This is a genomic window from Leptolyngbya sp. Cla-17 (genome assembly GCF_016807185.1).
Classification (GTDB): Bacteria; Cyanobacteriota; Cyanobacteriia; order Leptolyngbyales; family Leptolyngbyaceae; genus ULC077BIN1.
This window is the reverse complement of the sequence record NZ_JAEVYN010000001.1, coordinates 1,948,161-2,178,846: the sequence shown is the minus strand read 5'-3', so window position 1 is coordinate 2,178,846 and position 230,686 is coordinate 1,948,161. Positions and strand designations below refer to the sequence as shown.

Genomic DNA, 230,686 nt, shown 5'->3' with positions numbered 1-230,686 from the left:
AGCAGGTAACCGACCTGAAGCCATTGGGCAAGCGCAAGCATCCGTTAGCCAATCTCAAGCAGAAATTGCCGCTGCCCAAACCCGTCTCGATCTGGCAAGTGCGCGAGTAGGGCGAAATCAATCTCTAGCAAATGAGGGTGCCATTAGCCGCGATCGCCTGGATGAAGTCCTCAATGAAGAACGCAGCGCTAGAGCGAACCTAGAACAGGTAAAAGCTCGTTACACCAGTTCACAACAGCAGCTTACCCAGCAGAAAAACGGCTTTCGCATTCAAGAAATTGAGCAAGCTGCTGCCCAAGTCGCCTCTGCCCAAGCTAGCCTCCGACAAATCAACACTCAGATAGAAGACGCTGTGATTCAGGCACCTTTTTCTGGTGTAATTACTCAGAAAAATGCGACTGAGGGCGATTTTGTCACCCCGACCAGCTTCGCTTCAAGCACCTCTTCGGCAACTTCCATCGTTACTTTGGCAAACGATTTAGAAATTCTTGCCAAAGTACCTGAAGTCGATATTGGGCAAATTAAGCAGGGACAAGCAGTGGAACTACGAGCAGACGCATTTCCTAGCCAAACCTTTAAAGGGGTTGTGCGGCTAGTGTCTCCTGAAGCCAAAGAAGACGCAACCCAACGAGGTGTAATTACTTTTGAGGTGCGGGTAAAACTGCTGACCGGGAAGGACCAATTGCGCTCTGGGATGACGACTGATTTGGCTTTCTTAGGCAAACGGATGAATAACTCGTTGATGGTGCCGACTGTGGCGATCGTCACCGTGAAGGGACAAACGGGCGTGCTACTGCCCGATAGCAGCAATAAGCCAAAATTTCAGCCCGTCACTATTGGTCCAAACATTGGCAACGAGACTGAAATTATTGATGGCATCAAATCCGGCGACCCTGTATTTGTGCAATTGCCTGAAGGACAGAAGCTTGCAGACATTGTGAAAGGATTGGAGAAGAAATAAAAGTCATGGATCTTTTAGAAAGCACCAAGATGGCGGTAAAAACGTTAACCGCCAACAAGCTTCGCAGTACCTTAACCATGCTGGGCATCATCATTGGCAACGCCTCGGTGATTGCGGTGATTGGCATTGGTCAAGGCGCTCAAAAGCTAGCTTCAGAGCAATTTGAGTCTTTGGGACCCAATGTCTTGTTTGTCGCTCCAGGCAGCAGTCAAGCTCGTAACGGTCCTCGTGGTGATTTACCTAAAACGCTGGTATTGGAAGATGCTAAGGCGATCGCCTCCCAAGTGCCCTCTGTTCAAGGGGTTGTGGCTCAGCGACAAAGCCTGTTTCCGATTGTTTACCGCAACCTCAACACGAGTTCCTTAGTTGTGGGAACTACCCCCGAATTTCTCTCTGTCCGCAGCTTTGACATAGCGAAAGGGCGGTTCATCACTGAGCAAGATGTGGAACGCAATACCCAAGTGGTTGCCCTTGGTTCAGAGGTGGCGACTCGCTTCTTCGGCAATCAGGATGCTATTGGGCAAGAAATTCGGATTAAGGGCATTACCTTTCGCGTGATTGGAGTGATGCAGTCGAAGGGGGCTTTTTTGGGCAGCAACCAAGATGACTCAGTGTATGTGCCAATTACCACTCAGGCAAATCGTTTAGCAGGGCGCACTTCCCCCTACGGTTTAGATGTCAATATCATCTCGATCGCAGCGAAAAACGAAGCCAGCATCCCTGCCGCCGAGTTCCAAGTCACCAATTTGCTGCGCCTCCGCCACAAAATTACGGTCGATGATGATTTTACCGTTCAAACTCAAAAGGATGTGCTGGCGATTGTGGGCACGATTACGGGGGGGCTGACTGTGATGCTGGCTGCGATCGCGGCAATTTCGCTGATCGTGGGCGGCATTGGCATCATGAATATCATGCTCGTTTCTGTTACCGAGCGGACTCAAGAGATTGGCTTACGGAAAGCGATCGGAGCCTCCCAGCAAAACATTCTAATTCAGTTCATGATTGAAGCAGTCATCTTATCTGCCGCCGGTGGAGTGCTAGGCACAGTCGTTGGTATTGGTGCGGTGACACTGGTTGCCGCCATCTCCCCCCTGCAAGCCACTGTTTCACCCGTTGCGATCGCAGTTGCAGTTGGTGTTTCCGGCGGCATCGGTTTATTTTTCGGCATAGTGCCTGCTCAGCAAGCAGCCAAGCTTGACCCAATTGTTGCTCTTAGAAGCGCTTAGAAAATGAGTTCGGAGTTTGGGGTTCTGAGTACGAAGGTCAGAGTGGGATCTTCAAATACTCCGCACCTCGTACTCCGCACCTCGTACTCCGCACCTCGTACTCCGCACCTCGTACTCCGCACCTCGTACTCCGCACCTCGTACTTTACTCTCCTTCTCCCATGCCCAACTCCGTCATTATTCGGCTTGAAGACATTTATAAGATTTACGGCTCAGGCGAAACGGAGGTCCGTGCATTAGCTGGAGTCGATCTGATCGTAGAACAAGGAGAATTTTGCTCCATCATGGGGGCCTCTGGATCAGGCAAATCTACAATGATGAACGTGATTGGCTGTCTTGATAAGCCGTCATCAGGTCGATACTATCTGGATAATGTAGATGTGTCTCAGTTGGATGACGCTGCCCTTGCCCATGTCCGAAACCGTAAACTAGGGTTTGTTTTTCAACAGTTTCATCTGTTGCCCCAACTGAGCGCTCTAGAAAATGTCATGCTGCCTTTGGTTTATGCCAGTGTCCCTGATCGCGATCGCCGCGATCGCTCTGTTGCAGCTCTCACAAAAGTTGGCTTGGCACATCGGCTAAACAATCGTCCAAATCAGCTATCTGGTGGACAGCAACAACGGGTTGCCATTGCCAGAGCGATCGTTGGACAACCCGTTGTGCTACTGGCAGATGAACCCACAGGAGCGCTCGATTCGCACACGACTGAGGAAATTTTGCAAATCTTTTCAGACCTCAATGCCAGCGGCATGACCGTTGTCATGGTCACCCACGAACCAGATGTTGCTCGTCGTACTCGTCGCATTATTTGGTTTAAAGATGGCACCATATTAAATCCGTTCTTAGCCCCAACCGAACTCAATCAACTAATGACAGCAGCATGACCAAGAGAATATCATTGGCGATGTTCCTTAAGCCGTCACTTTCTATGAACAAGCATTTGGCTTGAAGCCGCGGTTTATTGATGAAAGTAGGCAGGATACAGAGATGGAAACCGACACAACGACTCTTGCTTTTTAAGAGCAAGAAAAAATCGTAACTTTTGCATGCTCAAACATATTTTGGTTAAGTTACCTTACAAGCAATGATATTAGATTCTTATTTTCAAGAGCTATACGAAGCTTTACCCTTAGCAAACAGTTAGTGCTTTCTTTAAAGGAGTAGCCCGCTCGGTTGTTGCACAATAAATCTTTACCAAAAACCATCAATAAAGTTGTCTTTTACCACTGTGCTATGATTTCCTAATAGGTAATTAACTTCGGTTGTTCAAAGCGCTTCTAATAACAAGTGTTTCCCCGGATTTAATTCTCTGCCCCTCCTCTATGTTTCGGAGACGTTCTCTATGTCGATTTATGTTGGTAATCTGTCCTACCAGGTTGCGGAAGATGACTTAAAACAAGCTTTTGGTGAGTATGGAACTGTAAAACGTATTCAGCTACCCACAGATCGCGAAACAGGTCGTGTTCGTGGTTTTGCATTTGTGGAAATGGGAACAGAAGCCGAAGAAGCAACTGCAATTGAAGCACTAGATGGTGCTGAGTGGATGGGGCGGGATTTGAAAGTCAATAAAGCAAAGCCCAGAGAAGAACGAGGTTCTTCTGGTGGTGGCGGTGGTGGATGGGGCGGCGGCGACAACAGAAGCCGCGATCGCCGCTTCTAAGATTCGTTTCGCAAACAAAATTTTAGAGTTCCAGCAGAGCCAGTTAACTGCATAACTCTGCTGGAAAATTTTTATGTTTTAGTTCACAGTCATATGAGGGATATCTAGAATGGCTCAAGTAGTTCTAGGGGAAAATGAAGGAATTGAATCTGCTCTGCGCCGATTCAAGAGACAGGTTTCAAAAGCAGGAATTTTTCAAGATATGCGGAAGAATCGGCACTTTGAGACGCCCTTAGAGAAAGAAAAGCGTAAGGCTGTTGCTAAGCACAAGCAGCGCAAACGGAACTCTTTGTTTCGCTACAAATAAATGCCGTATTGGTTTTACTACATATTGCCTCAATTTATACATAGCATCATTCATACCGCAGCCAAAAAAGACTCAACGGGCAATCAGTCTGGGTGGTAATAATCGAGCTCATCCAAGCTTTCACGATATGACTCCAGAATCCATCCGTGTTCTCTCCAGCCTCAGAAGTGAGTTTTACACTCAGTTTGCGTCTGCAATGCAAGTGCCTGTCAAAATTAGTGGCAGTTCTTATAACAGCATCTCTTTTGTTGCATCTTGGTTAAATGACCGAGAGCAGCTTAACTATCTCAACATTTATGCTTATACGGCTCCTGATGAGTTGGCAGTCAAAAGACCCTTTATTCTGCGGGTTGCAATCAATAAAGGTGCTGGCAACATGGGTTTCGCTAAACAAGCACAGGCTTTTCGAGGTGTGAATCAGAAATGGCAATTGGAGCTAACCGTTTTGCCTGATCAACTCCTAGATTTTTTGCCTTGGATTGTTAATTTAGTGCAAGCTCATGCAAAAGGAGAGGCATCGTTTATGCAAGAACCTCCTCATCCCGTAACGCTTGAACTTTCTAACTGGCTGCAGACTGACATGATTTGGAGTACGCAGGCTGAACAGAAGCTGGAATTGCAAACCTTAGAAGATCTTGCCGAGCCTCCTATCACTAGCTTTAACGAACAAAAAAGTCCGCCTGTGAAGGCTGCTTTTTGGTTGAGTTAAAGAATTTTGCAAAGTCTAACTTGTAGAGCATCAAGTATCATAGGCTTTAAAATTTACGTAATTTCCAGAGGAGCGTTATTTCTGATGCTTCTATAGTTTTTAAAGAGCTACAAAAACGCCCTTCAACAGCATACTGACTTTGAATGCAACTCTGTAACCTCCGTCGAGGTAGGGTTGCTTCGTCGTGAGCACTTAAGCCAAAGGCGCTTGGCTGTCCAAGGGAGTGACTTCATTTAAGCGAGAAAGGCTACAAGGCTAAGATTCCGTTTGGCTATGAAACTACTAGAAAACAGCTTAGCCCTCGTTACTTATTCCCTTACAGAGGGTTCTTCAATACCATATTCTTTGAATGGTGTTTTTCCAAAATACCTTTATGAAGAACGAAAATGTAGTAACTATATTCTGAGGGTGGGTCGAATCAGGTTTGAAGTGCAATAGATTGAGAGAAAATTAGAAGTCAACTGAAATCCTTGTGGATCTGAACAATGATTGTTTTGGAAATGATGTTTGGAGTATTGATTATTGGAGGAATCGCATTTTATTTAGGATGTGCCTTTTTTACCAGTCGGTTCTTTTACTCTAATGCTGCTCTAAATCAAGCAATGACTACTAGCCACAGCGCAGAGAACTCTTCTTTTCTTAATCCTGCCACCGCATTATCTTTTTCTCCGGTTTCTATTTTAGTTCCGGTGTGCGGGTTAGATGCAGGAGCCTGGGAAAATTGGTCATCTCTTTGTAATCAGAGCTATACAAACTATGAGGTCTTGTTTGGGGTCGTTGATCCACAAGATCCAGCGATTCCAATACTCAAAGAGCTAGCGAATAAATTTCCGGACAAAGTAAGAGTTTTTACCGGACTGCAACCGCGTGGAATTAACTATAAGGACAGCAGCCTTAGTTATTTGTTGGAAGAAGCTCGATATGACTGGATTATTTTTGTTGATAGTGATATTCGCGTTCCGCTTAATTACATTGAAATAGTCACTACTCCACTTTTGGATGTCAAAGTTGGCATAGTGACTTGTGCATTCATTGGTCATACTCCTCAATCCTTGGGTGCAGCGATCGCGTCTTTTGGGCGCTGTTTTGATTTTATTCCTAGTTTATTGATTGCACGGGCGATCGATGGAGGTCTGAAGTGCGCGATAGGAACCACGATCGCCACTCGTCGTGATGCGCTAATTAACTATGGTGGCTTGCATTTGAACCGGATTGGCTCTGATTACAATATTGGCAAACGGGCATCAGCAGCAGGCTATGTTGTGGAGCTATCTCGCTATGTGCTGGAGTCAGACACAGGCACAGAAGGCATTGGCGATGTTTATCAACGGGAACTACGCTGGGCACGAACGATTCGCTTTAATCGGGGTGCACAGTATTATTCAATGATTTTTTGCCACGCCACCGTATTGTGTTTGCCGCTATTGCTGATATCTCACTTTGCGAGTTGGGCGATCGCCCTCACCCTAGTTTGCTTTCTGGTTCGCTACATCCAAATATTGATCTCTATCCGTAGCATGGCTGCCCCCAACCTGATTCGCTGGCTTTGGGCAGTGCCGCTCCGCGATCTGCTGAGCTTCGTAGTTTGGGTGATGGGTTCCTATGGACAAAATGTTTATTGGCGTGGACGGCGACTTCGGGTTCACAGCGACGGGCTGATCACCCAATCGGAATCTTAGAATAGGAGTGGATTAAAACATCAAGTGATTGGTAGTCAGTCGAAACGTAGGCTTTATGGCTCACTGTAACCACCGTCGTTCTGAAAATATTGATGGCGATTTTTACGTAGACTCTACTTGTATTAATTGTGATACGTGCCGCTGGATGGCTCCAGAAGTATTTTATGAGATAGGAAGTCAATCTGCGGTGCAGCATCAGCCTGCTAACGAGAGCGATCGCTTACGAGCAATGCAGGCGTTGCTTGCTTGCCCCACTGCCTCTATTGGCACGATCAAAAAGCCTGAGGATATCAAAGATGTTCATCAAAGCTTTCCAATTCTTGTGGCAGAAAACGTTTACCACTGCGGCTATCATGCAGAAGATTCTTTTGGGGCTGCCAGTTATTTCATTCAGCGTTCCGAAGGAAATGTGCTGGTAGATTCGCCTCGTTTCGCGCCACCTTTAGTTAAGCGGTTAGAAGAAATGGGCGGAGTTCGTTACTTATATTTGACTCATCGCGATGATGTAGCTGATCACCAAAAATTCCGCGAGCATTTCAATTGTGAGCGAATTTTGCACGAAGATGAGATTACTCAGGATACTCGCAGTGTGGAAGTGCAGCTTTCTGGAGCTGACCCTGTTCAGTTCACCCCTGATTTACTGATTATCTCAGTACCGGGTCATACCAAAGGGCATACTGTTTTGCTTTACAACAAGACATTCTTATTTTCGGGAGATCATCTTGCCTGGTCTAGCGATCTCGACCAGTTGATTGCCTTCCGCTCAGCCTGTTGGTATTCTTGGGCAGAATTAACGCGCTCAATGCAAAAACTCGCCGGGTATTCATTTGAATGGGTTTTGCCAGGGCACGGTCGCCGCTACTATGCCGACCCAGAAACGATGCAACAGCAAATGCAACATTGTTTAAATTGGATGACGCAGATGTAGCAAGGGTCAGATGCTATATCTATCAGGGCGATTTATCCCCTTGTGATCCCTCTAAGCAGAGAGACAAAGCAGATTTTTTGGGTAACAATGGGGCGATCGCCGTAGGCTCGAACAAGATTGCTATGCCTTAGCTTATGGCATTGGGATTTTTTCTCTTAAAAAAAGGGGAGCTGTAAATCAGCTCCCCTTTTTTATGGATTATTCAGAAAAACTGAAAAATCAGAATTCCATTTCAGCCTCTTGCACTCGCTCGACTTGTTTTTTCTTCAAGACCAGCATGATCTGAGCGAGAGTCACGATCGCAAAGAATGCCAGCAATCCAATAATCCGATTTGGATCTTGCAGAACAATCTCAGTATCCACTTGACCAAAGCCGCCGACGTTGGGGTTATTCGTCAACACATCGCCAGCTGCAACCTCTTGCCCTTCAGCAACCAGCAATTCAGGACCAGCAGGAATGGTATCTACAGCCGATTTACCATCGTTTGCCTGAATGGTTACGGCATAGCCGCCATCCTCAGCTTTTGCAACTTGAGTTATTTTGCCAGCCAAGGAGGCATTGTAAACTGCGTTGTTGCTTTTATCACCGGTGGGGTAAATCTGCCCACGACCGCGATTGCCACCCACATGAACAGAATACTTGCCAAAGTGAATTGATTTATCTTGGTTCGGATTGGGTGACAGGATAGGAAACACAATTTCCTGGTACTGTTCGCCGGGTAAAGGACCCACCACGATGATATTTTGCTTGGTATCACTGTAAGGCTGGAAGTAAACGTCCTGCACCTCTTCCTTAAGATCTTCAGGAATACGATCTTCCGGTGCCAGGGTAAAGCCTTCGGGCAACATTAACACTGCACCCACGTTGAGAGGACCTTTTTCTCCACCTGCAACGACCTGCTGAACGTTAGTATCGTAAGGAATTTTGACGATCGCCTTAAACACCGTGTCAGGCTTAACAGATTGAGGCACCTCGACCTCAGTTGGCTTTTGGGCTAAATGACAGTTTGCACAGACAATGCGTCCTGTCGCTTCGCGTGGGTTTTCGTAAGCTTGTTGAGCAAAAACTGGATAGGCATAAGCTGTTTGAGGAAGAGCCAAACTGCCTGTCAAGAGAATAGTGATGGCAGCGATCGCCATGAGGAAAGATTTTCTTAGCAGATTATCTCCGAGCAGGCATGTGTTAGTTAAAAAACGAGTTCTCATATTTATCAGCGTTAACAGAGGAATCGGCAGAGTGGCAGCTTCACCAAAAGGTTTAGCAGAGTTGTAGTAAAAAGCAATGGTAACGGCTCGAAATTGTGGCTTAGACTGTCTAGCCCACCAACAGTTCTACGCCCACCAAGGATCTTCGTTCGTCCGAAAATCGGTTTCAGTCCATGGAGTGAACGCAATCTTATCCTCTTCAACAGCAGCGTGAACTAATGGCAAAGAGAGCGGTGCAGGACCACGGACTACTTTACCTTCGCTGTTGTATTGAGACCCATGGCAAGGGCACATGAATTTATTCTCATTTGGGTTCCAAGGAACGACACAACCCAAATGAGTGCAAATGGCATTCAAACCAAAGCTCGCGATCGATTTGTCTTCTTGGACGATCACATAGGTTGGGTCACCCTTTAGCCCTTGAGCCAACACATGATCACCAGGATTGTGGCTAGCGAGAAAATCGGTTACCACCACTTCATTTCCTAGGGCATCTTTGGCTGTAACACCGCCGCTGCCGCTGCCACTGGAAGGAGGAATGAAATAATTGATCACGGGGTAGAGCATTCCTGCTACAGCCCCACCACCTGCGCTTACTAGCAGCAGATTCATAAACTGACGACGACCCAAATCGGGCACGTCTGAAGATCCAGATAGTTGAGTCATGAGGAATGCTAAGCGATATTTAAGATCGGTCTGTTAAGGAATTCACAGAGGTTCTACGGTAATTATTACATTCTGTCAGCATCCTGAAAAACTGAGAAGCTGATTCAAAATGATACGAAATGTTAAGCCAAGTTGTTTTTGCAGGAGTCAGCGTTGGCGCAACCTCTTTCAAGAAGAATCGCTTTTGGGTTAATTGAGTCTTTGCGGATGGCAAAATAATCAGTGATAACTGCTTTAAAAATTACTTTCTCTCACTTGATTTCGTGCCTCTGTCCTAGCTGTGAGATACTAAAGTCCTTATGACTGGACAGGATCTTCATCAACTTTTACTCGGCAAGTGGGGGCGGTCGTATGACATCCAACTACGACGTACCCAGGGGAAAATTTTCGTTTTAGTTATGTGGAAGTATTTGGAGCAGGCTTCCTTTCCCATGACAGAAGCGGAGTACTTTGAGCATCTGAATGCAGTTGCTAGCTATATTCAGGCATGGGATGGATGGACGCAGGTTCAGACGTTTATTTTGCAGACTCGCGAACGTCCACGGCAGGGAAAGGCAGTCAGCATTCCCCTAGAATTGGGAGAGCGAGCGTCGGAGTGGATTTTGGATGAATAGAGCATTTGATCGATGAATACCAATCCTACCCAGAACGACGCTGCTGCGATTCAGGCGATCGCACAGGAATTGGAGCAGATTACTGGAGCAGAACATCTGCAGGTATGGGACAAGATCGAGTCACTCTGCCAAGCTCGAATTGCTCAAGCCGCCCCTAGTTGCAAAATTGCCTGCCTTCTATTTCCCCAAACCGCTGCTGAACTCGCTGATATTGTTACCTGTGCCCACCAAAACCAGTGGGGCATGATTCTCGCTGGTTCCGGCAGTAAACTCCACTGGGGCGGCTTAATTCAGTCCTCACCGCTCACCGCTCACCGCTCACCGCTCATAGCGATCAGCACTCAACGCCTCAATCAACTGATTGACCACGCTGCCGGAGATTTAACAGTAACCGTGGAAGCTGGGATGCGCTTTGCAGAGTTGCAGGCACTTTTGGCAAAAGCAAATCAGTTTTTGGCGATCGACCCGAGTTATCCCCAACAGGCAACCATTGGCGGCATTGTGGCAACCGCAGATACGGGGTCCTTTCGGCAGCGTTATCAAGGCGTGCGCGATATGCTGCTGGGTATTTCTTTTGTCCGGGCAGATGGAAACATGGCAAAAGCGGGCGGACGGGTGGTGAAAAATGTGGCTGGCTACGACTTAATGAAGCTGTTCACAGGTTCCTATGGCACGTTGGGAATGATTACTCAGGTAACTTTACGGGTCTATCCGCTGCCAGAAGTTTCTCAAACTGTGATTCTTAGCGGCGATAGTGACGCGATCGCCGAAGCCACAAGAGTGTTGCTCAGTTCTGCTCTGACTCCCGCCCATGCCGATGTCATTTCAGGCTCCGTGATGGAAACGTTAGGATTGTCGTTGGGTATGGGTTTAGTAGTGCGTTTTCAAAGCATTTTGCCCAGTGTGCAAGAGCAAATGAGCCGCTTTGCTGAAGTGGGGCGATCGCTCAAGTTAGCGAGTGCCTCTTACACAGATGGTGAAGATACCCAGCTGTGGGAACAATTGCAAAAACACATGACCGCTTCGCCCCAATCGGAGCAAATTATCTGCAAAATAGGAATACAGCCCTCCAGCGCGATCTCTCTTTTACATGAGCTTCATCAGCTTTCGTTATCATCCTGGTCTGCCCAAATTCATAGCGCTAGTGGCTTAGGACGGTTTATCTGCCCTAGCGATGTCTCGCTCAGTCATCTGCTCAAAATTCGTGAAATTTGCCAAACAAATGGCGGCTTCTTATCGATCTTGCAAGCCCCTACAGTTCTCAAACAGCAGATCGAGGTGTGGGGCTATGCCGGAAATGCCTTGAGCGTCATGCGATCGCTCAAGCAACAGTTTGATCCACACAATTTGCTGAATCCCGGTCGGTTTGTAGGCGGAATTTAGCAAGAAGTCAGGTATCAGAATTATTCCGTCAAAACTCAAAACATTTCCTACGGAAGCGCGGCGCGTTGGCAAAGCCAGTCCGAAGACGTACAAACCTCAAAATTGGGCTTCCCAAACTCAAACTTTCTCAAAAAAGAGCATTATGACCACTGATTCCCCATCCACCACCACCCTTCTTACTCCTAACTCCTCACACTCTTTCGATTTCCGCAATCCCCCCGACCCCAAACTGATTGATAGCTGCGTTCACTGTGGATTTTGTTTATCCACTTGCCCCAGCTATCGAGTGATTGGCAAGGAAACCGATTCACCGCGCGGACGCATCTATTTGATGGATGGAGTGAATGAAGGCAAAATTCCGCTATCGTCTGCTACAGTGGAACATTTTGATTCCTGTTTGGGCTGTCTTGCCTGCGTCACCATCTGTCCATCAGGAGTACAGTACGACAAGTTAATTGAAGCAACTCGGATGCAGGTCGAACGAAACCATTCGCGATCGCTGCCAGAAAAACTGCTGCGCCAACTGATCTTCTCGGTGTTTCCCTACCCCAATCGACTGCGGCTGTTACTGCGACCGTTGGGACTTTATCAAAAGACGGGCTTGCAAAAACTGGTGCGATCTCTGGGCATAATCCAACAACTTTCGCCCCAACTAGCAGCAATGGAAGCGATGTTGCCCCCCATTTCCGCCAGCGCCTTTCAAGATGCCATTCCCACTATCATTCCGGCTCAAGGCAAGCAGCGTTACCGAGTGGGGATGCTGTTGGGCTGTGTGCAGCGACTCTTCAACCCGGATGTTAACACCGCCACCGTGCGAGTCTTAACTGCCAACGGCTGCGAAGTTGTTGTCCCCAGCCTTCAAGGCTGTTGTGGTGCCTTAACTCACCATCAGGGACAGGAAGAGCAAACTAAAACCTTGGCGCGTCAGTTGATTGATAGCTTTGCCGATGCCAATGTTGAGTTTATCTTGATCAATGCTTCTGGCTGCGGACACACGCTTAAGGAATATGGACATATCCTGGCAGATGATCCTGCATACGCCAACAGAGCCGAAGAGTTCGCTGGCAAAGTGCGCGACGTGCAGGAATTTTTGGCAGAAGTAGGGCTAACTGCCACACTTTCTCCTCTCCAAGACCAACCGCTAACAATGGTCTATCAAGACGCGTGTCATATGCTGCATGGGCAAAAGATCAGCGTCCAGCCTCGTACCTTGCTAAAGCAGATTCCCGGTGTGCAACTGCGCGAACCCGTAGATGCAGCTTTATGTTGCGGCAGCGCTGGAGTTTACAACATTTTGCAGCCAGAAGCAGCAGCAGAACTGGGACGGCAAAAAGTGCAAAATTTGACGAATACAGGTGCAGCCATGATTGCGTCAGCCAACATTGGCTGCTTTATGCAAATTAGTAAGCATCTGGAACTGCAAGGTAAAACGGTGCCTGTGCTTCACCCGATGCAGCTACTCGACTACTCCATTCGCGGCATCAGACTAAGCGATTAAAGGGGCAATTCCGATCTGTGTACTTAAACCTCACTTTTATACCGTCTTATGTACGCGCCAACCACAGTCTGACTGTTTGTGATGATTGATGCCCCGGCTGCTTGAGCAGATGATGACTAGCCACCTTTTTTGATGCGATCGATTTCTTGCTGAAGTTGGTCGATTTCTTGGCGCAAAACATCAACTTCTGTCTGCTTTGTCTGAGAAGGCGCATTGGGCGGCTCAACGGAAACATTGACTGAACCTTCTGCACCTGCACGGGTATAGTTGCCCTGGCGAATTTGGCGATAGTCATTGGAAACTGACCATTCCCGCAGAAAGTGAACTCGCTCAACAGTGAACGGATGGCTAAGAAAAACACCCGCAGACAGGTTGTTGTAGAGAAAAAACTTGTAGATTTGGTTGAGTCCATCGGCATCTAGGTTCTGATAGCGCTCTGATTGCTGGATGAACTCGTCTACGCTGAGTTCATGAGCATACTTGGCGCTGCCACCTGATATCCGCATCATGTTTGTCAAAATGGGTTGCAGATCATCGGTGACTAATAGCGCAGCGCGATCGGCAGAGAGTTCTGCTTTTCTCAACCATTCAAAAAATGCCGCGACCAACCCGGTACTCACTAAGGTGCTCAGCCCGAAGGTTCGTTCGGCTAGTCCCGAAACAACCTGAGTGGTCCAGATTGCCATTTGGATTAGAATCGTGTGTTCACATTTGAGATGACCCAGTTCATGGGCAATAACAGTTCGCAGTTCTGCTTCGCTCACCAAATCAAGTAAGCCAGAGTTAAGCACAATAAAAGGAAAGTCTCGACCCAATGCAAAGGCATTCACAGTAGGGCTTTGGGAAACAAACAGGTTTGGCTCTGGATAAATGTCTAAATCACGCAGGCACTCTCGAAAAATTTGGTGAATTGAAGCATACTGGCGTGGACCGACCTGAATGCTATTGCCCAGTTGATAAACATACTGAGGACGCTCAGTTAAATATTCAACAAACTTGCTGGCGACTAAATCGAAGCCTGGAACGCTGCGGAGAGTTTGTTCTGCTTGGCGATCGAGGGGGTGTCTAAAGGCTTCACTTGAAATTCCGGGATAAGTAGGCATAAAGAGAAAAGCTAAGGATTTTGGGATAATTACTCAGTCGTTAATGCCAGTTTATATAGTCAATCTTGTTCTTTTGTAGCGTATGCACCGGATTATTGACGGCAGCTAGATAATAATTTGCAACAACGCAGAATTTCTGGAGCATTCTTGATTTCTGTCATGTAAGTTTCCCTTGGTTGTGTGCGGAACAAACCCTTTGGCGTAAAGCTAGAGGGTTTTTTATGGGAAAAATCAGAGCAGAAGAGCATCATCCTATTGCTCAGCAGCTATCAACAGGCGACTCAACACCTGCTGCAATGTTTTGATTTCCTCCTCATTTTGCAAATGACATGCAAAATAGTCGGCGATCGCTTCCGCATAAACTAACCAAATTTTTTGCTGCATTACCAATCCGGCATCGGTTAACACCGCAAAAGTACCCCGGCGATCGCTGGGGCAAGCATCCCGGCGCAATAAACCAGCCTTCTCCAGGCGATCGACTAATCGAGTCAAATTACTACGGCTCAACAACACTTTGTCTGCCAACTCACTGAGCCGCAGACGATGATCGGGAGCCTCTTTCAGAGTGAACAACACGTCATACCAGTCCAAGGATGGCAAATCTGATTGCGTGAGCCTCAACTCAATTCGCTCCAACAATCGCGCATGAGCTGTTAAAAACAGCCGCCACACAGAACTTTGCAAATCGTTTAACTGCACTTTCGCTTTCATAGATCCAATTTCTCAAGAAGTGGTTGCAATTTCAACTAAATAGGTTAAGCTGATTTTAGTTGCAAATGAAATTATTTTACCTGCAACCATACTAAAGGCAGGCTCAGAATTCTGCTTCTACTTTGGCTGAGCTCACTCTAAAACTGCGCAATGACCTAAATCTTGGAGAAGTTCAATCATGAGTACAAACCTAAAGACGACAACTGACACGGTTTTATTACGGAGCGTAAACAATGTCTATTGAGATTCCAACCCTGAAGTTGATTAGTCATACTCTTTGTCCTTACGTGCAGCGTTCAATTATCACGTTGCTTGAAAAACAAATTTCTCATGAGCGCCAATACATTGATCTTGCTAACAAACCGGCTTGGTTTTTGCAGCGATCGCCCTTGGGCAAAGTACCCATTCTGTTAGTTGATGAAGCAGTCCTGTTTGAGTCGGCTGTCATTTGCGAATATTTGGATGAAATCACCCCTAGTGCTTTGCACCCAGCAGATGCGTTAACAAAAGCGGTGCATCGCTCCTGGATCGAATTTGGGTCTACTATTTTGACCAAAATTGCCGCATTTTATAGCGCGATTGACGAAGAAGTATTTGAGACGAAACGTCTAAATCTGATCAACAGTTTTCAAATTCTCGAAGAGCAACTCCACGCATCGCCTTACTTTGCAGGAGACTCTTTTTCACTGATTGATGCAGTCTATGCGCCGATCTTTCGCTACTTTGTAGTGTTTGAGCGCTATCATCTTAAGTTTTTTGACCAAACTCCAAAGGTCAAGGCTTGGGGTGAGGCGCTGCTGCAACGACCTTCAGTGCAGGCGGCAGTAACAGACGATTATTTTGAGCTATTGCATGAGTTTTTGCAGCGTAAAAATAGTGTTTTGTCTAAATTGTCTAATATTGGATTAACAAATTCAGGTTCTTAACCTACGAAAAAAGGAGCCATGCAAACTGTTTATCGCTTGAACGGTATGAACTCGACAAAAAGTTTTTAGCAGGGTTGAAGGCAAATTTAAGGAGCAGGAGATCGAGATCGTCGTGTACGGTAGTGAAGCGTAAAACAATCCCTACAATGATCGCCGTCTCTTGCCAATTTTGCCTTAACTTCTAATAGCCTGGAACCACAACCGATCCTTCCGGCACAACGGGAAGCGGGCTAACAGGCTGCTCGATCACCATAGGTAAGGGTGCTTCAACCATCGGTGGAGCAGCGGTTTCTACAGGATGAGGCTGCTCCATAACGGGTGGAGCGCTTGGGGCAGAGGGCGCTTCATCACTTGAGTCGCTATAGGAAGGAGCAGAGTAGGACGGGGTACGACGACGGTAGGAATTGCTGGCATAGGGCGATCGCCCACGGCGACGGTAAGTATAGCGCTCATCGGAAAAGTTGGGTGAAGCTCGGCGGCGCACATGTCGGCTGTAAGCCGGGGAATCGTATGTCTCCGCATCGTTGGAGTCATCTGTGGAATAGTCAGAACCTCTTGCAGATGCGGGTGCAATTTGGGAGTAGTCTGGGGCTGTTGGTGCCGGGGGCGGTTGTGGTGTCACCGGTGCTGGAGGTGGCTTAACCGAAGTTGTTGGCTTAGGAGGAGCGGGCGGAACCGTTTCACGAGTTGCTACAGGTCGTTGTAGGGCAGCAACCTTGTTTTGGTTTGGCAACGCCACCTGAAACCCTTGAAATAGTTCACCATTTGCGATCGCAGTTACTTCTTGCGGCAACATCAGACGAACCGGACCGATTTCGTCTCCAGTCCAGTTCACCGTCACCTTTTGATTGGGCTGAAGCGAAACCGCATTAATCGCAGGATTGCTGGGAATAGACAGATCGACTTGACCAGCCAACACCTTTACTTCTGCTAGATAGCCCAAGCGTTCTACGGTATAAATGCCGTTGGCAGTAGAAACTACGATCGCCCCAATACATCCCTGAGCATTAGCAATCACGGCTTTCCCGCCGCCCAATTGGAAACAATCATTGCGGACAATTAAAGACGAATTGGCTCCCAGTCGAGCTGCACCACTCGCTTCTTGGATGCCAACACGAGTAAACTGTGGCGTAATTAACTGCTGACCTGAACGGATGGAGTTGCCTTTTTCAGCTTTTTGAGCCTCTACTTGCGCCCCTGACCCATTGGGTAGGTTTATGACTTCAGAAATTTTGACCTGACGTAGGGGCGGCGATGCATAAGATAAGTACATAAATGCGATCGCCAACCCCAGCCCACCGCCCATTAAACTTAGGCGAAAGATCCACTTTGTCGATCTAGATAGCCATAAACGCTGACCGGTATACATATGAACTGTTTAATGTAGATAGATTTAATCAATTTTTCGTGAGGCTACAGGCTTTCTCCGGATAAATACGACGTAAAAGCGTTGTATTGGTTTCAAGACTTTATAAAACGTCTAACTAAAATGTTTAGCTCCATTGTTTCGGCAGACTGGTTACACGATCACCTCAATGACCCACAGGTCGCGATCGCCGATTGTCGCTTTGACCTGATGCATCCCCAGCTAGGCGCACAGCAATATCAGGAAAGTCACATTCCGGGTGCTCATTATCTTGATTTAAACCAAGATTTATCCAGCCCCGTTGACATTCATGGAGGACGACATCCCTTACCCAATCCCGATGTGTTAGCCAACAAGCTTGAAACCATGGGAATTTATTCTGAGCCGCCAGCGGGTCCCACTTTAGTTGTGGCTTATGATGATTCACGCTTGGCGTTTGCTGCGCGTTTATGGTGGTTGTTGCGATATTTAGGACACGATCGCGTTGCCGTGTTGGATGGCGGTTTGTCCGGTTGGAAAGCGTCTGGCTACCCAGTGTCTAGCGATCTTCCACTGATTAAGACAGGTAATTTCATCCCAGCTATTCAGTCCAATTTGGTGCTGACATTAGACCAGGTAAACGCTCGCAAAAATTTGCCAGCCGTAACATTAGTTGATTCTCGTGAAGGCGATCGCTATCGGGGAGAACGAGAACCGACCGATCCAATAGCTGGACACATTCCAGGAGCAGTCAACTATCCCTGGCAAGAGATAACGGATGCTGAAGGATATCTGCGATCGCCCAGTGAGCAGCGTCAACACTGGAAAAGTTTATCAAATTCAGACGAAATCATTGTGTATTGTGGCTCTGGCGTAACGGCATGTGTTAATTTGCTGTCGCTAAACATAGCCAATATTCACGGAAAGCTATATGCCGGCAGTTGGAGTGATTGGTGTTCTCATCAAACCGATCTGTCCACTCCGTCATCAAACTAATAGGTCAACTTAGAAAATAACTAAGTTTAAACTGAAGCTGAGTCCCAGTAAAAAACTGTTGAAATTAATTGCGGATTCTGATGAAGTGCCTGTACTTACCCCACCATATAGACTAATTTGGGCGGTTTGGAAGGCGCTGTAGCTAATTCTGCCCAACACTTGATGATATAAATCGGTTCGGGGCTGCACCGTAAAATTGGCGGATGCAAATTGATAATCTAACCCAAGCTGAACGCGGGGAGTCAGACTGTAGTTCAGAGAAAGGAACAATACATTGATAATCCGAGAGCGATCTCTGGGTTCGGTAAAACTGACACGAAATTGATAAAACGAACTGAGAGTTAGGTTTTTGGCAAGTTGATCTTGACGACTTAACTCAAGTCGAATGGAGTGATCGTTCAAAAAACGAGTTCCTGCTGACAACCCAAAAATCTGACTGTTCGAAATAAAAAATTGTTGGTTTGTCCAGCCAATTTCGGCTGACATGGAGGGCGATAAGCGCTGGAAAATGCCAGCTTTGAACTTTAATTCACTGTAATCAAACTGCGTCAGGCTGAAATACTGATTGAGCGCCCCTTCTGCTGAAGCATTCAGATAAGTGCTAGATCCTAAGGCCGGCAAAACCAGTAAAGAGATGGCAGGTCTAATGAGTCCATCTTGAACGGGGTTTAATCCAGACAAAATGTTGTTGCTTCTAAAAATATCTAACCGCGGCAGCAAATACATTACAGGTGCCGATGTAGTCGTTACCACGGGACTTTCTAACCGCAAACAGCCTAACTCTGGATCGCACCCAGAAGGCACAGGCGGCGCAAATGGACTATTAGGATCGGATGGATTGCCAGGAAAAACTGGACGATCTGATGATTCTTGCAGTCGCAGATTCCCCAGCTCGGGATCGGCAGCCAAAAGCGGCTGTACTGATGTTGGTTCTTGCAATCTGAGAGAGCGATCGCTCTCCGCTTCAAGCGGGGGCGGCGCAAAATCATCAGGCTCCAAAGCTTTGAGCTTACTTGCAGCGACACCTGGAAAAGATTTGGGAGAAAGCCTTAAAGTGTCTGCCTTGCGAGAGGGATAAGCCAAACTAAAGGCAGCTTTTGTTGTAGGTTGCGAAATTGAAGGAACTGTTTCCTTAAGGTCCTTTTGCACCTGCTCCAGTTCTGCAAAGAATTTAGAGGAACTTGTAGATGTAGATGACTCTGAATAGGGCAGGACTGACTGTATGGGATTCAGAAAATCTAACTGTTGAACATCAGGACTACTTGAGAGGGCATCCATGGCTGGTGCACTCCAGGCGGGATAAACCGCGAACAGACTAATAAACCATGGCAAAACTTTCAACCACAGTAAACCTCCCTGTCCTTGCTGAAAGCGCAACAAGAGTATCTTTGAGGTATTCGGTTGCGCACTATGACGAAATGACAATTCAGGAACCGTGAAACTACTGAGGATCACACTAAATAGTTATCTATCTGGAGAAGGAACTGCTGTTAGTACAATTAGTCTGGGAACCATTTTTAAAAGCATATTGTCATTAGTTCAAAAAACGCTGTGCGATCGCATCACTCAAAAGTAGTATTCATCAGCATTTAATCAACTTTTACAGATTTTTGTGGAGGAGCCTCACTTCATTAATATAAAGATTTCATCAAGCTGCCCTTTAGCCTAGGCGTAAGAGAATTTACGTAGCTATGATAAAAGCTATAAGAAGGTATGTCTTGTAAGTGCCTGATCTCAAGTTAAATTAAAGTCTTTATCGAGTAGCCCTAAGCTCTGGAGTCTTATGCATAAGCAATTTCTCACCACTTTTGCAGTAGCTCTTTGCAGTTCTGGTATCACTTCACTACCTCTAACAGCAAATGCTCAGACTCTCCTAACTCGTGCTACGGTTCGAGACTTGCGTAACCAGGTTGAGCTTTTTTTGAAAGAGCAGCCGAAGTCCCGTCCTGCCAAAAAAACAGACAATATGACTCCAGGCGATTCGCTACAGACCTATCGCAAAGCGATGGCAGAGCTTCGCTTTAACGATAATTCTCTTGCCCGAATTGGGGAGCAAGCTATCTTTCGCTTTATTCCAAATACCCGCAACCTAAGTTTGCAAAAGGGAACTGTGTTGCTTTTGATTCCACCGGGTCAAGGACGAACTCAGGTGAAGACCCCAAATGCAGTCGCTGGAATCCGTGGCTCTGCCTTATTTGTTCGCTACATCGAAGATACCGGAGTCACTATCGTTGGGGCTTTAACTGATAGTGCGATCGAAATTTCCAATGCTGATGGCTCTCAAACCTATGTTTTGAAGGCTGGACAGTTAGGGACGGTACATAAAAATCAGATTGGTGTTTACAATTTCGATTTGAAGGCTTTTTACAGAACCAGTCCCTTGGTGAAAGATATTGACATGCAGGGATTAGAGGCTGTTGGTCAAGAGATGGCAGGGCCTCAAAAAGCTCAAATATTTGCAAATAGTAAACCAGCTAGCTTGTCGGAAAACCCAGCTTGGGCGCTGGCGGCTGAAAATCGCCCTGGAAGTCTAGCGCCAATCGCATCTAGCAACCCCAAAACTTCCTCTTTCCCAAGCTATGACATAAGTAAAAATACTTACGAGTGGTCTGCTGTAATGGCAACCTTAAAACGGTATAGTGACCCAGCTCAGCCATTCCAATTGCCCACCGCCGTTGCACCGCCACCGCTATCGGCAACAATTTCTGCTCCTGTGCAGCCAGTAATTTCAAATCCTACGCCAACTCAGGTTGCTGTACCTACAATTCCGCCACCTGAGATCGTGCTTCCTGTGATTGCGCCACCTCGCCCCATCCCTGAGACTGCAACTCCCCCAGTAGTAGGAGCACCACCTACGCCACCAACATTATCACCCGCTCCGCCAGTACCTAGTGCAACTCAGCCTATAACGCCCCCACCCCCCGTAATTGCTCCCCCAGTAGTAGGAGCACCACCTACGCCACCAACATTATCACCCGCTCCACCAGTACCCAGTGCAATTCAGCCTATAACGCCCCCACCCCCCGTAATTGCTCCCCCAGTAGTAGTACCTCCTCAAACCGCAGTTATTAGTACTCCTCCGGTTTCAGTTCCAGCTGGACCTCCTGCTACGCCTGCTACGCCTGCTACGCCTGCTACGCCTGCTACGCCTGCTACGCCTGCTACGCCTGCTACGCCTGCTACGCCTGCTACGCCTGCTACGCCTGCTAGGCCTGTACCACAGGTGACTCCTAATTTAGATCTGCCATCAGTGCAGCCTGGCACTCCGTAGTCTGCAATTACACCCATTAAGTATCCAAAAAGGGAGGGGCAGTTGCCCCTCCCTTTTTGACTTAGTTTTTACTTTTTATCCCATACCGTTTTTCACCTTAGGCAGCATTGTCTAATTCGGCTGTTTTCACAGATAGCTGTTTGCTAAGGTTGCCGCGCTGCACCTGTAGTTTAAGAGTTTGACCAATTTGGCTGCTTTCTACCAGTTGCTGTAGTTGTTCAGCAGTAGCGATCGCTTGTTCATTAATACCAGTTACCACATCGCCTCGACGTAATCCAGCTTTTTCGGCTGGAGTATTTGGTAACACCCGCACTACAACTACACCATTCACTTCAGGCACTAAAAAAGCTGAGTTTGGATCAGTATTATTCTGCTTGGCGAGTTCTGGCGTGAGGGTCGTCATTTGCACACCTAAGTAAGGATGAGTGATCCGCTCTCCCTTTGCCAAACGGGTTTCAATTTCCTTCGCTTTGTTAATTGGAATTGCAAAGCCAATACCCATAGCATCTGCTCGAATTGCTGTATTAATCCCAATCACCTCGCCTTGCTCATTCAGCAAGGGACCGCCTGAGTTTCCTGGATTAATGGCGGCATCCGTTTGAATAAAATCCAGTCGTTTGTTGGGAATGCCCACTTGGGCGCTAGAGCGCTTTAAAGTGCTCACAATTCCTAAAGTAACCGTATTATCTAACCCTAAAGGATTGCCAACTGCGATTGCCCAGTCTCCTACCTGGATACTATCTGAATTGCCTAACGGAGCAATCGGCAAAGCCTTACCGTCAATTTTGACGACAGCTAAATCAGTCACCTCATCCACTCCCTTCACAGTGCCATCAAAAACGCGCCCATCCTTTAGGGTAACTGTCACGCGATCGGCTTTATCCACTACATGCGCATTGGTCAAAATCACTCCAGTCTGATCCACAATAAAACCCGATCCCTGACCTCTCATTCGCTCTTCGCGAGGGATTTGTGAATAGTAGTCACCCCCAAAAAATTGGCGGAACAGGGGATCGTCCATCATTGGATCAGTAGAGCGTTGCCGAGTTACTGTTCTTTCCGTATCAATTCGCACCACCGATGCACCAACCGCTTTTACAGCTGCTGCCACAAAGCTTCCGCCCTTACTCAATTCCACTTTGGGTAATACCGCTGTATCTACCGCTTTGAGGGGTGTAGGTTCCAGAGTCGCCGCAGAAGCACTCGGCAAAGTTTGAAAGGCTAGAAGAACCGATATTCCAAAGGCGATCGCTGGATAAGCAAAACGGCGCAGGAACTCAAAAAGGTTGACTACATGCATATCACATACCTTCGACATTGCTCAAACTAGAATTGGCAGCACACTATTCAGTGGAAGTAAATGCTGCCAAACCTTTTCACCATTTTGACAGTCTTAGAATGGTTCGATCCATCTAGAGGAGATACGGCTGAGTAGGGGTTACCGACCTTTAGTAGAGGGTTTCTACGCGACTTCCACTAACACCTAGGCTAGAATCTATTGAGAACTTTCATATTTGCAATCTAGATGACCGCTTCTGAGCTTCCCCACAAGCATGACGTAGAAATTGAAGATGGTTATCATTCCCATGAAAATTCATCCAAAAGTCATCCTCACGTCCATACCGAAGAGTCGCTACGGAAAGTTGTAAATCGGCTGTCTCGGATTGAGGGACATATCCGCGGCGTTAAAGCAATGGTTCAAGAAAATCGACCCTGCCCTGATGTATTAGTACAAGTGGCAGCAGTTCGCGGAGCTTTGGACCGAGTAGCACGGATTATTTTGGATGATCATCTAACTGAATGTATTGCCCGCGCTGCCCGCGAAGGCAGTATTGAAACAGAAATTCAGGAATTGAAGTCAGCCCTCGATCGCTTCCTGCTGTAACAAAAACACTATTGCTGCACACTAAAAATTGCTCAGTGAACGTTGGCAAATAGCTGCTCATAGGATTGAGCTAAAACTTCAGGTTTTGCAACGATTTCAACAATTTTATTGCGAGACGCAGACGAAAATAGCGCTTCTACACAGGTCTGAGCCACTTTAGTTCGAGGAATACTGCCTTCAGATAGGGTGTCTGCTCCAGACATGACTACACCATCCGCGTTATCGTCATTTTTTAGACCACCAGGTCGCACAATGGTATAAGGAACCCCGCTAGCTTGCAGATACTCTTCTGCCTGTTTTTTCCAAACCAAAATTAGAAAGAATAAGTTTAGGGGATGAAAAAACTGAGAAGTACAAAGAGAAGACACCATAACGAATTGCTCGATTCCCTTTACCCTCGCCGCATTGACCAAGTTTTTGGTGCCTTCAAAATCGACGCGGTAAGGAGCGGTAGGATCGAAACCAGGACGAGCACCCGTTGCGGATAGTAGAACTGTACAGTCAGCGATCGCGGCGCTGAGGCTTTCAGGCTTCAGTACATCTCCCATCACCAGCTCTACTTCCGCTGGCAAAATTGAGCGGGCAGATTCTACATTGCGAACCAATGCTCGTACTGGAATCTGTCGTTGAACAAGCTCTAACACGATTCTCCGCCCGGTTTCACCTGTCGCTCCAGCAACAAACGCTTTCATAAATAAACCCTCAAATTGGATGATATGTTACTGGATTATTACAAGGAATGACTAGCACTACTTTTTAGGAATTGATGCAGTTTGCGATCAGACTCATAATGGACGGATCTAAAAATGAGTAGATTGAAACAATAAAAATGCTTTGATCGTTTGCTTGACCAATTTTTTCCAGCTTACATCTAAGATAGGATTTCATTGATTCGATAAGAATCCCGCTTACGAGGGAACTCTAAAAAAGTTATTACTCATTATTCTGGGAATACGAAGCGAATGCAGTCATATCGTTCTACCGAACAACCTGCTGAAGTGCCCAACGGTGTGATACACACTGCGTCAGTCCTATCAAATGCTGGCTATTCAGTTTCAGTTACAGAGGATACTGCTCAGCCTGTGAATGAGCCAATGCGTTTTTACAGTCAATTTGAAGACCATATGGAAATGTGTGCCGATGCGCACACAGTTGCTCAATACTTGGATCACCATCATGAGTGGTTTCATCGATGTGCCCACCCCATGAAAGTTGAGCCAATTGGCACTAATAGCTATGCTCTGTTGATTGGTCGCTTTGGCTCATTCGGCTACGAGGTGGAGCCAAAGATTGGGTTAGATCTGCTGCCTCAGCAAGAAGGTATTTACCGGATTGAAACAGTGCCTGTGCCAGGGTACAGTGCGGTAGGCTACGACGTGGATTTTCGAGCAGCGATGGAACTTGTAGAAGGGTTGCCAGAGTGTAATCATGAGGCTCAAAGCGATCGCGCAGTCTTACCTGTCACCACCTGTGTGCAATGGCAGCTAGATTTGACGGTGATGATTCAGTTTCCCCGGTTTATTCACGCGTTGCCAAAGGCGTTAGTTCAGAGCACAGGCGATCGCCTATTGCGTCAAATTATCCGTCAGGTTTCCACACGGCTGACGCACAAGGTTTTGGAAGATTTTCACCAAACCCACGGACTTACCATTCCAAAGCGTTCCAATCGCTGGTTTTTCCGCAAATCTGAGACGGATTTAGACAGCTAATCTGTAGGAGAGTAGCGCCTCTTAGCGTGAGTAGAAAACTGTTAGAGTAAAACCTGCTGTTTTAATACAATGGCGTTGTTCTCTGCTGGCTGGGGCTAAATGGGGTTTAAAGGCTTACTGTTGGCGGCTGCTTTTATTTCGGCAGCACGCGTTCTCACATTCTTTTTGCCCACTCAAGGCGCATCTGATCTGGGCGAAATGCCGCATATTGAATCTGAGTCAGGTCAGCCCTATAGTTCTTTGCCATCCGCCGTTTTTCCATTTTCACCGGATGCAGAGGTTCACAATCCAGTTCAAGCGGAACCCAATATTTCACAAGCGCCATCTTTTACAGCCGGGTGCCAATCCGCGGGTTCGGCTGTGGTAACCGTTTATGCGGGGCGAGAGATTGGCTCTGGTAGTATCGTTAGTCCTGATGGGTTAGTGTTGACCAATAATCATGTAGTGAACCGCTTACGACGGCGATCGCTTTACGTCGAAACCTTAGAGGGTAACCGCTACAACGGGCAGGTGATTGCAACCGATCGCCGCAATGATTTGGCGTTACTTCAGATTGAAACTCAGGCGATGTTACCCATTGTGCAGCTAGCCTCTAATCAGATTGTCGAAGTGGGTCAATCCGTTTGCGCGATCGGTAGCCCGTTGGGTGAGGCAGGAGTAGTAACCGAAGGGCGCTTGCTCAAAATCCGCTCGAACGGAGATTTAGAATCAGATGTTTTGTTGAAGCCGGGGAGTTCTGGCGGACCGCTGTTAAACGCTCAGGGAGAAATGATTGGCGTGAATAAAGGAGTTGCCAAGCGATCTAAAACGGGCAAGAGCGATCGCAACAGTTTCGCCACCAGCATCGACGCAGTTAAAGAATTCATGCAGCAAAATCGCTTAGGCAGCCCATGAGTTGAGTCAAAAAATTAAGGGATACAGAATAATCTCTGCATCCCCCAAATTAATTCAGCAATAACTAAGACGGATTTTGGAACTATTCCAAATAATTCGAAGCAACCCAGTTACCGTCGGGAAGTTCTTCCCAGTCATAGCCATCTTGGTAAACAGTGCCATTGACTGTGGGTAGGTAGGTACCATCGGAAACGGCACCTTCAACACCATAGCCCAGCCCTGGACCAGAGCGGATATTTAAGCCGATGCCGGTATTGGTTCCGACATAGCCACCGCCGTGGGTGTAAGAAACAGGGCTGTAGTAGCCATCGTCATAGTATTCGTCAGAGTGGTGATGATCATGGTAATGATCATGGTGATAACTTACTTCTTCGTAGCTGGTGGGTTCGTAATAGTCGCTCACATAGTCTGTAGCAACCCATCCGCCGCCAGCCTCACGCTGCCAACTGTACCCATAATGATCATAGGAAACGACTTGGCCGTAGGTATCTACGACAGTGCCATCCGCTAAACCACCAATGCGGCGATAGTCAAGTCCTGGACCACTGCGAACATTTAAGCCAATACCGCTGTAGGTATCAACAACGCCTAAATCTACAGGCTTGTACTTTTCGTCTAAGCCAAGAGCCGTTGCGGTTTCTTTACCAACGATACCATCCACTTGCTTTAAGCCTTGACGCACTTGGAAGTCCATTACCGATGCCTCGGTTTTAGCACCGTATGCACCATCTGCTTCAATGCCTAAAGCTTTTTGAATATGAGTTACTTCATCACCGGACGCACCTGCACTATAGGATGCAGTAGATGCCATTGCATTTCCACTTCCAACAGATACCGCTACTACTGCTGCACCTGCCAAAGTCATCAAGGCAGAACCCGAAGCCTTAATGCATTCTCGATCCAACACTGTCACCTCTGGATCAGGTGCGGAATCTTCGTAATTGACAGCCGTATGAACAAAAGCTAGTAATTCCATAAGCTCCTCGATCTCTTAATCTTCACCTGCCCAGACTTTCAAAAAGCGATCGCATTGCTAATAAAGTGATGCAACACACTTCTGAAGATGTGCAGTGTTGAGTGTACAAAAATCACATCTGCCCACGGTTATAGAATCTATCAAAACACTGTAAATGATAAACTCTACGTGATGGAAAATGATAATTTAGTCTACCATATGCTTCTTTGTAGAAATCTTAATTGTTGACTTTTCCCTACTTTGAATAAAAGTCAATTGATCTCTATTTTTTAGGAGCAGCCTTCGTCTCAACGGGTGCTTTTGAGTCGCGAATTTTGTAGGTTCGGATCAGTTCTAAACTGGGGCAACAAGCTGGATCGCCGGGTCGAAACTGTTGGATTTTTGCCTCAATTGTGGCAGCAGGCTTAATTGCGATCTCTTTTACTCTCACTTGAGGTCCGACAAATTCCGAAGAAATATTCCTGAGGATACCCTTCTCATTGACCACTGTTACCAAGTAAGTCACATCGCCAGAATTGGGGATCGCAACTCTAAGAGACGCAGCCGCATCTTTTACGCCATCTTTATTTAGATCGCCATAAGCTACAACGTCATCTAAAGAAATGGTTCGTTGAGTGCTTTTATCTATATATTTACCGTTTACCAATTTGATAGGTCCTTTGGCTAGAAAGAAATATTCTGCATTTTTTAATTTTTCTACCGTCAAGGGCGGGTTTAATTGCGGTGATGGTTGAGATGGTTTGGGTGTCGTTGTTGTATCTGACTTTGAGACAGTAGGGCTAGAGTTTGTTCCAAGAGTTTGACTAATTTGGGGAGAAGCAGTCGAAGAAGCGCTGCTGGATGCGGCAGATTGCTCTTGAGTTTGGACACTATTACACCCTGCTAGGCTGATGCTAACTGCAAGCCCACTTGCAAGCAGCATAAAACTATCTTTAAGGTTCACGATCATTTCCTGGGTCACTGTTCTAAAGAAAATTGCCGACGTGGAATCTTGACGTTCTTTTTCTAATTTTTTAGAAACTAAGCAGGTCAATAGTAGCAGCAAGGTTTAATTGGATGCGCTTCGATGGAGAATACTTCACTAAATATCGATTGATTGGAACTGTCTTTGTAAGCTTATTCAAGCAGATGCTGCATTTCTTCTATCACTCGTTTGAGTGATCTCATCCAGCGGCAGCGATCGCTCAAGCATAAATTTTGATGGATTTTGAGGCATGAAACCTAACTATTTAATGATTAGCAGTGGATTGATATTGCTCGGTTTGGCATTGGCAACTCTCACTTTTCTAAAAATTTTGGCTCCAACAAATGCGGAAAAAGATCAAGCTAATCAAACTCAAGAAACTCAAGCTAAAAATGCTGAGAAAATAATTCCTCTAGAGGTTGAAAAAAGGCAGGAGAATTTCATCTATCAGAAAGTAAATAGCGCTGTCGTTACAGTATATGGCGCAAAAGAGTTGGGATCTGGAATGATTATGCGAACAGATGGACTAGTTTTGACCAATAAACATGTTATTGAAAACTCCATTTCTCCTGCGGTAAAAACGGCAACTGGAGAAGTCTATGAAGCGGAGATTGTTGATTTTGATTTGCGTTACGATTTGGCAATCATGCAGTTGAAAACAAAAGCCATACCAATAGTGTTGCCAACCATCACCCTGGAAAACACCTTGCAATTGCGACCGGGCGATCGCGTCTATGCGATCGGCAGTCCCGGTGGCAAGGCTGGAACGATGACAACTGGCACCTTTCTGCGCACCACTGAGCAAGGCAGTTTGCAGCTCAGTTCAGGTCTGCTTAGTCCAGGCAATTCTGGTGGACCCTTGCTGAATGCCAATGGTGAAGTCGTAGGGATTAATAAAGGCGTTTTGAAGGACAATAGCGGACTTGCCACTAGCGTGACTGCGATCAAGGAATTGCTATCTCGTTATGATGCCATTCGCGATCGCTCAAAATAATAGGGACACGAAATTTCGCGTCCCTATCACCACAGTTGTGATGCTGTGAGCCAACAGCAGAAGTTACATCCGACTAATGATGTTTTTAACGATACCAACGCCTGTTATCGCCTGCCATGTAAACAAACCCATTAGCACCAGGTTTAAAGAAATGTGAGTGTAGCGCGCCCAATCGCTGCCCTTTTGCATGAGTGGCGATAATGAAGCCGAGACAGCAATCATTCCAGTCATACCCAACCCTACAATCAAATGGGGATTTACAAATAGCTTGCCACTGTTGATATAGGTTGCGCCCATTGCGCTAATTGCCCCAACTACCATGAGCGCTAGCAATAAGGAACCCACCTGATAGTGCTTTAGGTTGAACTTTCCTTTGATCAATTCTTTTTTTTCGTCGCCTTGGGCTGAACGGGTTTTGCGAACTTTTATCCCTAAATAGAGCGCATAAACGGTTAATGCAAGCAATACCCACATTAAAACGGGGTGAATAAATTGGCTCCAAACTTTGATGGATTTAAGAATTTCAGGTGTCATAAGGACCGGAGTGGAGAAGGATCTTCATAAAAAGTAGCATAGGCGATCGCATCACCGCATTTAGAGCACCCTTAGTTTCTAACCAAGCTTCAACTGTTGCGATAGAGCACCCTTAATTTCTAACTAAGCTTCAACTGTTGCGATAGAGCACCCTTAATTTCTAATTAAGCTTCAACCACCGCAATGCAGTCAATCTCTACCAGTAGATCCTTGGGCAACCGAGCCACTTCCACGCAGGCGCGAGCGGGTGCATTCGCTTCACTAAAATAGTTGGCATAGACCGTATTCATGCGAACAAAATCATTCAGGTCTTTCAGAAATACCGTAGTTTTAACCACATCCTCTAAGGTTGCGCCAGCGGCGGTCAAAACCGCTTTGAGATTAGTAATCACCTGTTCCGTTTGCTGTGTGACATCGCCTGCGCCCACAACATCTCCTGTCTGTGGATCGAGGGCAATCTGCCCCGCCACACATATCATTCGACCAGAAGCCGCGATCGCTTGGTTATAAGGGCCTACCGGAGCCGGAGCTAAATTTGTACGGATTACTTCACGAGACATAGCAATTGCCTGAAAACACTATTGAAATGGACAAATACTGGACTAAACCAATGGATCCAGAATAGGCGTCTTCGGCTCAAATAGGCGTTTCAGCTTCAGAAACGGCTGTTCATAAAACCGGAAACTAATTTCACTGACGATGATTGTAAGCAATAGACAGAGTAAAAACAAAGTACCCGGAGAAACTGTGCCCATTGGCTTAAGAATAAAAGCGGAGAAGGTAAACACAGGCAGATGTAGTAGATATATGCCGTAGCTAATCACGCCAGTCCGTCGAACTGGATAAAAGTTGAATAGGCCGCTCAACCCATGCTTCTCCTGAATTACACAGCTTGCTAACAGCATGGTCATCAGCATTTGAATCAGCAGTCTAGGAAATCCGGCAAGATGAGCTGTTGGTAAATTGCAGGCCAAAAAGGTTAGGGCTAATAGCACAACAGGAGTCCAGGTAGGTTGTAACCAGCGTGCCATGGCTTGAAATCCTGACTCACGGTGTAGAACATGAGCCAGCAACACCCCAAAACAAATAGGTGTAAAGGTTGCTTGCAGAATTTCTGGGTCTTGGTAATTAAGTCCGATCGCCGCAAGCAGTTGGCTAAGCAGACCAAAGTTAATCAGTTGGCTGACAACAATGACGCTACCCAGCAAGGCAAATTTGATGGAAGTGTTTTTGACAAATTTTTCTATGGGAGGGTAGATGGCGTAGAACTGTTGCTCCGTGGATAGTGACCATGCGACCGCGAGCATACCCTCTGGTCTAATCCAATTCGAAGTGCAGGTTAAATAAAACGGAAGTTCACTAAAAAACTCATGTGCCATCTTTCCCTGGGGCACAAACAGCGGCAGCCCAATGGCGAAAAGAATCAGTACGCCGTAATAAAGCGGAAAGATTCGGAGCGTTCGCCGCACATAGAACTGGTTTAACGCTATGTCACCGTTTTTATCTCGCTCTCGCAACAGTAAGGTGGCGATCAGAAAACCACTCAACACAAAAAACATATCGACACCTAAGAATCCCCGTGCGAGTGCCGGAATTCCCTGCCATTTTCCTGGTGTATGGTGCCACATGACCGCCAGAATACTGATGCACCGCAACCCATCCAATGAGTGAAAAAACCGCTGTGACCGAAATTCCTCGTGTTTTGACATAATGGATACCATCTGAATACTTAACTTCTCAGTGAAGTTAGAGTGCCCAGGTCAAATGAAGCACTAGTGCTCTAGATCCAAAATTTAATAAAAAATACAGATTTAATCGCGATCGCCAGATTTGCCTTTGCCGTACCCCAATTTAGATCTCAAATTTTTAGGTGATGATTCTGGGTCTCATTCCATAGTTTCGATAGCGCAGATAGTCCTGCAAAATGCGATCGTGATCGAAACAAAGATTGCTTGGAATTTGCCACGGTTCAAATAATTCCAATTTTTTTGCATCGTCGCCAGCGTTGGGCTCTCCAAGCGCCGTCGCCAAAAATACCACGCTCAAGGTGTGCTGGCGCGGGTCTCGGTTTGGGTCAGAGTAGACATAAAACTGCTCCACCAGTTCCACCTGCAATCCTGTTTCTTCTTCGGCCTCTCGCCGCGCTGCTGTTTCAACCGACTCGCCGTAGTCCACAAATCCCCCCGGAAGTGCCCAACCTAACGGCGGATTAAGCCGCTCAATTAACACAATCGGACGATGGGGGCGATCGCTCAGTTCAATGATGATATCAACGGTAGGCGTAGGGTTGCGGTATGGCATGAAAGGAGATGTCGGATGTTAGTTTTGAGCATGATACGTCGAGTCGGTAAAATTTCCGCTAATCTCTATCTTGAGACTGCTTCCTGATAAATTGCTCTCCATCAGGATAGATGAAGCAATGTATCGTATGCGATAAGCGACCAATTTGTTCACCACAGGGTGAGCAAATTACATCCCAACCCTCTTCCCTAAAGAGAAGCGCATTTGGTCGTTTTCGATCTCTCAACAAAGAGAGCCAAGTAGAGCTGTCGCTTCCTATCATTCAACTACACAGGTTTATCATGTCATCACCCAGAGCCAGCGGCGTTTTACTCCATCCCACCTCTTTCCCCGGTCGCTATGGCGTGGGTGATCTCGGTTTGGAGGCTTATCAATTCATTGATTTTTTAGCCGCTAGTGGACAGCAATATTGGCAAGTATTACCTTTAGGACCCACTGGATACGGCAATTCTCCTTATATGTGCTACTCCGCTCTGGCGGGCAATCCTCTTTTGATTAGCCTGGAACTGCTGCAAGACAGTGGCTTTTTGGAAGATGGAGATTTGTGGCATGTGCCAGAGTTTTCGGGCGATCGCGTTGAGTTTGAAAAAGTTCTTGACTATAAAATGCCGCTGTTTCATAAGGCTTGCAATACTTTTAAGGAGAAAGCCTCAGAAGTCCAGCGCACCAAATTTGCCGGATTTTGTGAAAGCAAGGCTTACTGGCTGGATGACTATGCCATCTTTATGGCGCTGAAAGAAGCGCATGGAGGTGCCAGTTGGTATCAGTGGGAGCCAGAATTAGTCACGCGATCGCACGCAGCATTACAACAGTGGGGAGAGCAGCTTAATTCCGAAATCACCTTCCACAAATTTTTGCAGTACGCCTTCTTTTCCCAATGGTCGCAGCTTAAACAATATGCTAGCGATCGCGATATTCAAATCATTGGAGATATTCCCATCTATGTTGCCCATGATAGTGCCGATGTTTGGGCAAACCCAGAAAACTTCTGCCTCAACAAGGAAACCCACGAACTTGATCTGATGGCAGGGGTACCACCTGACTACTTTAGTTCCACTGGGCAACTGTGGGGCAACCCTATTTATAACTGGGAGCATCTCCAACAAACCAATTTTAAGTGGTGGATTCAGCGCTTTGAAGCCATGTTGGATTATGTTGACGTGATTCGGATTGATCACTTCCGGGGATTTGAGTCCTTTTGGGTGGTGGAACTAGACCCAGAGGTTAAGCCCGAAGACCGCACCGCTGAAAAAGGCGAATGGGTCAAAGCGCCCGGCAAAGAGTTTTTTGAAACTTTACGCGACAAGCTAGGCAAACTGCCGATCTTGGCAGAAGACTTGGGCCTGATGACCCCCGAAGTAGAAGACCTGCGAGATAGCTTTGACTTTCCTGGCATGAAGATTTTGCAATTTGCCTTCGGTTCAGATCCCAGCAATCCCTTTCTGCCGTTTAACTATCCGCGTAACTGTGTCGTCTACACGGGCACTCATGATAACGACACCACTGTTGGCTGGTATGAAAGCCGCGAACAGTGGGAGCACGATGCGATTCTTCGAGTTTTTGGGCAGATTAGCTCAGAAGGGATTCATTGGGATCTGATTCGGCTTGCTTTTAGCTCTGTGGGCAATCTAGCAATTATTCCATTGCAAGACTTTTTGGGGCTAGGCACTCCTGCTCGAATGAATTATCCCGGCAAGCCTTCTGGCAATTGGGAATGGCGATACTGGGGTGGCTCAATTACGCCCGAATTGGCAGAACGGATCAAAAGTCTGACTCAGACTTTTGGACGTATCGCTCAACCAAAAGGTACGCAAGAGTAGGGGGTATAAAATCTACCTTTATGAATTTTCAACCCCTTGTATGACAGAGATTGAACTGTTCCTTAGATCTGTTCCTCTCACTTTAAAAGATGCCTATCCTACTGACGTGAGTAGAGTGCCTTTAAGGAAAAATTCATGAAAAAAGCTTTTGTTGATAGCTTTGTTGGTAGCGCAGCAGGTTGTTTTGCAACTGCTGGAACAGCGATGACCTTGGGAATTATTGCAGGTGGATTTCTTGCTACAGGAGCGATCGCGGCAGATGTTCCAACAGCAGATGTGCCAACAATTGGCATGGAACAGGTTAACTCCGTTTCTCAGTTAACTGATGTTCAGCCCACTGACTGGGCCTTTCAGGCGCTGCAATCTTTAGTAGAACGGTATAGCTGTATTGTGGGCTATCCCGACAGAACCTATCGTGGTAACCGTGGCACAACCCGGTATGAGTTTGCAGCCGGATTAAACGCCTGTCTCGACAAAATTCAAAACTTGCTTGCCGCCGCAACGGCTGATTTTGTCAGCAAAGAAGATTTAGAAACCATTAAAAGACTGCAAGAGGAGTTTGCTACCGAGTTAAGCGCTTTACGCGGTCGTGTAGATGGGTTGGAAGTGCGGACAGCCACTTTAGAAAAACAGCAGTTTTCTGTGACCACTCGGCTTTCTGGAGAAGCAATTTTTTCTCGCAGCGATGCCATGGGTGGTGACAATGCGACTGGTTTTGGACGAGTGCCAATCGATGCGGGCAGGGGAGTTGGAGTTCAGCAAAATCGTGTACGGCTCAATTTTCTCACCAGTTTTAATGGGCAAGATCTGCTTACCACTCGCTTAGAAGCCGGAAACGCCATTCCCACTTTGGGATCAGGCGGAACCACGGGGGGCGCAAATTCTGCCTACTTGCTCTACTCCAACGAAGGACGGCTTGCCTACGACAACTCCAGCGTGGCGCTTTCCAACAATTCAGTCAATTTAAGTTTGCTGAGCTATCGCACGCCTGTTGGCAGTTTCGCAACGGTGACAGCGTTTGCCAGTGGAGGTTCCCATTTCCGATATGCAGAAACACTGAGTCCTTATTTAGATGATGAGGATGGCGGGAATGGTGCGCTGAGCCGCTTCGGTCAATTTAACCCAATCTACCGAATTGGTGGAAATGGAGCGGGTGCTGGAATTAAATTTAAGCTGGGTAATGCTTTTAAGATCGACGTGGGTTACTTGGCAAGCCGGGCAAATGATCCCAATCGGGAGGCTGGCTTATTTAACGGCAACTATTCGGCATTGGCGCAGGTATCGATTCAACCGGGCGATCGTATCGGACTGGGGCTAACCTACGTTCATGCCTACAATAATGCGGGTGACTTTCGCTATGGCGGTGCCGGAACAGCAACCGGAACTTTTTTAGGCAATCTGTTGCCCGGTTCTCAAGGAGCCTTCCCATCGCCTCCTAACCGCCCTACTGTCACTGATTCTTTTGGAGCCGCGGGCTATTTCAAACTCAGCGATCGCATTGTGCTGGGCGGTTGGGGCACCTATACCCGCGCTACTTTTTTGAGCGGTGGTGGCGGCAGCGGCGATATTTGGTCTTATGCCGGAGCGTTGCTATTTCCCGACTTAATCAAGCGTGGTAGTTTAGCGGGCATTATTGCTGGAGCTGAACCGAGTTTGAAGGGAGTAAAACTCGCCGGACAGCAGCGCACCGTGGTTGACCGCGATGATGCCTTCCATGTGGAAGCTTTTTATCGCTATCGACTGAACGACAATATCTCGATTACACCGGGGATTATGTGGCTGCCAGCCCTAAACCAGCGTGCCGACAATGATGATGTCTTCATTACCGTGGTGCGAACCACTTATTCTTTCTGATGACAGGATAGACATTTAATTACGGGTTAGCTCAGCACTTCTGCCAAATTTCATCTACGCTCAAGATAGGGTTTATGGAAGAAGATGAGCGTGTCCCAGTCTGTTTCTGACTCTTTAGAAGTTCTGCCAGCATCACGATTAGAGCCTTCGTCCGTTTCTACTGAAACGATTGCGATTGACGTGATGGGAATGATGTGTGCAGGTTGTGTGCGTTCGGTTGAGCAAACATTAACTCGCTGTTCGGGTGTTGTTGCCACTACGGTAAACCTGGCAACGGAAGTGGCAACAGTACAATATGTTCCGGAAACCATCACGCCAATCGCCCTGGCAAATACTTTAACAGAGGCAGGATTTCCCTCCCAGCCGCGCTTGCCTAAAGGCGATCGCAATCGCAGCGAAGCGATTCCCCACGAGTTTGATCTGCACCAACGGCGGCGGCAAGAAACGCAGCAACAGCTTCGGCGCTTGGCGATCGCGACGCTGCTATTATTTCTGTCGGCACTAGGACACTTAGAACAGCTTGCAGATATTACTCTGCCGGGATTCAGCAATATTTGGTTTCACTGTGGGCTGGCGACCCTTGCCCTGATGTTTCCTGGGCGCGCCATGGTGATGGATGGGTGGCGAGGCTTACGGCGGAACGCCCCCAACATGAACACCCTTGTCAGTTTAGGAACTCTCACAGCCTATTTCACTAGCTTGATTGCGCTGCTTTTTCCTCAGTTAGGCTGGGAATGCTTTTTTGATGAACCCGTGATGCTGGTGGGCTTCATTTTGCTGGGGCGAACGCTAGAGCAACAAGCCCGTAACCGTGCTGCGTCGGCGTTCCAATCCCTGCTGGCACTGCAACCCACGATCGCCCGCTTAATTCCTGCTCGGAACTTGGAAGTGGCGAGTGAAGAGCTAGGACTCAAGGTGCAGGAGTCAGTCTTACCGCTCGAAATTCCGGCTGAATCGGTGCGCGTGGGCGAATGGCTACAGGTTTTGCCTGGAGATAAAGTTCCGGTGGATGGGAACATTGTTGTAGGGCAAACCTTAGTGGATGAATCTATGGTGACGGGCGAACCAGTGCCCGTGATGAAACAAGTCGGCGATCTCATTATTGCTGGCACGCTCAATCAATCGGGCGCGATCGCTATTCAAGCGACCCGCACCGGCAGCGACACCACGCTTGCCCAAATCATTGAATTGGTAGAGACGGCTCAAACTCGCAAAGCCCCCATTCAAAAGCTTGCAGACACCGTTGCTGGTTATTTTACCTATGGCATTCTGGCGATCGCCACCTTCACCTTTCTATTTTGGTATTTCCTTGGCACTCACCTGTGGGCAGCCGAATTAGCTGGCATGGGACCTTCGATTTTAGGCGATGGGCATTCAGTATTAACCCATTTGTTTACGGTGCCGAGCCATATGCTTCATCACTCCAGCACCCCCTCGCCGCTGCTGCTTAGCCTCAAAATTGCGATCGCCGTTCTGGTAGTTGCCTGCCCTTGCGCTCTTGGACTGGCTACGCCAACCGCAATTCTGGTTGGTTCTGGGATTGGTGCTGAGCGTGGCTTACTGATTCGGGGCAGCGATATTCTGGAGCGTGCCCACGCCCTGGACACGATTGTTTTCGATAAAACTGGCACCCTCACCAGTGGCAAACCAACTGTCACCGATTGTCTGGTCATCGATCCAATTCAAAATCAAGACATCTTCTCAGGGTCTTCTCCTGACGCTTCACCATCGCCTTTTGCCACTTGCCCTATCTCTGATGAAGACGCTGAGCGATCGCCATCTACTTTTCCCTTCCAACTCCTCCAACTCGCTGCGACCGTCGAAAGCGGCACCCGCCATCCTTTAGCCCTGGCAATTCAGCAGCAGGCTCAGCAGCAGGCGATCTCTCTTTTGCCAGCCCAAGATTTTCTAACGGTGCCAGGATTTGGAGTGGCAGCAACGGTGCAATGTTCTGAAGAGTTGGCTCAGCCGCCGCAACGGGTGCTGATGGGAACGGCTGACTGGCTGATGCAAAACGAGATTGCGATCGCCGAAGCGGTTCAAGTTCACGCAAAAATGCTGGCTGTTGCAGGTAAAACCGTGGTGTATGTTGCCCTAGCGGGAACCGTCGTTGGCTTAATTGCCGTCGCAGATGTGCTGCGTCCTGACGCGATCGCAACAGTGGCTCAACTGCGGCAAATGGGATTAACCGTAAAAATGCTCACGGGTGATCACTCTGATACGGCAACCACCATTGCCCAAATGCTGAATATTTCATCGGCTGATACGTTGGCCAATATCCGACCCGACGGCAAGGCGGACGCGATCGCCCAACTTCAGGCACAGGGTTACACGGTCGCCATGGTTGGCGATGGCATTAACGATGCGCCAGCTTTAGCTCAGGCCAACGTGGGCATCGCTTTGCACTCTGGCACTGATGTTGCCACAGAAACCGCTGGTATCATTCTCATGCGCGATCGGCTGTTGGATGTCGTAGAAGCAATTCGCCTAAGTCGTGCTACGTTCAATAAAATTCGTCAAAATCTTTTTTGGGCATTTGCCTATAATCTGGTGGGGATTCCCCTCGCTGCTGGGCTTTTGTTACCTAGCTACGGCATTTTGCTCAGTCCAGCCGCTGCTGGTGCCATGATGGCATTTAGCTCGGTCAGTGTCGTCACCAATTCACTCTTGCTGTATTGGACTATTTCTCCTCAAAATGCTCAGCCCTCTCTGAACGTTGATTGATGAGGTTTTCCGATGGGCGATCGCGAATAAGATATTGTAAGATCATCAGCTATATCAGAATTTTTCTTTATTGTTTGTTTGCATCTCCACATGCCTACTGCTGCCTATCAAAGCCATATATTTATTATTCAAGACGATAAGGGTCGTGCAGAGATTACCCTAGATCGTGATCTTCATTCGATTGGCCGCGATCCTGACTGTGATATCCGTTTAGTCTCTCAATTTGTTTCCCGTCGCCACGCCACCCTAGTGCAATTGAGCAATGACGATGGCACCTATTGCTATCGTATTGTCGATGGAGTTCCGGCAGGCAGATCAAGCTCTAATGGTTTGTTGATCAATGGTAGTCGACTTCGCGCTCACACCTTAGAGCACGAAGATGAAATAGTATTTGGTCCTAAAGTGACTGCAACCTACCTTCTACTAAGCCGAGAAGAGATCATAACAGCAGCACCCGATGAGTATGACATTACGCTGATCGGACCTAATATGATGGGATATCCAGAAGCGAATGATGATAGATGACTGTGTTAAGGCAGATTGAATAAAGGTAAGCCGTCAACGCAGTTCGAACAGAATATTTACATGAAGGTTGAAACCTTCAGATTTGTGGCAATGTGAACATTTCTAAGAGTTCTGTGTCCCACTCTGCATCATAAAATCACAACTCGAATGCGTAACTAAAAAATAATGTTTGCTAGAAAAACTAATAACTATTCAATGAATACACTCTGCAGCATTTAGAAACCGCCTAAGAAGCACATGTAAGGTAAAAGTTAAATTTAGAGGTTGGCACCCACCTCCCCAGCTTTTTTCCTTCAGGAACAAAGCGAGAGACCGAGGTTGCCTACTCGTACAAGGAATTTATGGAAGCTGAGGGCTTGCCTCTAATCCCCACTGCTGTTTTAGGAAGTGTTTGTACATATTTTCACGAACAATCATTTGCTCGTATAGCTTGATTAAAAAATCCTGAGCCTGTTCACGGCTCATCCTTTCCACCTGGTTTTCGAAGGATCGAATGCTGAACTGTTGCTCCAAAGAAAGATCTACAGGTTGACTCATAATTACACTCCAGTATGAAAGAGTACATGTCATCAAGCCGCAACTGGCTGAGGATGAGCGTTGGCTTAATCAAGCAGCAGCAAATCTATTTAGGGTTCCAAATTCAATTTGTACTGATGTGATTATTACAGAAGATAACAAATGTTTGACAAAATGCACACACCCCTTGAGAGGTATTTTTACGGCTTTCTCCTATATCTAGAGATAAAAAGGTTGAAAACCTAGCTTGGTAAGCCTTTTGGCAAGAGTAAAATGGCTTAATTCGTACTTTCCCCTTTATCACTGAATGATTGGAAAGAGTTTAGGGCTTTCAAGCTATCAATTATGTGAATTAGCTAACAAAGTTAGAGATTTATAGAAAAGCTTGGGCACTTCAAAGAACAGATTCAAACATGTCCACTAAGTTTTGGGAATCAACGTCTGCTCGTATTCGTGGGTTTCTACGAGGCTAAAACAGACTCCGACGCTCTGTTGTTTCCCTACCCTCATAGATGTAAGGGCAGAGATGATGGCAACTGAGTCTCACAGGTGTTGAATTCTGTTGAACTCAAACACATGTGCAATTTACTCACTCCATTCCGTCTCTGCGTCCCAGTTCATAGACGGCACAACTCAGACATGCCAAGGTGCCAGTACTGATTGCCCAGCTTTGTCCCAGAGTCGATTCCACGCCAAAGTTACACAGCCCACCGAAGATGAAGAAGGGGAAAATACTAAAAATAGAGGCGTAAAAAGCATTTTGGGCTTCTCGTCCTTGACGGGTGCGTTCAAATTCTTCTTGCGAGATGTAGAGCGATCGCTCGGCAAAGTTAAACCAGCGATTCAGTTGATAAATTACCCATTCGCTGAGCGGGGATAAGCCCAGGTAAAGTGCCAATGACCACAAGCTGGTCCCTGCGATCGCGGCTGGGTGAAGCTCAATTGTGAAGGGAACAATTTCGATCATCATGGCAGGATCGGCATGGAACAAAGCCGATGAGACGGTAATTTATATTACCGAAAAGTCTCCCATTCTCAAACGTCTCAATGTATCCAGATATATTGACCCTGTTTTTGAGATCGCGGGTAGAAGCGATAGACTAAACCTGTTCTTTCATAACGGTTCAGGAGACGATTGTTGACTAGCTCCTTCCCGCTCAATCCGTCGTCTGTGAATGCGGCTGAAGTATTCAATCGCGCGATCGCTCACCATCAAGCCGGAAAATTTGTCGAAGCCGAGCAGTTGTATCGACAAATTTTGCAGCAGCAGCCCCAAAATGCGGATGCGCTGGCAATGATGGGGGTGATTTGCTGTCAGCGGGGCAACTTGGAGCAGGGAATTGCGCTGTATCGGCAGGTGTTAACCATTCGCCCAGAGCATCGGCAAGCGCGAGAAAACCTGAACTTGGCGCTATGGAAACAGGGAAAGCGCTTGATGGATGAGGCGATCGCCAACTTCAATTTGTCAATTAACTTTGCCCCAGCAGATGTGCAAACTCACAATGTTTTAGCAGGCATCTACTTAGAGCAAGGATTGTATGAGCCAGCAATTGCGCTTTATCAACAATCTTTAGCGGTAAATCCTGGCAACATCATTGCGCTTAACGGCATTGGAACTACTCTGCAATTGCAAGGGAAATCGAGTTTTGCAGTTCATTTTTATCAACAGGCACTTGCCCTTCAGCCTGACAACCTTGATAACCTCATTGGGCTATCCAAAGCAAAGCTTGATCAGGGCAATTTAGATGAAGCACTCAGTCTGATAAATCGTGCCCTCGTCCTTAGTCCAAACCATGCGATCGCCCGTTATAACCGAGCGTTGATGCTCATCCAGCAAGGCAATTTTCAGGAGGGTTTTGCAGAATATGAATGGCGGTTTAGGACAGGGGAGTTTCCGCCCTGTCCGTTTAAGCAGCCCGTGTGGAATGGAAAGCCACTAGCGGGGCGAACCCTTCTGCTACATGCAGAACAAGGTTTGGGAGACACGCTGCAATTTATTCGCTATGCGGCGATCGCCACTCAAAGCGGTGGACGAGTCATTTTCACTTGTCACCGTCCCTTAATTCGCTTGCTGTCTACTTTGCCAGGAATTGCAGAGTTTATTCCGCTGGGCTTGCCACTGCCTGCATTTGATGTGTATGCGCCGCTCATGAGCTTGCCTGCAATTTTGGGCACCACGCTAGAAACGGTGCCGCACTCAGTGCCTTATATCCATCCGCCTGCTTCTGATTGGCAACTGCCGATCGCCACGTCTTCCTCAAATAACAATCCCCAAATTTTGAAGGTTGGCATTGTTTGGGCAGGCGGGAGTTTATATAAACAAAACTATCGACGATCGCTCTCCTTAAAGCAGTTTGATCCAGTTTTAGACGTTTCAAACATCGCGCTATACAGCTTGCAAAAAGGAATTCCTCAGGTAGAAATTGCCGAGCTTGGCTGGGATTCACGTCTGCAAGATCTCAACCACCACCTGAACGATATGGCAGACACCGCCACCGCGATCGCTCAACTGGACTTGATTATCACTGTAGATACCTCCGTTGCTCACCTTGCGGGTGCCATGGGCAAACCTGTCTGGCTATTGCTATCTCGTGTTGCAGACTGGCGTTGGATGAGCGATCGCGACGATACGCCTTGGTATCCTACAATGCGCCTGTTTCGCCAACATCAGCCTGGCGACTGGCAAGAATTGATGCAGCGGGTGGCAGAAGAATTAAAAGATCAGAGGGATCAGCGACTGGGTTAGGATCGAGCAATCCATCTCAAACCTGATCCCTGGTCTCGCCCTCTTAAAACTTGATTCCCATGCGCACGATCGCCGAAATCAACGACAAAATCAATCGCAAGTCTGTAGTGGTATGGACGGTAGAAGAACTGAAAGCGCGGGTTGCAGAGGCAGGAGTGACGCAAGCGGCGAAAGAAGTGGATGTCGTAACCACGGGCACGTTTGAGCCGATGGAGTCCTCTGGGGCAATCATCAACCTGGGACATACCGATCCACCCATAAAAATTCGGCAGTGCTGGATCGATGGAGTGCCTGCCTATTCAGGATTTGGGGCAGTGGATTTATACTTGGGCGCAACTCAGGTAGGAGAATCGGCTGAGGGCGAGGAGATGCGAGAGCGGGGCGGCGGAGCTGTAATTGCAGATCTGATTGCCGGAAAACGCGTAAATTTAAGGGCGATCGGGCAGGTGACCGATTGCTATCCCCGCGCTTCTTTTGAGACCACGATTACCCGCGACACGATTAATCAGTTCTATCTGTTCAATCCCCGCAACCTTTACCAAAATTTTATTGTGGGGGTGAATGGCGGCGATCGCCCATTGTTTACCTATTTGGGTCCTTTGCAACCCCGTTTGGGCAATGCTGTTTATTCAAGCCCTGGAGCTATTTCACCCTTGCTAAATGACCCCGATTTGCAACTGGTTGGCATTGGCAGTCGGATTTTTTTAGGGGGTGGCATTGGCTATGTTGCCTGGGAAGGCACTCAGCATTTTCCATTGCAAAAGCGCTTACCCAATCGCACACCAATTGGTCCTGCTGCTACCCTCGCGCTAATTGGGGATGCAAAACAAATGAATCCTCGCTGGGTCCGAGGCTGTTATTTTAAGAGCTATGGTCCATCTTTGATGTTGGGCGTTGGCATCGCCCTACCGATGTTGAACGAAGCTGTCGTTGCCCATTGCGCCGTCCAAGATCGCGAATTGGTTGCGCCTATTGTGGATTTTTCTATCCCCAGGCGGGTCCGCCCAACCTTTGGCTTAGTCAGCTATGCTCAGCTTAAATCGGGGCGGATCACTATTGAGGGAAAACCCGTGCGAGTCGCCCCGCTTGCAAGCGTTTATCTGTCGCGGCAAGTCGCATTAGAACTCAAGCAATGGATAGAGGCAGGAGAATTTCAGTTAGCCGAGCCGGTTGCACCTCTACCCAGCGATCGCACGTTGCTTCCCCAAGATGTGTGGGGTGGTTCTCAACTCGCGATCGATTGAAACTTATCCTTCGCTGGCTGGTTCACTCCGCTTAACAGGTTTGGGGGGAGGCACCGGGCGGGAACCCGTCGCAGGGCGAGGAGGTGCTGAACTAGAACTGCGGGGAGCGCCGCCAGCAGGCGGTCTGCGTCCAAATTGGGGTCTGCGGCGACCGCGATCGTCCCCGTCTTTAGACCGTTTTTTGGGTGGTGCTAATCCAATGCAGGTAGCATCCGAGATCGTCAAAGCTACGCCTATGAGTTTAATGTTGAAATCCCAAAAGTAGCCCACTTGCCGTGGATTCTCTAGTTTGCCGTGTAAAGGCAGTTTGAATGCTTTTGCTTTTTGAGAGCTCTTGCGTGGGGCCTGCTGAATTTTAACAACCAAATAGGTTTCATCCTGCGCGACATACACAATCTCGCCACGAATAGAAAAATAGCGATCATGCAACTCTGCATCAGTTGGAGCCATTGGCGCTTCTACCTCGGCATCTTGAGCTTCAGTTCCCTCAGCATCACTCCGTTTTAATGTTTCTGGCTCCCATATACCCACAATCTGTAGGTGTATATCTGGCTCTCCTTCACGAGTACGAGGATAAACGACCCAAAGATGCTCTTTTTCCAAATCGATGTGGTTCCGCACCAAACTCATGACTCGACCTAGCAGCACGGCTTTAAGCAGGGTGCCATCTGGAGTGACCATTTCACCACGAGTAAACTCATCCTCAATGGCGGTATAGCGTCCATGCACTAACCCGATCGCTCGATATTGCTTAGGCTCACTGGGCGGTGGAATGGGATGTTGCCGCAGTGTTGCTGGAGGGGTTTGCTCGGTTTCGCTGCTGGCTGATGTGTTCGATGGGCCTGAAACGGCTGCAACCGCTACAGGTTCAGGTTTAGGAGCAGGCGGAACAACAGGCGCGACTTTTGCGATCGCGGGTGTGGCGGCAGGAGGTGTCTCTGGACGGCTAACTGGGCGAGCTAGAGGGCGGCGCAACGTAGGAGTTGCTTCAGAAACAGGTTTTGTCTCACTAGCAGCATCAGTTTTGGGAGACCGTTCCGTGGACGGTGACTCAGCCATAGAGGATGACTGTTCCGGCTGAATCGGTTCAGTTGAAGCGCTTTTAGGAGATTGGGGAGACGAATCAGGCAAGGGGCTCATAAGCTTTCGTTCAGGCTGGGTCAAAGCTGCATCGGTTGGTTACCTTACTGACTGCAAACTATAAATAAGCAGATCAGAAAAGTTTGTGCAATTTTTACACAATAAGCATCTAAAAAGAATTCTGTGCTCTACAGAAGCTTAACTGTCCTACAACAGGCAGAGCAGAAAAGTTACATATCACATACAGAGAAGTCATTCTTAACACTTGCCAAGGCGAGACAGCAATAGCAATGCACCCATCATATCGAAAAGCTAGCAATACACTTCCTATTCTCTACTTCTGAAAACCTCGCGATCGCAAAAATGAGGCTTCAATCCCAGTCGTGTGGCTTCATTGTTCGTGACATTACCAGGAACCCAGAAGAGAGCCTTAGTTTCTTGAAGCAGAAGTACTTCAACATCATTGCTTGAAAAGATCGTCTAAATGGTGCTGGCTCTTTTGCTACATACAATATATTTATGATTCTTGACTTTTATCGCCACCTGGCTCACTTGCTGAGCACTGAAACCGTAGTACTGGCAACCATCATTTCCATTAAAGGCTCTGTTCCTCGCGAGGTGGGAGCCAAGATGATGGTTTGGGGCAATGGGTGCACGTTTGGCACCATTGGCGGAGGTGCAGGCGAAGCCAAAGTTATACAGCAAGCAAGAACTGTATTAGCGACGGGCGACAAGCAACTGGTAGAGATTGATCTATCCGGTTCTCCACAACGGGATACTCAGGGCGTATGTGGCGGCACCATGCAGGTTTTGGTCGAGCCGTGGATCGGAGATGGGGCGATCGCCCTCGCCCATCAAATTCTTACCCATCTCGAAGCCGGACAGACGGTAACATTGGTTACTCCCCTCGAAGGTAGTCAATTTCCCTACCTAACCGCCACACTAACGCGCTCTGCGTTTGTATTCACCGAAACGCTCCAACCTCCTCCTTTACTGCTGATTGTTGGCGCAGGGCATGTCGGCGAACAGGTTGCTAAAGTGGCGCAGATGATCGGATTTCAGGTTGCGGTGCAGGACGATCGCCTGGAGTGGGCAAATCGCGATCGCTATCCTCAAGCCAGCCAAATTTTCAACGAGTCAATCATAGAGACGCTGGCGCAACTCGCCAAGCATTCACATTTATTTGCCACACTTGTAACTCGTGGCTATCAATATGATCTTGATGCGCTGCAAGTTTTGCTCAACCGTGAATTGCCCTGTAAATATATCGGCATGATCGGCAGCAAAAAGCGGGTAAAACAAGTGTATCAAGCGCTTGAACCAGATATTCCCAAACAGAAATTAGCCTCTATTTATGCGCCGATTGGTCTAGATATTGGCGCACAGACTCCCGAAGAAATCGCCGTTAGCATTGCAGCAGAGTTGATTTTGGTGCGCCGCGGTGGCAGTGGCAAGCCGTTGGCAGGCAATTAAAACTGATTTCTAGCGATTTAAGCTTTTCTAAGCTGCTCTAATGAGTTAACAGGTGAGTCTTCATAGAATTGACGGATGCGATTTTTTCGGTTCGAGGTAGACCGCCGAATGAAGTATGGGGCGATCGCTCTGGCAAACTTGCTGTTGGTCCGCTTGATTGCCACATTTAGCATCACTCTAACTCTTGGCTCCCAATTCCTTGTTCAGGGCATCGATTAGCCGCTGATTCTCCTCTGCGGTGCGAATAGCAACCCGGAAGTAGCGATCGCCCAATTCAGGGAAACTCATACAATCTCGGATTAAAATTTGATCGCGTTTTAGCAAATTTGCTTGCAAGTCAGGCACAGAGCGATCGCTGTGAACCAGTAAAAAATTTGTGGTACTGGATAGGGGTTGCAAGCCAGAAATACTAGCAAGCTGTTGTTGAAATTTTGGGCGAGTGGCTGCCAGCCAATCCCAAGTCTGCTGCTGAAAGGCAGTGTCTTGCAAAACAACACTGCCCACGGCAGCAGCTAAGGAGTTTACCGACCAGGGATCGCGCCATCGCTGCCATCGCTGAATTCTGTTTGGATGGGCGATCGCATAGCCTAACCGCAAACCAGGCAGACTGTAGAACTTGGTCAGCGATCGCAGCACCACTAAATTAGGATACTTTTGCACCCAGTCAATCATGCTTTGCTCTTCACCGGGCGGCAAAAAATCCATGAAGGCTTCATCCACCACCACCAATTCAAACGAGTCGAGATAGGGAATGATCTCATCCCGTGCAAACAGTTGCCCAGTCGGATTATGCGGATTATTAAGCAGCAAACCCAAGCGATTGATGATGGATGATGGATGGATGGTTGATATTGGACACAACTCCTTTGAAGACGCTGTGAGATCGCTATTCGTCACTCGAAAAATTTTCAGAGGGCGCTCTTCCACGGTTGCCCCAAACGCTGTTAACGCCCGTCGGTAATCGCTGAATGCAGGGGTGAGCAGGTGAGTTGCGTCTAGTTCTGCAAGTTCTCGACCGGCCCAAGTCAGCAGTTCTGCGGAGCCGTTGCCGGGTAAAATCCACTCTGGCGAAATTTGGTGAAAGTCGCTGATGGCGCGGCACAGTTGGGAATAGGTTGGATCAGGGTAGGCATTTAAATCTTCCAGAGCGGCTTGGATAGCAGCGATCGCCGATGGTGGAGGACCTAGAGGATTAATGCTAGCCGAAAAATCAAGAATGGCATCGGGAGAACTGTTGGCTAACGATGCAGCCCAAACCAAGTTTCCCCCGTGCGATGGACGATAGGTAGGCATGGATGCCCCAATTGAGTTCTTACTTTTTCTTCTCAACCGGAGCCACTTTCTCCTTAAACAGCTTTCCAGCCGAGAAAGCAGGTACTTTCGTCGCTGGGATATTCATCTTAGCGCCAGTTTTGGGGTTGCGCCCCTCTCTTGCTTTCCGTTCCCGTGGCTCAAATGAACCAAACCCAACTAAGGTCACTTTGTCACCGCTGCCAACGGCTTCCACAATGGCATCCAGAACTGCCGATAGAACGACATCTGCTTGCTTTTTAGTCACGCTAGTTTTGTCAGCCACTGCATCTACTAATTCGCCCTTGTTCATGAGATTTCCTTTTACTACAGGACAGATTGAAAATTGGGATTTACTACAAAATCCCATTTGAGACAGAGTTTTGCTAAAACGCTGAAACTCTTACTGACTCAAGCTTTCAATGTCCTATTCTATGGTTTGGTTCTAAAATCCGCATCCCCACAACCTTTAAGTTATTTGGCTTTCAGGCATTTTCCTCCTGATTTCGCACTCTGGGCATATAAGCCACTCCTATCGAAAAGCCCCTCTGAGGCAGCTGAAGTCGGCTCTTGGATTACTTCACCATGAGCAAGGGAGATCGCCTTGTTTAACCAGACGCGATCGCTGATTCGCCCGTCATCACATTGTTGCGATGCTGGAAACGCTGAGTAAGCAGGAACTTGGGTAACAAAACGTGAAACGTGGTTTTGGCAAACTTTAGTTTTGAGAAGGTAAAAATCAGGCTATCTGAGGGGATCAACATCTTGGGCGATCGCGCTCAATATAGCTCAATGCATAAGCTCAATTTACCAAAAGCATCGTTTTAAAACTTTACGTGCCTGACAGTTACAACGCCCTTAAATCCGCCCTTGCAACCGTTGAACCAATTGGTCGGCTGGTAAAACTCCTTCAATTCGTTCCACAGGTTGCCCTTGTTTAAACAGAACTAAGGTAGGCAAGGCATGAATTTGATGTTGAGATGCGATGTGAGGATACTTATCCGTGTCAATTTTTACGATTTTTATCTGCTCTTTCATGTGAGCATTCACCTCTTCCAAAATCTTCGCCATCATTTGACAGGGACCACACCAGGTTGCATAAAAATCAACTAACACAGGCAACTCTGACCCTGCAATCATTTCATCAAAGCTTGTAAATTCTTTTTTTGTTGTCATGGTGCTTATCCTCTGATTGTGGACTGATAAAAACTTGTTCTGCTTGAAACCTCATCTCAAAGGCAAGAATAAGGCTAAAGGCTTCACTTTCTCACCTTACTTTTCAATTTTTTGTCTTTTGCCGCTTCGCTTTTTTCCTCTTCCCTTTTTCCTTTATGATCATTGAGCGTTTAGTTCAGCCTCAATTTGAATGTGGGGCGTTGGGAGAAATAATAATGGAAGCACTGCCAGAAGGGCTACAGCAGTTACGGGGCAAGGTGGCGATCGTCACAGGAGCCTCACGTGGAATTGGGAGAGCAACGGCACTAGCCTTGGCCAGCGAGGGAGCAAGTGTGGTTGTTAACTATGCTAATTCTAAAGAATCTGCTGAACAGGTTGTGGCTGAAATTATAGAGTTGGGTAGCCCAGCGATCGCGCTTGCTGCGGATGTTTCTCAAGCCGACCAAGTGGAAGGATTCATCGCTGCGGTAATGGAAAAATTTGGGCGGATTGATGTGTTGGTCAACAATGCCGGAATCACCCGCGATACGTTGTTATTGCGTATGAAACTAGAAGACTGGCAAGCAGTGATTGATCTCAACCTTACAGGCGTATTTCTCTGTACCCGTGCAGTGAGTAAAATCATGCTGAAACAGAAATCAGGACGCATGATTAACATCACTTCGGTTGCGGGGCAAATGGGCAATCCGGGGCAGGCAAACTATAGTGCTGCCAAAGCAGGCGTGATCGGCTTTACCAAAACAGTGGCAAAAGAATTGGCTAGCCGTGGGATTACTGTAAATGCGGTGGCACCGGGTTTCATCACCACAGACATGACTGCCGACGTGAAATCGGACGAGATTTTGAAAATCATTCCGCTCAATCGCTACGGACATCCCGAGGAAGTAGCGGGGGTGATTCGCTTCTTAGCTGCTGACCCCGCCGCCGCTTACATTACTGGGCAAGTGATGAATGTAGATGGCGGTATGGTGATGGCGTAGAAGTTACTCTCTCCAAGTCGGTCTGATGGATTCATTGTTGCAATTGGCGTTGGCGTTGGGGATGATGGCGATCGCGATCGCCCTTTCCGCATGGCAAAAACTGGGGTTAGAGTGGAATTTGGCATTGGCAACTGGGCGCAGTGTGCTGCAACTGTTAGTGTTGGGCTATGTGCTAGCCATTGCCTTTGAAGTCAACAATCCTTGGCTTGGACTTTGTATTGTTGCTGTGATGCTTTTTGTCACTGCCATTGTCACCCGCAACCGCATTAGCCAAAAGATTCCTAAATTGGTGCCCATCGTAGCGGCATCGCTATTGATTGGCGTAGCTTTAACCCTGGTTTACACGAGCTTGTTAGTAATTCAGCCCCGTAGTTGGCTTGACCCGCGATATTTGATTCCGCTCACGGGCATCATTTTAGGCAATGCCATGAATGGAGCGGCGATCACCGGAGAACGATTGGTCAATTCTCTCAACGCGAACCCGCTAGAAATTGAAACTCACCTGAGTTTGGGTGCCACTCCGCAACAGGCGATCGCCCCCTACCGTCGTGATGCCATCCGTGCAGGACTGCTCCCTACCCTCAACACTGCCACCATCATCGGACTTTCCACAGTGCCTACCTTCATGGCAGCTCAACTTCTTGGCGGCGTTCCGCCTCTCACCGCCACTGCCTATCAACTCGTGGTACTGTTCATGGTCATCCTTTCCACCTTGATCACCATAATGCTCGTCACCTACGGCATCTATCGCCAACACTTCACCCAACATGATCAATTGAACTTGTGGTAGCACAACACTAGTGAAACAACTATGGCGATCATCGGATTGAAGCTAAACTAGCGTGCCAATCCGATGATCCCAGTCAGCTACAGCATAACTCTAGTGAGTTTACCCAACGCGATCATCTCAACTGTCCAGAAAAGTGTTCTCACTACGAATATCCAGCCGACTTACCGGAGGAATCGGTTAGAGATTGGGAGGCAAAAGCACTTTATCAATTACATGAATCACTCCGTTACTGGCTTTGATGTCAGTTTTGGTGACATTTGCGTTGTTAACCATGACCTTGCCGCCTTGAACTTTTACAGTAACAGGGCTACCTTGCACAGTTTTAACCGAGCCAGCTTTGACATCTTTTGCCAAAACAGTGCCTGGAACTACGTGATAAGTCAGCACCTTCTGTAGCTTGGCTTTGTTTTCAGGCTTAAGAAGACTCTCCAAAGTCGCTTTAGGAATTGCATTGAAAGCTTCATTCGTTGGAGCAAGTACTGTAAAAGGACCTTTACCTGACAGTGTTTCTACCAGTCCTGCTGCCTTAACGGCTGTCACCAAAGTGGAAAAAGACTGATTTCCACTGGCTACATCCACAATTGTGTTGGTTTTAGCAGCGGTAGGAGTAGACATCATTCCACCTTTTTGCATTCCTGCCAAAGTGGGTGATGGAGTGATCGCGCTGGAGAATATAACAGAGGCTAGAGTAACACCACTGGCAATCGCCAACGTTTTCAAGCTGAGAGTGTTCATCGTTTTTCCTTTAGGCTTATCGTCGGTTTGAGTGTTAAGTTCAAACACGTTGACCAGTGCAGTGACGAAACTTATGTAAAGAAAGTTCCCGATGTTTTAAGTTTATTTTAGATATTTTAATTTTTGTAAATTATTTTAAGTTTGATGAAGTAACGCATTCTAAAAAAACACTTAAGAGAGAAACCGGAAGCGTAGCGACATAGCAATAAAACTGGGGTTATACGATCGCCTGTTTACTTCGCATCCATCCAGTTATCGCCAGCGTGGATTTCGACGGCGAGAGGAACGGAAAGGGTGACGGCAGATTCCATCATGGATTGGATTTTGGGCTGGAGGGCTGACCACTCTTCTGGGCGCATCTCAAAAATGAGTTCGTCATGGACTTGGAGGAGTAAATTTGCGTCGTGGTCTTTCAACAGTTCATGCAGCCGGATCATGGCAATTTTGATAATGTCGGCGCTGGAACCCTGAATAGGCGCATTAGCGGCAGCGCGCAGCATTTGAGCATCATACTGATCACGCAGTTTGAGTTTGCTGAGGTCGATCGCGCTGGGATCATGACCCCGCAGACTTCGCAAATTTTCGCTGGTGAAGTTAAAGTATCGCCGTCGACCGAGAATAGTTACCACATAGCCGTTGGCGATCGCTTCCTGCTGCATTCGCTGTAGATACTTGAACACGTTCGAGTAGCGCGAGTTGAAGCGATCAATAAACTCTTGAGCCGTTCTGCGATCGACTTTTGCCTCTCGTGCAAATCGCTGAGCACCCATGCCATAAATCACGCCAAAGTTGATGATTTTGCCTAATCGCCGCTCGTCTGAGGTAATGCCTTCTTTTTCAAACAAAAGCTGGGCAGTCAGAGTGTGAATATCCTGCTTGTTTTGGTAAGTTTCCAGCAGTACGGGTTCTTGGCTTAAGTGTGCCAGGATGCGGAGTTCGATTTGGGAGTAGTCGGCAGACACCATCAGCCAGCCTGGTTCAGGGATAAATGCTTGACGAATCAGTCGGCTAAAAGCAGTGCGAATTGGGATATTTTGCAAATTGGGGTCTGAGGAGGATAGGCGACCCGTAACAGCGATCGCCTGGTTAAAATTGGTGTGAACTCGCTGGGTGTCTTTGCGAGCGATCGCGGGCAGGGCATCCACGTAAGTCGATTTCAGTTTCGACAAGGTGCGGTGTTCCACAATCGTTTCAATTACGGGATGATCATCCAGCAGTTTTTCCAATGTTACGCCGTCTGTGGAGTAACCCGTTTTAGTCTTGCGCGATTTGCGGCGGTCAAGCTGAAGCGTCTCAAACAGCAATTCGCTCAACTGTTTGGGCGAACCTAGATTAAAGCTGCTGCTAGCCACTTTGTAAGCCTGCTGCTCAATTCTTGCCAGGTCTTGCTCTAACTGTTTGGAGAATTCGTGCAGATATTCTTGGTTGATTCGGACTCCTAGCCATTCCATTTCGGCTAGCACAGGTTCCACGGGCATTTCCACTTCTACAAATAGACGATGGAGCGCGGAATTTTCGATCAAGAGCAATCTCAAAATAGGCACTAGCCGAAAAACGGTGTGAGCATCCATGCCGCAATATTGGGCAACCGCTGGAATGCTGATATCAGCAATGGTTTTGCCTTTGGGTACCAGGTCGGTGTAGCCGGTTGTCGTTAGTCCCAAGTGGGTCAGCGTTAAATCAGACAGATTATGTTTTTGATCTGGATTGATTACATAGCTTGCCAGCATCGTGTCAAACGCCACACCCGCAAGCTGAATGCCCTGTTGCCGCAAGATAAGGCGATCGAACTTGGCGTTTTGCAGCGCTTTGGGATAATCAGGACTTTCTAAAATGGGACGCAGCGTTTCTAGCACCAACGCCTTATCTAAATTAGCGCCACTCGTATGGTTCAGGGGAATGTATGCCACATCCGAGATTGCCTCACCCCACCCAATGCCGATCCCCACCAGTTCAGAATCGCGAGGTTCCAAGGCAGTCGTTTCAGTATCCCAACTAGTCAGCAAATCAGGCTGATTGCGAACTTCTAAGACTTCCACTAGTTCATACAGCTTTTCGGGCGTATCAATCACATGCGGTTGCAGCGTAATCGATTGAATTGGAACGGCTGCTTCAGTTTCTTCAGCACTAAAAAACCAAAGATCGCCGCCACCATCAAAGCTATTGTTGCTCAAAGCTTGAAGGGGTTCCGCAGCGATCGCATTTTCTTCCGCTTCCAGGACATCTTCAGTTTCGCCGCCAAACTGGCGATGCAGCTTTTGAAGTTTGCTCAGAAAAGTACGAAACTCTAACTTTTCTAGTAGAGGTAGAACGACATTGTCATCAAATTCTTGCAGTTGACAAGTCTCTAGATCAACGTCAATGGGTACATCTAGATGAATCTGAGCTAGATATTGAGAGTGCAAAGCATCATTGCGTCCATCTTCTAGCTTTTTGCGGGTAGCTCCTTTAATCTGGTCGATCGCCGCATAAACGCCGTGGAGTGAATCATATTCTTTCAGAAGTTGGACTGCTGTTTTTTCACCGATGCCGCGCACACCAGGAATATTGTCGGAGGAATCGCCACACAGAGCTTTGAAATCTACCACTTGTCCAGGTAGGACACCCAGTTTTGCTTTAACTTCTTCAGACCCAAATTCTTTGAGCGAGGGAATGCCCTTACCGTAGCTGGTACTCATATAAAGCACAGTGGTGCTGTCTTCGGGATTAACCAGTTGAAACAAGTCGCGATCGCCGCTCAAAATTTTCACCCGCATACCCTCAGCCGTTGCGCGTCGAGTCAGCGTGCCAATGATATCATCAGCTTCGTATCCAGGAGCCGTCAGCACTGGTAATTTGAGTGCAGCCAGCAGTTCCTGGAGGTTTTTCAGGTCGGGCAAAAAGTCTTCAGGCGCATCGGGTCTGCCTGCTTTGTAGGTGTCATCTTGGTCATGGCGAAAGGTTTTGTCTGCCACATCAAAGGCGATCGCCACATACTGGGGCTTTTCCGTTTCCATCACCTCTAACAGCGCTTTCAAAAAACCATAGGAGACGCTAGTTGGAATGCCGCTTTTCGTTCGCAGCCCGCCCTCTCGTCCTTTTGCGTGGGCATAGTACGAGCGAAAGGCAAGAGAGTGCCCATCCACCAAAACTAGAATCGGTTTGATTGAGGCTGAGAGAGGTGCTGTCAATGGAATCGCCGGGGTAGAGAATAAGAGAAGCAAATCAAAAAAAAGCCAGGAATCAAAGTTTGAAAGCTTTGCGATTCCTGACTTTTTTGAAACCTATCAGAAACGATCTTAAGTCTTAGACAGTGTGCGACGTTTTGAAATCATGCGATATGCCTCAATCACATCGCCCATCTCCCAAGAGTTGAAGTTATCAATTCCAATACCGCATTCAAATGCAGTATTCACTTCCTTCACGTCTTCCTTCATGCGCTTCAGCGAATCAAGGCTGCCCTCAAAGACAACATTGTTGTTTCGACGAATTCGAACTTTGCAGTTCCGCACGATTTTACCAGATTGAACATAGCAGCCTGCCACCTGCCCTCGTCCAACGGGGAAGACAGCCCGCACTTCCACCTGACCCAAAGGTTCTTCCACGAGTTCAGGATCAAGTAAGCCTTCCATTGCTCCTTGGATGTCATCCAGCAAGTTGTAGATGATGTTGTAATCTCGCACATCTACCCCAAGGCGATCAGCGGCTTGTCGTGCTCCCGTTGCCAGAGTGGTGTTGAAGCCAATAATGACAGCAGAACTTGCAGCCGCTAAGTCAATATCTGTTTCAGAGATTTCACCCGGCGCAGCATACAGCACCCGGACTTGAACTTCATTTTGAGGAAGCTGCTTGAGCGAACTGAGAATGGCTTCCACCGATCCCTGCACATCTGCTTTCAACACTAGGTTGAGTTCTTTTAGTTCCCCTTCCTGCGCACGAGCTGAGAGTGTATTTAAGCTGACTCGACGAGAAGACATTGCTGCCAACAAACGAGATTGGCGCTGCTCGTCGCTCCGATCAGAAGATACCGCACGAGCTTCTTTCTCATCGGCGAATACATCAAATTCATCTCCAGCCGCAGGCACATCAGCAAGACCCAGCACTTCTACTGCAAAAGAAGGTCCAGCAACTTTCACACGCTGACCGCGATCGTCTACCATTGCTCGTACTTTACCGAAGGAAGATCCCGCCACTAACACATCACCCACTCGAAGGGTTCCGTTTTGAACCAAGAGTGTGGCAACTGGACCTTTTGCCTTATCCAAGTGAGCTTCAATCACCGTTCCTTTCGCAACGCGATCAGGGTTTGCAGACAGTTCCTCAATTTCGGTGACCAACAGAATCATCTCTAGCAGCGTATCGAGGTTATCGCCATTAAGTGCGCTAACCGGAACCATAATGGTATCGCCACCCCATTCTTCCGGAACCAATCCGTACTCTGTCAGTTCTTGTTTAACACGCTCAGGTTGAGCGCCTTCCTTATCAATCTTGTTGATGGCAATCACAATCGGCACTTCGGCAGCCTTGGCGTGGCTAATCGCTTCGATTGTTTGCGGCTGAACTCCATCATCGGCAGCCACGACTAAGATTGCCACATCCGTTACCCGTGCGCCCCGTGCGCGCATTGCAGTAAAGGCTTCGTGACCCGGTGTATCTAGGAAAACAACCTTTTGCATTTCGCCATTGTGTTCCACATCAACGTGGTAGGCACCGATGTGCTGGGTAATGCCGCCAGCCTCACCCTGAGCCACTTTCGTTTTGCGAATAGAGTCTAGTAAGGATGTTTTGCCGTGGTCTACGTGACCCATGATAGTAACAACGGGTGGACGACGCTGCAAACTTTCCAAATCACCGACATCTAACATTTCGATAACTTTGGTGGCCGCAGCCTGCCGCACTCCTACTTCCGCTTCCACACCCAGTTCAAGGGCAACCATTGTGGCAGTTTCTATATCTAAAGTCTGGGTCACGGTTGCCATGATGCCTTTCATAAATAAGGCTCTGATAATATCTGTTTCAGGAGTTTCCATTTTGGCGGCAAGTTCCTGAACAGTTAAACTACCCAGCAGCGTGATATTGGTTGGTTTTTCGACCTTCACCTCTTCGCGGCGATCGCGGCGATCTCGAGAACCAGAGCCACCTTTTTTAGGCTTTTGAGTGATGGCTATGGGTGCTTTCGTAGGAGCCTGACGCATTCCTTTGGGTTTAGCAGGACGCACCAAGGACAAACTCACTTGGTTGCCACCAGTTCCATCTTCGCCGTCCTCCCCTTCTAGAAGCGTATCGAGATCTTCCTCCTCAGCATCTAAATCAGGTTGAACTCTCCGCTTCGCTTTGGTACCAACTTTGGGAGATTTTAGCTGTGACTCTTCGTCCTCCCCATCTTGCCAATCTTTGCCTTTTTTGACAGTACGTGGCAGTGCGGGTTTAGGCTGCAATAAGGGATCAGCACCTACTGCTACATCGCCCATTGGAGGAGTTCTAGTAGGACGATTAACCCGTAGTTCAGGGCGTACTAAATCATCCATCGCTCCGGGCATTCTGCCCTCTGTGGAAGTAGAATCTGCATCAGGGCGAACGGGTTTAGGTCGCCGCAGTTCTACGATCGTTTGCTGCTGAGGACGAGGAATAGGCTTACCTTCTGCTGGTTTCCCTACAAGCTGCCGAGCGGGCATCGTTGGCTTAGCATTAGGCGCTGAGGATTTTGCAGGTGGTTTGACTGATCGCGCTCCCGTGCTAGGTTGTCGATTTACTCCATCTGCTGTCTCTGTCGCTGAAGCAGGCTCTTCAACGCGAACCCTTTTCAAAATGGGGCGACTAGATGTGTTGGGAACTAAGCTGTTCCGAGGCGCACTAGGGGTAACAGCTTCAGGACGAGGTGGCGGAGATGCTAGGGTGGCAGCAGTATCTTCTTCAGGGGACGCTGTGAAAGCCTGGGGGGATACATCAACCTGCGGAGACGGAAGTTCTTTAACTTCAATATCTAAGGAAACAGCTTTAGTATCTAAGGAAGTAGAGGTGACTACTTTCTCCGATGGCTTGACTAGCGTCTCGTCTGATGCGATCGCGCGTTCTGGACGACCTAACTCAACTGGTTTTGGCGATGATTGGGTTGGTGCTAACGAGCCCGTTTCTATCGGCGAAGGTTTATAGGTAGGAGGAGTAGGCGCTTCAACATTAGGTGAGCGTGTGACAGATTTGATTGCTACGATCTGCTGCTTCTTTTGAACTGGCACAGACACTCTTTGTTTGGGTTCTGCGGCAGATGAGTTATTTGCTGGTCGTGTCACTGGTTTAACAGAGGATGAATGAGTAGCAGTATATTTTTCAGCCGCTGTATGAATTCTTTCAGCTTCCGAGTCTGTAATCGTGCTGCTATGGCTTTTAACCGAAATGCTTAGTTGCTCACAAATTGCCAATATGTCTTTGTTATCCAAATTTAATTCCCGTGAAATCTCGTAAATTCTGATTTTTCCGCTATTCATCCAATTTCCTCTTCGTACCTAATCCAGTAGTTTTCACATGTTTGTCACCGTTCCAACTAAAACAACAGTCAATCCAAACCCTAACCCTCTTTAATTCTAAGTCTTCTGATGTCTGTCGTTCAACAGCCGAGAAAATCAAGATTGCTCAAGACAAACCCTGCTTTGCAATTCTAAAGTTGTTTTCAACTTTAGCAATCATCCCTACTCTAATTTTGCACAAATCTTGAGAAGTGGTGATGACTTCAAATTGCACAAGATTTTGTCATAGTCTAAATTCTGTGCGATCGCCCATCTGCTGTCTCCACCAAACCACAAAACATTCTAACTCAATCATGCTGAACGAAAGCTTTCTGCCACATGTTTCAGCATTTCTCAAGAATTCCTAGCTAAATTTTTGCCTCATTGTATCTTTAACTCCTACTTTGAAAAGCGCTGTTCCAGATTTTCATACAGAGAATCAGGTACTGCTGCTTTCAGTGCCCTTCCCAATCGGTTTTTCTTACGTGCTGCTTTGAGGCACTCTATTTTGGGACACAAATAAGCAGAGCGCCCCATTCCTTCATCTAGATGCACTTCTTGCGAAGGATGTACTCTGACAATTCGCCAAAAATCTACTTTGAGAGCGGCTTTTCGGCAAGCAACACATCGGCGGTAACTGGGCTTCATTGCCAAACCCTATCTTGCTCCAATCGGTCTGAATTAATTTGAAGTCTGTTCTATCACTTTATTTCCGTCTCCACTTCCTTTAAATCTTCCTGCTCCATAGATTCATCAGCGTGAGCGACAGGCGTTAGAGTTTCGTCCACTTCTTCCTCATACAGTTCTTCATCTTCATAGTCTTGCTCATATTGAACAGGTTGGCGACTACTCAATATTTCTCCTATCTTTAGATCCTCTGTTTCGTAATCATATTTAGCAGAATCTTTAATATCAATTTTCCATCCCGTTAATCGAGCCGCTAACCGAACGTTCTGACCTTCTTTACCGATCGCCAAACTAAGCTGATCTTCTGCAACTAAAACGTGAGTTTGCCGCCCTTCTGGATCCATTAGCCGAACTTCATCCACTCTTGCCGGACTCAGCGCATTTGCAATGTAGGTGGACGGATCTGGCGACCAGCGAATCACATCAATTTTTTCACCCCGCAGTTCGTTCACCACAACTTGGATGCGAGATCCTCTGGCACCGATGCAAGCACCCACTGGATCTACATCTCGCTCTATAGTATCAACTGCAATCTTGGTACGAGGACCCACAGAGCGTGAAGGCGGATTTGCTTCTCTTGCCACAGCGACAATACGGACAATTTCATCCTCAATCTCCGGCACCTCATTAGCAAATAAATATACAACCAGTCCGGCATCTGATCGCGAAACCATAAGCTGGGGTCCGCGATGAGAACCTTCTGATACGCGCTTTAGATAAACCTTAAACGTTGCATTTGCTCGATAATTATCATTAGGCAACTGTTCACGTTTGGGCAATTCGGCTTCAACTTCAACTTGCCCGAAACCGCTCATGACAGCCATAATTACGGACTGCCGCTCAAACCGCAGGACTCGTGCCTGTAACACGGTATCTTCCAAGTCTTGAAACTCCTCTTGCACCAACTTCCGTTGTTGATCCCGCAATTTTTGCGCGAGAACCTGCTTTGTTTGAATCGCAGCCATCCGCCCAAAGTCGCCCTGTTCGGGGGTCACATCTAATACCACCGTATCTCCAGGTTGAGCTTCAGCCGCCACTTCAAGCACTTCCTGTAAAGCAATTTGGTGATCTGGGTTCTCTACTTCTTCTACGATAGTTTTCGCAGCCAAAACCCGGAAACCTTCTTCTTCAACATCCAACTCCACTTCAAAATTCACAAAATACTCTTCGTCAAAATTGTTGCCGTCTAACCGTTGAGTTCGACGATAACGCTCATACCCTTTGAGCAACGCTTCGCGCAGAGCAGCTTGAACGGCGACTTTTGGCAAATTCCGTTCTCGGCTGATGCCTTCAATCATTTCTCGTAGTCCGGGTAAGGCGACCATTGACATAGCAAAATCTCCGTGGTGGTGGCAATGAAGTGAGGAAAAAAGAAAATTAATGAAATTAAAAGCTTAAGCAGGCTCAACAAGCTGGACTTTGGTAATGAGATGACAGGGGATGGCGATCGCCCGTCCTTTTTGGCTCAGGTGAACAGCCTCCTGATCGCGCCGAACCAACTTCCCCACCCATTCTTTGTGACCAGCGTAAGGCTCAGAGGCTCTAACAGTTACAGTAAAGCCTTTAAACGAGATAAATTCTCGATCTGTACTGAGTAAACGAGAAATACCAGGGCTGGATACCTCCAACGCATAGGCATCAGGAACAATTTCAGATTCATCTAATACTGTCTCCAAGGCTCGGCTCATGCGCTCACAGTCATCTAGCCCCGTATCATCGTTCAGATTGCGAATATCAACTCGCAAAACTGGAGGACTTTGATTCGTCCGAAAAACAGCTCCGACAACTTCTAGGCCTAGAGATGCAGCTACAGGATTAGCAAGTTCAAGAATGTGCGGGATAAGGGAATGGGTCATAGACACTGAAATAAAAACAAAAAAAGTGGGCTTAGACCCACCTCCAAAGTGCACTACTTTCTAAAAACTAGAAATCCTGCGAAGGGCTCGCAGTTGCACCCCCTAGTGTAGCCCAATGTTCTCAAGGTGTGCATGATTTGTTGAAAAAACTATCAGCTTTAGGCTTGCTCTTTATAAAAAACAAGTAGTACTATAGTAAGCTGTGTTGATTTTTCCTAACGTAGACCCCATGCCTAAGCTAAAGACCCGCAAAGCTGCTGCGAAGCGCCTGAGAGCCACTGGATCTGGCAAAATCGTGCATCGCCCACCTTCCAGAAAGCATTTGTTAGAACATAAGAGTGCTTCACGTCGCCGCCGCCTTGCAGGTGTGTCAGTGGTTAACGATCGAGATACGGACAACGTACATTTGATGCTTCCCTATCTATAAAGTTAGGGCGCTTGAGCTAAACCTGAGTCTTTGAAAAGACTGCCTGAAGCTATGAGTAGTCCAGTCAAATCTTTTACTAAAGACTTTCCTAAAGAAATTAAATAAAGACGGTTCAGAAGGATAGATCACTATGGCACGGGTAAAGCGCGGTAATGTAGCACGAAAGCGCCGCAAGAAGATTTTAAAGATGGCTAAGGGATTCCGAGGATCCCATTCCAAGCTGTTTCGGATAGCTAATCAACAGGTGATGAAGGCACTGCGGAATGCCTATCGCGACCGCCGCAAGCGCAAACGCGATTTTCGTCGTCTGTGGATTACCCGCATCAACGCAGCGGCTCGCCTTCACGGCATGAGCTACAGCCAGCTAATTGGCAACTTAAAAAAAGCAGATGTGCAAATCAACCGCAAGATGTTGTCACAAATGGCAATTCTTGATCCTGCTGGTTTTACCAAGGTAATGGAAATTGCTAGCCAATTCGCCGCAAAGAAGGCTGCTTAACGGTTTGCCTGCTCGCACGTTGCTGAAGTTGCCAATTTTGATGGGCATTGCCTTTAGCTTTGGTGCTATTGCTTTTTTAAGCTTTTCGCCCTCGTTCGCGATCGCTGCCGATTTGTTAGCGATCAAAAAGCGGGGGCGTTTGATTGTGGCAGTAAAGGAAAACGTGCGCCCCTTAGGGTTTCGCAGCGCTAGCGGGCAGCTTCAAGGATTGGAGATTGACTTATCTCAGCGCTTAGCCCAAGAACTCTTAGGGCAATCAGGCGCTGTAGAACTAAAGCCTGTTACCAATCAAGAACGATTTTCGTTAGTGATAAAGGGTGAGGTTGATATTGCGATCGCCCATGCTACCTTAACTCCATCCCGTCTCCGCATTCTCAGCTTTAGTTTGCCTTATTACACCGATGGCACAGTCATCATTACCCGGTCTTCCACGATTCAGAAAGCCACTGATTTGGCAGGAACGACGGTTGCGGCAATCAATGGTTCTAGTGCAGTTGAATCACTTCGTAGTCAATTGCCTAGGGTAAGTTTGGTGGGAGTTGAGTCTTATGATGCTGCCAAAGCGATGTTGGATCGGGGCGACGTGATCGCTTTTGCAGGCGATGCCAGTATCCTCATTGGTTGGTCGCAGGAGTTTCCTGAATACCGGGTTATTTTACCTGCTCTTTCCTCAGAGTTGCTTTCCATTGTTTTGCCCAAGGGACAGCAATACAATGAGCTAAAAGAGCAGATTGACCAAATTTTAACTCGCCTGAGAAATAGTGGCTGGCTTGAAGAACGGGCGAAGTATTGGGGCTTACCGATCCGGTAGCAATCTTCTCTTGTTTTAAGATAGTTTTGAATGTAGATGCAAGACTATTTAAATCCCTGCTTGATGAACTTAAGAATTTAATATGAATACTGATCTTCCTATTCTTTATATCGGTTTATTGCTAGTGATTTTGGTGGCAGCAGGATGGGCAGTACTGCGACAAATTTTGCAGACCCGTAAGGTCGAAAATTCCCTAGAGCGGCTGCAAAGCAAACTGACGAAAGAGAAAGGAACAGCCCAGGAGTATTTTGAACTGGGCAGCATTTATTTGACGAAGCGAATTTATGCTCAGGCGAGCGTTCAATTTAAGAAAGCATTGAAGGACGAAAATATCTCTATCGAAGAGAACGCGCTGATTTATAACGCCCTTGGGTTTGCCTACTTTTCGCAAGAGCAATACGACCTGGCAATTCGGCATTATAAGGACTCCCTCAAAGCAAATCCTAATTACGTCACTGCCCTCAATAATATTGGTCATGCTTATGAGCGTAAACAGTTGATGGCGCAAGCGCTTGAGGCCTATGAACAGGTTCTTCTTTTTGAACCGGAGAACTCCACAGCAAAACGGCGGGCAGAATCACTTCGCAAACGATTTGTTCCAACTGTTTAACAGTCGTGTAGATTGTTTCTTATTTCAAATCTGCGATGAGTCAGCATTCAAACAATTCGCCTGATCTGTCTTCATCCTCTTCTTTGGAACCATTTTATTACTTCGCCTACGGGTCTTGTATGTGCCCTGTAGATTTGAAGCGATCGCTGGGTGAATGTGTTTACTCATATGTCATCGGGCATGCAACCCTCAAAGACCATCGCCTCGGTTTTTATCGGCGATCTCCAAAACGCGACTGTGGCACGCTGGATATAGTTCAGGCACCCGGCTCAACGGTGGAAGGTGTGTTGTATCACTTACCGGGGCGACTGAGTGATTTTTTGGATGAGCGAGAGGAGGTTCCTCGGTGTGGCTACCGCCGTGAAACGGTGACAGTCAATTGTCACCAGCGGGTTTATGCAGCCGTCCGCACCTATGTGGTGGTGGATAAGCTGGCAGAAGAGTTAGCCCCAAACGACTGGTATTTTAATGTGGTCATGCGGGGTGCCATAACCTGTGGTTTGCCAGAGCAGTATTGCTGGAATTTGTTTCACTACATGCATCGACTACAGCAGCAAAGCCTCTCTTATGAAGGAATTTCTTAACTTTCCTGCTTTCAGATTTTTCTTGGGATGAATTCCTCTCATCTTTTGAGACGAGGTTATTTCGATGTGATCGCGTTTTCTTTAGTAGAGCGATCGCCCTAATAGAGAAACAACCCTAAGAATATAGGTGTTACCTTGAATAAGCTCGACTCCGAGAACTTCATGTCTGCATCTCCTTTTGCTGCCGAACGCCTGCTGTTTAAGCCTACGCCCTCAACGGCTGACGCAATTTCCATCATTTTTGCGTTTCCTAATGAATACAGTGTTGGCATTACCAGTTTGGGCTATCAGGTAGTGTGGTCAACCCTGGCAACGCGGGGTGATGTGCAAGTCAGCCGCTTATTTACAGACGCCCAGGAGCCGTTACCGTCTGACCCAGAATTACTGGGCTTCTCCCTTTCATGGGAACTAGATTATGTAAATGTGTTGAACTTGCTGGAATCGTTGCAAATTCCGATTCGGGCAGTAAGTCGGGAAGATGCTCATCCTCTTGTGTTTGGCGGCGGTCCGGTACTGACTGCTAACCCAGAACCCTTTGCAGATTTTTTTGATGTGATTTTGTTGGGCGATGGGGAACTATTGCTGGGAGAGTTCATTGAAGCGTATCAAGCCGTGCGAACCTACGATCGCGCAACCCAACTGCAACATTTAGCGCAGGTTCCGGGTATCTATATTCCTAGCCTGTACGAAGTCACTTATAACGGAGCAGATGGTTGGATACAGGCGATCTCGCCTCTCCACTCAGGCGTTCCTACCCAGATTGCCAAGCAGACCTACCGCGGAAACACGCTCTCTGCCTCAACCGTGGTCACCGAGAAAGCTGCTTGGGAAAACATCTTTATGGTGGAAGTCGTGCGGAGTTGTCCAGAAATGTGCCGCTTTTGCCTTGCCAGCTATTTAACCCTGCCGTTTCGGGTGGCAAGTTTAGAAGAGTCGTTGATTCCAGCGATCGCCCGTGGATTAAAAGTCACTGATCGCCTCGGTTTGCTGGGCGCTTCCATCACCCAACATCCTGAGTTTGAAACGCTGCTGGACTATCTGAACCATCCCGATTACGACCATGTTCGCATCAGTTTTTCGTCGGTTCGCACTAACACCGTAACGGCAAAACTGGCACAAACGTTGGTCAAACATGACAGCAGATCCGTGACGATCGCGGTCGAAAGCGGTTCCGAGCGAGTGCGCCAAATTGTGAATAAAAAGCTGACCAATGACGAAATTATTCAGGCGGCAATCAATGCAAAAGCAGGTGGACTCAGTAGCCTAAAACTCTACGGTATGGCAGGCCTTCCCGGCGAAGAGATGATAGACCTAGAACAAACCGCTGAGATGATGAAGACAATCAAAAAAGCGGCTCCCGGCTTACGGCTAACATTTGGTTGTAGCACTTTTGTCCCTAAAGCCCACACGCCATTTCAGTGGTGCGGCGTAAATCGTCAGGCAGAAAAACGACTGCAATTTTTGCAAAAAAAGCTGCGATCGCAAGGCATCGACTTTCGCCCTGAAAGCTATAATTGGTCAGTGATTCAAGCTTTGTTGTCGCGGGGCGATCGTCGTCTTTCTTACTTGTTAGAATTGACTCGACACTATGGCGATTCTTTGGGCAGCTATCGACGGGCATTCAAGGAACTGCGCGGCACATTGCCTCCAATGGAACAATATGTGCATGAAAACTGGCAGCTTGATCAAATGCTTCCCTGGAGCCATTTACAAGGGCCGTTACCCCAAGCAACGCTGCAAAAACACTGGGCGATCGCTGCTGAACAATTTAACGAAGTATCAACAGTCAAAGAATTGTTGAAAACCGCTTTGTGATCCTATTTCTTTGCCAAAAATTGTATTTCAACATACAAACTCAGCTTAAATGAGTACGTTATTCTTGGCTAAGAAGCAGGAGTGGTCTTATATCTTATATCTTATAGAGTAAACATTTGTAACCTGTTAATCCTGACCCTAAAAGGTTTCCATGGAAAGTCCTAACACATCCCCTTTATTTGACCATTTATCCAATATGAAAAATTCTCAGGATCTGCTCAATTTACCGGGAGATTCTGAAGTTTGGAAAAGCTTGAAACAGGCAATTTCTTCTAGCTCTGGGTTCCAGAGTTGGCAGCTAGAGCGTAATACTGATAGCCAGTTGAGCAGTCTGGGTTTAGATACATTGGTGCGTCGCTATCTTCGAGAAACGCTAGAAACTCTAGCCTATTAGTTTCTGCATCCTGGTCGGGACAGCTCCGAAGTAAATCAATATCCAGAACGAAATAGCCTAAAAGAGTCGCTAATTTAAGGGTGAGATGCTGAGGGAAGCTTTTTGATGACCTGATCAATAATTCCATACGCCTTAGCTTGCTCAGCCGACATAAAGAAATCTCGATCAGTGTCCGTCTCAATACGTTTGAGAGGCTGACCTGTAGATTCAACCAGCAGACGATTTAGCACACCTCTTAAATACAAAATCTCTTTAGCTTCAATCGCGATATCACTTGCTAGACCCTGAACTCCAGTAGATGGTTGATGGATCATAATTCGTGAGTTGGGGAGAGCTAGCCGCTTTCCTTTAGTTCCACCTGCTAACAAAATACTCGCCATAGAACTGGCTTCTCCCAAGCAAACAGTTACAACATTAGAGCGCAGAGAACGCATCGTGTCATACATTGACAGACCTGCGGTTACCTCGCCACCGCTTGAGTTTATGTACAAATAAATATCTTTTCCGGGTGCTTGCGAATCGAAATACAGCAATTGAGCGATTACAGCCTCTGCCATCTCAGGAACAATCTCTCCGCTGACAAATACGATTCTTTCATCAGAAAGCCATTCGTCAACGCTTGCGCTGGTATCTCGATCGCTTTCAGAGGGCGCTGCTTTCGGCGTTTCAGTTTGATTAATCTTTGGCTGCGATCTCTGGAAGTTTTTTCCAAAAGCGACTTCAGAACTAAGCGGATTTAGGATGCCTATTAAAAAAGATGCAATTAGTAAAAATGCCTTGGCACTTATGTGAGTAGTCAAATTATCTACAAAAAATCAGGTCGTATACAGACTACCCCAAGTGTATGACGAAGAAAATAAACACTCCTTAAAGTTTAGGCAAGGATCAAAGACATTAAGTCTTCTGCCATTTCAAAGTTTGCAGTAACACTTTGCACATCGTCTAAATCTTCCAGGATGTCCATTAGCTTGAGAACACTGCGTGCCTGGTCAGGATCCGTAACATCTATTGTGTTGTTAGGAATCCAGCGTAGTTCGACCTGAGTGACAATATAACCCCCATCTTTCAGAGCTTGGCTCAGACCTTCTAGGTTGGTAGGGTCAGTGAAAGATTCGGCAACGGTGCTATCGTCGGTTTCTACCAGTTCATAAGTGTCTGCACCGCCTTCCAAAAAAGCTTCCAGTAGGGCTTCTTCATCAAGTTCTATAGGAACATCCGATCGCCGTCCTTTTCCAGTTTTCACAGGAGTCAGCGACACTTCTACAAAGCCTTTTTGATCAAACATCCAGCCCACGCAGCCAATCTCTCCTAAATTGCCACCGTTTTTGCTAAATGCGACTCGCAGATCCGCCGCAGTCCGATTGCGGTTATCAGTTAAAGCTTCGATTAAAATGGCAACTCCCCCTGCGCCATACCCTTCATATCGGATAGCTTCTAGAGCGGCGCTGTCTCCAAGCTTGCCTGCCCCTTTGGCGATCGCCCGGTCAATATTGTCGTTGGGGATTCCTGCCGCTTTTGCTTTATCGATCGCCGTTCTCAGTTGAAAATTACCTGCCGGATCAGGCACGCCACTCCGAGCCGCAACGATAATTTCTCGCGAGATTTGGGTAAACACTTTGCCCTTCACCGCATCGACTCGCGCTTTCTGACGTTTGATGTTTGCCCATTTGCTGTGTCCTGCCATAGCTCCATTGCAACCTAGCGCTTAACTTACAACAATGATTTCAATCCATAGGATACCTAAAGATTTACTCCACTGACTGGATCATTTGCAGAACCTTACTGACACCGCTGCCACTCCTCGCAGAGGTAATGTTCGTTGCATCAGGTCATGCTAAGCGTTTAGTCACGACTATCAAGAATTTTTGATGATTCCACCATGGTTGGCAGCCTGCGAGCAGACCTATGATTTTGCGGGACTGACTACCGTTTTTGGCTTTCTAACGGCTTTTGTTCTCAGCAAACTAAGTGGATAATTGCTTTTATAGAAGTGTCGTGGCAACACGCTTATCATGCTAGATAAACTGAAAATTCCGAGTCAGCTTCGCCAGAAAATAGATCAGGAACTTGAATCTCACGAATCAATTCGCTGGATTGGTCAACCGAACCTCAAAGTTTCTCATTTAATCATTGCCTGCTTTGCTGTGTCTTTATTTGCTATCCCATGGACAGCATTCGCCATATTTTGGATTTACGGAGTATTAGGATATAAAATTCCCGATTTGAGAGAAGGATTTCAACCTCAGTATTTGTTTGCTTTGTTTGGCGTTCCGTTTGTGCTGGTGGGGTTGGGAATCCTGTCGACTCCCTTCTGGATTTGGCGCGCCGCTTTTGAAAAGGTGTATATCATCACCAATAAACGGGCGATCGCGTTTGAAGGTGCTGGCACAACCACAATTCGCAGCTTTGAGCCTCAACAGCTTGCAAAGATCTACCGCCGCGAAAACAACGATGGCACGGGCGATGTGATCATCATCGTGCGATCGTGGAAGGATAGCGATGGAGACCCACAAAAAGAGGAGGTTGTATTTCTGGCAATTCCGAATTCCAAGCAGGTGGAAACCCTGCTCAAAGAACTGGCTCAAACCGCTTTGTAGAAATATCTACGTCCACTCATCGTCTTCAGCTGCAGACAGCGATCGCTGCACGGTTGGGAAACGATAGAACGTGTTTCCTTCATCATTTACATCCGGCAAAATTGAAAATGCTTTCGCTTGAGTCTCTAAATAAAGTTTGGCGGGTTCTGCATCCACTCTGGCAGTAGCCGCCAGTTGAATGAGCGTAATTGTTCCACTGTGGGTTTCTAGCAGGTAATAAAATGCGTCTCGCAGGCGGCGCTCCTGCTGAAGGTTACGCACCAGATTAATCAACGAGAAGCCAATTAGCCCAGCGACTCCAACTAGTAGCGACCACTCCAAAGCTGCCATACTCAGTGTTTCTAATATTAAACAATTGTAGAAATCCTACTTCCTAAACCTACACTGAATCTGGTTTGGGATGAATGAGTGAGCTGGTAGGGAGATTCAGAATAGCGATCGCTACTCATCTCCGGCGGTGGAGGCACCGTAATAAATAATCGCCAGAAACCGAATTGGCAACGCAATCAATGTTTCCGGTCCGTGGGGAACATCACCTCGAAAGGTAAGTGAATCTCCTGGCTCTAACAAGTATGTGGATTGCCCATGTCGATACTCCAATGTTCCATTTAGCATGTGGATGAATTCTATGCCCGAATGCTCAAACGTGGGAAAAACTTCAGATGCATCATCCATGCTGATCAAAAATGGCTCGAATAGCTTCGTGGGTCCTTGATCATAGGCAAGCAAGTGATAGGTATGTCCCCGCTTAGTGCCACGCCGCACTACTTCCATGCCTTCTCCCTGCTTGACTAGTTGTGCCCCACCTTGGGGAGGATTGTAGTGACGAAACAGGGTCGCCATAGAAACGCCCAAAGCACTGGCAATTTTAACGAGCGTTTCTAGGCTGGTTGCCGTTTGAGCATTTTCGATTTTTGATAGCATTCCACGGGAAATCCCTGTCTGTTCGGCGACTTCGGCGATCGTCAATCGATGTTTTTGCCGCAGGTCGCGAATGGTATTGCCTAAATAGCGACCGAGTTGATTATCATCGGCAAGATCAGCATGGTCTGGGACAACGGTCATTATTCTGATGCAGGAGATTGATCTAATTATCACCAATCCTGAAGAGCGATTGGCTGAGTCACACCCATTTTTAGATCAATGCGCTGCGCCTATCAATTCTGTGAGTCTCTTAAATCTCCCAATCTTGAGAGGCTTTAGCGCTTGTTCTTTCAGAATTGAGGTGGTTTTACTTTAAAGCAAGGACGATTAGTCGAGCATGGAATCTAACTAGTTACGGTTTAATGCTCCGCAAACCGCCTAAAATGCCACCCCCGATCGCAAATAGTGCCAGTGCCCATGCCAAGTAGTCAGGAATTTTAGTCACCCATCCTAAACCCTTGAGAACAACCAGTATTGACAGCATCACCAGCGCAATGCCGAGGATATAAAGCCCAATAGTAATAAAAAGACTGAGAAACTTACTCACAATAAACTTTATACGTTTAGGAAATGACTCTGGGAAGACCACAGTGTGGGCAAAACTTACGTTGCCATTTATGAAACTTTCATGTGCTTCAGTATCTTTACGTAATGTTCTTTCGCACAATGGGGATACTCTTTGAGGAAGAACAGTTCGTTTAAAACCCTTCTATTAATTAAAGCGCACTTAGAATCTTCCTATATTTAGCTTTGGTTTTAGCTTAACCGAGGAGTTAAGAATTTATATGGTTGCTTCAACTGCACCAAGTTTCAATTGCGATCGCAGTCTTTCCGTCGGTTTCTCTCAAGATGACTCAGCAGCTCTGAGAAGAGGAGATGTTTTACTTGAAACTGGCACTCATACCGCTTGGGGAGCATCGGTTACCGCCCAAATGTATGTGCCCATTTCCCGTGAATCTGCTTGGCACCAACTGATTGATTATCCGCAATGGGTTCAATATTTTCCAGATGTGAACAACAGCTACTTGCTACCTGACGACTCACCAAAACCGGGTAGCCCTAACAAAGTAGAGTTCAAACGGCTTTATCAGACCGCCAGCAAAAATTTTCTATTCCTATCGGCCCAAGTCGAAATTTATCTACGTGTGACTGAGATTTTTCAACAACAGATTCAATTTCAGTTGGAATCAGGCAGTTTTCATGACTTTTCGGCTGAATTAACTCTAAAAGACTTTTCTGATGGCACCTTATTAACCTACTTCGTGCAGGCAACACCCCTCATTCCCATTCCTAGTATGTTTATTCAACAGGCAATTCATTTCGACCTACCCAGAAATATGAGAATAATGCGTCAAGCACTTTGTCGCTGAATGATAGGTAAGTAGGCAGTGAGGGAAGTCGATCACCATCGATAGGACTCAGCATTCCGTCCCAGGCACCTTACTGGAAAGTACTCGGTTATCTTTTATAAGACATCAGGAATTTTAAGTGAGTAATCTATTTTTCACAAAACGCAAACAAATAATCTTACAAAATGCAAATAAATAATTTGTCCATTTTTTAGCGAATACCATCATTTCGATAGTCATATCAATGTTTCTGGCTTGTGAGTTTGTCTTTTGACAAGCCACGGAATTAGAGCAACTTAACCTTTTCTTTACGGAAGGGTTGTAGTGTTGTGGGAACACAACGTGAGGATGATGAGGTTATGGTTTCTTTGGTTAAGATAAGTCGCTGGGCACTCTCAGCTTCCGCGATCGCTTTAGCAGCAGGGCTTGCTTCTTGTGCCCCAAGTGCCCCTCCCACTACAGGCGGCACCCCCGCTGTAGGCAGTAGTCCCGCAGCAGGTGGTGGTGACACTATTTCTATTAGTGGTGCTGGCGCTTCAGCCCCTAACTCGCTTTACCAGCGTTGGTTTTCTGAATACCGCACCGTCAAGCAAAATGTGCAAGTCAGTTACCAGTCAATTGGTAGTGGTGCGGGTGTTAACCAGTTCCTAGCAGGAACGGTGGATTTTGGAGCAACGGATGATCCGATTAAGGATGCCGATCGCGCTAAGTCTCCCCAAGCGCGCGGAACGATGATTCAAATTCCAACCACAGGTCTTTTCATTGTATTTGCCTACAATCTTGAGGGCGTTAAAGACCTTAAGCTCTCCCGTGCAACCTATTGTGGGATTGCGGATGGTTCAATCAAAACCTGGAATGATCCCAAGATTGCAAAAGATAATGCGGGCGCTACACTCCCCAGTACTCCACTGACGTTTGTCTTTCGCTCGGATGGTAGTGGTACGACTGCAATCTTCACCAAACACTTGGCTGCGGCTTGCCCCGGTTGGAAACCTGGTTCAGGTAAATCCATTGAGTGGCCCACTGGTCAGGGTGCCAAAGGAAATGAAGGCGTGACCGCCCAGATTAAGCAAGCTCCTGGCGCGATCGGTTATGTTGAGTATACTTACGCCAGAGAAAACCAGATAGATATGGCAGCCTTGCAGAATAAAGCAGGAGACTTTGTGACTCCTACGCCGGAAGCGGCTGCTAAATCGTTGGACGGCGAGAAGCCAAATGAGCAATTTGTGATTTCCGTTCCCGATCCAGCCGGACAGGGCGCTTATCCAATCGTGAGCTTAACCTATGCATTGCTGTATGGAAATTACCCTGCACCTAAAGGTTCAACGCTCAAAGAACTGTTCAAATGGGCATTGAAAGAGGGTAAGACTGCGACAACCGAACTAGGTTTCATTCCCCTACCTGATTCTCTTGTAACTGACATCAATGCCAAGCTTGACACCATTGAGGAGAAGTAATTCTCTTTCTTTAGCCACTCCCGAATATAGTTTTGGAGTGGCTAAAGAGACGAAAGCATCGGTGCAAATTAATTAACGTTTTCGTCTGAATGCGTGCTCTTAAATCCAAGTAATTTTCCTAGCATTGCAGCTTTACGATTATGGCTCCAGCAGTAGACAACAATTCGGGTATGTCTTACGAGCGCACTCAGATAGCGCGAAAAGTAGATAGTGGCTTTAAGTGGCTAACAACGATTTTTGCCGTTGGCATCGGGGTAACACTGTTAGCGATCGCCTTTCAAGTCGCTAGAGATTCACTTCCGGCGATTCAAAAATTTGGAATCATCGACTTCGTTACAGGTATTCGCTGGAACCCAGTGGAAGACATCTACGGAGCCTGGACTCAAATTTATGGCACATTGATCACTGCCTTTATCGCATTGCTGATTGCAGTTCCAGTCGGAGTTGGCGTTGCCATTATCTTAAGTGAGGATTTCTTGCCGCCCAAGGTGCAACAACCCTTAGTGTTTATGGTTGAGCTATTGGCAGCCATTCCCAGCGTGATTTATGGATTGTGGGGAATTTTTGTCTTAGCTCCCTTTCTGCAAGGTCCAATGACCTGGATGCATAAAACTTTGGGCTGGATTCCATTGTTCAGCACGCCACCTACGGGCAGAGGCATCTACATCGCATCCATCATTTTGGCAATCATGATTCTGCCGATCATCGCTGCCATTTCCAGAGACTCCTTGGTAGGAGTTGCCCCTGAACTTCGTCAAGCTTCCTATGGTCTGGGGGCAACTCGTTGGGAAACGTTAATCCAGGTGATTATCCCAACTGCGATTTCTGGAATCATTGGGGGAGTGATGTTGGCGTTGGGTCGTGCGATGGGAGAGACAATGGCAGTCACTATGCTAATTGGTAATGCCAACCGTCCGTCTCCATCTTTATTTGCTCAGGGATCAACGATTTCGGCGCTGTTGGCGAATCAGTTTGCTGAGGCAGGCGGTCTCCAAGTAGCATCTTTGATGTATGCAGCTTTGATCTTGTTTGCTTTAACCCTGGTGGTTAATATCTTTGCTGAAATCTTGGTTAGAAAGGTTGAACTGAAAAAGCTTTAGTGAAATGGGCGATCGCCCAGCCTGTTGATTACCCTTATGCCTCATGCTCAACGCGACTGAAGTTAAAAATTTGTGAGAAGTTAGTATGACCAGCAAAGAGTTCCCGGCATCCCTAGCTAAAGGCAGAAGCTTAGAGCGCACCACATCATCTAAGACAATCTTTTCGAATGTGATGACGGGTTTGGTATTTGCTTGTGCGCTTCTTGCGCTAATTCCATTGATCGCACTCCTGTTTTATGTGATTACCAAAGGAGCAGTTCGATTAGGTCCTCAGTTGTTTACTCAGTTGCCGCCCCCCCCTTTCCCCCGAACCTCACCTCAGTTCTATTCGGGTGGTTTTGGGAATGCGATATTGGGAACGTTTATGACGGTTGGCATTGCCTCGCTAATTAGTATCCCGTTCGGGATTTTAGCGGCTATTTATCTTTCTGAGTTTGCGCGCGACACCAAATTTGCGAGCTTAATCAACTTCATGACCAACGTTTTGAGTGGAGTTCCCTCTATTGTTATGGGGGTGTTCGCTTACGGTCTGATTGTATTAACCACTCGGTCTTATTCAGCACTGGCAGCGGGCTTTGCGCTGGCAATACTGATGCTCCCTACGATTGTGAGAACTTCAACTGAAGCGTTTGAGGCGGTTCCGAATGATATTCGTCAGGCTTCAGTGGGGTTAGGCGCATCTGGCTATCAAACGGTTTTAAGGGTGCTTCTGCCAGCTGCAATTCCAGCTATTCTCACCGGTATTATTCTATCTGTGGCGCGGGCGGCTGGAGAGACAGCGCCGATTATCTTTACGGCGTTGTTTAGCAACTTCTGGAACCTCGATGCTGGGCGACCCACTGCTACTTTGTCGGTGCTGGTTTACAACTTTGCGATTACCCCATTTGCAAACTGGCAAGATCTTGCTTGGTCTGCTGCCCTTGTTTTGGTGTCGTTAGTGTTAATCGCCAACTTATTGGCTCGGTGGGTAACTCGCAAACGTTAGCGATCGCTCAAAGATTCTTCATAATAATTGCTTCTTCATTTATTAAAACTACCCACTGACACTGACTTATGACCACCAATCTTCACAACAACGTTCAAACTGATAATGTCTTCCATACAGAAAACGTCAATATTTATTATGGTGATTTCTTAGCGGTGAAGGAGGTTAATCTTGAGGTTCCCAAAAATGCTATTACTGCATTCATTGGTCCTTCAGGTTGCGGTAAAAGTACTGTGCTTCGGTGTTTTAACCGATTGAATGACTTAATTAAATCGTTTCACCTGGATGGCAAGATTCTTTATCACGGTCAAGATCTGTATGCACCCAATATTGATGCGGTTGAAGTAAGGCGGCAGATTGGGATGGTATTTCAAAAACCAAACCCCTTCCCCAAAACGATCTATGACAATATTGCCTTTGGTCCTCGCCTATTAGGCTACAAGGGCGATATGGATGAGTTGGTTGAGCGATCGCTCAAACGGGGGGCACTTTGGGAAGATGTGAAAGATAAACTCAAGGCGATGGGAACTGATTTGTCTGGTGGGCAGCAGCAGCGGCTCTGTATTGCACGAGCGATAGCGGTTCAACCGGAAGTCATTCTCATGGATGAGCCTTGTGCGGCTCTTGACCCTATATCGACCCTGAAAGTTGAAGATCTAATGCAGGAGCTAAAAGAGGATTACACCCTGGTAATCGTGACTCACAACATGCAGCAAGCCTCTCGTGCCTCCGACTACACCGCCTTTTTTAACGTTCAAGCAAACGAGAAAGGGCAACGGACAGGATTTATTGAAGAATACGATCGCACCGAAGCAATTTTCCAGAGTCCTAAGAAAAAGGCAACTCAAGAATACGTTAGTGGTCGCTTTGGTTAAGCAATTTAATCCCATCAAAGTTTGCTAGCAAATTTGGTCAATTTTCGCTGGCAGCCTATTCGCATTATTTTTTCATAGCATTTCGATAGCTGTCAAAAATGGATTGCCATGTCAAGATAGGATGATAGAAGACTCTTAACACTCTTATAAAAAGTGAAGAGTTTGGAAGTTGTTTCAATATTCTCAAATGTATATGAAGCGCTATTGGTCTCGCTTTTTTGCTCTTTTGCTGGTTCTTTTTGTTGGTTTAGTGAATAGCCCAGCAGCTTTTGCTAGTTCTACATCTTTAACTGGCAACTATCGTCAAGATACCGTATCGGTTGTTAATAGCTTAAGAGAGGCGCTTCAAGTATCCCCGGATTCTCCAGAAAAAATTGCCTCTCAAAATCAGGCTAAACAGCTAATCAATGATTTTTCGTCACGTTATCGCCGAAACGGAGCATTGGCTAAGTTGCCTTCGTTTACTACGATGCGTACTGCCTTAAACTCCTTAGCAGGACACTATAGTTCCTACCCTAATCGCCCTGTGCCGCAAAAGATGAAAGATCGGCTAGAGCAAGAGTTTAAGCAGATTGAAACATCATTGGAACGGGGTTCCTAAAATTTCCTTGACGTGCGTTTAGAAGCGAGGGATACCGATTGGTATCCCTCGCTTTTCATGAAAACGTTTTTATAAAAACAATTTATTTGACAGGGATTTGATACTTGTCAGGTATTTCTTGAGAAGATTCGGGTTGTAATAAGTTGTTGAGCAAAAAAGCAGGACGTTGACCATAAGGCCAAGCAAAAGCATGTTTAAAAGCAGCGTCTTGACAAGCTTGTAACTGCTCAAATCCAATAACATCTTGAGTTAGAAGATTTTCATACTCAAAAGGCAAACGAACGTTATGCAACCCAGCATTGTCAGTGCAGATAGCAATATCTACGCCTGCTTCAAAACAGAGATCGAAGACTTGTTTTAGCTGTGAAATATTGTCTAATGTACCTGTTTTTAGATACGTTGTTGGACAGATCTCTAGGCACTGCTTCTGTTCAGCAATTTGTTTAAGGAGTTGGGGCTGTTGCAGTGGAATTTGAATTCCGTGACCAATTCGCATTAAGTAGGGTAGGAGTTCGGCATGGCATCCATCCCGAGTTTCATAAAGGTGTCCGGTTGTATTCAACCCTAGCGATCGCGCATAGGCATACAGCCCAACAAACTCTTCCATCCGTTCTCGATAGTGATTGTCCCCCCCAGCTATATCAATCCCGCACACATAGTCCCGACTTTGCGCTGCCAAATCTACAATGGCGCGGTTTACCTCATAGGGCAACCTGACGTGCATACATAAGATTTGGCTTGTCACAATTGGGTACTCACTCAGTTGGCTAGCTTGCCCTACCACCTGCACAATTTCTGTCATTAAATCAATTCGCTGAGATTGATTCAAATGATCAGGAGTGCGGAGATAAGGCGTATAGCGCAACTCAAGGTAAGCCAGATTCTCAAAAATGTAAGCTCCTCGCATCAATCGATAAATGAAATAGGGCAAAGCCTCAACTGTTTGCACACCTTCCACCAAAGTGTGAAGTTCCAAATACTCATCTAGAGTGTTGCGAGGACGAGTGTAAAAGTCTTCAAACTCCGAGTAATCAGGAAAACGCTGGACTAATTCAGAGCCATTGCGTTGCAAATAACGCCACAACACTCTAGGAACAACAGAGCCTCCTAAATGACGATGAAGTTCAGCATATAGAGCCACAATAACCTCTTGAAATAGTACTAATGATTATGTCAATTACGGTAAGTAAGCTGACCACAAAAAAGTCCATGTCCTTTTCTAGATGATAGAAAATATTCATTAGTTCAGCAGTAAAATCAGCATCAAGCCAATTAATTTAGTCATAAAAACTAAGTTTCAAGGAATACGATGTATACAATTTTCCTGCTTCCACTGCGCTCCTGAAATTTTGGAAAGACTTTGCCTAGGTCAAGCGCTTAAGTAAACTGCTAACTTTTTGCAGGTTCTTCACTAGATCAAACCAGGCAAAAATCTCTGATTGCACCAACGCTCGGAAGTCTCTCACCTATTCACGCAAGCCATTTTTCGCTCAGATACAATCTGGAAAACATGCGAAAAGATTCGCCTATCTACCTTCTTGGAGGTGTCATACAGAAACAATCCGCCTACTCACCCGCTTTAAGACGTTATACAGAAAAATTCAGTAAACAAATTATTATGTGTCAAATAGCATGTTGATCCGATGACATTTAAAGAATGGATGCGCCATACAGGTCTTTCTCCATCGACGATCTCGAAATATGAAAGTGCTATCAACGGCGTTTTAACTGCGTGGGCAATTGATAACAAATTAGTGGAAGGATCACTGAACTCGATTACTAGCAAAACACAGTTTGAATTAATTGCTTCTAAAATTCATAAGCTGCCAATCTACAAAGAGCGTAACGAGCGCGGTCATCATATGTATAGCAGCGCTCTGATTAAGTACGCTGAATATCTTACAGAGGATTATGGAAGCGATATTGAATCAGACATTGAGTTTATTATTAACGACTCATCAATTAATACAACTGAAAAGAACATCCTTATAAAATCAAGAATCGGTCAGGGCTTATTTAGGCAAAAGTTAATTGGCTACTGGGATGGGTGCTCAGTAACGAGCTTCAAAGATACAAATTTACTTATTGCTTCCCACATAAAGCCTTGGAAGGATTCAAGCGATATAGAGCGTTTAGATGTGTTTAATGGACTTTTGCTTCTTCCGAATCTCGACAGAGTCTTTGACACTGGGCTAATAACCTTCGCTGAAGACGGATTAATCAAGATTTCTCCACAACTTACTGAGCCTGCAAAACTTGGTATCAAAGCTGATATGCGCCTTTCATTGACATCGGAACATGAGATTTATATGATTTTTCATCGCAAGTTTGTTTACTGTGAGACACAACAAATCGTTGCAGCGACGGAATAGAGATGATTGTGGAAATACAAAAGTTACTCACCGTCGTTGAACTCAATTGTTAGTTTTGATGCGGCTTTTAATCTTGAAGTGGGATGCTCACGCCGCGATCGCACATCTGAATCATTAGTCTGCTAACCGATTTGCTTTACAGTTGTGAGATCGACTGAGCAAATTGTGCAATTCCCCTACATTCTTGCTAACCGGCTAAGAATTCTTGATTCTTGGCTTCCTGTACCGTTGCGGGTAACTCCAGGCAGTATCCTGCGCCATAGACAGTTTTGATGTAGCGCGGATGGCGGGGATCTGGTTCTAATTTGGTACGCAGGTGACGAACATGCACCCGAATCGTTTCAATATCATCGTTTGGATCGTAGCCCCAGACCTCTTTGAGGATTTCGCTAGGAGATACAGTTTGCCCATGGCGTTGCAATAAGCAATGCAGCAGTTCAAACTCTAAATGAGTCAGCTTGACGGTAAGATCGAACCAAATTGCTTCAAAGCGTTCGGGCACCAGCGTTAGTGGTCCATAGTTCAAAATCTCGCTGTGTTTGGCAGCTTGGGGAATGCGATCAGTGCGGCGCAGCAATGCTCGAACCCGCGCTAGCATTTCTTCTAGCTCAAATGGTTTTGTGAGGTAGTCATCGGCACCCGCATTAAAGCCATCCACTTTATCTTGGGTTTGTCCCAAGGCTGTCAGCATTAGCACGGGGATATCAGCAGTGCGCTCATCCCGCCGTAGTCGCTGACAGACGGTAAAACCATCTACTTTCGGCAACATCAGATCTAGCATGATCAAATCAGGCTGGATCTGTAATGCCATTGCTTGCCCTTTAATGCCATCTGGAGCTTGATTAACGTCGTATCCAGCCATTTCCAGGTTTATAGCAACTAATTCAGAAATTGCGGGGTCGTCATCAATGACGAGTATCCGAGGCATCATTAAGTAGGGTAATTTACTGAAGGTTTACTAAGAATTTATAGAAAATACAAATATCTTGTTGAACAGTGTGTACAGAGATATCGATGTTTCCAAACAAGAAGATTCTGTCACAATTCTTTTGTTTTTGGTTAATAATTTTTTTAGATTTGGCGATCTCGCTGATGTGCTCCAACGATTTAGCCTGAAAAACCGTGATCGCTATTCCGTTTGTAACGTTTGAGCTTGACTTGCTGGCAATTCACCTAGTACATTCGCTGCGATAGGCTGAATGCTATGCTCCTTCCTGAATAACTGAATGCTTGCTTCATCGTGGATAAGTTTGTTGCTAATAGTGGCACTGCTGCTAGCGCTAAGCTGGGTGCTGCTGTATTTGGGTAAGTTGAACTCCGCTGCCGCCAACGCTCCTCGGCTATTGGTTAAAACACCAGACGATCCATCGTGTTCGCCTACCAAGATTTCGGTGATTATCCCTGCTTACAATGAGGCGGACAATATCGAAGCCTGTATGTTGGCGGTTCTTGAAAGTTCGGATTGGTCGGCAGATTGGTTAGATGTGTGGGTAGTGGATGATCAATCGACGGATAATACACTGGCGATCGCTCAAAATTTACAGACCACTCTTGCCAATCCCTGCTTGCAGGTAATTGCTGGAAAACCCCGCCCCGTCGGCGAAACTTGGGTTGGTAAAAACTGGGCATGTGTACAAGCAGTTCAGCAGGCAAAGGGAGAGTTTCTACTATTCTTAGATGCAGATGTGCGGCTGAAACCGGGTGCGATTTCGACGGCGCTGGAGTTTGTGCAGCGATCGCAGATCGATTTGTTAACCTGTTGGCCGACCCTGGTTTGTGGCTGCTTAGCAGAGTGGTTAGCGCAACCGCTGATTGCAGGCATATTGGCAGCCGGGCTGGACTTTGCTCAAATTAACGATTCTCAGTCTGAAACCGTTTTTGCTGTCGGACCTTTCATGTTGTTTCGGCGAACCGCTTACGAGCAAATTGGTGGGCACCAAGCAGTGGGCAGTCAGGTAGTCGAAGATGTAGAGCTAGCGCGGCTGATTAAGCAAAAAGGGTTGACGCTACACTGTGGTCTAGGGCATGAATTAGGAACCCTGCGGATGTATCCGTCAGGCTCGGCGCTGTGGGAAGGCTGGACAAAAAATTGGTATCTCGGCTCTCAGCGGAACTTGGGATTAACCTTACAAACGGCACTATTGATATTTTGGATTTGTACGCTCCCCTGGCTATCGGCAATTGGTCTTCTAATCAAAGGATCGTTGACTGGATTCACTCCATTAGATGGAATTGCGATCGCCCTCGCCCTTGCTAGCATTCTGTTGCAATATCCTATACGTCGCGCGATCGCGCAATTGTCTGCCATTCCTCCCCACTATTGGTGGCTCACTGGCTTGGGCGGAGCCTTTGTTACAGCCATCATTCTTGGCTCTATCATTAAAACCGAAACGGGTTGGGGCTGGACTTGGCGTGGTAGATCTTTGAAAGAGGCTAGGAGTTAAAGTTCAGGGGTTAACTTCGACATCAGCACTCAGGCGAATAGGGTCAAGCGGGAAGAGAAACCCAAACCTCAAAATATCTCCTGCTGGAGACGCTACAAAACTCCAAACTCCGAACTCCAAACTTAAACTCTCTCACCTTTCTTTTGCCCATGAAATTCGACAGTGTCGTTCTGGTTCTAATCGATATCCTGATTGTCATCGGGCTTTCTCGCTTAGTGGGTCTGGCGTTTCGCCGCATCAAACAACCCTTGGTGATTGGCGAAATTGTTGCAGGAATTATGCTGGGTCCATCATTGTTTGGGCTACTGGCTCCCGATGCGGCGGCATTTCTGTTTCCGCCAGAGGTGGTTCCCTATTTGGGAGTGCTATCTCAGATCGGGCTGATCTTTTTCATGTTTTTGATTGGGCTAGAGCTTGATCCGAAATATCTGAAGAGCCAGATAGATATAGCAGTACTGATTTCTCATGTCAGTATTCTGGTACCGTTTTCGCTGGGAACACTGCTGTCACTGCTGCTGTATCCGCTGGTGTCAAATAACGGTGTTTCGTTTACGGCATTTGCGCTGTTCTTAGGGGCAGCCATGTCAATCACGGCGTTTCCAGTATTAGCCAGAATTATTACTGAAAATAATCTTCAGTCAACCCCTTTGGGTACGTTGGCACTGACCTGTGCGGCAGTGGACGATGTGACAGCGTGGTGTCTACTGGCACTGGCGATCGCGGTTACCCGCACCAACAGCATGGTGGGAGCATTGCCTACGATTTTAGCTTCTGCTGTCTTTATCACGCTGATGTTGACCGTCATGCGGGTGTTTTTACAGCGGTTGGCTGGTTACTTCGATCGCACTGGGCACCTAAACCAGTTCACCCTGGCAGGCATTTACATGGGCGTAGTCACCTCAGCGCTGATCACCGAACTGATTGGCATTCACCTAATTTTTGGTGCATTCTTGCTGGGTGCTGTCATGCCCAAGCATCCGGGGCTGACTCGCGAACTGGCGCAGAAAACGGAAGACTTTGTGCTGATCTTCCTGCTGCCTGTTTTCTTCGCCTACAGCGGCTTAAGAACTCAAATCGGCTTGCTCAATAGTCCAGCGCTATGGGGTTTGTGTCTCTTAGTGATTGCCGTTGCTATTGTTGGCAAATATGTGGGAACCAACGTTGCCGCCCGGTTTTGTGGCATTGAAAAGCGAGATGCGGCAGCTTTGGGTTGGATGATGAACACCCGTGGGCTGACAGAATTGATTGTATTGAATATTGGGCTAAGTTTAAATGTGATCTCGCCGCTGTTGTTTACCATGCTGGTGATGATGGCGTTGGTGACTACGTTTATGACCTCGCCCCTGCTGGAGTGGATCTATCCGAAGCAGCAAATTCGGGAAACATCGGTGGAGTCGGTGACCGAAGCATTTGTGCATAATTATCGGATTTTGGTACCCATCGCAAATCCTAGTACTCAGCAAGGACTGATTCAACTAGCAACCGCGATCGCTGCCAGCGACCAACCCCCTTCTGAAGAGTCGCCAACCTCCGCAGCAGTCTATCCCTTGAGTTTGATTCAACTAGAAGAAGAGTATGCCTATCAAAGCACACCTGCTTCGGTCGATCGCCTGATTGCCGATCGCCGCAATCAAATGCTGGACTTAATCAAGACCCTGGAACCACCTTACATTCGCTCATTGGTGCATCCAGTTGTGCGCGCCACCAGAGATGTTGGACAAGAAACCGTAGAACTTGCAGAACGCGATCGCATCGATCTGGTGTTGATGGGATGGCATCGCCCTGCTTTTAGCAAAAACCGTTTGGGCGGCAGAGTGGGGCAAATCCTCAGCACTGCACGGGCCGATGTTGCTGTGTTTGTTGATCGCCAGCACGGCAAACTGGAAAAACTGCTGGTTCCCTATATACCCAATATCCACAATGACTTAGGTCTAGAAATTGCTCTGCGACTGGTGTTAAACAATCCAGATTGTTCTCTGACCATTTTGCGAGTTGCCCAAGAACATCAAACCAGTGACCTCACCTACGAACTAAAAACTTTGATGAATCAACTGCCAGATTCTTTGCTCCAGCGAATTCACATTCCCCAGGTTGAATCGGCAAACCCAATCGCCGCTGTCGTGGAAGCCTCAAAGAACGCTGATCTGACCATTGCTGGAGCCAGCCGCGAATGGGGGCTTGAGCGCCAAACCTTGGGATTCTACGCTGATCAATTAGCCGTGCAGTGCCACTCTTCACTATTGATTACCCGGCGCTACAGCCGCGTTACGTCCCATCTGTCGTCTGTTTTGGCAAGCAGCATTACCGTTACCCCTCAAAAACCGGAGGTCAGCGCATGAAAGGGCACTTCAGTCCAAAATCGCTCATTTTTTATGGGTGCGCGATCGGTAGTGTCACGCTTTTGTTCAGCCTTGCCTCTGCCTATGGCGAAGCGAATCTCAAAGCACCCGATAAAATCGATGGGCGTTATCCTCTTTCAACTTCGTCGTTACCAGACTGTGTGCAGGCTCAGTCTCTAGTCATTGACGTTCAGCAATCGGGCGTTTACTTAACGGGTTCTCTCTTGCCCAATCCTGCTTCTGAAAAGATTCTTCAAATGGCTCACGATCGCCCATCCCTAACGGGCGACTGGGACAACCAACAGCTTACCTTAGGAGGCTCTGTACCATATCTCCCCAATTGTCAGGGCACGGTTTCTATTCAAGGAATGATTAACAAAGATACCCTGACGGGCACATTTCGTCTCAGCTCTGATGCGAGTGAAGTACCATTTTTCGCGAAGCGAGAAGCCCCGCCAGCTAAAACTCAAGCGCATTAATCGGTTAGGGATCTACGGGTTAATAGTGAACTAACCAAAAAGGTTTCGCCTATGTGTACAGCAAATTCAAGTGAATAGACCACAGTGATTGAACCAACCGAGCGCGTCATTCTTGGTGATTTGGTCGAGGGCTTCACAGGTACGAGCGGCTTGCGAGGCATCTGCAACCGTTGCAGCGCTCGACACAGGGTAGGTTGACTCACTTTAATCCCTTGATGAGCTTCTAATTGCTTACATAATTTTGCAAGGACTGATTGTCTAAAAATCGTTGTAAAACTCCTAAGTCAGATAAGTAAGCAGACGCTTTTCGCAAGTCTTCAGATGGGAATGGCTGACAGCGATCGCACTCTCAGCCATTCCGCTATCCCTATCACGCCACGCCGACCAACTTAGCGCTCAGATCCCACATACGCTGACCTTTTTCCTCATCGCGGGCTTGGGGTGAAACTTGTCGGATGAACGACTTGCCATCTTTCTTTTGACGATTACCCCAGCTAAAGTAAGCTCCCGATTGCTTATACTCTGGATCGGCAACCACCATCGCTACCCGCTCACCGGATAGCTCCTGCGACACATACCCGCCCGTAATATTTTTTTGGAACCAGGGAAAGATTTTTTGAAACAGCGGATAGTGATTGCGGAATAGGGGCGTATCGGCGACACAACCGGGATAGAGCGAGGTGAAGGTAATTCCCGTGGAATCGTGATAGCGGCGGTGTAGTTCTCGCATAGTCAGCACATTGCAGACTTTGCTGTCTTTGTAAGCTTTGACGGGTTCAAACTGTTTACCATTAATCATCGTAATCGGCGCTTTGAAGCCTGCCGTAAAGCCTTCAAAGTTACCCAAATCAGGCTGAGGTGGAATCTTGCCGCCCAGTTCATCGGGGTTGTGGGTGACGGTGCCCAAAATTACTAGACGTGGATCGGCGGATTGTTTCAAATCATCCATCATCAGGTTGCACAGCAGAAAATGACCGAGGTGATTGGTGGTAACGGTCAGTTCATAGCCTTCGGGACTGTAGAGCGGCTCTTTGATTAAGGGCATATAGATAGCAGCGTTACAGACCAATGCATCGACCGATTTGCCACTGTCGCGAAACGTTTGCACAAACTGACGCACGCTCTCGAGGGAACCCAAGTCAATGTGCAAGATGGTGTAGCTGTCGGGAGCCATGCCTACGGATTCAGCCGCCTGCTTGGCTTTGGGCAAATCTCGACAAGCCATGACCACATGCCATCCCCGGTTGGTAAGAGCTTTCGCGGCATATAAACCCACTCCAGAGGAGGCACCGGTGATAATTGCTGTAGACGTGTGTTGTTCCATTTTCTTTTAAGCTCCGTTGACCGCCGTGCTTGTCGATAGACGATCGCACAGTCTTTATCTTACCGATGAGACTGTAACAGTTAAGCGGTTGACTCGTGAAGATATTTTGCAAAGCAAGTTCGTATGCGCTGGTGCAGCGCGTGGGCGAATGACTATTCCCTACGCGCTGCACCAGCGCCATACCTGCCCACAGCGCAGCAATTTATATTGTTTTATGTATTTCTAGGGCGATTGTCTATTGAGACTTAAATCATCGGGCATTCTAAAGAAAAGGTATCAAAAGATACAGAATTTCTAGATATCCTTTCCTTCATTTTCTAGACAAAAGGCTTATTTACTATGGCGAACTCTTTGCTGTCAGATGCTAGCCAACGGTTGGAACAAGCGCTAAAGCATACCTCAATCTCTGAAGATGCGATCGAGTCGTTGAAATTTCCTAAAGCCAGCCTCAGCGTCTCCATTCCTGTGCGGATGGATGATGGCTCACTCCAGGTGTTTCAGGGCTACCGTGTCCGCTATGACGATACACGCGGTCCCGGTAAGGGCGGAGTTCGCTATCACCCGAATGTATCGATGGATGAGGTGCAGTCGCTAGCGTTTTGGATGACGTTTAAATGCGCGGCGTTAGGCTTGCCGTTTGGCGGGGCAAAGGGTGGAATCACGGTGAATCCCAAGTTGCTGTCTCGGCTAGAACTGGAGCGGTTGAGCCGGGGTTATATCGATGCGATCGCGGACTTCATTGGTCCTGATGTGGATATTCTCGCGCCAGATGTATACACCAATTCCATGATCATGGGCTGGATGATGGATCAATACAGCATCATCCGCCGCTGCATTTGTCCGGCTGTGGTCACAGGTAAGCCTGTGACCATGGGCGGCAGCGTAGGGCGAGAAGCCGCCACGGCTCTGGGAGCCTTTTTTGTAATTCAGTCAATGTTGCCTAAGTTTGATCAAGCGCCTCAAGAAACCACCGTTGCCATTCAGGGCTTTGGCAATGCAGGCGGCACTCTAGCAGAGTTATTGTTTCAGGCTGGCTATCGAGTAGTGGCAGTCAGTGATTCTCAGGGTGCAATTTATGCAAAAAACGGGCTAGATATTCCTGCCATTCGCAACAATAAGGAATCGACTCGTGGCCTTCGAGCACCTTACTGTAACGGCAGCGTTTGCACTACACCCGAACATGAAGTGTTGACGAATGAAGAACTGCTAGCGCTAGATGTCGATTTGCTAGTTCCAGCAGCATTGGAAAACCAAATTACAGAAGCGAATGCTCATTTAATCAAAGCCAAACTCGTGTTTGAAGTTGCCAATGGACCGATCACCTCGGCTGCCGACAAAATTTTGGAAGAGAAAGGAATTTACGTCTTTCCAGATATTTTGGTGAATGCAGGGGGCGTAACAGTCAGCTATTTTGAGTGGGTGCAAAACCGCAGCGGTTTGTACTGGACGCTGGATGAAGTAAACCAAAAGCTGAAAACCCGCATTGTGGAAGAAGCCGATCGCATCTGGTCAGTCTCTCACCAGCTCGGAATCCCACTCCGCACCGCTGCCTATGTTCACGCCATCAGCCGTTTAGGGGAAGCCATTAGCGCCAAAGGCACGCGGGATTATTACGTGAATGGCCATGGGAAACATTGAGGTTTGAGTTCAAAAGCCGTCACCAGGTTGGATCGGAAAACAGGGTGACGGTGAGGTGCGATCGCCCTAGGGGAATGCTGCTGATGCAGCTGCAAATGCTGCGTCCATCATCCAGTTCTACTTCGCAGGCATGACAGGAACCCATCAAGCATCCTGTGGGAATTGCTACGCCAGCGCGGCTAGCAACCTCTAGCAACGGTTCTCCGACTTCGGCCTCAACCGTCACATCATCGGGCAAAAAATTCACGCTAATACTCATAAAGCACTCATTCGGATTGTTATCGAGCGATCGCTACTCACACACTTTAAACTCTGATCGATATTGCACGGTTCCAGTACAGTCTTGCAAGGCTCCACTATTTAACTCCAACACCATAAACGCTTCATCGGGTACATCGTATTCACATCTCAAGCCTTTGGTGCTGGCGGAAATAAACCCAAACCGCGAGTAGTACTTTGGATCGCCCAATACTACGATTGCATCCTGTCCTGACTCGCTACACGCTTTCAAACTTTGCTGGATTAACAACGAGCCGATGCCTTGTCGCTGGTAATTGGGTAAAACCGCGATCGGTGCCAACCCAAGAATCGACAAATTGCTGGAACCCCCACGAACCGTAACTGGACTGAAAAAAATGTGCCCAACAATTTGATCAGACTGTATGGCAACAAATGAAAACGTAGAGGCAGCACCTCGTAGTTGATTGACCAAACTTGCTTCATTCTCGCGCCCAAATGCCTCGCTATTCACTTGGTAAATAGCGCTTACATCGTCTGGCTTTTCTGCACGAATATACACATCTCTCATTCTGGGGGCAAAAACGGTGTCAGGTTCAGATGAGGTTCCACTGCATCGGCGAGGCTGTCCAACAGGACTTCACGCTGTTCGCGGTAGTTAGCAACGCCAGTGGGCAACGATTTTAAGCCGCGCTGTTGCCGAAGACGGTTTAACCAAGCGCGTCGCCAAGGACCGTTATCAAAAAGACCGTGCAGGTAGGTGCCCCAAACAGAACGACTTTCGTCTACAACGCCCAAGTTGGCATCATCAAATAGGGCATCGACTCCCGTGGCTTCTTCCATCAAGCGCGATCGCCCCTGGTGAATTTCATAGCCTGTTATCGGCAGCCCTTCCTGCGGATAGTTAGAGGTAACTGTTCGTTGGCGTGCTATTTTTTGCCCTGCAATCACGGTTTTTAGCGGTAGCAACCCGATGCCTTTATAGCGACCTTCCTGCCCTTCAATTCCTTCTGGATCTGCCAAAATTTTCCCTAGCATTTGATAGCCACCGCAGATGCCTAGAACCGTTCCTCCGGCTGCTACGTAGTTTTGAATTTCTTCTGCCATGCCTGTTTTGTGCAGCACAAGCAAGTCAGGAATGGTGGTTTTAGAGCCAGGGATGATCAGGGCATCGGGGTGACCCAAAGAGGTTTTGGGAGAAATATACTTTATGGAAACGCTGGGTTCAGCTTCTAAGGGATCGAAGTCAGTGAAGTTGGAAATGCGGGGCAAACGCAGCACGGCAATGTTGATATCGCTCGTCGTGTTAGGCGATCGCGTATCCATCAAACTGAGCGAATCTTCGGCGGGAAAAGCTTGATCGAGCCAAGGAATCACACCGACCACCGGAAGGCCTGTGCGCTCTTGCAGCCAATCAATGCCGGGCTGCAAAATAGAACGCTGCCCCCGAAATTTATTGATTATCACGCCCCGAATCAACGCCCGTTCGTCGGGATCTAATAGTTCCAACGTGCCAACTACATGAGCAAAAGCACCACCGCGATCGATGTCCACTACCAGCATGGTGGGCGCGTTCAGCCGCTTTGCCACTCGCATATTGGTTAAATCGCGATGCTTCAGGTTGATCTCCGCTGGGCTACCCGCGCCCTCACACACCAGCATGTCGTAATCTTCTGCTAGTCGAGTGAAAGAATCTTCGATCGCTTGCCAGCCGGATTCAAAGTACTGCTCGTAATACTCGCTAGCACCGACTCGACCTACCGATTTACCTTTCATGATTACCTGGGAGGTCATGTCTCCTTGAGGCTTCAGCAAAATCGGGTTCATCTCAACCGTCGGCATAATTCCGGCTGCCCATGCCTGCACCGCTTGAGCATGCCCAATTTCACCCCCACTGTTGGTGACATAGGCATTCAGCGCCATATTTTGCCCTTTAAAGGGTGCAACCCGCCAGCCCCGACGGCTTAAAATGCGGCAGATTGCAGTCGTGATTAGAGATTTACCTGCATGGGAAGTTGTTCCCACTACCATCATGGCTTTCATTGAGAACCTCCACGCGGTTTAGTTAAGGGTGTGGGCAGAAAGGTTATCTGCACAATTAGCAAGGATCGATCTCAAAGGGTTTGCCTGGATAACTTAGATGGGCAATCGAAACCAGCGTAGCACTGCATTGTATAAGCGATCGCTGAATGTGGGTGAATAACGCTTCACTCCTTGATTGTGCTGCCATTTATCTACCAGTAGCCGTCCTAACGGAGTCACCCTGAAACTATCTGTTAACCCTTGTCCATCCACCTCGCGTCGCAGCAACCCGACTTGAATCAGCCAAAGTAATTCAGATTCTACTCGTAATTCCAACAAAGGGCTTGCAGTGTATTGACTTTGAACACCCGTCAGATGAGCGATCGCGCCTAAAGCCACGCTTTGCTGAATCATCGTCGCAAACAGCCTCAACCGAAACGGAGCACACCGCATTGCCCGATCTGCTCTTAGCAGTGTCTTGTCAGAATATTGAATTGATTGGCGAGTTTTAATTACAGTCATTGCGAAATCACGCGGAGCTTAGCTTAATTCAAACAAAACTTTAAAGAGTTCTCCCCTAATCTTATGCAATTTCGCTGGGATAGGCATCTAGGGATGGGTCGAAATGATGGCATTGCTAATGAAACATCTCGTTTGCTTACGGGCAAGCGGGGTGATTTGATTATGAAGAGCAGTCTTTGCAGACATTTTGGGAAAGTCGCGGATTGCGTCTCTTTCGCCTGTTCATTCAAGCGGCCAGTTAATTAATCTTGCTCAAATAGTTTACCTAATGCCGCTGGAGGGGTGCTATGAATCGTTTGACCGGCTGCACGAGCAATTCTAGGCGGCAACAGGTTAAGCAATCGCTCTAACCCATCACTGGACGACAACACCAGAAACAAAATCATCAGCACAAAAGGTGCCACCGTAAAGACCTGGGTTGGCATATTGGGAATTGTGCTTTGTGCCACGCTGGCTAACGATTGCAAAATACCAAATAAATAACAACTCAGGGCTACCCGCAATGGATTCCAGCCGCCAAAAATCACGATCGCCAGTGCGATCCAGCCATATCCCGCAGTGTGGCGATGACTCCAGCCCGCTTTAAAGTCCAAGGAAAAAGCGGCTCCAGCAATTCCCATGAGTGCGCCTCCAAATAGGGTGTAGAAGTAGCGCATCAATATCACATTCGTGCCACGGGCAAAGGCGGCAGCGGGTTGCTCTCCGATCGCCCGGAGCATCAAGCCAGAACGAGTGCGGTAAAAGTAAATCACCGCACACCCAACGAGTAAATAGCTGGCATAGACGAGCAAGTCATGCTGAAAAAACAGCGCACCAAACACCGGAATATCCTGTAAAAACGGAAGTTTGAAGCTGGGAACGGTCGGTCCAGGAATGCGAACAAATGGGTTGCCCAGAAACGACGATAAATCTGCACCCAAAAGAGCTAACACAAACCCGATCGCAACTTGTGACTGTTTAAGCGTCAATGCCCCAAATGCCACAATCAGCGCGATCAGCGCCCCGACAATCGCTGCTCCAGCAAACCCAAGCAGCAAACTAGGGGTCGTTCCCAATCCTTCAGTAGTTTTGGCGATCGCAAAGCCCGTCATGGCAGAGAGTAAAATCGTGCCTTCCGCCGATAGATTAATCACTCCTGCCCGTTCTGCAATCGTTTCACCGATGCAGGCAAACACCAATGGCGTAGAACTCGCGATCGCTACTGACAGAATCGGAATGACCTGAGACATATCCATGGACGACCTTCACCGCATTAAAAATTCCACCTTGGGCAACAGTGGATCTTGCACCATACCAATGCCTGTAAAGCCCCAACGCTTCAGAACGCCTCCCAACTGATTTCCCGAAGTTGTTTCCACCGCAAAGCGATCGGCTAGCTCTTTCGCATGGGTGTTGAGATAGCTCAGAGCGTCCGCATGTTCTTGAAACAGGAGCAGAAATCCGGGATCTGCCGGAGTGCGATCGCCCTCGCTGCGATGCGGGCGGGCTACTAGATATTGCCCATCTGCCCTAGAACGCACTAAATAGTAAGTTTGAGAAATCATATAGGGGTTAGGGGGTAGTGGTCAGAAGGCAAAGGAAGATGGTGTTGGGGAAGAGTTTTGTTTGGTAGTGTATCCCTATAGAAAATATTTTGTTCGCGCCGGGTTTCTGTAGGAAATAGTTTAGTTTTACATTTGCCAATCATCAATCGTCAGATCCTAATTTGATGCGTGGATCAACCACTTTCAACAGCAGATCAGCGAGTAGGTTGCCCACGATCAGCATGGCGGCACCAATCATCAAACTTGCCATCACCAGGTAAATATCTTGCGCCAGCAAAGCCTGATAAATCAGGCGTCCCAACCCTGGCCAATTAAAAAAGTACTCAGTAATAAAAGAGCCACTTAGCAGGGCTGCAAATTCAAATCCTAGTAGAGTGATCAGCGGATTAATAGCATTTCGCAGCGCGTGAATGTAAATCACTCGGTTTTCTGGCAATCCTTTAGCACGGGCAGTTTGAATGTAGTCTTGTCGCAAAATATCCAAGAGTTGCCCCCGCATAATCCGCTGGAGTCCTGCAAAGCTGGTGATGCTGAGCGCCAAGGTGGGCAGCACCATATGCCATGCAATATCGCGGATTTTGCCCAACAGGGTCAGGTCATTAAAATCAATGCTGGTCATGTCTCCCACGGGAAACAGCGGAGCAGTATTTTGGGCAAAGATCAGCAGTAATAATGCGGCAATGAAGCTAGGAAAACCTTGTCCGATGTAGCTAATGACGCGAAAGATGCGATCGACCAGGCGATTTTGATTGACGGCACCAATGATGCCCATGGGAACCGCGATCGCCCAAGTCATAATCAGCGACGAAATCGCCAGTAGCAGAGTCGCTGCCACCCGCTCCCACAGTAGCGACGACACCGAACGGTTGTAAACAAAACTGGTGCCAAAATTGCCTTGCGAAATCACCTGCCACAGCCAACGCAAATATTGATCCCACCACGGTTTATCCAACCCAAACTGTCGCTTAAGCTGTTCAATTCGCTCCGGTGAAATTTTTGGGTTTTCTTTGAGCGTGCTGAGATAATCTCCAGGAGCAAGCTGAATCAATGCAAAGCACAGCAGTGATGCCAGTAGCAGGGTCACCAATCCCTGCAAAACCCGCTTCACAATATACGCAAAGGTATCGCTGGTGAAAAAAGCTACCACCCCATCAAAGCCCGATGCCATCCGTTTTGGAGACGATGTACTCATGATTCTAAATAACTAACGTGAAGCATCTTGCTGCAATAGATTGGCTTAAGTCTAGCGGTTATTCACACACTCTTATTCACACACATTCATTCCCTGATACTGAACAGCAGGCACCCATCCTAATACTCCACTAGCGTAATGATGGGCACGTTTGGCAGATGCTGCCGTCCGTTCAAATCTTTCAATTCAATCACAAATGCACAGCCGACCAATGTGCCACCTGCTTGCTGAATCAGTTTTGCCGCCGCCCCCGCCGTGCCGCCTGTCGCAATCAGATCATCCACCATCAGCACTTTAGACCCAGCAGGATACGCATCTTGATGAATTTCTAGCTTGTCGGTGCCATATTCCAAGGCATATTCAATCGAATGCACAGCAACAGGAAGCTTGCCCGGTTTGCGAATGGGAACAAACCCTACGCCCATTTTGCAAGCGAGTGCAGTACCAAAAATGAAGCCCCGCGATTCCATGCCAGCCACATAGTCAGGAGCCAAATCAGCACAATGCTCTGCCATGGTAGCGATCGCATATCGCAATCCATCTGCATTGCCTAGTAGCGTAGTGATGTCTTTAAAGGAAATACCGGGTTTAGGAAAATCTGGAACTTCGCGAATGAGCGCTTTGATATCCATAGGTGGCATGTAGAAGATTAGCGGGTAGAAAAAGATAATACTTAAGTATTTGTTGGTTTATACCAGATCTTGCGTCCTGATGCTGTGTAAAAGGCTTTTCTCATCCTCTAAAGTGCCTATCAATAGCACTTAAAATTCGGCCCTTGTGGACTGGTGATTTAGATCACTGAGCATTCAAACCCTGATCACGCACCACTTTTATCAGGTAGAAGACAATATTTGAGTGGAGTTCTGTAGAGAATCATGAATCATATCAGCATGATCCGAAAGTTGGTTGAAGAAGCCCTTCATGTCAAAAGGCTAACTTGCAACATTGAAAATGAAATTAATTATGAACTAACGCGATTAGGGCATATTTCGGATTCAGACTTTGAAGCGCTCGAACTGCTAATGGCAGAGATGGATGCTGGGCGCATTGCTCTGGTTCCCAGCTTATAGTCACTGAACAGCAGCTTGAAGCGATTTCTTCAAAATTCGGTGGTCCTAAAGATGTAAGGATAGAGAGGACAAAGTTAACTCCATCAATCTATGTCAGTTGCTCAGCCTCCGTATCCTGCTTGTGATACCCAATTTAAATTGAGTAAGCGGCAAATGGACTAGACTGAGCGGAGTTGTTTGGAGAGTCTAGTCATGGCAGGTGTAACGTCAATAGACGTGAAAGAAAGTTTGGATGACTTAGCTCAACAGTTGCGGCAAGCCGAAACGCCAAGCGCTAAAGAACGATTGCAAGTGCTCTACTGGTTGAAACAAGAGAATGCGCCGAGCATTAGTGCGATTGCCAAAGCGGTCGGGAAACATCGAAACACGGTGCAAAGCTGGCTATTGATGTATCGCACTGGAGGAGTGGGGGCGATGCTAGAAATCAAGAAATCGCCGGGGGGAGTGCGAGTGATACCCCAATGGGCAGAGGATGCTTTGGCAAAGCGGTTACGACAGAGACACGGCTTTCAAAGTTATGGAGCAGTACAACAGTGGTTGGCAGAAACCTTGGGAGTAGAAGCGGAGTATCACGCGGTCTACCAAATGACCCGCTATCGGCTCAAAGCCAAGCTAAAGGTTGCTCGTCCTCAAAATTGCCAGCAGGATAGTGAACAGCGATCTGCTTTTAAGCAAACCTCAAGGGCGACCTCAGCTTGCTGAGTCAGTATGCTCGCCACCGGGGGCAGGATGAACGTCCCATTCGCTATTTTGCTCAGGATGAGAGTCGTTTTGGACTGCATACTCTGATGGGACGATTGATCACGGCGTGTGGCATCAAACCGATTGGGCAGTGGCAGTGGTTGTTCAAAGCGTTCTGGCTCTACGGGGCGGTTGAACCTGCCACGGGAGAGTCCTTTTTTCTGCAATTTTCTCATGTTGATACCGAGTGTTATCAACGATTCTTGAATGAATTTTCCAACGCTTATCCGGATAGTCTGAACGTCTTGCAAGTGGATAACGGGCGGTTTCACAAGGGTAAAGCGTTGGTGGTGCCAGAGAACATCATCTTGTTATTCCAACCGCCTTACTGCCCTGAGCTAAATCCTATTGAGAGGTTGTGGGAACATCTCAAGGCAAGTTTGAAGTGGGCTGCGTTCAAAACGCTCGACCAACTACAAGTCAAAATCGATCAACTCCTGGCTGAGTTAACACCACAAGTAATTGCTTCTCTCACAGGTTATTCCTTTATCCTGGATGCCCTATCTGCCTTGAATACTGTTTAAATTGGTATGACTCAAGCCATACAGTCAAAAATGGCAAAATCCATAACGGCAAACAGAACTTTAAGTGCCGCGACTGTGGCAGACAATTCGTTCAAGACCCCCAAAACAAAATAATTGATCAGACCACTAAAACTCTGATTGACAAATTGATGCTAGAGAAGATTCCTTTAGCTGGGATTGCCAGAGTAGCAGGTGTTTCAGAAACTTGGCTGCAAAGCTATGTCAACGCGAAATATCAGAACGTACCCCGTCAAGTGAATGTGCGGGCTAAAAAAAGGGGCGCTTAACCATCGAGTGCGACGAGATGTGGTCGTTTGTCGGCAAAAAAGATAACAAGCAGTGGATCTGGTTGGCATTAGATGTCGAAACGCGAGAAATTGTCGGGGTGTATGTCGGTGAGCGGAGTCGGGATGGCGCACGAGGATTATGGGATGCATTGCCAGCGGTGTATCGACAGTGTGCCGTCTCCTACACCGATTTCTGGTCCGCTTACAATCAGGTGTTTCCTAGTAAACGCCATCACAGTGTGGGCAAGGAGAGTGGCAAAACTAGCTATATTGAGCGGTTTAACTGCACCTTACGGCAACGGGTATCGCGCTTAGTCAGGAAGACATTATCCTTTTCCAAGAAATTGGAGAACCATATTGGTGCCATTTGGTACTTCATCCACCACTACAACGCAGCCTTACTTGTTTAGCACTACCCAAAATTCAAGGCTTTAGGGCAGGAAAACCTGCCCCGGATGTCTGATTCTTCAAAATGAAATCTAAACTTTGAACTTTTCAGTGATGCGTCGCATCGCCTCTTCCACATTTTCGCGACTGTTAAACGCAGAAATTCTAAAATACCCTTCACCTGCGGCACCAAACCCAGAGCCAGGGGTGCCTACCACATTGACGGTATTCAAAAGTTTATCAAAGAAATCCCAGCTAGACAGATTATGGGGCGTTTTTACCCACACATAAGGTGCATTCACGCCGCCATATACTTGAATTCCCGCCGCAGTCAACTGATTGCGAATGATCTGAGCATTGTCCATGTAAAAGCGCACTAATGCCTGAACTTGGTTTTGCCCGTCGGGTGAATAAACCGCTTCCGCACCTCTTTGAACCACGTAGGACACGCCGTTAAATTTGGTGGATTGACGACGATTCCACAGCTGCCATAGCGATACATCCGAGCCGTCTGCGGCTTTGCCCATGAGCGTTTTGGGAACCACGGTTAAGGCGCATCGAGTGCCCGTAAACCCTGCGTTTTTGGAGAAAGAACGGAATTCGATCGCACAGTCGCGCGCTCCTTCAATTTCGTAAATTGAGTGTGGCAACTCTGGATCGGTAATAAATGCTTCGTAGGCGGCATCAAAGAAAATGATGGAACCGTGGGCTTTGGCATAGTTAACCCAGGCTTGTAAATGCTCTCGTGTGGCAGTGGCTCCTGTGGGATTGTTAGGGAAACAGAGATAAATCAAATCTACCTTTTCGGAGGGAATGCTGGCGGTGAAGTGGTTTTCTGCGGAGATGGGCAAATAGACCAAGCCACCATATTCGCCGCGATCGTTCACATCGCCTGTATGCCCTGCCATGACGTTGGTATCAACATAGACGGGATAAACGGGATCGGTAACGGCGATCGTGTTCGTGTCACCAAAAATATCGAGGATGTTGCCACAGTCACACTTAGAGCCATCGGAGATAAAGATTTCTGAGGCATCAATGTCACAACCTCGCGATTGAAAGTCAAACTGGGCAATTTTTTCACGCAGCCACCCATAGCCTTGTTCAGGACCGTAGCCTTTAAAGCCGTTGCGATCGCCCATTTCTTCCACAGCTCGAATCATCGCTGTGCGGCAGGCTTCCGGTAAGGGTTCCGTGACATCGCCAATTCCCAGTCGGATTACTTTCGCATCGGGATTGGCCTCGACAAAGGCATTCACTCGGCGCGCAATTTCTGGAAACAAGTAGCCCGCTTTGAGCTTGAGGTAGTTGTCGTTAATCGTGACCATAAGAATTGCTAAAACTCAGTACAAGGGCTGCTCGTTCTATTATTCCGAACAATGATGCAAAAAGCAGCCAGAATAAAATAGCGCAGGTGGTACGGGTTAAAAAGATGGCGCAGCGGAATGAGGCAGAATTGGCGAATCACGAGGATTACCAGGAGATCGCGGCGTTACTAGAAGAAGCATTGCCAGATCCTCAGATTCAGGTAAAAGTGCAGCGACGGCAATCCTGCTTGCGGGTGCTATTGGAAGGGCATCAGATTCCAGAGCAAGCAGCGGTGATCGCCTGCATTCGTCAAACCCTAGAACCTGGGCAGCCTAAGGGCGTCACTCAGATCGAGATTTATGCACGGTATTTGGGAGCCACTCAACTTGCATGGCGCAAAATGTTGACCCTACCACCAGTTTTAGATTCGCCCTTTGCTGACGAATTTCAGACTGAAGGAACACAGCGTCAGGCGGCGGCTTTTTCTGAAGTAAAGGCTGTACCAGAGCGATCACGCCGTTTGAGTCCCAGAGCAATTCATTCCTCTGGGTGGGGCGCATTGGGCACAGGTTTGATTTTGGCAATTCTGCTGATAATCAGTCCGCTGAAGCTGCTGTTCACTGGTTTTTTGGTAATGGTGCATGAGTTGGGTCATGCAGTGACGCATTGGCTGTTTGGTCGTCCTGCCTTACCCACCGTGAATTTACTCTATGGGGGCGGCATTACGTTGGTGTTTGAGCAGTCGCCAGCAGTGATTGGGCTGATTTATTTCGGCTTCGCGGTGTTTGCCTATGGGTGTCGCGCTTATCCCAGACTGCTCGGCGTACTGGCTGGACTTGCGATTCTATATACCCTGTGTCTACGCACCTCAACTAATACAATGCTCTCAACGTTTATGGGACACGGGATGGAGTTAGTGGCGATCGCTCTTTGTCTTTATTTTTCTGCCAGCGGTTATATTTGTCGTGTGGTGGGCGATCGCTCTATTTACGCAATGCTGGGCTTCTTTACTTGGTTTTACGACATTCAGTTTTCCTGGAAATTGATCCACGACGAAGATTTTCGAGCTTTCTATGAAGGCGGCATTGGCGGTGTGCTAGATAATGATTTTGTGGTTTTGGCAACCGAGCATTTTCAAACCAATTTATCCGCGATCGCCCAATGGTTTCTGATTTCTTGCATCCTAGCGCCAGTTGTTGCGTTTCTAGCGCTGCGATACGAATCCTGGCTGAAACGAGGGCTACACGCTTTAGTACAGCATCCTGATTGAAAATTAGTTCAGTCAATAACTATAAATTGACTACATTCGATTGGGAGCCGCCAAGTTGCGAAACTGTGTAAACTGTGACTCAAATAAGAGTTTGACCGTTCCGGTCGGACCATTCCGATGCTTGGAGATAATCACCTCAGCGATGCCGCGATCAGGAGTGTCGGGGTTATAGTACTCATCGCGATACAGCATCATGATTAAGTCGGCGTCTTGCTCGATCGCACCTGATTCCCTCAAATCACTCATCATCGGTCGTTTGTTGGTGCGTGATTCTACACCGCGGCTCAACTGAGATAGAGCAATTACTGGCACGCTGAGTTCTCGCGCCAATGCCTTCAGTGATCGCGTGATTTTGGACAGTTCTTGCACACGGTTGTCACTGCCACCATCCATCAACTGCAAATAGTCCAGCAAAATCAGCCCCAACGCTCCACCCTGCTCTGCTTGAAGCCTGCGCGCCTTTGAGCGAATCTCTGTAACGCTAATATTGGGCGTATCGTCAATAAAAATCGGCACTTGTGACAGGGAGCTAATCGCATGACCCAAAGGTTCCCATTCCTGCTGACTGACCCGCCCCGAACGCAGCCGACCGCTTTCAATCCGTACTTCACTTGCCAATAATCTCTGCACAAGCTGCTCTTTTGACATTTCCAGGCTGTAGATCGCGACGGGCAGCTTATGAAACGCCGCAATGTTCCGCGCAATATTCATCACGAAGCTGGTTTTCCCCATTGAGGGTCTGCCTGCCACAATGATCAGATCCGATCGCTGAAACCCTTGGGTCATGGCATCCAAATCATAGTAGCCGCAGGATAATCCGGGTAATACCATCCCCAGAGATCTGCTTTCGATGTCTGTAAAGGTATGGGTCAATATATCCGCAGTTGCCGTTAAACCCGCTTGGGGACGATCTTGCGTGATGCTAAAAACTTTTTGCTCAGATTGATCTAGAACTTGGGGCAAATCCTGAGAGGAATCATAGCCCAACTGAGAAATTTCGCCGCCAATCTGAATCAGTTTACGTCGCATATGCTTATCGACCACCAGAGCAGCATACTGGTCAATGTTGACTGCGCTCACGGTTCGATCAATTAACTGAATCAGCTTGTTCTGGCCTCCCACCTTTTCCAGCAAGCCGCGATCGCGCAACCATGCCGAAACGCTCATCAAATCGGTGGGCATCCCTTTGTTTTGCAGGGCTAGAGTTGCCCGAAAAATCTCTTGATGAGCCGTCAGGTAAAAGGCTTCTGGACGAATCAGATCGGCTACTCGACCCAGCGCCTCAGGATCTAGAAAAATCCCTCCCAAAATGGCTTCTTCAGCATCAATATTTTGAGGCGGAATGCGATCGTTGAACGTCTGAAAGCTGAGTTCCTGAACCATCACAAGTAGCCCAAAAGAGATTAACCATTATATCAACTGAGCCAAGCATCACTAGCAGGAGTTCAGTCCAATCACTATACCGTTGGATCGCAGAAAATTCCAACTACATTTAGAGTTTATAGCTAATGCTTAGAATACTTAGACGCTACCTATGGAAAAAATGTTTTGTCTGCTTTTTAAGACCGTCAAACACTTTTCAATACTTATGTACTATTCTACACGACCTTGTAATGAGCGTAAAGGGTCACTTTGAAAGTGCTAAGGCAGAGCAGATCGGTATGAATCAAAACAGGGCTGAGCTATTGCCCAACCCTGTTTTGATTCCATTAAATAAAAGCGATCGCCTAAGCAGGAACGACTTGAATTTTAACTGTTGCTGACACTTCAGGGTGAAGCTTAATTTCTGCTGTGTAAGCCCCTAGCTGATGAACATCAGGCATTGTGATTGTACGGCGATCGACTTCTTGTTTCGTCAGTGACAAAATTGCATCTGCCACTTCTTGAGTAGTCACCGTTCCAAAAATTGCGTCGTTTTCACCTACTTGCTTAGCAATACTGATCGTTTGCATTGCTTCAATCGCTTTCTTGATCAACTCAGACTGCTGTTTTAATTCTGCAAGACGTATGCGCTCCTGCTCTTTGCGACGCTCTACTTGCTTTAGTACACCAGGACTCGTGTGAACTGCCAAACCTAGGGGTAGCAAATAATTTCGAGCATAGCCGGGAGCAACTTCTACTAAATCGCCAGACTTACCTAGTTTACTGATGTCTTTATTAAGAACTAATTGAACACGCTTTGACATAATCACACGAACCATCAACGACTGAAGGGGTTTAAAAAGGCTGTTTGTTCAAAGAAATTGAACAGTCTTCTAATGGGCAGTGAGGGACTCGAACCCGCGACGTCCTGCTTGTAAGGCAGGCGCTCTACCAACTGAGCTAACCGCCCAATCATGCCTAACTGAGGCACGGAAGAATATCTTAGCAGAAGTCTCTTGTTACTGCTAGGACTCTTTCCAAAAAAAGCGATTACAAATCCGAGAATCTAGTCAGTGTTGACTCTCTTTCTAGTCTCTAGATTAGATAGCGTTCAGGCAATCCACTCCTGCCAACTTGCAAAAATGAAGTATCAAGTAATTTGATTTGCTAGAAACCGTTCAGTTGAGAGTCCTTAAGCCTCTGGGTTCTCTTCATCAACTGTCAAATTCCAAATCAAATTCCAAATTTATTATTTGTCTGCGGCTCAAGTTGCTGTCAAAATCTCTTGCAACTTCTCTTTACATAACCCAATAAGAATCCCCTGGATAGATAATTTCTATTATGCAATTCACGACTTAGGCAAACTATGGCACAGCGATACGTTCGCGTTCTAACAAACGATGGGCAGATTCATTACGGGCTTCTACAGGTTGACCGTCAGGTTCGCGCTTTAGATGCTCCCCCTTGGTTAGAAGGACAACCCATTGATCTTGAACTGACTCCAGATAGCTACCAAATTCTTGCACCTTGCTATCCATCCAAGGTTATAGCAGTGGGAAAAAACTACGCCAACCATGCGTCAGAAATGGGGACACCTGTGCCTCAAGAGCCACTTTTATTTCTCAAGCCGCCGACTTCTGTGATTGCATCAGAGGGAGCAATTCAATATCCAGTTCAAACTGAGCGGGTGGATTATGAAGGAGAGTTGGCACTGGTGATTGGCGATCGCTGCCTCAACTGCACCTCGACAGAAGCCCACACCAAAATCTGGGGTTACACCATTGCCAATGATGTTACTGCGCGCGATTTGCAAAAAAAAGATGGCCAGTGGACTCGTGCCAAAGGCTTTGATACCTTTTGCCCTTTGGGTCCATGGATTGTGCGAGAAATCAATTCCAGCGCTCGCCTACAAACCTTTCTAAACGATGATCCGAATCCTGTTCAGTCTGCCCAAATTGATGAAATGGTGTTCTCGCCTGATGTGTTAGTGTCTTACATCAGTCAAGTAATGACGTTGCTGCCAGGGGATGTTGTGCTAACAGGCACTCCAGAAGGCGTTGGAGCAATGAAGATTGGCGATCGCGTTCGAGTGGCGATCGAAGGAATTGGGCACCTCGACAATTTTGTAATTGATAGAGAATCCCCAATTGTCAAGGAGATCGAAGCATCTTAATCTCGAAGCACCTTAATATCGCACTTGGCTATATGCCGCTTCCGAAATCGTAGGAATTTCAGCATAGCGACCCAACGCTGATTGCACGATGGAATATCCAGCCGATCCAACTGCTGCCAAAAATAGGGTGTTGAAAAGGGTCTGCGTCACAATGCTCGTTACTGGAAAAATGGGTGCAAGCACCAACCGCCAGACGATTGAAAACAGGCTTAGCACAATTCCAATCAGAATCGCCTGCATGACATTGAAGCGAATAAAGTGTGAAATTTTGTCATTACGAACAACGAGCATATACAGCGCAAAGAAAATAATCAGCGGCATGAATCCGCCAAATCCATAGTAAATGCCGATCAAGGGCTGCAATGGCAAATAGATAACACGCAACAGTGGCTCTAAAAAAGAGCCTGAGCCATCAATAACTCGACCAACAACCCCAAAAACATCTAGCAGAGGCAGCAAATAAGCCAAACAGGAAAAAATGCGATCAGAAGGGGATACAGAACCACGCCAAGACATATTGTGTTTCTCCAGTTTTAGTGTTTAGTGATATTAAATTCTTAAATATTGCCCATCTTGAATACTGCTAAGGATAGCGCAGGTGCTTATGGATTGGGTGATTGGGTGTTGGGTTTCAGATGCGAATGCCTGCGGTTGCTGCGCCCAAATATTTTTCTAGATAGGGCGAAAACACTTCATAGATCAAAGTAAGCGGCTGCCCATGATGCCAGAAGAGATAGTGCCGTCCCCAGAAAGGACCTGTTTGCCCGAAGGCACGTTCTAGCTCAGCAGAATGTCCGTAATATACACCCTGCACATCTCGATACAGTTCAGTTCGCAACCGGGCAAGGCTTGCCCAAATAGGCAGCGATCGATTTTGCAGGTACTCATCCACATGGCTGGCTTCCCACCAAGAAGTTGCATAGGCAAGACGCTGCCCTGAAGCAGTTCGCAGCCATACTTGACGGCGCAAGCGTGGGCTAGGAAGCACCTGAATTTGCTTCGGCGCTCCATCCGATTCCATGCCGATCGCAGACATGTCAATCACATCCACTTCAGTCGGTTCTCCAGTCAAGAGCTGAAGATGCCGAGTGGGGGAGCCATCGCCCAACATCAACATTTGCCATGCTGGAGCAAGCTGGTTATGGGGCAACCCTTGCTGGATGTCTGCCTTAGTGGCTTGCCAAAGGGGTGTTAGGGAATACCAAGTCTTTGGCAACAGGGCACTATCAGTTGGAATAAAGGTTGTAGTCAATTTTCTTTACACAACTTAACCTCTTTTCAATCATAGCCTCTTGAGAGGAGTGAATAGCGAGTGCTGTGATTTGTTGAGAAGTGGGTAGAGAGAAACTTTTCAGCGTTAAGATGCGATCGCGGCAAATTTTGACTCCGCACTTTGGACTCCGCACCTCACACTCAACATTTCTTCTGCTCATGCTCTTTCTCTCTGCGATCGCTCGCTTTCTCACATCTCGCATTCCTTCACCTACAGTATCTCGGCGGATAGGCTGGGTGATTCTCTGTTTGCTGACTGCGCTTTTAGTTGCTATACCTGTGCTGTCTCAGCAGCCAGTAACGCTGAAACTGTTGATGAGCGCGCCCGATGTGCCGCCCTGGACAAATTACCTGGTGAAGGAATTTGAAGCGCAGAATCCAGGCATTCGCTTGCAGGTGATTGAAGGTCCGAATAATGTCAGTCTGCTGGAGGATCTATACACCACCGCGTTTTTGCTAGGTGATTCTCCTTACGATCTGGTCAATATGGATATTGTCTGGACTCCCAAGTTTGCAGCGGCAGGTTGGCTAAAAGATTTGACAGACGAGTTTTCGGAGCAGGATTTGGCACCTTTTTCGCCATCAGCGATCGCGGGTGGACGCTACCAAAATCGACTCTACCGCTTGCCGACTCGCAGCGATGCTGGAATGTTGTACTATCGCAAAGATTTACTACAAGCAGCTGGCTTTGAACCACCTAAAACCTTTGAAGACGTAGAACGCATCGCTAAAGCCTTGCAGCAAAACCAAGCCGTTCGTTGGGGTTACTTATGGCAGGGCAAACAATATGAAGGTGCTTCCGCCATGTTTGTCGAAGTGCTGAAAGGCTTTGGTGGCTTTTGGGTAAATCCCGACACGCTTGAAGTTGGGTTAGATCAACCCGAAGCAATTCGTGCCGTCGAGTTTCTGCGCAACACCGTCAGCCAGGGTATTTCTCCACCCGGCGTAACAACCTATGTGGAGGAAGACACGCGCCGCATTTTTCAAAACGGGGAAGCTGCCTTTCTACGAAATTGGCCCTACGCTTGGTCGCTGCTCAACGCTGACAATTCCCCGGTTAAAGGCAAGGTGGGCATCATACCCATGATTCCTGCCGCTGGACAAAGTGGTGGGTCGTGCTTAGGCGGTTGGGGCTTGGGTATTGCTAAAACCTCCAAACATCCTCAAGAAGCGCTCAAGGCAATTCGCTTTTTGATTGGTGAAACGGCTCAAAGACAAGTCGTGCTGGATGCTGGCTATGTGCCAACTCGTGAAGCGTTATTCAACAATACTGCCATAGTCGCAAAATACAGTCACTATCCTGATTTGCAGAAAGTGGTGAAAAATGGCGTGCTACGGCCCCCGATCGCCCAATATGCTCAAGCCTCTGACATCCTTCAGCGCTACCTTAGTGCCGCTTTGACCAATCAGGAATCTTCAGAGCAAGCCATGAAAGGCGCAGCAGCGGAGACAAGACGATTGGTGGCAGCGGGAAGGAAGGCTTAGAAGTGCGAAGTGAAAAGTGCGAACACTGAACACTGATTCTTGAATGACTGGCTATACACTGAACCCAAAACACCGAACCTGAACGCGCATGACCAGCAAATCTACTATTCGATCGCAAGAACAACGGGCTGGGCTTTACCTGATCTTGCCTGCGGTGGTGGTACTGATGGTGGTGTTTGCTTATCCAATTGGGCGATCGCTGTGGTTGGGGTTTTTTGCCCAAAATTTGGGAACCGAGTTGAAGTCTGTGTTTGTCGGCATCAGCAACTATGTCCGGATTTTTGGGGATGGGCACTTTTGGCAGACGTTTGGAATTACGGTGCGGTTTACAGGGCTATCAGTGCTGCTGGAAGTGATCTTGGGCGTTGCTATTGCGCTGGTGCTAAATCGGACGTTTCGGGGAAGAGGTATAGTGCGGGCGATCGCCCTGCTTCCTTGGGCCTTGCCTACCGCGCTGATTGCTCTCGGCTGGACATGGATTTTCAACGATCAGTACGGCATTGCCAACGATATTTTACTTCGGCTTAATCTCGTACAGTCGGGCATCAACTGGCTGGGGGAACCCTTTACCGCAACTCTAGCGCTGGTTGTGGCAGATGTTTGGAAAACCACACCCTTCGTTAGCGTTTTGCTGCTGGCAGGATTGCAATCGATTCCGGGTGACCTCTATGAAGCTCATTCGCTAGAGGGTGCTTCTTCCTGGCAAAGCTTCTGGCAGATTACGTTGCCGCTGTTGTTGCCTCAAATTTTCATCGCAGCGCTGTTTCGTTTTGCTCAAGCTTTTGGCATTTTTGATCTGGTTCAGGTGATGACAGGCGGCGGTCCTGGCGGCTCTACAGAAGTGGTATCGCTTTATATTTACGCGAATGCCATGCGCTACCTGGATTTTGGCTACGCCTCCGCGCTGATTGTCGTCACCTTTTTGCTGCTAATAGTTGCCATTTTGGTCGGCAGTTGGCTGATTCGGCGATCGCGCCGAACCTCTGGATTCCTCTAAGTAATTCCTTTATTTCCTTGGTTCTTACTTCCTATGTCTTCTCATTCACTGCCCACCAAAAAGACAGGCCCAAACGGCATTTTCCACTGGCTAGCCGTTTTTGCTCTTTGCCTGTTTTGCCTTGCGCCCGTGTTGTGGCAGGTGCTGACTTCCTTTAAAGTGAACGCCGATATTGCGGCGATTCCCAATATTTACCTTCCCACTCGTTTGACGCTGAGCCATTACATTGAGTTATTTACCCGCAAACCCTTTCTGCGCTATCTGCTGAATAGCACTTTCGTCTCCCTAACTTCGACCATCGTGTGTTTGGCAATTGGAACTCCCGCTGCCTACGCGATCGCCCGCTTGCGCCCTGTGGGTGGAAAATTAATCCAGCTTGGCGTGTTACTCGTCACTTTATTTCCGAGTATTTTGCTGCTACAAGGCTTGCTCGAAATTATCCAGTTTTTCCATTTAGGCAATAATTATTTGGCATTGATCATTCCCTACACCGCCATGAATTTGCCGTTAACGATTCTCGTGATGCGGAGCTTTTTCGTTCAATTGCCTAAGGAGCTAGAAGATGCCGCTAAAGTGGATGGCTACAACACCTGGCAACTGCTGGTACAAATTCTCATGCCGCTGACTTTGCCTGCTCTCGTCACTACCGGCATTCTCACCTTCATCGCTGCCTGGAATGAGTTTATCTTTGCCCTCACCTTTATCACCGAAGAAACCATGAAAACGGTTCCGGTTGCCTCTGCTCAACTGGGTAGCGCTTCTGTATTTGAGATTCCCTACGGTCCGATCGCCGCTGCGACCGTCATTGGCACGATTCCACTGGTCATCCTGGTACTGTTTTTTCAACGGCAAATTGTGCAAGGGCTAACAGCAGGAGCGGTTAAAGGATAGTTATGGCAAAACTCCAACTGATTCACTTGAATAAAACCTTCAGTCCAAAAGTGGTTCCGGTCAAAGACATTAACCTGACCGTAGAGGATGGCGAATTTTTGAGCCTGTTGGGTCCATCCGGCTGCGGCAAATCGACGATTTTGCGAATGATTGCAGGATTGGAGGAGCCGACACGAGGACAGGTTTTGATTAACGATCACGATGTGACGCAGGTGAAGCCGGGCGATCGCAACATTGCCATGGTATTTCAAAGCTATGCGCTTTATCCCCATATGACGGTGAGTCAAAACCTGAGTGCGGGGCTGAAGTTGAAAAAAGTGCCCAAGGACGAAAGCGATCGCCGCATTCAAGATGTATCGCGCATTTTAGGACTGGAAGATCTGATGCAGAGCAAGCCGGGGCAACTTTCCGGCGGACAACGTCAGCGTGTTGCAGTCGGTCGGGCATTAGTTCGCAACCCGGATGTGTTTTTACTCGATGAACCTTTGAGCAACCTGGATGCTTTGCTGCGAGAAAACGTCCGCGCCGATTTAAAGCAAATCTTTGCCAGCCAAAGTGTACCCGTTGTGTATGTCACCCACGATCAAACGGAAGCAATGACGCTTTCTACTAAAGTTGCAGTCTTAAATGATGGTTATTTACAACAACTTGATACCCCCGATCGCATCTACAATCACCCTGCCAACCAGTTTGTTGCCAGTTTTGTCGGTAGTCCCCGCATGAACTTGATTCCAGTTCCCTGTCAAGCAGGACACGCGCTCCTGGGAACCTGCAAAATTCCGCTCCCGATGGGTGCCAAAGCGCAGCCTCAGATTATGCTTGGCATTCGTCCGGAGCACCTGCGCCCAGCACAATCCACCGACGAGTACACCCTTCAGGGGCAAGTGATTTTAGTAGAAAACTTGGGGATGTATAAACTAGGCAGCATTCGGATATCGAGCAATCAGGGATTGCCAATCGTGCTGCGATCGCTCTTGCCACCTACTGAAGACTGGCTGAACCAAGCTATTACCCTTGCCATTTCCCCCAAATCGCTCCACTGGTTTGACGTGCAATCGGGTGAAGCAATTGCTGAAGCACCCTAAATAGAACCCAGAAACTATCCCAAAATACAGCCGCTTCGTTTAGGTAAGCTAATTTGCAACTCGTCAGATGTTTGCTTCAAAGTACTTTCTCCGAAAAGTTGCTGTAGATGAGGCATTGCTGGCAAAGTTACCGTGGCAGGCTTAGTTCCAGCATTGACAGCAACTACAATGGTTTCGGTCGGCAAACTGCGCGCCAAAATATAAACGTCGCCTTGAGCGTACAGGGTCTTGTAGTCGCCAATCCTCAGAGCGGGGTGGGCATGACGTAATGCGATAACCTGGCGGTGGTAGTCTAAAAGGTCCTGATCCCAGTCGGCTTCGGCAGGAAAGCCGCGCCGCGAATCGGGGTCAATACCACCCTCTAAACCCACTTCATCCCCATAATAAATGCTGGGCGCACCAGGAAAAGTCAGTAGCAGCAGAGTCCCCAGTTTGACGCTATCTCTATCTTCGCCAGCAATGCTGAGCAACCGAGCCGTATCATGGCTGGCAAGCAAGTTCAGTTGAGTCTGGTGAATCTCCCAATCATAGAGCTTGAGCAGCTTTTGAATTTTGGCTGCATAGCCCTTTGCATCCAAAGCGGGATAAGGCGTGTAAGAGCGCCCTTCAACATACTTGCGGATGACGCGATCGCCCGCAGCAAAGGCGATCGTGGGTGCAGTAAATAGATAGTTCATCACTCCATCGAACTGGGTTCCATCTAGCCATTCACGCGAATCGCCCCAAATTTCTCCAACAATATAGGCTTCAGGATTGATGGCTTTGACGCGATCGCGAAACTCTTGCCAAAACCCAGGCGCTGTAATCTCATTGGGCACATCCAACCGCCATCCATCAATTCCCAGTTTCAGCCAATATTCGGCAACTTCCATCAGGTATTCTCGCGCGTTTGGATTGTCGTGATTAAACACAGGTAGCGCTCGATTATCCCACCAGCCCACATAGTTTGCCGGGCGATCGCCATCATAAGGAGCCAAAGGCCAGCCCTCGATCTTAAACCAGTCCACCCAAGGTGAATGCGGTCCATTTTCCAAAATGTCATTAAAGAAAAAGAAACCCCGGCTGCAATGATTGAACACTCCATCTAACACCACTTTGATGTCACGACGGTGCGCCTCATTTAGCAATTCCTCAAACGCAGCGTTACCGCCCAAAATTGGGTCTACCTGGTAATAGTCGTGCGTGTGATACCGATGATTGCAAGCCGATTGAAAAATCGGAGTGAAGTAAATTGCCGTAATCCCTAAGGTTTGCAAATAATCGAGTTTTTCGATCACACCCCACAAGTCGCCACCTTTATACCCTTGCAGCGTCGGCGGCACATGCCAGGGTTCCCAGGATGTCTCTTGCAACCAAGACTTGCGAGATTGAACCGCCCGAACAAAGCGATCAGGAAAGATTTGGTAGAAAACGGCATGTTTAACCCAATCAGGAGTTTGAATTTGCATAAAAGTTAAAAGATTGAGGAGTGGGGGTTCAGGACAAATTTAAGGAATTTAACTGATTCGCTTTGGTCATTATGGTGGCATTCATCTACTCATCACATTCACGAAGCCATTGTTAGAGTATCGAGATCCAAAATGAAGTGAGTCTGTCAATTGGCAGAAAACTCAAAAAAATAGGAGACACCTATGAAGGCATCTCCTACAACAACTGATCTCACTCAAACTTTAGCTATTGGCTTAGTCTTTGCTGTGAAACTATGCATCTACTTTAGATTGCTGTTTTTTCTTCAGACGGTAGCCCAAAGCCAAGCCGACCAGCGTACCGCCGATGGTGAAAGGTTCAGGAGCAGCTTCAGCAGAGCCACCCATCAGTTTGAAGTCTGCACCGTTGTGGGAAGCATTTGCACTGACTTGAACACCAAAAAATGAGCCTGTCAAACCCAAATCGCTTAAGTTCACACCCCAAGAACCGACTGTTTGAGCGGCACCAATTTCAGTCGTATCGATGCTGTATTTCGCATCTGTCTGTGTAAGGCGATCAAGGCGAAGGATATTTCCAATCACGGAACCATTACTATCTAATCCTTGAATGGAAAGGTCGCTGTTCATACCCCGTTCCCAGAGAAATAAACTGGAAACCGCCTGCTCAAACAGTAGGTTCATTTTGAATGAGCCGCTATCTTCGGTATCAATAATGTTATTCAGGTTGCGGTTACCCAAGCTAGTAGCCACATTTGCATTCGTTGCCAATTCTTTGGATGAACCCGATGCATTGTCGCCGCGATCGGAGCTAGCAGCACCACTATTTCCACCGTTCCACACATCATTATGGATGATCTGTGCAGACTTAACTAAAGCAAACTGATCGACAGTTTTACCATTATCCAATGTGACGGAATTTAGAAAGATATCACGAGTTGAATCAAGGTTGCCAGCCGAATCATAAGTGCCTGAAACGTTGCTGGAAAATGTAAATGCAGCTTGCGCCGGAGAGCCAGACAATACTAAACCAGTCGCAAAAACGCTCGCAGCACTGACAATTTTTTTGTAGTTCATAGCTAGGTATTCCGTTAAAACTATTGAATGCGGTTGTTCACCAAGTATGGACATCTTTTTTTGTATAGGAAATAGCAATTCTACGGTCTTTATCAATTCGATAAAAAATAGATTCGATTATAAAATACTGAAGAAACGAAGAGTTTCTAATAAGTTGAAAAAACGATTGAACTGCTTAGCACAAGTGATTTCTCTGGCTTGCTTAGAATTATTTAATTCAAAATAAACTAGACTTCGGTAGTTGTACAGGCGAATTTATTTAAGATTTTTTATTTATAAAAAAATTCTTGAAACAAAATCTTTTTTATCCCTAAATATACGGATTTGTTAACCCTAGAAAATGAGAAGTACCAGTAACTCTACGTTCTCAAATAGCTTTGGTATCGCTTCGAGAAGATTTGAGCGACCTATCATGGCTGTAAAGGCGGTTTGCGGAGTACTCCTAGAGGAAGTGGTATGCCTTCAAAGGAAGATCACTGCCGTAGGCAGACGGTAATCACTTTGCTTCTACTCACACGCCTTGTGGCTCGAGTCCGCTCAACAGCTCCCTTGAGACGCTGTAATTACTGGGCGCAGCTTGCTGGAGGGAATTAATTGACCCTCAAAGATTAAATAAATCTGCCTCAGACGTTATTCGGTTACCTTCACACAGCAAAAAGGGGCAGTCGGTTAGACTTACCCCAAATATCAGTTACTTCTACTTTCAAGCAGTTTGGAAAAAGGCTAAGCAACCCACTTTTGAGCCACTATTTCAGCTAAATCAACAACGCGCTGACTGTAGCCCCATTCATTGTCATACCAGGCAATTACTTTTACCAGGTCTCCGCCCATGACGATGGTTAAATCGGCATCGATAATTGCGGATTCAAATGTGCCTGCATGATCGCTAGAGACTAGAGGCAAATCACAATATTTGATAATGCCTTTCATTGAACCCTCGGCAGCGTTTTTCAGAACTTCATTGACCTGTTCAGCGATCGTGTTCTTCTCTACCTGAATAACCAGATCAACAATTGAGACATTTGGAGTGGGCACCCGTAAGGCAATGCCGTTTAGCTTGCCAGCAAGTTCAGGAAGAACGAGAGCAACAGCTTTAGCAGCACCTGTTGAGGTTGGAACAATGTTGATTGCAGCGGCTCGTGCCCGTCTCAAATCGCGGTGGCTGGCATCTAGCAAGCGTTGGTCACCTGTGTAACTGTGGGTAGTGGTCATCGTGCCTTTGATGATGCCAAAGTTATCGTTTAGCACCTTTGCAACTGGTGCAAGGCAATTGGTGGTGCAGCTTGCATTGCTGATGATGTTGTGCTTATCGTGGTCATAGTCGAGATGATTTACGCCGACTACAAAAGTTTTATCGTCGCCTTTTCCCGGAGCCGTAATCAGCACCTTTCGGGCACCTGCCTTCAGATGTTTAGATGCACCTTCTTTGCTGATGAAAACCCCTGTGGATTCGATGATTAGGTCAATATCCCACTCTTTCCAGGGTAGATTTTCAGGGTTGCGATCAGATGTGCATTTAACAACTTTTCCATTCACCGTAATACTGTTATCGTCGGCATCAATTTGAACGCTTTCATCCATTTTGCCGAGCATTGAGTCATATCTAAGCAGGTGAGCGTTCGTTCTAGGGTCAGATGTGTCGTTGATTGCAACGAGGTCAATTTGACTGTTCTCTCTGCTCAACCAGCAGCGCATGAAGTTACGCCCAATACGCCCGAAGCCGTTAATCGCTACTCTAATCACTGCGTCTTGCCCTCGGTAAACAAATTTTAGTTATTAAGAAAATCATAAGATGGGAGGTATCTCAGTGCAACAATACGCTTCGATATTTTACGCCAGAAGTATTGAGCCAAGCCACTTTTAAGGCTTAAGTAATTTATTTTTTAAATTAAAGTTATCTATCTAGAAAAGCTAAATCAGGTTGGAACTGACAACTGGGTAGTGAGGTAATGGCGTACTGAGTCTGGAACGAGGTAGCGAAGCGATCGCCCTTTTTGCCAATAATCTCGAATTGAACTGGAAGAAGTTTCTACCATTGGCAGTCGCTAGAGATGCAGGGTTATTTCATTCTAAATAGCTTCTTCAACAACTTCAGCCCATAACCTGCTTTCCGCCTTGCCTGTGCCATATTAGTTTCTCCGGCATCCCGATAGAGGTTGAGGGCTAGATTCCGGGCAGTGGCAAATAGGACAGGTAGTGCGCTGACTCGGATTCTAGAACCATCTTCGCCTTGAGTCACATCTCGCACATGATGGACTTTATTCTCAACGTGCCAGTAATCCCGTATCCGTCGCCCAAACTGTTCGACTGTTTCGTCTAACGAACTGATGTAATAACGGATTTCAGGCTTTTTAATCAAGATATATTGCCCCTTGAGGATGTGCCGATAGCTCTTGACTCGAATAATGCTTCGTAATCCTGACCATTCTTCTGCTCCGGGCAACCCATCCCAGGTCTTCCACAAGCTGACGCTTCGGCGTTCGACTCGACCATGCCCCGTTTCAACGCAATTAATATGGGATTCGGACTGAAATTGTGCCGTAATTGCAGCGTAAAAATTGCCGTGGTTTCCTTTCAATGCGCCGAGATAGTCGTTTTCAGAGTCGATGATTTGCGCAGATATTTTTTTTGAGTGTTCAAAGCGTCGAAAGCAAACACCACTCCGCGTTTTGCCAGTTGCTCTAAGATCGGCGGAATCGCTTTAATTTCATTACTTTTGCAATCCACGGGCTGGGGAGGTAGGATCAGTCCTCGTTCCACGACGTATGCCGTGACTAATTGAATCGCAGGATGAGATTCTGTCGTACTCGCGTTCGTCTCAATCTGGTAAGAACCCCGTAAGACCTTACCATCAAGAGCGATCGTTTCTCCCGCTTTCGGTTCTATTGTGAAGAACTCTGAGATACAAGCTCCGTAGGATTGATAGTCCAGCGTTAATAGCACCCGACGGATCGTACTATAGGATGGTAGTCCATGTTTCGGTGACCCAAACAGGAGAATCAGGGATTCACGGTATTCCTCTAACCAATCTCCCATCGCGATAAATCCGCCACAGCCTGCACTGATCGCTAAGGTAAACAAGGCTAAACAGACGGCATACTGATGACGGCTGCCCGCGCCTCGGCGGGGGTCGGGTAGGTGAGAAAATACTTCTACGATTGCAAGCGTACTCATCACGATCAAAGGGGGGAGAATGGACTTCCATACTCTGGACCCTATGCTCACCTACTGTCTAGAATGAAATAACCCTGGCTAGAGATGCCAATGGAAAGGAACTTTCTGCTCTGTAAAGTAGTTTGCAACTTGCTGGCAGACTGTAAAAGTATTTTGGGTATTTCTGGATGCGACTAACCCAGTACATTGAGCGGCTACGGTAACGCTGTTGTACCAGTGGGGTAGAGATTGAAAGGCATACAATCTGATAATCCAGTGCCAATCGGATTGTGGATATAAAGCTGCTAAATCATGCAGCGTGGTTAAAGCATAGGAATTGCCTTGACGCTGGTCACATCAGAAACCAAAGTACTGGGTGGTGCGCGATCGCCTGTTTCACCATTTCAAATCGGTGCTCAAACCTTAGTAATTCAATCGATTTGTAAGAAGGTCGAAAAGTTGGCACCTAGATAACACCACTCAACTCAAACTGAGCTAGGGCAGTTTCAGCAATTATAAAGATGTCCCCAATGGATTGGTTAAAGGTTCCCCCAAAAATTCCTATCCTTTGTTTTGATTTGGGTAAAGTCTCCACATCTAAAAGCCAGTGGGTAGTGCACTAAAGGATTGTGGGGTAGGTAACGACATCCTGCCAGGTCCAAGGCTGCTCAGCCAGTTTTGCTCGTTGAGCCGCAGTTGTTTTGAATCGACTATGCCGCCAAATCCAATTGAAATAGCTGACTACTAAGCGTGTTGTCACTTTCGTTTGCTCCCACAGCTTGCCGAACTTGTTTTGCCTGCGGTGCCATCGAGCAGTTTGTTGTCGGACGATGCCGTTGGTTCGCTCTAAGCGCTGCGTTTTGTCTTTGCCAACATAGTGCAGAATTTCAGGCGGAAGGACTCGTTCATAGCCTCCCCAGTCATCACTGTTCCACTGTTTGCAAGCCGTTTTTCCCTGTGTACTAATTACCAATTCCTCAATAAGTTCGTCTGTATGCTTGCCCACTCGTGCCGCTAAAATCAGTCCACTGGAGTCCGCTAAACTCAGACCTATCCAGCAGTCTCCCACTTCTAATTCATTGGAAAGACATTGCTTCTGTTTTTTTGCACGAAAGACCACATCTCATCCGCACTCACCTCTGCGGTTGCCACTTGCTTGACCTGGTCGTTATGAATTAGCTGAGCCTTGGCACTCGATGCCCGAACAATACTGACCACGGTGTTGTATGCCAAGCCTGTAATTCGGCTAATCCCTCGTAAGCTGCTGCCCTCACTATGAGCTTGTAGCACCTGCTGAACTTGTTCCGGACTCACTCGTCGCCAGTAGTACAGCGTGTCAAAGCTCTCACAGAAGGTTTGCTGGCAGTGAGGGCAGAAATAGCGTTGGTGTCCATTGGGCAGCTTGCCATGCTTATGACACTTAGGATGACCACAAAGTCGGCATTCCATAGCTTCTTGAGGGGAAAGAATTGATCCTACTTTACCAAGCCCACAATCCTTTAACGCACAATCAGCCAGTGCAGGATTGAAAAACTTAACTTTTCAAACCCTACTGAAATTTGCCGAAAATGAAGATGTGCTGCAAAAGATCAATTAATAAAACAGCCTTAATGGTCTATTAAAAGACGTTTTCACTAAAAAACCGGAAAAGCTTTGTCATCTTAAGCATCTTTGGCATTAAGAGGCAGACTGCGTCTAGAAAGAAATTTTCGGATAGAAAGAATGAAACCTTGTAGAGGGTGATATAACTTTCAGGACAGCAATCAGTTAGCTATTAGTCTTTTCTAAGAATTAATACTGAATAGGTTAGGTATGCTGAAAAGATTATTCCTGATATGATAGCGCGTGTTATTGGTGTGGTTTGTGAGGATCGTACAATGCCGGTTTCTATAGACTTAAGCGGCAAGCCTTTCCACTTTATTGGTGTTGGTGGTATAGGCATGTCTGCTCTAGCATATGTTTTGGCAAAGCGAAATTTGCCGGTGTCAGGGTCAGATCTTCGCCTTAGCCACATTACCCAACGCTTGCAGGAAAATGGGGTTCATATTTTTTGGAGTCAAGATCCCAGCAATTTAGAGTTTTTTCAGTCCCGTCCTGCCGTTGAAGCGATCGCGTCAGTGGTCGCCGGAACAAATTCAGCAGCGCACACTTCCGCTTCTGCTAAAAATGGTTCATCTAATCGCAGTCAAAAATTAGATGCCCTCCCCCAAGTCATTTGCTCTACCGCAATTCAATCCGCCAATTTGGAATATCAAGCGGCATGTGATTTGGGGTGTTCTATCTACCATCGCTCTGATGTTTTGGCTGCACTGATTCGCGAATATCGAGGAATCGCGATCGCGGGAACTCATGGAAAAACCACCACTAGTAGCTTAGTGGGCTACATGCTGTTGCAGGCGGGTTTAGATCCAACGATTGTTGTCGGTGGCGAAGTGAATGCTTGGCAAGGCAATGCTCACGTAGGTCAAGGTCCTTATTTAGTTGCTGAAGCAGACGAATCAGATGGATCTTTGGTTAAATTGGCTTCGGAAATTGGTGTGATTACCAATATTGAGCTAGACCACATTGATCATTACGCCAGTTTGGATGAGGTGATCGAAACGTTCCAAACCTTCAAGGCTAATTGCAAAACCCTGATCGGCAGCTACGATTGCCCCATTGTGCGCGATCATCTTACTCCTTCAATCACCTACAGTTTAGACCCTCAAGCCAACGCAACCTATACGGTTGACTGCATCTCTCATCGGGGTGGAAGCACGGCTAGAGTCTGGGAGCGGGGTGTCATTTTAGGACAGTTGAATGTCAAATTGTTAGGTCGTCACAATCTCAGCAATGCACTTGCTGCTGTTGCAATAGGGCGGTTATTAGGTCTTAATTTCTCAACTATTTCTCAAGCTATTGCTACCTTTGAAGGCGCTCGTCGTCGGTTTGAGCATCGCGGCGAATATAATGGCATCCTCTTTGTCGATGACTATGCCCATCATCCCAGCGAACTTCAGGCAACCCTAGCGGCGGCACGGCTTAAAGTGCAGGAATCAGGCTCTACCTTGAAGCGAATTGTTGCAATTTTTCAGCCTCATCGTTACAGCCGAACGCAAGCGTTTTTGTCTGAATTCGCGGAATCATTTTCAAATGCAGATGTCGTCATTATTAGCGATATTTATAGTGCTGGAGAGTCCAAACCTGCTGACTTAACAGGTGCAACCCTGGCAAATTTAATTGCCCATCATCAAGATAAAGTCTTCTACCATTCTTCTCTTCAATCAATCCATCAGTTTCTTGTCGAAATTCTCCACCCAGGAGACCTGGCACTGTTTATGGGAGCTGGGAATTTAAACCAGATTATTCCAGAAGTGATGGTCTCTCACCAAAAACTAGAGCAGGAAATGTCACATCATTGGCGTAACCACGCTTAGGACTGCATCGGCAGTTCAACTTTCAGGGCATCGGGTAGCTTGAAATGTTGCCATCAAAAATTCATAAGTTTCTGGTGTAGGGTATCCATTTTAATTAGTCATGACTATTTCTTACGATCCTCCTAAGTTAATTGGGGCGAAGAGTTTAACCCTCACTCCTCAATACCCGTTGAAACCATCTGCTCACCAAATTCGGTTGCCTGAAACGGATTGTCTGATCAAAGCTTATATTCCCTTGGCAACGCTCACTTCATTCCGCGTCGGTGGCCCCGCAGAATGGTATGTGACTCCTCGGACTTATGAAGAATTACAGGCTAGTTTTGAATGGGCACGAACCGAGGGATTGCCCATAACTTTTTTAGGGGCAGGCTCTAATCTGCTAATTAGCGATCGCGGTCTATCAGGACTTGTGGTTGGCACTCGCCGCCTCCGTCAAATTCAATTTGACTCTGCCACAGGACAGGTAACGGTTGGGGCGGGCGCACCTTTACCGCGACTGGCTTGGCAAGTTGCCGGGCAGGGATGGCAAGGGATGGAATGGGCAGTGGGTATTCCTGGAACCGTAGGGGGAGCCGTCGTGATGAATGCAGGTGCCCATGGAGGCTGCACCGCTGACTCACTGCTTAATGCCCATGTTCTATTACCCGATGGCACAACGCGCATCTTTACACCCAAAGAGTTAGGCTATGCTTACCGCACATCAACTTTACAGAGCAAAAACTGGCTGGTGACTCAAGCAACCTTTCAGCTAAAGCCTGGTGCTGATCCTGCTCAAGTAAGCGCTGAAACTTCTATTCACTTAAACCAACGCCGCGCTACCCAGCCCTATCATTTGCCAAGCTGCGGCAGTGTTTTCCGTAACCCTGGTCAGTACAAAGCAGGCTGGTTGATTGAGCAATTAGGACTCAAGGGGTATCAAATTGGTGGTGCTCAAATTGCTCAGCGCCATGCAAACTTTATCCTCAACTGTGGCGGTGCTAACGCAAACGATATTTTTCAACTGATTCGCTATGCTCAGCAGGCAGTGAATCATCAATGGAACGTCTGGTTAGAACCAGAGGTTCAAGTTTTGGGTGAATTTTAGTCAAATCCAGAGTAAGAGTGAGGCTCTACTAAACCATCCGACAGATTTTTCACAAAAGGTTAGAGAAAGTAAACCAGCTTGGTACAGCAGTGCCATAATAAAACTGCTGTTTGTTTTGAACACCTACTTCATTAAAGCGTTATGTCACAAGGACAAGGATTTGGCTTCGGATTAGGCAAAATGAAAGAGCTAGCCGAGGCTTTCAAAAAAGCTCAGCAAGTTCAAGAAGGAGCTAAGAAGCTTCAAGAAGAACTTGAGGAAATGGAGATTGAAGGTGAAGCACAGGGTGGTCTTGTGAAAGTGGTTTTGAGTGGAAATCAGGAACCCATTCGCGTTGTGATCTCACCAGATGTTCTTAGCGAAGGAGCAGATGTTGTTTCCGATTTAGTCACTGCTGCCATGAAGGATGCTTACAGAAAGTCTACTGAGATGATGCGTGAGAAGATGGAAGAACTGACGGGTGGATTGAATCTACCGGGTATGTAACTTTGATCTTGCCTGAAAAGGTTTTGTGGGAGCGCGATCGCCAATTCAACGAGGTTCGTTTGAAACCGGGAAAAATTAAAATCATCCCGGTTTTGTCTTGTTTATATTCAATTCACCTTACTTTATGTCCTACAAACTTTTGTTTGTCTGCTTAGGAAATATTTGTCGTTCTCCTGCGGCGGAGAACATCATGAATCATTTAGTTGAGCAAAACAACTTAATTGGGCAGATCATTTGTGATTCGGCAGGAACTTCTAGCTATCATATCGGTGCTTCACCCGATCAGCGAATGACCTTGGCCGCCACTCAACAAGGCATTGCCATGAAAGGACGCGCTCGGCAGTTTACCAAAGCAGACTTTGACGCATTTGACCTAATTTTGGCAATGGACCGAGAGAACTATGCCAATATTTGTGCGCTGGACCTCACTGGCAAATACCGGAAAAAAGTTCGATTAATGTGCGATTTTTGCACTCATCACACCCTTAAAGAAGTTCCCGACCCCTATTATGGTGGGACAGATGGCTTTAACCAGGTGATTGAGCTGTTGCAAGATGCTTGCTTAGGGCTACTCGATCATGTGAAGCAACAGCTAGCCAAGACTTAATGGAGTAGAGGGCACTCCGCTCTTTTTATACCAAGTGATGATCGATTGCAAAACGCATTAGCTCAGCGCGATTGCTAGTATCTGTTTTGTCGAGTAAGCTGCTGACATATTTTTCAACGGTGCGTGGGCTAAGATGCAGGCGATCGCCAATCTGTGCATTGGAAAGCCCGTCAGATAACAGCATCACTACTTCTTGTTCCCGCTTCGTGAACTTTACTTTGATCGCAGCGAGAGCCGCCAGATTAGTATTTTTCAGCGCTGCATGATCAGCAGAATTAGGGAGTGGCGATCGCGATCGCCACTCCATTTCAATCATTTGGAGGCGCTCCAACAGGTGCCGCACAACTGCGCCCAGTTCTTGCAGTTCAAACGGCTTAGGCAAATAAACATCGCATCCTAATTGATAGCCACGGATGCGTTCATGAGTTTCAGTTCGAGCCGTCAAAAACACAACAGGAAGCAACCGAAAGACAGGCTGCTGACGAACTTGGCGAATGAACTCATACCCATCCATTTGCGGCATCATCACATCGGTCACAATTAAATGAGGCTGAAATTTTTCAACCATTTTTAATGCTTCCTGTCCATTTTCAGCGCGAAGAACCGAATATCCCACTGTCTCAAAGTAGTCGCCAATCGATAGGCGTGTTCCTAAGTCATCATCAGCAATCAAAATTGTTAATGGCATGGATAGAGTGAGCAGCAGGCTAGCTTTTAAAGTATGTCACGCAGTTCTAACAGTATGGCAACCCTGCTGATCACAATTGCAGCTGGAATTTGCCAACTTTTAAGATAGGAAACACTCACTATTGATTGGCATCTGCTTCATATTTAACTGCGGAACAATCGACTATATTGGCGTTCATGAGCCATGCTTGCTAAAGACAGCCCCCAACTACAGCTACATAGATCATCCGTTTGCAGCATGAAAATAGCTTCAGCAGCGCGCTCTAAAGCTGGCTGCATGGTGAGCAGCAGACGTTGTCCTGCTGTTTGCCCTAAGGGAATCAGTTTTACTCCGGCACTGACTAAGTTAGCGATCCAGCTATAAAGGTAGGCAAGCAGAGCAGCTTGTATATCGATTTGGTAATACGCTGCCGCGATCGCATAGGCGATCGCAAAATTACAGCCCTCTTTTTGCAAAGGTTCATAACCATTGATCAGTTCAGGATGTAAATCTAACAGGAGCTTTAGTAGCGATCGCCCCATTTGTAAACTCTGCTGTCTTAACTCCTCCGTTTCTCGTGCCGCTGTCAGCCAGCAATTCCACTTGATCACCGCATCAAAATCTTGGCTACGCGCTCTTTCACAGCTTCGCATCATCACGGCCGCTTCTAAGCGCACCGCCCCCCAGCGCAACTCCTGACTCAACCACTGTGCCAACGTCTCTTGACTAGTTACCTTGCCTAACTCCACCAACGCCTCCAATCCTTCGGAGTAACTATATGCTCCGACCGGAAGTGCTGGGCTGGCAAGCTGCAAAAGATGGAGCAGAGAATCACTGTTCATCGTAGGTTAGGAGTCGGGTTTCTAGTGTTGATGCTGTCCATAGGCTCCGCTTTCGGGCTGGAAGGGTTGGATTTCTTCAGTGATGTGTAAACCCCGATGAATCAAAAGGTTGTGTAGAACCGGATCGGGAGAAAGACGGAGGTAAGTGGAAGCGATTTCAAGGGAAACATGGCGGTTGCCAAGATGGTATGCCGCTTGCAATAGATAAAGCGGAGTTTGAGCAGTAACCGTAAGCACAGGTTCGGGTTTGGCAAGCACCCGAGCGATCGCTCCATCATCAGATTGCAATAAATCGCCATCTCGTAATATGGTGCCTCTAGGTAGCTGTAGATAAACCACTTGCCCATCAGATGTTTCAAAATGGTGACGCGATCGCGTGCGGTCTTCTGCCGTTAGAGGTAGGGTTAGAGAAACTGGCGCATCCGATTTAGTGGTTAACCGTTGAGTAAACGTAGATGTTGCAGGCGATCGCATAAGCGCATCTAAAGTCTTTATTTGACCATCTAGTTTAGTCTAAAACTCCTGCCTGTAGCCGTTACTCAAAAAGTTGATGAGTTTAATGCAATTCAGTAAGACTTCAATGGGATGCTTTTGAGGATTGAAAGGTTTGTTGCACTGAGCCAAGCTCAATGCTGAGCGCGATCGGGAGCTGTTCTGTGGCCAGTCCCAATTCCAATAGCTGCGACACAGCTTCTACTAGTTTATGTGGTTTGATAATCGCGCTGTGAAACATTAAGCGTTGGCTGTAGGGCATTCAGCAGTTGAGCCACCTGATTTAGATTCTTGTTGCCAGGGCTTATTTCAACACCGCTAGAGAGATCAATGCCGTTAGGATTCAAGTAAGCTAGAGCTTCTAAAATATTATCTGGACTCAAACCGCCTGCCAAAAACCAGGGAATGGTAGGGCGAAATTGTTGTAATGCCGACCAATCCAACGTTTTACCTGTGCCGCCTGCAAGTGTTGGATGGTAAGCATCTAAAAGTAGCGTATTGACAGAATTTTGATAAAGCTGTGTGGCTTCTAAGGCTGCCATAGATTGAATGCGGAGTGCCTTGATCAATTCAACCCCTGGAAGGGCCTGACGAAGACGATCGCAGAGTTCCGGGGTTTCGTCTCCATGAAGCTGCACTCCATTTAAGTGCCCAAGCGCAACCACTTGGCAAATTAACTCCAGATCAGCATTGACGAACACCCCAATTCGATCGCAGCAGGGTTTACCAGTCTCCAAATTTATGGGCAGGCTTAACACAACATCTGCAATTTGTTGGGCAGTGACATAGCGAGGAGAGGTTGGCGCACAAATAAAGCCTAAGGCCGTGGCACCCAATTCGGCGATCGCGCGTCCTTGTTCCGGCTGAGTAATCCCACAAATTTTGACTCGTAAGTTTGCTTTTCGATCTTTAGAGAAATTACTCAACATTTCTTAAAATGCTTTTATTTACGCGTGTTTATTATTGCTTTTCCTTTGTATCAAAACATAAATTTATTCATTAATTGATTTAAACAAATAAACCCACTTTGCAATTTGCTCTTCCATAGATTCTTATAATTCTTCTAATTTCAATACTGCGCTTAGCTGTTGTTTTTGGAGATGAAAGCATGTTTTATATGCCATTGTTAGCTGCTGTGCAGGCTCGCTCAACCGATTGGTCTATCGGGGTTGGGATTACAATGCTACTTTGCAATCTGTTTGCGATCGCGATCGGGCGTTATGCCATCAGTCGCAAAGGTGTAGGTCCCAAACTGCCAATTCAATTTCCCGATCCATTTGGGGGTGAATTTGGATTACCCGAACTCTTGGCAACAGCCAGTTTTGGTCACATCTTGGGTGCAGGTGCCATTTTAGGCTTGACTAACGCAGGTATTCTATAACGTTTTAAGACTCTATCTTTAAGCTTTACAGCCCATCTTTGAGATGGGCTTTTTTATGTCTACTCATCTACTTTTTGCTGCATCCTGCGTCCCAGGGGCGCATTCTACAGAGGCTAAATTATAGATTGGAGCAGTGGCCCGACCTTCTTGAGGAAGATCTGCTTTACAGAGAACAGTGTTTAAAGCTGGAGTACCATCACTACCTTGGATGAAAGCGGTCATACCCACATAGGCAGGTAGCTTTGCCGCTTGCGAATCAGCATAGTGAACGGCATAAGGGCTGCCATTGCCGTCTACTTTAATTTCATATTTATAGTTTTTGTGATCGCGAATATGTAGTCCTAAAGCAGCAGGGCTATCTGAAAACCGCGAGTATTCGATCGCATAGGCTTGCTGGGCACGATTGAGCGTACCGATGTAAGTTTTAGCTTCTGCCTGTTTTGCACTATTTGCCCGACTTAAAAAAGTTGGAAGGGCGATCGCGGCAAGCATACCAGTGATTGTAATGACAACCAGTAACTCAATCAAAGTAAACCCAAGGTTACTTTGGCTGGCGCAAGGTAACAATTTGCTGGTTCGTCTGGTCAACACAACCGATTCTCCTGTAAATCCACGGTACTGAATTAAAATCAGATCTCAATAAAAACCTGATACTTCTTCTTACAGGGAATTTTGAAAGAAACAGGAGGCTCGGCGTAAGACTACCGTAAAATTACAGGCAATGCCAGTACTAAATCTGTAAATCTTCTACGTAAATGCTTGCCAAAGTTAGTATAAAGTGTGCAGGATTTTTAGGTCGTTAGATCTCTAACCATCCTGACGATTGATACACCCCGAATTTTGAGCATGTTTGCATACTTTTTGCCAAAGCGTCTCACGGGTACCAGGTGGACCGACAGAAAACAACACGCGATCGCCCCCAACCATTTTGATAATTTTGACACCACACACCCCACATACCTGCATATTCGTTTCAGCCATCGACTTAGGTGAATAAAGAGTGAGAATATTTTCTCATCTCTTTTAGAGATCTACTTTTTTGTCATCTATTTTGATCAACACCATGACCTCTACTACACTTGCTGCAAATCGCACTTATGACATCATTGGTTTTGGCGATGAAGTGCCCGGAGTATTAGCATTGGTAGCGGCATCTAGAGAATACCAGCGGCGCACAGGTAAGAAGCCACGAACCTTGCTCATGTTTAAAGGCAATTCTCAAGAGGGCATTGGTGGACATTTAGTGCGGGGGCGGCTTGCCTATCTCGATCGCAGTCGAGTGCCATTGGATATACGTCAATCGCTGAAACTCGATACGTTTGGTGATCCGTCGGCGTTATATAAGGAGTTTTTGCAGCGATCAGGGGTAATACAAATTGCGCTTGATCCAGCCAAAGCCGATGCTGCCCTGCGTGCCATGCTGCGAGAGGCAGATGTTGATGTGATCAGCCGCTTGGAAATTAAAGCTGTACTAAGAAATGGAACGCAGATCGCAGGAATTCAGCTAACTAAAGGCGAAACCTACTTGGCACGGCAGTTTATTGACTCAACGGTGAATGCAGAACTGGCTCAGTTTGCTGGAGTGAAGAAACTGAGCGGATTTGAAACGTTTGGGTTGCCAGAGTCTGAGTTGCCCGTGACGCTAGTGTTTGAAACAGAAGGATTGACGATCGCGCGGCTGAAAGAAGTGGAATCGATGCTAATTAAACGGTTTTATAACCTAAACGATCGCACTGGACAGGAGCAGCTGGCGATCGCGGCAGGCGGCAACGCCAAACTAGCAGAGCAATTTCGTAAAGATCTAGTTGATGCTTCGGGCAACTTTAGATCCATGTATGTAGGGCAAGACCATATTGATATGCGCTGCTCGGCACTCTCTTTGGCTTATCATGCCTTTCGCGGCAAGCCCCTATCCCTCAAAGGCAGCGGCTTTGCGCTTGATCCAGGCAACATCGCCATTTTGCCTGGAGGAAGACTGTCCTGGAATGCACTGATGTTTTTTACCACAGGTTCCCAAGCAGAAGCGGTAGCACGGGCAGGAGCCAAACCCACCGCGCTGATGGTGGAAGAAATGCAGCGGTTGGCAGGCTGGTTTAAAAGTTGGGGTACTCCAACGGTGCGATCGGCGACTGAACTCTACGTTCGCCACGCTGGAAATATTAGCGATGTCGTTGCTCCGCTAAGTGGAGCCGACATGCTGTGGGGTGGGGTACCTGCCAATCAAGCATTGGCGACCTTTGGCTATCATTTGGATGTGCGCGGCGGGATTGATGGCTTGGGAGCTAAGGCAATGGCAAAAGGCATTAGCAATATTGGTTTCCATACGTCGCCGTTGTTTAACGTAGGCTTTCATCATGCGCTGGTGAAAACAGTTCCCAATCTGGCAGTCATCAGTCCAGCTTCGGGCTTTGATGGCTATGCTTGTTCGGCAGGGCGAATTGTGGAATTTAATGTGGCAGTAGCTCAAAGTGTAGGCATTGCAGCGGCGATCGCCCTACTCAGCAATCGTCCTCTTGCCACCATTACCAATACAGAAGTGCGCCAAGTGCTTGAGCAAACTAAGCAACTGCCTCGCATTTATGGCAAGCCCGATCAATCTGAAGCCTCACGCTTATCTAAATTTGAGATCGCGCTGGGCGACAACAGTGGTGCGATCGCGTAGCCGAATTAATGCGGAGATATTACACTGTGCCAGTGAATACTCGTTCTGCGGGTCCCGTCATATAGAGGTGATTATCCGTTGCTGACCACTCAATCAGCAGGCATCCGCCGGGAAGCTCAACCGTAGCACGGCGATCGCTGCGATCGGTTAGTACGGCTGCCACAAGGGACGCACAGGCACCGGTTCCACAGGCCAACGTAATTCCCGCTGCCCTTTCCCAGACGCGCATCTTCAAATAGTCCGATCGCACTACCTGAATGAACTCCACGTTGATTTTTTTGGGAAACACAGGATGACATTCAATCTGCGAACCAATCGTTTCTAAAGGAACGGCTGCCACATCGTCCACAAATGTAATGCAGTGAGGGTTACCCATGTTGACGCAGGTTACGTCCCAGGTTTTCCCGGCTGCTTCAAGAGGTTGACTCACCACAGGTGCAGTAGGTTGCCCTAAGGTCGTCGGAATTTCTGCCGCCGATAAGATCGGTTCACCCATGTCTACGGTGATCAAGCCATCGGCTGTCAACTTTGGCGTAATCAGTCCGCCTAAAGTATGAATAGTATAGGAGCGCGGCTCGGTGATGCCTTCCAAATCAGCAATGAAGCGAGCCAGACAGCGAATGCCGTTGCCACACATTTCTGGCTCTGAACCATCGCAGTTGAAAATCCGCATGGTGTAATCGGTGCCATTTTGACCCGGCAACGCGAAAATCACACCATCTGCGCCAATGCCAAAGTGGCGATCACAGAGAATCGCGGCTTGTTCTGGCGTAAGGCGAGGTTCATCGGACATACGATTATCAATCAGAATGAAATCGTTTCCTAATCCGTGGTACTTGGTGAACTCGATTTTCATCATGGTCTTATAGATGTTTAAAGAGAGTGCAGTAGTCGAAGAAAAGTAAGCTATAAGTCGTGAGGATAAATAAATTAGAGTTAAAAATTCAGCGTTGTGCTGGGACTCTAAAGTTCAAACCGATTCTCTAAATTCATCCTTTTTTCATGGGGCACCCGTAATGACAACAGAATTAGAGACAGCGCTTCCTAGTATTCGCCAAATTCAAAACTTGATTCGGGAAGGTAAGGAAGTCGAGCTAAAGCTTGTCACAGGCGACTTACTAGCCGGGAAAATCAGTTGGCAAGATAATTATTGTATCTCCCTGACGGATCAGTATGACCAACCCACCATCGTCTGGCGGCAAGCGATTGTTTATCTCAAACCCCGGATGTAAAAGGACTGAATTTACCGAACCACTGTCTTGCTAACCATTGGTGGTGTTGCGTAATACTGGGCGATCGCTATGAGTCAAAACAAAATTCGCTCTGGCTTCTTTGCTGGAACCAAAAGAAGTTGCACACCACGTTAGGTGCTTTTTTCGATCGCACCTAACGTTTTCAAAGTCAAGCGTTGAGCATCAGTTAAGCCGATCGCGTGAGTGAGCGTCATGCCTTCATAAGGTCGGGGAATGTGTAGCGTCAAATGACGATTCCCAGTTTCCACATCAAAAATGGTGCAGATGCCATTGCGACTTCCTACACTGAGCAAACTGCCATCGGGACTGAATAGGAGCGCGTTGTTATAGTCAATTTGCTCTGTTAAAGTTTGCAAACAGGAGCCATTGTTGACATCCCACAGTTTAACAGTGCCATCCAAGCTGGCGCTGGCAAAGCAATGACCTTGTGGATGAAAAGAGATCGCTGCAATACTACCCTGGTGCGCTTCCAATACTTGGAGGCACTCTCCCGTTTCCACTTGCCACAGGCGTAGAGTTTGGTCTTGCCCACCGCTGACCAGCACGGTTCCATCAGGATTAAAGGCGCAGAATCCTAGGCGACCGATATGTCCTGCCAATATCTGTAAACAGGTTCCAGTCGCCAGATCCCAAAGGCGGACGGTAGCATCCCAACTGGCGCTGGCAAGTAGGCGACCATCGAGGCTAAAGGCAAAGGATTGCACCGGATTTTTGTGTCCTCTCAGCACTTGCAAACACTCGCCCGTGTGAATGTGCCACAGGCGCAGGGTGCGATCGCCACTGGCACTAGCAATCCAGGGTTCGGTGGGATGAAATGCCACAAATCGAATCCAGGCAGTATGCCCGTGCAACCGATGCAAACTGGTTTCTTGTTGCAGGTCATACAACCGGATGGTGTGGTCTAAACCGCTGCTGGCAAGAATTTGAGCATCGGGGCTGAGAGCGGCATGAAAAATATCTTGAGGCGGCAGGCGCAGGGTCTTTTGACAGTGCCCAGTCTGCAAATCCCAAAACCGCACCTGGTGATCTTCGCTGAAGGTGAGTAACACCGGCGCACGGGTCGCATTTAGGAAAATCGCGATCGGAAAAGTGGTGTTGTGATATCCCTGTAGAGTCCGGAGACATTGCCCATTCTGGCTATCCCACAACTTGAGCGTTTTGTCTTCACTACCGCTGGCAATTTGGTGACCATCGGGGCTGATGGCAACTGACCAAATCCGATTGTGATGACCGCGCAGGGTGCGAAGTAGATGTCCAGTTTTCATATCCCAACATCTGAGGGTTTGATCGCTGCTGCCGCTGGTGAGTGTGCGTCCATCAGGACTCGCTGCTAAGCTCCAGATGCCGTCTGTGTGCCCATCTAAGCTTGACCAAGTGGCGGCTTGCCAATTCCACAGTTTGATAGCACCATCATCGCCACCGGCTGCCAGCAAGAAAGTGTCGCCGCGATCGCCCTCTAATAGCCTAGGGTTAGGCAGCCATGTTAAGGACAACACGGCACAGCTATCGCGCAAAATTTTGAGACATGTTCCAGCCTGTACATCCCAAATGCGAATGGTGTGGTCAAAGCTGCCGCTTGCCAACAACAGGCGATCGCCCAACCTGCCAAAGGCGACGGTTCGCACGATATCGCTGTGTCCCGTGAAGGTTTGCAGATGGGTCCCTGACTCTGAAAAAAGGTTAATCGTCTGGTCGCTGCTGCCGCTTGCCCAGCAGGTGCCATCATCAGAAAAAGCGACGGCTGAAATACCGCCGGTATGCACTTGAATAGTCTGTAAGCATTGCCCTGTTTGGCTATCCCACCGTTTGAGCGTGCGATCGAGGCTGCCCGTCACCAGCATTCTGCCATCCGGACTAAATGCCAACCCGAAAATCCATTCGCTGTGTGCCTGAAATGCCAGTAGCTGAGTGCTGTCTGCCACGCGCCAGAGATACACCCAGCCGCGATCGTCGCTGGTCACCAGCGTTTGCCCGTCTGGACTGAACGCCAAAGCAATCACACTGCCAAAGGTTTCAGTAAACGTAGAAGCTGTCAAGTCAGCATGGCTAAAATTGACGTGATTGAGCGTCGCACCCCGCAGATCCGCTTGCCAGATCGTCAAACGAGAAAAATCGTAGCCGCTCAAATCTGCCCGAAGATGGCGCAACAGGTTCAGCACGTTACCGCCGATGTAGCCCGTTTGCATCGGTGGTTTTCCCTGAAAAGGGGGAAGCAGTTGAGCCAGGTGAGTGGTCAAATCAACCGTGCCGCAAAGTGCCTGTAGTCGCTGCACCAGTGGATCAAGCAAAAAGCGAGTTTGAGCTTCTCGAATATAATCTTTGGCTTGCGCTTTGATCAGGGCATGATTCCGCAATAGATCGGGAGTTTGATTGATCACTTCGCTACAGAACTCTGCAATCAGGCGGCTGCTGGTGTATTCCAGCACAACAGGCTGAAGTGTATAGCCAGTGCTGCTCATGGGTAGAGGAAGCTTTGCTGATTCGATCAGACTGCGCTGCTTGAGAGAAACCAAGGTTTGGGGGAGTTGAACGCGGGATTCTGACGAGAGCAAATTGGCGTGTAAGGTAGTCAGGGAAACGGGTTCACGGGCGATCGCTAGCCAATACATTACCTCCTGCTCTAAATAAGAAAGGCGACTGAAATGGCGCTCTAGCAAATCTTGAATATCGGAAAAGCAAAAATTCCCCTGATGCATTAAGTCCAAAAAGCGAGTCACATCATTATCCATCAATCCGCGAATGCCTGCTGCCACAATCTTTAACGCCAACGGATTGCCGCCGTAATGCTCAACGATCGCCGCTGATTCCATCCCCGAAGCAGAAGACAATCCAATTCTCGCTAAGACATCCTGTCCAGCACTATTCGATAGTCCTGACAGATTCAAACTCCGCACTTTTTCACCAGCCAACAGCACCACTTCTCGTGGCGGCTCTCGACTGGTCAATAGCAAACAGCTTTGATGCCGCTCTTCACCAATTCGGCGCAGCAGTTCACCGTAGGCTTCGTAACCAGGGCGGTAGGTGCCAAGCGGGACAGAAGAGCGGGGAGAAATAGAATCGAGAGAAGCCTGGGTAGATGGAGCAGTCAGAATAGATTCGGCATTGTCGAAAATGATGAGACAGCGATGATCGCGCAGATGGCGAAGCAGCAGAGACAACTGCTGATCTAGGGTGTCTGGGAGAGCCATCTGAGGCTGTTGGGAAATGAAAGAAATCAAGTCTGCCAGCAGCATTTCTAGAGATGGGGCATTGCGGAGCGATCGCCAAATTAGGCTGCGGAAGGGGGTTGGGAGTTGGGAGTTAGAGGACAAACTATCAGATTGAATGGGTTGCGTTTCTTTCTCCGCTTCCCCCTTTCCCATTCCCCATTTTTCATTCTCTATTGCTCGTTCGATCAGCGTTGCAGTCAGGGTGGTTTTACCGATACCGCCCATGCCGAGAATGGCGATGAGTTTGCAGCGATCGCCCTGAATCCACTGCTCCAAGGTTGCCAATTCATCCTGTCGTCCACAAAAAAAGGAAATTTCGGGTGCTTCACCCCAATCCAAGCAGGGAAAAGCAGTCTGGAGTGAAGGAAGAGGAGGGTGTGATGCAGAGGTAGGCAAAAATTCGGCGATCTCCTGCCAATCGGTCACTCCAACGGCTACACAAATGCGGATGAAGGTATCTGGCTGAATGCGTTCACTGCGCCAAAACTGTTTCAAACAGGCCACGCTGGTAAGTGCGGCTTCGCTCCAACTAATGGATTGGCGGTTCCAACCTTTGCGTTTACGCGCCTGGTCAATCAGTTCTAACCCTTGTGCCGACGCTTTGAGAGCTCCTTCCATAACCTTCTATATAGATAATTGGCTTATTTAGAGGATGCACACAATTTTGCTCAAAATTGACGCTGGCAGGCTAGTTTTGAGGATGCAACTCGTAATGACGAGAACCAGGCGTCTGTCGTTAATAGGCTTATTATCTGGCTCACCACGCCCTCAACAGTAGAGTTTTCGGAAACAACTTCACTTTTTTGGCAGAAACATCCTAATGGCTATCGGGCATTGCTGATTATCAAGGGCGATCGCGCTCTTTCAACTCGCTTGTGCTAAACCTACGACCTCTGGCAAGCGATCGCTCTTTTCTCATTCAAAAACTACGCCAATTTTTTAGCCAGAGCTTAAGCCAGCAGACTCAAAAAACTCAGGCATTCTAAGAAGTATGGAACGCGACCCACAGCGACTCCAAAGTTCAATCCCCCCTTGCTTAGAAGGAGCCTTCTCATGACTGTCTTATTGCATCCTCGTTACGCTAAAGTTGCGGCTGCTACGTCCGATTTGGCTGGTTACTGCCCCAAAAATCCTAGCTACTTGCAAATTCGAGCGCGAGTCAACCGGCTGATTGATCGCTATCTTGCGATCGCCATTCTCAGCGATCGTCTGTCTGACTTACCTAGTCAATTCACCACACCCCACACCCGCCCCTGGGAACCAATTAACTGGAAAGGGATTAGCCCCGACCAAGTGATTGGCGTTGATCCAGCCCTATTTGCCATGATCATTGCGGGTGCTACAGAAATCGAAGCACCGATTCGGGCTTACTCTCAAGAAAGTTGGGATTATCTAGAAGCTGTGCATCCCCAAATGGCATTCTTTATGGGTGGTGAATGTGATGCTCAGGGTTCCATTAAAGCCATGGGCGTATGGGAAAAAGAAGAGCGGCAACATGCCCCCACCTTTCGCAAAATTTATCAGCAGTTGACGGGTGAGAAACTTCAGCCCAAGCCGAACTCCGTCACAGGGTATCAGCCCAATGGTGACCCATGGAATGCGGTATATCATCACACTCTCAGCCGAATTACGACTGAATGGAGTGCTACTGCCGTGTATTTATGGCTGATGGCGCACTCCACCGGCGACTTGCAACAGGCGATCGCCCAACCCCTCCAAGACGAAGCGAATCATCTGGCAAAATTTTGGGGCTTTAGCCGCTGGGCATTTGCAGAGCCGTTTTTTACTCAAATGAGAGGCTCCACTCATAATCTGGTTGATTTGCTCAAACATCACCAGGGCGAACGCACCCACAGCAATGACTTAATCGGAACCGAGCAACTCAATCATGCGATCGAACTAACCTTTACCCTGATGCGGGTCATGGTGCGGCTACGCGCTTGGAACAAAGAGCTGAGCCCCAGTTTTTTAACCCATCTTTTTGGGACATCGCCCCTGAGCCGTTGCAGTCGAGGTGCTGCTTAGTGGAAAGCGAAGAGCAAAGTGTAGAGTTTGTTCACGTAGCGTTTTCGTAGGAACTATTTTGAGCGCGACCTAATGATCAAAATTCAACCTATAGCTTTCTATACGCTTGTAAAAAGTCTACCGATTAGAAACCAGAGTGCTAAAATGTCGTGAGCTTCAGCGTAGTATTGCTGTGTTCAATTGAACTCGAAGAATATATAATGAATCGTCTAATTTGGGCTATAACCACTAGGAGGGTTTTATTCCTGAGCCACTAACCTTGACTGTAAGCTTGAGAGGCACACGCGACATCAAGGATGATTACCAGTTATTTCGCCTCGCAGGTCTTTTGGATGCTTTCTCCGAGCCAAAATTCCGCTCTGTTTTTACGCAATGTGTAGAAGAAGGACCCAAGCACTTCATTTTGGATTTATCCAAGATTGATTTCATCGATAGTTCTGGGCTAGGTGCTTTAGTTCAGCTAGCAAAGAAAGTTCAAACTGCTAGCGGCACTCTACAAATTGTCACCAATCCTCGCGTCACACAGACAGTGAAGTTGGTTCGTTTGGAGCAATTTTTATCGCTTCAAGGTTCCGTGGAAACGGCGATCGAAAATCTCAAGTCTAAGTAATCGGCATCAGCGATGATATTTGGCAGCAAATGCTGCTGAGTAGAATCTCTGATTTCCGAATCTTATTTGGTGATTGCTTCAGCATTCTTTCATATTTTTTTGAATGCTTTTTCATGGACTATCGAGTTTTTTATCGAACTTTGTTACGCCATTGGCTCAAGCTGACTGCTTTACTTTTATTTGTTGGAATTGCGGTACTGAGTCAGTATAGGTTCTCTGCAATTTCAATGAGTCAGTTCAGTGTTGAACATACAACCTCGGCGATCGCGGCACCTGTTTTCAACAAATCTATTTTTCAGGATATTGCTGCCATGAACGCTCTTCTGCTTTCCCCCAATCAACTAGAGGCTGCTTTGAGTGAGTTGGATGGTTGGAGCATTCAAAACGGTAAATTGCACCGCCAATATCAGTTTCCTTCCTTTGTGGAAGCCTTTGGATTTATGTCTAGCTTGGCACTAGTTGCCGAGTCAATGGATCATCACCCTGAGTGGTTCAATGTCTACAATCGCGTTACCATCGACCTTACAACTCATGACGCTGGCGGCATTACTCAAAAAGACATGGATCTTGCAAAAAAAGCCAACGAGCTAGCAAAGTAAAAAAGCGATGGATCATTGGCGATCGCGGCTTGGCTGTAAAAATTCACTTTTGAACAATTTACTCCTCTTAATCTTACTGATATTGGCACCTCTGGCTAGGCAAGCGTTTTCAATAATCAACAATTTCACCATCAAACTGCGATCGCTGCTAGAGTAAACGCGACCGCAGCAAATAATAGATTACGTGTACTATTATCTTAGCTGATCCAGCCTAGATTATTTTCTAGCAAGAATCTTTGGTCAATACCAGGAGAGCCGCCATGCGCTTGGGCAAAGTTGTAAAGTCTAACTCCCACTGTGACTACATTGTGGAACTGGATGATGAAACTAGTCGAGAGAATCCGCCCAAGCCAGATGATTTTGGATTTGGTTCCTTTGTGCGGCTGGAAGGGCGCGATCGCCATTGGGCAGTGGGCTTAATCTACAACTCGCAACTGTTCAACCCGATGTTTCTCAACATGGGTCCGCGTCTGTCGAGTGAGCCTGATCCCGTCTTCACTCCTGATTTAATTAGCGAAACCCGCACTTTGTTATGGACTATCCTCATCGGCACTTTAGAACAAGAGGATGACGTAGCTTATGGACAGCACGGCATTCCAAAAGTCATTGTCCCAGTCAATACGGCGGTTTATCGGATGACCCCCGACGAAATTTATCGCTTTCATCTCAATGAGGTGCAACGTCCCCAGTTTTGTTATTACAGTCTCCTGCTTCGATGTGGCGGCACCTTTGCCTCTCAACTGACCCAGCAGGTGTTGACCGAACTGGTTGATAGTAGCTTGTTCAGCGGAGCCGATCAGCGGGCGCTGAAGGTATTGTGTAAGGAATTGTCTTGGAAAAGCACGATGGGAGCGATGCGGTGAAGCGAGTAGTCAATGTGTTGTTAAGTTGTTGAAAAAATTCGTCCTGCGGGAAAAATAGCGTAGGTGACACTACTCAACTTATACAGTTCATGAAGAACTCCCGGCTGGAACGTAAGTTTAATATTCTGCTATTTCTGGTATTTGCCGTTGGAGTTATTTTGATTGGCAGTTCTTTGTCGATCGCAATGGACTATCAAATTGGCGGACAAGCGAAATTGCTTATTCAAACGATGAATTCCGTCAGGAGTTACACCAGCAACAATATTAAGCCTCTTTTAGCTGATCAGCTTCGTTCTGAGTCAGCTTTCATTTCTGAAACAGTCCCGGCTTTTTCTGCTAGGGAAGTTTTTGAGAATTTCACTAAGAACCCAGAATTTCAGAACTACTTTTATAAGGAGGCAACCTTAAACCCAACCAATCTGGAAGATCAGGCAGACGAGTTTGAGGCGAACCTAATCAATCAGTTTCGGCAAGATAAAAATAAGCAAGAGCTATCGGGCTATCGAATGCTGAAAGGGGATAAGTTGTATTACCTGGCGCATCCGTTGTCGGTGAGTCAGCCAAGTTGCTTGCAATGTCACAGTCAGCCCGATCGCGCACCCAAAAGCCAGCTTGTAAAATACGGCTCAGAGCATGGTTTTGGCTGGCAGTTACATGAGATTGTGACGGCGCAAACGATCTATGTTCCTGCCAGTAAAGTGTTGGAGTTGGGGCTAAAAAATTTATCGTTGATGATTGGGCTGCTGGTTGGGCTATTTATGGCGATGATTTTGGTGATCAACTTCCTGCTGAGACGAGCGGTAATTCACCCCATTCAGCAGTTAACGGCGATCGCTGATGATTTGAGTAAAGGCATGCCGACCCTACAGCAGCTAGAACGGTTTCAGGTGGGCAACTTGGGACGGATGACCCGCTCACAGGATGAATCTGGACAGTTGCTCAAAGCATTTCACAGAATGGCACAGGAGATTTTTCAGCGCGAACAACATCTGAAACAGATAAATCAAGTGTTGCAAGTGTCTGAGGCAAAGGAACGATCGCGATCGCAAGCTTTAGAAAACTCACTCAGGCAACTAAAGCGAATGCAACTGAAGCTGATTCAAAGCGAGAAGATGTCTAGCTTAGGACAGCTTGTGGCGGGAATTGCCCACGAAATTAATAACCCAGTAAATTTCATCCACGGCAATATCAGTCACATTAGTCGCTACTCTCACGATTTGCTCGACCTAGTGGCGCTTTATCAACATCATTATCCTGCGCCAGCAACAGAGATTCAGCAGCAAGCCGACGAGATGGATATTGAGTTTTTGCAAATTGATTTACTCAAAGTGTTGGCATCCATGCAGCTTGGCACCGATCGAATTCGGGAAATTGTCCTCAGTTTGCGTAACTTCTCGCGACTAGATGAGGCTGATATCAAAGCGGTGGATATTCATCAGGGCATTGATAGTACGCTGATGATTCTCCAAAATCGCTTGAAGTCAAAACCCAAGGGAGGCGAGATTGAAGTTACTCGGGAATATGGCAACTTGCCGCTGGTGGAGTGCTACCCCGGACAGTTGAATCAGGTGTTTATGAATTTGTTGGTGAATGCGATTGACACGTTAGAAGAAAAGATGGACAGAAATGTGTCACGCGTCGCGAACGATGCGCTGGATGAAAGTATGGAGTCGGCGAGTGGAGAAGGCTCATTTGCGATTCGTATTCAAACCGCGATCGCCGAGCCCAATTCTGTTCAAATCACAATCACTGACAATGGAGTTGGTATTCCAGAAGAGATACAGAACCAGCTATTTGATCCGTTCTTCACCACAAAATCAATCGGTAAAGGAACCGGGCTAGGGCTATCCATCAGTCACCAAATTATTACGGAAAAACACGGCGGCACCTTGCAATGCGTTTCCCAGTGTGGCAGCGGCACCGAATTTACGATCGCAATTCCAATACAACAAAAATCTGGCAAGGATTTAGATAAAACTCATTGAAAAAGCGATGGCTTTCTGAAGCACTATCTTTGAAATGCGCTGCGAGCTACTTTACTTCCTAAAATAGCTATTTCAAAAACTCGATCAATTGTTCCAGCTTGTCCCAAGCGGCACCGCTTTGCAGGATTGTTTGAGCGTGAATAATGCCCTCAGAGTAAGGGTTTTCAGAGTCAGCAAGGGTTTCTCCTACTTGCAAGGCGAGGGCGGCATTGAGGGCAACCACATCTTGCTGAGCCTGAGTGCCTTTTCCTTGCAAAACAGCTTTGAGAATATCGGCGTTTTGCTGCACGTCGCCCCCTGCGATCGCGCTTAGAGGTGCTTTTTCTAAGCCCAATTCGGCTGGATTGAGAACTGCCGAACTAACCTGTCCATTTGATAGCAGGGCAAGATCGGTAGCGTCGCCTAAACCTGCCTCATCTAAACGTTCTCGTCCATGCAGGACGATCGCCCGTTTCGTTCCCAATAGCTGTAGAGCTTGTGCGATCGTTTCCAGCAATGCTGGATCAAATACGCCAATCACCTGTCCTGTAGGGCGCATCGGGTTTACCAATGGTCCCAGCAGATTGAACACAGTCCGCACACCCAGCGATCGCCGTAGGGTTGCCACTCCTTTCAATGCCGGATGCCAACCTGGAGCAAACAGAAAAGTAATGCCCACTTCATTTACTGCCGCCTGAATTGTTTCGGCAGGTGCGCCAAGGTGAATGCCTAACGCTTCCAACACATCTGCCGAACCAACTCGACTCGATGCCGAGCGATTTCCGTGTTTAGCAACGGGAATGCCTGCCGCTGCTGCCACAAACGCCACTGCCGTTGAAATATTGAACGTGCCAGCCCCATCTCCACCCGTGCCGCAGGTGTCGATTAGGGGAGTAGGGAGTGAAGAGTGAAGACTGGGAAGCGAGTAAGACTGCTGGTGCAAAACCTGCGCCATGCCTGCCAATTCTGCCGCCGAAACCCCTTTCATTTGAATGGCCGCCAAAATGGCACCAGACAGAACTGGCGGAATCGCTTTAGCCAGCCAGCCCTGCATCAGGTGAGAGGCTTGGTCGGGTGTAAGCGATTGGAGATCGAGGAGCTGCTGCAATAGTTGCGACCAAATAACAGCATCATCCAATAGCAAGGGCACTGAGTTGGGAGGAATAGGACTTTGCACCACAGGTTTATTAAGGTTAAAGCATACCAAGCATGATATCAGAGGAAGGGCTAGGGACGGGAATTTAGAAGTTGGAAAAGAGCGCTAATCATAAGTATTTCCCAAAAACTTCTACACTAAAAGGGTTGTGCCCACTGCCTTTTTTCTAAAATCCAGCTCAATCTTTTTCCATTGCCCTGTAAATTTTAGCTGCTCTTTCTTCTTCCTGTTCTCCTAGCCCCTTACCCATGAACCAGCCTACCTTTAGAAAAATTGCCCTGGGATTGCTCTGGCTTACCTTTACCATCTACGCCTTTAACTTTGCTCCACCCGATCAACCAGACACTCTAGATTTAATTAAGCGTCTTTCCACAGGACAAATTGATGGGATCAATCCTCTGATTGTGGCGTTATTTAACATCATGGGCGTGCTGCCGGTAATGTATGCCTGTCTTCTCTATACCGATGGACGAGGGCAACGTCTACCTGCTTGGGCATTTTCAGTGGCATCGTTTGCAGTTGGTGCTTTTGCTCTGTTGCCCTATTTAGCATTGCGGCAGCCCAACCCGTCGTTTGTGGGTAAAAAGACCTGGCTGATTAAGCTACTCGATTCTCGCTTATTGGGAATTGGGGTGGCGATCGCAGCAATGGGTCTATTCACCTATGGATTGACTCAAGGTAACTGGCAAGAGTTTGTATTTCAGTGGAAAACTAGCCGCTTTATCCACGTCATGAGCCTGGATTTTTGCTTGCTGTGTCTGCTGTTTCCAACGTTGCTAGGCGACGATATGGCACGACGAGGTTTGAAGGATGCCCGGATTTTCTGGACAGTCGCTTTCATCCCTTTATTTGGGGCAGTGATTTATTTGGTACTTCGCCCCCAACTTGCTGAAATAGCCACGCCTCAAACAACCGCAGTTCCGACCTAAACAAACGTACGCTTACCTCAAACTCCGTATCTTCTACCCATTGGACCTCCCATGTGGCAAGCTGTTCACAGATCGCTGAAAACGATTCTTTATGTCATGCTATGTGCGATCGCTAGCAGCATATTCCTGAGTTCTAGCGGATTTGCAGCTAATCTTCCTAAACTGCCTGAACAAATTCTTGAGCAACCGCTCATCACTCGTCCCAACCTGGATCCTGGCAATATTCCCTCTGAAAAAGTCAACCAGTTTGTTCGAGCCTGTCTTCAAGTCGTCAAACTGATAGAAAGACGAGAAGGAGAGTTGCAAAGCACTGAGGGCAATGCAGAATCACGCCGTTTGGAGCAGGAGATTGAAGCCGAAGCATTGGCAATCATTGAGACTGCGGGCTTAACTCGTCAAGAATATTTGCAACTACTAGGACTAGCCAACACTGATCCCGAATTTGGTGAACGAGTCGCCAATCAGCTACAAGAGTTAGCAGGATGAGAGAATTTCTGAGAAGCGATCGCAATCCTGTAACGGTTCTTAATTAGCCTTGTTTAGGCTTTTGGGATATCCTTTAGCATCAGACAACCCAAATCCGTCGTAAGTTTGCTCTACAAATTTACAAAATTCGACTATGTTAAGAGGCTAGTTCCTGCAAGTAGCACTGGTTTAATTGAGTTGGATGGCTGGTAATTTTACTTCTCCCTCACAAGTGGATTTAATCCAACGGCGGCAACGGCTACGTCGTCAACGTCGTGTGCGCTTATTTCAGGCACTGTGGCGAGGATTAACGGTCACAGCATTAGCAGGGGGATTGGTTTGGGTGACAACGCTACCCATTTGGTTGATTCGCAAGCCTGAGCAAATTAAGGTAGAAGGTAATCGATTGATTCCATCGCAGGCTTTACGCTCGCTAGTTCCCATCGCTTACCCCCAATCGCTGTTGCAGTTGAAACCTGAAGCGATCGCAAAAGAGTTAAAAACAAAAGCCCCAATCTCAGATGTGGTAGTGAACCGGCAGCTATTTCCACCAAGCCTGACTATCCGAGTTGTAGAACGTTATCCCGTTGCGATCGTTCTAGCCAACACCAGTGATATTCAATTGCTATCTCAAAACTCTATCAAAAGCAAAGACACTGCCGCCAAAATTGGATTGTTAGATGAGAATGGAATGCGGCTACCGCTAGAAAACTACACTCTCATCCAACAGTCCATTAAGCTGCCAAGCCTTAAAGTAATTGGGAATCCAGAACACTATCGTCGTAACTGGTCTACGCTGTATCGGGAAATCAGCCGAAGCCCAATCAAAATTACGGAACTTGATTTTCAGAATCCAGCAAACTTAATCCTAAAAACTGAATTAGGAACGATTCATCTAGGTCCTTATGGAATGCAATTTTCTGAACAAATTAAAACCCTCGATCGCATGCGCAAACTTCCTAATCAAGTTAGTCTTGATCAAGTCGCTTACATTGACTTAAGAAATCCAGACTCACCATTTATTCAAACATCTGGATCAAAAGGTTCTGTTAAACCAGATAGCCCTTGAGTGGTTCAGAAAACCGATAGCAACGTGTTCTGCCAGGCAATTTAATGTACTCAAGCAACGGGGACATTTCACGCTATCATAAGCTCTTTAGCAAGATTGGTTTTTCAAACAAGTTCCTTTATAGTTGGTTAGAGTCAGCTTTGGAAGCCTCGATTTTGTATTTAATCCACTCAAATTTCATCTATATTTATTGTTAAATTGCCTGCTATTCCAATGACACTTAACAATGGCTTAGAAAATGCCCACGGAAACACTATTTCTCCTGAAGGACAGCCCAACTTTTTACGGGCGATCGCTCCTGCAAGCCCATTCACCAACTCCGGTAATCATATGAACCAATCTAATGATGTAAAAGGGTTGTCTAGAGACGAATACAGGAGTAATGACATTGTGCCTGGTAGCGTGGCAAAGATTAAAGTCATTGGAGTAGGCGGTGGTGGCGGTAATGCTGTAAATCGGATGATCGCCAGTGAGGTTGTGGGAGTTGAGTTTTGGACGGTTAACACCGATTCCCAAGCACTTGTTCAATCTTCCGCTTCAAAATGCTTGCAAGTAGGGCAAAAGCTCACGAGAGGCTTAGGCGCAGGCGGAAACCCAGCTATTGGGCAAAAGGCGGCCGAAGAATCGCGAGATGAAATTGCAGCAGCCCTCGAAAATTCTGATTTAGTATTTATTACTGCTGGTATGGGCGGTGGCACAGGAACGGGTGCTGCCCCTGTGGTGGCAGAAGTTGCCAAAGAACTGGGAGCCTTAACCGTTGGGGTCGTCACTCGCCCTTTTACTTTTGAAGGTCGCCGCCGCACCAGTCAAGCAGAGGAAGGTATTGCGGCCCTCCAAAGCCGAGTAGATACCTTAATCATCATTCCAAATGATAAACTTTTGACGGTGATTTCTGAGCAAACCCCTGTGCAAGAGGCGTTCCGTACCGCAGATGACATTCTTCGGCAAGGAGTCCAAGGGATTTCAGACATCATTACTATTCCTGGATTGGTCAACGTTGACTTTGCCGATGTGAGAGCAGTGATGGCAGATGCCGGATCGGCATTGATGGGGATTGGCGTAGGTACAGGCAAATCTAGGGCTAGAGAAGCAGCAATGGCATCTATCTCCTCCCCATTGCTGGAGTCATCAATCGACGGTGCCCGTGGAGTTGTCTTTAATATCACTGGCGGCACTGATCTAACGTTGCACGAAGTCAATGCAGCGGCTGAAATTATCTATGAAGTGGTTGATCCAAATGCCAATATTATTTTTGGTGCGGTGATTGATGAACGGCTGCAAGGAGAACTGCGGATTACGGTGATTGCCACTGGTTTCACTGGGGAACCCCAAGTGCGTCAGACTCAGACTGCTAAACCCTCTGCTCTGAAACGTCCCATGAGTTCGCCTGCCGTTCCACCTGCTGCCATTCCAGCAGAACCAAAGGCGAAACCTCCAATGACTGGGTTGGATATTCCTGAGTTCCTCCAGCGTCGTCGTCCCCCTCGCTAGTGGCTCAAGATCCACGTCAACAAGCATTTTTAGCACTTCAGGCTATCAGTCGCGGCGGTTTTGCCGATGATGTGCTGGCAAAAACCCTGCAACAAGATCTGAGCGAACCCGATAAACGGTTGGCAACGGAATTGGTCTATGGCAGCGTTCGGCGGCAGCGGACTTTAGATGCTCTGATCACGCAACTGGGCAAAAAGCAGAGCGATCGCCAACCGCCTAATCTCCGCTTAATTCTCCATTTGGGGCTTTACCAGCTTCGGTATCTTACCCACGTGCCCCCCTCAGCCGCTGTCAATACATCGGTAGAACTTGCAAAAAGTAATGGATTTGCCGGACTTGCAGGGGTAGTCAATGGCATCTTGCGGCAATATATCCGGCTTTTGGCATCTGATTCGCTACAACTTCCCAGCGATCCCATTCAACGCTTAGCCGTTTTGTACAGCTATCCCGATTGGATTGTGGAAGTGTGGCAAGCGCAATTTGGGCTAGAGAACACCGAAAAACTGTGTGATTGGATGAATCAATCGCCCCGTATTGATTTGCGGGTTAATCCTTTAAGGGCATCCATTGAGCAGGTAGAAGCGGCAATGCAGGAGTCGGGAGTTTTGGTAGAGCGATCGGCCGTTTTGCCGCAAGCACTACGGTTGGTCAATCATGCGGGTGCTATTCGCAATCTACCTGGTTTTGAGGAGGGCTGGTGGATGGTGCAGGATTGGAGCGCTCAATTGGTCAGCCATTGCGTCAATCCACAACCGGGCGAAACGGTGATTGATGCCTGTGCCGCACCGGGCGGAAAATCAACCCACCTAGCAGAATTGATGGGCGATAGCGGGGTGGTATACGCCTATGATAAAACCCCATCTCGCTTAAAAAAAGTGCAGCAAAACTGCGATCGCTTGGGGTTGCATTCTATTCAAGTTGAAGCTGCCGACAGCCGTGCCCTAACGCATACCAATCAAGCAGATCGAGTATTGGTAGATGCGCCCTGTTCTGGCTTAGGTACCTTACATCGCCATGCCGATGCCCGCTGGCGACAAACTCCCACAACTGTTCAAGATTTGGCAACCTTGCAAGCCGAATTGCTCAATCAAGCAGCAACATGGGTTAAGCCTCATGGCGTATTAGTATATGCCACATGCACCCTGCACCCCGCAGAAAATGAAAATCAAATTCAACACTTTTTAACAACCCATCCCGACTGGAAATTGCAACCCATTATTGATTTTCCTGCCTCTAGATTTGTTTCATCAGCTGGATGGATCAAAGTTTTGCCCTATCAACATTCCATGGATGGATTTTTTATGGCACAACTCAGTCGGTGATATTCTAATTCCAAACAAAAAATGTGACAAATAACTTGATAGTTCTCTTTGTCACGACCCCATAGCGTATGGTGAGCGATGATGGGATGTGCTCTCAAATTACTCATCCCTTTCTGTTAAGCGAAGTTCTCAGAGACAAAAAAGATGACAGACAAAAGCGTTATAAATTTGGTCAAAATTTTGATTGGAACTGCCTGGATCGACGGAAAAATTCAACCTGAAGAGCGGGAATATCTCAACCGTATTGCTCTCGAAAAAGGAGTTGCTGATGAAGCGGAAATTCAGCCTTTACTCCACGAATTTACCTCGGTAAAACCCAGCGAATGCTACGAATGGGTTAAGCAATATCTGGGCGATCGCCCCAGTTTTGAAGAATGCCAACAACTCTTAGAAGCCGTCAGCGGCTTAATCTATAGCGATGGCACAGTTGACACTGAAGAAGCCAAGCTACTCACAGAATTACAGTCTTTCGCCCCGACCGGTAAGAGCGGAGATCAGTCAAGCAATGCTGTCCTATCTGCGATTCGCAGCGTTTATAAACGCTGGATTTCCAAGTTGGAATAGCACTATGATCTCCACTTAGCAGGCTACTTTAAACGCCTGGATTTTCAGTGTCTTTCACTTCGGGAACCACTTCGGGTCGCTCCTTGCTTTCCCAGCCAACAGGACGCTTAGCGTTGTACCAAGCGACGGAGCCAATTGTCACAGCCGCTATAAAACCAACAACATAGACTGCCGTAAACGCTGTCGGAAAACGCTCGCCAGCACTTGTCGCAACTGCTAATAATAGATTCATTTCATATACCCCTTAACTCAAATTCATCGAATGCTCTACAGCATATTGGGTTGAATATACCAATTCATCGGCTGCAAGACTGATTTTCGTCCCATTCTTTAGATAGATCTAGCTGTCTCTTCTACCTGGCCATAGTGAGCGATCGCTGGCTCAGCCAAACCATCAGAATTTGCTTGCCGATATAACCAAGCCCATAGCTGATCCCCATAGGAAAAATGCCACCATTCCTTCGGATGCCGCAAAAAACCAGCCGCTTCCATACTTTGACATAGCAATTCTCGATGAGAATGATAGCGTTGATCATCCATGCCAACATTGTTAGCAAAGTAGTTGGGATAGGAACGCGACGACAACTCATCAATTACCGATCCCATTTCGACTGGCTTACCTATCTCATTAACCAGCGTCAGGTCGATCGCGGCTCCCGTGCTGTGGGGAGGCGGAGTCGCGGGATCAACTAGCGGTGCTGCCCAAAATTCATACACCTGCTCCAGAACTTCTTGGCGCTTAGCCTCGGTCATTATGGTGGTTTCTAACCCAGCTTTGGCTGCCACTGCTTGAAACGTGTAATCCACCATAAACTGCTGCACGCTCAGCGGTCGATAGACATCAAAAATTTGCAGCCGCCAGCCAGAGCGCTGTTTTTGCAAATAATATTGAGCCTTCCTTAAACGCTTCAGAACAGTTTGACGCACAAAGAATGGCGATCGATCTCCGTAGGTCGCACCCAGTGCCATATAAGGATGAGGCGATACCCAAGCAAATTGTTCTAAAGGAATGGGCACCAATGGTTCGCCACACTCTGCAATAGGAATGGAGTAATGGGGCTTCACGGTAGAGTCTCTGATTGATTCGGCGATTGAGAAAGTGGCGCGGCAACCGGAGGAACCGGATCATATCCACCAGGATGGAAGGGATGACAACGGCAAATCCGACGGGTGCTTAACCAGCTTCCCTTTAGCACCCCATGATTGGCGATCGCTGCGATCGCGTACTCAGAGCAGGTGGGTTGGAAGCGGCATGTAGGGGGCAGGAGTGGTGAAAGCCCGACCTGGTAACCGCGAATCGCCTTAATCAAAACTTGTTTCATGCTCTTATTCTAAAAGAATCCTGCAATCAATCAAGAAAATTGCTCAAGGGCTTCCATCCTGTTTCCCAATCGCGTATGATAAGGAGTCTTGTCTAGTTTTCGATTTTCAGAGGAAGGTAAATGTCGCGATATAGAGGTCCGCGCCTCCGAATTGTGCGCCGCCTGGGAGATCTGCCTGGTTTAACGCGCAAAGCACCCCGACGGGCATATCCACCTGGTCAGCATGGTCAGGCACGCAAAAAGCGTTCTGAATATGCAGTACGTTTGGAGGAAAAGCAAAAGCTTCGCTTTAACTATGGGTTAAGCGAACGTCAATTGCTAGGTTATGTTCGTAAAGCACGTCGTAAAGTCGGTTCCACAGGGGAAGCGCTGCTTCAACTGCTAGAAATGCGTTTGGACAATACGATATTTCGGTTAGGTATGGCTCCTACCATTCCCGCAGCGCGCCAATTGGTGAATCACGGGCATATTACCGTCAACGGGCGTGTAGTGGATATTGCCAGCTATCAGTGCCGTGCAGGTGAAGCTATTGGCGTGAGAGACAACGAGCGCTCTCGTAAGATGGTTGAAACAAACCTGCTATATCCTGGGTTAGCAAATCTGCCTAGCCATTTAGAATTCGATAAAGCCAAAATGCAAGGTAAGGTTAATAGCCTTATCGAACGTGAATGGATTGCCCTGCAAATTAATGAACTGTTAGTGGTTGAGTATTACTCTCGGCAGGCGTAAACAGTTAGCAACTGATTACCTCTTCTTACCGCGGCATTTTAATATTTCTATTAGCCTTTTAGCCCCGTCAGCTAGAAGGCTTTTTAGTTATGAGTGCTTTCCTCCATGTTCCACACCCGAACCCCTTCCTCTCTTATAATCAAGTCTGATCGCTAACTGCTAAGAGCTAAGTTTAATGGCTGCAATTCGGATTGGAAATGGCTACGATATCCATCGATTAGTGCCAGAACGTGCCTTGATCTTGGGCGGCATAAAGCTTGAACATTCTTTAGGGTTACTGGGGCATAGCGATGCAGATGTTTTGACCCATGCCATTATGGATGCGATGCTGGGGGCGTTAAGTTTGGGTGATATTGGTCATTACTTTCCACCGATCGATCCACAATGGGAAGGTGCAAATAGCTTGCAGTTGCTAGAACAGGTGGATCAACTGATTCGCGATCGCGGCTGGCAGATTGGCAACATTGACTCCGTAATCGTGGCAGAACGACCCAAGCTAAAGCCTCATATTGCCGCAATGCGCGATCGCCTCTCTAGCGTTCTCAAACTGCAACCTGACCAGGTTGGTATTAAAGCCACAACCAATGAAACGCTTGATGCTACTGGGCGAGAAGAAGGAATTGCCGCCTATGCAGTGGTTTTATTAGAAAGCCTCAATTAAACAATGAATATACGCTTACCAAACTTAAATCGATGGGTACTGATGGGGTTGGGGGTAATCTGTGCGATCGCCTTGGGTGCATGTAATCAAGCAATCTTCAAAACCAAAGCAGCGCAAGTTTCTCAGCTTGTGATCAGCACATTGGGCGATTTCAAGACCTTTAACTACGCGTTTTATGGCGAGTTTCCTAACATTTTTCTTTACACCGCCGAAGGCTTAATTGCTGAAAACGGCAAAACCGGCAAAATTGAGCCAGCCCTTGCCGAATCCTGGGAGATCTCTCCTGATAAACAGCGCATCACCTTTACCCTGCGCAATGGGCTGAAGTGGTCTGATGGGCAACCGCTTACAGTAGATGACGTAATTTTCACCTACCGAGATGTTTATCTCAATGAAAAAATTCCCACCGACCTGCGAGATTTACTGCGGATTGGCAAGAGCGGCAAATTTCCAACCGTTCGCAAAGTTGATCAACGGCGTGTAGAGTTCACTACACCTGAACCGTTCGCGCCCTTTCTACGAGTCTTAGGTATGGGCCTTTTGCCAGAACACATACTGCGCGAATCCGTTTTTACAAACGACGATGAGGGTAAACCCAAATTTTTATCTACCTGGGGCACTAATACAGATCCCCAAAAGCTGGTCGTTAACGGACCCTTCATGCTTGAAAGCTACACTCCTAGCCAACGTTATGTGTTTCGGCGCAATCCCAACTATTGGCGCAAAGATAGCCAGAGTCAGCCGTTACCTCACATTGAACGAATTGTTATGCAGATTGTCGAGTCTACCGATACCGAACTCCTCCGCTTTCGCTCAGGCGAACTGGATCAACTGGCAGGTTTAGGTTCCCTACGTCCCGAAGACTTTTCACTGCTGAAGCAAGAAGAAAAGCGCGGCAACTTTCAAATTCAGCAGGGTGGCTTACGCATGGGTACTCTCTACACCATGTTTAACCTAAATACGGGTCGCCGCACAGATGAAACGCCCTTGGTCGATCCTATTAAGTCACGCTGGTTTAACACTAAAGAATTTCGTCAGGCGGTTGCTTACGCAATCAACCGAGATAAGCTGATTAACAACGTATTTCGCGGGTTGGCAAAACCGCAAAACTCGCCGATTTCGGTACAAAGTCCTTTCTATCTATCGCCAGCGGAAGGGCTTAAGACTTACAATTACGATCCGCAAAAATCTAAAGAACTGCTGCGTCAAGCGGGGTTTAAGTATGACAAGCAGCAACAGCTATTGGATGCCGATGGCAATCGAGTTCGGTTTAGTATGATCACCAATGCGGAGAACAAACTGCGAGTAGCTATCGGTGCTCAGATTAAGCAAGATCTCGCCGAGATCGGGATGCAGGTAGATTTTGCCCCTACTTCCTTTAATACTGTCATTGAAAAGTTAGATACTTCCCTTGATTGGGACTGCGTCATGCTGGGTTTAACGGGTGGCGTTGAACCCAATAACGGATTTAATGTTTGGAATCCAGACGGCGGTTCACATACATTCAACCAGGGTTCTAAACCCGGAAGTCCCCCTGTTATTGGACGGCAAGTGTCTGATTGGGAAAAAGAAATTGGGCAGCTTTATATTCAAGGCGCACAGGAACTAGACGAAAGTAAGCGCAAAGTGATTTATGGCAAAACCCAGCAAATCACTCAAGAGAATTTACCTTTCATTTACTTGGCAAACCAAATGGCAATGGCAGCAGTGCGGAATAAAGTTGAAAACGTGGAATACACGGCTCTGGGGTTTACCTATTGGAATATTGCGGAGCAAAAGGTCACAGCCCAATAAAAGTCATGCAATTCGTTGAGTTGATTTTACAACCATTACAACCAGTTTTCAGAGTGAGAACAAGCGAACGAATGGTTTTCATTCTCACTGAGCGATCGCCATGGCACAATTTAGATACCTTGATAGACTAATTAATCCTCTCTTTTTTTCACAGTCCCTACTGCCATTCCTTCCATGACCGCAACCCCAACCAGTCTATCCACTCAATATGATCCCTCCACCACTGAAGCCAAATGGCAACAGTATTGGGAAGACAATCAAGTTTTCAAAGCAGACCCCAACCATATTGGCGAACCTTACTGTGTTGTCATCCCCCCGCCGAATGTCACGGGTAGTCTTCACATGGGGCATGCCTTTGAACACTCCTTGATTGATGTGCTGGTGCGGTATCACCGAATGATTGGACGCAATACTTTATGGTTGCCAGGAACTGATCACGCCAGTATTGCCGTTAGCGCCATCCTCGATCGCGAACTCAAAGCTCAGGGCAGAACTCGGCAGGATGTGGGGCGGGAAGCCTATTTGAAACGAGCCTGGGAGTGGAAAGAAGAATCTGGCGGCACGATCGTTGGGCAACTGCGACGCTTGGGCTTGTCGGTGGACTGGTCGCGAGAACGCTTCACTATGGATGAAGGCTTATCATCTGCCGTGTTAGAAGCCTTCATCACACTGTATGAGGAAGGTCTGATTTATCGAGGGCAGTATTTGGTCAACTGGTGCCCTGCGAGTCAATCGGCAGTGTCTGATCTAGAAGTGGAAAATCAAGAAGTAAACGGTCACCTGTGGCACTTCCGCTATCCACTGACGGATGGCTCTGGATATGTGGAAGTAGCAACCACTCGACCAGAGACGATGTTGGGTGATACAGCAGTGGCGGTGAATCCCGCAGACGATCGCTACCAATCCATCATTGGCAAAACACTCCTGCTACCAATCATGAATCGCGAGATTCCAATCATTGCCGATGAGTATGTGGATGCCACCTTTGGAACAGGCTGCGTCAAAGTTACGCCAGCTCATGATCTCAACGACTTTGAAATGGGCAAACGTCACAATCTGCCCTTCATCAACATCTTAAATAAAGACGGTAGCCTAAATGAAAATGGCGGTGAGTTTCAGGGGCAAGACCGCTTTGTGGCACGGAAAAAGGTAGTTTCCAAGCTAGAAGAATTGGGCGCTCTAGTCAAGGTGGAAGACTACAAGCACACCGTTCCCTACAGCGATCGCGGCAAAGTTCCGGTAGAGCCGCTGCTTTCGACGCAATGGTTCGTCAAAATCGATTCGCTTTCCCAGCAGGCGTTGAATTGCTTAGATGAGCAAGACTCTCCCGTTTTTGTGCCCGATCGCTGGACGAAAGTTTACCGTGATTGGCTGGTGAGCCTGCGCGATTGGTGCATCTCACGGCAGCTTTGGTGGGGACACCAAATTCCTGCTTGGTATGCCGTGAGTGAAACTGAGGGCGAGATTGGGGACAATACACCTTTTGTCGTGGCACGCAATGAAGCCGAAGCCAGGGAAAAAGCGATCGCTCAATTTGGCTCAGAGGTGCAGCTTAAACAAGACCCCGATGTATTGGATACTTGGTTTTCATCGGGTCTATGGCCTTTCTCTACCCTGGGTTGGCCCAACCAAACAGCAGATTTCGATCGCTACTATCCCACCACTACGCTTGTCACCGGGTTTGACATCATCTTTTTCTGGGTCGCTCGTATGACCATGATGGCAAAGCACTTTACTGGACAAATGCCATTCAAAACGGTCTACATCCATGGCTTGGTCCGGGATGAAAACAACAAAAAAATGTCTAAATCCGCCAACAATGGGATCGATCCGCTACTGCTAATTAACAAATATGGCACCGATGCTCTTCGCTACACCTTGATTAAAGAAGTGGCGGGTGCGGGGCAAGATATTCGCCTACTGTATAACCGCAAAACCGATGAATCCGAATCGGTGGAAGCCTCTCGCAACTTCACCAATAAGCTGTGGAATGCTTCCCGCTTTGTGATGATCAACTTAGGAGAAAGTTATGAGTTCTCAATGTTGATTTCTGAGTTAGAAAAGGGAACTCACACTTCTCTTCAACTGGTTGATCGCTGGATCTTATCCCGTTTCCATCAAGTCACTCAACAAACTCGCAGCGCGATCGACAGTTTTGCTTTGGGAGAAGCTGCCAAGGGTTTGTATGAATTCTTCTGGGGCGACTTTTGCGATTTGTACATCGAATTAGTAAAATCGCGCCTCCTCGGAGACGATGTTCAATCCAAACAAGCCGCCCAGCAAGTGTTGGCGTTTGTGCTAGATGGCATCTTAAAACTGTTACATCCTTTCATGCCGCACATTACCGAAGAACTCTGGCAAACGTTGACGGGCTCAGGGTCAGCCACACCTCATCCTCTTGCCTTGCAATCCTATCCAGAAGTCAATCCAAATTTGATTGATGCTGAACTGGAACAGCAGTTTACCTTGATCACCGACACGATTCGCACGATTCGTAACCTCCGGGCAGAAGCTGACATCAAGCCGGGAGTGAAGATTCGGGCAATTTTGCAAAGTGAAAGCGATCGCGAACGCCAAATTCTGACTGCTGGGCAATCATCTATCCAAGATTTGGCAAAAGTAGAACATCTCACCATCCAGCATCCTCCAGCGGTTGGCCCGGCGATTCAGGAACCGACCCCTACGGGAATCGCTACTGAAAAAATGGTTGTTGGAGTAACCGGCACCGTGCAAATACTCATTCCTCTTTCGGGCGTAGTAGATATGGATGCTCTGCGTGCCAAATTGGAAAGAGACTTGAAAAAAATTGAAGCGGAGATTCAAGCGCTTTCGGGTCGATTGAATAATCCTAGATTTGTGAGCAAAGCTCCAGCAGACGTGGTTCAAGCCGCTCAATCTACTCTTGCAGAAGCGCAAAAACAAGCTGAAATCTTGCAGAATCGGCTACGAGAACTTTAACTTCAGCCATGCTAGCCATTCCAAAAAACAAAATCTAGGGATAATTATTAAATTCCCTTAAAAAGAAGGGGTATACTCTCTTCGTGACAAGGTAAGAAATTATTAAGAGTCCTTGGGCAATAAATGTTTAGGCTGTAAAGTTGCTCGCTCTGACTTGTAGCATCAACCAACGAGCTTTATGTTTGTTTTTATACTCGGAAAAGCAGAAAGGCAAAAGCATGCTGTGTTTGGCTCAAGTAGAGATTAAAGACTCTGCCAATAGGGCAGAGCTGCGAATACTCGCTCGTCAGCGCTCTGAATATGCTTGGGCGATCGCCAATGAGCAAGATACTTTAGATTGTGCTCAAACAACTCAGTATTATCAGGGATCACTGGTTTTGGTCACGCTTTCCGATGCTCACGAAATACTAGAAATTAGTGATGTCAAAGATTGGTTATTAAATATCATTAGCACTTTGTTAGTCACGGGCGTTACTCCACAATTCTTGCAGAAAGAATCTGAACGAGCAGAACAATGGCGACAAAATCTCACACTACAAAGCCAAGATCTGGATCGGCGCGTATTAGAGTTAGAGGCTCGTCGCGAACAACTTGAGCAGCTTGAAGAAACCTTGAAACGGGAAAAAAAGCAAATAGAATCTTTGGCAGCCCAGTACAGAGAGCAAAATGAGGAGCTCGATCGCCGTTCCTCAGAGATAGAAACTCGTTAAGTAAATCCCATTAAGCCAAGCTAATAGCAGAATTGCAATATTAGTTACTTAACGCGATGTGCGACTAGAATTAGTCTGACACAAGCTGCTCAAACTGCAGCGGGTTGGGGCTGTGACGATTGAGCCATCGACAGACGGTGTGAGCTAACAGTTTACGATTGAGCCGACTAGTCAAGTGCCACAGGTCGCGTGCCCGAACTTTTTCAATTGAGAACCGTTCGACAAGCTGCCCAATCACGGTTTCAATGAGTCGTCGCACCCGCATGAGTAACTTAACCCAAGCCGGGTCTCGCTCATCGGGCATATTAGAACGTAGCGCCGTTTCTAGCTGGATACCGACCGCTTGGAGTTGATGCTCGAGTTGACCGGAGAGATACCCTTTGTCTCCAATTAGCAAACCGCGAACCGTCGATACGATGTCCCAGAGCGCTTCTCGCTCACTGCCATTGGCTGGAGTCAGGCTAAACCCAGTAATCACTCCGGTGGAACTGAGGAGCAAATGACCATGAAATCCATAGTAGGTCTGCTTTTTTGCCGCACAGTAGCCATAAGCGGCTTCCCCTTTGAAACTTCGACATCGCGGCGCACGGCTAAAGCCGCACAAAGGAATGGGGATGCCATCAATCAGATGAACGGCATCGGCAAATGCACCGAGTTGAATCGCGAACCGTTGCTGTAACAGTTCTTTGTATTGCCATAGGTTAGCGGCTTGTCGCACGAAGGCGGACCGACTGCTCAACCTTGGAAATAGACCCAGCCAATGCCTCCGAAAGTAGTGCCAAATCGCTTGGTCAGCATCAATCCCTTGGTACTCTGCCACAATTTCCATCGTCAGCACCTCACTGTCTGCTAAACCAGGAGCAAATCCTTTTTCTCGAATCGCTTGCCCTTGGGTGATCTCCTTGAGCAAGTCATCTACACAGCAAAAAACAGCGGTGATAAACTCTTCAATAGTAAACATCAGTCCCACTCCAGCTAGATAGGTTGTACGTCTAGCATTGTCCAGTGGGACTTTCCTTGCAACAACTTAGTTGCACATCGCGTTACTTAGGAATATTAGTTTGCTGGCAAGCGGCACATAAACCAAAAAATTCCAACATGTGATAGTAGATTTTGAATTGATAGGACTGGTGAAGCTGGTCTTCTAAGTCGTGAATTGGGCATTCGTCAATCGGAACTGACTTGCCACACTGAAGGCAAGTTAAATGATGGCGGTCTTCTTGAACCAAACTGTAGAGAGATTCGCCATTGGGAACGGTTCTAGCCTGCACCACACCTTCTAATTTCAAGCTCTCTAAAGATCGATAAACCGTTGCCAATCCCATCGTCAGTTCACGCGATCGCAGTTCGACATAGAGATCTTGAGCAGATATTGATCCTTCTATAGTTTTAAGGAGTTCAACAATACGCTCTTGGCTGCGAGTGCGACGAAGGTTCATAAAGGCGGTAGCATCAAAACTGGACTATCATTTGGAATCGGGTTGTGACCCAAAAATATCAGGCTCAAATCTATGTTACTCTTCGCCCGTCCGTTCTAGATCCTGCGGGAACGGCAGTGCAATCGGGACTAAAACATATGGGATATGACCATGTGGAGCAAGTCAGAATTGGCAAGTATATTGAGGTGATCTTAACGGCTGAGAACAAGGCGGCAGCAGCAAATCAACTCGATCGCATTTGCGATCAGCTACTAGCCAACCCAGTAATTGAAAATTACCGGATTGAATTAGCAGAAATGGCATCATCCATGAACAATCATTCACAAGTGTAGGAATAGTGGGTCGTCTAAGCTATTTCAACCAGATAGCTCACTCCCATCCATCTAACAGATTCGATAGATCAACCTGAAAGATTTCACCAAAAGTAGAAACGCGATCGCCCTGGATCAGCTTTCGCCCCCGCCGCGTTTCTACTTTGCCATTCACTTTTACTTCGCCATCTTGAATCAGCAGCTTTGCTTGACCGCCTGTGTCAACCACTCCCTTGATTTTGAGAAATTGATCAAGCTTAATGCTTTCGCTATCCGTTTTGAGGCTTTCACTATCGGTCATTGCTAGCTTACGTCCGTCTTACATCTACTCCCACCCTACACTTTCACAGTCTAAATTTGTAAACGCGTGTGGCTATAATCCATCTACGTTTTATCCGTCCGGCGATTGTGCCCAATTGGGTAGGTGATACTTTGCCAACGACTTAGGGTAGCAAAGTATCACTCACTCTTATCTATCGCTCTGTACAAGCCCAAGTGGTGATCTCGCAGTCGCCCCCTCCACAGGATGAAATCGCTTGAGCTTTTGCTTCAGCTTCATTTTTGCTCCATCCCCAGCCGATTACCTTATCATTCTCAGCAACCGCACCACAGGCATTTTTAAACCATACCCGCACGACACAACCCGTTTCGCCACATTCTTTTAGGGAACTTGCTTCAGCCTGAGCGCGGGTTGGGTAGTTGTAGGTATATCCCCACTTCCCGTCTTCATCGGTCGAGATCGCTCCATACATATCTTCTGCAGAAGCTGCTGTTGCCGAAAGCATTTGGATGGTTGCGATCGCCACCACAGCCAATCCTGAAGCTTGTGTCAATTTAGAAAAAAGCCGCGTCATAATTATCCTTGTCAACTAAGGTGAATCTTGGGTTGATCCTCATCAAGTATTCCCATATTCCTTACGCAGATCACGTTTTCATGCATGGTTTAGCGCCTTGCCTGATCCCGTGTTTTCCCTCGACGATTAACAATCTCCACGCGATCGCGCTTATAATTAAAACCTGTTGCATTGCTAAAACCCGTGACTACCACTCCTTTTCGTCCCAGTTCTCAGTCCGCTTCATCCGCTCAACGTCCTGATGCTCTGGGAAGATTTGGCAAGTTTGGCGGTAAGTATGTTCCCGAAACCCTAATGCCAGCGCTAGCTGAATTAGAATCTGCGTTTTATCAATACCGCAATGATCCCGCTTTCCAAACTGAGCTTCAAGGATTACTAAAGGATTATGTGGGTCGTCCTAGTCCGCTCTATTTTGCCGAACGGTTAACCACTCACTACGCCCGCCCCGACGGCACTGGTGCACAAATCTATCTCAAGCGAGAAGACCTTAACCATACGGGTTCTCACAAAATCAACAATGCATTGGCACAAGTTTTGCTGGCAAAGCGCATGGGTAAACAGCGCGTTATTGCTGAGACTGGAGCCGGACAGCATGGAGTGGCGACTGCAACCGTTTGCGCTCGATTTGGCTTGAAATGTGTCATTTACATGGGCGTTCATGACATGGAGCGGCAGGCATTAAATGTCTTTCGGATGAAGTTAATGGGCGCAGAAATCTCTCCAGTGGAAGCGGGAACTGGCACGCTGAAAGATGCGACCTCGGAAGCGATTCGAGATTGGGTAACGAATGTAGAAACCACACACTACATCCTTGGCTCAGTTGCAGGTCCTCATCCTTATCCAATGATTGTGCGCGATTTCCACGCCGTGATCGGTGAAGAAACCCGCATTCAAAGTCAAGAAAAATGGCAGGGCTTACCGGATATTTTATTGGCGTGTGTAGGTGGCGGTTCCAATGCAATGGGATTGTTTCACGAGTTTATCAACGAATCATCTGTGCGTTTGATTGGAGTTGAGGCGGCTGGTGAAGGAGTGCAAACTGGAAAACATGCCGCGACTCTAACTCATGGGCGAGTTGGCGTATTGCATGGTGCCATGAGTTACTTGCTTCAGGACGAAGATGGGCAAGTGGTTGAACCCCATTCCATTAGTGCTGGATTAGATTATCCAGGGGTAGGTCCTGAGCATAGTTATCTTAAAGAATTGGGTCGTGCTGAATATTACAGTGTTACGGATGAAGAAGCACTGAATGCCTTTCAACGGCTATCACAACTGGAAGGAATTATTCCAGCTTTAGAAACTGCTCACGCGATCGCGTATTTAGATGTGTTGTGCCCTCAACTTGAAGGTTCTCCTCGAATTGTGATCAACTGTTCAGGGCGAGGCGATAAAGATGTTCAAACAGTTGCAAAACTATTCGATGCAACTGAAAAGAAATAATCATTTTCTGGAGCAGTTTTACCTGATCTTCAAGTTGAGAAGGTTTTTTGTTTGCTTGATGAAGATTACTTGTCAGCAATTTTACGGATGCTACAGTGAATTCACTGGGATTAAATAATAGTCTCCCTAGTATTTAATTGCTCGTAATTAGGTTGTAGTATGCAATCAATTTCTATCGACCTGAGAGATTCCCGGACAGCATCATTTTCAGGCAGATCAGGTTGCTGCTTTATCTCAAATACTTCTGTACGTGGAACTTATAGCTCTTAAATGTATCTACCTAAGTAATCTCCGACAACCTTTATTTATTTAGTAGGATATTTTCAATGAAGAGTAGTTTGCTTTCTACTAATGGCGTATCACCTTCTACTAAGGACGTATCACCTTCTGTCAATGGCGTTTCAACAGTAGCCTTATTTACAAAGCGCTTATGTTCAACGTTTGGATTTGCTGTTCTTGCTGCTGTTTGGAGCGCAAATGATCCTTACAAGAGTGGCTCCCATGCTGATAGTGAATATCCAGTAGATTAGGGTATTTGTCCCCAAAAGAAGGCGATCGCGCTTTTCCACAAAACGGTTTGATTACAGACGTGTCGCAGAAAACAGGACTGTATCGTTTCCAATTCAGCCTCCGTTAGGCTTTGGTTTAGATAACTCCTATAGGTTGAAGTGCTGGCAGCGATCGCAAACCACTTCTGCACAGCGTTTGGTGTGATATGAAGCGGCATCTGCATTTGTTCTACCTCTACTTCTAGAGTGAATCCAGCTTGCTGAAACATTCTTTTTAGCTCAGTTTCATTCCAGTTCAGTTTATTACCGCTGTGCTTATAAATTGATTCCTCAGCTTGGATTAATCGCGTATAAAGGGCGGGTTCCAACCATTCTGATTTTAGGAGGCTGTAAAGCCGTTGCGTGCGATAAGGCAGTAGTTCTGCTAGAGCAATCGTCACAGCATTGGCTCCTGAACTTGGTCGTTTAGATTGGGAAATTCCCGTGAGTGATACGCTTTGCAGAATCGCGGCTAGCCAATCAACCGCCTCCGCTTTATTTAACTCCCCAGCCAAAACATTGCGTCCAATCAGGCAGTCTACTTGAATCGACTGCTCCATCAGCACCGCGGGTAGTTGTCGCAGTGAGGCTTGTAAAATCATCGGACGACTTAATTCTTCCAGAAATTCGCTCTGTTTTTGCAATGCTTCGGCAGCTGCTTGAGTATGAGCGCAGGCATAGACCGCTCCTTCTGGCACCTGTCGCACTGCTTCCCAGGTTAGTAATCCACTGTCTGCATTTAAGTCTAAAATCCGATGATTGCGTTGAGGCTGAATGAGGCTAAACAGGCGATCGCGGACTTTTGTCAACTGCTCCCCCGATTGACTGAGGGTTCGTTGTAACCATCGCTCTTGTGCTGTATTGACTGTGCTAAACGTTAATATTTCTGGCATTGCCGCTCCCATACCTTCAAGCAATGCTGCCAGTTGTGCTTCCCGTCGCTGTGTCACTTGGGTTTGAATTTGCGCTTCATACCCCTGCCTAGACGGCTGATAAAACACCTGACCTTGAAGGCTGGCAGGTAAATACTGTTGCTCTATCCAATGATCGCGATAGGCATGGGGATAGAGGTAGCCCGCTCCATGCCCAAAGCTTTGCTTGTCTCGGTTGCCATCTCGTAGCGGAGCTGGCACATCGTCTTCCCGCTCTTTCTCCACGGTGGATAGCGCATCAAAAAATCCCATAACGCTGTTGGATTTAGCAGCAGTTGCCAGGTAAAGCGTTGCCTGTGCTAATGGATAGCGTCCTTCGGGTAGCCCTACCCGGTCAAAGGTTTGGGCGCAGGCGTTGACTATCGCGATCGCGTTGGGGTCTGCCATGCCCACATCTTCCCCTGCCAAAATCAGCAGTCTGCGAAAGATAAAGCGTGGGTCTTCGCCAGCGTAAACCATGCGTGCCAGCCAATAGAGTGCCGCATCCGGATCAGATCCGCGCACACTTTTAATGAACGCGCTAATGGTGTCGAAGTGGGCATCTCCCTCTTTGTCATACAGCACGGCCCGTTGCTGAATAGATTCTTCGGCGACTGCGAGGGTGAGATGCAGAATACCTTGCTTATCCAGTGGCGTAGTTTCAACAGCAAGTTCCAGCGCATTCAGCAGGGCACGGGCATCCCCATTTGCCACATTCACTAAATGCTCCAGAGCTTCATGATCTAACTGAATATTCAACTTGCCATACCCACGTGCTGGGTCAGCTAGTGCCTGATGAACCACTTGCCGCAAATCGGCTTCATCTAAGGACTTTAATTGAAACAGGCGCGATCGCGAGACTAACGCCTTATTGACTTCAAAAAAGGGATTCTCAGTCGTCGCTCCAATCAAAATCACGGTGCCCGTTTCCACCCAGGGCAATAGTGCATCTTGCTGAGCTTTGTTAAAGCGATGCACTTCGTCTACAAACAGAATCGTGCGTTGATCGTGCATACCGCGCTTTTCTTGGGCAAGGGCGATCGCATCTCGAATATCCTTTACCCCCGCCAGCACCGCATTAATCGCAATAAAATGCGCCTTTGTTGTGTTGGCGATAATCCGTGCCAAAGTTGTCTTGCCCGTCCCTGGCGGTCCATAAAAAATCAACGAGGATAGCTGATCTGCTTGAATTGCCCGTCGCAACAGCCGCCCTCGCCCCACGATCGCATCTTGCCCCACAAACTCATCCAATGTTCGGGGACGCATTCGTGCTGCCAGCGGCGCTTCTGCCTCAGTTCGCGCTTGACGATGCTGATCAAACAAATCCATAGCGGCGCTCAATCTGAAACAAACTCTTTGGGATAGAGTCTTCAGAGTATCAAAACACCTTTGCGATCACTCTGAAAACTTAACAGTTTGGATTACATTTAAGTTGTGAATAAGATTTTGCTGAAATTAGTTTTATTCGCCTGAAGCGGAATGCATCTAATAGCCCCAAACGTGATTAGCGAGTTGAAGATGTGCGGGGGGATTGGAGGTCGTTCAACCGCTAAATTCGTTTATGGCTCAAACCAATAGAGGCTTGAACAATCTGAAGCTACCTGGAGTGCTTAAAGCATCAGTACAATTCTCAGCCTAGAGGGATCATCAAGATAAAAAGCAAAGGTCAAATTACAACCTACTTTTTTAATAGGAAGGAAATTAGAATCTGTTCTCTCGGTAATTTCTGACAATTAGCACTTTTGGCTTTCGTAGCCTTCACGGGCATAGCACATCCATTCCAGCATCTCCGGATCATCGGTAAAGCTAATTAACGCCAAGTGTTCAGGATGCTCCAGAAATTCACGGGCAAGCAGATAGCCAGCAATGCTCCAGGTTTGAAATTTGCGTGAGGCTTTGCCAACTAACCGACCGTTTCTGCCGTCGTAATATTCTGCCCATTCATCTTCGCTGAGTCGGCGTTCAGCAATTTCCAGCGCGCGCCATGCTAATTCCGTTCTGCCTGTTTTCACTGCTGCGGCCGCAAATGACCACAGCAGTACAGGCCAGTTACCACCATTGTGATAAGACCAGGGCACATTTTTAGGGTCGCAACCCGTCAAAATTTTCCATTCCAGATCTTCCACAGCAGGAAAGCAAATTTTCATGGGCATGTAACCCACCACATCCTGCCAACGCTGCTCGATTAAATCCATGATGGATTGAGATTCGCGATCGCTGGACAGAGAGGAAATAATTGCCATCAAATTGCCCAGCGTAAAAAACCGAAAATCCATTTGCGCTGGACCTAGGTTTCCAGCCAAATAGCCGCCCGTTTCAGGGATCCATTCTGTCAGCCAGTAAGGAATCGATTCGGGATAAATATTGAATTTGTTAATGGCACTCTCGCCAAATTCCTCACCCCGAAAATGATAGATTTCATTCAGCCGCTTCAAATCGATCCAGTAATACTGTCGGATATGCAAATTGAGTACACTCAATCGCTGGTTAACGATTTGCTTGTAAAACTCGCCGCGTCGCCCCGCCAACAGTTCTCGCGCAGAACACAGTGCCCCGTAAAACAAGGCTTGGATCTCTAAAGGATGCCCAAACACCCCCATGCGGCGATCAATCATAAACGCCCCATCTGGCACCAGCATGGTTGGGTACATATCAAAGCGATCGGCGAGACACAGCTTTAAAATCAGCATAATGCTTTGCTGAAACTCTGGTTGATGCGCTAAGGCAATATCTCCCGTCGCCTTCACATAAGCTCTGAGCAAAATCAACCACCACAGGCAAGAATCGACTGGAGTCACCCGACCGATCGCGTGTTCGCCAAAATCCGCCGTTAGATATTGCTCCTCATCCCATAGTTCCACCTTAAAGCTGGCAGGCATCAACCCCTGCCCTGCGTTAAAGCTATCCATTTGCTTATCGCTACTTTGCAGCGCCAGCGTTTCAATCAAAAAATTCCGCACAATTTCGCTTCTACCATTCGTCAAAAACAGCAGAGCACAGGGCACAAAATCACGCATAAAACATTGGTCATAGTTCAGCGCTTCTACATAAGGGTCACGAGCCGCCACTGTGCCAACAGGTCGCCCCCGAAAATACACCATTGACTTTTCTAAAAGTTCCCATGCCTCTTTGACGAGAAACTCTGTTGCTTGCATTGCCAACTGATGCTCCTGTGTTCCAATTGCGGATACTGAGTGATCAAATTCAAACTGCACAACTTCTCGCGAAGATTAGCCTACCAGGCAGATCTCCACCAGAAGTCTGACAAAATCAAATACATTGAATTCTTTAACCTGGCAAACAAAGCGACTAAACATTCAGACCTCTTTGTTTGCCTTAACCATGCACCCTGTAATCAATGACTCAAGCGCTTAATTTTACTTAAAACGACCATTGAGCCATTCTGTGATGAAACCTTTAGTTAGCTAGCAACTCGGAAGAAGGGCACTCTAACGTAGTTTTACGAGTCAAGCAGTCCAGACTCCGGAGGAAAGATCATTCTTCTCTAAACTAATGCTTATCTTCAAAAATCTCAGTAAATTATTGGTGAGGGAATCGCTTCGCTTACCAAAAAGCTATGAAGATTGCAAGATGTGTCATGCCCCCTAATTGACGCGTAGTGAGTTAATTCCAAATTTCCAAGAAAAAGGACGTGAACCTCACTCACGCCCTCAGCGATAATCTACGCTTTGTCGTACTTGGTAATGCTATGCGGGCACATTCGTGTTGCCGTCTGAATCTGGCTCCTGATGTGTCGATTGAGGAACTACTTCTGAAGTAGACTGCTGAACCGCTAACTGTGCAATTTCTCGTTCTTGAAATACTAGCCCAGTCAAGTGAATAACAGATAGCACCACTGCACCTAAAGAAAGGATGTAGCTGTGTAGCGCATACATATGAGCGACCGTGACAGACCCGATCGCGCCGCCCCCGGTCAAGATATTCCGAATAATAGGTCCTGCGATCGGAACTGATTCAATAATGCCTAGCTCTACCCGCAACCGCCAAAAACCAATCTGTGACCAATCCAGCAGCATGGCAGTCCACCCTAGCCCGATCGCCGCCAAAACAAACAAAATCCCGCTAATCCAGGCGGTCAACCAACTGCGGCGGTAGCGTTCACCCAAGAACATCACCACCATTTGAATCAACGCCACCACAATCACTAAGTTACCCGCCAGGTCGTGGACTCGGCGAACCAGCCAACCAAAAGGTATCTCAGTCGTGATCTTGCTCAAAGACTCAAATGCGCCGCCCGCGGTGGGCTGATAGTTAAACGCAAGTAAGCTTCCAGTAATGGCAGCTAGCAGTGTTAGAGTCAAAACACTAACCGCCAGAATGGTAGAGGAACGCCGCAGAATAAAGGAAGGGCTTTTCATAAGTAAAGACGGTTGCTGAGAAGTATGTGTAGTTCTATTAAGCTCAATCTTAACGAACTATTAAGTTGCTTTGCTAACCTATGAACAGGTTTTAGCTAATTTGTGAATTACTGGAGAGGTATCATTCAATGACTTCTGACGTTCAGGCTGAACTGATTTCTACTCCTCTGCCGACTGTAGCGCTAGCCATTCTCTATCACGAGGGCAAGTTTCTAATGCAGTTGCGAGATGATAATCCTGCTATTCTGCATCCCGGTCATTGGGGATTTTTTGGGGGGCATCTAGAGCCGGGAGAAACTGCTGAAACAGGTGTGCAGCGTGAGTTGGTGGAAGAACTTAGCTATTGTCCGCCAGTCTTGACGCTATTTGATTGCCATCAAGATACCTATGTCACTCGCTATATTTATCATGGGCAATTAGATAAGACCGTGGGTGAACTGGTTTTGGGAGAAGGGATGGATTTGGACTGGTTTACGCCGGAAGACATTGAACGGGGCGATCGCTACTCTGCCAAAATTAACGAAGTGCGCCCTTTAGGAAAGCCCCATCGGGAGATCTTGCTTAACTTCATCAAAAGTGCGGGGTAAAGAGTACAGAGTTAGGAGTACGGAGTTGGGAGTGTAAGTATTTGAACTCTATAACCCCGAACTTCGAACTCTTTTCCTCTACGCCAATCGATGTTTTAGCCAAAACGCCAGTAGGGGCATGGTGATGCGGTAACCATACTCAGCCCCATACACCAAGCCTTTTTGCTGCAAACTAGCGATCGCTCCTTGCAGACCGCCACCGCGAGATAAATGGTGTTTTTGAATATACTCCCGCGAATGAGGGCTATCGGTTGGGTCAAGCGCCAAACTCTCCAGCAGCCGCACTTGGCTAGGCGGCAAAAGCATTAACAAAGCCTCAAAAGTTCGTGCAAGATCCTCTACCAATGCTAGGGTGCTGCTGTGAACTTGCTCTGGTTGGATCAGATCCGACGAGGAGAAAGGAGAGAGGACAGAGTGAGAAGAATTACTGGTTAGAGATGTTGAAAAGCAATTAACCTCAGCAATTTTTGTAAGCTGGTGATTTTGCCAAAGACGACGCATAAGGGCGATCGCGTCGCCAAAATTGCCTTGTATGTAGTCTAGAAATAAAGTCAGCGCTTGAGGTTGAAAGGTGAGTCCTTGAGCTGCCATCACTTTCTCTAGCCAAGGCTGAAGATCTTCCGATTTCAGCGGACCTAACAACACCACTTGCAACTCGCTTTGCAACACCCAACTTTCGGCAACGGTGGCAATAAATGCATAGCTCACCTGCGGCTGCCGCTGAATTTCTTGGCGAAGATAGTTCTCCCACTGCTGCGATCGATCCCAAGAGCGAATGTGAGGAAAGTTTTGAAACACAATCACAATGCGACAAATGAGCCATTCTGCCAGGGTTTGGGGTAACCCTAACAGTGCTTCCAACACCGTCCATTTGTCTGTAGACGTTTTCTGCCAAACGAGTTGCGTTCCATTAGCAGTGTGTTCTAAGCGAATGGGTTGCTGGGTGCTCCAATTCTGAATGAGCGATCGCTCAGTAGTAGACTTAAACGCTTGCAATAGTCCTTCGGCAAATAGATGTAAAAAGCGATCGCTGTCGGTTGCTCTCAAACAATCAATTTCGATCACGCGAGCCTCCATGCGCTCAGCCGCATAACGAACTAAAGTACGGCGACCACTTCCGGGAACTCCAGCAATGAGCAGGTCACCATCTATAGCAAGAACTTGGCTTACCTGATTCAGCTCTGCTTGCCGACCTATTAAGTATTCAATGTTACAAGAATCAGCACCCATAAAGTGACGGAGGGCGAGTCAAATAATGTAGTAGTGTGAAAAATTAAGCCCTCCATATCGGCTTAACTTTTGCAAAGTTCGCACTATATAATAGTGCTGTCAGGTACAATCCTAACACGATACTCAACTGCTGTTTGCTCTGTAACACCTTTCCCTTATCTTGCTATGACAATCCAGTCTCCCTCCTCAAATCCCGCTGTGTCTTGGCATTCGACAAGTGTAGATAAGACTCTAGAATCTTTTCAAAGCGATCGCCAAGTAGGGTTAACAACCTCCCAAGTGACGCAAAGCCGTGAGCGCTACGGAGTCAATGAGCTTGAAGAAATTGCTGGACGTAGCCCCTGGCAAATTCTGCTAGATCAGTTCACAAACATCATGCTGATCTTGCTGATTGCGGTAGCAGTGGTGTCTGGTGTTTTGGATTTTGTCAATTTGCAAGCTGGTAATATCAAACCGGGTGAAATTCCCTTTAAAGATACGATCGCGATTTTGGCGATCGTTATCCTTAACGGGCTATTGGGTTATTTCCAAGAGATCAAAGCCGAAAAAGATTTGGCAGCCCTCAAGCGGATGACTTCTTCACGAGTGCGAGTGATCCGAGACGGCAAAACTTTAGAAATAGACTCTAAAGATTTGGTGCCAGGAGATCTGATGCTGTTAGAAGCTGGAGTCCAAGTGGCTGCCGATGCTCGCTTGATTGAGGAAGCCAACCTACAAGTTCGTGAGGCTGCCCTTACTGGAGAAGCTCTTGCAGTCACCAAGACAGTAAATGTGGAGCTGCCCGAAGATACTTCCCTAGGTGATCGCACCAACTTGATTTTCCAGGGAACTGATGTAGTGCAGGGAAGAGCCAGCGCGATCGTCACCAATACGGGTATGAAAACCGAACTTGGGCGCATTGCTACCATGCTGCAATCGGTTGAATCAGAACCCACACCTTTGCAGCGGCGGATGGATTTACTGAGTAAAACTCTGGTAACCGGGGCATTGGTGTTAGTAGCTATAGTTGTGGTTGGCGGCATCCTGTATCTGGGTCTAGGTGCATGGCAAGAACTACTAGAAGTGTCCCTGAGTATGGCAGTGGCGATCGTGCCCGAAGGCTTACCCGCCGTCATTACAGTCACCCTTGCCCTAGGCACACAGCGGATGGTACGACGCAATGCCTTGATCCGCAAATTGCCTGCTGTAGAAACCCTGGGTTCCGTAACCACCATTTGTTCCGACAAGACGGGTACTCTGACCCAAAACAAAATGGTTGTAAAGCTCCTGGATACCTGCACCGCCTCTCTGCGAGTCAGTGGTGAAGGCTATGATCCCCTTGGCAACTTTTATACTGTTACCGAAAAGCTAGACTCTGCCCTTCCGGTTTCCCCAGAAGACGAGCCTGAACTGCTCAATTTGCTCACCGCTTGCACGGTTTGCAACGATGCCGTCCTCCAAAAAGAAGCCGGAAACTGGGTAATTTTAGGAGATCCCACCGAAGGAGCGTTGCTCTCAGTTGCAGGTAAAGCAGGCTTCCAGAAAGATTTGCTCATAGGTAAGCTACCTCGTGTCGATGAAATTCCTTTTTCATCAGAACGCAAGCGCATGAGTGTGATTGTAGAGGCATCAAACAAAGAAGAGATAGAAATAGAAACTAGCGACATATCTAGCTACATGATGTTCACCAAAGGATCGGCAGAGTTGATCCTAGAACGCTGTACCAAAATTCAAGTCGATGATGAAGCTCAACCCCTAACGGCTGATCAACGCAATAAAATCTTAGAGCGCAACAACCAGATGGCAGAAAGAGGACTGCGCGTTCTGGGTTTCTCCTGCAAACCATTGACAACAGTTCCAGAGACGCAGAATGAAGATCTTGTAGAACAAGAACTCGTTTGGTTGGGCTTGGTAGGTATGTTAGATGCGCCCCGTCCTGAAGTCCGAGAGGCAGTTGCTCGTTGCCGCTCGGCAGGCATCCGTACCGTCATGATTACCGGAGATCATCAGTTGACTGCAAAAGCGGTTGCAGAGGATTTAGGCATCGTACAGGTCAACGACAATCAAGCTGCTGATCAACCAACGCGAGTTTTGACCGGGCGCGAATTGCAAGTTATGTCTGACTCTGAGATGGATCAAGTCGTTGAGAAGGTAAGTGTTTATGCACGAGTTGCACCAGAGCACAAGCTGCGAATTGTGCAGTCATTGCAGCGCAAACACCACATTGTTGCAATGACCGGTGATGGAGTGAATGATGCTCCTGCTCTAAAACAGGCAGATATCGGTATTGCCATGGGAATTACAGGCACAGATGTCAGCAAAGATGCGAGCGATATGGTGTTGCTGGACGATAACTTTGCGACGATCGTGGCGGCAACCGAAGAAGGGCGGGTGGTTTATAACAACATTCGCCGCTTTATTAAATACATTTTAGGTAGCAACATTGGTGAACTTCTGACGATTGCAGCGGCACCGCTGATTGGGCTGGGAGGAGTGCCATTGTCACCTCTGCAAATTTTGTGGATGAATCTGGTCACGGATGGCTTGCCTGCTTTAGCGCTTGCAGTCGAACCGGCTGACCCCAATGTGATGAAACGCCCTCCATATGATCCACAAGAGAGCATTTTTGCCCGTGGTTTAGGGGCTTATATGCTGCGAATTGGTTTAATTCTTGCTATCTTGTCAATCGTTTTAATGGTGGGTGCTTATAACTATACGAAAGGCACTCCTGATCCCGATCGCTGGAAAACAATGGTGTTCACCACTCTCTGTCTCGCCCAAATGGGACATGCGCTGGCAATTCGCTCTAGCACTCGCTTGACGATTGAAATGAACCCATTCTCCAATCCCTACGTGTTGGCATCTGTGGTTTTGACTAGCATTTTGCAACTCATGCTGATTTACGTGCCAGCGCTACGCAGCTTTTTTGGAACGCACTATCTCAGCCTGAATGAGTTAGGGGTATGCGTCGGATTTAGTTTATTGATGTTTGTTTGGATCGAAATGGAGAAATTGGTTTATCGCTGGGTTGCACTCAGAAAGAAATAGCGCGCAAAATCTACAAATCGCAGGATTGAGGCTAATCAGCACTGAGTGATAGGCTTTTGCTAGATATATAGATCTTTGCCGTTACTCTGGGTCGCATGTACCTCCGATCGCTCCACTTACATCAGTTTCGCAATTATTTAGATCAGCTGGTGGAGTTTTCGGCTCCTAAAACGATTCTGGTAGGTAATAACGCTCAAGGTAAGTCCAACCTGCTAGAGGCAGTGGAGTTGTTATCAACTCTAAGATCGCATCGAACTTCTCACGATCGCGACTTCATTCGAGAAGCTGCTGCGATCGGGCAAATTTCTGCTCAACTGGAGCGTGATCTAGGGGCTGTTGATCTCTCTATTACTTTTAGAAACTCCAGCCGCCGCACCGTCGCCCTCAATGCTCAATCGCTTCGTCGCCAGTTAGATTTTTTAGGAATGCTGAACATCGTTCAGTTTTCCAGCTTAGACCTTGATTTAGTACGAGGTGGACCTGATCAGCGTCGCAACTGGTTAGATTCATTACTAATTCAACTAGAGCCTATTTACGCATCTATTTTGCAGCAATACACCCATATATTGCGGCAGCGCAACGCGTTGTTGCGGAGCCGGGCTTCCCAGAGCGTCAGCCCCGAATCTGAAGTTAGGAGTCAGCCATCGACTTCTACTTCTGAACTTGCCCTTTGGGATGCCCAACTGGCAGTCGCCGGAACACGAGTGATTCGACGGCGATCGCGGGTTGTTCAGCGAATTGCACCCCTGGCAACCTATTGGCATCGCGAAATCAGCGGCAGTACAGAGGAGTTACTGGTCAGCTATGTGCCCAATGTTGAACTGCAAAGTGACGACCCGAATATCGTGCAGCAGGCGTTTTTAGCAAAAATTCAGGAGCGGGCGATCGCCGAACAATATCAGCACACAACCCTGGTGGGTCCTCATCGAGATGAAGTTAATTTCAGTATCAACCAAACATCTGCACGCCAATATGGTTCTCAAGGACAGCAACGCACCTTAGTCTTGGCATTAAAGCTGGCTGAGCTAAAGCTAATTGAAGACGTAATCGGTGAGCCGCCGCTACTATTACTAGACGATGTGTTGGCAGAACTAGACTTAAACCGTCAAAATCAACTGCTTGATGCGATTCAAGATCGCTTTCAAACGTTAATCACCACAACGCACCTCGGTTCTTTTGATGCCCAATGGCTCAATTCCTCGCAAATTTTTACGGTTAAAGCAGGTCAAATATTTTAAGCAGGCGCAGCAAGGAGAAGTTTAAGATGAGTAACATCTCACCATCCTTTTGTTAGTAGGAAGCTCTTTATATGGCTAGACGATATAAGCCCCGCGAATTTGCGATCGATGCAGTGTTTATGATTTGCCTCAGCATCCTACTCAAGCTAGCGGCTCCGATGTAGCTTTGAACCAGTTTTGGCAAGTTAAGCTAAAGCGTTTTTACGTGGGTAAGCCAGCAAAAACTTGTTTAACAATCTGACAGGCTTTGTCATCCAGACGGTGCCAATCGACTTCGCCTGTTTCATCAAATAGACTGACCTCGATCGCAACGCTTTCGCCAATAGGTTCATCTTCGGCGTGGGAAGTGCCATGGATTGAGTCGTAATTTTGAAAGCAAATTTGGTAACACAAATCCCATAGATCAACCGTAATCTGATGATCGCCCCGGGAAAGATAGAGCCAATATCCTGGAAACGGTGTAGGAAGCTGGGATAGCTGCTGTTCGATCGCCTCAGTTTGCACCTCAGTTGCGCCTTCTAACTGGCTACGAAGCTGCATTACTAATGCCTTTGTGCTTTCACTGGTGCCCTCTGCCCACACTTGCACATCTTTGTAGTCTCCCCGCCAATCAGAGTCTTCAAGCTGTTTTCCCAGATTGGCAATCAGTCGAATAAACGCAGGTTGCATCAGGAGTTCTGCCTGCTGCCATATTTGCATCGTTTGAAACTTAGGCATTTTACCTTCTAAAGCGATCGCAATAACTGGGCATTTCTCCAGCAACTCAGGGTAGCGAAGCAATCGTCACGACTCAAGTTTTTGTAACAAAAGGACAGGGAAGGAAACAAATCGCGATCGCAATACGAGCAAAATGGTTTCATCGTCATACCTCCCTAAAGCCCACTCAGTGCCTTAGTATTTAGAAATTCCATCGTACAAAGTGATCTATGGCTGGTTTATCTCTATCTATCTACGCTTTTCCTAGTTTGATTACTAGCTTGGCACTACTGCTGTATTCGGTGGTTACATTAAACGTTGGTCGAGCGCGGATGAAATATGGGGTAATGCCACCCGCAATGACGGGCGACCCTAGCTTTGAGCGGGTGCTGCGGGTGCAGCAAAACACTTTGGAACAAATGATTATGTTTTTGCCTGCCTTATGGCTGTTTTCAATCTATGTAAGTCCTTATTGGGGTGCCGGAATTGGAGCCGTGTGGGTGATTGGTCGCATTCTGTATGCTTGGGGATATTATCAGGAGGCAAAGAAGCGTGGACCTGGATTTGGTATCAGTTTTTTGAGTGTGGCGGTTCTAATATTAGGTTCGTTAATAGGACCGATATTATCGTTGATGCAAAGCTAGCGACCGCTCAGTGCTTTCGCCTACCCAAAAATTTTAAGAATTGAATATTTCAGCAGCAAGGTAAGTCTCAAAAGCTAAATGGGAATGAGCAATTAGCCTAAATCAGGGTGCAGCGATCGCAACGGTTGAGAATAAAAGCTCCGGGTCTCATGAGATCCGGAGCTTGTTCATGAAATTGCAGGCAGCGATCGCTAAAATCGTTTAATAATCGCTTCCGCAAACTCAGAACATTTCAGTGGCGGCTCCACTGGCGGTTCCATTAATCGGGCTAAATCGTAAGTTACCTCACGATTGGAGATTGCCTCGCCCAAGCCTTTTTTAATCAGGTCTGCGGCTTCTTGCCAGCCCATATATTCCAGCATCATCACACCAGAAAGAATCAATGAGCCTGGATTGACCCGATCCAATCCAGCATGTTTGGGTGCTGTACCATGAGTTGCTTCAAAAATGGCACAGGAATCACCAATATTGGCTCCAGGACCCATCCCTAATCCACCCACGATCGCCGCCGCGGCATCTGATAAATAATCGCCATTCAGGTTCATGGTTGCCAAAATGGAGTATTCATCAGGACGGGTTTGGATCTGCTGAAAAATGCTATCGGCAATGCGATCGTTCACCATTACCTTTTCCTTCCACTTGCGATTTCCGTGAGTTTCCCAAATGTCATCCAGCACTTGCTCCACTTCAGCACAGATGATATCTCGTTTTTCCACAGTTAATCCATCAAAGCCGGGGTCAATCATCCGAGCATTTTCTTCTAGAGAGAGGTCTGAATTTTTTTCTTTATTTCCCAAAATCCAAGATTCTCGCTCAGTGACGCATTCCGCTCGAAACTCACTCGTTGCCAGTTCATAGCCCCAATCGCGGAATGCCCCTTCGGTATATTTCATGATGTTGCCCTTATGCACTAGGGTCACCATTTGCTTATTTTTAGGCAACCTCAACGCATGTTGCATGGCACGGCGCACCAAACGCTGAGATCCCATTTTGCTAATAGGTTTGATGCCAATTCCTGCATCTAGAGGAATCTGTTTTTTACCATGTTCTGGGGTTCCAGGGATGAAATCTTCGTTGAGGATTTTGATCAAGCGATCGCACATTTCAGTCCCCTGCTTCCATTCAATCCCCAGATAAATATCCTCTGTATTTTCCCGATAGATAATTACGTCTAGCTTTTCAGGCGTTTTGTGGGGCGAGGGAGTGCCTTCGTAATAGCGACAAGGGCGAATGCAAGTGTAAAGATCAAAAATTTGGCGGAGTGCTACATTCAGCGATCGGATTCCTCCACCAATCGGCGTGGTCAACGGTCCTTTAATTGCTACACCATAAGTTTTAATGGCTGTCAGCGTATCTTCAGGTAAATATTGATAGGTTCCATACAGTTCGCAAGCTTCATCGCCGGTGTAAACCTTGAACCAGGAAATTTTGCGTTTTCCTCCATAAGCACTTGCCACAGCCGCATCAAAGACTCGTTGAGACGCAGGCCATAGGTCAATTCCGGTTCCATCCCCACGAATAAAAGGAATGATTGGGTCATCCGGAACTATAGGTTCTCCATGCTGAAACGTAATCGTAGAACCCGTAGTTGGAGGGCTAATCTTTTCGTAAGTCATTGATGTCGCTCCAGTATAACGGCAGGCAATCATCAGGTAATTGGTTCCTCATTTGAGCCACCTGCTTCATGCCGCTCGGTTAGGTTATCTCAAGTTGGGAACTGTGAACTGTTTTTTTTGAGCAGATTGCAAAATTTTTCTGTCAGTACACCTTCTTCAACTGCTTTGCAGGAAGCTGCATGCCCAGATTGAGTCAGATAAATTTTGGGCTTTTTTGAGATAAAAGCAATGAATACCTAGAAAATTTGCATCTCTCTGGGAATGCTAAATAAATCAAGTAGAACAACTACTTGATTAGTGAAGCTAGCACAGGGTCAAGCTCTGATAGAAACTGTCAGAATCTTTTTAGGTGATCTGTCTACACAGGCTATACAGGAAATTCAGATGAAACGAGTACTCGTGGTTGATGATGACACGACTCTGCGAATGGCGCTAACGCGCTATTTAGAGAAACGGGGTTACCTGGTTCAAAGTGTAGGTTCAGCGCCAGAAGCCCTTAGCGCTGTAGAAGCAGATCCGCCTGATCTGATCGTGTCGGATGTGATGATGCCTGAGATGGACGGGTTTGAGTTCTGCCGTCGATTGCGAGCCATGCGCAGTGGGCAGTTGGTTCCATTCATATTTCTCTCTAGCAAGGGAGAAGTGGAAGCCCGCATACAAGGGCATTCTATGGGAGCAGATGACTATTTAATGAAGCCTTTTGAACCCCTTGAGCTGTTGGCAAAAATTGAGGCGCAACTAGAGCGATCGCGGCGCATTCATTCTGAAATCGTTCGGCTGATGCAAAAAGCAGATTCAGAAAACTCAGCAAGTCCGGCTCATCCGCCCCAACCTCTGCTGCCGTTAACGCCAGCAGAGGAAAAAGTATTTTGGGAGGTTGTGCAGGGCTTAACCAACAAGCAAATAGGCGATCGCTTATTTGTCAGTCCGCGCACGGTGCAAACCCATTTAAGTAACATATTGAACAAACTTGACCTAGAAAATCGCTCTCAACTGGTTCGATTTGCGTTTGAACAAGGTTACAAGCCACCCACTACAAAACAGGCATCAAACTAATCGCTTCTGAGAGCCGCTATCGGATCAAGCCGAGCCGCGTTACGAGCGGGAATCACGCCGGCGATTAACCCTACGGTTGTAGATAGAACAAGCCCAGCGGCGATCGACCAAAGAGAAACTACAAAAGGAAAACGGAAAAGTTGAGCCGCAGCAAAAGCTAACCCGACACCCAGAGCAATTCCAATTGCGCCGCCGATGATCGATACGACGATCGCTTCTGTCAAAAATTGGCTAAGTACTGCACTGTTAGTGGCTCCTACCGCTTTACGGATACCAATTTCGCGGGTGCGCTCCACAACAGAAACCAGCATAATGTTGGCAATCCCAATCCCGCCAACAATCAGAGAAATGCCTGCGATCGCTCCTACCATGACAGTAAATAATCCAACAATGTTACCAAAGGCATTGATGATGTCAATTTGATTACTCAATCGGAAGTCATCCGGTTGAGGCGGATATATATTATGCCGAATCCGTAGCAGGTTGGTGACCTGAAATTGAGCCGCTTCCAATTCCGCATCGTTTTCAGCTTGCAGCCAAAAACCACTAATGGATATGCCATTAATCGCATTGTTTCCCACAATGCGAGAAGACATGTTGGTTAATGGAATGTAAACGCGATCGTCTTGATCTTGCCCACCTACTGAGCCTTTTGGCTCCATCACTCCAATTACGGTGTAGCTACCACCTTGAATGCGAATGCTGTTTCCTATAGCATTGCTAGCCGATCCAAAGAGCTCGTCTCGTACCTTGCTACCTAAAACCGTAACGGGTTTAGCAGTATCCAAATCATCCTGATTAAAAAATTGCCCTACTTGAGGATAAATATTTTTGACCTCTGGATAGTTCAAATCAACCCCCAAAAGGCTAGTTGATGTATTTTGCCCTGAATAAACCACTTGAGTTGAGCGCTGGAGATAAGCGGTCACTGCTTTGGCTGAAGGAGCTTGGCTGGCAACTGCCTGAGCATCTTCCCATGTCAACGTTGATGCAGAACCGCTTCCCTGGCTAATTCCTCCAGAGCGGGCAACCCCAGACAATACCAGCATCACGTTTGAGCCTAATGCTTGAATTTGCTGCTCAGTTGCTTTTTGAACGCCTTGCCCTACCGAAGTGACTGTAATGACAGAGGCAATGCCGATAATCACCCCCAGCATAGTCAACGCGGTACGTAGACGGTTGCTCCAAAGCGCACTGAGCGCCATAGTCAACACTTCAAATAACGGAACAGTGGTTGGGCGAATTCGAGTAGGCTGTACCATGTATCCTCTTAACGCTGTCGCGAACCACCAGAACCGCCGCCACCTCCCATCCCCGGCAGCATTGAGGGCGTTCTAGATTGAGGACGCTCTCCTTGAGCAAAACTGAGCATGACGCGATCGCCGACTTGCAACCCAGATAGCACGACTGTTTTATCGGTGACGCTGACTCCAGTGGTAATGGGGCGAAACTCTGAGCGGCGATCGCCTCCCTCTCTACCCATGACTAACACACCGCTAGCTCCTTCTTGCCGCACGATCGCCACAGTTGGAATCACCAATACATCGCTTAACGTGCCAACTTTAAAATCCACGTCCACACTCATTCCAGCTCGAAGCAACTTTGAAGGATCAGCAATAGAAGATTTGACTTCAAAACTAGTGACATTTTGTACCGTGGTAGATTGGGTCGCAAGTTGAATCACTTTTCCTGTAAAGATTTTGCCAGGATACGCATCTACTTTAATCTCAACAGATTGACCGAGTTTAATCTGAGCGATATTAGACTCCGCTACATTTGCCATGATTTGATTGTTAGAAGCCAGAGACAAAATCGAGGAGGATGTGGCGGAAGAGACTGCACTGCCAGAGGTCGTTGGAGTAACAAAGGCTCCAGGATCGGCAAACTTTTTGGTAACCACGCCACTAAATGGCGCACGAATCACGGCGTCGGCAATCTGGATCTGAACGGTTTGAAGGGACCCTTCAGCAGTAGTCACTTGAGCACTAGCTTCCGCAATCTCTTCGGGACGCGACCCTGCTTGCTGGAGGGAAAGCGCCTGTTTGTTTAAAGTAAGTTGGGCGATCGCGCTATCTCGATCTGCCAAGGAGTTGTTTAACTCTCGCTGAGAAATTGCTCCAGTATTGAACAATCGCTGATTTTGTTGCAAGGTTTGTTCTGTTTTTCTCACAAGAGCTTCAGCATCACGAACACGCGCCTGCGCTTGGGCAATATCTTGAGTCCGATTGCCTGCTAGCAGTCGCTGTAGATTGGCTTGGGCAGATTCAACTTGCCCTCTTGCTTGGGTAAGCTGTCCTTGAAAATTGGAATCATCCATGTAGGCAAGAATTTGACCCTGCTCAACGCGATCGCCCTCCTTCACCAACAGTTCTTTCAGCTTCCCGGATGTTTTTGGACTCACGTTCACTGAGCGTTCTGGTTGGACGGTGCCATTTGCCGAAATTGTCACAGGTAAGTTGACTTGCTCAACTGCCACAGCTCTTCCACGCCGTCTGCTTTCCTTAGGATTAGCAGCGGTCATCTGGGTAAACACCACATAGCCGATACCTGCCAGTAGACCCAATACTAGTAGAGTAATTAGCCACTTGGGTACTCCCAGTTTTTTTAGGTCTTTCACAGGTCTGCTCTTTGATAGGTCAACAGCATTTCAGACTATGAATCTCTTTCCATAAGCAAGAAAGCTTATCTTATGGAAAGAGGATATGGAGCATATTTCTCTTAGACTCTAACGCCTAAAGAATGGTTCAAGCTCTAGCTATTCATTAGGATAGTTATAAATTTACTTTCTTTAATTTCTCAGCATCCAGTATGCAGAAATTCTTTTTCACTCGGCCTGGATGGATGCGTACTCTTAAACAAAGCGGGTTAACTGGACGCGATAGCGATCTTTTTTGGTGATCATGACATCGCCCACTTCAACTCGTCCCTTACTGCTAACAGCAATCAAGTCACCTGATTTAACTGCATAACTGGCACTTGAGATGTCTTTCCAGTTAACCCGCACATCGCCAGCAGAGATGAGATCAGCCATTTTGCTCCGCGACATGCCAAATCCTGCGGAGGCGATCGCATCTAACCGCATAGACGCTTCGACTGTCACAAGTTCCTTCTTTTTAGGTTCCCGAATTTTGAGTTCGCTCAGCTCAATGCGTCTAGTCTTAACTGGGACTGATCGCACTTGAGTTAAGGTTGCTGTGAGAAAATCTGCCAGTTCTGGAACCACGATCGCCTGTCCGCCTCTTTCACCCAAAACGATGATGTCGCCCACTTTATCCCGAACAATGCCAGTTCCTAGTAGTGCACCTAAAAAATCTCGGTGAGTTGCTGGGTCAAACAGAAAATTTCCAGCGATTTCCAGCGCTGTAAGTTCAACTTGAGCTGAGTCAAGAGGAATGTCTGAACGGGCGATCGCTAAGCGCTGACGTTCCGCTTGAGGATAGCCACCCCAGGAAACTACATGAACTTCCGTTAGCTGACCAAAAACTTTTTGAGCTTCAGCTAGCTCAGGAGGGGAAAGAAAATCTGCGGTTACTACTTCCCAGGTTTTGATTGCCTGATCCGCCAGATCAATAACTCGCGCCATCGTTTCGCGATTCTCAACCTGTTTAAGCAGATCTTCTCGTGGCAACATATTTATACAGCCGAAGCCTGACCGTTACTCTCAGCCGCAAGCAATTCCAGTCGCTCTTGCTGGTCCTGAGAAATACAGGTCTGGATCAAAGTATCGACATCTCCTTCCAAAATTGGGGGAAGGGAAAAATTTTGATTTAATCGGTGATCAGTCACTCGACTATCTTTGTAGTTATAAGTACGAATTTTTTCGGAGCGTGAGCCAGTGCCGACTTGCATTTTGCGGGCAGAACTCACTGCATCTTGCTGCTCTTGTAGCTTTAGTTCATACAGCTTTGCCCGCAAAATTTGCATGGCACGTTCCCGGTTTTGAAGCTGCGATCGCTCTTCCGTGCATTTGATTCGAATACCTGTCGGCTTATGCATTAAGTCAACAGCGGTTTCTACCTTGTTCACGTTCTGACCACCTGCACCACCTGAGCGCATGGTGGTCATTTCAATATCTTTTGCGTCGATGTGAACTTCCACATCATCTACTTCTGGCATCACTGCAACCGTTGCAGTCGAAGTGTGGACTCGACCTTGTGCCTCAGTCACGGGAACGCGCTGTACTCGATGAACTCCTGCCTCAAATTTGAGCTTGCTGTAAACGCGATCGCCCTGAATTTCAAGGATGATTTCTTTAAAGCCACCCATGTCAGCGAGAGACTCACTAACTAACTTCACTCTCCAACCTTGACTCTCAGCATATTTTGAATACATCCGCAGCAGGTCGCCGGCCCAAATACTAGCCTCATCTCCGCCCGTACCCGCTCGAATTTCCAACATGATGTTTTTGTCATCATTAGGATCGGTTGGCAGCAGTAAAACCTTTAGACGGGTTTCTAGCAGAGCTAGCTTTTCCTCTAGCTCTACGACCTCTAAAGATGCCATTTCCTGCAACTCCAAATCACCGCCTGACTCTTTTAAGATCTGCCGTGCTTCATCAATAGAAATTTGGGCATCTTTCCAGGTTCCATAGGTGACAACAACTTCTTCCAAGGAAGCACGTGTCTTTGCCACCTTTTGAAACTCAGTTGGGTCCTTCGCAACATCAGGATCAGCGAGTCGCCGAGTCAACTCATTAAAAGTTTGTTCAACCGATTGGAGCTTATCAAGCAGGTAGGCTTCAGCCATAAACAGAAAGGCTCGTCAAGGTGAGCAGGTAATTGGATGTATTCAACATTCGCCGAACATCTTAACCAAATTAGTTAAAACGCTGTGATACCTAACTAAGCTTTCTTATCGCTTTGATCGGAGCTTTGTTCAGAACTATCGACCATGCCATACTTACGCAAGAAACGCTCAACTCGCCCTTCAGTATCAATCAGCTTTTGAGTCCCTGTAAAGAAAGGGTGATTGCCAGACCAGACATCAACATTAAGTTCGGGCTTAGTAGAACCCACTGTCATTACAACTTCACCATTACAATAGACTTTGGCTTCGGGATACCATGTGGGATGGATGTCTGACTTGGGCATAACTTGCTCGCTTTTATGATCTTAACTACGTCAATTCTAACAATCTGATCTGAACAGCCGAATAGCAATCAGGCAAAAATCTTTTACCCAACGCACTAACGCTTCGAGAACTGAGGTGCCTTCCGCGCTTTCCGCAAACCGTACTTCTTACGTTCCTTAGCGCGCGGATCGCGAGTTAAATATCCCTCAGTTTTCAATGGTTTGCGATTATCTGGATCAAGCTGGCACAACGCACGGGCAACACCTAAGCGAACTGCATCAGCTTGCCCCGTCAAACCTCCACCATGGGCATTCACCAGAATGTCATATTCACCTTCTAGCCCAAGTGTCTCCAAAGGAGCTTTAGTAGCTGACAGGTACTCCGGATTGAATTGTAGGTAAAGGTCACCAGGCTTGCCGTTAATGGTTAATTGACCATTTCCAGGAACCAGGCGTACCCGCGCTACCGCCGACTTGCGACGACCTGTTCCCATGTATACAACGCGTCCTTCCGTAGCTTGCATTATGATTCTTCTCCTGGAATGGTGTTGATTTCAAGAATGGTAGGTTTTTGAGCCTGATGGGGATGATCAGATCCGGCATAGACATTGAGTTTGGTAAAAAGCTGCCGCCCTAGAGTGTTTTTGGGCAGCATTCCTTTAATAGCTTGCTCAATAATTCTTTCTGGAACACGAGCTTGTAATTTAGCAAACGTTTCTGTTTTCATTCCGCCTGGGCGACCAGAATGACGGCGATAAAGCTTCTGAGTGCGCTTTTTGCCTGTTACGCCAACCTTATCTGCATTGATGACGATAACAAAATCGCCAACATCCATAAAAGGGGTGTAGCTCGGCTTGTTTTTGCCTCGAAGTACCCTTGCAATTTCACTTGCAAGTCGACCAAGCCGCTGATTGGTCGCATCTACGACGTACCATTTGCGCTCAATGGTATCGATGGGAGGAAGATAGGTTTTATTCATGATGGTCACCTGTAAACAAGGAATAAAGAAACTCGATTATTAAGTGGTTAATCAACTAAATGACTCCGTTAGAGAAGTCGGAGAGGGATGAAAAGACAAAGGAGGGCTGGGTGTCGAACCATATCTCAGGAGGAAATGGAAACTCAGCGTAGCCTACTCGTAGAAGACATAAACCTTGGGCTGGTGCTGAATATTTCACATCTCCACGCCGTTCTGCAGTCCACAAATTTGTAAAGCTACTAGGTGATCGCAATCCTTGACCAACTTGAACCAATAACCCTACTAACAACCTCATCATTCCGTACAAAAAACCACTCGCCTGAACCTCAATTGAAACGAATGGGCCCTGTCGATCGCATTTGGCAGCTTGAACATCTACCCAAGAATGAGGACGTTTAGAACCTGCCCTATGGAATGCAGCCAAATGGTGATGACCGATTAGAGGGTCTAAGGCTTGCTGAATTAAAGTTTCACTTAATGGCTCATGATAGTAGTGCCAACAGAAAGGACGAACAAATAGATTTGGATGAGAATCGGTATACAGAAGGTATCGATACCGTCGCCAAAGCGCTGAGAATCGAGCGTGCCAATTATCCGATACCGCAGCCGAAGCTCGAATTAAGATATCTTCTGGTAATCGAGCATTCAGGATACTTGCCCATCGGTGAGCCGGAATTACAACTGGCGCATTAAAGTGAGCAACTTGTGCAGCAGCATGCACACCAGTATCAGTTCGACCTGCACCATGGATACGAACTGGAAAACCTAAAGTGCTTTGCAACACCAACTCAATCTCTTCTTGAATGGTGCGATGATTTGGCTGCCATTGCCATCCATGAAAGTGAGTACCCAAGTATTGAATGACAAGGGCAATGCGCTGAGTTGGCTGCAAATCGACAGAAATCATATCGCAAACTTAAGACAATTCAGATCAACTCAATAAATGCCATTTCAGCATTGTCACCACGACGAGGAACAGTTCGTATGATTCGGGTGTATCCACCTTGGCGATCGCCATATCGAGCAGTGGCTTGCTCGAACAAAGCATGAACCAACTGCTTGTCGTATATGTAGCCCATTGCTTGCCGTCTAGCAGGTAAGGAGCCATCTTTTGCCAAAGTAATCATACGTTCAGCTTCTGAACGAACAGCTTGTGCACGAACTTTAGTAGTTTTTATTCGACCATTTCGGATTAACTCAGTCGTCAAAGCTCTTAAAAGAGCTTTACGCTGATCGGCCGGTTTCCCAAGCATAGGGACATTACAACGATGACGCATAGAACTATCAGTGAATAACGATTATTGCTCAACTTGATGGTAAAGAAGATTTTTGAAAATCTCCATTAATGATTGCTTTTAGAGGATTTTTCCTGAGGTAAGGTAATCCCTAAACGTTGCTGCAATGCTTCAACAACTTCTTCAGCGGACTTCTGCCCAAAATTTTTAATCTCTAGCAAATCCTCTTGAGTATAATCAAGCAGATCCGCTACAGAGTTAATTTGAGCGCGTTTCAAACAGTTATACGCACGAACTGAAAGTTGTAGTTCCTCAATTGGAATTTGATTGGCAGGATCATTATCCTCATCATCATCCTTTTCAGTTGGTTCAAACGTAATCTCTTTGAGTGGATTAAATAGATCTACTAGAATGTTAGCAGCCTGACTTAACGCTTCTTGTGGAGTTAGACTACCGTTAGTCCAAACTTCCATCACTAAACGATCCTTTTCGAGAGTTTCACCAATCCGTGCGTCTTCGACCGAGTAATTCACCTTGCGTACAGGCATGAATATTGAGTCAATTTGAAGAAAGTCTAGCGCAGCAGCATCATCACGACTTTTATCTACTCCTCGATAGCCTTTACCCTTTTCAACTCGAAACTCCATCTCTAGAACAGAACCCGCCGAGAGCGTCGCAATATACTGATCTGGATCAACCAACTCTACATCAGAAGGAAGCTCAAATTGCTCAGCTGTCACAGTTGCAGGACCCTGAACAAATAGCCGCCCGATTTGAGGCTGAGAAGAATAGGTTTTGAGCACAACCTTCTTCATATTTAGAAGAATATCCAGTACATCTTCTCGCACACCAGGAACCGTAGCAAATTCATGACTAACACCCGCAATTCGCACCGCGGTAATAGCCGCTCCTTCAAGATTGGAAAGCAATACACGCCGTAAGGCATTACCAAGGGTTGTACCCTGTCCTCTCTCTAAAGGCTCAATTACAAATCGGCTAATTTGACTGTAATCTTTCTCGATTTTTGATTCAACGCACTCAACTTGAAAGTGTGCCACTGAGCGTCTTCTCCCTCTGAACTATGAAGGTTAATTCCTTTGCAAACCTTGGCAGCTTGAAACCCGGTGCAAACAACAAACCTCGTTAATAAACTCAAACTGATGTAAAAAGCTTTAACCGTTGAGCACTGATGGCTAAACTCGGCGACGCTTAGGAGGACGGCAACCATTGTGAGGAATTGGAGTGACATCCCGAATCAAAGTAATCTCTAGACCTGCTCCTTGAAGCGCTCTGATGGCGGTCTCACGCCCTGCACCAGGACCACTCACCATTACCTCAAGTTGCCGCATTCCTTGATCAGCAGCACGGCGCGCAGCATTTTCAGCTGCTGTTTGAGCTGCGAAAGGAGTACCTTTCTTAGCACCTTTAAATCCACTAGAGCCTGCTGATGCCCATGAGATTACTTCTCCATTTGAGTCAGCAATTGTAACGATAGTGTTGTTAAAGGTAGATTGAATGTGAGCAACACCACTTGGAATATTTTTTTTCTGTTTACGTGGGCCGGTGCGCTTTTGTTGTCTTGGTGGCATTTCCTAATTCCTACATCAACCTAATCAATGAACATTTTTGTTGTCTTTATACTGCTTAGGATAGTAATGATTCGCATCCTACCCAAGATCGGCGTTATGAAGCTGCCTTACGCAGTTGAACTCCTTAGCGCTAACAGCGGAAAATCTTGGAAACTACTTCTTACTAGGCGCTTTCTTCTTACCAGCAACAGTACGACGACCACCTCGGCGTGTACGTGCATTAGTACGTGTTCTTTGTCCCCGAACTGGCAAACCTAATCGATGACGGCGCCCCCTGTAGGTGCCAATATCCATTAAGCGTTTAATGTTCATCGCCTCTAAGCGACGCAAGTCTCCTTCTATTTGATAGCTACCCTCAACCTCAGCTCTCAGAGCCGCAATTTCTGAGTCACTTAAATCCTTAACTCGAATGTCAGGATTTACTCCAGTCCCCTTCAAGACCGCTTGGGATCTGGTAAGTCCAATCCCATAGATATAGGTCAAACCAATCTCAACTCGCTTGTCACGAGGTAGGTCTACTCCGGCAATCCGTGCCACACTATTCTCCCCTACTGTCTAAATTAACGCTAACTTAACTGAAAATCTCTACACGATGGAGGCTAAAACCAAACAACTAACCCTGGCGTTGCTTATGCTTTGGGTTAGGGCAAATGACCATGACTCGACCTTTGCGGCGAATAACACGACATTTCTCGCAGATTTTGCGAACTGATGCTCGAACTTTCATCTCTGTTGATATCGCTACAAACTCAATATATTATCAAAATTTCACTAAAGTTGTCAACCCCGGTGAATTTTTTTAGCAAACAATCCTGAAAAGCGAAATTATTTTTTATTGCGTAAGCGATAGGTTATTCGTCCTTTGGTGAGGTCGTATGGAGTCAATTCAACCTTTACGCGATCGCCCGGCAAAATTTTGATGTAATTTCGTCTAATTTTTCCTGAAATATGAGCCAATACATTAAACCCATTATCTAAATCAACACGAAACATGGCATTTGGAAGGGACTCTGTTACTGTGCCTTCCATCTCAATTAAATCTTGCTTCGACAATTTAACTCTCCTGCTTTGCTATACAACGACCAGATAAAATCCCAGCAGAGCCATTTCATCTTGAGTCTAGACTATTGAAAGAAAATCTTCTTAGGGAAGATGACCAGTATGCTTAGATAAGCTTCTTTAAGTCCATCGTGACTTTTTCCACCAGCTGATTACCGTCTACAACAGCAAGCTTTTTACGCTTTGTATAGAAATCAATTAAAGGAGAAGTTTGTTCTCGATAGACCTTTAATCGATTATGAATTACTTCTTCAGTATCATCAGTTCTTCCTCTCTCAAGCATTCGACTAGCCAAAACATCATCAGGAACCTCAAGATTCACAACATAATCATATGGTTGCTCGATCTGGTTTAAGAGGGAATCTAAAAACTCTGCTTGAAGCACATTTCGAGGAAACCCGTCTAAAATCCAACCATCTTGTGCATCAGCATTGTTTAATCTCTCTTGGATTAGCGCAACTACAAGCTGGTCGGGTACTAGGTCGCCTCGATCCATATAAGATTTTGCTTGTATACCTAAGGGAGTTTGATTTGCAACAGCAGCCCGGAGAATGTCTCCTGTGGAAATGTGAGGAATACTGCAAAGGTCTGCCGTCAACTTTGCCTGGGTTCCTTTACCAGCTCCAGGAGCACCTAAAAATATCAATCGAGGCACTATTGATTCACCATTCCTTCGTATCGTTGAGAAATTACATACGTTTGAATCTGCTTCGCAGTGTCAATGGCTACCCCAACAACAATGAGGAGAGAAGTTGCTCCAAATCCTTGAAAAGTGGTTACGCGAGTGGCACTTTCAACAGCTGTTGGAACAATTGCAACTAAGCCCAAAAATATTGCCCCAAGGAATGTAAGGCGATTTAAAACACGTTCAATGTAATCGCTGGTCGCTTTTCCTGGTCGAATGCCTGGAATACTAGCTCCCATCTTTTTCAAGTTCTGAGATAAATCAACCGGATTAATGGTTAAAGATGTCCAGAAATAACTAAAGAATATGATTAGAAAAAGGTAGAAAATTACATAGACCCAAGGCGCTTGACCACTTGGACTCAGATAGTTAGCAACCTGACTCAAAAAAGGATTTTTGGTAAATTCAGCTAAATAGACGGGCAAGAAAAGAATGGCAGAAGCAAAAATAATAGGCATCACACCGCTGGAATTCAATCGGAGAGGCAAATAGCTGCTGCGTTCAAGGTAGGTCTTACGACCCACTTGGCGACGAGCAGAAACGATAGGAATTCGTCGAGTTCCTTCTTGAACGAAAACGATGCCTACAATCATGACTAGAAAAACAATAAGCAGCATGATCACGCCACCTACTAAGCCGCGATCGCCAGTCTGAGCTAATTCCAAAGTTTGTCCTAGAGAACGAGGCAATCCAGAAACAATGCTTATGACAATTAGTAAAGATGCACCATTACCAATGCCACGCTCAGTGATTAACTCTCCAATCCACATTACAAGCATAGAACCGGCTGTCAAAGCCAAAGCTGTAGAGGCAATAAATGGAATCAGCGTTATAGGGCTAATGGGTACCCCCGCTTGAGTTGCAAATGAAAAGCCACTTGGAGTTCGTTGAGCCAGAACCAAAGCCCCGTTTATTCTTGCCGCACCACTGTTAATTACCCACCAAGCCAGCCCCACACTTTGAATAATTGCCCAGCCAAGGGCAACATAGCGAGTAATTTGAGAGATCTTTCGACGACCCGCCTCTCCCTCATTTTTCTGAAGATTTTCAAGTGCGGGAAGAGCAGTTGTTAAAAGCTGCAAGATAATAGAAGCATTAATATAAGGTAAAATGCCGAGTGCGAAAATACCTAGTGCAGATAATCCGCCCCCCGAGAAAATATCTAAGAAACTTACTACGGGGTTGTTTTGAACACTTTGTGCGAATGCACTACGATCTATATCGGGGATCGGTAGAAAAATGCCAAGGCGTACCAGAATTAACATCCCGATTGTCAGCAAGACACGTCCACGCAGTCCAGCCGCCTGCGCCATTTGGGAAAACGTCTCTTGGGCACTTGGTGCCTTGTCTCGATTAACAACCATAGGGAAACTCTCCTAATGCACGCTTTTTGTGGCAATTGTGCGACTGCAATTCTTAGTGAAAATTACTAGGAAGCACGTAGAAAACTTTTAAGATAAGCTATTAGCCATCTAAAACCTCGCAGGTTCCTTTCACCGCTTCAATCTTAGCGCGAGCAGATGCTGTGAAAGCTGCCGCTTTCACAGACAAGGGAATAGTCAACTCCCCACCACCCAAAATCTTTAAGGGCCCATCGTCGGCAGTCAAGATACCAGATTCGATTAAGGACTCTAACGTTACTTCGAAGTTTGCTGCAAGCGTTGATAATTTACCGACGTTAATAACAGTAAAGTTCTTAGGATTTACTAGCGGAAAATACTTTAGTTTTGGTAAACGTCGATATAAAGGAGTTTGTCCACCTTCAAAACCAGGACGGGTTGGACGCCCCGAACGAGATTTTTGCCCCCGCATACCAAAGCCACAACTTGCACCTTGTCCAGCCGCAATTCCTCGACCAACGCGGCGGCGGCGGCGGTTTGAGCCTGGTTGAGGTGCTACATCGTAAAGTCTCATGGTTAATACTCTCATTCAAGATCAAGACATCAATTCACTGTCACTAAATCAGGCAGAAGCTAGCAATAACTAATCCTAATTAAGCGTATAAGTTCTCGATTGAAATACCCCTCTCCTCAGCTACTTCAGCAAACGTTCTCAAGGTGCCAAGAGCATCAACAGCTGCTCTTGCATTATTCAGAGGATTGTCAGAACCAAGCTGTTTAGCCAAAATATTTTTAACACCTGCTAGCTCAAGCACAGTTCTAACTGCGCCTCCAGCAATTACTCCAGTACCAGGTGCCGCAGGGCGCATCATTACTTTTGCACCACCGCCTTGACCCGTGGTGGGGTGAGGAATGGAGTTATTCTTGGTTAAAGGAACTTCGACTAGATGCTTTTTGCCATCTGCCACACCCTTTTTAACAGCTCCAATTACATCTGCAGCTTTGCCAACGCCAACACCAACTTGCCCACGTTCATTGCCCACGACAACGATCGCCCGAAAGCTAAGTTTTTTGCCACCTTTGACAACCTTAGTGACACGACGGATTTGAACAACCCGTTCCTGCCAATCGGTTTCTTTTTCGCGGCTCTTCGTGTTTTTACGACCCTTCGCCATGATTATTAGTCCTTAAAATTCCAGTCCAGCTTCACGGGCAGCGTCAGCCAAAGCTTTAACACGACCGTGATAAAGATTACCACCGCGATCAAATACAACTCGCTTGATCCCTTTCTCGATAGAACGCTCAGCAATGAGCTTTCCGACATGAGCAGAAGCATTACAGTTTGCCCCTGTATCTAGATCTGCTTTGAGATCCGATTCTACTGTTGAAGCAGATGCTAACGTATGATGTTGAGTATCATCAATTAGCTGAACATAGATGTGCTGATTGGAGCGAAAAACAGCTAGCCGAGGGCGCTCTGATGTTCCTAACACCTTGCGACGTACACGAGAATGACGACGACGAGTTGATTCTCTACGACTTGTTTTCATAACTACTTCTTACCTGCCTTACCAGCCTTACGCTTAACGACTTCGCCTGCATAACGAATGCCCTTGCCCTTGTAAGGTTCGGGAGGTCGAACTGCTCGAATCCGCGCCGCTGTGTTACCCACAATTTCCTTGTCGATGCCACTTACCAAAACGTTTGTAGTACCTTCTACGGCAAACTGGATACCGTTAGGTGGCTCTATTTGAACTGGATGGCTATAGCCCATGTTAAGAGTCAAATTCTGACCCTGAACTTGTGCTCTATAGCCAACCCCAATAATTTCCAATCGGCGCTGAAATCCTTGTGATACGCCTTCAACCATGTTTGCAATCAGAGTTCGACTGAGACCATGGCGTTGACGCGCGGTGCGCGATTCATCGCGCTGGTTAACAAAAACAGTCTCTCCTTCCTGTGAGATTTTGACCTCATCAGGCAGCGTACGGGACAACTCACCTTTGGGACCCTTAACCGTAACAGATTGACCGTCAATGGCGACAGTCACTTTGCTGGGAATACTGATTGGACGCTTACCTATACGTGACATAGCTTCTTACTCCTACTACTGCGATCGCTAGGACGATCTGATGATGTTTATCCTCAAATTAGCTACCAAACGTAGCAGAGGACTTCACCACCTAAACCCTGCCGACGAGCTTCACGGTCGGTCATAATGCCGCTTGAAGTCGAAATGATAGCAATACCGATGCCTCCCAGTACACGGGGCAAGTCATTTCGATTTGAGTAAACTCGAAAACCTGGTTTACTGACTCGCTTCAAAGAGTTAATGATGGGTCGTCTGCTTTTGCCCTTGTATTTCAAAGAAATCACCAAGTTCTTCTTAATACCCTCGCCAGTTTCTTCGTATTCAGTAATGAAACCCTCATCCTTAAGGACTTTGGCAATGTTGCGAGTCATCTTTGTGGATGGGATTTCGGTGGTTTGATGCCGCGCAAGATTCGCATTACGAATTCGCGTCAACATATCTGAAATCGTATCATTTACCGCCATAGTGTTCCCTTTGATAAACCTGCCTTAGCTGTCCCGGAAGGGCATACCAAATTCTTTCAACAAGGCTCGACCCTCCTCATCAGTGTTTGCCGTTGTAATGATGGAAATATCCATCCCGCGAATTTGGTCAATGCTGTCGTACTCGATTTCTGGAAAGATAAGCTGTTCGCGAATTCCCAAGGTGTAGTTTCCTCGTCCGTCGAAACTCTTTGGACTAATTCCTCTAAAATCTCGGATTCTAGGCAGTGCAAGGTTGATAAATCTATCTAAAAACGCATACATCCGATCAGCTCGCAAAGTAACCATGATGCCAACGGGCATCCCTTGGCGAAGCTTGAAGCCAGCTATCGCTTTCTTGGCTCGAGTTACAACAGGCTTTTGCCCAGTAATCACCCCAATCTCAACCAGCGATGCTTCCAATGCTTTAGCATTTTGAGCCGCTTCGCCTAGCCCTCGGTTTAAGGTTACCTTAACCAGTTTAGGAACCTGATGAACGTTTTTGTAACCAAACTGCTCTGTCAGCTTCGGAACAATTTCTTCTTGGTAGCGAACTTTAATTTTCTGTGGCATATAAATCAGTTTCCTTAGATTCCCTGGGCTTTGTCAGGAAAAGAGATTAAGTTAATCAAGGATTTCCCCAGTCTTTTTCAACATACGCACCTTACGTCCATCAGCATTGAAGCTGTAGCAAATGCGACTAGCAGTTTTTTGCTTCTCGGAATAAAGCATGACATTAGAGCTATGGATTGGAGCTTCACTAGTTACTATTTGTCCAGATTCGCCCTCTTGCTGAGGCTTTACATGCTTTGTTCGGAAGTTCACTCCTTTGACGAGGACTTTACTTTCCTTGTGTAAAGTTTGCAGGATTTCTCCAATTTTTCCTTTATCTTTCCCAGAGATAACTTGAACCGTGTCGCCCTTCTTGACGTGCATCTTGTGACGAATGACCGCTTTAGTTTTTGCCATCACAGTACCTCCGGAGCCAAAGAAACAATTTTAGTGAACTCCTTGTCACGTAATTCACGTGCCACAGGACCAAAAACGCGAGTTCCACGGGGGTTTTTATCTTTATTGATAAGTACAGCAGCATTATCATCGAAGCGAATACTCATGCCGTTGTCACGGCGTAGGGTATGACGGGTTCGAACGATTACTGCAGTCACTACATCAGACTTTTTAACCGCCATATTGGGAATCGCATCTTTAACAACGGCGACCACAACGTCACCGATACCTGCGTAGCGGCGACGACCACCTAATACGCGGATGCACATTAGCTTGCGAGCACCACTGTTGTCTGCAACATTAAGGTAGCTTTGCGGCTGAATCATAAGTCACCTTCCTTTAAACTTGAGCGGATGTTGTTAAAACATCGATCACTTGCCACCGTTTGGTGCGGCTCAAGGGACGAGTTTCTTGAATGCGAACGCGATCGCCAGTCTTGCACTGGTTTCCTTCATCATGAGCTTTGTATCGCTTTGTACTAGCAACGATTTTTCCATATTTTGAATGGGCAGAGCGACTCTCAACCGCTACCACTACGGTTTTATCCATTTTGTCGCTAACGACCAGACCAACTCTCTCTTTTACTGCCATCTCATCTACTCCGTCGAAAGCTATAAAAATACTTGTAAGCAGAAGCGCCGTCCATTAGTGTGATGATGCCTTCTGCAGTTGACGTTCCCGTTCAATGGTCATCAATTGAGCTAACCGATGACGGGTGTGTTTAAACTGATGAGACTTTTCTAGTCTACGAGTGCCTTTTTGAAAACGTAGGTCAAACAATAAACGCTTTGTGGCTACAATCTGTTCGTCAAGTTCTTCTTCACTCAAATTCCGAACTTCGTCGATTTTAGGTAATGACATCGTTATGACTCCTCCGCTTCACGAGTGATAAACTTTGTCTTGATTGGCAATTTATATTGAGCTAATCGCATTGCTTCACGGGCAGTCGCTTCTGGCACGCCAGCAATTTCAAATAAAATTCGTCCGGGCTTCACAACAGCGACCCAATATTCAGGAGCACCTTTACCAGAACCCATACGGGTTTCTGCAGGGCGCATGGTTATGGGTTTATCTGGAAAAATACGAATCCAGATTTTACCGCCTCGACGAATGTAACGAGTCATTGCACGACGACTCGCCTCAATTTGGCGAGAAGTAATCCAAGTTGGTTCTAAAGCTTGCAATCCAAACTCACCAAAGTTTAGATCACTGCCACGAGTCGCTAGACCTTTCATACGTCCGCGCTGCTGTTTACGAAATTTTGTTCTTCTTGGGCTTAACATGGCTCACTACCTTAGGGAGTCAAAATTCGGGGATTAAATGTCCGAAAGATAGGCATCTTTCGTTTCCTAACTTCACCCTTCATTTGAGCGATCTTCAAATTGCTGACGACGACGTTGTTGACGACGTTTAGGCTGATTGTTAGCGGGTACAGATTTCTCTTCTTGTCCAGGTATAATTTCACCTTTGAAGACCCACACCTTGATACCAAGCGTGCCGTAGATTGTACTGGCAGTGCAGTAGGCGTAATCAATGTCTGCACGGAGTGTGTGAAGGGGTACGCGTCCCTCTCGTGTCCATTCGGGACGAGCAATTTCAGCCCCGTTTAGACGACCACTGACTTGAATTTTGATGCCTTCTACGCCAGCTTTTTGAGCACGTTGAATTGTTTGACGCACTACGCGACGGAAAGAAACGCGACGTTCCAATTGCTGTGCAATATATTCACCAATCAACGCAGCATCCGCATCAACTCGCGTCACTTCTATTACGTTAATACGGATTTGGCGATCACTCCCGCCCAGCAACCTTTGTAATCCGCTCCGCAATTCCTCAATCCCTTGACCTCCACGACCCACCACTACACCAGGACGAGCAGTGTGCACTTCTAAGTCAATTTGATCTGCCTTTCTCTCAATCCGAATTTGAGAAATTCCAGGACTTTCTAGCCCCTTCAGCTTTAAGGGGTTTTTCAAAAAGAAGTTTCGGATTGTGTAATCTTCCTGAAGTAGCTCAGGATAGCGATTAGTATCAGCAAACCAGCGAGAGCGATGCTCCTGGGTGATACCTAAACGTAAGCCAGTTGGATGAATCTTCTGTCCCACAAAACGCGTCCTTATACAAATTCAACAATATTGATTGACATACAAACTACTTGTCCTCTCCACCTGGAGCAACAGAAATTGTAATGTGACAAGTTGGCTTTCGGATTTGATAGGCGCGACCTTGAGCACGTGGACGAAAACGCTTTAACGTCGGACCCTGATCGGCATAAGCAGTACTAACGATTAAGTCTGCACGATCGTATCCCTGATTATGTTCAGCATTTGCAGCAGCAGAGCGCAGCAGCTTTAATACAGGCTCACATGCACGATAAGGCATGAATTCCAAGATGATTAACGCTTCTCGGTAGGAAATACCTCGAATTTGATCAAGAACACGACGAACCTTGCGAGGGGACATCCGAATGTAGCGAGCGATCGCCTTTATTTCAGTTGTAGTATCAACAGCCATATCCATTTCTCCTTAACTGACCGCTACTAGCCTTGAGCCAGTAGTAAAATCCCTCTCTTATCGACGTGCCTTTTTATCAGTACCAGCGTGCCCCTTAAAGGTGCGCGTGGGCGAAAATTCTCCCAACTTATGTCCAACCATTTGTTCATTGACATAAACCGGAACATGTTGTTTGCCGTTGTGAACAGCAATAGTATGCCCAATCATCTGAGGCAAAATCGTAGAAGAACGAGACCAAGTTTTAATAACTTGCTTTTCACCCTTTATGTTTAATGCTTCAACTTTACTAAGCAGATGATCAGCAACAAACGGACCTTTTTTAAGCGAGCGAGCCATTTTTTAATTCCTTATCACCTACGAATCCCGACCACCACGACCACGCTTAGAAGACTTGCGACGACGGCGAACAATTAGAGCACTACTCAATTTGCGCTTGTTTCGAGTTTTATACCCTAAAGTTGGCTTACCCCAAGGAGTAACAGGTCCAGAACGACCAATCGGCGCACGTCCTTCACCACCACCATGAGGATGATCGACAGGGTTCATGACGCTGCCTCGCACTTCAGGACGACGACCTAAGTGCCGCTTCCGACCTGCTTTTCCTAAACTCGTGTTGCGTACGTCTGCATTCCCAACCTGTCCAATCGTGGCGTAGCACTCACGACGAATCATACGAACTTCACCAGAAGGCAGCTTCAGAGTGACAAAATTTCCGTCTTTTGCAGCAACTTGAGCGCTTGCTCCAGCAGCCCGAACAACTTGCCCACCCCGTCCAGGAGTCAACTCCACATTATGAACAGCTGTACCCAAAGGAATGTTACTGAGCGGCAAAGCATTGCCAATCTCAATTGGCGAGTCAGGGCCAGCAATGACGGTTGTTCCAACAGCAAGACCCGCGGGATGCAATATGTATCGCTTCTCACCATCTTTGTAGTACAGCAGTGCAATTCGCGCATTCCGGTTGGGATCGTACTCGATCGCTGCAACTTTAGCGGGAATGTTGCGCTTATCGCGCCGGAAATCAATTTGCCGATAAAGACGTTTGTGACCGCCACCACGATGACGACAAGTGATAACACCGCGGTTATTACGACCTTTAGGACGATGACGCGATTTAGTCAGCGACTTTTCAGGCTCGTCACGGGTAATCTCAGCAAAATCGGAAATGCTGCGTTCACGTGTCCCGGGGGTATAGGGTCGATAAATACGAATGCCCATAACTTAATCTCTTGAATGCCTTATCAAATAGAAAAATTAAACTTCTGGGAATAGAGCAATAGAATCACCAGCAGCCAAAGTAACAACTGCTCGCTTGTAAGTAGGACGGTATCCCATAAACTTGCCAACTCGACGCTGTTTACGAGGAGGATTAATCGTGCTTACACCCACCACCTTCACTTCAAACAACGATTCAATAGCTGCTTTGATTTCAGGCTTAGTAGCTTTGGGAGAAATTTCAAACGTATATTGATTATTCTCTAAAAGCAATGTTGCCTTTTCCGTAATAATTGGACGACGAACCAGATCCATCAAATTTCGAGGATTAAATTCAGTCACCATAAACCTCCTGGATTTTCGTAACAGCAGATAGCGTAATTACAATGCGATCTGCAGCTAAGAGATCAAAAACATTCAAATTGGACGCAGAAATTAAACGAAGTTTGGCGACATTGCGAGAAGATAGATAAACTGTTTCCTCGCGCTCTGCCAAAATCAACAAAACTTTCGATTCAGCCTGAATTCCCCAAGTTTTCAGCGCTCCAACCAAATCTTTCGTTTTTGGACGAGGGAATTTATCAGCAAAATCTTGTACAACTATGATGTCCTCAATACGGCTTTGAATTGCCGTTCTAAGAGCAAGTCGTCTTTCCTTGCGGTTCATTTTGACCGAGTAGTCTCTCGGTTTAGGTCCAAAGATTACTCCGCCGCCACGCCAAAGAGGAGAACGATTAGAACCAGCGCGAGCACGCCCTGTACCTTTTTGTCGCCATGGTTTTCTTCCTCCCCCCCTAACTTCAGCACGGGTTTTGGTCGATGCTGTACCTTGACGAGCATTTGCCATTTGGCGTATCAGTGCTCGATGAACAACATGAGTCGCACTTTTTTCGCTTGCTACTCGCAAATCTAAAGAAGCACTACCAACCTCTTCCCCGCTCCAATCTTTAATTGCGCAATCCACCATAATCATCAACCTTATTCAACATTCGCAGGCTTTAAGAGCCAGAAATAGGAAAAAATCTTTTCTTGCGGCTTATTTTCTACTTAGATCCAACAATCGTTGCAGGAACTACATTTACTAAAGCGCCTGGCTTGCCAGGAATAGCACCTTTGATTAAGAGCAAGTTTCTTTCAGAGTCAACACGGATGACTGTTAATTTGCGAATAGTAACTTGGCTACCTCCTAGCCGACCTGCCATCCGCTTTCCTGGATAAACACGTCCTGGAGTGGTGCCCGCGCCAGTAGAGCCAGGTGCCCTATGATTTTTAGATCCGTGTGACATGGGACCGCGCTTGAAATTGTGGCGCTTTTGATAACCTGCGAAGCCACGACCGATACTGGTGCCGATTACGTCAACAGTTTGACCTGTAGAAAATGTGTCTACTTTAATTTGTTGACCTAATTCAAATGCACCAGAGTTTTCTAAGCGATACTCGTGCAGGTAACGCACAGGAGAGCAATTGGACTTAGTTAGGTGACCCAACTCAGGCTTGCTTAAAGCCTTCTGCTTAACATCGCCATAGCCAACTTGAACGGCTGAATAGCCGTCTGTTTGGGTTGTTTTAACTTGAGTGACAGTACAAGGTCCTGCTTGAATAACAGTAACTGGAACTGCTTTACCTGTTTCATCAAAGACTTGGGTCATGCCAAGTTTTGTGCCGAGAATACCCACAGCCACTATGAATGGTCTCCCTTTCGTACACGCTTTGGAATGGCAGACAACCAAAGGCTATCTGCATAACTGATGGATAGGTTGCAATTCAAGCTTTTGATAGACTTTTATCTTACGGATCTCGAAAGACAATAATCTAACTATTCTTGTCAACTATCTCTAAACTTTGCCAAGTCTGAAGGAAATGCGCAAAATCAGTCGGTTGAGTGCCAGCTAAGGACTTGAATGGCAAGCCGTTCAGTATCCCCTTCAGATATTCGAGAGAAATAGGATAGCTCTAGGCAATCCAAACTACTCGAGAATCATCTGTGATGAGCGTTTAGGCAACAGTTATCAACTATAGACCAATTCATTTGATTCTGTCTAGTGTTATGTCAAGTTTTTTTGGTCTGTTGTCAACATGCTCTTTAAGCAGGATAGATTCTCAATCGCCGATTGGGTTCTTCTCCAAAACTGCGAGACTTGAGATGGTAATGCTCAACTAGTTCATGCTGCGTTTTGCGAACAGTCGCAGAGCGCGGTAGCAATTCTACTGGCTGACCTTTAGGAATCACGATTTGTTCGACAGCAAGTCTAGCTTCTTCTAAGGCTTCAATCTCATCGTCATTGTCTCCTCTTAATAGGTCTAAATCAGTGGCATCAGGAACTCCAGGGTCATCCATATCAAGCATTCGACGTAAGCCACGAGCAATTTGGGGAATGCTGCTGGCTTTAATGGTGTGAATGGGGACTTGACGAGACTTGGCAAATTGACGCAGTTTTGAATGATTTTTGACGTGCGATCGCAACGCCAAAACAGCATCTGCACTGTCAATATCTTTAGTTAAGACGACTGGCAGTTTTAATGTGCGAACCACTTGATCAAGCTGATGACGACTGACTCCATAAGGGTAGATGTATAAGATGTCCTCCCCATTTGGACCTAAACGGCGCTCATCTCTAGCAGTTTCCTCATAGTCATAGCCATTTCTTTCCAAAGAATTTTGCAGAAAAGGTTCTACGGTCTCATTGGAAAACAAGGAAGTCTGTAAAGATTCATCCAACAAACGCTCAAATTCTTGCTCATCGGGAATTTTGGCAAGTGCAGAATCTGTTGATAAAGGTCGCATTTGACCGGAGGATCGCCATCCCCTTGCCGGAAGTTCTGAGCGTCCAGCAAAAGGGCGAGCAATCAGTGAATTGTCTCGCTGCCCAAAATCGATGGAGGGCGATCGCGTTCTGCCTGTTCTAGAAGCTGCAAACTCATCACTCGACAATTCATGGGTGACAATTACTTTGCCCGTTTCACTAACTGCGCGCACTTGGGGATTCGGTTGCCGACCCCGCAATAAGCTATCAACGGTTTCTGCTACCTGTTCATGTACCACCCAACTCTGCCGTTCCATCATCTCCACAGCAATATCAAAAGTGGGAGGCGCTTTTCGCTCTAAAACACTTTTCTGACTTCCTCTGCGGCGTGCTTCTTCGTCTCCCAACGTGACCGATTGGATGCCACCCACTAAATCTGAAAGCGTTGGATTTTTGATTAGATTCTCTAGTCGGTTGCCATGGGCAGTTCCGACAAGCTGCACTCCTCGTTCGGCAATTGTGCGAGCCGCCAAAGCTTCAAGCTCTGTCCCGATTTCATCAATCACAATGACTTCTGGCATGTGGTTTTCCACTGCCTCAATCATGACTTGGTGTTGAAGTTCAGGACGGGCCACTTGCATTCTTCGGGCACGACCGATCGCCGGATGCGGCACATCTCCATCTCCTGCGATTTCATTCGATGTATCAATGATGACAACTCGTTTTTCTAATTCGTCTGCCAAAACGCGGGCAATCTCTCGAAGCGCAGTGGTTTTGCCGACTCCAGGACGACCCAGCATTAAGATGGATTTGCCGCTTTCTACCAGATCGCGAATCATACTGATCGTCCCGAAAATCGCCCGGCCCACTCGACAGGTTAAACCAATAACCTCGCCCCGCCGATTACGAATTGCGCTAATGCGATGAAGGGTTCGCTCAATGCCAGCGCGATTATCTCCACCAAAATCGCCAACGCTTTTGATACATTCGTTGAGATCGCTTTGAGTAACCGGGATTTCAGAAAGATACTCTGCTAGACCAGGAAAACGAGCTTCTGGACGACGACCTAGATCCAATACAACCTCAACCAGCATATTGCGTTGAGGATGCTGCTGTAGCTGTAGCTGAATAGAAGCTGGAAGAATGTTGAGCAGTTTATTTAAATCGTCTGTAACAAGCAAATCAGTCGATACGATATTATCCATCTTTGATGCAGTTTTCAAAAATCACTTAAGGACAATTTGAGAGGAAGTTAGCCACCTTGTGAAGCCTTCTAGATGCTGCCAGCAAGGTACTAATCAAAAAAACTTGGAGCCGTCGTAAATTGCTATTTAGACGATGGAGACGTTGAAACCTTAAAGTAACTCATAGTCAAATTGCGGTGTTGAGTGAAACGGTTTGAGTTGAGACACAAGGGAATGGGCAAGCTTTACGGCTTGTTGCAGAGATTTAGGGGCTTGTTCTAAAAGAATTGGCTGAAGTGATTGAACAGACTGCGATCGCAGAGTAGATGTGGCCAATCCAACAATACGTGTTGCTGATAGTTCATCTCCTTGATTAATTGCCGGAATAGGTGAAACCTTGTCGATGTTTTCCACCACTTCCAACTGTTCTAAAATGGGCGACAACAAGGCTCGAGCGTAGCTTCCATAAGCAACTCCTGAAACATGTAGAGGTGGAGAGAGTTGAGCGGTTTGCCCGGTTTCAAACTGTGGCGTTTCAAGATGTGATAGTGAGCTAGAAGCTAGCAGATTGAGCGATCGCAGTTTAGGTACAGTGTAATCATTCGTTCCTCCTGCTAGCTGAACATATCCTGGTAAGCCTGCCGCTAATACCTTTTGCCCTAGCCGAATGGCTGCTCTAGTTGCGCCATGGCCAATATCTCCGCTCATCGGGCGACCATCGGTTTGCCAAATCAGTGGGCAGGGCAACGGCGAAACAATATCGTACAGGGCCCAAAGATATTCGATTAGGTTTTCGCCATCAGGACAACTAATAGCAATTAGCTGGAGTTGGGGCAACCAAGGTTTGATTGCCAACCATAGGCGTTTAAAGTCAGTGAGCCGTCCAATTTGGGTATGAATTTCAATTGCATCAATGCCCATTTCTAGCACTAAGGGCGCGATCGCTTGGGCAGTTGAAACATAGGAGTGGGTTGAAATATGTTGAATGGGGCAAATAGGCAAGCAGCGTCCACAGCCATAGCAGCGATCTTCAATCACACCCATGCTCTTAATGGCATCTGCTGGACAAACCTGTTCACACGGACGCGAGCAGTCTGAAGGACAACTTAATGGCAAAAAAGTCGCCTTGCGAAAGTGAGGGTCTTCACCGTCATTCAGGCTAACCATGAGCAATGGCTTTTTCAGCATTGCAGAACTCTGCTGGCGGTTCGTGAAGCGATTCCCAGAGGAATCACGGCGACCAATCTCCATCGCCACATGAATTGCTTCTTTTGCTGCGATCACCACTGCCGGATCAGCCGCAATGTCAACACAGTCTACACCCGCCAAAGTATATGCCAACGTCAAGTTGCGAATAGCAGGAAGATGCTGGAAACTGGCTCCGCAGATTAGTTTAAACCAGTGCCCTTCTCTTAAAGATTGCAGCGGATAGTTTTGTTCAATCACCCCTTAATGCTAATGCCCTATGGGAAATTTTAGGGTGTTAAGGCAGAAATACTTTAAATTTTGGCGATATTACAGCCCACGCACCAATAAAAAAGACGCTCTCGCAGAGCGTCTTTTTTATCACTTGCCTTGAGTTACAAAACTCAAATTGCAAAAATGAATGCGCTATGCAGACATCACAGCCTGCTTTAAGGGTTGCCAACGGAAATAGCGATCGCCACCCAGTTCCACGGCAATCTTAACCCGTGGTTCCGTAGCAGGTAGAGTCGTCAAGTATTCAATCTCTTGACTAGTCAAGATATGCCCTTCAATAATCCACAGCAAAAGCCCTTTAGAGTTGGCAGGTAACTTCTCCAACTCATAAGAAATGATTGGCGGAATGTAATAACGATACCCGACCATTGCTCCAGTAACCGTACCGCACTTTTTACCTAAATGAGGTGGACGGACTCCATGAATCTCAGTCAGATAGGCAGCCACATCTCCTAATCCTCGTGCTGTAATCGCCAAAGAGTTATATCCAGCAGCACGAATTCGTCGTCGATAACGTCCTTCAAAACCGCCTTCCAGCGGAACATATAGACCCAACGAACCATGTAGTTCTAAATCTCGGATCAACTTTTTGCCAGTTGTAATTAGCGGCATCGATTTCTCTCTAACTATCAAAAGTTGCTAAAACAATGTAGCCGAAGGCAACACAAACGACCTGCAAAGCCTTAATTATTTGCCTATTCCACAGCAATAGTCTCTCATACTCTACAAAAAAGCTCCAAATTGGGATGAAAGGAGGTTGCTATGGATTGAATAGGGAAAAATGGTAGTTTTTCATTGATTGGATTTAAACAGCAATACTCATCCCTTGCCTCAACAGACTAACGGTCTGTGGCAAAACTCCAACCATTAAAGCAAAGGCTTCATCAGGAATTTTAGCAACGGTGTTAGCGCCAAAGTAATTGTCAAACTGATTCAAAATCATCTGCGCTCGTTGGGATGGGATGGGGTTATCAGTCAGTTGATGAGTCAATCGAATCCATTGTCGTCGAATGAGGTAGGCTTTTTGGCGCTCTTCTTGATCTTCAGGGGAAATTAAAGATAGTTCTCCAACAGGCAATACCTGATTGGAATCTACATCAAAAAAGCTGCCGACTGCCGCCCCAGGACCGGCAAACTCTGCATAGAATTGCTTGTAGATGATCAGTCCATTTCGCCGTCTACTATTGACCATCCAAAGCTGCCCACTGGTCAGTTGGCCAAGAACAAGGTTATTGTCTCGATTTTCAGTAGGATTGGGCAGGGAGCTTGGATTTTCATTCGTCATATTGCTGTTATCAATCAACAAGTTACTCAACCTGCTAGAAATGGTAACTCCTTAAATCTAAAAAATAAGCATTGAAACGGTCAATAGCGCGATTAGTTCAGTTGAATTCCGTCTTCACTTTTTAGGTAGTTTGTACTGGTTTACAATTCGTTTAGCATATTCAGGAACGTGAGCCTCCAGCTTTTCGGGATAGTTACGTTGGACATAAAGATAATTGCGAGTGAAGTGGGAGTCAATTGAAAAGCGTGCATACTCCAGCCCTTTAGGACCAATGCGCTCAATCACCACGCCCATCAGTTTGGCTGCCCACATGGGCAAGGTCACGCCCTTGTCGTAAGCGGGGATACTTTGCTGAACGGCATCTTTGCGATCGCCTTGAGATATCACTGGTTGCGTCTCGATTTGATCATTCACCAGATCCAGCATCTCTTGACCGCGATCGTTGCGCACCACAATCCACTGCCAGCCAAAGGGTGCGCCCATATAACCCACAACCAGATCAGCCAAAGAATTTACATAGTCAAAACAACTCATGCAGGACGGCGCAAATACATCCTTGAGTTGATTGGTCTTTAAACCAAAGAAAGGCACGGTTTCGGTAGAGCCATCTTCATGTTTAAAGTGAACGCGGAAATCCTGCATGAATTCATAGGAAACCACGGTGGACGGCGATCGACTGGTGGTATCCAAAAACTTTTGCAGTCCAGCACGGGTGACATTATCTACACAGGGCGTTCCCAGCACATAGAGTTTTTCTAAGCCCAATTGCTTTTCCACGGTCCGCAGCGCTTGAATTTGACAGCCCACTCCAATCACTAGCAACCGCTTCATGCCAGATTGCTCAATCTGCTCTAATACCGACAGGTTGGGGGAAAGGGTTGGTTTATTCACACGCGCCGCCAAGATTTCCTCTGGAGTGCGGGCAATTATGGGCTTGGGCTGAAAGCGATCTTCCTCAGTGTTCTGAACACAAATTACGCCTTCCACCATGCCGCGAGTTAGCATTTCAATCGCAATACTGCTGACAATTCCTGTCCATTGGGCACCCGCGATCGGCTCCTTTTTTTTGGCTGCCATCATGTCTTGATGCACACCAAAGTACCAATCGTCTTCGCTGTCTAGGTTGCGGCTGCGATCGTGGGTTTCTACTTCCAGTTCCGCAATATGCTGGGTCAAAAAGGCGCAGGCGTCTTTGACGTAATGAATGTAGTAGGTATCGCACAGCCCACATTCGCTGCACAGTTCCTTAGCAGGGCGACGACTGGAGGGCTTTAGAGCCTTAGCTTTTTCATGAGAAGGAGTGGCAGACATAGTCAAAATGATGGGCTATCAAGCTTTTTGAAAGGTTTGGAGCTTTCTCCCACAATACCTTGAGCAGATGTTGAATATTTGCAATATATGAAATTCGGTAGTGCAGAGGTGATGTTGAGTAACTAAACGCATTTTATCCCTCACGAAAGTCACTATGGATTTGCCAATTCCAGTTCGAGTTGCTGTTGCAGCATATATCATTCGCAAAAATCACCAAGGCTCATATCAACTGTTGCTGTTCAAGCATTCAGATTGTCCTGAGGCACCTCTACAAATTCCAGGTGGTGGAGTAGACCCCGAAGAAACCTTTGAACAGGCGTTGCACCGAGAAATCTGGGAGGAGTCTGGCTTAACAAGCCTCTCAGTAATTCGCAAACTTGGAGTTGCTGAAATGTGTTGGTGTCAGCCCCGCAAGCTAATCTCGCAGCGCCACTGCTTTTTGTTGGAAGGGGCGGCTGATCTGCCAGGACGTTGGGAGCATGTGGTTGCAGGAGATGGCATGGATGCAGGAATGGTATTTTCCTACTTTTGGCATTCTCTTAGCCTGGAGTTTGCTATCCCCTATGATCTGGGTTCTTTCTTGTATCCGCAGTACATTCCAGAGTTATATTCACTGGTGCCCCACCCTGTATTTTAGATAGCCTGAATCCATTCTTTCACTTCATAGTCAGTCCAGATGTTATTTTGCCAGTAAGGATCGGACTCAATCAGTTGGCGGACGGTGGCTTCATCGTCCGCTTCGTAAATGCCAAAGCATTGAGTTAGGTCTTTTGTGGGACCGAGCGTCACAAGTACTCCGGCTGCTTTTTGCTGGGCAAGTCCATCTAAATGAGCTTGACGATGAGGAGTACGTTTTTTTAAAACGTCGTCGCAGTAGGTTCCCCAGAGAATATATTTCGGCATAGAAAATGAATGTAAGCGTTAAAGGTTTGCTGTGGAAAGATTTGAGCAGGTTATTGTTGAAGTGCAAAAAGTTGGTCGATCGCCATCAGTTTGTGGGTCGTAATCGCTTGGCTTATTGCATTTCCCCTAAAATCCCCTAACTTCTCAAATCGACTCTGAATTTTTCCACCAGAGTTTCGCGGACTTTTTGCTGAATGGGGTTGATGTCATCTTCAGTGAGGGTGCGATCGCCTGATCGATAGACCAACCGAAATGCCAAACTGCGCTGACCTTCTGGCACGTTTTGACCGCGATACTCATCGAATAAATCGATGGAATCTAGCAGGTTGCCCCCGGCTGTGCGGATGGTGCGTTCGATGTCTGCCACTGAAAACTGGGTGGGAACGAAGAACGCAATATCGCGATCGGAGGCAGGAAACGCAGAAAACGGTTTGAAGGTGGGAACAAGCATGTCTTCTTGATCAAGCTCGCTTAGCAGCACGTCGAGATCTAGCTCAAAGGCATACACCTCATCAGGGAAGCCGCGTTCTAGTCGAAGTTGGGGATGCAGTTGCCCAAAGGTGCCTAGACGGTTGCCGCGTATCCAAAGCGACGCTGTGCGACCGGGATGAAGTCGCTCATCCCTTAGATCGGGCTGATATTCTACAGCAAGACCTAGTCGGCGAAACACGCTCTCTAAGAGTCCTTTTGCTTCAAACCAGGTGATCGGCTTTTCACGCCCTCCTTGCGCCCATTTACCCTGGACGGAGTCACCCCCAAAAATGCCCGCAATCGCATCCGCTTCTTGCAGCCCCTCTTCTTCAGACCAAAAAATGCGTCCGTATTCAAATCCTTGAAGTGCCCCGTTTCCCTGCTCTAAGTTATATTGAAACGCATCAATTAAGCCTGATAGCAAGTTGGTTCGGAGGGCAGAGTAATCAGGAAAAAGGGGGTTGGATAAGATAATCTGCCGTTCTTCACCAGGTTTTACTAGGGAGTAATGAGCAAGCTCAGTCAAGCCTACAGCGCGAAATGCTTCTCGAATGTTGCGGGTTAGCTGCTGCTCAATCGATAGATATCCGGCTTCTGTTTTCTCAGGTAAGGTTTCAGAGAAATTGTTGTAGCCATAGAGACGAGCAATTTCTTCAATTAGATCAATTTCTCGCTCTAAATCGCGATAGCGGTAAGGAGGTACGGCAACTTTCCATACTCCTGCCGTTGTTGGAGAAAACACTTCACACCCTAATGCTCTCAAAATTCGTTCGATCTCCGCAGGTTGAAGTTCACCTAGTTCGTCGCCCAAAGTGACGGGACCTAAAATTTGATTAACCCGCTCTAGCCGTAACTCAATGGATCGCGTCATGCTGGACTGATTACGCATGTCAGCAATTTTTTGAGAAGCGATCGCCCCGCCTGCCAATTCTATAATCAGCGCTAAGGCTCGGCGACAGGCAAATTCTAGCTCTGCTTGATTTATGCCTCGCTCATAGCGGGCTGAAGCCTCAGTTCGTAATCCTTGAGAACGAGCAGATCGCCGAATCGTCGCAGAGTCAAATAACGCCGCTTCCAGCATCAGGTTTTGAGTCCCCTCATGCACTTCGGTTGCTTCACCACCCATCACTCCCGCGAGTGCTACGGGTTTGTCATTTGCAGTAATGAATAGGGCTTGCTCTGTCAACGTGCGCGTTTGCCCATCCAGAGTTTTAAGGGTTTCTCCTGCATTAGCAAACCGTACCCCCATTTGCAGCAGAGTCTCTGAGGGCTGGTGGCTGACTGCACACAGGCGATCGCGATCAAATGCGTGCAACGGTTGCCCCCATTCCAGCAAAACGTAGTTGGTAATATCCACCACGTTATTGATGGGTCGAACACCGGAAGCCTGTAAACGCTGCTGTAACCAGATTGGAGAAGGAGCGATCGCGATCCCTGTCACCTCCGTTCCAATATAAGTTGGGCAAGCTTGAGATTCAGAAACTTTGATCAACAAAGCATCTGTGCCTGATGGCGCTTTCAGTTCGGGTACTTGAGGCAACCGGAGGACTGCTCCCGTTAGCGCCACAATTTCCCGTGCAATTCCTACCATGCTAAGCGCGTCTGCCCGATTAGCTGTGGAGGTTAAATCCAAAATTACATCATCCAGCCCCAGTAAAGGGCGAACATCCATGCCTGGTTTAAAAGAGTCATCTTGAAAACAATGGATTCCTGCAGATTCTTTTGCTAGGCCCAATTCTGATAGAGAACAAATCATCCCTTCCGAAGCAACCCCACGCAACTTAGCAGGTTTGATTTTGAGTCCGTTTTCTCCTACTTTTGGCAAAAAGGTGCCCAAGGTAGCAACAGGAACATATAAGTCTGCTTGAACATTAGCGGCCCCACAGACAATAGTCGAAGGGTTTGCTTGACCAATATCAACCGTGCAAATGCTCAGCTTATCGGCATTGGGGTGCTGCTCTCGCGTTAGAACCTTGCCGACTAATACACCGTCTGCCCAAGTGCGTCGATCTTCAATATCTTCCACTTCAAAGCCCGCCATTGTCAGCATTTCTGCTAACTCTGCTGGAGTAATGGCAATATCAACTAGTTCTCGCAACCAGTTCAAAGAAATACGCATGGATGCTTCAGCCTAACTACATCCGCTATTCTACCGCCTTACCTCCCAAGCCTTTTCATTCGCACACCCTATCTATCTACGAAATCTTGCTTTTCTAGAAGGTATTATAAACATTCGCATGATTTCAATTTCTCCAAGGGCGGTATTGAAGGATTGAGGATATGCTTTTGTTACAGAGTTTCTGATTATGGGCATGTTAAATAAATGAATCTGCGTCCTGATCAGTCATCACAGTCCATAAACACACAAATATCCATCATTGCTGGCAGCCAAAACAAAACGCGAAAGCTTTAGTGATTTTTTAATAAGACTAATGCAAGAATGCCATCCCATTTTGGTGTTCGCGTTTGGATAATGGAAAGTAGCATAACGAAATGTCCTCAGCAGTTGAAATTAGAGCGAGTGAAGCTGAATGAGCTACTGCTTGAATCCAGCCTGTCCTAGTCCCCAAAACCTTACTCACACTGAGCTTTGTCAGGCTTGTGGTTATAAGTTGCTGTTGCGCGATCGCTACCGCATTATTCAAGCTCTTGGGCAAGGTGGCTTTGGTGCAACGTTTTTAGCAGCGAATGAAAGCCTTCCTGGCAAACCAAGCTGTGTAATCAAGCAACTGCGTCCCAATGCCACGGCTCCCCACGTAATGGAGATGGCACGAGAGTTGTTCGCACGAGAAGCTGCGACCCTTGGACGCATTGGCAACCACCCACAAATTCCTTCCCTGCTAGATTACTTTGAAGAAGATGCGATTTTTTATCTGGTTCAAGAGTATGTGAGTGGTTTGACCTTACAGCAAGAGATTAAAGGGTCTGGACCCCGAAGCGAGAACCAAGTAAAAATGTTTCTCAGTGAAATCTTACCCATTCTGGAATACGTTCATGGAAGTAAGGTAATCCACCGAGACATTAAACCTGCCAATATGATTCGACGAAACCAGGATCAGAAATTGGTGCTGATTGATTTTGGGGCGGTAAAGAACCAAAATACGCAGCAGACTAGCACGTCCGATCAAACTGCGCTAACTTCTTATGCGATCGGCACTCCTGGCTTTGCACCACCCGAACAAATGGCGATGCGTCCAGTTCCTGCTAGTGATATTTATGCCCTTGGTGTAACCTGCATCTATTTATTGACAGGCAAATCGCCCAAAGATCTTGATTACGATCCTTCAACGGGCGAGTTGCTGTGGCAAAAGTACGTTTCTATTAGTGAGCATTTTCAAGCTGTGCTGAGCAAGATGCTTGAAATTTCGGTTAAGCAACGCTATCGAACAGCACCGGAAGTATTTCGTGCGCTTGATTTAGAAGATCATTTAGAAATGTTGGAAAACAGCATGACTTCAATCAAGCCCGGTGCCAACACTGGACGTAAAAATTCCGATCACCGAGGCATAGATTCAACTGGAACGAAGGTTTCGCCCCATGCTCGCATGGCGATGGCAATCCGGACGCGACAACAGCCTCGCTATGATTCTACCAATCTTCAATCTGGCTTTACCCGTGGACGATTAGCAGATTCGGACCGTTTGAATTCTGGCATTGCCTCCCGAGGCAAAAGTTCTGCTGGCAAAGGACGAGACAACTCAAACGGAAAAAAAGTGCCCTTACGTTTAGATGCGGAAGGATTACAAAACTATTACTCCAAAGGCAAACGAGATTTTGCAAGTCACGATTTGCGATCGCTCTCGCTAGCAAAAGCAAACCTGGAAGGAGCAAACTTTCATCAAGCTAATTTGAGCAAAATCAATCTGCAAGGTGCCAATCTCTTCAACGCCGATTTTGGTAAGGCAACCGTGCATCAAGCCTGCCTACGTGATGCCAACTTGGGTAAAGCGTATATGAGTAACGCTGATCTAGAAGGAGCTGACCTTCGGGGAGCGGATCTCAGTGGCGCTTATTTGCTAAACGCCAATCTACGGGGTGCCAATTTGTGCGGCACGAACCTATCGGGTGCCAAGGTAACCGAAGAACAGTTGGCAATGGCACGCACCAATTGGATGACCATCCGACCCAATGGCAAGCGTGGTATTTGGTGATTTCAGGGTACGGCTGCAAGTTATTCGGCGCAATATCTCAAAAGGTTTACAAAGCCCTGTCTTAGCAGGGTTTAATGTTGCCGCGATCGCCCCTGAAATCGGCATGGCTCACATCCCAACAGATAGGGATTGGTGGCTAGAGAAGGATTGAAGCAAGCTATGATAACCGTCAGAAATTATTTCTCTGGGGGCACTAGGCAATGGATGCGATAAGTCAGGAAAGTTTGCCAGGTCGGAGTTTTCCATTAGGCGCAACTGTTTATCCAGATGGTGTCAACTTTTCCCTCTTTTCCAAAAGCAGCACCGCTGTTGAGCTTTTGCTGTTTGCTGCACCGGATGATCCACAGCCTAGTCAGGTAATTAACCTTGATCCTAAGCATAATAAAACGTTTTACTATTGGCACGTGTTTGTACCCAAACTTACCGCTGGGCAAGTTTATGCCTATCGAGTTTATGGTCCTTATGCACCTGACCAAGGGCATCGATTTGATGGCAACAAAGTTTTGTTAGATCCGTATTCTACTGCCGTGGTTGGGTGGGAGCATTACAGCCGAGAAGCGGCAATTTTGCCCGGAGATAATTGCCCGCAAGCCTTAAGAAGCGTTGTCCTCGACCCGACTATCTACGACTGGGAAGGCGACATCCCGCTTCACACTCCCTATGCCAAAACCATCATTTATGAACTGCACGTCGCTGGCTTTACTCGCCATCCTAACTCTGGGGTTGCTCCAGCAAAACGCGGCACCTATGCTGGACTGATTGAAAAAATCCCCTATTTAAAGCAATTAGGCATTACGGCTGTGGAGTTAATGCCCATCCATGAATTTGATGAGCAAGATGCTCGACCCGGCTTAAGAAACTATTGGGGTTACAGCACTCTGGCATTTTTCGCTCCCCATCGTGCCTATAGTTATTCCCAAGATCCGCTGGGTCCAGTGAATGAATTTCGAGATATGGTGAAAGCTTTTCACAGGGCGGGGATTGAGGTGATTTTGGATGTCGTGTTCAACCATACGGCAGAAGGAAATGAGGAAGGTCCAACTCTGTCGTTTAGAGGTTTGGAAAACCGCGCTTATTACCTACTAGAAAAAGATCCAACCTATTACAGCAATTACACGGGTTGCGGCAATACAGTCAGAGCAAATCACGAAGTTGTGACTCGATTAATCCTGGATTGCTTGCGCTATTGGGTGGATGTGATGCATGTGGATGGGTTTCGATTTGATCTAGCTTCATGCCTGTCACGGGGCAAGTTGGGGCATCCAATGGAAGACCCGCCGTTGCTATGGTCGATTGAATCTGATCCGGTGTTGGCTGGCGTTAAGATTATTGCGGAAGCATGGGATGCGGGTGGATTGTATCAGGTGGGGTCGTTTATTGGCGATCGCTTTGCCGAATGGAATGGACCGTTTCGGGATGATGTGCGGCGCTTTATCAAAAGCGATTCTGGCGTAATCAATGAATTTGCGGCACGGATTTTAGGCAGCCCAGATATTTTTCAGCAGCCTGATCGCGAACCCAATCGCAGTATCAACTTCGTCACCTGTCACGACGGCTTTACGTTAAATGATTTGGTTTCCTATAACGACAAACACAATGAAGATAATGGCGAACAGAGCCGCGACGGTGCCAACGATAATCACAGTTGGAATTGCGGCACTGAGGGAGACACTAAAGATGTTATTATCGGGCGCTTGCGCGATCGCCAAATCAGAAACTTTTTAACTGCCCTCTTCCTGTCTCAAGGAACGCCGATGCTGCTGATGGGTGATGAAGTGCGGCGTACTCAATTGGGAAACAACAACGCCTACTGTCAAAATAACGAACTCAGTTGGTTTGACTGGAGCTTAATCGACAAACATGCCGATTTGCTAAGGTTTGTTCAAGGCATGATCCACTTAACCCAATCCCTTGAGCTGTATCAACAAGAGCGTCTCTTAGAACTTTCAGCTCAAGATCACAAGCCCCATCTTCTCTGGCATGGGCTTAAATTAGGTCAGCCAGACTGGAGTGAGGATTCCCATAGCATTGCATTTAGCCTCTACCATCCCACGATTCAAGAACACCTGTATGTTATTTTCAATGCTGACTGGAAATCCGTCATCTTTGAACTGCCAACCTTGGAACCGGGCCACGGCTGGCATCGCATTGTAGATACTAGCCTGCCATCCCCAGAGGATTTTCAAGCTCCTCAGGAAGCACGTCGCATTCAGAAAGCCATTTACCCCGCTGAAGCCCGGTCTTCAATTGTATTAATGTCTTTGCCGACCCAAAGCGGGCGGAGATGATGTGCGGTCCTCATTCTTCTTAGACATTCTTTGCCTGTATTGCTTGTTAAAAAGTCTTCAGCGTTTCCTTTTCCTCGATCATTTGCAAACAGCGAGGCAACAAGCTGAAATTCAAGTCTGGCAAGCACTGGCTTTGGGCGATCGCTTGTGCTGTTTCTTGGATGCCCAAAGGGCTTTTGTCAGTTCACAGTTGCCTCTGCCACAAACCGAAATTTTGGTAATCGCTCCTTAAATCTGCTGGTAGAATAACCGCAATTCTACCCCCCCCCCCGTCACCTATCATGCCGCTGAGATTGTCACACCGCATCGCCTTATCAGCCTGCATCGTCGCTGCTACTCCCCTCACTGCCCAACCCCCAACCTATTCTCAAAGCATCACCTTTGACGGCACTTTGGGAACTACCCGAAACTTGACGGGACCAGCCTACCAAATTCAGCAAAGCGATGGCATCACAGTAGGCACCAACCTATTTCATAGCTTTGGACGATTTAGCCTGAATCAAGGTGAAAGTGTAGTTTTTTTCAGTGCCGATAACATCCGCAATATCCTAGCTCGTGTTACAGGTGGAAGTCCTTCTTTAATTAACGGTGAAATATTTACAGATAGTTTTGCAGTCAATCTTTTCCTGATTAATCCCAAAGGAATTATTTTCGGTCCCGATGCTTCGCTCGATATTGGGGGTGCTACACGGGGATCATTTATTGCAACCACAGTGGATGCCATCACATTTCCCGGAGGTCATCAATTTAGTGCTACAAACCCAGGTAATCGTCAAAGTTTATTGAATCTCGTAGGTGATCCTAGTGGTTTTCTAGCGTCTCAGCGTACTCCAGCCCCCATTCAAGTCATTGGTAGTAATTTAGATGTGTATCTTGATCAAAGGCTGCTTCTACTAGGCGGCAATGTGACATTAGATAACGCTTCTTTGATTGCTAATGGTGGATCAATTCAGTTGGGTAGTGTAACAGGGGCAGGAATTATAGACCTAAGTATCTCAGATACTCAGTTGAACCTTCAATTTCCATCATCTTTACCTCGTGGAGATATTAAAATTGCGAATGGCTCAAAAATTGACACAGGAGCGTTTGGAAGTAACGGTGGAGACATTCTTATAGAGGCTGGTTCTTTATCGGTGACCGATGGTTCAGATATATTTTCAGGTGCTATAGGGTCGGCAAAGGGGGGCAACATCCTGATTAATGTTCAAGGTGTTACTCGCTTTGACGGAACAGACACCAATGGCGATCCCACTGCTGCTATAACCTCCGTGCTATTGGGTGATTCCACTAGTAGAGCAGGAGATTTGCAAATCAATACAGGGACATTGTTAGTCACCAATGGCGCACTTTTATCCACTTCTCCAGTCTTAGGGCAGGGGGGGTCTGGCAACATCATTATCAATGCCCAAGATTCTGTGATTTTTGATGGAGAAGGTTCCAAAAATCAAAGTCGTGCTGTATCTTCTCTAGTTTTGGCAGAGGGACAAGGGGGAGACATTCAGATTACAACCGGATCGCTCTTTGTCAGAAATGGGGCTGACTTGGTTACGTCAACTGTAGGAATTGGAAATGCAGGGGATATTGTGATCAATGCGCGCGACACTGTTGTATTTGATGGGATTGGTAATCCCAATAGTGGGCGGATTAGCAGTGCGAGCAGTTCAGTCGAGCAGGGATCGAGCGGCAACGGAGGAGACATCCGAATTGCTACAGGATCTCTTTTTATCACTAACGGAGCAGGATTGAATTCTAGTTCTGCTGGCATAGGTGATGCTGGAGCTATTACGATTGATGCCCGTGATCAAGTTGTGGTTGATGGAGCTAGCGTCATAAGCCCTAGTGGAATAGCAAGTTTTTTACTACTTGGTGAAGGTAAAGGTGGCGACATTTCCATAGCTACAGGATCTTTTACTGCATCAGGCGGGCTTGTGTCTTCTGGCAATCTTCTTGGCAAAGGTGATTCTGGGAACATAGCCATCTCTGCACGAGACAACGTGACAATTCGCGCTGGCGGAGTTGTTAGTACCCAAACGTTTGGGGAGGGAGATGCTGGTAGTTTGAGAATTTTGGCAGGCAAATCTGTGCTGTTGGATAGTGGTAAGGTTTCAGCCGATTCAAATTCAGTTCAAGATACAGTCATTTTTGAGGAGCGCCGAAGCGGTCTTTCCCTACAGCAATTTGGACTACCACAAACGCAACTTGATTTATTAGCTCTCTTGCCGCCTAGAAGTGGACGGGCTGGAAATATTGAGATTGCAACGCCCTTAATGCAAATGGATCGCGGCAGTCAAATTGTCTCCACTACGACATCGGGTGATGGCGGCAATATTATCCTCAATATCCATGATCTGTTGCTGATGCGGCGAGGCAGTAAAATTTCGACCACGGCGGGTACGTTTGATTTAGGTGGCAATGGCGGCAACATCACCATCAACACTCCTAAAGGATTCATTGTTGGAGTGAAGGGCGAGAACAGCGATATTAGCGCTAATGCGTTTACGGGCAGTGGTGGTCGGGTCAACATTACCGCCCAGGGGATTTATGGGTTGCAGTTTCGTCCGAAGTCAACAGAGTTCAGCGACATTACCGCTAGTTCTACCTTTGGTGTGAGCGGAGTGGTGGCGATTAATACGCTCGGCATTGATCCGAGTCGCGGATTACAGCCGTTGCCCGTCAGTCTGGTCGATCCCTCCAACCGAATTGATCAGAAATGTGCGGCGGGAAGTGGCTTTCAGCGGAGTTCGTTTACAGTAACCGGGCGGGGTGGGTTACCAGAGAATCCCTTCGATCCGTTACAGAGTGGTGAAGGCGTTGCCTCTTGGGTCGAAGTGAAAGCAGAGGGCAATGGGCAAAGAGCAGAAGGAGCTAGGGAGGGTGGAGAAGCGAGGGGAGGCAGCAGAGAAGGGAAAGATCCAATCATCGAGGCAAATGGCTGGGTGGTTGACAAGGGTGGAAGTATTTTTCTGGTGGCAAACGGTTCAATGGTAGAAGATCAAGGCTCTTGGCAGGGCTTGCCAACCTGTTTGCTTGATCAGTGAAGTGTGGCAGAAGAGAAAGCTGATTTAATCCTCTTTTGAGTTTTAAGTACGAAGTACGGAGTGCGGAGTGCTGAACCCCGAACCCCGAACCCCGAACCTACATTGCCAAAACTCAATAGCTAGCCTGCAAAGGTTAGTATCAAGCCCATCAATTTTTTGTGTAGATCGCTGTGTAGGATAAAGTATTGAGCGATTTCGCCCTTTCATCGTTGCACCAGGTATCTCAAGCATGACGGCAGTTACTCCTACACCCAAGTCCGCTCCAGCATTTTGTGAGGGAATTCAATATTTTGCAGATTCCTATCCTGAATTCGATCGCTATGGCATGATGCCCGCGATTTTAGACGGCAAAACTGCCATCACTACGCCGAATGATCCCTGTGCTGTTTATCAAACCTTGCTCTATGCAGATGCGTTGCGCTACCTGACGCTGCAAATAACTGCCAGCAAAGCATCGGGGCATCCCGGCGGGTTTGCCAGTCAGGCAGAAGCTTATGCTGCCTTGGTGATGTTGGGGCACAAAAACTTTGTTACAGAAGTGGGGCACCATGCTCCTGGTTTCTATAGCGCCATGTTTTTGGATCGCTCCTTAGAAGATATGGGCATTGAAACGGTGCAGCAGTTGCGCGATCGCTACCGGGAACGCCACGGATTGCTGGGGCACCTATCGGGGCAAATTCCAGGATTACTCGCTCCAGCGGGACCGCTTGGTCAGGGGCAACACTTCGCTATGGCAGGCGCATTGCTCCATCCCGATAAGCTGTTTCCCTTCACGGTAGGGGATGGCGGTTTGGGCGAACCCTACATCGTTAGTTCCATGGCGCATTTCCATACTGCTTATCCAAACGCGACTAATTTTCTGCCCGTGTTGGTGTGGAATGGCTTTTCCCAAGAGCATCACAGCATGGTGTCTACGATGTCGAGCGATCGCATGATGGCATATTGGCGTGGCAATGGCTTTGAACAAATAGTGCTGGTGGATGCCAAAGAATTTGATGACCAAAACCAACCGGGCGACTTTATCGACAGCACGATTTTTTCTTTCAAACAGCGATTGGCGTTCACTCAAGCCGTTCTAGAGGGTATGGAAAAAGCGGCAAAGTCTGCGCTGAACGGCACATTGACTGTTTTTATTATCAAGCAGTTGAAAGGAGCCGGAGTTCATGCGCGGGGAGCCAAATCGCACAACCTTTACGCCTACCACACCTTAGAGAATCCTGATATTGTAAGCGCACTGAAAACCCGTGCCCTGCCTGCCGCAGCCTGGGAAGTGGTGCGAACCAACTGCAACCGGGCCGGAGGCGGATCTGCTAGCAAAACCGTAGTGACCGAATTTGTGCGATCGCTGCCTGACTTGGGACAACTTCCTTTGGAAGAATTTGCCTTGGGTGAAGAATCCAAAGTTTCCACCACCACCATGGGCAAGCTGGTGGGCTACGTTGGGCAAACCGATCCCAGCTACTTGGTAACTAACGCGGATGGCAATGAGGCTTCTGGCATCGCCAACATCAACCAGGCGCTCAAAATCATTCACCCCACACCAGATCCGCTGTACAACCAAAATCCAATTGGGCAGGTTTATGAACCGCTGAGCGAAGATGCCTGTGCCGGATTGGCAGCCGGGTTAGCTCTGATGGGTTGCCGCACGCTGTGGTGTTCCTACGAATCCTTTGCGATCAACGGCTTACCCATTTGGCAAACGGTGATTCAGGCAATGGCAGAACTACGCCGCCCTACGCCATCTACCATCACCCTATTTACCGCAGGGGCATTAGAGCAAGGACGCAACGGCTGGACTCATCAACGTCCAGAAATCGAAGCTTACTTCGCTGCGATGATGCGAAATGGCAATGTGTTTCCTGTTTTTCCGCCCGATGCTAATAGCGTCCAGGTTTGCTATGACTGGGGTTTGGCGACTCAAAACAAAGGCATTGTAATCACCGCAAGCAAATCGCCGTTGCCCATTCGCACTACGTTTGAGCAAACGCGACAAGCGCTTAAAGAGGGCGCGATCGCCCTGCACGAAAGTCAGGGCAGCAAAACCATTGTGTTTGCTGTGATTGGCGACATGATTCTCAATCCAGTGTTTGAAGCTGCCAAACAGCTAGAGGCACAGGGATCGGGCGTACGGATTGTGGCGATCGTCAGTCCGCGCCGCCTCTATCGCCCCTCAGATGTGGCGTGGGAAATGTGTTCTGAGCCAGATGGTGGCTTTTTGGATGATGCCGGCTTCGATCGCCTATTTGGTGGCGATGCTCTTATCGGCGTGATCGGCGGAGCCAGCGCCATGCTAGAACCCGTTATGCTTCGCAGCACCACCAAACGGGACACCTTTGCCTGGAAACGCGGCGATACCACCGCTAGTGCAGGCGAACTAATGGCACTCAACGGCATTACCCCAGAAGCGCTAACAAAACGGGCAATTGAATTAATTTAAGTAGGTATTAGGTATCAGGTATTGGGTATCGGGTGGTAGGATTCGGGTGAAGCAGGTGTTTGGTTTCAGGTGTCAAGTGTCGGGAGTTAGAAGTTCGTTAACCCTGTTTCCCGGTTCCTAAACCCTAATCATAAAGTGCTGATTTAATTCTCTTCGCCCTTAGCAGGGGGAATGCCTTTGCAATGGTATTAAATAAGCTGCCTGCGTTGTCCCGTTTTTCGGCGAATTCTCGAGCGAATGCTGTGAAAAAGGTTCCGCTCTATTTAGTGATGGCTGTGCCCTTGGTCATTCAAGTGATAGGAGCCGTAGTCGCAGTTGGCTTGCTGTCTTACCAAAATGGGCAGAAAGCAGTGAATGAAGTAGCAAACCAGGTTCGCAATGAATCCGGTAGTCGGATTCATCAGCATTTAGATGATTATCTGGCAACTCCGCTCCAACTGAACCGAACCAATGCCGACGCGATCGAGCTAGGGTTGCTAAACCTGCAAAACTTTGAGGTTGCCGGAAAATATTTTTGGCGGCAAATGAGCATATTTAATGTGGGCTACATCAGCTATGCCAACCCAAAAGGCGATTTTATTGGGGTTGAGCGACTGGATACTGGAGAGCTGTTGATTAACGAGAAATCGACTCGAACAAAGAATCAGCAATACACATTTACCACCACACCCCAAGGCGATCGCGCCAAGATGATCAAAATCACTCCAAACTACAACCCCTTGACCGAAGGATGGTATGTGGATGGTGTGAAAGTCCGTAAACCTGCTTGGAGTTCCATTTATAACTGGGACGATAAAACAGAGGTCATGTCCATTAGCGCAAACTATCCGCTATACGGCAAAGATGGAAAATTGATTGGGGTGATGGGCGTAGACCAAATTTTGACCCAAGTTAGCGACTTTCTGGCAAGCATTCAAGTCAGTAAAACTGGAGAAACCTTTATTTTAGAGCGCTCTGGAAAACTGGTTGCCACCTCGTCGAAAACTGAAAAGCCATTTCGCCTCGTCAGCGGCAAGGCCGTTCGCCTCAGCGCCACCGATAGTTCTGATCTGATGATTCGCGATAGCACCCATTTCTTAATCAAGACTTTTGGCGACTTGGGAAAAATTAATCAAACTGAAAAGCTGGAATTTCGTCTGCAAGATCAGCGCCAATTTTTGCTAGTCACGCCCTGGAAAGACGCCTATGGACTGGATTGGTTAATTGTGGTGATGGTGCCCGAAACCGACTTCATGGGGCAAATTCATGCCAATACGCGCAATACCTTGCTGGGCTGTGCGATCGCCCTAGCCGCCGCAACTCTATTTGGCATTCCCACCTCTCGCTGGATTGCGCGCCAAATTTTGCAGCTGAGCCGCGCCTCAGAAGCCCTCGCCAATGGGCAACTTCATCAAAATGTGCAAGCAAAAGGGATTACCGAACTCGAAACCTTGGCAACCTCCTTTAATCGGATGGCTCAACAGTTACAGGAATCTTTTACCATCCTGGAACAAACAAATGCCAGTTTAGAGCAGCGGGTGCAAGAACGTACCGCTTCTTTAGCCACAGCGGAAGCCGAACTCAGAGCTTTGTTTGCCGCCATGATCGATTTAGTCGTCGTCTATGACCAAGATGGGCGATTTCTAAAAATTGTGTCCACCGATCCGACCCAACTGATTAGTCCAATATCGGAGCAAATCGGCAAGACTGCCCACGAGTTGATGCCAACCGACCAAGCCGATAAGGTGGTGCGAGGAATTCGGCAAGCCTTGCAGACGGGTCAAGTGGTGAATGTAGAATATTGCTTGGTTGTGGATGATCAGGCAATTTGGTTTTCTGCGAATGTGTCACCGTTGTCTCAAGAAACGGTCATTTGGGTGGCACGAGATGTGAGCGAACACAAACACAGAGAAGCGGAACGGCAACAAGCAGAAGAAGCGCTCCGCCAAAATGATCGCCAACTGCGAAAACAAAACCGTATCTTATTAGAACTGGCAAAAAGTACGGTGTTGAATGAGGGTAATCTTGATGCTGCCCTTCAACAAATTACTGAAGCTGCTACCCGCACATTAGAAATAGAGCGTGCGAGTGTGTGGCGGTTTAATGACACTTACACCACGCTGCACTGTTTGGATTTGTATCAGCGATCGCCCAACCAACACACTTCGGGCACCCAACTCACGGCGACCGACTATCCGATTTACTTCAGCGCTTTAGAAGAAGAAGTCACCATCACAGCCGATGCTGTTCAGACCGATCCGCGCACTCAAGAGTTAGCTGACTCTTATCTAAAAATAACTGGGGTTACCTCCCTGTTGGATACGCCCATTCGCTCTGGTGGACAAACTGTTGGAGTCGTTTGCCTGGAACAGGTCGGCAAAAACCATCACTGGACTGTAGAAGAACAAAGCTTTGCCCGTTCCATTGCCGATCTGATCGCTTTAGGAATTGCGGCTCAAACCCGTCGCCGCACTGAAGAAGCCCTCAACATTTCCCAAGAAAAGTTTGCCAAAGCCTTTCGGGCTTCTCCCGATTTCATCACAATCACTTCCCTGAAAACGGGGCACTTTATTGATGTGAACGAAAGCTTTTTAGAAGGGTCTGGCTACACCCATGCAGAAGTGTTAGGTCAAACCATGTTTGATTTGGGTGCTTGGGCAAACCACGACGATCGCACAGAACTAAACCGCCTAATTGCCGAGCAAGCAGGGATCAAAGACTTAGAAATTCAACTTCGCAAAAAAAATGGTGAAGTAATGACTGCCTTGCTCTCGGCTGAAATCATTGAGCTAGAAGGAGAACCTTGCTTACTTTCTGTGACGAAGGATATCACGGATCGTAAACGGGCAGAAGCCGCGATCGCTGAAAGCCAGAAAAAATATCGCGACTTGGTAGAATCCGCCAACACCATCATCTTGCGCTGGAATACGGGTGGCTATATCACCTTCCTAAACCACTATGGACAAGAGTTTTTTGGCTATACAGAGCAGGAAATTTTAGGGCGAAACATTATTGGCACCCTGGTTCCTGCTCAAGCAGACTCTTGGGAGAACCTGCAACTTTGGATTGAGCAACTGTGTCAAACCCCAGAACACTACCAGGATGCGGAATCTGAAAACTCTCGCAGCACTGGAGAACAGGTTTGGGTCAAATGGTCAATCAAAGCCATTTTGGATGAGCAAGGCGAGATTAATGAAATTTTGTCGATCGGATTTGACATTAGCGATCGCAAGCGGGCTGAAGCAGCCCTTCAGGAAAAAGAACAATATCTCCGCTTGATTTTAGATAACATTCCGCAACAGGTGTTTTGGAAAGATACTAACCTGGTCTTTTTGGGCTGCAACCAAAACTGGGCAGAAGCCGCCCAACTTGACGATCCGGATCAAATCATCGGCAAAACCGATTTTGACCTGTTGTCTGATCCGGCTATCGCCGAGCAGTTTCGCGCCCAAGATCGCCACATCATGGAAACTGATACGCCCCAACTCCATTTCATTGCCCCTAAGGCTAAATCATTGGATGGCAAAAAATCCTGGCTGGATATCAGCAAAATTCCCATTCATGATCCCTACTACAATGTCATCGGCATTCTGGGCGTAGTTGAAGATATTACTCTTCGTAAGGAGGCGGAGGAAGCCCTCGCAACTGAACAAGAACGCTCCGAAAAGCTGCTGCTTAATGTGTTACCCCAAGCGATCGCCAATCAACTCAAACAAAGCTTAAATCTACTGCAAGAGCAGCATACCAAAGCCCTAATTGCCGAAAACTATGATGAAGTAACCGTCCTGTTTGCAGATATCGTTAGCTTTACTAATCTGTCTGCAAATATTTCTGCCGCCGATTTAGTTGGATTGCTTAATCGGATTTTTCTGGTGTTTGATGACCTGTGCGAGAAGCACGGCATTGAAAAAATAAAAACCATTGGCGATGCTTATCTAGCAGTGGGAGGACTACCGAATCCACGCTCTGATCATGCCGAAGCGATCGCCAATATGGCATTGGATATTCAGCAAGAAATCAATCAGTTCCGCACTTATGAAGGACACGCGATCGCCGTCCGAGTGGGCATCAATACCGGCTCTGTAATTGCTGGAGTGATCGGCAAAAAGAAATTCACCTATGACCTCTGGGGAGACACCGTTAATATTGCTAACCGCATGGAGTCTCATGGCATCCCCGGAAAAATTCAAGTCACCGAAGCTACCTACCAGCGCTTGAAAGATCAGTATCAATTTGAACGGCGGGGAATTGTTGACGTAAAAGGAAAAGGTGAAATGGCGACCTATTGGTTGCTCAGCAAAAACAGCTAGTTATCCCAATTCGCTTAGCTCAGCGATCGCAATCGGCTGCGATAAGTGACACCATCCAGCCCATCTCCATAGGTGTTTGCTGGGTTAATGGATTGTTGCAATCGATCAATGCGTTCAGACGTTGCAGGGTGGGTACTTAGAAACGTAGGTGTTGACCGTGACTGAAGTAGCTTGGACATAAAATTAACCATTGCAGATTGGGCGTAGCCAGTTTTAGCCAACGTTTCCAGACCCAACGCATCCGCTGAATATTCATCTTGGCGGCTGTTGGGGCGGCGAAATGCCAATTCAACTCCAATATTGACAGCCGTATTCCGGTTCAAACCTGCCGCTCCCACCAGACCATTAGCAACTGCCGTCTTCCTCATTTGGGCCACAGAATGCCGTCCAGCAATGTGACCAATTTCATGTGCCATCACACTCGCGAGTTCTGCCTCGTTGCTCGCCAAATTCAGCAAACCCCGATTGATGTAAACGAAACCGCCCATTGTGGCAAACGCATTCACCCCGCGATCATCCACAACCTGAAAGCGATAAGGAATGTTAGGACGGGTGCTAGAGGCAGCTAGCCGTTGCCCAATCTGATTGACATACTGATTCACCTGAGGATTTTGCAGAATACGAACTTGCGATCGCGTTAGCTGCTGATTAATTTGCTGACCAATTTCAACTTCTTGTCGATCAGACAAGCTAGAAAGTTGAACGACCTGAATACCTCGCAAAATTAGATCGCCCCAAGAAATAGCTTGAGCCACCATCGGTTGCCCAAGGGTTAGCACCAACGCGATCGCAATGGAAAGACAAATATATCCCCAGCGCCGCAATTGCCGAGAAAACTGAGAATAATACCTAAACATCGGTTGAACTCGGTAAGGGGTAAATGTTTAGCAACTGCATCAATTTGCCTGGAAATAATGGAAATTAATGTGCTGAAAATAAACGCTGCGTATTAGTTCTGGTGACGCACCGATTCACATAGGAGTTCCCCTCTACCTCTAAACAATCTAGAGACTAAATAAAAATTAACATAACTAAAGACAGCTACCGACTGTGACAAGCTTTTTGTCAATCTAGTGGCAACTGTCTCAAACAAATATTTTTTGTGGGTGCTGCAATGCGAATCAGTGACTAGTTATAACGTCTTTTACGTCGAGCCATGATTGCTTTGCGCTTTTGCTTTTCAATGGGGGTTTCAAAATGCCGATGGGATCTCAAATCTGCCAAAATTCCTGCCTTAGAAACCTGGCGCTTAAATCTCCGCAGGGCAGAATCAATTCCTTCATTCTCGCCAAGAACTACTTGGGTCATTCGCGACAAACTCTCCAATTAAACGAACGTCATTTCAACTAATTTATCATCTCAATAAAATAGATGTTTGGCAATTTTGCAGCATCTCCCAAGCTCTGTCAATCGGGCGTTTACTCAATCGAGATCGCCCCGTTTATAATACCAATTTAAATGGTTTCAATGACAGATAGTGCATTGAGGATAAAGGGGTAGCCCGTGAGAGAAGCAATCACTTGAGGGGTTAACTGGGATAAGAGTTGATCTACTCTGGATTGCAGTTGGTCAAGCGTTTTGAACGAAACCCACTTGAGATCCGCCTTGAGATATTCCCATAGCCTCTCAATTGGATTTAACTCCGGACAGTAAGGCGGTTGGAACACCAGGATAATGTTCTGTGGCACAATCAACGCTTTGCCTTTGTGGAACCGTCCGTTATCCACTTGCAGGATATTGAGACTATCGGGGTAAGCCTTGGAGAACTCATCCAAGAAGCATTGGTAGCACTCGGTATCGACATGGGAGAACTGCCAGAAAAAGGATTCTCCGGTGGCAGGTTCCACAGCGCCATAGAGCCAGAATGCTTTGAACACCCGTTGCCATGAGCCAATGGGTTTCACTCCAAAGGCTGTAATCAAACGCCCGATAATGGTATGCAGCCCAAAGCGGCTCTCATCCCCAGCAAAATAGCGAATAGGTCGTTTATCCTGGCGCACTTGCCGAGCGTATTGGCTCAACAAATCGAGGTCGTCTGCAAGGTTTGCTTAAATGCCTCTCGTTGTGCTCGGTTCTGCTTGAGGTTGTTGGGGACGAGCCACTTTTAGCTTGGCTTTGAGCCGATAACGGGTCATCTGGTAGACCGCATGATACTGGGCTTCTATTCCTAAACTCTCCAAGAGCCACTGCTGCACCTCCCCATAGCTGTCAAACCCATTGTCCGGTTCCTGCAATCGCTTTGCTAAGGCAACTTCTGCCCACATTGGAATCATCCGGTTGCCTCCTCCTGGCGTTGGCTTGACCACCAGCAATGCCTCTAATCCTTGTGCTCGATACAGCGCTAACCACTTTTGCACCGTGCCTCGATGCCTGCCAATTGCAACCGCGATCTGGCTGATGCTCGGTGCTTGCGCTCGTTTGAGCCAGTACAACACTTGCAATCGTTCTTTAACTATCGGCTGTTCAACCGTTCGCAAGCGGGTGCCTAACTCCTCGAGACTTTCTTTAATTACGATTGCGCTGACACCAGCCATGATTAGACTCTCACCTCTACATTCCTCAGTTTATCTGATCTGTAACTACTCCAATTTAATTTGGTATAACGAACGTTCATTTTGCGAAACTATAGTAAAGTGCTGGTTTGCTGAGGATGACGGAAGAAGTTTGAGTTCTTCAATCGCCCTAACTCTCACGGAGAAGCTGTGCAAACGCCCGTGCCTCGTTAGGTATTCTGATTTGCCGATTTAAACCGACCTGCTAGAAAATCTCGCTCCTTTAGATGTTTCGTTTTACGACCCGTCACTCGTCTGCGCCACATTTTGAAGCTGGAAGGTTTCATTTCACGCCGCATGAGGGCGATCACCTGCTTCTCCTGTAAACCAAACTGAAGTGCGATCGCCTCAAAAGTTGTGCGGTCTTCCCACGCCATTTCCAGCACGCGATCAATCGTCTCAGAATCCAGTTCTGGTAATTCCATAGCGTTTATACCTTCAACCCAACTACTTCTGTGATCTCGCGCGGATGTTCTACGGTGAACTGGTAAGTGACTTCCTGTAGGGCTTTTGGCTTCAGCGGCAGTACCCATTCCAGTTTCCCTAGTTCACCCAGTTCAATTGGGGGGCTACTGCGCGTTAAGCGAACTTTGATGCGCTCGTTGCGGCTAACAGGCAGTTGCTCAGTGAGTCGCAGAGTGGCTTCTTGTTCACGCAAATTGGTCACCACCACTCGATAAGCGTAAGTGATCAGGCGTTTATCTTGCATAAGACGTTTATCTACTTTGCGTTCTACTAAATCTCGCTCTAGCTTCAACCCTTCGTCAATGCCGAGGTTCAGCTTAAACTCCTGACCGGGTGCTACGTTGTCGAGTGAGGTGGTGCCAACGAACATATCATCCCGAAAGATGTTTGCCTGACCAGGCAGTAGGGTGGCACCATTTTCAGGATTGGTGACTATTGCTTGCAGGTATGCAAAGCTGACTAGTTTAGGAATGGCAACGTATTCCACTTGGCAAGGATACTGATCGCTGAAAATGGTGATTTTGTGAGGGGAGCGATCGCCAGGGATATTATTATTTCCATCAACCTGAAAGGTGACGATGCCGCCATTGCTGATAGCTGTAGCGGCAACGGTTTCTGCTGCATATTCCTGAGTGACACCACTAGTAGCAGCTTCAAAGAAGTCGGAGAAAGCAGAGGCACTACCAACACCACCAAGCAGTACATCCATATCATCAGATTCTGCAACCGATCGGGTTCGTTGCATCCTAGGTGCAGCGGCAGGCATAGGTGGCAAGGAAGCATCCACATACCAGGGAGCTAGTTTGGGAGGCAGGGTGCCTAACCCCGGTTTGGCAGTAGACAGAATCAGGGCAACGTCTGCCCAGTCTTCGCCTGTGTTTTGAGTGACCTCAGCCAGGTAATCCAGTTGCAGCAGCTTTGTTTGGGTGTCTACGCGCAGATCGTAAAGGGGTTGCCAACTGGCGCGATCAACGGTGTAAGAAACCTCCAAGCAAAACTCGCCTGCCCCAGTGGGCAGAACGCTGACAACAACGCTGTAGCTTTCTTTGGGGCGAGGCGTTTTGATCTGTTGAAGCTGCTGTTGTAACGCTCTCAACCGCTGATCGAGTTCTCGAAGTGCTTGATTTTGCTGCGCGATCGCCCCTGCCAAGTCATTATGCTGCTGTCCCACAAACTCCAGCAGCTCTGCGGTTTGAGTTAAGTTAACCCGCTGCTCTGCTAAACCACGAGAGAAGCGATCGACCGATCTTTCGCTCAAACTTTGAATGAATTTGCGGCGCAACTCCAGCGCTGCCAGCCCATCTTGCAAGGTTCGTCGCTGGTCTTCTAACTGCTGGATCTGTTCGGTCAACTGCGCCACGCGATCGTCGAGCGGCTCTGTGGCATAATTTTTTTCTGTTTGCACCCCCAATAATCGCACTGCAACGGTTCCGCTTCCTTTCACCCGCACCGAATCTGGCTTTAATGTAATCGGCAGGTTGGTGAGAGTCAGCGATCGCTCCTGTCCGGTTAGCGAGACGGTGCCTCGCCGCGTGACTAATGCCTGATCGGTATAAACCGTGACGATTGTTATATAAGTATCAACAGTTTGATTCACTGATGGCGACTGGATGCTGTCCATTTCTGTGCCCTCCCACAAGTCAATGCTACCCTAGCACTCCAGAGAAATCGCTGGCTCTACCAGCAGACCTCTAGAATGTGAAGATACAATGATTGTCTCTCTTGTCTGGTTCTACAGAGTTTATGGCGCTGTCTTCTATTACTCGTGCTCTTGGGCGATCGCCCCTCACCTCTGAACTGCTCAGCAAACTCAAGCAACAGCAGTGCTTGAAGCTGACCGGAGCATCGCGGCTACCCAAGGGATTGGTTAGTTCTGCCCTCGCGCAAGCAGACTCTCGCCCTTTGTTTGTTGTTACCGCCACCCTAGAAGAAGCGGGACGATGGACAGCGCAGTTAGAGGCGATGGGGTGGCAAACCGTCAATTTCTATCCCACGTCTGAATCTTCTCCCTATGAGCCGTTTGATCCAGAGGCAGAAATTGTTTGGGGACAAATGCAAGTGCTTGCTGATTTAGCAGCGAAGGGAATGAAGAAAGCTCACTCTCCCATTGATTCCCCGCTCCCATCCCCCCTTTACGCGATCGTTGCAACCGAACGCGCCCTCCAGCCTCATTTACCCCCCGTGGATGTTTTCCAATCCTTTTGCCTGACGCTGCAAAAAGGGACAGAGTTAAATCTCGGAAAATTGGCGGATGAGTTGGCGCGGTTGGGCTATGAGCGGGTAAATTTGGTGGAAACGGAAGGGCAATGGAGCCGTCGGGGAGACATTGTAGATGTGTTTCCGGTGGCATCGGAGCTACCTGTGCGACTGGAATTGTTTGGCGATGAATTGGATCAACTACGCGAGTTCGACCCGGCGACGCAGCGATCGAGTATTGGTGCTGAAGGCGCTGCCCTTGATCGCGTTAATCATATTGTGATTACACCAACCAAATTTGCTCCTATCATCCAGGCTAATCTTTCACCCGAAAACACTGAACGAGTCAAAACTCATTTATCCGATCAAGACCGGGAAGCCTTTGAAGAAGGTCAGTTGTTGGAAGGTTCTCGCCGCTTTATGGGCTACGCCTTTGAGCATCCCGCCTCTCTGCTGGACTATTTGCCTGACAATATTGTGATTGCTTTAGATGAACCTGATCAGTGCGAGGCGCACAGCGATCGCTGGTTTGAGCATGTTGAGGAAAATTGGCAGGAGGGAGTACGGAATACGGAGTTTGGAGGTCGGGAAGTAGGCGAGATAGAGGCACATTCACCCCAAGCCGCGCACCCCGAACTTCCTAAGATTCACCGCACCTTCGCTGAATCTCTCGCTGAAGTGGAACAGTTCGATCGCCTCTACCTCTCTGAACTTGCCGAAGAAATCATCCTTCAGCATTTGACACCCAACACCCGACACCTAACACCCATCAACCTCGCTAGTCGTCCCGTTCCTGCTATTCCCAACCAGTTTGCACGACTGGCAGAAACGCTGCGGGATGAACGCGATCGCGGTTTTTCGGTGTGGCTGATATCGGCGCAACCGTCGCGATCGGTGGCATTGCTGCAAGAACATGACTGTCCGGCGCAGTTTGTGCCCAACCCGCGAGATTATCTGGCGATCGACAAGCTGAAAACCCAACACGTGCCGGTGGCGGTCAAGTATTCCGGCTTGGCAGAATTGGAAGGCTTTATTTTGCCGACCTTCCGGCTGGTGCTGGTGACAGACCGCGAATTTTTTGGGCAGCACACCCTAACCACGCCCAACTACGTTCGCAAACGGCGCAGGGCAGCTTCTAAGCAGGTTGATCCAAATAAGCTCCAGCAGGGAGATTACGTCGTGCATCGCAGTCATGGCGTTGGCAAATTTCTCAAACTGGAAAGCCTGGTGATCAACCATGAAACTCGCGAATATCTGGTGATTCAGTATGCCGATGGCTTGCTGCGGGTAGCGGCGGATCAGTTGAATTCCCTGTCGCGCTTTCGGGCAGCGGGCGATCGCGCTCCAGAACTAAACAAAATGTCGGGTAAAGCTTGGGAGCGCACCACCAGCAAAGTCCGTAAAGCCATCAAAAAAGTGGCAGTGGATCTGCTTCAGCTTTATGCTCATCGCGCTCAACAAGTCGGCTTCACCTTTCCTGAAGATATGCCCTGGCAGCAGGAAATGGAGGACTCCTTCCCCTATCAGCCTACGCCTGACCAACTGAAAGCTGTGCAGGATGTGAAACAGGATATGCAGAGCGATCGCCCAATGGATCGGTTAGTCTGCGGCGATGTAGGTTTTGGCAAAACCGAGGTCGCGATTCGCGCTATTTTCAAAGCGGTCACCGCTGGCAAACAAGTGGCACTGTTGGCTCCTACCACCATTCTCACCCAGCAGCACTACCACACTTTCAAAGAGAGATTTGCGCCCTATCCCGTGCAGGTTGGCTTGCTGAACCGCTTTCGCTCAGCCCAGGAACGCAAAGAAATTTTGCAGCGCTTGAAAACGGGTGAACTGGATATTGTGGTCGGAACGCACCAGCTTTTAGGCAAGGGCGTAGAGTTTCGCGATTTGGGCTTGCTGGTAGTGGATGAAGAGCAGCGGTTTGGCGTGAATCAAAAGGAAAAGATCAAATCCCTGCGAACCCAGGTGGATGTGTTGACCCTCAGCGCCACGCCGATTCCCCGCACGTTGTATATGGCGATGTCGGGTGTGCGTGAGATGAGCCTGATTACTACGCCGCCGCCCTCCCGTCGTCCGATCAAAACCCACCTATCGCCCTACGATGAGGAAGTCATGCGATCGGCGATTCGGCAAGAACTCGATCGCGGCGGACAGGTGTTTTATGTGGTGCCCCGCGTCGAAGGTATTGAGGAAATCTCAGCCCGAATCCACGAAATGGTGCCCGGTGCCAGACTGGCGATCGCCCATGGGCAAATGCCGGAAGCTGAACTGGAATCTACCATGCTCACCTTCAGTGAAGGCGAAGCCGAAATTCTCCTCTGCACCACCATCATTGAATCCGGGCTGGACATTCCCCGCGTCAACACCATCCTGATTGAAGATGCTCAACGGTTCGGCTTGTCCCAGTTGTATCAGCTTCGAGGACGGGTGGGTCGAGCGGGCATTCAAGCACACGCTTGGCTGTTCTATCCCAAAGGTTCCCAACTCTCTGACACTGCCCGTCAACGACTGCGCGCCATTCAAGAGTTTGCCCAGCTTGGCTCTGGCTATCAGCTTGCCATGCGCGATATGGAAATTCGCGGTGTCGGTAATTTGCTCGGTGCAGAACAATCGGGACAAATGGACGCGATCGGCTTTGACTTGTACGTCGAGATGCTGCAAGAAGCGATTCAGGAAATTCGCGGTCAGGAAATTCCTAAGGTAGATGACACCCAAATTGATCTCAACCTGACGGCATTTATCCCAGCCGATTACATTCCCGATCTGGATCAAAAGATGAGCGCCTATCGTGCCGTTGCATCCGCCACTTCTCGGCAAGAACTCGCTCAAATTGCCGCTGACTGGAGCGATCGCTACGGTTCCATTCCCGTTGCCGCTCAGCAACTCATCCGCGTTGTGGAACTCAAGCAGATCGGCAAAAAACTCGGCTTTTCACGCATCAAACCCGAAGGCACCCAGCACATCGTCATGGAAACCCCCATGGAAGAACCCGCCTGGAACCTGCTCAAAGCCAATCTGCCCGATCACCTCCATTCCCGCTTCGTCTACACCCCCGGAAAAGTCACCGTTCGCGGTTTAGCCGTCCTCAACGCCGACCAACAACTCGAAAACCTGATCACCTGGCTCGGTCGAATGCAGGGAGCAATCCCCGAAGCGATCGCGGTTTAGGTTGGCAAAAACAAGTGTGATGACCTGTAAGAAATGCAAGAGTGCTCATACAATAAAGCAAGCTCTTTAAACAAGGTCAAAGCAGATAGTTTCCTGGATTTTTTGCAACATAACGTTTGCGCTCACCGGATGCAGATAACCTTTGCAGCATAGCCAAAAGTTTGGGTCGTTCCGGTGCAGCGCGGTTGTTAGCCTGCGAACCCAGAAGGTCAACCTAATCCTATGTACTATATCAAAACCTTAAGCTTAATAGATACTACTTAATTAAGTTTGCTTTTCTTTGTCTTCAGTTTTACTATTTGCTTGGGTGTCTTGAGACTTAGCTAGAAGAAGCTTAGCTATTTCAATCTTTGCACTTACTAGTTTCTCTAAAGAATCTATGCGTTCTTGCTCACTAATTCCATCTAAAATCTGCATAGCCATACCTACAGAATTAATTCTTTCCAAAGTCTCTGTATACTTGTTTGCTTGAGATATTGTTGACTTGTATATAAATAGGAAAGTTGCACCAATGAATTGGGTTATGACACCAGCTATCCCCCCAACAATCGCCACAGTAATATTTTCAGGTTTTTGGTAAGCGAGTGCTATGCCTACTCCAACTAAACCAAGACCAAGTAGCATGACAGCTACACTCAGCCTGAAAATCCAATCTACTTGTTTGAGGTTACGGTTAAAATAGGCTGAGAGTGTTGAATTTGCTATATCCCAAGCAGGCTTAACTTTGTCAGGATTTTCCCTTGCACGTTGCTCAGCGTCTTGATAATTGGCCTGTACAATAGACGTTAAGCTATCAGGAATATTATCAAGAATAGCCCAAGCTATTAACCCCAAAATCCCACCAATCAAAGTAATAATACCGGCTAGTGAAAAGTCATATGACACCAAAAATAAGTTTGTTTTTGGTGTCATAACTAGCAATAATCCGATCGTCAGCAAAAAGAAGCAAAATATTCCAAATAACTGTCGTCTTCCTGTTTTACTAGAAAGATCAATCTCTGAAGATAAGGCAGAATAGATAGAGTTAAATGAGCCAATATATGTACGTGCTACCGTGTCAAAGCTACTTAAGAATGGGTTAGGATTTTTCGATACATAGATATAATCTCTCAAAACTCCTAGCTTTACTAAGTCTTTTTCAATTCCTTTTCTTACGCTCTCAATATGTATCCCTTCTCCTCGGAGCCTTATCGAAATTATTAAATCTCGAATTTGTCGTCCTTTTTCCCAGCCAGTTTTAACTAGCGTATAGCGATCAAGAGTCTCGTCAAACTGAGGCTCAAGTTTAATTGTTCTACGAACTAGCATTGACTCCGCTTGATGCAAAATAACTTTTTTTACAGCATCTCTATGAGCAGTAAGAAGATCTTTTTCTTCAGGCTCATTTAGATTTTTAGATTCATTCATCGTTATCTATAGTCTACGAAATTTATGTCTACGAACAGAGTAGTTAATCAGTTTTACAGTTCTTGCAAAATTAGATTAATAACCTACATAAAGCTCAATCTAGCAGGACACTTTACACTACAACTAGTTCACCCCGTTAAGCCTGCTCGCACCCTATCTGGTTCCCAGCAAGCTTACTCAAACCCCAGGTAAAGCTCCACTGATGAAAATTTAGTAGGCTAACAACTTAACATACTGAAAATCTCCGTATAAGTTCCCGTTTTGGCAATTATCCAGAAATCTTCTGGATAATTTACCTTTTGGAATAGTTATCTAGAAAATTTCCGTATAATGCCTATTTTCGGGCAGTTATGTGGAAAATTTCCGTATAATTCCAGAATATAGTACAGACGTATTGACGTGATATTTGCTACATACAGGAAATTCGTAGTGGCGGATACCATGAATTCTCAACCCAAGCTCCGCGATCAGGTTCGAGGTGTGTTGCGACGCAGGCATTACTTACTATCAAACAGGAAAGACTCATAAGTCAGAATCAAAAACTTGAGAGGGCGATCTCGGCTTTGTAGTTTGATTACCAAGCAGTGGGGCGATCGCGTTTAAAAAACACTATGGTGCTAACCCTAAGCTCAGACGCACTGTTTTACGAACTGCACGGCAAAGTTTTACGGCTTTGGCTGCGATCGCGGTCTAGGTTAGCAACACAACTCATCAACCTTCACAACAGAGCTAAACTTACAAAGAATAGCCACAATTTTTTACCTATGAGCTATCGAGATATCCTCACAATTGAGCCAGGTAAACGCGGTGGAAAGCCCTGCATTAGGCGGATGCGTATTACTGTATACGATGTCTTAGGCTGGCTAGCGGCTGGAATGTCTCATGCAGAAATTTTGGATGACTTTCCAGAATTGACAGAAGAAGACATTAGAGCTTGCTTAGAATTTGCTGCTGATCGAGAGCATCGCTTGATTCTCATGGTAGGAGAGCGTTGAAACTATTGTTTGACCAGAACTTGAGCCGAAAGTTGATTAGTCGTTTGGCAGACATATTTCCAGATTCTAGCCACGTTCAGTTTCACGGTCTTTCAGAAGCAGATGATGGAGAAATTTGGGAGTTTGCCAAAGTTCAAAAATTTTGTATTGTTACCCAAGATGCTGACTTTGCGGATCGAAGCCGTCTTTATGGTGCACCTCCCAAAGTAGTTTGGCTACGATGTGGCAATGTGCCTACCAGTAACGTGGATGCGCTACTGCGTGCTGGAACAGAAGCAATTCAGGAGCTAATGAGCAGTTCACCATTGAATTGCCTTGAGCTTTACTAACCGATTGCTACCAAAGAAATCATTGCTAATCCATGCGATAAACAAGAGCCTGTGACTAGCGTGGTTGGGTCGATGATAGACGACGCGATCGCATTAAAAAAACACTATGGTGCTAACCCTAAGCTCAGACGTAGTGTTTTGCCAGCTTCACGACAAAGATCTAACGGTTTGGCTATCGCCGGCATGGGGCTAATGCTCGCCAAGAAATCAATTGAATCGAAGAGACGGTGCTTTCAGCTATGATCCAGGTATGAATCAGTATTTTGCAACGGTTGCTCGGGGGCTGGAGGCGCTTGCAGCTAAAGAGTTGGAGCAACTAGGCGCTCATGCCGTGGAACCAGGTTTTTGTGGTGCTGCCTTTAAAGGCGATCGCGCCTTGCTTTATCGCGTCAATCTATGGGCGAGACTGCCGTTCCGCATCTTAATGAAGCTGCACGAGTTTCCGTGTCGGGATGCAGAAGAACTGTATAGCGGTATTCAAACAATTGATTGGTCAACCTACCTTACGCCTGATTTAACGCTGGCGGTGAATGCCACGGGCAAAAGCGAGCGGCTCAATCATACTCACTTCACAGCGCTTCAGGTCAAAACGGCGATCGTAGATCAGCAGCAAAAAACGCTGGGCGATCGCTCTGATGTTGAACTGCAAACACCAGATGTGCAGATTAGTGTCCACATCGATCGCGACGTATGTACTGTCAGCCTTGACAGTTCTGGGAAGAGCCTGCACCGCCGCGGCTATCGTCCTGCCGTGGGCGCAGCCCCTTTGAAAGAGTCGTTGGCGGCAGCACTGATTCAACTGTCAGGCTGGCAGCCAGAGCAAATGTTTTACGATCCGCTGTGTGGATCGGGCACCTTGCCATTGGAAGCCAGCTTAAAAGCGCTCAATATTGCACCTGGTCTGTTTCGAGAGCAGTTTGGGTTTGAAACTTGGCTTGACGCTGATCCGGCACTTTTAGGACAACTGATTCAAGAGGCAGAGGAAAGTCAACGAGACAACCTGCCTGCACCAATTTGGGGCAGCGATCGCGATGAAGCAGTGATTGAGCAGGCGATCTCCAATGCGACCAACTGCGGTGTACTCAACCACATTTATTTTGCTCCCATCGATCTTGCTGATGTAGTTGCACCCACCGATAGCGGCGTTTTATTCTGCAATCCACCCTATGGTGAACGGCTAGGGCGAGACAGCGATTTGGGAGCATTCTATAAACAGTTAGGCGATGTGCTGAAACACCGCTTTAAAGGGTGGACGGCGTTTGTGCTAAGCGGCAATAAAGAGCTTTCGCAGTCGATCGGGTTGAAATCGTCTCAACGCATGGCGGTGTACAATGGTGCGTTGCCCTGTCAGTTGATGAAATATGAACTGTACTGATCGGAAAGGGAAAATAATCCTTTGTGCTGACAACTATGTTTGATAGCTGAGTATGTTACGACTAACCGAAATCAAGCTGCCGCTGGACCATCCTGAGGATGCGATCGCGAGTGCTATCCTCAAAAAACTGCAAATTGCTCCCGAAGCATTGCTGAGCTACTCCATCTTCAAGCGCAGCTACGATGCTCGTAAGAAAGAAGACATTCAGCTGGTTTATATTCTGGATGTCGAAATGACTCAGGAAAAACGTCTGCTCCAGCGGCTGAAAAAAGATCCGCATGTGATGCCCACGCCAGACATGAGCTACCGCATGGTAGCGCAAGCTCCTGACACACTGACAAGCCGCCCGATCGTAATTGGGACCGGACCCTGCGGCATGTTTGCCGGACTGCTGCTGGCACAAATGGGGTTTCGTCCCATCCTATTAGAACGGGGGAAAGCTGTGCGCGATCGCACCGTTGACACGTTTGCATTTTGGAAAAAGAAAGACGAGTTAAACCCAGAATCGAACGCGCAGTTTGGCGAGGGCGGAGCAGGCACCTTTTCAGATGGCAAACTCTACAGTCAGGTGAAAGATTCCAACCATTACGGGCGCAAGGTACTCGCTGAACTCGTCAATGCCGGAGCCTCACCAGAGATCCTGTACATCAACAAACCGCACATCGGCACCTTCAAATTGGTTGGCATCGTGCAAAATATCCGCGCCAGGATTGAAGCGTTAGGCGGCGAAATTCGCTTTCAAAGCCGAGTGGATGATATGCATATCGAGAACGGACAGGTGCAAGGAGTAACCCTTGCTAGCGGTGAATATATTGCCAGCAATCATATTGTGCTTGCCGTCGGTCATAGTGCCCGCGATACGTTTCAAATGCTGTTCGATCGCGGCGTTTATATGGAAGCAAAACCCTTTTCGATCGGCTTTCGGGTCGAACATCCGCAAAGCTTGATCGATCGCTGTCGCTTTGGCGAACAGGCGGGTCACAAGCTATTGGGCGCTGCCGATTATAAGTTGGTGCATCACTGCCAGAATGGTCGTTCGGTTTACAGCTTTTGCATGTGTCCGGGTGGTCTGGTGGTCGCAGCCGCATCAGAACCGGGGAGGCTTGTCACCAACGGTATGAGCCAATACTCTCGCAATGAGCGCAATGCCAATAGCGCGATCGTGGTGGGCATTACGCCCGACGACTATCCGGGTCATCCCTTAGCTGGAATTGCTTTGCAACGTCGCTTGGAAGAACGCGCATTTGCATTGGGTGGTAGCACCTATGACGCACCAGGGCAGCTCGTGGGAGACTTTCTTGCAGATCGCCCCTCACAAGCGTTTGGTACTGTGCAACCGTCTTACGCACCTGGAGTGCATTTAGGTGATTTGAGTTCGAGTTTGCCTGAGTATGCGATCGCTGCCATCCGCGAGGCACTACCTGCGTTCGACAAACAGATCAACGGCTTTGCCATGCCGGATGCGGTTCTGACGGGGGTTGAAACACGCACCTCATCCCCCATTCGGATCAAGCGCAAAGAGGATTATCAAAGCTTGAATACGGAGGGGTTATATCCTGCTGGCGAAGGTGCTGGCTACGCAGGTGGCATTCTTTCGGCTGGCATTGATGGCATTAAGGTGGCGGAGGCAGTTGCTTTGAAACTATTGCAACAATCGCGGTAAAGTTATTTTTCTGCGATAGCGATAAAATCTATCAAACTTCGCCTGATATCGCTGTCATACAGCATTCCAACAAAAAACCGACAGTCTCGTAAGAAACCTGCCGGCTAGTCGTGTGTTCCCTGTTGATGACTCGGCTATAAAAGTTGAGTCCTTATAAGTATGTCTTTGGAGGGAGGGGGAAGAAGCGATCGCGATCATCAACCTCGGTGATCTTTATCACAACTTCACTTAAACTTCAAGCTGACAAACATTAAAAGCTGTGGTTAATCCATCACCGCGATCGCCACTCCTACCAACAATACGAGTGTTCCCATCAGCATGAGGGTTCCAGGGATTTCTGCAAACAGGAAATAGCCTAAGATGCTGGCAAAAATAGGTTCCAGCAGAATGACTAGCGTCAGTAAAGTTGGTGAAACCCAGCGTACAGCCCAATTAAAGCTGGTGTGTCCAATCACCTGGGGCACAAGCGCCATGAGAATAAGATATCCATAAACGATGGGCGGATAGTTGGTATATCCATAACCCAGCAGGAGCGGCAAGGGCAGCAGGGCGATCGCGGCAGTGGTGTAAGCTACCGCAGCATATTCACCAATTCTAAAACCATGGTGCTGTGCTGCACGCCCTAACAAAATGTAGCCACTAGAAGCCCAAGCACCTACTAACGCCAATCCGTTTCCGAGTAGGGGATTGCTAGGACGACTGCCACCGATGTCACCCAAGCAGATGAGCAAGCCACCCATCAGGGCAAGCCCTATGCCTAGAAGGGTTTGACGGCTTGTTTTTTCTTTAAACCACAGCCACGACAGTAGAGCCACCCAAATAGGATTGGTGGTGACGATCGCCGTAGAAGCAGCGATAGAAGTATAGGACAAAGAGGTGATCCAGGTTGCAAAGTGAAGGGCAAGAGCAAGTCCGGCAGCGATCGCGCAGTACCATGCGGTTTTTGTATGTTTACGGGCAGAGAGCGTATGCCAAGTGGGCAGCAAAATCAGAGACGCGATCGCCAGCCGTGATGCTGCCATTACCAGGCTAAACCCCACCCCACTCATGTTGGCAGCCGCGATCGTCAAGCGCACCAATACTGCCGCGGTGGAAATTGCTATCACGCCAATCGTTAAAATTAAACCAATCTGCCAGCGAGAGATTGGATTCAATGGCTGCATTCAAAAGCTCTGTGTCAGGATAAAGTATCGCGTTTAGTATTGCACAGCACTTTCTATGACTTCCACCGTTTTAATTACTGGAGCTTCTCAAGGCAGCGGCAAAGCAACTGCCCTATTATTCGCTCGCAATGGCTATGATGTGGCATTGGCAGCGCGCCAACCAGAACGGTTAGAGTCGGTGGCTCACCAAATTGAAGCCTTGGGACGTAGGGCGATCGCTATTCCAACTGACGTGGGCAATGCCGAACAAGTGCAAGCCCTAGTCGCCAAAACCATAGAGATCCTCGGACAGGTGGATGTGCTGGTGAATAATGCTGGAATTTGCCTATCGGGTGCCATAGAGCAGACTTCGCTCTCAGACTGGCACCAGATTATGGATACCAATTTTTGGGGCTACGTTCACACAGTGCAGGCACTACTACCCCATTTTTTGGCGCGAAAAACCGGTGTGATCGCCAACGTTGGGTCCTTTGGCGGTAAAATGCCCCTGCCCCAAATGACGGCATACTGCGCTAGCAAATATGCAGTGACGGGCTTTACCGATGCTCTCAGGCTGGAACTTGCACCCCAAGGAATCCATGTTTGCGCCATTCATCCCGGTGTGATCAACAGCGACTTTTTGGAACGCGCCCAATTTCGCGGTACAACGGAGCAAGTCAGTGACACCATGCAGCAACAGATGCAGACAGTACTACAAGCAGCCTGGGTTAGCCAACCAGAAGATATTGCCCAAGCCATTTGGGATGCCATTCGCCATCAGAAAAATGAAGTTGTAGTGGGTGCAACCTTTTGGGCTACAGAATTGCACCGTTTGTTTCCGGGCATGACGCAGTGGGCGATGCAGCAAACTCTCAGCAAGTAACCATAGGATTCGACAAACACCAAAAAGCCAGCATTATTCTCATCTAATAAGATGAGAATAATGCTGGCTTACGTCAGGAGTTAAACTTCGCGCTAAGGAGATCTGCGCTAAGGAGAGTAGATGCGATCGCTAATCTGGCTTAAAGATGCCGCGTAGTTCTCCTGCTCCCTATTTACTTGGTATGTAAATCAACACATAACATTCCAGACGGTAACGCTTGCACTTGTTCTGGTTGAACGACTGGATCTTTTGGTGAATTGCTAAGGTTAAACAGATCTTTTAGATAACTAAACGGGAATTGGGAAGACCCAATCGCGATATTTTTCACTGCGATTCTCCGTAACAGCAGTGAGAATTTCCCGCAATTGAAGAGTGATTGGGCGATCTTTAGGCAACTCGTAATTCTCAATTCGCTTGACAGGGGCAACTTTCGCAGCCGTGCCGCACAGAAATACTTCATCGGCAATCAGCAACTCAGAGCGATCGACGGGACGCTCCTGAATGGGAATGCCCAAATCTCTCGCAATGGTTAACACACTGTCGCGAGTAATACCTTCCAAAATATCTTGTTCAAACCCTGGTGTAATCAAGGTGCCATTCCGCATCAAGAAAATATTCATGCCAGAGGCTTCACAGACTTTACCTTGAGTATTCATCAAAATGGCTTCATCAAAACCCGACTCAATCGCCTCCGTTTTGGCAAGAGAGGAGGTAATGTAAGCAGCACTGATCTTGCCACGCAAGGGTAGGCTACGGTCTTCTTGCCGACACCAAGAGCTAACTCGACAGGTCACGCCTTCAGGAGAAAGATAATCTGCTAGTTCTAGCCCATAAATCAAAAAATCTTTTTCAATGTTATGTAGCCGAGGCGCAATGCCCAAGCCAGAGGTGTAAATGAAGGGTCGGATATAAAACGAGACGGTGGGTTTATTCTTTTGGACAAAATCAGTAATAGTCTGCTGAATTTTATCGGCAGGCAGATCAAAGTGCAGCATCTTGGCGCTGGCACTGAGTCTCTGGCAATGGCGATCGAACCGAAACAGCAAGATTTGATTGGGATTTTGAGGATCGGGAATGCCGCGCATCCCGCCAAAAGCTCCGGTGCCATAGTGCAAGGCATGAGTGGCGATCGAAATCGTCGCATCTTGAAAGGGCAAAAATCGGTTTTGCAGGTAGGCAACGGGCAAAAACTTTTCCATAAAACAGGCGGAGAAATGAACAGTGGAGATTAGGCAAGATGCGAATCGTCAGCAATGAGCGATCGCGGCGTAAACATAAGGTTAACATCAACGCTTGAACGTCC

The 230,686-nt window shown here is 47.3% G+C and carries 227 protein-coding genes, 1 tRNA gene and 1 pseudogene (1 of these 229 running past the window's edge); 102 read left to right on the top strand and 127 right to left on the bottom strand.

Features of this window, described 5'->3' with window-relative positions; translation table 11 throughout:
* From JOY44_RS09745 to JOY44_RS09710, 8 genes are all read left to right on the top strand, one after another.
* Positions 1–961, top strand: the 3' portion of a protein-coding gene (locus JOY44_RS09745; protein WP_171573387.1) for an efflux RND transporter periplasmic adaptor subunit. 389 nt of this gene lie to the left of the window's left edge; 961 of the gene's 1,350 nt are visible here — the last part of the coding sequence; its start codon lies beyond the left edge, outside the window; its stop codon occupies positions 959–961.
* Positions 962–966: 5 nt separating this feature from the next.
* Positions 967–2,187, top strand: coding sequence for an ABC transporter permease (locus JOY44_RS09740; RefSeq protein WP_171573386.1), 1,221 nt, complete (start codon positions 967–969; stop codon positions 2,185–2,187).
* A 160-nt stretch (positions 2,188–2,347) separates the two neighbouring features.
* Positions 2,348–3,070, top strand: a complete 723-nt coding sequence (locus JOY44_RS09735; RefSeq protein ID WP_281063290.1) for an ABC transporter ATP-binding protein — start codon at positions 2,348–2,350, stop codon at positions 3,068–3,070.
* Between the two features lie 458 nt (positions 3,071–3,528).
* Positions 3,529–3,846, top strand: coding sequence for an RNA recognition motif domain-containing protein (locus JOY44_RS09730; RefSeq protein ID WP_171573385.1), 318 nt, complete (start codon positions 3,529–3,531; stop codon positions 3,844–3,846).
* Positions 3,847–3,955: 109 nt separating this feature from the next.
* Entirely contained in the window at positions 3,956–4,153 is a 198-nt protein-coding gene (rpsU, locus tag JOY44_RS09725; protein ID WP_171573384.1) for a 30S ribosomal protein S21, read from the top strand.
* A 127-nt stretch (positions 4,154–4,280) separates the two neighbouring features.
* Positions 4,281–4,862 (top strand): hypothetical protein, encoded by a 582-nt coding sequence (locus JOY44_RS09720; RefSeq protein WP_197985096.1) that lies wholly within the window; start codon positions 4,281–4,283, stop codon positions 4,860–4,862.
* Between the two features lie 485 nt (positions 4,863–5,347).
* Positions 5,348–6,541 carry a glycosyltransferase gene (locus JOY44_RS09715; RefSeq protein WP_171573383.1) on the top strand — a complete coding sequence of 398 codons (1,194 nt, stop codon included), beginning with the start codon at positions 5,348–5,350 and terminating at the stop codon, positions 6,539–6,541.
* 55 nt (positions 6,542–6,596) lie between these two features.
* A complete protein-coding gene (locus JOY44_RS09710) occupies positions 6,597–7,469 on the top strand; it encodes an MBL fold metallo-hydrolase (protein WP_171573382.1) in 873 nt (290 codons plus the stop codon).
* A 219-nt stretch (positions 7,470–7,688) separates the two neighbouring features.
* On the opposite strand, the gene petA is transcribed toward JOY44_RS09710, so the two are convergent.
* Positions 7,689–8,609 (bottom strand): cytochrome f, encoded by a 921-nt coding sequence (gene petA, locus JOY44_RS09705; protein ID WP_242541736.1) that lies wholly within the window; start codon positions 8,607–8,609, stop codon positions 7,689–7,691.
* 192 nt (positions 8,610–8,801) lie between these two features.
* The gene (petC, locus tag JOY44_RS09700) at positions 8,802–9,341 is read right to left on the bottom strand and encodes a cytochrome b6-f complex iron-sulfur subunit (RefSeq protein ID WP_171573380.1); all 540 of its coding nucleotides are present in this window, start codon (positions 9,339–9,341) and stop codon (positions 8,802–8,804) included.
* Between the two features lie 299 nt (positions 9,342–9,640).
* On the opposite strand from petC, the gene JOY44_RS09695 reads away from it, so the two are divergent.
* From JOY44_RS09695 to JOY44_RS09685, 3 genes are all read left to right on the top strand, one after another.
* Positions 9,641–9,955 carry a DUF3067 family protein gene (locus JOY44_RS09695; RefSeq protein WP_171573379.1) on the top strand — a complete coding sequence of 105 codons (315 nt, stop codon included), beginning with the start codon at positions 9,641–9,643 and terminating at the stop codon, positions 9,953–9,955.
* Between the two features lie 12 nt (positions 9,956–9,967).
* A complete protein-coding gene (locus JOY44_RS09690) occupies positions 9,968–11,338 on the top strand; it encodes an FAD-binding oxidoreductase (RefSeq protein WP_171573378.1) in 1,371 nt (456 codons plus the stop codon).
* Positions 11,339–11,480: 142 nt separating this feature from the next.
* Positions 11,481–12,836, top strand: coding sequence for a (Fe-S)-binding protein (locus JOY44_RS09685; RefSeq protein ID WP_171573377.1), 1,356 nt, complete (start codon positions 11,481–11,483; stop codon positions 12,834–12,836).
* A 116-nt stretch (positions 12,837–12,952) separates the two neighbouring features.
* Here JOY44_RS09685 and JOY44_RS09680 read toward each other — a convergent pair whose 3' ends face one another.
* Complete coding sequence (locus tag JOY44_RS09680) at positions 12,953–13,939, bottom strand: M48 family metallopeptidase (protein ID WP_171573376.1); 987 nt, start codon at positions 13,937–13,939, stop codon at positions 12,953–12,955.
* A gap of 252 nt (positions 13,940–14,191) precedes the next feature.
* Positions 14,192–14,650 carry a MarR family winged helix-turn-helix transcriptional regulator gene (locus JOY44_RS09675; protein ID WP_171573375.1) on the bottom strand — a complete coding sequence of 153 codons (459 nt, stop codon included), beginning with the start codon at positions 14,648–14,650 and terminating at the stop codon, positions 14,192–14,194.
* Positions 14,651–14,883: 233 nt separating this feature from the next.
* On the opposite strand from JOY44_RS09675, the gene JOY44_RS09670 reads away from it, so the two are divergent.
* Positions 14,884–15,576 (top strand): glutathione S-transferase family protein, encoded by a 693-nt coding sequence (locus JOY44_RS09670; protein ID WP_171573374.1) that lies wholly within the window; start codon positions 14,884–14,886, stop codon positions 15,574–15,576.
* Between the two features lie 181 nt (positions 15,577–15,757).
* Here JOY44_RS09670 and JOY44_RS09665 read toward each other — a convergent pair whose 3' ends face one another.
* Positions 15,758–16,945 (bottom strand): hypothetical protein, encoded by a 1,188-nt coding sequence (locus JOY44_RS09665; protein WP_171573373.1) that lies wholly within the window; start codon positions 16,943–16,945, stop codon positions 15,758–15,760.
* Between the two features lie 120 nt (positions 16,946–17,065).
* Here JOY44_RS09665 and JOY44_RS09660 point away from each other — a divergent pair, with 120 nt between their 5' ends.
* The gene (locus tag JOY44_RS09660; protein ID WP_171573372.1) at positions 17,066–17,917 is read left to right on the top strand and encodes a sulfurtransferase; all 852 of its coding nucleotides are present in this window, start codon (positions 17,066–17,068) and stop codon (positions 17,915–17,917) included.
* Between the two features lie 9 nt (positions 17,918–17,926).
* On the opposite strand, the gene JOY44_RS09655 is transcribed toward JOY44_RS09660, so the two are convergent.
* Complete coding sequence (locus JOY44_RS09655; RefSeq protein ID WP_203031961.1) at positions 17,927–19,249, bottom strand: hypothetical protein; 1,323 nt, start codon at positions 19,247–19,249, stop codon at positions 17,927–17,929.
* Between the two features lie 451 nt (positions 19,250–19,700).
* Between JOY44_RS09655 and JOY44_RS09650 the strand changes: the two genes are divergently transcribed.
* Positions 19,701–21,188, top strand: a complete 1,488-nt coding sequence (locus JOY44_RS09650; RefSeq protein WP_171573370.1) for a FecR domain-containing protein — start codon at positions 19,701–19,703, stop codon at positions 21,186–21,188.
* A 97-nt stretch (positions 21,189–21,285) separates the two neighbouring features.
* Here the strand turns inward: JOY44_RS09650 and JOY44_RS09645 are convergent, their stop codons facing one another.
* Positions 21,286–22,506, bottom strand: a complete 1,221-nt coding sequence (locus JOY44_RS09645; RefSeq protein ID WP_242541735.1) for an HhoA/HhoB/HtrA family serine endopeptidase — start codon at positions 22,504–22,506, stop codon at positions 21,286–21,288.
* A gap of 207 nt (positions 22,507–22,713) precedes the next feature.
* On the opposite strand from JOY44_RS09645, the gene JOY44_RS09640 reads away from it, so the two are divergent.
* Positions 22,714–23,073, top strand: coding sequence for a metal-sensing transcriptional repressor (locus tag JOY44_RS09640; protein ID WP_171573368.1), 360 nt, complete (start codon positions 22,714–22,716; stop codon positions 23,071–23,073).
* 32 nt (positions 23,074–23,105) lie between these two features.
* Here JOY44_RS09640 and JOY44_RS09635 read toward each other — a convergent pair whose 3' ends face one another.
* On the bottom strand, positions 23,106–23,765 hold the full coding sequence (locus JOY44_RS09635; RefSeq protein ID WP_171573367.1) for an SDR family oxidoreductase: 660 nt from the start codon (positions 23,763–23,765) through the stop codon (positions 23,106–23,108).
* A 270-nt stretch (positions 23,766–24,035) separates the two neighbouring features.
* Here JOY44_RS09635 and JOY44_RS09630 point away from each other — a divergent pair, with 270 nt between their 5' ends.
* Positions 24,036–24,782 (top strand): DUF1997 domain-containing protein, encoded by a 747-nt coding sequence (locus JOY44_RS09630; RefSeq protein WP_171573366.1) that lies wholly within the window; start codon positions 24,036–24,038, stop codon positions 24,780–24,782.
* 99 nt (positions 24,783–24,881) lie between these two features.
* A complete protein-coding gene (locus tag JOY44_RS09625; RefSeq protein ID WP_171573365.1) occupies positions 24,882–25,676 on the top strand; it encodes a S1C family serine protease in 795 nt (264 codons plus the stop codon).
* Positions 25,677–25,758: 82 nt separating this feature from the next.
* Here JOY44_RS09625 and JOY44_RS09620 read toward each other — a convergent pair whose 3' ends face one another.
* Together JOY44_RS09620 and JOY44_RS09615 are read right to left on the bottom strand one after the other, a co-directional pair.
* A complete protein-coding gene (locus JOY44_RS09620; RefSeq protein ID WP_171573364.1) occupies positions 25,759–26,652 on the bottom strand; it encodes a peptidoglycan-binding protein in 894 nt (297 codons plus the stop codon).
* A 262-nt stretch (positions 26,653–26,914) separates the two neighbouring features.
* Complete coding sequence (locus JOY44_RS09615) at positions 26,915–27,613, bottom strand: hypothetical protein (RefSeq protein WP_203031960.1); 699 nt, start codon at positions 27,611–27,613, stop codon at positions 26,915–26,917.
* A gap of 253 nt (positions 27,614–27,866) precedes the next feature.
* Between JOY44_RS09615 and JOY44_RS09610 the strand changes: the two genes are divergently transcribed.
* On the top strand, positions 27,867–28,610 hold the full coding sequence (locus JOY44_RS09610) for a S1C family serine protease (RefSeq protein ID WP_171573362.1): 744 nt from the start codon (positions 27,867–27,869) through the stop codon (positions 28,608–28,610).
* A 63-nt stretch (positions 28,611–28,673) separates the two neighbouring features.
* Here JOY44_RS09610 and JOY44_RS09605 read toward each other — a convergent pair whose 3' ends face one another.
* The 4 genes from JOY44_RS09605 to JOY44_RS09590 form a co-directional block, all read right to left on the bottom strand.
* A complete protein-coding gene (locus JOY44_RS09605) occupies positions 28,674–29,144 on the bottom strand; it encodes a DUF4079 domain-containing protein (protein WP_171573361.1) in 471 nt (156 codons plus the stop codon).
* A gap of 164 nt (positions 29,145–29,308) precedes the next feature.
* Complete coding sequence (locus JOY44_RS09600; protein WP_171573360.1) at positions 29,309–29,704, bottom strand: RidA family protein; 396 nt, start codon at positions 29,702–29,704, stop codon at positions 29,309–29,311.
* 42 nt (positions 29,705–29,746) lie between these two features.
* Complete coding sequence (locus tag JOY44_RS09595; protein ID WP_171573359.1) at positions 29,747–30,853, bottom strand: acyltransferase family protein; 1,107 nt, start codon at positions 30,851–30,853, stop codon at positions 29,747–29,749.
* A 157-nt stretch (positions 30,854–31,010) separates the two neighbouring features.
* Positions 31,011–31,445, bottom strand: coding sequence for an NUDIX domain-containing protein (locus tag JOY44_RS09590; protein ID WP_171573358.1), 435 nt, complete (start codon positions 31,443–31,445; stop codon positions 31,011–31,013).
* Positions 31,446–31,726: 281 nt separating this feature from the next.
* Between JOY44_RS09590 and malQ the strand changes: the two genes are divergently transcribed.
* The 4 genes from malQ to JOY44_RS09570 all read left to right on the top strand — a co-directional run bounded on the left by malQ (position 31,727) and on the right by JOY44_RS09570 (position 38,368).
* Complete coding sequence (gene malQ, locus JOY44_RS09585) at positions 31,727–33,265, top strand: 4-alpha-glucanotransferase (protein WP_171573357.1); 1,539 nt, start codon at positions 31,727–31,729, stop codon at positions 33,263–33,265.
* A 135-nt stretch (positions 33,266–33,400) separates the two neighbouring features.
* Positions 33,401–35,119, top strand: coding sequence for an iron uptake porin (locus JOY44_RS09580; RefSeq protein ID WP_171573356.1), 1,719 nt, complete (start codon positions 33,401–33,403; stop codon positions 35,117–35,119).
* Positions 35,120–35,209: 90 nt separating this feature from the next.
* Positions 35,210–37,843: a heavy metal translocating P-type ATPase gene (locus JOY44_RS09575; RefSeq protein ID WP_242541734.1), complete on the top strand. Its 2,634-nt coding sequence runs from the start codon at positions 35,210–35,212 to the stop codon at positions 37,841–37,843.
* A gap of 90 nt (positions 37,844–37,933) precedes the next feature.
* On the top strand, positions 37,934–38,368 hold the full coding sequence (locus tag JOY44_RS09570) for an FHA domain-containing protein (protein WP_171573817.1): 435 nt from the start codon (positions 37,934–37,936) through the stop codon (positions 38,366–38,368).
* A 339-nt stretch (positions 38,369–38,707) separates the two neighbouring features.
* On the opposite strand, the gene JOY44_RS09565 is transcribed toward JOY44_RS09570, so the two are convergent.
* Both JOY44_RS09565 and JOY44_RS09560 read right to left on the bottom strand, forming a co-directional pair.
* Positions 38,708–38,905: an NblA/ycf18 family protein gene (locus JOY44_RS09565; protein WP_171573354.1), complete on the bottom strand. Its 198-nt coding sequence runs from the start codon at positions 38,903–38,905 to the stop codon at positions 38,708–38,710.
* 568 nt (positions 38,906–39,473) lie between these two features.
* Complete coding sequence (locus tag JOY44_RS09560) at positions 39,474–39,854, bottom strand: hypothetical protein (protein ID WP_171573353.1); 381 nt, start codon at positions 39,852–39,854, stop codon at positions 39,474–39,476.
* A 168-nt stretch (positions 39,855–40,022) separates the two neighbouring features.
* On the opposite strand from JOY44_RS09560, the gene JOY44_RS09555 reads away from it, so the two are divergent.
* Together JOY44_RS09555 and JOY44_RS09550 are read left to right on the top strand one after the other, a co-directional pair.
* Positions 40,023–41,630, top strand: a complete 1,608-nt coding sequence (locus tag JOY44_RS09555) for a tetratricopeptide repeat protein (protein WP_171573351.1) — start codon at positions 40,023–40,025, stop codon at positions 41,628–41,630.
* Positions 41,631–41,689: 59 nt separating this feature from the next.
* Positions 41,690–42,874 (top strand): homocysteine biosynthesis protein, encoded by a 1,185-nt coding sequence (locus JOY44_RS09550; protein WP_171573350.1) that lies wholly within the window; start codon positions 41,690–41,692, stop codon positions 42,872–42,874.
* 3 nt (positions 42,875–42,877) lie between these two features.
* On the opposite strand, the gene JOY44_RS09545 is transcribed toward JOY44_RS09550, so the two are convergent.
* On the bottom strand, positions 42,878–44,014 hold the full coding sequence (locus tag JOY44_RS09545; protein ID WP_197985094.1) for a hypothetical protein: 1,137 nt from the start codon (positions 44,012–44,014) through the stop codon (positions 42,878–42,880).
* Positions 44,015–44,473: 459 nt separating this feature from the next.
* On the opposite strand from JOY44_RS09545, the gene JOY44_RS09540 reads away from it, so the two are divergent.
* Positions 44,474–45,427, top strand: a complete 954-nt coding sequence (locus JOY44_RS09540) for an XdhC family protein (RefSeq protein WP_171573349.1) — start codon at positions 44,474–44,476, stop codon at positions 45,425–45,427.
* Between the two features lie 37 nt (positions 45,428–45,464).
* Here JOY44_RS09540 and JOY44_RS32350 read toward each other — a convergent pair whose 3' ends face one another.
* From JOY44_RS32350 to trxA, 5 genes are all read right to left on the bottom strand, one after another.
* On the bottom strand, positions 45,465–45,593 hold the full coding sequence (locus JOY44_RS32350) for a hypothetical protein (RefSeq protein ID WP_281063289.1): 129 nt from the start codon (positions 45,591–45,593) through the stop codon (positions 45,465–45,467).
* Between the two features lie 11 nt (positions 45,594–45,604).
* Entirely contained in the window at positions 45,605–46,720 is a 1,116-nt protein-coding gene (gene cobD / locus JOY44_RS09535; protein ID WP_171573348.1) for a threonine-phosphate decarboxylase CobD, read from the bottom strand.
* Between the two features lie 19 nt (positions 46,721–46,739).
* On the bottom strand, positions 46,740–47,087 hold the full coding sequence (locus JOY44_RS09530) for an HU family DNA-binding protein (protein WP_171573347.1): 348 nt from the start codon (positions 47,085–47,087) through the stop codon (positions 46,740–46,742).
* Positions 47,088–47,325: 238 nt separating this feature from the next.
* On the bottom strand, positions 47,326–47,481 hold the full coding sequence (locus tag JOY44_RS09525) for a hypothetical protein (protein ID WP_203031959.1): 156 nt from the start codon (positions 47,479–47,481) through the stop codon (positions 47,326–47,328).
* 94 nt (positions 47,482–47,575) lie between these two features.
* A complete protein-coding gene (trxA, locus tag JOY44_RS09520) occupies positions 47,576–47,893 on the bottom strand; it encodes a thioredoxin (RefSeq protein WP_171573346.1) in 318 nt (105 codons plus the stop codon).
* A gap of 215 nt (positions 47,894–48,108) precedes the next feature.
* Here trxA and fabG point away from each other — a divergent pair, with 215 nt between their 5' ends.
* Both fabG and JOY44_RS09510 read left to right on the top strand, forming a co-directional pair.
* On the top strand, positions 48,109–48,873 hold the full coding sequence (gene fabG / locus JOY44_RS09515) for a 3-oxoacyl-[acyl-carrier-protein] reductase (RefSeq protein WP_171573345.1): 765 nt from the start codon (positions 48,109–48,111) through the stop codon (positions 48,871–48,873).
* Positions 48,874–48,898: 25 nt separating this feature from the next.
* On the top strand, positions 48,899–49,663 hold the full coding sequence (locus JOY44_RS09510) for an ABC transporter permease (protein WP_171573344.1): 765 nt from the start codon (positions 48,899–48,901) through the stop codon (positions 49,661–49,663).
* Between the two features lie 177 nt (positions 49,664–49,840).
* Here JOY44_RS09510 and JOY44_RS09505 read toward each other — a convergent pair whose 3' ends face one another.
* From JOY44_RS09505 to rimP, 6 genes are all read right to left on the bottom strand, one after another.
* The gene (locus tag JOY44_RS09505; protein WP_171573343.1) at positions 49,841–50,398 is read right to left on the bottom strand and encodes a fasciclin domain-containing protein; all 558 of its coding nucleotides are present in this window, start codon (positions 50,396–50,398) and stop codon (positions 49,841–49,843) included.
* Between the two features lie 233 nt (positions 50,399–50,631).
* The gene (polA, locus tag JOY44_RS09500; protein WP_197985093.1) at positions 50,632–53,568 is read right to left on the bottom strand and encodes a DNA polymerase I; all 2,937 of its coding nucleotides are present in this window, start codon (positions 53,566–53,568) and stop codon (positions 50,632–50,634) included.
* Positions 53,569–53,676: 108 nt separating this feature from the next.
* Positions 53,677–56,862, bottom strand: a complete 3,186-nt coding sequence (gene infB, locus JOY44_RS09495; RefSeq protein WP_171573342.1) for a translation initiation factor IF-2 — start codon at positions 56,860–56,862, stop codon at positions 53,677–53,679.
* 417 nt (positions 56,863–57,279) lie between these two features.
* A complete protein-coding gene (locus JOY44_RS09490) occupies positions 57,280–57,528 on the bottom strand; it encodes a YlxR family protein (protein ID WP_171573341.1) in 249 nt (82 codons plus the stop codon).
* A 53-nt stretch (positions 57,529–57,581) separates the two neighbouring features.
* Positions 57,582–58,898, bottom strand: a complete 1,317-nt coding sequence (gene nusA / locus JOY44_RS09485; RefSeq protein ID WP_171573340.1) for a transcription termination factor NusA — start codon at positions 58,896–58,898, stop codon at positions 57,582–57,584.
* A 63-nt stretch (positions 58,899–58,961) separates the two neighbouring features.
* A complete protein-coding gene (gene rimP, locus JOY44_RS09480) occupies positions 58,962–59,423 on the bottom strand; it encodes a ribosome maturation factor RimP (protein WP_171573339.1) in 462 nt (153 codons plus the stop codon).
* Positions 59,424–59,652: 229 nt separating this feature from the next.
* Here rimP and rpmI point away from each other — a divergent pair, with 229 nt between their 5' ends.
* From rpmI to JOY44_RS09445, 7 genes are all read left to right on the top strand, one after another.
* Positions 59,653–59,850 (top strand): 50S ribosomal protein L35, encoded by a 198-nt coding sequence (gene rpmI / locus JOY44_RS09475; protein ID WP_171573338.1) that lies wholly within the window; start codon positions 59,653–59,655, stop codon positions 59,848–59,850.
* 130 nt (positions 59,851–59,980) lie between these two features.
* A complete protein-coding gene (rplT, locus tag JOY44_RS09470; protein WP_171573337.1) occupies positions 59,981–60,349 on the top strand; it encodes a 50S ribosomal protein L20 in 369 nt (122 codons plus the stop codon).
* Between the two features lie 4 nt (positions 60,350–60,353).
* Positions 60,354–61,160 carry a transporter substrate-binding domain-containing protein gene (locus JOY44_RS09465; RefSeq protein WP_197985092.1) on the top strand — a complete coding sequence of 269 codons (807 nt, stop codon included), beginning with the start codon at positions 60,354–60,356 and terminating at the stop codon, positions 61,158–61,160.
* 82 nt (positions 61,161–61,242) lie between these two features.
* Complete coding sequence (locus JOY44_RS09460) at positions 61,243–61,770, top strand: tetratricopeptide repeat protein (RefSeq protein ID WP_171573336.1); 528 nt, start codon at positions 61,243–61,245, stop codon at positions 61,768–61,770.
* 35 nt (positions 61,771–61,805) lie between these two features.
* Positions 61,806–62,354, top strand: a complete 549-nt coding sequence (locus JOY44_RS09455; RefSeq protein ID WP_171573335.1) for a gamma-glutamylcyclotransferase — start codon at positions 61,806–61,808, stop codon at positions 62,352–62,354.
* A gap of 162 nt (positions 62,355–62,516) precedes the next feature.
* Positions 62,517–64,169, top strand: coding sequence for a B12-binding domain-containing radical SAM protein (locus JOY44_RS09450; protein WP_171573334.1), 1,653 nt, complete (start codon positions 62,517–62,519; stop codon positions 64,167–64,169).
* Between the two features lie 196 nt (positions 64,170–64,365).
* Positions 64,366–64,563: a hypothetical protein gene (locus JOY44_RS09445; protein WP_171573333.1), complete on the top strand. Its 198-nt coding sequence runs from the start codon at positions 64,366–64,368 to the stop codon at positions 64,561–64,563.
* Between the two features lie 74 nt (positions 64,564–64,637).
* Here JOY44_RS09445 and JOY44_RS09440 read toward each other — a convergent pair whose 3' ends face one another.
* Together JOY44_RS09440 and JOY44_RS09435 are read right to left on the bottom strand one after the other, a co-directional pair.
* Positions 64,638–65,363 carry an ATP-dependent Clp protease proteolytic subunit gene (locus tag JOY44_RS09440; RefSeq protein ID WP_197985091.1) on the bottom strand — a complete coding sequence of 242 codons (726 nt, stop codon included), beginning with the start codon at positions 65,361–65,363 and terminating at the stop codon, positions 64,638–64,640.
* Positions 65,364–65,437: 74 nt separating this feature from the next.
* Positions 65,438–66,247, bottom strand: coding sequence for a YebC/PmpR family DNA-binding transcriptional regulator (locus JOY44_RS09435; protein WP_171573332.1), 810 nt, complete (start codon positions 66,245–66,247; stop codon positions 65,438–65,440).
* 328 nt (positions 66,248–66,575) lie between these two features.
* Between JOY44_RS09435 and JOY44_RS09430 the strand changes: the two genes are divergently transcribed.
* Complete coding sequence (locus tag JOY44_RS09430; RefSeq protein WP_171573331.1) at positions 66,576–67,160, top strand: hypothetical protein; 585 nt, start codon at positions 66,576–66,578, stop codon at positions 67,158–67,160.
* Positions 67,161–67,166: 6 nt separating this feature from the next.
* On the opposite strand, the gene JOY44_RS09425 is transcribed toward JOY44_RS09430, so the two are convergent.
* The 3 genes from JOY44_RS09425 to JOY44_RS09415 all read right to left on the bottom strand — a co-directional run bounded on the left by JOY44_RS09425 (position 67,167) and on the right by JOY44_RS09415 (position 68,631).
* On the bottom strand, positions 67,167–67,490 hold the full coding sequence (locus JOY44_RS09425) for a hypothetical protein (RefSeq protein ID WP_171573330.1): 324 nt from the start codon (positions 67,488–67,490) through the stop codon (positions 67,167–67,169).
* Between the two features lie 111 nt (positions 67,491–67,601).
* The gene (locus JOY44_RS09420; protein ID WP_171573329.1) at positions 67,602–68,225 is read right to left on the bottom strand and encodes a helix-turn-helix domain-containing protein; all 624 of its coding nucleotides are present in this window, start codon (positions 68,223–68,225) and stop codon (positions 67,602–67,604) included.
* Between the two features lie 211 nt (positions 68,226–68,436).
* On the bottom strand, positions 68,437–68,631 hold the full coding sequence (locus JOY44_RS09415) for a hypothetical protein (protein WP_171573328.1): 195 nt from the start codon (positions 68,629–68,631) through the stop codon (positions 68,437–68,439).
* A gap of 238 nt (positions 68,632–68,869) precedes the next feature.
* On the opposite strand from JOY44_RS09415, the gene JOY44_RS09410 reads away from it, so the two are divergent.
* The 6 genes from JOY44_RS09410 (at position 68,870) to psb27 (ending at position 74,451) form a co-directional block, all read left to right on the top strand.
* Positions 68,870–69,454, top strand: a complete 585-nt coding sequence (locus JOY44_RS09410; RefSeq protein WP_171573327.1) for an SRPBCC family protein — start codon at positions 68,870–68,872, stop codon at positions 69,452–69,454.
* A gap of 338 nt (positions 69,455–69,792) precedes the next feature.
* Positions 69,793–70,890 (top strand): phosphate ABC transporter substrate-binding protein PstS, encoded by a 1,098-nt coding sequence (pstS, locus tag JOY44_RS09405; RefSeq protein WP_171573812.1) that lies wholly within the window; start codon positions 69,793–69,795, stop codon positions 70,888–70,890.
* A gap of 140 nt (positions 70,891–71,030) precedes the next feature.
* Positions 71,031–71,990: a phosphate ABC transporter permease subunit PstC gene (gene pstC, locus JOY44_RS09400; RefSeq protein WP_171573326.1), complete on the top strand. Its 960-nt coding sequence runs from the start codon at positions 71,031–71,033 to the stop codon at positions 71,988–71,990.
* Between the two features lie 85 nt (positions 71,991–72,075).
* On the top strand, positions 72,076–72,975 hold the full coding sequence (pstA, locus tag JOY44_RS09395) for a phosphate ABC transporter permease PstA (RefSeq protein ID WP_171573325.1): 900 nt from the start codon (positions 72,076–72,078) through the stop codon (positions 72,973–72,975).
* A 68-nt stretch (positions 72,976–73,043) separates the two neighbouring features.
* Positions 73,044–73,850 carry a phosphate ABC transporter ATP-binding protein PstB gene (gene pstB / locus JOY44_RS09390; protein ID WP_171573324.1) on the top strand — a complete coding sequence of 269 codons (807 nt, stop codon included), beginning with the start codon at positions 73,044–73,046 and terminating at the stop codon, positions 73,848–73,850.
* A 169-nt stretch (positions 73,851–74,019) separates the two neighbouring features.
* The gene (gene psb27, locus JOY44_RS09385; RefSeq protein WP_245404909.1) at positions 74,020–74,451 is read left to right on the top strand and encodes a photosystem II protein Psb27; all 432 of its coding nucleotides are present in this window, start codon (positions 74,020–74,022) and stop codon (positions 74,449–74,451) included.
* Between the two features lie 82 nt (positions 74,452–74,533).
* Here psb27 and JOY44_RS09380 read toward each other — a convergent pair whose 3' ends face one another.
* Positions 74,534–75,592, bottom strand: a complete 1,059-nt coding sequence (locus JOY44_RS09380) for an adenosine deaminase (protein WP_171573322.1) — start codon at positions 75,590–75,592, stop codon at positions 74,534–74,536.
* Positions 75,593–76,094: 502 nt separating this feature from the next.
* Between JOY44_RS09380 and JOY44_RS09375 the strand changes: the two genes are divergently transcribed.
* Positions 76,095–76,823 (top strand): HNH endonuclease, encoded by a 729-nt coding sequence (locus tag JOY44_RS09375; RefSeq protein WP_171573321.1) that lies wholly within the window; start codon positions 76,095–76,097, stop codon positions 76,821–76,823.
* Between the two features lie 187 nt (positions 76,824–77,010).
* Here JOY44_RS09375 and JOY44_RS09370 read toward each other — a convergent pair whose 3' ends face one another.
* Positions 77,011–77,751, bottom strand: coding sequence for a response regulator transcription factor (locus JOY44_RS09370; RefSeq protein WP_171573811.1), 741 nt, complete (start codon positions 77,749–77,751; stop codon positions 77,011–77,013).
* A 298-nt stretch (positions 77,752–78,049) separates the two neighbouring features.
* On the opposite strand from JOY44_RS09370, the gene JOY44_RS09365 reads away from it, so the two are divergent.
* The 3 genes from JOY44_RS09365 (at position 78,050) to JOY44_RS09355 (ending at position 82,085) form a co-directional block, all read left to right on the top strand.
* Entirely contained in the window at positions 78,050–79,267 is a 1,218-nt protein-coding gene (locus tag JOY44_RS09365) for a glycosyltransferase (RefSeq protein WP_171573320.1), read from the top strand.
* 149 nt (positions 79,268–79,416) lie between these two features.
* Entirely contained in the window at positions 79,417–81,606 is a 2,190-nt protein-coding gene (locus JOY44_RS09360) for a cation:proton antiporter (RefSeq protein WP_171573319.1), read from the top strand.
* On the top strand, positions 81,603–82,085 hold the full coding sequence (locus tag JOY44_RS09355; RefSeq protein WP_171573318.1) for a hypothetical protein: 483 nt from the start codon (positions 81,603–81,605) through the stop codon (positions 82,083–82,085). The genes JOY44_RS09360 and JOY44_RS09355 overlap by 4 nt, the downstream gene beginning before the upstream one ends.
* A gap of 370 nt (positions 82,086–82,455) precedes the next feature.
* On the opposite strand, the gene JOY44_RS09350 is transcribed toward JOY44_RS09355, so the two are convergent.
* On the bottom strand, positions 82,456–83,409 hold the full coding sequence (locus JOY44_RS09350) for a protochlorophyllide reductase (RefSeq protein WP_171573317.1): 954 nt from the start codon (positions 83,407–83,409) through the stop codon (positions 82,456–82,458).
* A gap of 16 nt (positions 83,410–83,425) precedes the next feature.
* Here JOY44_RS09350 and JOY44_RS09345 point away from each other — a divergent pair, with 16 nt between their 5' ends.
* Both JOY44_RS09345 and JOY44_RS09340 read left to right on the top strand, forming a co-directional pair.
* On the top strand, positions 83,426–83,635 hold the full coding sequence (locus JOY44_RS09345) for a hypothetical protein (RefSeq protein WP_207211161.1): 210 nt from the start codon (positions 83,426–83,428) through the stop codon (positions 83,633–83,635).
* A 113-nt stretch (positions 83,636–83,748) separates the two neighbouring features.
* Positions 83,749–85,047: a Glu/Leu/Phe/Val family dehydrogenase gene (locus JOY44_RS09340; RefSeq protein WP_171573315.1), complete on the top strand. Its 1,299-nt coding sequence runs from the start codon at positions 83,749–83,751 to the stop codon at positions 85,045–85,047.
* Between the two features lie 19 nt (positions 85,048–85,066).
* Here the strand turns inward: JOY44_RS09340 and JOY44_RS09335 are convergent, their stop codons facing one another.
* From JOY44_RS09335 to JOY44_RS09300, 8 genes are all read right to left on the bottom strand, one after another.
* Positions 85,067–85,306 carry a 2Fe-2S iron-sulfur cluster-binding protein gene (locus JOY44_RS09335; RefSeq protein WP_171573314.1) on the bottom strand — a complete coding sequence of 80 codons (240 nt, stop codon included), beginning with the start codon at positions 85,304–85,306 and terminating at the stop codon, positions 85,067–85,069.
* A gap of 33 nt (positions 85,307–85,339) precedes the next feature.
* The gene (locus tag JOY44_RS09330; RefSeq protein WP_171573313.1) at positions 85,340–85,846 is read right to left on the bottom strand and encodes a GNAT family N-acetyltransferase; all 507 of its coding nucleotides are present in this window, start codon (positions 85,844–85,846) and stop codon (positions 85,340–85,342) included.
* A gap of 5 nt (positions 85,847–85,851) precedes the next feature.
* Positions 85,852–87,327: a cobyric acid synthase CobQ gene (gene cobQ / locus JOY44_RS09325; RefSeq protein ID WP_171573312.1), complete on the bottom strand. Its 1,476-nt coding sequence runs from the start codon at positions 87,325–87,327 to the stop codon at positions 85,852–85,854.
* Between the two features lie 93 nt (positions 87,328–87,420).
* Positions 87,421–87,828: an Npun_F0494 family protein gene (locus JOY44_RS09320; RefSeq protein ID WP_171573311.1), complete on the bottom strand. Its 408-nt coding sequence runs from the start codon at positions 87,826–87,828 to the stop codon at positions 87,421–87,423.
* Between the two features lie 242 nt (positions 87,829–88,070).
* On the bottom strand, positions 88,071–89,063 hold the full coding sequence (locus JOY44_RS09315) for an ABC transporter permease (RefSeq protein ID WP_171573310.1): 993 nt from the start codon (positions 89,061–89,063) through the stop codon (positions 88,071–88,073).
* Between the two features lie 9 nt (positions 89,064–89,072).
* On the bottom strand, positions 89,073–89,372 hold the full coding sequence (locus JOY44_RS09310) for a hypothetical protein (RefSeq protein ID WP_171573309.1): 300 nt from the start codon (positions 89,370–89,372) through the stop codon (positions 89,073–89,075).
* A 142-nt stretch (positions 89,373–89,514) separates the two neighbouring features.
* Positions 89,515–90,564: an ABC transporter permease gene (locus JOY44_RS09305; RefSeq protein ID WP_171573308.1), complete on the bottom strand. Its 1,050-nt coding sequence runs from the start codon at positions 90,562–90,564 to the stop codon at positions 89,515–89,517.
* A gap of 119 nt (positions 90,565–90,683) precedes the next feature.
* Positions 90,684–91,196: an adenine phosphoribosyltransferase gene (locus JOY44_RS09300; RefSeq protein ID WP_171573307.1), complete on the bottom strand. Its 513-nt coding sequence runs from the start codon at positions 91,194–91,196 to the stop codon at positions 90,684–90,686.
* Between the two features lie 243 nt (positions 91,197–91,439).
* Between JOY44_RS09300 and JOY44_RS09295 the strand changes: the two genes are divergently transcribed.
* The 4 genes from JOY44_RS09295 to JOY44_RS09280 all read left to right on the top strand — a co-directional run bounded on the left by JOY44_RS09295 (position 91,440) and on the right by JOY44_RS09280 (position 93,596).
* Entirely contained in the window at positions 91,440–91,634 is a 195-nt protein-coding gene (locus tag JOY44_RS09295; RefSeq protein WP_171573306.1) for a hypothetical protein, read from the top strand.
* Positions 91,635–91,826: 192 nt separating this feature from the next.
* Positions 91,827–92,336: a helix-turn-helix domain-containing protein gene (locus tag JOY44_RS09290; protein WP_171573305.1), complete on the top strand. Its 510-nt coding sequence runs from the start codon at positions 91,827–91,829 to the stop codon at positions 92,334–92,336.
* On the top strand, positions 92,330–92,899 hold the full coding sequence (locus JOY44_RS09285) for an IS630 family transposase (RefSeq protein ID WP_171572047.1): 570 nt from the start codon (positions 92,330–92,332) through the stop codon (positions 92,897–92,899). The genes JOY44_RS09290 and JOY44_RS09285 overlap by 7 nt, the downstream gene beginning before the upstream one ends.
* Positions 92,878–93,596 (top strand): IS1 family transposase gene (locus JOY44_RS09280; protein WP_197985172.1). Its coding sequence is split into 2 segments (ribosomal slippage): positions 92,878–93,172 and positions 93,172–93,596, totalling 720 coding nucleotides; the frame shifts between segments, so codons are not numbered across the junction. The genes JOY44_RS09285 and JOY44_RS09280 overlap by 22 nt, the downstream gene beginning before the upstream one ends.
* A gap of 69 nt (positions 93,597–93,665) precedes the next feature.
* Here the strand turns inward: JOY44_RS09280 and JOY44_RS09275 are convergent.
* Complete coding sequence (locus JOY44_RS09275) at positions 93,666–94,901, bottom strand: LL-diaminopimelate aminotransferase (RefSeq protein ID WP_171573304.1); 1,236 nt, start codon at positions 94,899–94,901, stop codon at positions 93,666–93,668.
* A 104-nt stretch (positions 94,902–95,005) separates the two neighbouring features.
* Between JOY44_RS09275 and JOY44_RS09270 the strand changes: the two genes are divergently transcribed.
* Positions 95,006–96,151, top strand: a complete 1,146-nt coding sequence (locus JOY44_RS09270; RefSeq protein ID WP_203031958.1) for a hypothetical protein — start codon at positions 95,006–95,008, stop codon at positions 96,149–96,151.
* A gap of 30 nt (positions 96,152–96,181) precedes the next feature.
* Here the strand turns inward: JOY44_RS09270 and dnaB are convergent, their stop codons facing one another.
* From dnaB to JOY44_RS09255, 3 genes are all read right to left on the bottom strand, one after another.
* Positions 96,182–97,534 (bottom strand): replicative DNA helicase, encoded by a 1,353-nt coding sequence (dnaB, locus tag JOY44_RS09265; protein WP_171573302.1) that lies wholly within the window; start codon positions 97,532–97,534, stop codon positions 96,182–96,184.
* A 344-nt stretch (positions 97,535–97,878) separates the two neighbouring features.
* Entirely contained in the window at positions 97,879–98,337 is a 459-nt protein-coding gene (gene rplI / locus JOY44_RS09260) for a 50S ribosomal protein L9 (protein WP_171573301.1), read from the bottom strand.
* Between the two features lie 73 nt (positions 98,338–98,410).
* A tRNA-Val gene (locus JOY44_RS09255) sits at positions 98,411–98,483 on the bottom strand.
* 396 nt (positions 98,484–98,879) lie between these two features.
* On the opposite strand from JOY44_RS09255, the gene JOY44_RS09250 reads away from it, so the two are divergent.
* A complete protein-coding gene (locus tag JOY44_RS09250; RefSeq protein ID WP_171573300.1) occupies positions 98,880–99,686 on the top strand; it encodes a fumarylacetoacetate hydrolase family protein in 807 nt (268 codons plus the stop codon).
* Between the two features lie 12 nt (positions 99,687–99,698).
* Here the strand turns inward: JOY44_RS09250 and JOY44_RS09245 are convergent, their stop codons facing one another.
* Both JOY44_RS09245 and JOY44_RS09240 read right to left on the bottom strand, forming a co-directional pair.
* A complete protein-coding gene (locus tag JOY44_RS09245; RefSeq protein WP_171573299.1) occupies positions 99,699–100,202 on the bottom strand; it encodes a Tic20 family protein in 504 nt (167 codons plus the stop codon).
* Positions 100,203–100,317: 115 nt separating this feature from the next.
* On the bottom strand, positions 100,318–100,938 hold the full coding sequence (locus JOY44_RS09240; protein ID WP_171573298.1) for a chorismate lyase: 621 nt from the start codon (positions 100,936–100,938) through the stop codon (positions 100,318–100,320).
* Between the two features lie 179 nt (positions 100,939–101,117).
* Here JOY44_RS09240 and JOY44_RS09235 point away from each other — a divergent pair, with 179 nt between their 5' ends.
* From JOY44_RS09235 to JOY44_RS09220, 4 genes are all read left to right on the top strand, one after another.
* Positions 101,118–102,443: an ABC transporter substrate-binding protein gene (locus tag JOY44_RS09235; protein WP_171573297.1), complete on the top strand. Its 1,326-nt coding sequence runs from the start codon at positions 101,118–101,120 to the stop codon at positions 102,441–102,443.
* A gap of 88 nt (positions 102,444–102,531) precedes the next feature.
* Entirely contained in the window at positions 102,532–103,440 is a 909-nt protein-coding gene (locus tag JOY44_RS09230; RefSeq protein ID WP_171573296.1) for a carbohydrate ABC transporter permease, read from the top strand.
* A gap of 33 nt (positions 103,441–103,473) precedes the next feature.
* Entirely contained in the window at positions 103,474–104,331 is an 858-nt protein-coding gene (locus JOY44_RS09225) for a carbohydrate ABC transporter permease (protein ID WP_171573295.1), read from the top strand.
* Between the two features lie 2 nt (positions 104,332–104,333).
* Positions 104,334–105,416 carry an ABC transporter ATP-binding protein gene (locus JOY44_RS09220; protein WP_171573294.1) on the top strand — a complete coding sequence of 361 codons (1,083 nt, stop codon included), beginning with the start codon at positions 104,334–104,336 and terminating at the stop codon, positions 105,414–105,416.
* A gap of 14 nt (positions 105,417–105,430) precedes the next feature.
* On the opposite strand, the gene JOY44_RS09215 is transcribed toward JOY44_RS09220, so the two are convergent.
* From JOY44_RS09215 to JOY44_RS31340, 4 genes and pseudogenes are all read right to left on the bottom strand, one after another.
* On the bottom strand, positions 105,431–106,864 hold the full coding sequence (locus JOY44_RS09215) for a glycoside hydrolase family 13 protein (RefSeq protein WP_171573293.1): 1,434 nt from the start codon (positions 106,862–106,864) through the stop codon (positions 105,431–105,433).
* A 252-nt stretch (positions 106,865–107,116) separates the two neighbouring features.
* A complete protein-coding gene (locus JOY44_RS09210; protein ID WP_171573292.1) occupies positions 107,117–107,917 on the bottom strand; it encodes an exosortase-dependent surface protein XDP2 in 801 nt (266 codons plus the stop codon).
* Between the two features lie 723 nt (positions 107,918–108,640).
* Positions 108,641–109,660 carry a type I glyceraldehyde-3-phosphate dehydrogenase gene (locus tag JOY44_RS09205; protein WP_171573291.1) on the bottom strand — a complete coding sequence of 340 codons (1,020 nt, stop codon included), beginning with the start codon at positions 109,658–109,660 and terminating at the stop codon, positions 108,641–108,643.
* Between the two features lie 316 nt (positions 109,661–109,976).
* Positions 109,977–111,091: pseudogene (locus JOY44_RS31340) on the bottom strand (ISAs1 family transposase).
* 321 nt (positions 111,092–111,412) lie between these two features.
* Between JOY44_RS31340 and JOY44_RS32345 the strand changes: the two are divergent.
* Positions 111,413–111,544, top strand: a complete 132-nt coding sequence (locus JOY44_RS32345; protein WP_281063288.1) for a hypothetical protein — start codon at positions 111,413–111,415, stop codon at positions 111,542–111,544.
* A 145-nt stretch (positions 111,545–111,689) separates the two neighbouring features.
* On the opposite strand, the gene JOY44_RS09190 is transcribed toward JOY44_RS32345, so the two are convergent.
* Positions 111,690–112,519, bottom strand: a protein-coding gene (locus JOY44_RS09190; RefSeq protein WP_171573290.1) for an IS1 family transposase whose coding sequence is annotated in 2 segments (ribosomal slippage) — positions 111,690–112,175 and positions 112,178–112,519 — 828 coding nt in all. Because the reading frame shifts where the segments join, the coding sequence is not laid out codon by codon here.
* A 428-nt stretch (positions 112,520–112,947) separates the two neighbouring features.
* On the opposite strand from JOY44_RS09190, the gene murC reads away from it, so the two are divergent.
* The 4 genes from murC to JOY44_RS09170 all read left to right on the top strand — a co-directional run bounded on the left by murC (position 112,948) and on the right by JOY44_RS09170 (position 116,663).
* Positions 112,948–114,486 carry a UDP-N-acetylmuramate--L-alanine ligase gene (gene murC, locus JOY44_RS09185; RefSeq protein ID WP_171573810.1) on the top strand — a complete coding sequence of 513 codons (1,539 nt, stop codon included), beginning with the start codon at positions 112,948–112,950 and terminating at the stop codon, positions 114,484–114,486.
* Between the two features lie 100 nt (positions 114,487–114,586).
* A complete protein-coding gene (murB, locus tag JOY44_RS09180) occupies positions 114,587–115,570 on the top strand; it encodes a UDP-N-acetylmuramate dehydrogenase (protein WP_171573289.1) in 984 nt (327 codons plus the stop codon).
* Between the two features lie 141 nt (positions 115,571–115,711).
* Positions 115,712–116,056, top strand: coding sequence for a YbaB/EbfC family nucleoid-associated protein (locus JOY44_RS09175; RefSeq protein WP_171573288.1), 345 nt, complete (start codon positions 115,712–115,714; stop codon positions 116,054–116,056).
* 124 nt (positions 116,057–116,180) lie between these two features.
* Complete coding sequence (locus JOY44_RS09170) at positions 116,181–116,663, top strand: low molecular weight protein-tyrosine-phosphatase (RefSeq protein WP_171573287.1); 483 nt, start codon at positions 116,181–116,183, stop codon at positions 116,661–116,663.
* A 25-nt stretch (positions 116,664–116,688) separates the two neighbouring features.
* Here JOY44_RS09170 and JOY44_RS09165 read toward each other — a convergent pair whose 3' ends face one another.
* The 4 genes from JOY44_RS09165 to JOY44_RS09150 all read right to left on the bottom strand — a co-directional run bounded on the left by JOY44_RS09165 (position 116,689) and on the right by JOY44_RS09150 (position 119,593).
* Positions 116,689–117,351 carry a response regulator transcription factor gene (locus JOY44_RS09165; protein ID WP_171573286.1) on the bottom strand — a complete coding sequence of 221 codons (663 nt, stop codon included), beginning with the start codon at positions 117,349–117,351 and terminating at the stop codon, positions 116,689–116,691.
* A gap of 143 nt (positions 117,352–117,494) precedes the next feature.
* The gene (locus tag JOY44_RS09160) at positions 117,495–118,172 is read right to left on the bottom strand and encodes an urease accessory protein UreF (RefSeq protein WP_171573285.1); all 678 of its coding nucleotides are present in this window, start codon (positions 118,170–118,172) and stop codon (positions 117,495–117,497) included.
* A gap of 21 nt (positions 118,173–118,193) precedes the next feature.
* Positions 118,194–118,646 (bottom strand): urease accessory protein UreE, encoded by a 453-nt coding sequence (gene ureE, locus JOY44_RS09155; RefSeq protein ID WP_171573284.1) that lies wholly within the window; start codon positions 118,644–118,646, stop codon positions 118,194–118,196.
* Between the two features lie 227 nt (positions 118,647–118,873).
* Positions 118,874–119,593: a phosphoribosylanthranilate isomerase gene (locus JOY44_RS09150; RefSeq protein ID WP_171573283.1), complete on the bottom strand. Its 720-nt coding sequence runs from the start codon at positions 119,591–119,593 to the stop codon at positions 118,874–118,876.
* A 179-nt stretch (positions 119,594–119,772) separates the two neighbouring features.
* On the opposite strand from JOY44_RS09150, the gene psaK reads away from it, so the two are divergent.
* Entirely contained in the window at positions 119,773–120,045 is a 273-nt protein-coding gene (gene psaK / locus JOY44_RS09145) for a photosystem I reaction center subunit PsaK (protein WP_171573282.1), read from the top strand.
* A gap of 63 nt (positions 120,046–120,108) precedes the next feature.
* On the opposite strand, the gene JOY44_RS32340 is transcribed toward psaK, so the two are convergent.
* The gene (locus JOY44_RS32340; RefSeq protein WP_281063287.1) at positions 120,109–120,636 is read right to left on the bottom strand and encodes a type IV pilin-like G/H family protein; all 528 of its coding nucleotides are present in this window, start codon (positions 120,634–120,636) and stop codon (positions 120,109–120,111) included.
* 216 nt (positions 120,637–120,852) lie between these two features.
* Positions 120,853–121,026 carry a hypothetical protein gene (locus tag JOY44_RS09135; protein WP_171573281.1) on the bottom strand — a complete coding sequence of 58 codons (174 nt, stop codon included), beginning with the start codon at positions 121,024–121,026 and terminating at the stop codon, positions 120,853–120,855.
* Between the two features lie 82 nt (positions 121,027–121,108).
* Here JOY44_RS09135 and JOY44_RS09130 point away from each other — a divergent pair, with 82 nt between their 5' ends.
* Positions 121,109–122,707 (top strand): FAD-dependent oxidoreductase, encoded by a 1,599-nt coding sequence (locus tag JOY44_RS09130; protein WP_171573280.1) that lies wholly within the window; start codon positions 121,109–121,111, stop codon positions 122,705–122,707.
* Between the two features lie 19 nt (positions 122,708–122,726).
* Here the strand turns inward: JOY44_RS09130 and dapF are convergent, their stop codons facing one another.
* Complete coding sequence (gene dapF / locus JOY44_RS09125; protein ID WP_197985086.1) at positions 122,727–123,566, bottom strand: diaminopimelate epimerase; 840 nt, start codon at positions 123,564–123,566, stop codon at positions 122,727–122,729.
* A 157-nt stretch (positions 123,567–123,723) separates the two neighbouring features.
* Between dapF and JOY44_RS09120 the strand changes: the two genes are divergently transcribed.
* Positions 123,724–123,939, top strand: a complete 216-nt coding sequence (locus tag JOY44_RS09120) for an Hfq-related RNA-binding protein (protein ID WP_171573279.1) — start codon at positions 123,724–123,726, stop codon at positions 123,937–123,939.
* 131 nt (positions 123,940–124,070) lie between these two features.
* On the opposite strand, the gene JOY44_RS09115 is transcribed toward JOY44_RS09120, so the two are convergent.
* On the bottom strand, positions 124,071–127,787 hold the full coding sequence (locus tag JOY44_RS09115; RefSeq protein ID WP_171573278.1) for a pentapeptide repeat-containing protein: 3,717 nt from the start codon (positions 127,785–127,787) through the stop codon (positions 124,071–124,073).
* 435 nt (positions 127,788–128,222) lie between these two features.
* On the opposite strand from JOY44_RS09115, the gene JOY44_RS09110 reads away from it, so the two are divergent.
* The 5 genes from JOY44_RS09110 (at position 128,223) to JOY44_RS09090 (ending at position 133,251) form a co-directional block, all read left to right on the top strand.
* Positions 128,223–129,194 carry a hypothetical protein gene (locus tag JOY44_RS09110; protein ID WP_171573277.1) on the top strand — a complete coding sequence of 324 codons (972 nt, stop codon included), beginning with the start codon at positions 128,223–128,225 and terminating at the stop codon, positions 129,192–129,194.
* 259 nt (positions 129,195–129,453) lie between these two features.
* Positions 129,454–129,804, top strand: a complete 351-nt coding sequence (locus tag JOY44_RS09105) for an STAS domain-containing protein (protein ID WP_171573276.1) — start codon at positions 129,454–129,456, stop codon at positions 129,802–129,804.
* A 113-nt stretch (positions 129,805–129,917) separates the two neighbouring features.
* Positions 129,918–130,403, top strand: coding sequence for a 4a-hydroxytetrahydrobiopterin dehydratase (locus JOY44_RS31325; RefSeq protein WP_242541731.1), 486 nt, complete (start codon positions 129,918–129,920; stop codon positions 130,401–130,403).
* Positions 130,404–130,663: 260 nt separating this feature from the next.
* A complete protein-coding gene (locus JOY44_RS09095) occupies positions 130,664–131,266 on the top strand; it encodes a hypothetical protein (RefSeq protein ID WP_171573275.1) in 603 nt (200 codons plus the stop codon).
* 89 nt (positions 131,267–131,355) lie between these two features.
* Positions 131,356–133,251, top strand: a complete 1,896-nt coding sequence (locus JOY44_RS09090; protein WP_197985085.1) for a c-type heme family protein — start codon at positions 131,356–131,358, stop codon at positions 133,249–133,251.
* A gap of 67 nt (positions 133,252–133,318) precedes the next feature.
* Here the strand turns inward: JOY44_RS09090 and trpD are convergent, their stop codons facing one another.
* Positions 133,319–134,410 (bottom strand): anthranilate phosphoribosyltransferase, encoded by a 1,092-nt coding sequence (trpD, locus tag JOY44_RS09085; RefSeq protein ID WP_245404908.1) that lies wholly within the window; start codon positions 134,408–134,410, stop codon positions 133,319–133,321.
* Between the two features lie 224 nt (positions 134,411–134,634).
* Between trpD and JOY44_RS09080 the strand changes: the two genes are divergently transcribed.
* The 6 genes from JOY44_RS09080 to JOY44_RS09055 all read left to right on the top strand — a co-directional run bounded on the left by JOY44_RS09080 (position 134,635) and on the right by JOY44_RS09055 (position 140,226).
* On the top strand, positions 134,635–135,315 hold the full coding sequence (locus tag JOY44_RS09080; protein ID WP_171573274.1) for a DUF2834 domain-containing protein: 681 nt from the start codon (positions 134,635–134,637) through the stop codon (positions 135,313–135,315).
* A gap of 51 nt (positions 135,316–135,366) precedes the next feature.
* On the top strand, positions 135,367–135,801 hold the full coding sequence (locus JOY44_RS09075; protein ID WP_197985083.1) for a DUF4168 domain-containing protein: 435 nt from the start codon (positions 135,367–135,369) through the stop codon (positions 135,799–135,801).
* A 181-nt stretch (positions 135,802–135,982) separates the two neighbouring features.
* The gene (locus tag JOY44_RS09070; protein ID WP_171573273.1) at positions 135,983–136,849 is read left to right on the top strand and encodes a cell division protein FtsQ/DivIB; all 867 of its coding nucleotides are present in this window, start codon (positions 135,983–135,985) and stop codon (positions 136,847–136,849) included.
* Positions 136,850–137,062: 213 nt separating this feature from the next.
* The gene (gene ftsZ / locus JOY44_RS09065; RefSeq protein WP_171573272.1) at positions 137,063–138,340 is read left to right on the top strand and encodes a cell division protein FtsZ; all 1,278 of its coding nucleotides are present in this window, start codon (positions 137,063–137,065) and stop codon (positions 138,338–138,340) included.
* A complete protein-coding gene (locus tag JOY44_RS09060) occupies positions 138,340–139,662 on the top strand; it encodes a 16S rRNA (cytosine(967)-C(5))-methyltransferase (RefSeq protein WP_171573271.1) in 1,323 nt (440 codons plus the stop codon). The genes ftsZ and JOY44_RS09060 overlap by 1 nt, the downstream gene beginning before the upstream one ends.
* A gap of 144 nt (positions 139,663–139,806) precedes the next feature.
* A complete protein-coding gene (locus JOY44_RS09055; RefSeq protein WP_171573270.1) occupies positions 139,807–140,226 on the top strand; it encodes a TerB family tellurite resistance protein in 420 nt (139 codons plus the stop codon).
* 28 nt (positions 140,227–140,254) lie between these two features.
* On the opposite strand, the gene psb35 is transcribed toward JOY44_RS09055, so the two are convergent.
* The 3 genes from psb35 to yidD form a co-directional block, all read right to left on the bottom strand.
* Positions 140,255–140,458, bottom strand: coding sequence for a photosystem II assembly protein Psb35 (gene psb35 / locus JOY44_RS09050; protein WP_171573269.1), 204 nt, complete (start codon positions 140,456–140,458; stop codon positions 140,255–140,257).
* 98 nt (positions 140,459–140,556) lie between these two features.
* Complete coding sequence (locus JOY44_RS09045; RefSeq protein WP_171573268.1) at positions 140,557–141,291, bottom strand: M15 family metallopeptidase; 735 nt, start codon at positions 141,289–141,291, stop codon at positions 140,557–140,559.
* Positions 141,288–141,548 carry a membrane protein insertion efficiency factor YidD gene (gene yidD / locus JOY44_RS09040; protein ID WP_171573267.1) on the bottom strand — a complete coding sequence of 87 codons (261 nt, stop codon included), beginning with the start codon at positions 141,546–141,548 and terminating at the stop codon, positions 141,288–141,290. The genes JOY44_RS09045 and yidD overlap by 4 nt, the downstream gene beginning before the upstream one ends.
* 120 nt (positions 141,549–141,668) lie before the next feature.
* On the opposite strand from yidD, the gene rpsD reads away from it, so the two are divergent.
* From rpsD to JOY44_RS09015, 5 genes are all read left to right on the top strand, one after another.
* The gene (gene rpsD, locus JOY44_RS09035) at positions 141,669–142,277 is read left to right on the top strand and encodes a 30S ribosomal protein S4 (protein WP_171573266.1); all 609 of its coding nucleotides are present in this window, start codon (positions 141,669–141,671) and stop codon (positions 142,275–142,277) included.
* Positions 142,278–142,452: 175 nt separating this feature from the next.
* Positions 142,453–142,938 (top strand): 2-C-methyl-D-erythritol 2,4-cyclodiphosphate synthase, encoded by a 486-nt coding sequence (gene ispF, locus JOY44_RS09030; protein ID WP_171573265.1) that lies wholly within the window; start codon positions 142,453–142,455, stop codon positions 142,936–142,938.
* A 3-nt stretch (positions 142,939–142,941) separates the two neighbouring features.
* On the top strand, positions 142,942–144,732 hold the full coding sequence (locus tag JOY44_RS09025; protein ID WP_171573264.1) for an ABC transporter substrate-binding protein: 1,791 nt from the start codon (positions 142,942–142,944) through the stop codon (positions 144,730–144,732).
* Between the two features lie 174 nt (positions 144,733–144,906).
* Entirely contained in the window at positions 144,907–147,690 is a 2,784-nt protein-coding gene (locus JOY44_RS09020) for a valine--tRNA ligase (RefSeq protein WP_171573263.1), read from the top strand.
* A gap of 218 nt (positions 147,691–147,908) precedes the next feature.
* Positions 147,909–148,400, top strand: a complete 492-nt coding sequence (locus tag JOY44_RS09015; RefSeq protein WP_171573262.1) for a hypothetical protein — start codon at positions 147,909–147,911, stop codon at positions 148,398–148,400.
* A gap of 70 nt (positions 148,401–148,470) precedes the next feature.
* Here the strand turns inward: JOY44_RS09015 and JOY44_RS09010 are convergent, their stop codons facing one another.
* Together JOY44_RS09010 and JOY44_RS09005 are read right to left on the bottom strand one after the other, a co-directional pair.
* Positions 148,471–149,361 carry an IS982 family transposase gene (locus JOY44_RS09010; protein WP_171572156.1) on the bottom strand — a complete coding sequence of 297 codons (891 nt, stop codon included), beginning with the start codon at positions 149,359–149,361 and terminating at the stop codon, positions 148,471–148,473.
* Between the two features lie 82 nt (positions 149,362–149,443).
* Entirely contained in the window at positions 149,444–149,839 is a 396-nt protein-coding gene (locus tag JOY44_RS09005; protein ID WP_171573261.1) for a Fur family transcriptional regulator, read from the bottom strand.
* Between the two features lie 44 nt (positions 149,840–149,883).
* Between JOY44_RS09005 and purS the strand changes: the two genes are divergently transcribed.
* Entirely contained in the window at positions 149,884–150,171 is a 288-nt protein-coding gene (purS, locus tag JOY44_RS09000) for a phosphoribosylformylglycinamidine synthase subunit PurS (protein WP_171573260.1), read from the top strand.
* A 37-nt stretch (positions 150,172–150,208) separates the two neighbouring features.
* Here the strand turns inward: purS and JOY44_RS08995 are convergent, their stop codons facing one another.
* Positions 150,209–150,451, bottom strand: a complete 243-nt coding sequence (locus JOY44_RS08995) for an RNA-binding S4 domain-containing protein (RefSeq protein WP_171573259.1) — start codon at positions 150,449–150,451, stop codon at positions 150,209–150,211.
* Positions 150,452–150,623: 172 nt separating this feature from the next.
* Entirely contained in the window at positions 150,624–151,004 is a 381-nt protein-coding gene (locus tag JOY44_RS08990) for a DUF4189 domain-containing protein (protein WP_171573258.1), read from the bottom strand.
* 183 nt (positions 151,005–151,187) lie between these two features.
* Between JOY44_RS08990 and trpB the strand changes: the two genes are divergently transcribed.
* Positions 151,188–152,444 carry a tryptophan synthase subunit beta gene (gene trpB, locus JOY44_RS08985; RefSeq protein ID WP_171573803.1) on the top strand — a complete coding sequence of 419 codons (1,257 nt, stop codon included), beginning with the start codon at positions 151,188–151,190 and terminating at the stop codon, positions 152,442–152,444.
* A 526-nt stretch (positions 152,445–152,970) separates the two neighbouring features.
* Here the strand turns inward: trpB and JOY44_RS08980 are convergent.
* From JOY44_RS08980 to JOY44_RS08970, 3 genes are all read right to left on the bottom strand, one after another.
* A complete protein-coding gene (locus JOY44_RS08980; protein WP_171573257.1) occupies positions 152,971–155,232 on the bottom strand; it encodes an AAA family ATPase in 2,262 nt (753 codons plus the stop codon).
* Between the two features lie 404 nt (positions 155,233–155,636).
* Positions 155,637–157,058 (bottom strand): glycoside hydrolase 100 family protein, encoded by a 1,422-nt coding sequence (locus tag JOY44_RS08975; RefSeq protein WP_171573802.1) that lies wholly within the window; start codon positions 157,056–157,058, stop codon positions 155,637–155,639.
* Positions 157,059–157,610: 552 nt separating this feature from the next.
* Positions 157,611–158,282, bottom strand: a complete 672-nt coding sequence (locus tag JOY44_RS08970) for a cytochrome b N-terminal domain-containing protein (RefSeq protein WP_171573256.1) — start codon at positions 158,280–158,282, stop codon at positions 157,611–157,613.
* A 128-nt stretch (positions 158,283–158,410) separates the two neighbouring features.
* Here JOY44_RS08970 and JOY44_RS08965 point away from each other — a divergent pair, with 128 nt between their 5' ends.
* A complete protein-coding gene (locus tag JOY44_RS08965; RefSeq protein ID WP_171573255.1) occupies positions 158,411–158,869 on the top strand; it encodes an NUDIX hydrolase in 459 nt (152 codons plus the stop codon).
* A 78-nt stretch (positions 158,870–158,947) separates the two neighbouring features.
* On the opposite strand, the gene JOY44_RS08960 is transcribed toward JOY44_RS08965, so the two are convergent.
* Entirely contained in the window at positions 158,948–160,099 is a 1,152-nt protein-coding gene (locus tag JOY44_RS08960) for an ATP-binding protein (RefSeq protein WP_171573254.1), read from the bottom strand.
* A 165-nt stretch (positions 160,100–160,264) separates the two neighbouring features.
* Between JOY44_RS08960 and JOY44_RS08955 the strand changes: the two genes are divergently transcribed.
* Together JOY44_RS08955 and recF are read left to right on the top strand one after the other, a co-directional pair.
* Positions 160,265–163,126: a cation-translocating P-type ATPase gene (locus JOY44_RS08955; protein ID WP_171573253.1), complete on the top strand. Its 2,862-nt coding sequence runs from the start codon at positions 160,265–160,267 to the stop codon at positions 163,124–163,126.
* Between the two features lie 149 nt (positions 163,127–163,275).
* Positions 163,276–164,364, top strand: coding sequence for a DNA replication/repair protein RecF (recF, locus tag JOY44_RS08950; protein WP_415881098.1), 1,089 nt, complete (start codon positions 163,276–163,278; stop codon positions 164,362–164,364).
* A 201-nt stretch (positions 164,365–164,565) separates the two neighbouring features.
* On the opposite strand, the gene JOY44_RS08945 is transcribed toward recF, so the two are convergent.
* Positions 164,566–165,144: a hypothetical protein gene (locus JOY44_RS08945; protein WP_197985080.1), complete on the bottom strand. Its 579-nt coding sequence runs from the start codon at positions 165,142–165,144 to the stop codon at positions 164,566–164,568.
* A gap of 146 nt (positions 165,145–165,290) precedes the next feature.
* Between JOY44_RS08945 and JOY44_RS08940 the strand changes: the two genes are divergently transcribed.
* Positions 165,291–165,704, top strand: coding sequence for an MAPEG family protein (locus JOY44_RS08940; protein WP_197985079.1), 414 nt, complete (start codon positions 165,291–165,293; stop codon positions 165,702–165,704).
* Between the two features lie 191 nt (positions 165,705–165,895).
* On the opposite strand, the gene JOY44_RS08935 is transcribed toward JOY44_RS08940, so the two are convergent.
* Positions 165,896–167,320 (bottom strand): NADP-dependent isocitrate dehydrogenase, encoded by a 1,425-nt coding sequence (locus JOY44_RS08935; protein ID WP_171573251.1) that lies wholly within the window; start codon positions 167,318–167,320, stop codon positions 165,896–165,898.
* A 384-nt stretch (positions 167,321–167,704) separates the two neighbouring features.
* Between JOY44_RS08935 and JOY44_RS08930 the strand changes: the two genes are divergently transcribed.
* A complete protein-coding gene (locus JOY44_RS08930) occupies positions 167,705–168,376 on the top strand; it encodes a response regulator transcription factor (RefSeq protein ID WP_171573250.1) in 672 nt (223 codons plus the stop codon).
* Here JOY44_RS08930 and JOY44_RS08925 read toward each other — a convergent pair.
* The 39 genes from JOY44_RS08925 to JOY44_RS08735 all read right to left on the bottom strand — a co-directional run bounded on the left by JOY44_RS08925 (position 168,373) and on the right by JOY44_RS08735 (position 195,625).
* Entirely contained in the window at positions 168,373–169,638 is a 1,266-nt protein-coding gene (locus tag JOY44_RS08925) for an ABC transporter permease (protein WP_171573249.1), read from the bottom strand. The genes JOY44_RS08930 and JOY44_RS08925 overlap by 4 nt on opposite strands.
* An 8-nt stretch (positions 169,639–169,646) precedes the next feature.
* Positions 169,647–170,993, bottom strand: coding sequence for an efflux RND transporter periplasmic adaptor subunit (locus JOY44_RS08920; RefSeq protein ID WP_197985078.1), 1,347 nt, complete (start codon positions 170,991–170,993; stop codon positions 169,647–169,649).
* A 234-nt stretch (positions 170,994–171,227) separates the two neighbouring features.
* Positions 171,228–172,007 (bottom strand): photosystem II S4 domain protein, encoded by a 780-nt coding sequence (locus tag JOY44_RS08915; RefSeq protein ID WP_171573248.1) that lies wholly within the window; start codon positions 172,005–172,007, stop codon positions 171,228–171,230.
* A 2-nt stretch (positions 172,008–172,009) separates the two neighbouring features.
* Positions 172,010–173,122, bottom strand: a complete 1,113-nt coding sequence (gene prfA / locus JOY44_RS08910) for a peptide chain release factor 1 (protein ID WP_171573247.1) — start codon at positions 173,120–173,122, stop codon at positions 172,010–172,012.
* 95 nt (positions 173,123–173,217) lie between these two features.
* Complete coding sequence (gene rpmE, locus JOY44_RS08905) at positions 173,218–173,466, bottom strand: 50S ribosomal protein L31 (RefSeq protein WP_171573246.1); 249 nt, start codon at positions 173,464–173,466, stop codon at positions 173,218–173,220.
* A 95-nt stretch (positions 173,467–173,561) separates the two neighbouring features.
* Positions 173,562–173,969: a 30S ribosomal protein S9 gene (rpsI, locus tag JOY44_RS08900; protein ID WP_171573245.1), complete on the bottom strand. Its 408-nt coding sequence runs from the start codon at positions 173,967–173,969 to the stop codon at positions 173,562–173,564.
* Positions 173,969–174,424, bottom strand: a complete 456-nt coding sequence (rplM, locus tag JOY44_RS08895) for a 50S ribosomal protein L13 (RefSeq protein WP_171573244.1) — start codon at positions 174,422–174,424, stop codon at positions 173,969–173,971. Before rplM ends, rpsI begins: the two co-directional genes overlap by 1 nt.
* A gap of 55 nt (positions 174,425–174,479) precedes the next feature.
* A complete protein-coding gene (truA, locus tag JOY44_RS08890) occupies positions 174,480–175,331 on the bottom strand; it encodes a tRNA pseudouridine(38-40) synthase TruA (protein WP_171573243.1) in 852 nt (283 codons plus the stop codon).
* A 19-nt stretch (positions 175,332–175,350) separates the two neighbouring features.
* A complete protein-coding gene (rplQ, locus tag JOY44_RS08885; protein ID WP_171573242.1) occupies positions 175,351–175,701 on the bottom strand; it encodes a 50S ribosomal protein L17 in 351 nt (116 codons plus the stop codon).
* 65 nt (positions 175,702–175,766) lie between these two features.
* Positions 175,767–176,717 (bottom strand): DNA-directed RNA polymerase subunit alpha, encoded by a 951-nt coding sequence (locus JOY44_RS08880; protein ID WP_171573241.1) that lies wholly within the window; start codon positions 176,715–176,717, stop codon positions 175,767–175,769.
* Between the two features lie 135 nt (positions 176,718–176,852).
* On the bottom strand, positions 176,853–177,248 hold the full coding sequence (rpsK, locus tag JOY44_RS08875; protein WP_171573240.1) for a 30S ribosomal protein S11: 396 nt from the start codon (positions 177,246–177,248) through the stop codon (positions 176,853–176,855).
* Positions 177,249–177,401: 153 nt separating this feature from the next.
* The gene (gene rpsM / locus JOY44_RS08870; protein WP_171573239.1) at positions 177,402–177,785 is read right to left on the bottom strand and encodes a 30S ribosomal protein S13; all 384 of its coding nucleotides are present in this window, start codon (positions 177,783–177,785) and stop codon (positions 177,402–177,404) included.
* A gap of 76 nt (positions 177,786–177,861) precedes the next feature.
* Entirely contained in the window at positions 177,862–177,975 is a 114-nt protein-coding gene (rpmJ, locus tag JOY44_RS08865; RefSeq protein ID WP_171573238.1) for a 50S ribosomal protein L36, read from the bottom strand.
* Between the two features lie 98 nt (positions 177,976–178,073).
* Complete coding sequence (gene infA, locus JOY44_RS08860) at positions 178,074–178,301, bottom strand: translation initiation factor IF-1 (protein WP_009767978.1); 228 nt, start codon at positions 178,299–178,301, stop codon at positions 178,074–178,076.
* Positions 178,302–178,413: 112 nt separating this feature from the next.
* Positions 178,414–178,962, bottom strand: coding sequence for an adenylate kinase (locus JOY44_RS08855; protein ID WP_171573237.1), 549 nt, complete (start codon positions 178,960–178,962; stop codon positions 178,414–178,416).
* Entirely contained in the window at positions 178,962–180,356 is a 1,395-nt protein-coding gene (gene secY, locus JOY44_RS08850; RefSeq protein WP_171573236.1) for a preprotein translocase subunit SecY, read from the bottom strand. Before secY ends, JOY44_RS08855 begins: the two co-directional genes overlap by 1 nt.
* A gap of 100 nt (positions 180,357–180,456) precedes the next feature.
* The gene (rplO, locus tag JOY44_RS08845; RefSeq protein ID WP_171573235.1) at positions 180,457–180,906 is read right to left on the bottom strand and encodes a 50S ribosomal protein L15; all 450 of its coding nucleotides are present in this window, start codon (positions 180,904–180,906) and stop codon (positions 180,457–180,459) included.
* Between the two features lie 79 nt (positions 180,907–180,985).
* Complete coding sequence (rpsE, locus tag JOY44_RS08840) at positions 180,986–181,507, bottom strand: 30S ribosomal protein S5 (RefSeq protein WP_171573234.1); 522 nt, start codon at positions 181,505–181,507, stop codon at positions 180,986–180,988.
* 12 nt (positions 181,508–181,519) lie between these two features.
* Positions 181,520–181,882, bottom strand: coding sequence for a 50S ribosomal protein L18 (rplR, locus tag JOY44_RS08835; protein WP_171573233.1), 363 nt, complete (start codon positions 181,880–181,882; stop codon positions 181,520–181,522).
* A gap of 2 nt (positions 181,883–181,884) precedes the next feature.
* Positions 181,885–182,424, bottom strand: coding sequence for a 50S ribosomal protein L6 (gene rplF / locus JOY44_RS08830; RefSeq protein WP_171573232.1), 540 nt, complete (start codon positions 182,422–182,424; stop codon positions 181,885–181,887).
* A gap of 62 nt (positions 182,425–182,486) precedes the next feature.
* On the bottom strand, positions 182,487–182,888 hold the full coding sequence (gene rpsH, locus JOY44_RS08825; protein WP_171573231.1) for a 30S ribosomal protein S8: 402 nt from the start codon (positions 182,886–182,888) through the stop codon (positions 182,487–182,489).
* A 24-nt stretch (positions 182,889–182,912) separates the two neighbouring features.
* A complete protein-coding gene (gene rplE / locus JOY44_RS08820) occupies positions 182,913–183,458 on the bottom strand; it encodes a 50S ribosomal protein L5 (RefSeq protein ID WP_171573230.1) in 546 nt (181 codons plus the stop codon).
* Between the two features lie 51 nt (positions 183,459–183,509).
* Positions 183,510–183,821: a 50S ribosomal protein L24 gene (rplX, locus tag JOY44_RS08815; RefSeq protein ID WP_171573798.1), complete on the bottom strand. Its 312-nt coding sequence runs from the start codon at positions 183,819–183,821 to the stop codon at positions 183,510–183,512.
* 32 nt (positions 183,822–183,853) lie between these two features.
* On the bottom strand, positions 183,854–184,219 hold the full coding sequence (rplN, locus tag JOY44_RS08810) for a 50S ribosomal protein L14 (protein WP_171573229.1): 366 nt from the start codon (positions 184,217–184,219) through the stop codon (positions 183,854–183,856).
* Between the two features lie 13 nt (positions 184,220–184,232).
* Positions 184,233–184,484 (bottom strand): 30S ribosomal protein S17, encoded by a 252-nt coding sequence (gene rpsQ / locus JOY44_RS08805; RefSeq protein WP_171573228.1) that lies wholly within the window; start codon positions 184,482–184,484, stop codon positions 184,233–184,235.
* A gap of 54 nt (positions 184,485–184,538) precedes the next feature.
* Positions 184,539–184,754, bottom strand: a complete 216-nt coding sequence (rpmC, locus tag JOY44_RS08800; protein WP_171573227.1) for a 50S ribosomal protein L29 — start codon at positions 184,752–184,754, stop codon at positions 184,539–184,541.
* Between the two features lie 2 nt (positions 184,755–184,756).
* A complete protein-coding gene (gene rplP, locus JOY44_RS08795; RefSeq protein WP_171573226.1) occupies positions 184,757–185,176 on the bottom strand; it encodes a 50S ribosomal protein L16 in 420 nt (139 codons plus the stop codon).
* A gap of 72 nt (positions 185,177–185,248) precedes the next feature.
* Entirely contained in the window at positions 185,249–185,998 is a 750-nt protein-coding gene (gene rpsC / locus JOY44_RS08790) for a 30S ribosomal protein S3 (protein ID WP_171573225.1), read from the bottom strand.
* 46 nt (positions 185,999–186,044) lie between these two features.
* Positions 186,045–186,407: a 50S ribosomal protein L22 gene (gene rplV, locus JOY44_RS08785; RefSeq protein WP_171573224.1), complete on the bottom strand. Its 363-nt coding sequence runs from the start codon at positions 186,405–186,407 to the stop codon at positions 186,045–186,047.
* A 57-nt stretch (positions 186,408–186,464) separates the two neighbouring features.
* Entirely contained in the window at positions 186,465–186,743 is a 279-nt protein-coding gene (gene rpsS / locus JOY44_RS08780) for a 30S ribosomal protein S19 (RefSeq protein WP_171573223.1), read from the bottom strand.
* A gap of 18 nt (positions 186,744–186,761) precedes the next feature.
* Entirely contained in the window at positions 186,762–187,625 is an 864-nt protein-coding gene (gene rplB, locus JOY44_RS08775; RefSeq protein WP_171573222.1) for a 50S ribosomal protein L2, read from the bottom strand.
* 36 nt (positions 187,626–187,661) lie between these two features.
* Entirely contained in the window at positions 187,662–187,967 is a 306-nt protein-coding gene (locus tag JOY44_RS08770) for a 50S ribosomal protein L23 (RefSeq protein WP_197985076.1), read from the bottom strand.
* Positions 187,957–188,595, bottom strand: coding sequence for a 50S ribosomal protein L4 (gene rplD / locus JOY44_RS08765; RefSeq protein WP_322091343.1), 639 nt, complete (start codon positions 188,593–188,595; stop codon positions 187,957–187,959). Before rplD ends, JOY44_RS08770 begins: the two co-directional genes overlap by 11 nt.
* A 70-nt stretch (positions 188,596–188,665) precedes the next feature.
* Complete coding sequence (gene rplC / locus JOY44_RS08760; protein WP_171573220.1) at positions 188,666–189,304, bottom strand: 50S ribosomal protein L3; 639 nt, start codon at positions 189,302–189,304, stop codon at positions 188,666–188,668.
* A gap of 401 nt (positions 189,305–189,705) precedes the next feature.
* The gene (locus tag JOY44_RS08755) at positions 189,706–191,571 is read right to left on the bottom strand and encodes a R3H domain-containing nucleic acid-binding protein (RefSeq protein ID WP_197985075.1); all 1,866 of its coding nucleotides are present in this window, start codon (positions 191,569–191,571) and stop codon (positions 189,706–189,708) included.
* Positions 191,572–191,721: 150 nt separating this feature from the next.
* Positions 191,722–192,996: a circadian clock protein LdpA gene (gene ldpA, locus JOY44_RS08750; RefSeq protein ID WP_171573219.1), complete on the bottom strand. Its 1,275-nt coding sequence runs from the start codon at positions 192,994–192,996 to the stop codon at positions 191,722–191,724.
* A gap of 165 nt (positions 192,997–193,161) precedes the next feature.
* Positions 193,162–193,641: an NAD(P)H-quinone oxidoreductase subunit N gene (gene ndhN, locus JOY44_RS08745; protein ID WP_171573218.1), complete on the bottom strand. Its 480-nt coding sequence runs from the start codon at positions 193,639–193,641 to the stop codon at positions 193,162–193,164.
* 193 nt (positions 193,642–193,834) lie between these two features.
* Positions 193,835–194,314, bottom strand: coding sequence for a hypothetical protein (locus JOY44_RS08740; RefSeq protein ID WP_171573217.1), 480 nt, complete (start codon positions 194,312–194,314; stop codon positions 193,835–193,837).
* Positions 194,315–194,428: 114 nt separating this feature from the next.
* Positions 194,429–195,625 (bottom strand): Coenzyme F420 hydrogenase/dehydrogenase, beta subunit C-terminal domain, encoded by a 1,197-nt coding sequence (locus JOY44_RS08735; protein WP_171573216.1) that lies wholly within the window; start codon positions 195,623–195,625, stop codon positions 194,429–194,431.
* Positions 195,626–195,779: 154 nt separating this feature from the next.
* Here JOY44_RS08735 and JOY44_RS08730 point away from each other — a divergent pair, with 154 nt between their 5' ends.
* Positions 195,780–196,262, top strand: a complete 483-nt coding sequence (locus JOY44_RS08730; RefSeq protein WP_171573215.1) for an NUDIX hydrolase — start codon at positions 195,780–195,782, stop codon at positions 196,260–196,262.
* Here the strand turns inward: JOY44_RS08730 and JOY44_RS08725 are convergent.
* Both JOY44_RS08725 and pheT read right to left on the bottom strand, forming a co-directional pair.
* Positions 196,259–196,528 (bottom strand): YciI family protein, encoded by a 270-nt coding sequence (locus JOY44_RS08725; RefSeq protein ID WP_171573214.1) that lies wholly within the window; start codon positions 196,526–196,528, stop codon positions 196,259–196,261. The genes JOY44_RS08730 and JOY44_RS08725 overlap by 4 nt on opposite strands.
* Before the next feature lie 136 nt (positions 196,529–196,664).
* Positions 196,665–199,118 carry a phenylalanine--tRNA ligase subunit beta gene (gene pheT, locus JOY44_RS08720; protein WP_171573213.1) on the bottom strand — a complete coding sequence of 818 codons (2,454 nt, stop codon included), beginning with the start codon at positions 199,116–199,118 and terminating at the stop codon, positions 196,665–196,667.
* A 412-nt stretch (positions 199,119–199,530) separates the two neighbouring features.
* Between pheT and JOY44_RS08715 the strand changes: the two genes are divergently transcribed.
* The 7 genes from JOY44_RS08715 (at position 199,531) to JOY44_RS08685 (ending at position 213,202) form a co-directional block, all read left to right on the top strand.
* Positions 199,531–201,150, top strand: a complete 1,620-nt coding sequence (locus tag JOY44_RS08715) for a serine/threonine-protein kinase (RefSeq protein ID WP_171573212.1) — start codon at positions 199,531–199,533, stop codon at positions 201,148–201,150.
* Positions 201,128–201,301, top strand: coding sequence for a hypothetical protein (locus tag JOY44_RS08710; RefSeq protein ID WP_171573211.1), 174 nt, complete (start codon positions 201,128–201,130; stop codon positions 201,299–201,301). Before JOY44_RS08715 ends, JOY44_RS08710 begins: the two co-directional genes overlap by 23 nt.
* Before the next feature lie 49 nt (positions 201,302–201,350).
* A complete protein-coding gene (glgX, locus tag JOY44_RS08705; RefSeq protein WP_171573210.1) occupies positions 201,351–203,438 on the top strand; it encodes a glycogen debranching protein GlgX in 2,088 nt (695 codons plus the stop codon).
* A gap of 82 nt (positions 203,439–203,520) precedes the next feature.
* On the top strand, positions 203,521–203,670 hold the full coding sequence (locus JOY44_RS08700; RefSeq protein WP_203031957.1) for a hypothetical protein: 150 nt from the start codon (positions 203,521–203,523) through the stop codon (positions 203,668–203,670).
* A gap of 49 nt (positions 203,671–203,719) precedes the next feature.
* Complete coding sequence (locus JOY44_RS08695) at positions 203,720–206,476, top strand: filamentous hemagglutinin N-terminal domain-containing protein (RefSeq protein ID WP_171573208.1); 2,757 nt, start codon at positions 203,720–203,722, stop codon at positions 206,474–206,476.
* A 229-nt stretch (positions 206,477–206,705) separates the two neighbouring features.
* Positions 206,706–208,913 (top strand): phosphoketolase, encoded by a 2,208-nt coding sequence (locus JOY44_RS08690; protein WP_171573207.1) that lies wholly within the window; start codon positions 206,706–206,708, stop codon positions 208,911–208,913.
* Positions 208,914–209,155: 242 nt separating this feature from the next.
* Positions 209,156–213,202 carry an adenylate/guanylate cyclase domain-containing protein gene (locus tag JOY44_RS08685; protein WP_171573206.1) on the top strand — a complete coding sequence of 1,349 codons (4,047 nt, stop codon included), beginning with the start codon at positions 209,156–209,158 and terminating at the stop codon, positions 213,200–213,202.
* Between the two features lie 14 nt (positions 213,203–213,216).
* Here the strand turns inward: JOY44_RS08685 and JOY44_RS08680 are convergent, their stop codons facing one another.
* The 6 genes from JOY44_RS08680 to JOY44_RS08655 all read right to left on the bottom strand — a co-directional run bounded on the left by JOY44_RS08680 (position 213,217) and on the right by JOY44_RS08655 (position 217,840).
* Positions 213,217–214,059, bottom strand: a complete 843-nt coding sequence (locus JOY44_RS08680; RefSeq protein WP_171573205.1) for a M48 family metallopeptidase — start codon at positions 214,057–214,059, stop codon at positions 213,217–213,219.
* Between the two features lie 271 nt (positions 214,060–214,330).
* A complete protein-coding gene (gene rpsU / locus JOY44_RS08675; RefSeq protein ID WP_171573204.1) occupies positions 214,331–214,510 on the bottom strand; it encodes a 30S ribosomal protein S21 in 180 nt (59 codons plus the stop codon).
* 146 nt (positions 214,511–214,656) lie between these two features.
* A complete protein-coding gene (locus tag JOY44_RS08670) occupies positions 214,657–215,223 on the bottom strand; it encodes an IS630 family transposase (RefSeq protein WP_171571904.1) in 567 nt (188 codons plus the stop codon).
* Positions 215,224–215,250: 27 nt separating this feature from the next.
* Positions 215,251–215,736: a helix-turn-helix domain-containing protein gene (locus JOY44_RS08665; protein WP_171571905.1), complete on the bottom strand. Its 486-nt coding sequence runs from the start codon at positions 215,734–215,736 to the stop codon at positions 215,251–215,253.
* A gap of 188 nt (positions 215,737–215,924) precedes the next feature.
* Positions 215,925–216,179 (bottom strand): TIGR03643 family protein, encoded by a 255-nt coding sequence (locus JOY44_RS08660; protein WP_171573203.1) that lies wholly within the window; start codon positions 216,177–216,179, stop codon positions 215,925–215,927.
* Positions 216,180–216,184: 5 nt separating this feature from the next.
* Positions 216,185–217,840, bottom strand: a complete 1,656-nt coding sequence (locus tag JOY44_RS08655; RefSeq protein WP_171573202.1) for a mucoidy inhibitor MuiA family protein — start codon at positions 217,838–217,840, stop codon at positions 216,185–216,187.
* 122 nt (positions 217,841–217,962) lie between these two features.
* On the opposite strand from JOY44_RS08655, the gene mfd reads away from it, so the two are divergent.
* On the top strand, positions 217,963–221,589 hold the full coding sequence (gene mfd / locus JOY44_RS08650; RefSeq protein ID WP_171573201.1) for a transcription-repair coupling factor: 3,627 nt from the start codon (positions 217,963–217,965) through the stop codon (positions 221,587–221,589).
* 264 nt (positions 221,590–221,853) lie between these two features.
* Here the strand turns inward: mfd and JOY44_RS08645 are convergent, their stop codons facing one another.
* Complete coding sequence (locus JOY44_RS08645; protein WP_171573200.1) at positions 221,854–222,996, bottom strand: element excision factor XisI family protein; 1,143 nt, start codon at positions 222,994–222,996, stop codon at positions 221,854–221,856.
* A gap of 764 nt (positions 222,997–223,760) precedes the next feature.
* On the opposite strand from JOY44_RS08645, the gene JOY44_RS08640 reads away from it, so the two are divergent.
* The 4 genes from JOY44_RS08640 to JOY44_RS08625 all read left to right on the top strand — a co-directional run bounded on the left by JOY44_RS08640 (position 223,761) and on the right by JOY44_RS08625 (position 227,358).
* Entirely contained in the window at positions 223,761–223,991 is a 231-nt protein-coding gene (locus JOY44_RS08640) for a DUF433 domain-containing protein (RefSeq protein ID WP_171573795.1), read from the top strand.
* Positions 223,988–224,320 (top strand): DUF5615 family PIN-like protein, encoded by a 333-nt coding sequence (locus JOY44_RS08635; RefSeq protein ID WP_171573199.1) that lies wholly within the window; start codon positions 223,988–223,990, stop codon positions 224,318–224,320. Before JOY44_RS08640 ends, JOY44_RS08635 begins: the two co-directional genes overlap by 4 nt.
* 250 nt (positions 224,321–224,570) lie before the next feature.
* The gene (locus tag JOY44_RS08630; protein WP_171573794.1) at positions 224,571–225,695 is read left to right on the top strand and encodes a THUMP domain-containing class I SAM-dependent RNA methyltransferase; all 1,125 of its coding nucleotides are present in this window, start codon (positions 224,571–224,573) and stop codon (positions 225,693–225,695) included.
* Between the two features lie 52 nt (positions 225,696–225,747).
* Complete coding sequence (locus JOY44_RS08625) at positions 225,748–227,358, top strand: NAD(P)/FAD-dependent oxidoreductase (RefSeq protein WP_171573198.1); 1,611 nt, start codon at positions 225,748–225,750, stop codon at positions 227,356–227,358.
* Between the two features lie 263 nt (positions 227,359–227,621).
* Here JOY44_RS08625 and JOY44_RS08620 read toward each other — a convergent pair whose 3' ends face one another.
* Positions 227,622–228,521, bottom strand: coding sequence for a DMT family transporter (locus tag JOY44_RS08620; protein WP_171573197.1), 900 nt, complete (start codon positions 228,519–228,521; stop codon positions 227,622–227,624).
* Positions 228,522–228,576: 55 nt separating this feature from the next.
* On the opposite strand from JOY44_RS08620, the gene JOY44_RS08615 reads away from it, so the two are divergent.
* Positions 228,577–229,383 carry an SDR family oxidoreductase gene (locus JOY44_RS08615; protein WP_171573196.1) on the top strand — a complete coding sequence of 269 codons (807 nt, stop codon included), beginning with the start codon at positions 228,577–228,579 and terminating at the stop codon, positions 229,381–229,383.
* Positions 229,384–229,670: 287 nt separating this feature from the next.
* On the opposite strand, the gene JOY44_RS08610 is transcribed toward JOY44_RS08615, so the two are convergent.
* A complete protein-coding gene (locus tag JOY44_RS08610; protein WP_171573195.1) occupies positions 229,671–230,582 on the bottom strand; it encodes a branched-chain amino acid transaminase in 912 nt (303 codons plus the stop codon).
* Positions 230,583–230,686 lie beyond the last annotated feature (104 nt).

Excerpts from the sequence above, each read along its gene's own strand:
- JOY44_RS09115 (WP_171573278.1), bottom strand. The coding sequence starts at position 127,787 with ATGGAAGGAGCTCTCAAAGCGTCGGCACAAGGGTTAGAACTGATTGAC.
- rpmI (WP_171573338.1), top strand. The coding sequence starts at position 59,653 with ATGCCTAAGCTAAAGACCCGCAAAGCTGCTGCGAAGCGCCTGAGAGCC.
- JOY44_RS09070 (WP_171573273.1), top strand. The coding sequence starts at position 135,983 with ATGGCTGGTAATTTTACTTCTCCCTCACAAGTGGATTTAATCCAACGG.
- JOY44_RS08625 (WP_171573198.1), top strand. The coding sequence starts at position 225,748 with ATGTTACGACTAACCGAAATCAAGCTGCCGCTGGACCATCCTGAGGAT.
- dnaB (WP_171573302.1), bottom strand. The coding sequence starts at position 97,534 with ATGGTTCAGGAACTCAGCTTTCAGACGTTCAACGATCGCATTCCGCCT.
- secY (WP_171573236.1), bottom strand. The coding sequence starts at position 180,356 with ATGGTTGTTAATCGAGACAAGGCACCAAGTGCCCAAGAGACGTTTTCC.
- JOY44_RS09335 (WP_171573314.1), bottom strand. The coding sequence starts at position 85,306 with ATGAGTATTAGCGTGAATTTTTTGCCCGATGATGTGACGGTTGAGGCC.
- JOY44_RS09565 (WP_171573354.1), bottom strand. The coding sequence starts at position 38,905 with ATGAGTCAACCTGTAGATCTTTCTTTGGAGCAACAGTTCAGCATTCGA.
- JOY44_RS09510 (WP_171573344.1), top strand. The coding sequence starts at position 48,899 with ATGGATTCATTGTTGCAATTGGCGTTGGCGTTGGGGATGATGGCGATC.
- JOY44_RS09425 (WP_171573330.1), bottom strand. The coding sequence starts at position 67,490 with ATGGCAGCTTTGGAGTGGTCGCTACTAGTTGGAGTCGCTGGGCTAATT.
- JOY44_RS09645 (WP_242541735.1), bottom strand. The coding sequence starts at position 22,506 with ATGTCGAAGGTATGTGATATGCATGTAGTCAACCTTTTTGAGTTCCTG.
- rpsU (WP_171573204.1), bottom strand. The coding sequence starts at position 214,510 with ATGACCCAAGTAGTTCTTGGCGAGAATGAAGGAATTGATTCTGCCCTG.
- JOY44_RS09570 (WP_171573817.1), top strand. The coding sequence starts at position 37,934 with ATGCCTACTGCTGCCTATCAAAGCCATATATTTATTATTCAAGACGAT.
- JOY44_RS08915 (WP_171573248.1), bottom strand. The coding sequence starts at position 172,007 with ATGTTGCCACGAGAAGATCTGCTTAAACAGGTTGAGAATCGCGAAACG.
- JOY44_RS08740 (WP_171573217.1), bottom strand. The coding sequence starts at position 194,314 with ATGACGAATGAAAATCCAAGCTCCCTGCCCAATCCTACTGAAAATCGA.
- JOY44_RS08695 (WP_171573208.1), top strand. The coding sequence starts at position 203,720 with ATGCCGCTGAGATTGTCACACCGCATCGCCTTATCAGCCTGCATCGTC.
- fabG (WP_171573345.1), top strand. The coding sequence starts at position 48,109 with ATGGAAGCACTGCCAGAAGGGCTACAGCAGTTACGGGGCAAGGTGGCG.
- ispF (WP_171573265.1), top strand. The coding sequence starts at position 142,453 with ATGGCTGCAATTCGGATTGGAAATGGCTACGATATCCATCGATTAGTG.
- JOY44_RS08990 (WP_171573258.1), bottom strand. The coding sequence starts at position 151,004 with ATGACGCGGCTTTTTTCTAAATTGACACAAGCTTCAGGATTGGCTGTG.
- JOY44_RS09605 (WP_171573361.1), bottom strand. The coding sequence starts at position 29,144 with ATGACACCTGAAATTCTTAAATCCATCAAAGTTTGGAGCCAATTTATT.
- rplT (WP_171573337.1), top strand. The coding sequence starts at position 59,981 with ATGGCACGGGTAAAGCGCGGTAATGTAGCACGAAAGCGCCGCAAGAAG.
- JOY44_RS08665 (WP_171571905.1), bottom strand. The coding sequence starts at position 215,736 with ATGGCTGGTGTCAGCGCAATCGTAATTAAAGAAAGTCTCGAGGAGTTA.
- rplN (WP_171573229.1), bottom strand. The coding sequence starts at position 184,219 with ATGATTCAGCCGCAAAGCTACCTTAATGTTGCAGACAACAGTGGTGCT.
- murC (WP_171573810.1), top strand. The coding sequence starts at position 112,948 with ATGCCGGTTTCTATAGACTTAAGCGGCAAGCCTTTCCACTTTATTGGT.
- JOY44_RS09110 (WP_171573277.1), top strand. The coding sequence starts at position 128,223 with ATGACTGTCTTATTGCATCCTCGTTACGCTAAAGTTGCGGCTGCTACG.
- JOY44_RS09610 (WP_171573362.1), top strand. The coding sequence starts at position 27,867 with ATGAAACCTAACTATTTAATGATTAGCAGTGGATTGATATTGCTCGGT.
- JOY44_RS09530 (WP_171573347.1), bottom strand. The coding sequence starts at position 47,087 with ATGGGATTTTGTAGTAAATCCCAATTTTCAATCTGTCCTGTAGTAAAA.
- JOY44_RS09290 (WP_171573305.1), top strand. The coding sequence starts at position 91,827 with ATGGCAGGTGTAACGTCAATAGACGTGAAAGAAAGTTTGGATGACTTA.
- JOY44_RS08925 (WP_171573249.1), bottom strand. The coding sequence starts at position 169,638 with ATGGTACAGCCTACTCGAATTCGCCCAACCACTGTTCCGTTATTTGAA.
- JOY44_RS09350 (WP_171573317.1), bottom strand. The coding sequence starts at position 83,409 with ATGGAACAACACACGTCTACAGCAATTATCACCGGTGCCTCCTCTGGA.
- rpmC (WP_171573227.1), bottom strand. The coding sequence starts at position 184,754 with ATGTCATTACCTAAAATCGACGAAGTTCGGAATTTGAGTGAAGAAGAA.
- JOY44_RS09540 (WP_171573349.1), top strand. The coding sequence starts at position 44,474 with ATGATTCTTGACTTTTATCGCCACCTGGCTCACTTGCTGAGCACTGAA.
- JOY44_RS09660 (WP_171573372.1), top strand. The coding sequence starts at position 17,066 with ATGTTTAGCTCCATTGTTTCGGCAGACTGGTTACACGATCACCTCAAT.
- JOY44_RS09620 (WP_171573364.1), bottom strand. The coding sequence starts at position 26,652 with ATGGAATTACTAGCTTTTGTTCATACGGCTGTCAATTACGAAGATTCC.
- JOY44_RS09080 (WP_171573274.1), top strand. The coding sequence starts at position 134,635 with ATGAACCAGCCTACCTTTAGAAAAATTGCCCTGGGATTGCTCTGGCTT.
- rplQ (WP_171573242.1), bottom strand. The coding sequence starts at position 175,701 with ATGCGTCATCGTTGTAATGTCCCTATGCTTGGGAAACCGGCCGATCAG.
- JOY44_RS08755 (WP_197985075.1), bottom strand. The coding sequence starts at position 191,571 with ATGGATAATATCGTATCGACTGATTTGCTTGTTACAGACGATTTAAAT.
- JOY44_RS09005 (WP_171573261.1), bottom strand. The coding sequence starts at position 149,839 with ATGAACCTTCGTCGCACTCGCAGCCAAGAGCGTATTGTTGAACTCCTT.
- rplB (WP_171573222.1), bottom strand. The coding sequence starts at position 187,625 with ATGGGCATTCGTATTTATCGACCCTATACCCCCGGGACACGTGAACGC.
- rplD (WP_322091343.1), bottom strand. The coding sequence starts at position 188,595 with ATGATTATGGTGGATTGCGCAATTAAAGATTGGAGCGGGGAAGAGGTT.
- JOY44_RS09215 (WP_171573293.1), bottom strand. The coding sequence starts at position 106,864 with ATGCAAATTCAAACTCCTGATTGGGTTAAACATGCCGTTTTCTACCAA.
- malQ (WP_171573357.1), top strand. The coding sequence starts at position 31,727 with ATGTCATCACCCAGAGCCAGCGGCGTTTTACTCCATCCCACCTCTTTC.
- rplV (WP_171573224.1), bottom strand. The coding sequence starts at position 186,407 with ATGGCTGTTGATACTACAACTGAAATAAAGGCGATCGCTCGCTACATT.
- JOY44_RS09545 (WP_197985094.1), bottom strand. The coding sequence starts at position 44,014 with ATGAGCCCCTTGCCTGATTCGTCTCCCCAATCTCCTAAAAGCGCTTCA.
- JOY44_RS09120 (WP_171573279.1), top strand. The coding sequence starts at position 123,724 with ATGACAACAGAATTAGAGACAGCGCTTCCTAGTATTCGCCAAATTCAA.
- JOY44_RS09410 (WP_171573327.1), top strand. The coding sequence starts at position 68,870 with ATGGTTGCTTCAACTGCACCAAGTTTCAATTGCGATCGCAGTCTTTCC.
- JOY44_RS09295 (WP_171573306.1), top strand. The coding sequence starts at position 91,440 with ATGAATCATATCAGCATGATCCGAAAGTTGGTTGAAGAAGCCCTTCAT.
- JOY44_RS09310 (WP_171573309.1), bottom strand. The coding sequence starts at position 89,372 with ATGATTTCTCAAACTTACTATTTAGTGCGTTCTAGGGCAGATGGGCAA.
- rpsD (WP_171573266.1), top strand. The coding sequence starts at position 141,669 with ATGTCGCGATATAGAGGTCCGCGCCTCCGAATTGTGCGCCGCCTGGGA.
- JOY44_RS08615 (WP_171573196.1), top strand. The coding sequence starts at position 228,577 with ATGACTTCCACCGTTTTAATTACTGGAGCTTCTCAAGGCAGCGGCAAA.
- JOY44_RS09560 (WP_171573353.1), bottom strand. The coding sequence starts at position 39,854 with ATGATGATCGAAATTGTTCCCTTCACAATTGAGCTTCACCCAGCCGCG.
- murB (WP_171573289.1), top strand. The coding sequence starts at position 114,587 with ATGACTATTTCTTACGATCCTCCTAAGTTAATTGGGGCGAAGAGTTTA.
- JOY44_RS09630 (WP_171573366.1), top strand. The coding sequence starts at position 24,036 with ATGCAGTCATATCGTTCTACCGAACAACCTGCTGAAGTGCCCAACGGT.
- JOY44_RS09715 (WP_171573383.1), top strand. The coding sequence starts at position 5,348 with ATGATTGTTTTGGAAATGATGTTTGGAGTATTGATTATTGGAGGAATC.
- petA (WP_242541736.1), bottom strand. The coding sequence starts at position 8,609 with ATGGCGATCGCTGCCATCACTATTCTCTTGACAGGCAGTTTGGCTCTT.
- JOY44_RS08630 (WP_171573794.1), top strand. The coding sequence starts at position 224,571 with ATGAATCAGTATTTTGCAACGGTTGCTCGGGGGCTGGAGGCGCTTGCA.
- JOY44_RS09160 (WP_171573285.1), bottom strand. The coding sequence starts at position 118,172 with ATGAACAGTGATTCTCTGCTCCATCTTTTGCAGCTTGCCAGCCCAGCA.
- rplI (WP_171573301.1), bottom strand. The coding sequence starts at position 98,337 with ATGTCAAAGCGTGTTCAATTAGTTCTTAATAAAGACATCAGTAAACTA.
- JOY44_RS09015 (WP_171573262.1), top strand. The coding sequence starts at position 147,909 with ATGCTGTGTTTGGCTCAAGTAGAGATTAAAGACTCTGCCAATAGGGCA.
- mfd (WP_171573201.1), top strand. The coding sequence starts at position 217,963 with ATGGCGCTGTCTTCTATTACTCGTGCTCTTGGGCGATCGCCCCTCACC.
- JOY44_RS09460 (WP_171573336.1), top strand. The coding sequence starts at position 61,243 with ATGAATACTGATCTTCCTATTCTTTATATCGGTTTATTGCTAGTGATT.
- rpsQ (WP_171573228.1), bottom strand. The coding sequence starts at position 184,484 with ATGGCAGTAAAAGAGAGAGTTGGTCTGGTCGTTAGCGACAAAATGGAT.
- JOY44_RS09445 (WP_171573333.1), top strand. The coding sequence starts at position 64,366 with ATGAAAAATTCTCAGGATCTGCTCAATTTACCGGGAGATTCTGAAGTT.
- cobD (WP_171573348.1), bottom strand. The coding sequence starts at position 46,720 with ATGCCTACCTATCGTCCATCGCACGGGGGAAACTTGGTTTGGGCTGCA.
- rpsI (WP_171573245.1), bottom strand. The coding sequence starts at position 173,969 with ATGCAAGCTACGGAAGGACGCGTTGTATACATGGGAACAGGTCGTCGC.
- rpsU (WP_171573384.1), top strand. The coding sequence starts at position 3,956 with ATGGCTCAAGTAGTTCTAGGGGAAAATGAAGGAATTGAATCTGCTCTG.
- pstC (WP_171573326.1), top strand. The coding sequence starts at position 71,031 with ATGGCTCCAGCAGTAGACAACAATTCGGGTATGTCTTACGAGCGCACT.
- JOY44_RS09020 (WP_171573263.1), top strand. The coding sequence starts at position 144,907 with ATGACCGCAACCCCAACCAGTCTATCCACTCAATATGATCCCTCCACC.
- JOY44_RS09360 (WP_171573319.1), top strand. The coding sequence starts at position 79,417 with ATGAAATTCGACAGTGTCGTTCTGGTTCTAATCGATATCCTGATTGTC.
- JOY44_RS08680 (WP_171573205.1), bottom strand. The coding sequence starts at position 214,059 with ATGTTTAGGTATTATTCTCAGTTTTCTCGGCAATTGCGGCGCTGGGGA.
- JOY44_RS08690 (WP_171573207.1), top strand. The coding sequence starts at position 206,706 with ATGACGGCAGTTACTCCTACACCCAAGTCCGCTCCAGCATTTTGTGAG.
- rpmJ (WP_171573238.1), bottom strand. The coding sequence starts at position 177,975 with ATGAAAGTTCGAGCATCAGTTCGCAAAATCTGCGAGAAATGTCGTGTT.
- nusA (WP_171573340.1), bottom strand. The coding sequence starts at position 58,898 with ATGTCAATGGTCGCCTTACCCGGACTACGAGAAATGATTGAAGGCATC.
- JOY44_RS09055 (WP_171573270.1), top strand. The coding sequence starts at position 139,807 with ATGACAGACAAAAGCGTTATAAATTTGGTCAAAATTTTGATTGGAACT.
- JOY44_RS08710 (WP_171573211.1), top strand. The coding sequence starts at position 201,128 with ATGGCAAGCGTGGTATTTGGTGATTTCAGGGTACGGCTGCAAGTTATT.
- JOY44_RS09320 (WP_171573311.1), bottom strand. The coding sequence starts at position 87,828 with ATGACTGTAATTAAAACTCGCCAATCAATTCAATATTCTGACAAGACA.
- pheT (WP_171573213.1), bottom strand. The coding sequence starts at position 199,118 with ATGCGTATTTCTTTGAACTGGTTGCGAGAACTAGTTGATATTGCCATT.
- JOY44_RS09685 (WP_171573377.1), top strand. The coding sequence starts at position 11,481 with ATGACCACTGATTCCCCATCCACCACCACCCTTCTTACTCCTAACTCC.
- ftsZ (WP_171573272.1), top strand. The coding sequence starts at position 137,063 with ATGACACTTAACAATGGCTTAGAAAATGCCCACGGAAACACTATTTCT.
- JOY44_RS08610 (WP_171573195.1), bottom strand. The coding sequence starts at position 230,582 with ATGGAAAAGTTTTTGCCCGTTGCCTACCTGCAAAACCGATTTTTGCCC.
- JOY44_RS09430 (WP_171573331.1), top strand. The coding sequence starts at position 66,576 with ATGCTAGATAAACTGAAAATTCCGAGTCAGCTTCGCCAGAAAATAGAT.
- JOY44_RS08645 (WP_171573200.1), bottom strand. The coding sequence starts at position 222,996 with ATGAATGAATCTAAAAATCTAAATGAGCCTGAAGAAAAAGATCTTCTT.
- glgX (WP_171573210.1), top strand. The coding sequence starts at position 201,351 with ATGGATGCGATAAGTCAGGAAAGTTTGCCAGGTCGGAGTTTTCCATTA.
- JOY44_RS09275 (WP_171573304.1), bottom strand. The coding sequence starts at position 94,901 with ATGGTCACGATTAACGACAACTACCTCAAGCTCAAAGCGGGCTACTTG.
- JOY44_RS09690 (WP_171573378.1), top strand. The coding sequence starts at position 9,968 with ATGAATACCAATCCTACCCAGAACGACGCTGCTGCGATTCAGGCGATC.
- JOY44_RS09455 (WP_171573335.1), top strand. The coding sequence starts at position 61,806 with ATGAGTCAGCATTCAAACAATTCGCCTGATCTGTCTTCATCCTCTTCT.
- JOY44_RS08980 (WP_171573257.1), bottom strand. The coding sequence starts at position 155,232 with ATGGATTTGTTTGATCAGCATCGTCAAGCGCGAACTGAGGCAGAAGCG.
- psb35 (WP_171573269.1), bottom strand. The coding sequence starts at position 140,458 with ATGAATCTATTATTAGCAGTTGCGACAAGTGCTGGCGAGCGTTTTCCG.
- trxA (WP_171573346.1), bottom strand. The coding sequence starts at position 47,893 with ATGACAACAAAAAAAGAATTTACAAGCTTTGATGAAATGATTGCAGGG.
- JOY44_RS08995 (WP_171573259.1), bottom strand. The coding sequence starts at position 150,451 with ATGACCGATAGTGAAAGCCTCAAAACGGATAGCGAAAGCATTAAGCTT.
- ndhN (WP_171573218.1), bottom strand. The coding sequence starts at position 193,641 with ATGCCGCTAATTACAACTGGCAAAAAGTTGATCCGAGATTTAGAACTA.
- JOY44_RS09590 (WP_171573358.1), bottom strand. The coding sequence starts at position 31,445 with ATGCCATACCGCAACCCTACGCCTACCGTTGATATCATCATTGAACTG.
- cobQ (WP_171573312.1), bottom strand. The coding sequence starts at position 87,327 with ATGAAAGCCATGATGGTAGTGGGAACAACTTCCCATGCAGGTAAATCT.
- JOY44_RS09305 (WP_171573308.1), bottom strand. The coding sequence starts at position 90,564 with ATGAGTACATCGTCTCCAAAACGGATGGCATCGGGCTTTGATGGGGTG.
- JOY44_RS09315 (WP_171573310.1), bottom strand. The coding sequence starts at position 89,063 with ATGGATATGTCTCAGGTCATTCCGATTCTGTCAGTAGCGATCGCGAGT.
- JOY44_RS08640 (WP_171573795.1), top strand. The coding sequence starts at position 223,761 with ATGAGCTATCGAGATATCCTCACAATTGAGCCAGGTAAACGCGGTGGA.
- JOY44_RS08730 (WP_171573215.1), top strand. The coding sequence starts at position 195,780 with ATGGATTTGCCAATTCCAGTTCGAGTTGCTGTTGCAGCATATATCATT.
- prfA (WP_171573247.1), bottom strand. The coding sequence starts at position 173,122 with ATGGCTGAAGCCTACCTGCTTGATAAGCTCCAATCGGTTGAACAAACT.
- JOY44_RS09640 (WP_171573368.1), top strand. The coding sequence starts at position 22,714 with ATGACCGCTTCTGAGCTTCCCCACAAGCATGACGTAGAAATTGAAGAT.
- JOY44_RS09740 (WP_171573386.1), top strand. The coding sequence starts at position 967 with ATGGATCTTTTAGAAAGCACCAAGATGGCGGTAAAAACGTTAACCGCC.
- rpsH (WP_171573231.1), bottom strand. The coding sequence starts at position 182,888 with ATGGCGGTAAATGATACGATTTCAGATATGTTGACGCGAATTCGTAAT.
- rplF (WP_171573232.1), bottom strand. The coding sequence starts at position 182,424 with ATGTCACGTATAGGTAAGCGTCCAATCAGTATTCCCAGCAAAGTGACT.
- JOY44_RS31325 (WP_242541731.1), top strand. The coding sequence starts at position 129,918 with ATGGACTATCGAGTTTTTTATCGAACTTTGTTACGCCATTGGCTCAAG.
- infB (WP_171573342.1), bottom strand. The coding sequence starts at position 56,862 with ATGAATAGCGGAAAAATCAGAATTTACGAGATTTCACGGGAATTAAAT.
- JOY44_RS09245 (WP_171573299.1), bottom strand. The coding sequence starts at position 100,202 with ATGTCTTGGCGTGGTTCTGTATCCCCTTCTGATCGCATTTTTTCCTGT.
- JOY44_RS09735 (WP_281063290.1), top strand. The coding sequence starts at position 2,348 with ATGCCCAACTCCGTCATTATTCGGCTTGAAGACATTTATAAGATTTAC.
- JOY44_RS09095 (WP_171573275.1), top strand. The coding sequence starts at position 130,664 with ATGCGCTTGGGCAAAGTTGTAAAGTCTAACTCCCACTGTGACTACATT.
- JOY44_RS09550 (WP_171573350.1), top strand. The coding sequence starts at position 41,690 with ATGCGCACGATCGCCGAAATCAACGACAAAATCAATCGCAAGTCTGTA.
- JOY44_RS08970 (WP_171573256.1), bottom strand. The coding sequence starts at position 158,282 with ATGAAAAGCCCTTCCTTTATTCTGCGGCGTTCCTCTACCATTCTGGCG.
- rplR (WP_171573233.1), bottom strand. The coding sequence starts at position 181,882 with ATGAAAACAAGTCGTAGAGAATCAACTCGTCGTCGTCATTCTCGTGTA.
- JOY44_RS09490 (WP_171573341.1), bottom strand. The coding sequence starts at position 57,528 with ATGAAGCCCAGTTACCGCCGATGTGTTGCTTGCCGAAAAGCCGCTCTC.
- JOY44_RS09090 (WP_197985085.1), top strand. The coding sequence starts at position 131,356 with ATGAAGAACTCCCGGCTGGAACGTAAGTTTAATATTCTGCTATTTCTG.
- ureE (WP_171573284.1), bottom strand. The coding sequence starts at position 118,646 with ATGCGATCGCCTGCAACATCTACGTTTACTCAACGGTTAACCACTAAA.
- JOY44_RS09450 (WP_171573334.1), top strand. The coding sequence starts at position 62,517 with ATGTCTGCATCTCCTTTTGCTGCCGAACGCCTGCTGTTTAAGCCTACG.
- rplP (WP_171573226.1), bottom strand. The coding sequence starts at position 185,176 with ATGTTAAGCCCAAGAAGAACAAAATTTCGTAAACAGCAGCGCGGACGT.
- rpsS (WP_171573223.1), bottom strand. The coding sequence starts at position 186,743 with ATGGCTCGCTCGCTTAAAAAAGGTCCGTTTGTTGCTGATCATCTGCTT.
- JOY44_RS09665 (WP_171573373.1), bottom strand. The coding sequence starts at position 16,945 with ATGTATACCGGTCAGCGTTTATGGCTATCTAGATCGACAAAGTGGATC.
- JOY44_RS09505 (WP_171573343.1), bottom strand. The coding sequence starts at position 50,398 with ATGAACACTCTCAGCTTGAAAACGTTGGCGATTGCCAGTGGTGTTACT.
- JOY44_RS09650 (WP_171573370.1), top strand. The coding sequence starts at position 19,701 with ATGCATAAGCAATTTCTCACCACTTTTGCAGTAGCTCTTTGCAGTTCT.
- rplX (WP_171573798.1), bottom strand. The coding sequence starts at position 183,821 with ATGCACGTCAAGAAGGGCGACACGGTTCAAGTTATCTCTGGGAAAGAT.
- yidD (WP_171573267.1), bottom strand. The coding sequence starts at position 141,548 with ATGAAACAAGTTTTGATTAAGGCGATTCGCGGTTACCAGGTCGGGCTT.
- pstS (WP_171573812.1), top strand. The coding sequence starts at position 69,793 with ATGGTTTCTTTGGTTAAGATAAGTCGCTGGGCACTCTCAGCTTCCGCG.
- JOY44_RS09175 (WP_171573288.1), top strand. The coding sequence starts at position 115,712 with ATGTCACAAGGACAAGGATTTGGCTTCGGATTAGGCAAAATGAAAGAG.
- JOY44_RS09250 (WP_171573300.1), top strand. The coding sequence starts at position 98,880 with ATGGCACAGCGATACGTTCGCGTTCTAACAAACGATGGGCAGATTCAT.
- JOY44_RS08975 (WP_171573802.1), bottom strand. The coding sequence starts at position 157,058 with ATGCAAGCAACAGAGTTTCTCGTCAAAGAGGCATGGGAACTTTTAGAA.
- rpmE (WP_171573246.1), bottom strand. The coding sequence starts at position 173,466 with ATGCCCAAGTCAGACATCCATCCCACATGGTATCCCGAAGCCAAAGTC.
- JOY44_RS09600 (WP_171573360.1), bottom strand. The coding sequence starts at position 29,704 with ATGTCTCGTGAAGTAATCCGTACAAATTTAGCTCCGGCTCCGGTAGGC.
- JOY44_RS09370 (WP_171573811.1), bottom strand. The coding sequence starts at position 77,751 with ATGCCTCGGATACTCGTCATTGATGACGACCCCGCAATTTCTGAATTA.
- JOY44_RS09580 (WP_171573356.1), top strand. The coding sequence starts at position 33,401 with ATGAAAAAAGCTTTTGTTGATAGCTTTGTTGGTAGCGCAGCAGGTTGT.
- JOY44_RS09165 (WP_171573286.1), bottom strand. The coding sequence starts at position 117,351 with ATGCCATTAACAATTTTGATTGCTGATGATGACTTAGGAACACGCCTA.
- JOY44_RS08715 (WP_171573212.1), top strand. The coding sequence starts at position 199,531 with ATGAGCTACTGCTTGAATCCAGCCTGTCCTAGTCCCCAAAACCTTACT.
- JOY44_RS09595 (WP_171573359.1), bottom strand. The coding sequence starts at position 30,853 with ATGTCAAAACACGAGGAATTTCGGTCACAGCGGTTTTTTCACTCATTG.
- rplO (WP_171573235.1), bottom strand. The coding sequence starts at position 180,906 with ATGAGACTTTACGATGTAGCACCTCAACCAGGCTCAAACCGCCGCCGC.
- JOY44_RS09365 (WP_171573320.1), top strand. The coding sequence starts at position 78,050 with ATGCTTGCTTCATCGTGGATAAGTTTGTTGCTAATAGTGGCACTGCTG.
- JOY44_RS09420 (WP_171573329.1), bottom strand. The coding sequence starts at position 68,225 with ATGACCGTTGTCCCAGACCATGCTGATCTTGCCGATGATAATCAACTC.
- rimP (WP_171573339.1), bottom strand. The coding sequence starts at position 59,423 with ATGACCCATTCCCTTATCCCGCACATTCTTGAACTTGCTAATCCTGTA.
- JOY44_RS08660 (WP_171573203.1), bottom strand. The coding sequence starts at position 216,179 with ATGGAATTACCAGAACTGGATTCTGAGACGATTGATCGCGTGCTGGAA.
- pstA (WP_171573325.1), top strand. The coding sequence starts at position 72,076 with ATGACCAGCAAAGAGTTCCCGGCATCCCTAGCTAAAGGCAGAAGCTTA.
- JOY44_RS09235 (WP_171573297.1), top strand. The coding sequence starts at position 101,118 with ATGCTCTTTCTCTCTGCGATCGCTCGCTTTCTCACATCTCGCATTCCT.
- JOY44_RS09435 (WP_171573332.1), bottom strand. The coding sequence starts at position 66,247 with ATGGCAGGACACAGCAAATGGGCAAACATCAAACGTCAGAAAGCGCGA.
- JOY44_RS09270 (WP_203031958.1), top strand. The coding sequence starts at position 95,006 with ATGGCGCAGCGGAATGAGGCAGAATTGGCGAATCACGAGGATTACCAG.
- rpsK (WP_171573240.1), bottom strand. The coding sequence starts at position 177,248 with ATGCCACCAAGACAACAAAAGCGCACCGGCCCACGTAAACAGAAAAAA.
- JOY44_RS08965 (WP_171573255.1), top strand. The coding sequence starts at position 158,411 with ATGACTTCTGACGTTCAGGCTGAACTGATTTCTACTCCTCTGCCGACT.
- JOY44_RS08655 (WP_171573202.1), bottom strand. The coding sequence starts at position 217,840 with ATGGACAGCATCCAGTCGCCATCAGTGAATCAAACTGTTGATACTTAT.
- JOY44_RS09150 (WP_171573283.1), bottom strand. The coding sequence starts at position 119,593 with ATGTTGAGTAATTTCTCTAAAGATCGAAAAGCAAACTTACGAGTCAAA.
- rpsE (WP_171573234.1), bottom strand. The coding sequence starts at position 181,507 with ATGGCGAAGGGTCGTAAAAACACGAAGAGCCGCGAAAAAGAAACCGAT.
- JOY44_RS09710 (WP_171573382.1), top strand. The coding sequence starts at position 6,597 with ATGGCTCACTGTAACCACCGTCGTTCTGAAAATATTGATGGCGATTTT.
- JOY44_RS08620 (WP_171573197.1), bottom strand. The coding sequence starts at position 228,521 with ATGCAGCCATTGAATCCAATCTCTCGCTGGCAGATTGGTTTAATTTTA.
- JOY44_RS08935 (WP_171573251.1), bottom strand. The coding sequence starts at position 167,320 with ATGACTTACGAAAAGATTAGCCCTCCAACTACGGGTTCTACGATTACG.
- JOY44_RS08930 (WP_171573250.1), top strand. The coding sequence starts at position 167,705 with ATGAAACGAGTACTCGTGGTTGATGATGACACGACTCTGCGAATGGCG.
- JOY44_RS08735 (WP_171573216.1), bottom strand. The coding sequence starts at position 195,625 with ATGTCTGCCACTCCTTCTCATGAAAAAGCTAAGGCTCTAAAGCCCTCC.
- JOY44_RS09675 (WP_171573375.1), bottom strand. The coding sequence starts at position 14,650 with ATGAAAGCGAAAGTGCAGTTAAACGATTTGCAAAGTTCTGTGTGGCGG.
- JOY44_RS09625 (WP_171573365.1), top strand. The coding sequence starts at position 24,882 with ATGGGGTTTAAAGGCTTACTGTTGGCGGCTGCTTTTATTTCGGCAGCA.
- JOY44_RS09695 (WP_171573379.1), top strand. The coding sequence starts at position 9,641 with ATGACTGGACAGGATCTTCATCAACTTTTACTCGGCAAGTGGGGGCGG.
- JOY44_RS09525 (WP_203031959.1), bottom strand. The coding sequence starts at position 47,481 with ATGTTGATCCCCTCAGATAGCCTGATTTTTACCTTCTCAAAACTAAAG.
- JOY44_RS09135 (WP_171573281.1), bottom strand. The coding sequence starts at position 121,026 with ATGGCTGAAACGAATATGCAGGTATGTGGGGTGTGTGGTGTCAAAATT.
- JOY44_RS08955 (WP_171573253.1), top strand. The coding sequence starts at position 160,265 with ATGACAATCCAGTCTCCCTCCTCAAATCCCGCTGTGTCTTGGCATTCG.
- JOY44_RS09300 (WP_171573307.1), bottom strand. The coding sequence starts at position 91,196 with ATGGATATCAAAGCGCTCATTCGCGAAGTTCCAGATTTTCCTAAACCC.
- JOY44_RS08960 (WP_171573254.1), bottom strand. The coding sequence starts at position 160,099 with ATGGGTGCTGATTCTTGTAACATTGAATACTTAATAGGTCGGCAAGCA.
- JOY44_RS09220 (WP_171573294.1), top strand. The coding sequence starts at position 104,334 with ATGGCAAAACTCCAACTGATTCACTTGAATAAAACCTTCAGTCCAAAA.
- JOY44_RS09230 (WP_171573296.1), top strand. The coding sequence starts at position 102,532 with ATGACCAGCAAATCTACTATTCGATCGCAAGAACAACGGGCTGGGCTT.
- JOY44_RS09225 (WP_171573295.1), top strand. The coding sequence starts at position 103,474 with ATGTCTTCTCATTCACTGCCCACCAAAAAGACAGGCCCAAACGGCATT.
- JOY44_RS08940 (WP_197985079.1), top strand. The coding sequence starts at position 165,291 with ATGGCTGGTTTATCTCTATCTATCTACGCTTTTCCTAGTTTGATTACT.
- JOY44_RS09130 (WP_171573280.1), top strand. The coding sequence starts at position 121,109 with ATGACCTCTACTACACTTGCTGCAAATCGCACTTATGACATCATTGGT.
- pstB (WP_171573324.1), top strand. The coding sequence starts at position 73,044 with ATGACCACCAATCTTCACAACAACGTTCAAACTGATAATGTCTTCCAT.
- truA (WP_171573243.1), bottom strand. The coding sequence starts at position 175,331 with ATGATTTCTGTCGATTTGCAGCCAACTCAGCGCATTGCCCTTGTCATT.
- JOY44_RS09075 (WP_197985083.1), top strand. The coding sequence starts at position 135,367 with ATGTGGCAAGCTGTTCACAGATCGCTGAAAACGATTCTTTATGTCATG.
- JOY44_RS09010 (WP_171572156.1), bottom strand. The coding sequence starts at position 149,361 with ATGTTTACTATTGAAGAGTTTATCACCGCTGTTTTTTGCTGTGTAGAT.
- psaK (WP_171573282.1), top strand. The coding sequence starts at position 119,773 with ATGTTTTATATGCCATTGTTAGCTGCTGTGCAGGCTCGCTCAACCGAT.
- JOY44_RS09210 (WP_171573292.1), bottom strand. The coding sequence starts at position 107,917 with ATGAACTACAAAAAAATTGTCAGTGCTGCGAGCGTTTTTGCGACTGGT.
- JOY44_RS08770 (WP_197985076.1), bottom strand. The coding sequence starts at position 187,967 with ATGGTGACTGAATTTAATCCTCGAAATTTGATGGATCTGGTTCGTCGT.
- petC (WP_171573380.1), bottom strand. The coding sequence starts at position 9,341 with ATGACTCAACTATCTGGATCTTCAGACGTGCCCGATTTGGGTCGTCGT.
- JOY44_RS08725 (WP_171573214.1), bottom strand. The coding sequence starts at position 196,528 with ATGCCGAAATATATTCTCTGGGGAACCTACTGCGACGACGTTTTAAAA.
- JOY44_RS09375 (WP_171573321.1), top strand. The coding sequence starts at position 76,095 with ATGACATTTAAAGAATGGATGCGCCATACAGGTCTTTCTCCATCGACG.
- rplM (WP_171573244.1), bottom strand. The coding sequence starts at position 174,424 with ATGAATAAAACCTATCTTCCTCCCATCGATACCATTGAGCGCAAATGG.
- rplE (WP_171573230.1), bottom strand. The coding sequence starts at position 183,458 with ATGCCACAGAAAATTAAAGTTCGCTACCAAGAAGAAATTGTTCCGAAG.
- JOY44_RS09720 (WP_197985096.1), top strand. The coding sequence starts at position 4,281 with ATGACTCCAGAATCCATCCGTGTTCTCTCCAGCCTCAGAAGTGAGTTT.
- JOY44_RS09025 (WP_171573264.1), top strand. The coding sequence starts at position 142,942 with ATGAATATACGCTTACCAAACTTAAATCGATGGGTACTGATGGGGTTG.
- JOY44_RS09635 (WP_171573367.1), bottom strand. The coding sequence starts at position 23,765 with ATGAAAGCGTTTGTTGCTGGAGCGACAGGTGAAACCGGGCGGAGAATC.
- JOY44_RS09355 (WP_171573318.1), top strand. The coding sequence starts at position 81,603 with ATGAAAGGGCACTTCAGTCCAAAATCGCTCATTTTTTATGGGTGCGCG.
- JOY44_RS09670 (WP_171573374.1), top strand. The coding sequence starts at position 14,884 with ATGTCTATTGAGATTCCAACCCTGAAGTTGATTAGTCATACTCTTTGT.
- JOY44_RS09340 (WP_171573315.1), top strand. The coding sequence starts at position 83,749 with ATGGCGAACTCTTTGCTGTCAGATGCTAGCCAACGGTTGGAACAAGCG.
- JOY44_RS32350 (WP_281063289.1), bottom strand. The coding sequence starts at position 45,593 with ATGTGGCAATCAAGCGGACCAACAGCAAGTTTGCCAGAGCGATCGCCC.
- JOY44_RS09170 (WP_171573287.1), top strand. The coding sequence starts at position 116,181 with ATGTCCTACAAACTTTTGTTTGTCTGCTTAGGAAATATTTGTCGTTCT.
- dapF (WP_197985086.1), bottom strand. The coding sequence starts at position 123,566 with ATGATGAAAATCGAGTTCACCAAGTACCACGGATTAGGAAACGATTTC.
- JOY44_RS09680 (WP_171573376.1), bottom strand. The coding sequence starts at position 13,939 with ATGCCTACTTATCCCGGAATTTCAAGTGAAGCCTTTAGACACCCCCTC.
- JOY44_RS09730 (WP_171573385.1), top strand. The coding sequence starts at position 3,529 with ATGTCGATTTATGTTGGTAATCTGTCCTACCAGGTTGCGGAAGATGAC.